A 224,359-nucleotide genomic window follows, 5' to 3' on the forward strand; every position below is an offset into this window, starting at 1 on the left:
CCGGAATGCGCAACCTGCCGCTGCAGTACGCCAGCTTCGCTGAATACTGCATCGTCTACCGGTTCGATTCGATCGCGCTCGGCGACTCGCGCGGCTTCATGGCGGCACTCGACAGCCGCATGCAGGCCGACCACATCGACAGCACCGATTGCAGCGCAGCGCAGAACTGGGCGCAGTCACTGACCAGCCTGACGCTGAACAAGAAGTCGATCATCGCCGTCAACCCTGTGGTCTATTTCCGGGCGCTGGGCGAACTCAACCTGTTCGACAACCTGATCACCGACGCGTCGCCGATCGCATCGCTGACGGGACTTCAGAAGCTGAACCTCGCCACCAACCGGCTGTCGGCCATCCCGCGCTTCGGCTCGAGCGGGCTCAAATACATCTACATGAATAACAACCAGATCACCAATGTCGGCAATCTGTCGAGCATGCCAGCGTTGTCGGATGTCGATCTGCGCAACAACCGCGTTTTCAATGCGCTGCCGCTCGGCACGCTTCCGGCGCTGTCGGTCGTCGATCTGAGGGGTAACCGGGTTGAGAATTTCGCTCAGGTCCATCCGGTGATCGGAAAGTCCTATCTCGGCAACAACCCGATCTGCTCGTTCCCGCAGCCGCTCCTCCAGCAAGTCGCCGAAGCCTGCAAGCGCGAGCCGTTGCGTATCTTCGATGGAAACATTCACTTGCAAGACGCGATCGCCGTCCAGCCCTCGGTCATCTGTCCACGCCCGAATTGCTTGCAACTCATCATCGTGAGCCCGCACATTCATCAGTAATGCCTGCATCCGGAGAGGTAGTCCCATGTTCGCAAAGACCTTTGCCACTCTCGCAGCCCTGACCGCCGGCGCCGCAGTACTCGGCTCCCCGGCCCGCGCCGAAGACAAATCGGCGACGTCAGTCGTGCAATTGCCCGCGGCGGGCGGCACCGTCTCGCAAGAGGAAGGCAGCTTCTCGCTGAACAACAACACGGGATCCGCGAACTTCACCTTGCCGCTGCCCACCTTGCCGACGCGCGGCCAGTTCGGGCCGCAGATGAGCCTCACCTACAGCCAGTTCGCGGGCGATACCGGCAACGGGCTCGGCATCGGCTGGCAGTTCAACACCCAGGCGATCGCCGTCAATGACGATCTCGGCACGGCCTTGCCCGGCACCAAGCCGGGCGGCGATTTCTTCTCCCGCCTGTCATACATGGGCGCTCGGCTCGTCTTTCTCGGAAACCAGAACGGCGTCTGGGAGTACAAGCCCGAATACGCCGAGGATTTCGTCAAGATCCTCTACCACACTGGCGCGTTCGACGTCGTTTCGCTCGACCTGACAGGCGGCCTGCACACCGATACCATCCCCTCAGGCTTCGAGGTGATTAATGCCAACGGAACGCGGCTGATCTTCAGCGGCGATCCGTCCGTGGCGGAGGGCAATTTCGATATAGCCGCCCCCTACGTGACGAAATGGCCGCTGGTTCTGCAGCTCAACGCCAACCGCGAAGCCGTCCGCTACGACTACCAGCGTTTCGGTGGACGCAGCTATCTTACAAAGGCCAGCTTCGCCGGCGGCCAGAGCAGCTATCAGTTCGACTTGATCGAGACACAATCGACGCTCGTCAGCCACACCAATGGCAGCAGACAGGAAAACGCCCGGCTCTACGGCAAGATGACAGCCAAGTTTAAGGACACCGTCTACGGCCAATGGTGCATGGGATATGTCGGCCGTGATACCAGTGACACGTCGAAGTTCATCGTCCGGGCGCATCCGGACTGCCTGGCGAAGGCTCAGGCCGACCTGACACCGCTTATCGATACCCAGTCGGTCAATGTGCTCGACCAGCTGCGCGTGCTTTATCGCTATGGCGACACTGGCGGCGAGGCGCTGGCGCAATCGACGCTGAAGTTCCCGGATATCCATTTCGGCTATTCGTCGTGGACAAGCGCCGAGCTGGCGTCGCGCCCCGTCGTGTTCGAAGCGCCAAAGATGGCGTTCGCTGGCGACATCCCCCCGAACAATTTCGAGTTGGCCGACCTCAATATGGATGCGCTGGTCGACATCGTGCAGAGCAAGGATGATGGCGCGACCGTGCATCTTGGCAGCGGCGACCTGAACAGCGCCTTCGGCGACACGACCCAGCTCATCCTGTCGCGTCCGACCGAGGCTGGACTGATGCGCCAGATCGCGCCACGGCTCACCGACAACCGCTTCGCTTTTGCCGACATCCTTGGTGACAGCTTCGTCGACATCGTCGAAATCGAAGATGGGTTGATGCACGTCTATGATGGCAAGGCCGACGGGACTTTCCCCTATCTCGGCCGCTCGATCCCGCTACTCGGCGTCTCGCCGACGACATTCGCGGGCGGCAATGGTCGCTTCGCCGACGTCAATATGGACAGCCTGTCTGACATCGTCACGACGCGCCTCAACGCTGATGGCCGCACCGAATGGCGGATATTCCTCAATCTCACACGGCGCCAGGCCGATGGCGGTTACAGCGTCAACTTCGGCACGCTGACCAAGGCGTTCCCATTCAACAGCCAGGACGGCCAGATACTCGGCCGCAACAATGTGCGGATGGTCGACATCAATGGCGACCGGCTGCCCGATCTCGTCGTCATCCGCCCAGCCGACCAGGGCTTCTGCCTCTACGAGAACCAGGGCAACGCCTTCTCGACGGACTCGAATGCGTTGCTGTTCGGAGATGCCGCGATCAGCGATCCGGCCTGCGGTCACGGCACCTTCTCGAAGATTGGCGGCATGCTGCCCGGCGATAGCCTCGCCACGATGTGGTACATCGACGCCAATGGGGACGGCATCATCGATTTCGCGTCTATGGGCGAGCGCACCGACCAGATGCGCATCTGGCTCGGCTTTGGCGACGGCACCTACCTGAAAGATCCGCTCAGCATCACACTCAATCTGCGGGTTCAACTCGGCACGTCGACGCAGACCTTCGGTTCGCGCGTCGCCGACATCGACGGCGACGGTCAGACCGAAATCATCGTGTTCCAGAAGCCGTCCGGCGATGAGGTGAAGCCCGTCGTCGTCATTGACTTCAACCGCACCGACACGATGCAGCTCGTCAAGGCCAACCTGCTCACGGTCGTCGACTTTGATTCTGGCCGGCGGCACGACATTCGCTATGCGACCTCGATCGACGAGATGCTGCGCGACCGCGCCAACGGCCAGCCGACGCGCAACCTGCACTTCCCTGTTGTCGTCGCCAAGCAGCTCGTCACGTCGCAGGGAATACCGGGCCAGGCTCGCGACCAGGTGCAGACGGACGAATATTTCTACCACAACCCATTCTACGACGTGATCAATCGCCGTTTCATCGGCTTCTCGGATGTCGAGAAGGTCGCCTACGGCGACGAGAACGCGGCCGGCCAGCGTGTCACGCAGCGTTCAAGTCTCGATCGCGAACAATATTACACCTTCGCCGAAACGGCGGCTGACCTGAATCTCGCCGGCAAACTGAAGATCCGCAAGACCTATGAAGTGAAGCCCGAGGCGACACTCGTTGCGAGCGCGGAGACAACCGAGACGCTTGATCCGTCGGCGGCGGCGCTGCACTCGCTGTCGACTGCCACGCGCAGCCAGAAGCTGCCGACGACCGGCATGATGCTCAAATGCGAGGCTTCGATTTGGGAAGCCCACCCGAACGGCGACGGCTCGTCGTACCTCAGGAAAGTCAAGGAAACTCTAACCGAGTCCGCCGGCGAGGCCGAACAGCAGGAACCAGCGGATCCCGAATGCAAGGATCCGGTTAAAACCCAGACCTACACGGATTTCGACGAATTCAATATGCCCGCCTCGGAAACGGTGCAGGTTCGCGATATCCCGGGACCCGCGGGTTTGACTGTCCAGGGCTTTAGCCGCACCACCCAGACCGGGTATGCGCAATCGCGGGCCGATCTCGCCGCGCTCAGCATTGTCAACGCCGCATCCGAGCGCCGTATCCTTACCGGAACGCGACTGCTCAGCCGTGAAAGCTTCACCTATCTAGCCGACGCGGGCGGTCGCATGGGCACCCGCACGCTCGAAGTCTTTTCAGGCCTCAGCAGCTTGCCGGCGTCGCTCGAGCAGTTCCGCAACGCCACCCGCACGCTCACCAAGAGCATGGCCTATGACGTCTTCGGCAACACCACGGCGCTGTCGGACGACCTAGGGCAGACAGAGGCCGTTCTCTACGAGGAGACCGGCACCCTGCCGCTGAGTCACACCAAAATGGCGGGTGGTGCGTCCGAGCTCAACCAGGTCACGTCTATGACCTACGACGGACCACGGGCCGGAGCTGTGCGGACAATGACGACTCCCCTCGGCATGGTCGTCACCAACGACTATGACGCGCTCGGCCGCAGGATCCACGAGGAGGCAGCCGACGGTGCGGAGAAATTCTACAGCTACAAGATCGGCGAGAGCGGCCTGCCCTCACTGATCCTGACATCGAAGCGCCGCTACAAGAGTGCAACTGAAACGCCGGAAGGCGAAAGCGAGTTCATAGCCGAACTGGCGGCTTATAATGCGCGCGGGAACCAGGTCGCCGATCTGGAAAGCGTTGCCGAGGGGGGCGTGCGGGTCCGCAACTTCGCGCTTTACAATCGTAACGAGAAATTGGTGTTCCGCTGGACCCCATTCGTCGTCAGGAGCTTCGGCGGTGTCGACGACCTGAACCTGCAGAAGGTCTTCGACCTCGGCGACGTTCCGCGCCCGGATCACGAAATCGGCAACGCATATACATACGACGCGGCAGGCCGCATGGTGCGCGAGTCCTACCCGTCGGGCAAGCTTTCCGAGATGACCTTCGGACCTTGGGGAACGCACACAATCACGACCTATGCCGATCAGTTCGACGGTACGGTGCGGAGCGAGGAATATTCGCTCAGCAACGAGAACGGAGTGACCGGCTTCATCGCCGCCAACGGCGACGGCGTAATGCACATCTCCCGCTTCGTGCGCGATTCCTTCGGCTACTTGAGCGAGATTTGGCTGCCGGGCGAAACCGCTGCTCGACGGCTAGTCTACAATTCGGTCGGCGACATCGAATTCCAGTCGATTCCCGGAATGGGCGACCGGTACGCCTTTTACGACGCGCGCGGGCGGCAATCAGCGATCGCGCGCGTCGGCACGAACGGCGAAGCTTCCGTGCAGACGTCCACCTACGACTTCCTCAACCGCAAGCTCACTGAGGTTGACGATGGTGTCCTCCATCTTGAATACCGCTACGACCGGGGCGTCGACATCGCCTCTGCGGACGGGTTCGAACTGCCGATCGCATTACCGCTCGATAAAATAACCGAGGTCATAATCCACGATCCCAATGGCCTGTTCGACGCCGTCGAACGCTACGCCTACAATGCCAATGGCCGTATGACGGCCAACGAGGTGGAGATCAACCACGCAAAATATGTCGATCGCTTCCATCACACGCTCGATGGCCGGATTGACTCATCGATCGGCCCACGCGGCCTCGCGTCGAAATTCGCGCTTGGACCGGACAAGAACCTCCGCTCCGTGACGGTATCCCATCCAGACTTCGCCGGCCCGCAGAAAGTGATCGAGAACATCACCTACAATCCGGAAGGACGCATCGAGCGCGTCGACTACCGGCTCGGCGCCTTCACGCAGATGACCTACGATCCGACGACGCTGTTCCTGACGCATATTGTCTCGCAAGCGGGAGGCGTTCCGCTGCAGGACCTGGCGATGGCGTTCAATTCGAACGGCTCGATCACACAGATCGTCGATGCGCTGGGCAGTGGTGCCGGCGGCGCGACCCACGTCGATCGCTCCGGCAGCTTTCACTACGACTTCAAGAACGAGCTCGTGAGCATCGATCGCTACGGCAAGCATGCCGAATTCGGCTATTCGCCGGCCGGCACCTTCGCCCGCAATGACGAGCTCGATCCCGGAGCAGGGATTGTCCCGGCGGCAGCCAGCGCGACCGGCCTCATTCCGGCCGGCAGCGCGTCGAAGCCATACGGTTTCGACGGCTTCGGTCAGCTGGCGACGTCGCCGAACCTTACCGGCACTGTCTTCGACATCAACGGCAGGCTCATCCGAGCGCAGACCGCAACGAACGACGTCTTTTACGGCTACGACCAGACCGGTCGGCGCCTATACAAGAAGGTCGCCACTCCGGACGGATCGAAGCCTGACCAGCTTTATCTCTATCCGGTGGAGACATTCGAGGTCGGCCCAAAGGGCGAGGAGAGCTATGTCAACATTGCCTCGACCAAGTTGGTGCGGCTCGAGCACGGTACCGGCAAATGGTTTTATTACCTCAAGGACCATATTGAGAGCAGCGACTATGTGATCGCCTCGGGCGGCACCCCGGTGGAGCAGATGCTCTATCGGGCATACGGAACCGAGCACAAGCCGGAGGTGCTGGCTCCTGCCTGGGCCGATCACTTGACGGATGTTTCGGGCGAGTTGCCGCGCGAAAAGACGCACCATCGGTTCACCGGCAAATATCTCGACGACGATACCGGGCTCTACTACTTCGGTGCCCGCTACTACGATCCGGCCCTTGGCCGCTTCGTCTCACCCGACCCGCTCTATGTCGGCGATCCTGAACGCTGCACCGGCAACCCAACCTCATGCAATCTCTTCGCTTATGCCAACAACAATCCGATGGCCTATATCGACCCGACAGGCCTAAAGGAGATCGTGGCCGGCGATGCCGCCTACCGGCGGCAGGTTGAGGAGGACATCCAGCGTACCGACCCGACTGCCCGAGTCGACAGCAAGACCGGCGAGGTTTCGCAAAGCTGGCTCCACGGCGCCTGGCTCGACGTCAAGGACTTCTTCGTGCCCGGTACCGGAATGGATACAGGGCGCGAACTCACCAAAAGGATTGTCGACAGCCCGGAAACAGTGACGATCCAGAACGTCGCCGGCCGTACGGGAACCGATCTCGCCGATCCCACGAAGAACCCGATGACGACACCGGGAGGGGCGATCATCTCTTACGATCCGGCCGCGGCCCGTATCCGCACGTCGAGCGAGTTCGACAAGTCGACCGGCACGGTCGCGAAAAACCCGGCCGACCCTGGCATCGTGCTTGCCCATGAGCAGATCCACGCCTCCCACATCCAGGCGGGGCAGATCTCCGGCATGGGGCCAGCCACCTATAACGGGCTGGATGGAAAGCCGCATACCTCTATGGACGAGGAAGCGCGGACCGTCGGTGTCGGCGGAACGCCGCGGCCTGACGACATAACAGAGAACCAATTGCGCGACATGCTCGGCATCAAGCCGCGCAACCACTACAACTGATTCGCGGCAACGTAGAAGGACGGAGGCATGACATGCGAAACTTCCCTCTCCTTACGGCGGCCCTGGCCGGGCTGGCGATGCTCGCCACCGCGGGGGCGCTCGCCCAATCCATGAACCCGCAGATGAAGGAGCCGCAAGCGATTCCGCTCGATTTCCTGACCTGGATCGATCGCGACTCAGACTGGCTGCAGAAGCAAATTGCAGCACTTGGCGGAACTGGAAAGCTCACCATCAATGGCGGCATTCTGGAGACGACAGACCTTGATACCTTGAGGGCAGCCAATCGCATCCGTGCCTTTGCCTACCTCGCCACCAAGGGCCTGAGGCCTCCCTATTTCGATCTGACGATCGCTGCGGGTGATGCGACAGCGCGGTGCGTCACACAATTCCCCCGCAGCATAGCGCCAGGCATCGGTCCCATGGATTTCGCAAGGAAGAGTTTCCCGGCTGACGCTGCCGACCAAACCGAACTGAAATCCTGCACCGTCGCGGGTAAGGGGGGAGACTATGCAGGGCTTGACCGGGCGAGCTTTCGAGATCGCTACTTCGACGCCTCCGGCACATTGAAGCCGGAATTCCAGGACCTCGGCTCCGATCCCGCGTTCAAAGCCAAGGCCATCGATGAGGGCTTCTTCCTGACGACGGAGGACTATAGCGGCCAGTTGCAGCTGGACCTGCGGTAGACAGCTACGAGGTAGCAGCAACAGCCGCGAGCGAATGAGGCTGGCCCAGACGCTCGTGGCCTGCTGCCTGAGTCAGGCACCGCATCGCATGGCTCGGCAATCTGCGCACTCTACTGTCTAACAGATCACTAAAATGGCGAGCTGGAGGTGCCGCTCGTGGCATCGCGACTTAGTGCGAATCGTCGCAACATGGCGCTTCTGGCCACAATCGACGATGAGCAGCATGTTGGCCTTGGCGCGTCCAAGCTGTCCATCGGCCCCGCTGTGGTCATATCCGCGTGGAATATTCCTCCGGGAGTGGTAGAAGACCAAGGTTCGGCACGCGGTAGTCAGGCTCCTTCTCCGCGACAGCGGCCAGCACCCCGTGCAATTTGTCGAGTAGCCCACAAAGTTGCCAAAACAACGGGCCGTTTGCTTTCAGGTTGAGTTGCGCAGAAAGCAGCGCGTCGCGGCGGCTTAGTGCCTCCCTTATGATCTCCTCAGCGTGCCGAGCAACAGTCTGTCATACCGGCTTTTTCGTCTGCCCATGCGGCTCTCCTTGGCTGTAAGCACCCGCCCCACCGCCGTCAAAATAGGAATCTATTCCTCGTCGAGTCAATTCGCTCTTGACATTTTTGTTCCGTTTTTGTTCACTTCGCAAAGAGAAGGTTTGGAGCAATGGCCGTGGACCACATTGTGAGCTGGACAGCAAGAAGCTGCGCTGCAGGCGATCGCCGACAAATTCATCGCCCAGCACAAGGGCGACGCGGTGAAGGCGCTCAAGGAAATGATCGTCCTCAATGGCTATCTCTAAGACCGTCTTGACGAACTCTACGAAACTCTCGGCTCCGCGTCGGGCAAACAGTAGGAGGAACGACAATGGGCATTATTCGCCTGGACGCTGAAGCGAAAGCCGAACTCCATTCTGAAGCGGTCAAACTCATCGCCCAATACGACAGCCCGCTTGAGACCGTAAAGGCGCTCATGGCGTATAACTGCGAGCTTGAGACTAAAATTCTGGCCCTCGCTCACCGGCACCCTGGACTCGTGGCGTTCGGTTACGACGACACGCCGCCAATCTTGGGATGAGCCATGAAGGTTGGGACCATGCGGCCCGATGGCTATGGTGATGACGGCGAGCGACTCAGGTTCTTCGAGATGCACATGAACCCGGATGATTCGCGACAAATAGGCCAACCTCGGCCGAGCCAGCCGGTGACGATAGCTCGCTTGTTCGCAGCATGATGGGGTCGAGTTGACGATGCAGGATCTTATCAGCTTTTTGGAAACTAACTCCGCGCTGATGCTGGCCAACCCGGCCGCCTTTGCCAGTTTTGCCGTTCTTTTCGGAGGAGGCGGATTTGCGGTCGGCCGCTATTTGTTGACCGAGCGTCTCGCAAATCTGGAAAGTCGCATTTCCAGGCGTGACGAGGAAATCGCGGAGTTAAAAACCAGGAAAGTACAGGATGACGAACCGTCGATGGTGCCCATAGTCGGCACTGCTGCAATAGGCCCAATCAGCCGAAGCGACCCTGTAGCTCTGGCCATCAGACGAGCCCGACGCACCGGCCCGGCAACCGCAAATGAAGGACGATGAGCGTACTGAAGGCCAGCCATCCTCTCCAAAAAGCGCCGAAAACCGAGCAGCAGGGCGAAGGCCGGATGCCATACACCGAGTGATACCAATGACACGCCGATCTGTTGCTGAAGATCTCGAAAGCGCAGCTCAGCGCATAGCCGACATGTCTCGCGCGGATTTGCAGATCCTCCTGCGTCGCGCTGCTTTGATGCTCCGAAACGTCGATGGCGTGCCGCTGGAGTCCGCGACCGTAGATGCACTCGATTCCATAGCAGCTGAGATGAAAATCGGCAGGCCAGATCTTATTCAGATCATTTTGCGAGAATGGCTGGAAACGAATGCCTATTTGCCGGTTCGGGCGATCGACGAGGAAAGCGAGACGGACGGGAGCGCGTAACTACCCTCAGCTAACGTCGACGTCCGATCGCTGACCGATTTTCCGTGTCTTTCGAAGTGTCCTGTTCAAAGCGACCGAGAAGTCGAACGCGCAAGCTCTCACCCTGCTGCCGTTCCAGTCCACATAGGAGGCGAAAACGCGATCGAGCCTGTCAGGCTTGGTCCAGCCATTGGTTCAGCGAGGTTGCGATTGCCTTCGGAAAGACCGTCAAACCAGCTTTTGGCGACAGGGGCGGACCCGTTGTCTCAGTTGGCCGGTGGCGGCGCAAGGTGCCCGCTGGTGGCACGCTGCCGCGCGAAAAGAGGCAGCATGACCGGAGAGAACGAGGCCGCAGATCTCACCTTCGATGGCTCGAACATGTTCGAGCCGCCATTCCGTGGGCAGCGGGACCCGTTCCCAGGACGAGTGGTGCGATGGGCCGGAAGAACCGCCGTGTCTCGCCGTGTCGAAGCTAGCACTCCACCTGATCCACAATCTCGAGGTCGGAGAGACAGATCGCTTCAGCGACATTTTCGATCTCGTCGAGCGCTGGAACGTCGAAGGCAATCGCCACGTGAGGGAAGCCGCGACGGGTTGCTCGAAGATCTGCAGAACGCGAGCCTGCATCGCAGCACACCCCGACGATCTCAGGCCATGGCTGCGGCCTCAGTCGGCTATCTGGTGAATGAAACTCTACGCCATTCTGGTCCGACAGAACGCCATTGGTCTAAGCCAAGCGGCCTCAGGCACTGTCGCCCCAGTTCCCCCAGAGTAGTGTAACCGGCACCGGCTCATTGAAGGAGAAGACGGTTCGGTAGGCGCCGCCCTGCCCGATCGTCCTGGCGGTAAGCCCCGCCTGGCGGGGCACGGCCGGCTTCTCTGGCGGCGGCACGCGAAAGCGTCCGGGGAAGACCTCGGGTCATCTGGTTTCTCCATTTTTGAGGAATTTGAGGAAGGTTCAACTGGACCGCGGCATGTAATCTGCGGCAAATCTCATGGACATTTGGGTCAGCTGTGTGTATATATACACAACATGAAGAGCGCCGATGTCATTCACAGGCTGTTGGCGGATGGCTGGTACGAGGTGGCTCGAAAAGGAAGTCACGCCCAGTTCAAGCACAAAGCCAAATCGGGCCGAGTGACAGTACCGCACCCTAAGCGAGACATCCCGATCGGCACTCTCAAAAGTATTGAAAAACAATCCGGCGTGAAGCTGAGGTAGAGAAATGCGCAACTACATCGGATTGATCCACAAGCAAGCGGACAGCGACTTCGGCGTCTCCTTTCCCGATTTTCCGGGCCTGGTGACGGCTGGCGTCAGCCTGGATGATGCCCGCGCTATGGCCGAGGAAGCACTGGCCTTTCATGTCGAGGGGTTGATCGAGGATGGCGAAGCCATTCCCGAGCCGTCCTCCCTCGAGGAAGTGATGTCGGACAGGGACAATCTGAGCGGTGTCGCCATTCTGGTTCCCGTGAAGGCCGAAGCGGCGAAGGTCGTGCGTGTCAATGTCACCATTCCGGAAGATGTCCTCGACCAGATCGACCAATATGCGGTGCGCCACGGCTACAGCCGATCGGGATTTCTGACCGCTGCGGCAAAAAAGGTGATGCAGATCGAGGCAGCGTAGCGCCTCGAAAGTCGACTTGGGATGAAGCTCTGTGGTCTTGTTCGGTTACATTTCTTTCCGAACCGGAGTTGTCAGACAAAAACAACCATGTCTCATTTCGTGAGGCACGGTGCCTATGTTCCGCCGCAAATGCGACCGTACTTGGCAAATCAGCCTGCGTATTAGTTCATAAACTTCAAGGGAGTATCAGACGATGACCATGTCCAGAGCCATTGCCGCCATGTTCGTAACCGCCGCGCTGGCAGGCTGCGCGCAGACCGAAGCACAGCAGAGAACCAGCACCGGTGCGCTGCTCGGCGCCGGCGCCGGCGCGCTTGCCGGCCAGGCGATCGGCGGCAACACCAAGAGCACGGTCATCGGTGCCGGAGCCGGCGCCTTGCTGGGCGCCGTCGTCGGCAACGCCACCACGCCGCAGCCGCGCAGCGAACAGCTTTGCCGCTATCAGGACCGCACCAGCGGCCGCATCTACACCGCGCCCTGCGACGAGCGCTATTACAACGGCGATTATTGACCGTTAACGCTTCTCCCCCGTCACAATTTTGGGGAGAGCGCCCCACCGGGGGTGAGGGGAGGCGCGGTTCTGAAATGCTGGCACCGCCCTCACCTGCTTGTCGGCAGATCTCTCTCTGATCGAGGCTCTCGATTGGGGCCTCGTCGAGCACGGCGAGCGCCATATTGGCGATGTCGAGCGGGGTGATGGCCATGGCTCAGGCCTCCGGCTGTGTGGTTGGTCGGGGAAAACGGGGCATGGTGCCTCCACGGCAAAAAGCCGCTTCAATGCGGCTGGGGATTTCTTGTGATTTTGGGTTGGGCAGAACGTTGCACGTCTCGTGCTCGGGGGCCGTCACGACGCCAACCGCCCGTCAGGAAATGGCGTGGCAGATGCTTCGTCAGCCGTCTTTTTCCCATTCGAGCAAGGAAGACGGCAATGCTTCGGCAGTTTCAGGACACCGCCGCGCAACGCGGCGATGTCTTGCTTGGATTGTGTCAGCCGATGCGTGCGCTGGTCGAGATCCCTGTTTCGGCTGACTTGGCAAAGACGCTTGCTTTCACCCTTCCGGCACCTCCCGCCATAGCCAAGCCCTTTTCCAGGGCATCCTGAAGAGCTGGTGTGTAGTAGGCGGTGTTTTCCAGGCCGCTGAAGAAGTTTATGCGATGAACTTCCCCCTTCTTGCTCATGACAATGCCCGCTTTTCGGAGCACTTCCTGAACTGTTTTGTACTTCACGTTCATAGTTACCTCCCCTGCCGAGACAGTCAGCATCGCCCTTTCTTGTAACTGTTTGGTGCCGCCGATTGGCCAAAGGGCAACATGAATGTTGTAGCGAACCCCAAAATTCACATCACTCTGATGCAGCGCAGCGGGTGAACTTGGGATTCCCCACAGTGGCCGACCTGGCGTCCCGAAAGAGTGGGACGTCTGACGCCCGCCCCTTCGCCCGATCACGCCTCGGTCGTCTTCAGCGCGATGAACGTAATGCGCTTGAGGCTCGAGGGCGTGCGGTCCCAGTTTGCCGCCAGTGCCAGCTCGGCATCGGTGGCGAATTCGCCGAACCCAACGATCGGGACGCGCGGTTCAGCGAAATGCTGGTGGCGGCGCTCGCCATCAAGATGGCGCATCCGTTGACTTACAAGGCCAGTATGATTGACGTCGCCCGCAGCCCCAATGACAGGGCGCTGGTGCAGCTCGAAACCCCCGTCTGGCGGCTGGTCATGGGCCGGGCTTGACCGCCTCGAGCGCCGGGGTCCGCCCAAAGCGCTGCATGACGAAACGGCCCATCTTCTGGCCGGGCACTTCGATCAGCGTGTAGGTGATCCAGGACAGCAGGCACACCACCGGCAAGACGACGGCAACAACGATCGCAAACCGCACCGGCGCCGACAATTCGTGGCCGAACCGGGTGATGACCAGAGCCGCCACCGGCTGGAGAACCAGCAGATGGATCAGATAGATGCTGAAGGAAAGCTCACCCATCAAATGAAAGAACCTGTTGGCGAGCGTCATGGCGATCTTTCTGGCCACGATGCCCATCATTCCCGGCAGCATCCGGTAGAGAACCAGGGCAAAGAAACCCACGACGAGCGCTTCGCGCATCAAAAACTTGCCAAGCCCGTAGCCGCCGCCGAAGGGCAGCGCGGCCAGAGCCATGGCCAATGCCAGATATGCGAAGGGCCGCTTCTGCCTTTGATGGACGACGCCCGCCAGCAGCATCCCGCACAGGAAAATCTGCATCTTCAGCGGCAGGAACGACGGCATCGGAAAATGCACCGATAATTGTCCCATCAAGAACACGATCGCGCTGCCGATCGCGGCGACAAGGATGGCGCTCCATATCCAGTCAAGCCTGCGCACCAGCAGCATGACCGCCGGGAAGAGTCCGTAGAACTGCATCTCCAGCCCCAGGCTCCAGTCGGGCAGCGGCGTGCGATAGGCGAAATTCGGCACCAGGCCGAACAGGAACAGCAGATGGGCGCCGATATTCTTCAGGCCGCTGTCGAGATAACGCTCGGGCGCCTGCGGCGACCGCAGCAGGAACTCGTCGATGACCATCCTCGACTGGTAGAGATAGGGGCCAAGCGCCAGGGCAGCGAACAGCATGACATAGAACAGCGGCGCTATCCTGAAATAGCGGCGGGTCCAGAATTTCAGCCAGGTTTCCGGCCTTTGCCAGGGCTCCTTGTCCTGGCGCAGCTGGTAGTGGAACACCATCAGGAAGCCGGACAGCATGATGAAGAGATCGACGCCGAGATCCGGTTCGCCGAGGATGGGAATCTGCCAGCCGGTCAACAGCAGGCAGTGCCCAATCAGCACCCAGATCGCGGCGAGCGCCCGAAGCCCGTCCAGGCACTCGATGCGCGATGACCGGCCTTCCGTCATGCCGAACTCCTCGATGGCCATGTTGCAATGCAGCATGGCGGCTGAGGGAGGAATGTCAACCGCGTGGAAGGAACACGATTTGCGCTCGGCTGTTACGGAAAAACGTTCAAGGCCATGATTTGCATGCGGTTGACTGCCATCATCTATAATGACGATTAGGTTCGGTCACAGAACCAATGATCGGAGCTGCACTCGAACGACGTGCCGGGCCAAGCGTCATCGGACGTTGAGCCGGACACCAATTGCCCCGCTGAAAGGCAATCGTGCCGGTCAGCATTCGATCCGCATCAATGATCAATACCCTGTCTCTTTCGGTGGGTAGACGGGGGCGGCAGAGGATGTAGCAATCACCGACTATCACTAAGCATATTGCGACTGTCGATGCCCTTGCCAAACAATCTAGACAAAACCAACCTATCGCTCACTGCCAGGAGCTTAACAATGTTGAACCTTGACATTCCGATCCATCCGGGAGAAATCCTTCGCGAGGAATATCTCGCACCGCTTGGCCTGAAGCCCTATACGCTGGCGAAGAAGCTGCATGTACCGCGCACCCGCATTGAGCGCTTGACGCACGAGGCGACCCCGATCATTCCGGATACCGCACTGCGCCTGGCCAAGTTCTTCGGCACCACGCCGCAGTTCTGGATGAACATGCAGGCCAGCTATGACCTCGCCGTCCAAGGCCGAGCGAAGCAAGCCGAGATTGCTGAGATCGAACAGCTCAAAGTCGCGGGCTGAACAGTTTTGCGGTCACGGCACCCGACTGGAGACGAAGCGGCCTGGAGCCGGCATGGCGACGAAGGGCCAAGCAGGCGAGGCCGCATCTTGGGCACAATATTCACCCTTCCGGTCTGCAACAGCCGTCAACGACATCATCGGTCAATCCAGCGCGCGCAGATAGCGGATGGGGCGCCCACCAGCAATCCGGTCGGCGGCTGTCGCTATCGAATTGGCGTCGATTCCGAAGTGCCGGTAAAGGTCACCGATTGTCCCCGACTGGCCAAAGTGCTCGACGCCGAGACTACGTGTGCGATGGCCGTAGACCGAGCCCAGCCAGCCGAGTGCCGCTGGGTGGCCGTCGGCGACGGTGACGATCGCACAATGGGATGGAAGATCGGCGAACAGCCGTTCGACATGGCTCCTGGCATGAAGAAGGCCGCGCTCGCGTGCGCGGCTTGCCGCAGTCCAGCCTGCGTTCAACCGATCGGCCGAAGTTACCGCCAAAAGACCGACGTCGCGACGATCCTCGGCCATCATGCCGACCGCCTCGATGGCTTCCGGCGCGACGGCGCCTGTATAGGCGACGATCACCTCGGCATTCGGGCCAGGATGCCGCAGCCAATAGCCGCCGTCGACAATGTCCTGCTCGAGCTCAGGTTCCATGGTACGAATGATCTGCTCAACCGGGCGCGTCGAGAGCCGCAGATAGACCGAGCCGCCGGTCTCGTCGCGCAGCCAGGTGCGCTCCGACTGCACGGCGTCGCCGTCGCGCTGCATATAATCCAGTGCAAAACGCGCGATGACGCTTAACTCATCGACGAATGCCGGCTCGTAAGCCGCAAGCCCGTCCTGCGCCATGCCGATCAACTGGGTGGCGATCGACTGATGCGCGCCACCTTCCGGCGCCAGCGTGACGCCCGACGGGGTGGCTGCAAGGAGAAAGCGCGCATCCTGGTAGCAGGCATAGTTGAGCGCATCGAGACCGCGCTGGATGAACGGATCGTAGAGCGTGCCGATCGGCAACAGCCGTTTGCCGAAGACCGAATGCGACAACCCGAGGGCCGACAGCAGGATGAACAGATTGTTCTCGGCAATGCCGAGCTCGATGTGCTGGCCGGAGGGGCCGAATTCCCATTTCTGCGCCGAGGCTATGCGTTCACTGCGGAACGTGTCGGCGAGCGAGCTACGCGCAAACAGGCCGCGCCGGTTGACCCAGGGGCCGAGATTGGTCGAAACGGTGACATCGGGCGACGTGGTGACGATTGCGTCGGCAAGCGGCCCGCCGGCCCGTGCAATCTCGTCCAGGATCCTGCCGAAGCCTACCTGGGTGGAAACGCTGCCCTTGGCTTCCGGGCCGAGACGATCGGGGACGCGGATGCGTTGGGCGTGCCGGCGGCGTCGGCCTTTCGCGGCAAAAGGCACCGCATCGAGGAAACGTCGGAAATCAACCTTGCCAATATCCAAGCCTTCGAAGGCATCCCACTCCCGCCCCTCACCGATCGACATCGAGGCGCGAAAGACTGCCATCTGATCCTTGGTCATCAGCCCGGCATGGTTGTCTTTGTGGCCGGCCAGCGGCAGGCCGAAACCCTTGATGGTATAGGCGATGAAGCAGGTCGGCCGGTCGTTGCCGCGCGCCGTCTCGAAAGCTTCGATCAGGCACTGCAGGTCGTGACCACCGAGATTTGTCATCAGCGCGGCGAGTTCGGTTTCGGATCGCCGGTCGAGAAGCGATTTCAGGCCCGGCTTTTCGCCGATATCGGCAAGCAGCCGCTTGCGCCAGGCGCCGCCGCCTTGAAAGGTCAGTGCCGAATAAAGCTGGTTCGGGCAGGCGTCGATCCAGGCCTTCAGCGCCTCGCCGCCCGGCTCGGCGAAGGCGGCCTCGAGCAGCGAACCATATTTCAGGATGACCACATCCCAGCCGAAATTCCTGAAGATGCTTTCGAAGCGTTCCCAAAGTCCTTCGCGGACAACGGCATCGAGGCTCTGGCGATTGTAGTCAACGATCCACCAGCAATTGCGCAGGCCGTGTTTCCAGCCTTCGAGCAGCGCCTCGAAGATGTTGCCTTCATCCATCTCAGCATCGCCGAGCAGCGCCACCATGCGGCCCTCGGGCATGTTTTGGTCCCGGGCGCCGAGATAATCCTGCACAAGGGAGGCAAACAGCGTCTGCGCGACGCCGAGACCTACGGAGCCGGTGGAGAAATCGACGTCGTCGACATCCTTGGTCCGCGACGGATAGCTTTGCGCGCCACCGAAGGCGCGAAACCCTTCGAGCTTCTCCCTCGTCTGATTCCCCAGAAGATACTGGATGGCGTGAAACACGGGCGAGGCATGCGGCTTCACTGCGATGCGGTCGTCCGGCCTCAGCACTAAGAAATAAAGTGCGGTCATGATCGTCACCAGCGAGGCCGAGGACGCCTGGTGTCCGCCAACCTTTAGCCCGTCGGCGTTCTCGCGCAGGTGATTGGCGTTATGGATCATCCATGTCGACAGCCAGAGCACCTTCTTCTCCAGCGCCGAAAGTGTCTCCAGTTTTTGTTTGTCCATGCTGCAAGACTCCCGGTTGCGATCGTCGCAATCCTAGGGCGGAGCAAGAACCGATTGTCGCTAAACTTGCATGAGATTGGCAGCTGCGTTAGCTGGTTTCAGCAATATCGACCAATGGAGTAACGTTCCATGCCAAAACGCCGACTGGACGATATCGACCGAAAGATCATTGCCGCGCTGCAGGTCGACTGCAGGATGACGGCGCAGCAGCTTGCCGAGCGGGTCGGACTTTCGGCCTCGCCCTGCGCCCGCCGGGTCCGCCTGATGGAGGATATGGGGGTGATTACCGGCTATGCCGCCCTGATCGACCAGGACATGGTCGATCTGCCGATCTCGGTGTTCGCCTCGATCAAGCTTGAGCGCCAGCGCGAGAACGAGCTGAAGCGGTTCAACGCAGCGATCGCACGCTGGCCGGAGGTGGTCGATTGCTATCTGATGACTGGCCAGCGCGACTATTTGCTGCGTGTGGTGGTGCGCGACCTGCACGCCTATGAGCGCTTCCTGAAGGAAAAGCTGACGCGGCTCGATGGCGTCTCCTCGATCGAGTCCAGCTTCGCGCTTGCGCAGATCAAGCGGTCGAACCGGCTGCCGGTCGAGACATGATTTTTTCGAGCGAAAGGGGAACCGCATCTCGCTTCGGAGCAAGTCGGCAATATGGGTTCGGAACGGGCCAACACTGTTTGCGAGGTCGGCCATTTCGCCTGGCTGCAGTTGCATTTTATCCACCATGCTTGCAGCGATCACATGGAGGATCTTCTCTTGAGCCTCAATGCTGTCAACGGGCTTTTGACGAATCAGCTGCCGGCGCGCGGATCGCTCAAGCAACCGACTGGCCACTAAACCTACCCAGCCGATGGCTCGGGAGGGCCAGTATTTGGCGGCCCTGCTCCTTTAAAACCTGTCTACGGCGGCCAGAAGGCGTCGATGCCGCTCAACACAGCAGACCATGGCATTAGATCGATCTGCACTACGAGGAACGCCGGCTGGCGGCCCGGCCTCTGCAGGCTGATGCAAACGATCGGGAAGTCCCACTGATCCGCGTCGGATTGTGCTCGCGAGACTCCGGGGTTCTGGTCGCTGCGCTGTTGCCTCGCCATTGTGCGTCTCGACCCAAGTTCGCGATCTATAGCTTCCCCTTGCCACCGGCACGTTGGCGATCATCGGCGCCAATCGAAATGTCGAGCTGAGATTTCAAAGGCTGAAAACGATCGGGCCGGCGCAATCCACTGTCGGCCAGGTGCTTGCGTTCCGTGCAACGCGTCATCTGCCGTAAAACAGCCTATTCTATTGCCTCCCGGCCCGACACCTCTTCAACGAGAATCCGGAAGAAGACGGGCGGCGAGCTGTCTGACACGGGAGGTGTGATCGGCCTGAGCGCGCCAGGCTCCCACCAGTCCGTGTGCTTGCTCAACACTGCCCACGCATGACTGCGTTGGAACTCGTGGCCGGTCCGGTCACTCAGTTCTTCAAAGCGGCCCTCGACAATGACGCTTCTCCATCCACGTCCTTGGCCGTGTTCCTCGACCTGGGCGCACACCAAAGGATTGGCTCTCATCCATTCGATCTTCTTGCCTAGCAAGGAAAACGCATAGAGGTGAGTGTCAGCGTAGGCGTAGTTGAAACACACGACGTAGGGTTGCCCGTCCTTCGCGCATGCCAAGTGGCCGATACGATTGGCCGCCAGCAACTTCGTACATTCCAATGAAGACAGCGTGCGGATCAGCATCGATGCGATCTCCTCTTTCTCGCCACTGACCCCACAATTTCACACCTTGGCAGCTGCACTTCAATGACGTGGATCAAACTGCGGGCCGCGCTCGTTCGGGCAGATCGTCAAGAGCCGGTGCCGAGTAGATGAGAGCCCCAACGGTGGCATGATGGACAGTGATGGTGGCGCGTCCATCACCAATGTGCGCGTATGCTGACCGAGACAGATGCCCCTTGACTCACGTTAACGGGCGTCGCGGCGACCCCGCTGGCGTGGAAGCCACCATCGCTGCGCAAGGGCCCCCGGCTCCTCTGACGATGGCTGACTTCGAGGTGGACGTCGATCTGCGACGGCCGCACGCGCCCGATCGGCGCATGGCTGCAGGATCCGCACCCTTTCGCTGGAGCCGGCATTTGTACTGATGCGTGGTGCCTTTGGTCCTACTGCCGGACTGGCGACCTTCGATTCCATAGGCGATTCGGCGCCGGATAGCGGGTCGTCGCCTATGCAGCGCGCCGCATCGCCGAACGCGAAGGTGGTGCCCGTTCGCGCCCTTGCGAAAAGCGACTACCTGCTCGGCGCAGCCGAAGAGACGCGGCTTGGCGCGCTCAGCTTCCGCTGGCTTGGCGACGACGGTTTCCCGGGCGATCCGTACCGGGTTGCTGCCCTAATCGAACCTCGTCGGTTGCTCCAAGTCGCCGAGCGGATTCTCCGGAACGAGGATACGGATGAGGGCCGGCTGCGGGTGGCATCCTGCGCGAGCGTAGTGCCGGCCCCAACATTGCCGTGAAAAGAATAAGGCACCCGGGAATAAACCGCGTCCTGCCCTGGTCTTCCATGCATACGCTGCTGATTGACCCCGAAGGAGCACCACACTGCAAGCCCCCACACTGACGAGCGCCACCCCGTCGGTCGACGGATTCTGGGGCCCCTAGAAGGCGACAGGTTTGTCGCCTTAGGTTGGTTGGCTCCGCCCCAGTTCATCGTGAGACCCTGCTCCGGTCGGGGTAGAGAATGCCCGGTGTTCGCGGGTGTGGTCCTGATCGTGAATGCGGCAATCCTTGCGCTCCATACGTTCGAACGCATGCATGGTTGCAGTCCAGAGTGTGATTGACATCGATGAGACATTTGCCTTCACATTCGCGGCTGGCGCCCCGGCAAAGTTCTGCCGGATTCATTCGCAAGGAACCACCCTTGCCCCACGAGCACTCAAGGCGCGGCGCATATGACAGCGCACCCACGCTGAGCAGCAATGCGCAGGCCGACCGCTTCGGCGAAGTGGTGATGCCTCATCTCGCCGACGCACTTTCCCTTGCCCGTTGGCTGACCGGCAATGCCACGGACGCCGAGGATGTCGTGCAGGACGCCTGTATGAAGGCGCATGCAAGCATCGCCAGCTATGCCGGCGGCAATGCACGAGCGTGGCTGCTCACTATCGTTCGCAATTCCTGCTACACATGGCTGGCGCGAAATCGGCCGCGCAGCATCGTGTCCGTAGGTGACCTCCAAGATCTCGACGAGATGAGCGCCGCACACGCAGCCGATGTGCCCGAAAGCGAAAGCCCGGAGGCAAGCCTCATCGCCAAGGCTGACATATCGGCCCTCGAATCGGCGATAGCCGCCTTGCCGCAGCCGTTTCGCGAGACGCTCGTGCTGAGAGACATCAATGGCCTCGCCTACCGCGATATCGCGGCCATGCTGGGCGTGCCAATGGGTACGGTGATGTCACGGCTGGCGCGAGCGCGCGGCCTGCTGATCTCTGAACTTGGGAGGGCGCAATGAACGCGCACAATGACGGGTTGCCCGAGGACGCTGCAGGCATGAACCTGATGCTGCACGCGTTGGTCGATGGCGAGCTTGACGCCGCAGCAGCAATAGCGGTCGAGCGTCGCATGGCCGCCGATCCCAGTCTCGCGGCCGAACATGCCCGCATCGTTGCCTTGCAACAGGTTTTGGGTTCGCTTCCGAAGCCGAAAGCAAGCGACGCCCTCAGCGCACGCATCGCAGCCATGGCCGCCGCCGACAACGTGGAGGTGCTGCGGCCCAGGGCGCCCCCGGCACAGGCGAAGCCCGCACGAACGGTGTGGTCGGCGCGAAGCTTCGGCTCATTCGACTGGCGTGCCATGGCGGCCTCGATCATGATCAGCGCCGTGCTGGCCAGCGGAGCGACGCAATGGGCGATGCAGCGCGCGCCCGACAGCTTTACCGCCGGCGTGGCCAGCGGCCATCGTCGCAGCCTGCTCGCGACCAGCCCGGTAGATGTCGTCTCGTCGGACCGGCACACGGTAAAGCCTTGGCTCGACGCTAGGCTCGGGCTTTCACCGCCCGCGCCGGACATGGCCAAGGAGGGATTTGCCCTCGTCGGCGGCAGGGTCGAGGTCATCGGCGGCCGCCCGGTGCCCGCACTGGTGTATCGCCATCGTGAGCACTTGATCACACTTGTCGCCGAGCCTCAAAATGCCGGGGCGGTAACCGAGCCGGTCGATCTTTCGGAGGGCGGCTTCTCGCTGGTGCAGTGGAGCGAGGGCGCCTTCTCCTATTGGGCGATTTCCGACATGGAGCGACCCGAGCTCGACGATTTCGTGGCGCGCTTCCGTGTCGCCGTCGTGACCGGCTGATATCCGTCCTTCCAGACCTCGGTACTCTCTGCATGCGTAGCTGAGGCCAAGGGCGGCCGCATCGTGCCGACTTCAGGCAGAAGTGTGTCCTCGCGTAGTCCTCTCGGACTCAATCGCGCGGCAAGGCTGAAGGCCGCCGCCTTGGCGCGCCAGCCAGTTCCGTCGTTTCATTCCATTTCATCCGCATCACTCGCCAGCCGGCATTTCTGTCCAGCCCGAAATCCTGCAGTCTCAAAAAATTCGCGGCACCGCGGGAATAAAGCCAAGCGCTGCCGGGTCTTGCTGTGTAGCGGGGCCGTTCTCCGCACGCACCTCAACCCCAAAACAAGGAAACCTCGAAATGAACAGAACCACATTTGCTGCAGTCGCAATGCTGCTCGCAACAGGCACTGCATTTGCCGGCAGCGACCATTACGGCTCGAACAGCGCCAACCAGCCGGCCTCGACTGTCGACCACAGCTATACCGCTTCCATCCAGGCCCCCGACAGCGGACGTCAGAACGGCATCGACACCAAGGTGACGACTGGGCCGAGCCAGATGACTGTTCAGGACATCATCGCCCAGCACAACCGCGACGGCATCTGGGCCCGCTGATCGCGGTCCGTCAATCAACCCTCGAAAACATCTCAACTCTCGAAATCAGGAATTATCGACATGAAAAAGACCACGATTACCGCGGCCGCCATCCTCGTTGCGACGAGCACCGCTCTCGCCGGCAGCGACCACTTCGACTCGAATAATGCCAACCAGCCGGTGGCCAATGTCGACAAGTCTTACATGGCTTCGATCCAGAAGCCGGCCATGGCTCAGCACAAGCTAAAGCTGACCACGAAGTCTGACGCGGACGAACCCGGGCAGGGCATCTGGGGTAACTGAGGTCGAATCCGATTCAGGGACGGAGGGCCAGGGGCGCTCCGTCTCCCTGGAAATCACAGTTTCCCACAGGAGATCACCATGTTCAACATGACACGCCGCACACTGCTTGGATCCGCTGCCGCCGCTGCCGCCTTCGGCCTTGCCGGAAGCTGGAATTCACCCGTCCCGCCTTGGCGGAAATGCCGGTCGAGCCGGCCGTCGGCTTTTACAAATACAAGGTAGGCGATATCGAGATCACCGCCATCTATGATGGCATTTGGCGCAAGCCGCACGACCCTGCCTTCATCAAGGATGTCTCGGTCGAGGACACCAAGGCAGCGCTTGCCAAGGCCGGCTTGACGACGGACTTCATGCCCATCCCGCTCACCGTCCTCGCTCTCAAGATGAATGGCAGGCTGATCATGATGGATGCCGGATCGGGCGTCGGCCAATGGCAGACCAATGCCACCCATCTGCCGGCCAACATGGCCGCCGCCGGCATCGACTACAAGACGATCGACACCATCATGATCTCGCATTTCCATCCCGATCACGTCTGGGGCCTGATGGAAAAGAGCACCAGCAAGCCGGTCTTCCCAAACGCCGAACTCATCGTCCATTCGACGGAATACAATTGGTGGACCGACCCTGCCCGCCTTGCAAAACTGCCTGAAGGGCGCAAGCCGGCCGGCAAGCGCATCGCCGAGAACTTCCCGAAATGGAAGAACTGGAAACTGGTCGAGGATGGGGCCGAAGTCGTGCCAGGCATCCAGATCATCGCCGCGCCCGGCCATACGCCCGGCCACTCGGTGTATCTGGCGAACTCCGGCAAGGAACAGATCTTGATTTCGGCCGACACGATGTATGTGCCGGCGTTGCTGGCGCCGCATCCGGAATGGCAAGGCAGCTACGACCAGGACGGGCCGGCGGCAATCGCCACGCGGCACAAGCTTATCGATCGCGTGATTGCCGACGACATCCGAATCTCAGGTTCGCATTTCCCCTTCCCTGGCACCGGCACCTTCGTCAAGGACGGCAACGCCTATGGCTTCACCCCCGTGCAGATCTGAACGGGAGCACAAGAAAGCGAGAGAGACAATGAACCACAAAGTTTTCGGGAAACCTGCCCTTGTCGGGCTCCTAGGTGCCCTGACGGTCCTGGCCGTCGTGCCCGTCGCCGTCATCGTGCCGGCCTATGCCGTGGATAACGTCGAAGGCGACGACGCACCGGACCTCACCGGGGTCAAAGCCAAGATTGAGGCCAAGAACTATACGGGCGCGCTGGCCGACCTTCGCGACCTTGCGCAAGACACCCAACAGGCCGACGTCTACAACCTACTTGGCTTTACGCTGCGCAAGACCGGCGACTACGAGACGGCGCTAACCTACTACACCAAGGCGCTCGAACTGAAGCCGGACCACAAGGCCGCGCGCGAATATCTCGGCGAGCTCTATGTCGCGACCGGCGATATGGCCAAAGCCAGGGAGCAGCTAGCGTCGCTGACGCAGCTCTGCCCGGCCGGCTGCGAGGAGCGCGCGGACCTGCAAAAGGCCATCGACACCAAAGTGACCAAATAAGCCAAGGCAGGCGCCTCGGGGCGCCTGCCCCTTCGTTCCGTCTGGAGCCAATCGTGACAACAAGACAAATCGCCTCAAAGCTACACCTTCGCGACTTGACCCTGCTGATTGGTCGGCTGCTGCTGTCACTGCTTTTCGTGCATGAAGGGCTTGAGTTGGCGAGCCACTTCGACAATGCCGCAAAAGCCATGGCCGCGCTCGGCATCAGCTCGCCGCTTCTAATCGGCACCATAGCGCTTCAGCTGGGAGCTGCGCTTGCCGTGGGCCTGGGCTTCCTGACGCGCCTGGGCGCGGTCTGCCTTGGACTGTTCTGCCTGGCAACGGCCGCCCTATTCCACACCAACTTCGCCAGCCAGAACGAATTGCTGCATTTCGAAAAGGATCTCGCCATAGCCGGCGGCATGTTCGCCCTCGCCATAGCCGGCGCCGGCGCGATCTCGCTTGGCAGCGTGGTGACTGGCTTGGTGAGGCGTCGGCGACGGGAGAGAGACGATGCCGCGCTCATCGGGGGCGGGCGGCCCTCTGTCAGCAGTCGATAGCAAGCTCCCGTTCTATCGGCCAATGCCGCGCCTGCCCAACCGGTTCGCCACCGTGGTGCCGCCAAGGTGAACCGGGCCGAACCTCGTTGCGGACAGAAAGACTCTCGGCGAGCACGCCGTCGAACGTCATCGCCGAGCGCTTTTATGTTGGTTTTGCCAACGTCGAAGACGGCGATATTCACGCCGTCCGCCTCCTGCGCGTCATACATTGGGTCAGATCAGACCGTATTGGCGAGCCTTGTTGCGCAGGAATGGCAAGCCATCGCCCATCACTTCGGCCTCGTCCTTCGCGACCGGCCGCCAGACGGAGAGGCCATAGGAGACTTCCGGCGGCATGTTGATGAAGCTTTCCATGGCAAGTCCGCCCTTGAAGCCGATCGCCGCGAGCGTTGCGTAGATCTCGTCCCAGGGGCAGTTGCCGGTGCCCGGGGTGCCGCGATCGCTCTCTGACAAGTGAATATATTTCAGGTGCTCGCGAGCGGCCAGAATGCCATTGGCGGCCCCCTTCTCCTCGATGTTCATGTGATAGGTGTCGAGATGGACAAAGATGTTGTCGGCGCCGACTTTCTCGAGCATCCAGACGGCCTGCGCGCCAGTATTTATCAGGTGGTTCTCGTAGCGGTTCACCGCCTCGATTCCGAGCTCTATGCCGCGCGTCTTGGCATGCTTGGCGGCGACGGTCAGCACATGCGCGATGTTGTCGTATTCCTTTTCGGTGGGTGGCACGCCGGTTCGTTCGCCGATACCGCCGAAAATCACACCGGAAAGCGCCAGAGCGCCCATCTCTGCAGTCTTGTCGATGGCCACTTCGAGATATTCGATGGCGGCATCCGGCCGCACCGAGGCCCAGGCCCGCTCCGGCAGGCCAAGCGAGCAAACAGCTGGAAGATTGTGCTTTTCGAGCAAGGCGCGCGTATGCGCGGCATCGACCGCCGGCGCGTTCAGAAGCGCGATCTCGATAAAGTCCATGCCGTATTTGACGGAAGCGGCGATCGCCTTCTCTGCGCCGGCCCGGTCCCAGTTCATCGTCCACATCGAGGTGTGGACCCCAAAACCATGCATCTAACTCACCCTTTGTCTGTGTTTAGGAACTTTAGGCGCCCGGCAAGCCAGCGCAGGATCATCACCGTGACCATCAAAATGCCCCAGACCGCCGTCGCCAGATGCTGATTGGCGCCCATCAGATTGAGTCCCGAGGACAGAAGCTGGAGCACCACGAGCGCGACGAACACAGGGATCACGCGACCGAAACCGCCGAACGGATTGACCCCGCCAAGAAAGCAGGCAAGCACAGTGATCAGCAGGTAAGACTCGCCGTGGCCTACACGCACCGAATTGAAGCGCGCGAGCATGATGATGCCGGCGACCGCGCACATCGCACCGGACAATGTGTAGACCAGAACCTGGACCTTGCGTGTATTGATGCCGGAGTAGCGCGTGGCCTCGATGTTGGAGCCGATCATATAGGTGTTGAAGCCCAGCTTCATGCGCGTCAGCAGGAGGTGCCAGATCAGCACACAAGCGATGAAAATGAGCAACGGAATTGGGATCCCAAGAATCGACCCGTAGCCGATCGGCGCCAGGAAGCTAGGGAAGCCGGACACGTCGCCGCCGTGCGTCAGGAACTCACCGAGACCGCGCAGGAAAATCATCATCGACAGCGAGACCAGGATGGGGTGAGCCTTGGTGTAGGCGATGACGAGCCCCATGGTCAGTCCACTAAGTGCTCCGACCGCAAGGGCAAGGATCGCGCCAAGGACAAAGGCACCGATGCCCGCGTCGACGCCGCCCTGGCTTTGAAGAATCCAAGCGAGCGTCAGCCCGGCGATGTTGGCCGTGAAGGTGATGGCCAGGTTCAGGCCGCCGGTCAGGATCGGGAGCAGCATGGCGAGTGTGAGCAGGCCGAGTTCCGGCAGCTGGTACGCGACGGATCCAAAAGTAGCCCGGGAAAGGAAGTTCGGTGCGGCAATGCCGAACACGATCATGACTACCACCAACGCGGCAAGCGGACCTGCCAGTTCGGGGCCGAGCAAGTTGCGGACGCGTTCAATCACAGCCGTCATGAAGGCACCCGCCGGCTTTTCAGGAACGGCAGCACGCGTTCGATGCTGGTGTTCGACAGGGTAATGGCGGCTAGGATGATGGTGCCGACGATCATCTTGAACGCGAAAGGCGACACGCCCATCAAATTAAGTCCGTTCTGGGTGATCGAGACCAACAGAACGCCAAGAATGCAGCCGAGCACGCTGCCTTTGCCGCCGCCAAGCCGCGCACCGCCAAGGACCACGGCTGCCAGGACGTCGAGTTCGCGCCCATATAGGGCGTTAGGCACCACTTCCTGCGCGTAATGCGCTTGGACGAGACCGGCGATGCCTGCCATCAGGCCAAGCCAGCCGAAGGCGATAAATTGCATGGCCCCAACATTGATGCCGAAGCGGCGCGCGCCTTCCGGATTGTCGCCGAAAGCGTAGAGCTGGCGACCAGTGGTCGTGCGCGTGATCAACGCCCAGGTAGCGAATACGCAGATCGCCATAATGAGCACGGGTAGGGTGATCTCCGCCCAGGTGCCATCAGCCATCTCGCGCTCGAACAGCACCACGCGGGCGGTGAGCCAGTCCGGCAGATTGTAGATCGAAACGCCGCCTGTGAAGAACATCAGCAAGCCGAAGAAAATGTTGAAGGTCGAAATCGTGGCGACGATCGAGATGATCCTAAACCTGTGGATCAGGAAAGCGTTGATGCAGCCCAAGGTGACGCCCAATGCGCCAGCGATGGTGAGGCCGACAATCCAATTCCCGCCGCCGATCCAGCCAAGGACGATCGCCGTCAGATATTGCACGACGGAGGCAGCAACCGCGAAGGAGATATCAATGCCGCCGGCAATTAGCACGACGAGTAGACCGACGGCGAAGATGATGTTGACCGAACTTGTGTTCAGGAGGTCAAACGCATTGCCGAGGGTGAAGAACCGGTCTGTCGCAAACGACAGGAAGGCGCAGATGACCGCGATCACGGCGAGCAAAGCCAGCTCCGTTGCGTGAGAGCGGACAAACCTACGCATAGACCGCCTCTTCGATCGCCTGGAGGGACGTGGCGCCGGGAACGTATTCGCCGACAATGCGCCCCTGAGCCATGTGCAGCACACGGTCCGCGTTGAAATAGACTTCAGGCACCTCGTCCGAGATCAGGATAATCGACAGGCCGCTGTCGGCCAGCTTGGAAACGATATCGAATATGCCGGCACGCGCGCCGACATCGACACCGACCGTCGGTCCGTCGAGGATCAGCAGTTTCGGTTCAGTCGCCAGCCATTTTGCAATTGCGACACGTTGCTGATTTCCCCCCGACAGGGTCGAGACCGCGTCTTCCTGCTTTCCGATCCTAATTCCGAGATCCCTTATCCAGCTACTGACCAGGGACCATTTGCGATCGCTCGAAATGAAACCGCCCGAAAGAACCTTGTCCAGCGAGGCGATGACCATGTTGTCGGCAATTGACTGGGGCTGAATGAGGCCGAGCGACAGCCGGTCTTCCGAAAGATAGGCAACGCCGGCGGCGATCGCCTCACGGTTGGAACCGAAGCGCACGGGCCTGCCATCCAGAACAACAGAGCCGGACCTCGGCTTGCGCATGCCGAACAACGTCAACGCCAGCTCGGTGCGCCCTGCCCCGAGCAGCCCGGTGACGCCGAGCGTCTCGCCGCGCCGGACCGTCAATGACACGTCCTCGAATTCGCCGGGCCGCGACAGCCCTTTAACCTCAAGCATAACCGGGCTCGTGCTCAAATCGCGATGCAGGACGGAATAGTCGAAGGTCTTACCAGTCATCAGCTCCGTGATGCGCGATTGGGTCAGACCTTTGGTCGGATAGACGCCAACCAAGGCACCATCGCGCAGCACCGTCACACGGCTGGAGATTTCGAGAACCTCCGCCAAGCGATGACTGACGAACACGACGGCAACGCCCGACGCCGACAGATTGCGCACAATGTCCAGCAGATAATCGGTTTCAGATTGGGTGAGCGAGGCCGTCGGCTCATCCATGAAGACGAGCTTCGCTTCGCCGACGAGCGCGCGCGCTATCGCTACGATCTGCCGCTGTGCGATGGGAAAATTGTGGAGTGCGAGATCGATATCGAGGGTAACACCAAGACGTCGCAACGCGTTGGTCGCGACACGCCGCATTTCCGCATAGTTGACCGGCCGCGGCCAGCGGCCGATGACAGTCTGGAACGCGATGTTCTCGGCGACGGTCATCTCGGGGAACAGGGCGAGGTCCTGCCAGATGACCTGAATTCCGCCGGCCTGCGCCGTCACCGGTGACATATGGGCGTAGTTCTGGCCGTCATAGTCGATCTCGGCGCCAGCCTCGGGCTTGTACACGCCAGTGATGACCTTGATCAGCGTGCTCTTGCCCGAACCGTTCTCGCCGGCGAGGCAATGCACCTCGCCCGGCAGAACCTGAAAGCTGACATTCTTCAGGGCCTTCACGCCGCCAAACGTCATGTTCACATTGCGGAGCGATAGCAGCGGCCGTGACGCGGAGCCATCGGGTTCCTGATCAGCCATCGAGTTGAACCTGGATCTAATTGCGTTGACACATCCTCAGCCGGGCTGGCTCGAGGTCAGCCCGGCTGCCACAGCCTTGGGCGGCTTTACAGGCCCATCGCCGCGAGGCCGTCGACAGTGTCCTTGTTGATCGGGACCAGCTGATCGACGATGATGTTGTGGTTTTCGAAGTCGGGCTTGACTGTCCCTAGCCCTTCGATCGTATCGCCATCCTTGACTTCTTTGCCCTTCATGAGCTGGTCGGCCAGCGTGACGAAAACCTCACCCGCCTGTTTCGGATTCCACATGAAGCCGCCGGAGATCGCGTCGCTCTTGATGAGCTTCTGGCCCTGACCTGGCGAGAATGGGCCGAGCACGAATATCTGGCCCACCTTCCGGCGCTCTTCGATTGCGCGGCCAGCGCCGATCGGGCCTTGGCTGCCGAAGGCAAGGAAGCCTTTCAAGCCGGGATTGGCGGAAATCAGGTCAAGTGCCGTGCTGCGGCTCTTGTCCACATCCTCGGCGACGCCATAACGATCGCCGACAAGCTTCATGTCCGGATGGTTCTTCTTCAAATACGCGATTGCCGCATCGGCCCAGGCATTGTGCAGCGGCACTGTCAGCGAACCAACGAAGACTGCATATTCACCTTTGCCGCCCATCTTATCCGCCAAGAGCTTGGCATGAGCCTCACCGAAGCCGGTCGCGGACGCGAGTTCGAAATCCCAGTCGGCGCCCTTCTGGCCAGGCGATTCATGCGTGATGACGATGATGCCGGCGTCCTTGGCCTTCTTCAGGACAGGTTCAAGCACTTTCGCATCGTTTGGCACGACCCCTATGACCTTCACGCCCTGTGCGATCAGATCCTCGATGGCGCGGACCTGCAGTGCCGGATCGGCACTGGTCGGGCCAACCATGAATGCGTCGACGCCGAGCTTCTGGCCGCGCTCCTTGATGCCCGCCTCCATTGCGTTGAACCAGGGAATGCCGCCAATTTTGACGACGACGCCGACCTTGCCGGCCTGCTGTGCCATGGCAGCGATTGATCCGCCAAGCATAAGGGTCGCGGCGAGCGCCGCGATCATGAACTTTTTCATCTGTACTCCTCCCATAACGTTCCGAACGGGAACACACCTCCGCCACCGTTTTGTGCTTGCACAATCGATGGTGCATTAACTATTGTGCATCATGATGCGCTCGTCAAGCGAGATATTGCTCTAGCGGGATATTGCTCTAAAGAGACGCTCCGGAGGGCCAGATGGATCAGCAGGTCAAGAAGAAGGCGACGATCTATGACCTGTCCGTACTATCGGGCAGTTCGCCGTCGACCGTGAGCGCGGTGCTGAACGGCACTTGGCGCAAGCGCCGCATCAAGGAAAGTACGGCGGAAACAATTCTCAGCCTCGCCGAACGCCACCAGTACACCACCAATCTGCAGGCGCGAGGCTTGCGACGCTCGCGATCGGGCCTGGTCGGCCTGATGCTGCCTATCCATGACAATCGTTACTTCTCGTCCATGGCGCAGACATTTGAGGGACATGTGCGCAGCCGCGGTCAATGCCCGGTCGTGGTCAGTGCCAGCCGCGACCCGGAAGAGGAACGCCGGACCGCGGAAACGCTGATCTCCTACTCAATCGACCAGCTCTTCATCGTCGGCGCCACCGATCCGGACGGCGTGCACGAGGTCTGCGAGGCGGCGGGACTGAGGCATATCAACATCGACCTACCGGGAGCAAAGGCGCATTCGGTGATCAGCGACAACTATGAGGGCGCGCGGATGCTGACGGAGGCAATCATCCGCCAGTTCGGCAATGATGACCCTCTGCGGCCGGACGAGCTGTTTCTGTTTGGCGGCCGCAACGACCACGCAAGCCGCGAACGCATCGCCGCTTTCCATGCGACCAAAAAGGCACTGTTGGGCGCCGACCCTGATGACGGAGTACAGTCCTCCGGCTATTCGCCCGACATAACCCTGCGTGCCTTCGAGGCGTTTTGCCAACGCCATGGCAAGCTGCCGCGCGCGTTGTTCATCAATTCGTCAATCAATATGGAGGGTCTGCTGCGTTTCATGGCGGGCCGGCCGGCGGAGATGTTTAGCGAGCTTGTCGTCGGTTGCTACGACTATGACCCATTCGCCTCTTTTCTACCCTTCCCCGTAATCATGGTGCGGCAGAATTTTGAGGCGATGATCGCGAAGGCGTTCGAGCTGATCAATGAACCGCCGACGGCGCCGCAGATTTTCCTGATTGCCCCGGAGTTGATCCAACCGAGGTCGGCTCTGAAAGGGCCGCTGGACACGTTGAAGGACATAGCTTGAGGCGCCCCGAGAACCCGTCTTGGCACAGCTCGCCCTATCCAGGTATCAACGCCGGACACGTGTAGCGTCGTTATGGAAGTCTGCGCTGCTTTGCGTGTTCAAGATGTAGGCACGGCTCGGATCGAACCGGTCGGCTGCAGCACGGAGCCGACCACGTCGGGCCTTCGGGCTGGGCTCCGGGAACCATCCCGTCCCCTTGGCACTGGACACCTAAATTCGGGCCAGTCCAACTGGCGGTTGCAAGAGCGGTTCAGTTTTTGATAGAATCGCGGAGCCGCTCTATCTCTTTGTCTTGACGCAATTCCGAACGGAAAACCGTTTCACACGTTTCCTGGAATTGCTCTAGCGCCAAGCGAAGCAGGAAAAAAATGACCCTGACCAATCGAGACATTGTCGAGCTGACGGCATGGCGCCGCAGGCTGCACCAGCATCCGGAAATCTCGAATGAGGAAGAGAAAACCGCGAGCGAGGTTGTCGACTTCCTCGCCGACACAGCGCCGGACAAGGTGCTAACCGGATTGGGCGGCCACGGTGTGGCGGCAGTATATGAAAGCGGCAAAGCCGGTCCGACAGTCCTGTTCCGGTCGGAACTCGACGCGCTGCCGATTTATGAGCTTTCAGGCGTTTCTCATTCGTCGCTCGTACAGGGAAAGTCGCATATGTGCGGCCATGACGGACATACCGCGATCCTCGCCGCACTTGGCCGCCAGTTCGGGCGCGAAAGGCCTGCCCGCGGCCGCGTCGTGCTGATGTTCCAGCCGGCGGAAGAGACCGGCAATGGCGCGGCCGGCGTCGTCGCCGATCCGCGCTTTTCCGAGATCGCGCCGGATTTGGCGTTCTCGCTGCACAATTTGCCCGGTGTGCCGTTCGGTGAGGTGCGTATCAAACCCGGCGTGGTCAACTGTGCTTCACGCGGCATGCGAATATTGCTGGAGGGCAAGACCGCGCATTCGTCGATGCCCGAAACGGGTGTCTCGCCAATGTTGGCGGTCAGCCAGCTGATGCCGGCACTGCCCGCGCTCGGGCGCGGAACCTTCGCTGACGACGATTTCAGTATGGTGACCGTCACCCATGCCCTGATGGGCGAAGCTGTGTTCGGCATTGCGCCGGGAAATGCAAAAGTGTGGGCGACGCTGCGCACAAGGCGCGATGAGTGCATGGCGGACCTGTGCGCCGCCGCGGAAGCGCTGGTGGAAAAGATCGCTGGAGAGCATCGTCTTTCGGCCCGCTACGACTATCACGAGATCTTCGTTGCCAGCGTCAACGCGCCGGATGCCGTGGAACATCTGCAGCGCGCGCTCGACGAAGAAGGCGTGCCACGCACAGAGGAAGCCCTGCCGATGCGCGCTTCGGAAGACTTCGGCCTGTTCGGCCATAGCGCAGCGTCCGCCATGTTCTTCCTCGGCGCCGGCGAGCCGTACCCTGCGCTGCACAACCCCGACTATGACTTTCCAGACGACCTGATCCCGATCGGATCCAGAATATTCATGCGCACGGCTCGCAACCTTCTGGGCTGATTGGCTCCTGGGCTGGCCGCCTATTTGCGCAAAAGCTCGATCTCAGGCGGGATATTAACGACGTCGCCCGATTCGTCATCGGTTCCACCAGTGACATAGCCAGGTTCGTCCGAGTATGAGAAGACTTTCGTAATGATGCCTGATTTGAGCGCTTCAGCGCTCCAGACGTTATAGAGGCCCTCCGACGTTGCCAGGCCCATCATCACGAACACGTCGCCGCTGCGGACGCCCATTTCGTCGAAATGGTCGGAAAGCATCCGCTTCAGGGCCGGATCAGGCCTCGTAGAAATTTCATCGAGGTTTCTGCGTCCCGTCGGCGTAGGCGCTCTTTTCCTGCCGTCCGTTGTTTGATGGAGGGCGATCGTGGCATTGACAGCCGCGGCGCGGACCTGCCCCCCAGCCAAGGCGAAGGGGCAAGGGGTGAAGGTGGCCTCGGTCCAGTATGCTGCTGTGGTCTTCGGGGCGTGATGGCAGGCTTCGCTGGCGCGTTCCTGTCTGTCGGCCAAGCGGCGCGTTTCGTGCCGGACGTGACCAACGGACGCGGCTGGCTGGCGATCATCATCGTCATCGCCGGTCTGTGGCGGCCCTACCCGATTTTGGTAGCGGCACTAGTGTTTTCCTTCCTCGACGCGCTGCAATTGCAAATCCAAGGCATCGGCATCGCCATTCCTTACCAATATGTGTTGATGATGCCCTATGTTGCGGCGATCCTAGCGCTGATGATCCGCCGCTCGCGAGCCAGCGCCCCCGCCATGCTGGGCGTGCTCACACACGGGAATAGGACAGTGCTGTCGCCGCCGATTGCGTCCAGCTTGTCAGCCGCTCGCGTCAGCCGAACAGCTGCTGTTGCATTGCTTCATCGAGGTCCCGAAGCCGCTGCTCCCTTCAGTCTTCTCGACCAGCAGGCTGTCGACATCGAGCCCCTCCCAAGCTTGCCTGGAGCCGATAAAGCGAAGCTTGCCGGCTTGATATTTGCGGCGAATAACGTTTGTTGGCGGAAATAACGAATTGTTTGCGTGATTGGCAATAAACAGCTCATCCATTTCAACGCGCGCCATTAGACAAGAGGAAAACTCGATGACCGTTTCTCCAGACCAAAGCGACCTGGCTGATCTCGTATCGATTACTGCCGACATCGTTTCCGCCTACGTTTCGAACAATCCCCTGCCGGTCGGCGAGTTGGCGAAGCTGATCGGGGACACCTATGTCGCTTTGCAAGGGATCGGCACGCCTGTGGCTCCGGCCGCAGTCAAACTGGAACCGGCGGTGTCGATCAAGAAATCAGTGTCACCCGATTTCATCATCTGCCTGGAAGATGGGAAGAAGTTCAAATCCCTCAAGAGGCACATCGGAGTCCATTACAATCTGACGCCCGACGCGTACCGCGAGAAATGGAGCCTGCCGTCCGACTATCCGATGGTGGCGCCGAACTACGCGGCGACCCGCTCGGCCCTAGCGAAATCAATCGGGCTTGGGCGCAAGGCGGCAGCGCCAGCAACAGCTGCGGCGGAAGAACCAAAACGAGCTGCTCGCACGGCAGCGGCGACAACAACCGCAACGGCCGTCAAGTCGCCGATGAAGAGGGCGCGCAAGGCACCCGTCAAAGCATAGAGTGCTGCACCTGATAAGAGCGTCTATGCAGTGGCGTACCTGAACTTGGAGAAGCCCCGCCAGCGCCTGTTTGAAAGTCATCCAGATCGGCGCGGAATAGCCTTTGGCCACGGCCTCGCCCCACATCAGTACATTGATTCCCTAATAGGGCATGCCGTTGGAACGTAGGAGCCGGGTAATCCACCCGGCGGCATGTTTGGCATTCCAGGGCTTGAGCCAAGGCCGCACGCCCTGCTCCAGTTCAGCCACGATGCGGCTGGTGATGCGTTCATAAACATCGGTTTTCACTGGTCTTTCTCCTAGTCTTGCGGTTGCGCATGCAACCGACTAGGCCCGCGCCAATGAGCGGGAGATTGCGGTCAAGGCCGGAAAACGCCCGGGATGGTGCGGGCCGGAGCGCAGCGACAACACGGCCGGCGTTTTCCGCCTGCAGGGCCTAGCCTTGACGGCGGTCGGGCCGCAGGCCCCAAAACGAAAGGGGTCAGCCGGCACGGCTGTCCTGCTCACTAGGTCTTGCGCGAGAGATCGTCACCGGACCAAGACCGGCGGGGCTTGGTGAGCGCGGCGAGTAGAGCCCGATCCTGCGTAGCCCCAAGCGGAGCAGGACGCGCCATGAAATTGAAAGAACTACGACCGCGCAAAAACCAGCAACGGCGCTATGTCATGATTGTCCGCCGCCCGCAGTGCCGCCACATAGCTGGTGCGCAGTTCGCCGGTATCCGCGAGTCCGCCCCCTCCCCAGCTGAATGGCTCGCCGCCGAGCCGCTCGATTAGAAGGTCGACCATCAGCCGCGCATGACGCCCGTTCCCGTTCGGAAAAGGATGAATGGCAACCAGCCGGTGATGCAGCCGCAGGGCGATTTCATCCGGCGAATACGTCCCATTCTCCACCCAATAGCGCACGTCGTCGAACAGCGCCGCCATATCGGTCTGGATGCGGTACGCATCGACCCCGATATTCCGCGCCGTCGTGCGGCAAGTCCCCGCCCACTTCCACACATCGCCGAACATGCGCTTGTGCAACGTCATGGCGACGTCGATGCTGAGAATGTCCTGCAGCTTGCGCCCGCGCCGCCCGCGCGCCCACGCCACCCCTGCCAGGATATTCTCCTGCTCGGCCTCGTTGAGATCGCCGCGATGCGTAATCCAGCTTTGCAGGAGTCCTTCGCGCTCCTCCGGCTCCAGCGGCGTCGCGTCGTCGGGTTCCGCGAAGAGGTCGCTCACGGCCCCTCCCACAGATCACGGTCTTTGACTTGGTCGCGGATATAAGCCTCGATGCGCGCTTCCATCCCGGCATCGCCGGTTTCCTGCGCTTCCAGCTTCATCGTATGGGCAACACGCGCAAGCGCGCGCGTCGCGATCTTCCGCGCTCGCGCATTGACGGCTTCCCCCAGCGAGCTGTTCGGCACGAGCGCATAGACCAGCGTGCAGTCCAGCGCCTCGGCGGCCCGCCGCAACGTGCTGAGCTGGATTGAACCGGAGGCCTCGGATTTCTCAAGCGCCTCCACCGTCTGCGGACGCACGCCGAGCCTGGCTGCAAGCTGAACGCCGCTCATGCCAAGCGCATCCCGGATCGCCCGTATCCAGCCCTTGGGAGGCGGACGCAGCCGATCTACGGGCTGCAAGTCCGCAAGCCGCTCATCCAGGCGCTCCCGCGCCCTCTTTCGTATATCCGTTTTCATATGACGGCCTGATTTTTCTATCTATAGAAATCAGCCTACAGTATGATAATTGCAATTGCAATATCAGACTGAAATATGATTTGAAGCGCGTCGGATCAGCTTATGGCCTGGTTTCTAGAAAGATCAGACGCGAAAAGCGTCACCCGTCCTATTGGTTAATCCGCAATCCCCGCCCGCTCCAAAATGGTATGAAGCCGGTCTTCCGTGGCAGTCGAAGAAGGTCGTTTTCCAGCCGGCAAAGGCTGTCCGAGGCAATCGCGCGCAACCTCGCCGCTGCCGGCCTGTCCGAAAGATTCGTCGGCAGATAAGGTATCGAGCCGAAGCCGGTGACGATTGCGGGTCTCGGCAAGCGGCTCAATCGCCATGTCTCCTCGGTAACCAGCCGGCATTGCTCGGGCGGCGGGAGATCGCCGGCCGCAGGAGGCGCGCTGACGGTGCCAAGCCTTGATCGTGCTTCCGCATCGAGACGGTCCAACACTGCCTCGTAGGCTTTAGGGGAATTGTTTCGGCGAGATCGATCGCGTTGCTGCCGTGCAGGCGATGCCGCCGCCGTTTCAGCTCCACCAGGCAGGCAGAAGCAGCATCGGCGCAAAGCCGGTCGAAGCAACCAAGCACCTCATCGGGCGTGCGGCGATAGCTCAGCACGTTGAACGTCGCGAACGCGGTAGCCGCCGCTGTCACGTCGTAGCCGGACTTGCCGTCGCGGATGCTGAGCAGGCTCGGCGGCGTGCCCGGAACCGACTGGGAATCGTCGGTGAGCTCCGAAGCCACCGGGCTATGCGTGCGACGGATAGGGCGCCGATCCGGTGGTCAGCCAATGACACCGAGGGATGGGTCAGCTACGCTGACGCGGCGGCGGACCTGATTCCGCCTGGCCGGCACCTATCCCATGCCCTCCCTCGCTCCCGATGGGTGCCGGCCATCTCCGCACAACGCGAGCGCTTCAGTTCCTCCGGAGCTTAATGGATCCCACCCTCACCGGCCGGCGCGGTCGCAGCTCGTGCAGACAAGCGCCCGACCCTGCTGAACAGTGCGTCTTTGCCGTACCGCGAGCGACAGGTAATTAGTTCCGCCACGGGGCTATGGTCCGAAACGGGGGAAGACTGAAGTCTTTGCGTCGAAGACTTAGGGCTGAAGGGCGGCAACCAAGACCTTACCGATGGATTGTATTATGCCGCCGAGCAATGTCCCTTATCGGTGGTTCGCCGGGTGCCCACTGCAAGTCCTCCATCAGGGGCACCCGATGTTGGCTTTAACAGCGGAAAGAACTGTGCCCCTTATCCAGAGCAGACAGGACGCCGATGAGGTCGCAAGCCGACCCGCAAATGACAATCAAACTTCTAGCCCAACAGATTTCTCGGCTGTTGATCTCATTTCGTCGAGCGACGAGGAGGTCGCTGCCCTTGTCAGGCGAACAGAGCGCCTTGCGCTTGCCGTGACTATAGTAATGGCGATCTTCCTGATTTTTACACCGGTGGCATTCATTGCTCTGATGTAGCCCTCCTCCCAGTGCTTGGGTGCGGACCTTGCTCCCCGGCTCTCCTTGTGGGCTTGTGGGTTTTGTGGGCGCGAAACATTGCGCCAAAAACTCCCGCCCAAACAGCTTCTACAGACGTTCAAAACTGAGCCTTCAGGCTGGCCGTGCGTAGGGACCTAAGCCTGAGTTGCTGCGCGCAATGGGCCCCCACGTGTAGCCGTCCGGAACTGCGTCTGTTCGTACTCGTTGCGGTCCCTCAGGGGAGGAGCCTATGGAGAACAGTGTTCACGAAGCTCGCTGGCTGCTTGCACCGGTTTTCGCCATCTCCATCACCTTCTTGGTGGTTGGAATAGTCGCGAGCTGATGCTCGTTAGCCAGAAATGACGCTCCAAACAGTCCCCAGAAATTGCATCTGCGCAGCTAAAGTCCCTTCCTTCGCTGATAGGATCCGCCCGCCAAATCGAGGAGTGGCGGGCGGATTCTCATTTGCAGCTGCTGAGTGAGTAGGAAAACGGAAATGAACGAGAACAACAGCACCCGAGACGACGTCGACCGAGGCCGCCTGTCGGTCGATGCGTTTTATGAGGTGGAACGTTTCGCGCGGGAAAATCGCATTTCGCCAAGTCAAGTCAGCAAGCTGATTAAAAAAATCGGCAACGACCGTCAGAACCTCGCCAAGGCAGTGAAAAAGCTGCGAGATCGCCATTGAAAAACCCGCCGGCATTCCAACCGCGAGTTGAGCATTCCATATCCGGCCTTACGTTCGCTTTTTACACACCGTTGACGAGAAGATCGCCCGCCCCTCCCAAGCTGGCGAAATGCTCGTAATGCAAATAGTCGCTGCCTTCGAGAGGCAGACTCGAATCTGCCGCCCGATCCCATAGCGCTTTGCCCAACGGCGGATGTTTTGGCTGGTCATTCGGCCATCGCGCCTTTGTCGCGGCTGCAATGACGGTCCGGGCCATATTGCAGCGCTCATCACTGGTAGGAGGAACTGCGATACCCCGTTTCGCCCGACATCAGGGAGCGATATCGGCTCTCATTTATTTGGGATCCATGGACACGATGAAACCCCAGGGCCACGGGATAGCGGCCGATGTTTTGAGATCGGAAGTTGCCAATGCCAGGCAGCGCATCCACCAGACCGAGCGCGCACTTCAACGCAGTGAAGAAATGGTGGCCGAGAATTTCGCGCTGTGCAGCAGGATACGAACTGCGGTCGAGGCCGCAGACCGCTTTGTGAAGATCGCCCCCCAGCTTTGAAGGACGTCGCGCGGGTTGAAGTGGGCCGGCGAAACGCGTCTCCGGGCGAAAGCGCAATCACCTCGTCGGCCCTGCGCAGAGACAGATCGAAGTTGCCCTCATGCGCGCTGACGTAGACGTTTGACCACAAGCAGCTTTTTCTTGCGTCGGGTCCGAGGTTGGCCCGCGGAAGAACCTTTGCTTCCAGTTCGGACGCCACGCGCCAATGTTCGTCAGGCTTTTCGTCAAAGCCGAGGTTGGCCGCTAAGACGTGATCCCAAGCCAGTCCGCACGATAACAGCGACGCGTCGGGAAATTTGGCCAGGCCCTCAAGAATTGTGTCCGTCGCCTTCACCAGGCTCTCGGGCGTGAACTGCCCAAAAAAAGAAATTGGATCGAAGGAGAAGTCGTACTCTTCAAGATCCGGTGTGTCCTTTTCCCAGACCTCCTTCTTCGATGCCAAGGCTGGTACCGCTTGCCCCGCCTGGGCGCGCGCCCGTCTTTACACCTCCGTCTTTGAATGGCTGTTATGGCGCGAGGCAGACAGCCGATTTGCACGCGATAGTGCGTCGCCGCCCTCTGCGAGTGCCAGGCAGCATGTTCGTTCGAGGCGTGACGCCCAAAAGCGGCCCCGCGGTCAGGCCAGCCGCTTGAATGGCGTTTCGGCCCAAAGTACCGGGCCGGTTATGCGATAGAATTGTCGCGTCGCGGCCAAGGCGGACGGGCCGACGTCGACCATCACGCCGATGATCGTCATGTCATCGCACTCGAACGAAGACCCAAGCTGCCTTGGGCACCAGCCGATCGATGCCAACCGGTCGAACCAGTAGTCCTCACAGACAATCGTCAGATTGCTTATGCCTCTTTGAATGCAGAATTCCAGAATTCCGCAGTAGATCACGCCGGCGGCCTGGCAGGGTCGGCCGGGCTCGCGAAAATCCCGGGCCACGAAAAACCTGGTCCACTCAAGGATATCGGGTCGGCGCGGAACGCCACCATCGGCAAGTTGCGGAAAGATTTCGCTCATCAGATGCGGTCTGAGGCTCGGCACCAGGCGGGATCCGGCAACGACACCTCTTCCCGGCTGGATGCCGAGCAGATGAATCGCCTCTGGTGTATCAAACGGGTCGATCTCGCGGCTGTTGGGGCGCCTCAGCTCGTGCCAGCCACGTTCATCGACATAGATTTCATGTCGCAGGCGGAAGTAACTGTCGAGATCCCCTCGATAGGCAAAGCTGTTTGACGCGTCGACGACATGGACCTGAATCATTGCGGTTCCTCGAGATGGAACCCCATCCGACCACGCGACGATTGCCAATGAAATACCCAGATCTGAGGATGGATCAAAGTTCGATTTCGCGCCTGCGATAAGCCTCGACGATGGCGTGCACGACATTGGCGGTGCTGAGCTTCTGCTTGATATTGCGCAGATGGGTTGTCACGGTGTTTTCCGAAATACCAAGTATTCGGGAAACCTCCCATGCGGTCTTCCCGCCAGCGACCCACTGCAGGATTTCACGCTCCCGTTGGGAAAGCTTTTGTCTCGGCCGCCTGAGCGAGCTGCCGACGAGTCGTTCGGCAGCTGAGTAGGCATGGCGCGCAAGGGCATGAACTGTGCAGCGCACCGTCGGCGCCAAATCAATTTCGCGTCCGGCAACCGTTACACAGGCCGGATCGCCAAATGAAGCCTGGATTGGGATGCAGATCCCGTCCCAAAGCCCAAACTCTTTTGCCTCGTTCATCACCTTCCTCGCATTGCTGTTCGTCAGGCCGTGATGGACGTCCCTCCAAAGGAACGGCCCGATCGCACCACGGCACAAGGCAACGCAAGGATCATGGCGATAGTGTCCGGCAGCCATGTAGTGGTCGTACCATTCCCCCGGCCAACCGTTGACAAGGATGTGTCCATCCAGCGATCCGGTGTCCTGGCGTGGCAATTCGGTGACGAGACAGGCTGCATAGCCGTGACGTTCGATGCTCCTGCGCAGTTGCCGAATGATTTCGGCGACGCTGCTTGCACGATCAATCAGCGCGGTTGCTTCAAAGATTTGCGTTAACTGGTGCTGTAAGACGCTTCCATGAACCGTCGACATTTCACGCCCCTTCAATGTACTGAGACAAAGAAAGAATAAATAAGTTAGGCCCGACCGCAACCTGCGGCATGACGTTTGACTACTATAGTAGGTGGCACTAAAGGGCGCGTTCTGACTGCCTCGCCGCATGAGGCTGAGGTCGGTTTTTGCTCGCAATCTGAGGTTGCTTCGCCAAGGTACCGGCTTGTCGCAGGAACAGCTCGCGGACCTTGCCGGCCTTGATCGCAACTATGTCGGCAAGCTCGAGCGGGAGGAGAACTCACCGACGGTCGATACCTTGGAGGTACTGGCGTTGGCATTGCAGGTTGACGTGGAGGAGCTCATCCGTCGCAACGCGCCGTGATCCACCGGCCAGGAGGCGGCGGAGGGTCAGGATTTTCTGCTGCGGCGCGCACGCGGCGTCACGGCTGGGGCGTCTTTGCCTAGCCGTTTGGTCAAGTCCTCGATGTCGACGCTTAATGCAGTGGCAAGCTTTGCAAGCGACAGAATTGTGGGATTGCGCCGGCCGGCCTCGAGACCACTCAGATAGGCGCGCGTGAACCCTGAACGGAACGACAGTTCCTCTTGAGAGAGGGCTTGTGCGCGCCGAATCCTCTGTACGTTCAAGCCGACAACCACCCGTAGGTCCATGAGGGCATGGTCGTCGCTGCGTACACTTTAGGACGACACACTATAGTGAACATTCGTCATTGACAGGCGCCGCCATTGCTGCTTTTCTCATCATATTGCGGAACGCCATTCCGAAATAAGGAACGCCTGTGACAGGAAATCTTTCGTTGGAACGTGGCCTTGCGGTCCTCAACGTCCTCAAGGAAGCGGACGAAGCGGTCGGGGTGCGCGAACTCGCCCGCAGGCTTGAGCAGAGTGCTCCCGCCGTGCAGCGAATTCTGAATACCCTGGCAGAGCAGGGCTATGTCGAGCAGTCGCCAGACTCGCGGCGCTACCGGCTCGGTCACTCTGTCCTGGCGCTAGCGCGGAAGGTCCTGGGCAGAGACCGCCTGGTTGGTTTGGCAGAAATCGAACTGCAGGCGCTGGCCGCCGAAGGTTGCTTCAACGCATTCCTCGGTATCAGGCGGGGCAATTGCGGGATTTATCTCCTGACCGTGCAAAGCAAGAGTCCGGTCGTCATTCGTTCTTCCCCTGGTGAAATTTTCCCCTTGCACTCCACCGCTTTGGGCAAGGCACTCCTGATGGAGCTGAGCGGTGAAGCAGTCATTGGTATCCTTGGACGAGGTCCGCTGGAGCAGGTTGCCGTACGCACCGTCACGGACCCACACAAGCTCGTGGCTCAGATCAGAGCGTCCGAATCTGTCGGTTACACAACCTCACTGGACGAGAACTTTACCGGGCTGATAGCGGTCGGCGCACCGCTTCGCGATGCATCGGGCATGATCGTCGCGGCGATAAGCGTGGCCTACCCCCGGTCTGTGGGGCCGCATGTGGAGATCGCCGAGGTTGGAGAGGCAGTAATGGCGGCTGCGGCGCGCATCTCAGCCGGCCTCGGCTTTCCAGAAACAAAACAGCCTCGGGATTCCCACCATGCTGCTTAACGAGGCCCGCCTGAAACAATGCATGTCGGCAGCTGGGCTTGATGCCGTTATAGCCACGACGCCGGAAAACGTGACCTATATGAGCGGCTTCTGGGCTTTGCCGCAATGGATTCGTCGTGGCCCGCAGGCCTATGTGGTGTGGCCGGCTCCTGACAAAGGCACGCCTGAAATCATCGCCAGCACCAGCACTCTCGACCTCGTTGCCGATCAGGAAGTCTGGGTAAGCAAGGTGCGGCGCTATGGCGACTTTTACGCCGATGTCGGTTCCTCGACCGCCGTGGACCGCGCCAATGAACGACACCTGCAGCTTCGCGACCTGCCGAGGCATGGCGATGCAATTGCGGCTTTGATCGGCGCATTGGAAGAAGCCCAGCTCGGTCGCGGGCGGATCGGCATAGACGAGGCGGGGCTCGCGCCAGGATACCAGGAAACCCTCAGAGCCCATTTTCCCAAGGCGTCGTTCCTACCAGCCACCGCGTTGCTTCGCGAGGTTCGTGCCGTAAAAACGGCAGATGAAATCGAACGGCTCGGCCAAGTTGCCCAGATTGCCGAACGCTCCATTCAAGCAGCACTCGCCGTTGCTCAGGAAGGCGCCACCGAAGCAGACCTGGCGCGCGCTTTTCATATCAGGACGGTCGAGGAAGGCGCCCTGCCCGTACTGGGATGCATCGGCTTTGGCGAGCGCAGCGCGCTCATGAACGTCCAGCCGTCTGACCGCAGGTTGCGCGCTGGAGAGATCATCCGCTTCGACGTCGGTGGCCGGTTTCGGCATTACCGCGCCGACATTGCCCGCATCGCCACGCTGGGCGAGCCGCCGCCGCAGGCGCATCGGCTTCAGCAGGCACTGCTGCGCGGCGTTCAGCATGCCTGCGACATTATCCGACCCGGCCTGCCAGCAGCACAGCTCTTCGAGACGGTGGTGCGGGTGGTTCAGAGCGAAGGAATTGCCCACTACGAGCGCGATCACGTCGGCCATGGCATCGGCCTTGATGGTTATGATGCGCCGACGCTCTCGGCGCGCAGTACAGACGTCCTTGAAGAAGGAATGGTGCTGTGCGTGGAGACCCCCTACTACGAAATCGGCCGCTGGGGACTCCAGGTTGAGGACATGGTGGTTGTTCGCCAGGGCGGCGTGGAGCGGCTGACAGAGACGCACGATGCAATCACCCGGGTGCCGTTATGAGCCGCGCGGTAGGTTTTTCCTGTATTCGATGCGGCGCCTTGTTCCGGATCGATACCAAAATAGACTCACGCGGCTGCCCGATATGCTGCGCCGAAGCGCCAGCCAATCTTAAGGTCGTCTACGATCCATCCGGAGCTACATCGGCAGCGGGTGCCGCGCTGCCCTCGCTCTGGCGCTATGCCGACATGCTTCCTTGTGGGCTCAGCGATGCAATCTCCCTGGGCGAGGGCCTGACGCCGCTGCTGAGCGCCGAGAGGCTGGGAAAGCAGCTCGGCGTCCCTAAGCTTCTTATCAAGGACGAAGGCGCAAACCCTACGTGGTCCCACAAGGACCGCTTCTCGACCGTGGCGGTGTCCATGGCACGTTTGAGTGGCGCACGCGTGGTGGCGACTGCTTCGTCGGGGAACGCCGGGGCCTCACTTGCCGCCTATGCTGCACGGGCGGGCCTGAAATGCGTCGTTGTCACATTCTCAGGCACCGCCGGCGCAATGTTGGCGCAGATCCGCAAATACGGCGCCAGCGTCGTATCCCTGGCCGACAAATCCCATCGCTGGCCATTGCTTGCCGCCGGTACCGAGCGCCTCGGATGGTTTGCGACGTCGCCTTTTCACAGCCCCGTGGTTGGCAGTCATCCTGTCGGGATCGAGGGCTACAAGACCTTGGCTTACGAGATCGTCGAACAGATGCACGGAGCCGTGCCGGACTGGTGCGCCTTGCCTGTTTGCTATGGCGACGCGCTTGCCGGGCTCTGGGCGGGATTCAAGGATCTTCTCAGCCAAGGCAGGATCGATCGGCTGCCGAGACTCCTGGCGGCGGAAGTGCACGGATCCTTGGCCAAAGCGCTTGCCGGCAAGGCCGATCTGGTCGCCGAGGTTCCCGCGGGTTTCGACACGCTTGCCATCTCGATCGGCACCACACGAAGCACGTTTCAGGCGCTCAGCGCGCTGCGTGAATCTGGCGGCATAGCAATGCCGGTCGGCAACTGCGGCCTGATAGACATGCAGCAGCAGCTTGCGGCCACCGAGGGAGTGTTTGCCGAGCTTGCCTCGGTGACTCCACTTGCAGCTATTGAATCCTTGAGACGCGAGGGCACGATCGCGCGGTCGGACAGCGTCGTTGCCATCGTGACAGCGAGCGGCCTCAAGGATTTGGATCGTTCGACCAGCCCGGACCAAGCAAAACAATCGTTTCGGTCAGTTGCCGACGCGTGGAAACACCTTACCGGGGACTACGACTATTTCGCGCCCTCTCATGAACAACGTGCGGCCAAGATGTCCTGAAGAGAAGATAGAGACGATCATGAACAGATGCGACTTCTGATCGACTGATGATCTCGTCCATCACTGGACGGTATTGCGACTTCCAAAAGCTATCCACGAGAGGCAAATTCAACTCGCTTAGCGAGCGGAACCTCGATTCAAACATGATGAAAGGGGAATTTTCATGCTTCGCAAAACACTCATCGGCTGGCTCGCAGCCAGCAGTGTCGCAATGGCAACTCAGACGATGGCTGAGGAAACGCTCAGAGTCGGCGTCACGCCAACCGGAGTGCCGTTCACGTTTGTCGACACCGCAACCCGAAAGCCGACTGGCGCGATGGTCGATCTGGCAAGTGCGATTGCCGCGAACCTTGGTACGACCGCTGACTTCCAGGTAAACGCTTTTCCAGCCCTGATCCCGGCATTGACGACCGACAAGATCAATCTGATTTCCGCCAGCATGTTCATAACCGACAAGCGCAAGCAGGTGATCGATTTCAGCACGCCGGTTTACGCCTATGGCGAGGCGATGTTTGTTGCTGCCGGCGACAGCAACAACTACACGATCGAAGAGCTGAGGGGTGAGACTGTCGGCGCGCAGATCGGCTCGACCTACGCTGAGGCTCTGGAAGCACTTGGCGTCTTCGGTCAAGTCAAGCTCTACGACTCAATCGCTGACATGATGCGTGATGTGGTCCTGGGCCGCATCAAGGCCGGCTTTGGAGACGCCCCGATCGTCGCATATCAGCTTTCAAAGAACCCCGAGTTGGGTGTCCGCCTCGTCGACGGCTATCGGCCGATGAAAAAAGGCGAAGTCGCGTTAGCGGTTGCCAAGGAAAATCCACTGCTTCTCGAAAAGGTGAATGCCTCCATCGCCAAGCTGAAGGAGAGCGGCGAACTAAGTCGAATATTTGCCAAATATGGCCTCTGAAGCCATCCCCATCGAGCTCGAAACTAGCGTCGGCTGGCAGGACCATAGGATCGCATCGGAATGACCGGCCTTGACGGTCGGGAACGTGCCAAGAGGAAGCCGGCCATGACCAATTTCATCGCGCACGCAACGGAATATCTACCGCTTCTTCTTCACGGCGTTTGGCTGACCGTCATGATAACCCTTCTTGCGCTCTGTCTTGCGACGGCGCTCGGCCTTGTCTGGGCGCTATTGAGGACATCGGAGATACGCTGTCTCGCCGTGCCGACGCGGCTTCTTGTCGACTTCGTGCGCGGCATACCACTGCTGGTGGTTCTCTTTTATATCTACTTTGTCGCGCCCGAGATCGGCATCAACCTGACTGCGCTCCAGGCCGGTACGATCGGGCTGGGCCTGGCTCACTCCTGCTATCTCGGCGAAACCTTCCGCGCGGGCATCGAGGCGGTCGACAAAGGTCAGGTGGAAGCGGCAAAATCGATCGGGATGAAGCGTGCGTTGATGATGCGCCGCGTCGTGCTGCCGCAGGCGGTCAAGATTATCCTGCCGCCTTACGCCAACAACATGATCATGCTGCTGAAGGACTCCTCGCTTGTGTCGGTGATTTCGGTTCAGGAGTTGACCATGCAGGGTAAGATGCTCGCGTCGTCCACTTTCGACAACATGACAGTTTTTACTTTGGTGGCACTGCTTTACCTGTGCCTGACCGTTCCGCTGAACCTGTTTATGCGCAGAGTCGAGAGCTATCTTGGGGCGGCGGGATGATCACCTTCGACGACGTGCACAAGTCCTTCGGCGCCCATGAAGTCCTCAAGGGAATCAACGCCGAGATCGCCAAGGGACAGGTCGTATGTCTGATCGGGCCCTCGGGTTCCGGCAAATCGACGCTTCTACGATGTGTAAACGGGCTTGAGACCTATCAGCGCGGTCGCATCAGCATCGATGGCACCGTGGTGGATGCCGCCTCGCCCCAGGTTCACGCCATCTGCACCCGTGTTTCCATGGTTTTCCAACGCTTCAACCTGTTTCCGCACCGCACCGCCCTGGAAAACGTCATGGAAGGGCCGCTCTACGTGCTGAAGGAAAATAGGAACCAGGTCCGCGAGCGGGCCATGGCATTGCTCAATCGCGTCGGCCTGGCCGACAAGACGAATGCCTATCCCGCGTCATTATCGGGCGGCCAGCAGCAGCGCGTAGCCATCGCCCGCGCCCTGGCGATGCGCCCACAGGCCATTCTTTTCGACGAGCCCACCTCCGCACTTGACCCGGAAACGGTCGGCGAGGTCCTGCAGGTCATGCGCGCGCTGGCAGACGAGAACATGACCATGCTCGTGGTTACGCACGAAATTCAGTTCGCGCGAGAGGTTTCCGATAGCGTCCTCTTTCTCGACGGCGGCCGGATCGTTGAGCAAGGCCCGGCCAAGGAGCTCCTTCGACATCCCAAACACGAACGCACTAGGGATTTTCTTCACCGGGTCATGCACCCCGTCTGACTCCTGGCCGATGTTGGTTTGTCGCCTGGCCTGGATTCGAACCTGTCACTGCGCAGGGGACAGGCCGCCCAGCCCTGCGAGGACGGCGTTTAAAGTTCTGCGGTTCCATGGGAATCTCGTCCATGCCGTCTCTTCGGCTGGACGAATTTGCGTGAGAACAGTTGGTTCAAGGGGTATCGAGATTGGCCAATCCTTCAAACCGGCGAGCCAGTCGGGGTTGTAGACAGTATCCGAATGACGATGCCCTTCATCTGGCATAATCACGACGGTGGAGGCTTCCGGATTTTGCCTGGCGAACCAGGCGGCGACCAACGCTGCGGCCCCGCTGGTCGGCCCCATGAATAGCCCGTGATCGCGAAACAGCCCATGCGCCGTTGCGTAAGCCGGCAATGCGCCCACCCAATGAATGTCGTCGATCATCTCATGACGAACATTGTCCGGCAAAACACTGTTGCCGAGCCCGCGCAGCATGCGACGTCCGACAGGCTGGCCAAAGAGCATGCTTCTGTGGGTATCGACAGCAATCATCCTGAGATCAGGAAAGAGCTCACGAAGGAAGCCTCCGGTTCCGCAAAGCGATCCCCCGGTGCCCACGCAGCCGACGAGGCAATCGATGCGGCCGAATGATCGAACAACGAGGTCGGCCAGGCGTGCGTAGGCAAGACGGTTTTCCGGACTGTCGTATTGTCGAGGCCAATACGTGCCCGGGCTATCTTGCAGGGTCTGCTGAAGATACTGGAGCCGACCGCGCTGATTGCCGTCTCCTTGAGGATCGTCGATGGCCATGACTTTGGCACCAAGTTGTTCCAGTCGCCGCCTGAGTTTCAGGTCGATGAGGCTGGAGGCCGTGACAAGTGTAAGCGCATAGCCACGAACCGCAGCCAGCATGGCGATGGCGAGGCCGAATGTGCCCGACGTCGTTTCGATGATGTGACCTTCCTGCCTGAGGCGCCCTGACGCTTCCGCCTGATCGACCATGAACCGGGCGGGGATCAGCTTCATGAGGGAAAAGCAGGCGGCGTTGAGGTTAGGTGCGAGTTGGGCAAATCGCGGCGTCTCATAAGCGCGTAAATAGTCTTGCGCCGCGCTCACTGGATTAGCCCCATTTCGGCATTAAGGGCAAACGTATGGACGCCTTGGAGGCCTGCGCCGCTCACCTCCCTTGCGAGCTCAGCAGCGCGCATGGCCGCCCTGGGTGCGTTGGCATCCAGAAGAATGCCGATCAACGTGCCGCTGTGGGCCACCTGCACACCGCACGCGTCATGCGCCCGTGCTATATCCAAAACGGTATTGAAGGATGCCTTCGGCAGATGCCTCTGACTGATACTGGCGCTGATGGTTGCGACACGTCCAAGCAGGCGGGGATCTTGTTGTCGGATTGAGCGGTTCGCCAGTCCCCGCAGAACACGGAACAGCCCGATTTCCTCACCATCGTAACGTGCCCGTGGCATGCTTAGCGTATCGATCGGCCGGGCACTGCCGTCCCTGAAACCCACCAAGAGAAGGGGCGGGAATTCGCCACCGAAATGTTCTATCGTACGGCCTTCCCGGTGGGCGAAGAGGAGAGGTTGGTCGCCGTACGCAATGGCGTCGCTTGCCCCTTCGGCGGCCACCGCCAGTCGCGCAATCGTTGACTGGCGCAGCGTGAGGCCCGCTCCAGCTGCCACCGCACGAATCGCTGCAATGACGTCTGCGGTCGAGGAACCATAGCCATGCCCTATCGTAATAGGGCTTTCGATCGTAAGTTCTCCACCTCCTTCAGCTACTCCGATATGCTCGAGCGTGAGGGCCGCCGCGCGTGCCGCTTTGGTCCGGTTTGCAGGCCGCGGTCGAATCCCAGTTTGTTCATGCGGCCAGAAAGTCGCCAGCGACTCTTGCGAAGTGAGCGGCAGGGTTACGAGTCCGCGGCAAAGCCTTCCGTTTTCCCCTTCAAAGACGCCTTGGAGGAATTCCCCATGATGGGCGTGCGCTCGTCCGACTCCTACCGCCAGAGGCAGCCTGAGAGTCTCGTTGTTGATGTTGCTCGAATTTGTCCGATGGCCGGATCTCGGCATCCCCGTCTTTGTCACCACGTCATCTCCTCACCTGGAATTGACAGATGATGCGTATGACTGATCCATGCTGTCACTCGCCAAATCTTGGTAGCGCCACTGGCAAGCGCATCATGCAAAGATATCGACAAGATCGGCCCGCCGAATAGGGCGTCCGATACTGGACTAGGCACAGCAGCACTCGTCGAGTGCGGTTGGCCATGCTGACAACCGTTCCGAAACAGTGCACCATGCACCGTGTCTTCATTATTGTTCTTGTAAGGAGAGTTGGACTGCTCACCCTGTGTCAATACTGAGATTTGGCGATAGCCCGCAGCGGCCAAAAGCGCTCAAACGCGTTTTGTCGTCAACTTGAGTTTGAGCAGAGATGCGGAGCTCCATCCAACTCGCGACCCTCAATTATGCACTTGTGGTCGCGGAGGAGGGCAGCTTTCTTCGCGCCTCGCGACGCGCAGGGATCGATCATTCCGCGCTCAGCCGGCGCATACGCGATCTGGAATACGCGGTGGGTACGAGGATATTCCATCGCCATGCTCGCGGCGTCGGCCCAACCCCGGCCGGCGAGCGCTTCCTGGAGCGTCTACGCTCCGTGCTGCTCGAGCTCGACAACACGCTCAGCCTGGCCAGGTCCGGCACCAAAGATGACCAACAAAAGCTTTCCATCGGCTCCAACGGGATCATGCTTGCCGGGCGAGCCTTGGATGCAATCATCGAGTTCGGGCAATCTCATCCCAATGTGACCGTCAGCTTGACGGAGAGTCCTTACCCTTCGCCTGAGGCTGCTCTGGGTGCCACCCAGGTCGACGTGGTCGTGACCTCCTCCTCCCGATTTACCGGCGGCGCGTTCGAATTGACGCTGTGGAAAGACACTCTGGCTGTCGTTCTTGCCTCAAATCATTCTCTCGCCAGCCGTTCAGTGATCGAGTGGCACGAGTTGCACCAAGAGACGTTGCTGGTGCGCAGGGGCGAAGCATTTCAGCTCGCCGACGCTGTTGGACGCGGCGTGCAGCTTCCTCCAATCGTCGAACATCACGTCAGTGCGGGCATCCTTTTGCGCCTTGTCGGAAACGGGCTTGGAGTCGCTCTGATCCACGACCGAGATGCCGACAGTGTTCCTCAGGATGCGGTCTGTCGTAAGCTGCGGATCGGGGGCAAACCAATCCAGATCTCCAGTTTAGCCCGTTGGCGCCCCGACAACGCCAATCCTGCCCTGCCGACCTTCATCTCATTCCTGCGAGATCGGTATTCGTGCTGACAGTCATCCGACCGGCATGACCCGAACAATCACCCGGTTTAAAGTGCATCGGGCCCTGGCAACGCTCTGCCTGTCGTCATGAATCGTGTCAGCATCAGTGCGATCGGTTTTCGGTGCCAATCCCCCAAGGCGTCCGCACGTTTAACGCGCCCCTTCCCTCTTCTCGCCTTGCACCGCTGGGTCGATTTCTCCTTGCAAAACTGGAACTATACTCCATAATTGCAAGGATGATTGAACGCCGCATCAGCACAGAACTCACTGAGATGCTGGACAGCATGCCCGCTGTGGCGCTGCTCGGGCCGCGTCAGGTCGGCAAGACAACCCTGGCGCTGGAAATAGCCGAACGGCGTCCTTCGATCTATCTCGACCTCGAATCGGACGCCGACCGCGCGCGGCTTGCCGAGCCGGAGCTTTATCTGGCCGAGCATCAGGACAAGCTGGTTATCCTGGACGAGGTTCACCGGCTACCGAACCTGTTCCAGAACCTGCGCGGGCTGATCGACCGCGGTCGGCGTGGCGGTCGCAAAGTCGGCCGCTTCCTGCTCTTAGGTTCGGCGTCGATCGATCTTATGAGGCAGTCAGGCGAGACCCTTGCCGGCCGCATTGCCTATCTCGAAATGCATCCGATCGACGGTCTCGAGGTCGGCGCTGCCGACCTTGGGCCGCTATGGGTACGCGGCGGCTTCCCCGACAGCTTTCTGGCCGCGAGTGACCGCGCCAGCCAGCGATGGCGGCTGGATTTCATCCGCACCTATCTGGAACGCGACATCCCCCTCCTCGGTCCGCGCATCCCTGCCGAGACGTTGCGTCGCTTCTGGACCATGCTGGCGCACCGTCAAGCCGGCCTGCTCAACGCTGCCGAGTTCGCCCGCGCGCTCGGCGTCGACGCCAAGACAGTCGCGTCCTATCTCGACCTGCTCGTCGATCTCCTGTTGGTTCGCCGGCTGGAACCCTGGCATGCCAATGTTGGCAAGCGCTTGGTTAAATCCCCGCGCGTCTACGTTCGCGACAGCGGCATCACCCATGCGCTGCTTGGTCTCGCCACGCAGGAAGACGTGCTTGGGCACCCAGTGGCCGGCGCCTCCTGGGAAGGCTTTGTTATCGAGACCCTCACCGCGGCCGCCCCTGCCGGCACGCTGAGCAATTTCTACCGAACAGCTGCGGGCGCGGAGATCGACCTGCTGCTCACGTTGCCGGGCCAACGCGTCTGGGCCATCGAGGTCAAGCGTAGCCTGACGCCGAAGGTGGAAAAGGGTTTTCATCAGGCCTGCGAGGATCTTGCTCCGGTGCGGCGCATCGTCGTCTTTCCCGGATCAGAGCGTTTTCCGCTCCAGCACGGCGTTGAAGCGATGCCCCTGCAAGACTTAGGCCGGGCGCTGCTTGGCCAAACATGATAGAATAGCTTTGGTATTCATCCCGTCAGGGCGGAGGCTCAAAAGGCCCCTCTCGTCCTAGGCTCGAGACGGTGGTGAAGGTCGACGGTTTGTTTGTTTAGCCTCACGATGAGGCTACACGTCTGTCAGCCCTGCTGTCTTGGTCTTCGTCTGGCCGGTTTCATAGGAATCTGACGCGACCTTGATCGCCAGCCGACAGCAATGCTGATCTTGAGCAGATGCGGGGTGGCTCTCAGTGCGGACAACCGTCAGGCCGAGCAGACAAGCATCAGGCCGATCGCTGCCTTTGATTACCCCGAGTTCGTCTGGGAACGCATTCGGCCGAATGCCCTGTCCGTTGCCATGAATCGTGCCAGCATTGGCGCGATCAGCTTTGCCGGATCTGCGATTGTCTGGCCGCTTTCACGGCCAAGCACATCGGCATAAGCGACAAGGTCGCGATGAACGGCGGCAGGCAGTTCGACCGTGATCTTGACCGGACGGTCATCGGGAATGGCGGAAAGTTTCAGCTTGGTCATGATGGATCCTTCCCGCCGTACGGCGCCAGCACCAGGTCGTGATTGACGATGACGCGAACCGGGAAACCGGGCCGCACGGTGAGCGTCGGCTGGACATTGAGCTGATTGCGCACGAGCTGCTGGCCAATATCGGAGGCCGAATCCTGCGCGCTTTCGCGGATGGCCTTGGCGATTTCGCTTTCGTCGTCGCTGGACCCAAGCGATGTCCCAATGCCCAGCAATGTCGAGAGTGCTGCGGCACGGAACATCTGGCCCCAATGATGGTCAACCTCGTCTTCAAGTCCGGAAAATCCTTCAGCGTCTGCGCCCTGCTGGCGCTCCAGCACGATTGAAGTGCCGTCCGGCATGATCAGCCGGTTCCAGACCAGCAGCACGCGCGACTGGCCGAAGGCGACCTGGCTGTCGTATTGGCCGATCAGCCGTGCACCCTGCGGGATCAGGAGGAATGAGCCCGTTGGGCTGTCGTAGACATTTTCCGTGACCTGAGCGGTGATCTCGCCAGGCAGGTCGGAGCGGATGCCGGTGATAAGGGCAGCTGGTATGACAGTGCCGGCTTGCACCACATAGGGCGAGGCCTTCTCGGCGAGCCGATTGGGACTGACGGTGCGAAGGTCTGGCTCGGCATTGACGAAGGCCAGCTTGCGATCCTGCATGTTTTGCGCGGCACCAGGATCGATCGGTGGCGGCCCGGGGGGCAGAGTCAGACCAGATTGGGTGTCCGGTTCTATGACACTGCTGCCAGCAGCCTGTCGTGCGTGCCCAGCTCTCGTGTTCGTATCGGTGAAGAGCTTCGCCACGCGTGCGGCCTCGATCTCGGCCAGTCGGCGCTGCTCCTCCGGATCGGCGCGCGGTCCACTGACGTTGGACGCCCCAACCGGCTGGCCGCGCTCCTGGGCACGCAAGATCGGCCGGCCCAAATCGCCAGGCAGCGCGGGGCCGAGTTGCGGAACACCGGCATAGTCTTTCGGCAGCTTCTGTAGCCCGTCGGCCGTTGAGCGGTTTTCGGTGGTGAAAAGCTCGGGCGGCTGTTCGGTTCCGCGCTGTCTGGTGTCGAGCGCCCAAATCAACGTGCCGAGGATCGCAGCGCTGGCAACTCCACCAACGCCTATCAGCACCTTGCGCGACAATCGCGTGACCCTGGCCGGTTCGGGCCGCAGGCGCAGTTCCGCTCGAATGTCCTGGTTGGGTGCATTTGCAGGATCGCTCATCGGAACAGCCTCGTGCTGGGCGAGGTTCGTTTGCCGTCCGTGCGCACGATGCGGACGCGCTTTTCGCTTGTTTTGTCGCCGAGCCTCAATTCAGCGGCGGCAAACAGCCGATCAACGACGTAGTAGTTCTGGCGAGCACGGTAGTTGACCAGTTCCGAGCCGCCCGACGGGCCGATGACAAAGAGCGGCGGCATTTCGCCCTGCCCTATGCCTGACGGGAACTCGATGTAGACTTTTGCACCGTCATCGAAGGCGCGAAGCGGCCGCCAGGGTGCTGTGTCGCCCTCGATGCGATAGCGGAAATTCAGCTTCTGGATGTCGACGCCGGACGCAACCGGCTGTGCGGCGGAAGCCTGCGCGTTCTGGCGCCGCAGCGCAATCAGCTGGTCCTGTGGATACTGCCAGGAGACGGAAGCCATGTAGGTGTTTTCGGTCGAACGCAGCTCGAGATGATAGGTGCGGCGGTCGCTGTTGATGACGAGATTGGTCTGGAGATCTGGCCGTGTCGGCTTCACAAGAATATGGACCTGCTGGCGCTCCCCTGCCCCGCTTTGTGTGTCGCCGATGATCCAGCGCACCGTGTCGCCGGCGGCCACAGGCCCGGAGCCGACAAGCTGTTCGCCGGGCTGCAAGGCGATGTCGGTGACCTGGCCGGGCGCGGCATAGATCTGGTAGAGCGCCCCCTCACTCCAGGGATAAAGCTGGATGGCATTGACGAACCCGTCGCGAACCGGCTGCATTCTTGCTGCCTCGTTCGCCTGGCTGATCCGCTGCTTCGGATCGGTCGGCTCCGGCTTTACCTTCGTGGCGTCGACCGGTTTCAACTGACCCGGCAGCGGAAGCGGTTTCGGCACTTCGACCACCTTCACCGGACCAGGCGGGTCGACCTTGCGCACGGCCGGCACCGCATCGTCATAGGCGATCTGCGGCGGAATGTATTTTTTCGAAGCACAGCCGGCGAGCGCCGTTGCCGACAGCAGCGCCAGGGCAAGCCTACGTGCCTTGGGCGCATTGCGCGTGGCCGGTCTCGCCGATCTCCTTGTTCGTGCCGCACACATCATGAAAGCTCCTTCGACCAGCTGATGGCGTTGACATAGACGCCGAGCGGATTGGCTTTCAGCCGATCGGCGTTGCGAGGTTGTTGAATCACGATCGTGAGGATTGCGGTCCAGCGCTCGGTGCCGGCCAGGTTGCCGTTCTCGTAGCGGCGCTCGTGCCAGGCGACGCGGAAGGAATCGGGCGAAGCACGGATGACGCTGGAAACCTCGATCGCGATCTGGAGTTTGCCCACTTTGGCAAACGGGTCGTTCAAGCGGGCGTAATCATTGAGAGAAATGGCGCCTCTGTCCGTGGTGTAATCGTAGGCGCGCAGCCAATTTTGGCGCACGATGACCGGGTCGGCCGGAATGCTTCTGACCTGCTCGATGAAGCGGGCCAGATGCCAGGCGATCTGGGGATCGGTCGGCCGATAGTCGGCAACGGCCGGGGCGACAAGCTGCGCCTCGCCAAACTTGTCGACCTGAACCACCCAGGGAACCACCGAGCCGCGCGTCGACTGCCAGATCAATGCGGATGCAAAACCGCCGGCCAGGACGAGCGAGCCGAAGGCCATCAGCCGCCAGTTCTTCGCCTGGACGCGAGCCGAGCCGATGCGCTCGTCCCAAATCTGGGCTGCACGCTGATATGGCGTCTCAGGGTGAGGCGTTTTTGCATAACGAACGAAAGGGCGTCTAAAGGGGTTCATCGGCGGTCGTCCTGATCGAGGGAAACATTCATCGAGCCGCCGCCATCATCACTCGAATGGACAGAATGGGCGGCGGCGCTGGCGCCATGGCTCATGGCTTGGCTGCGCTTCATGCGTTTTGCCCATGCGGGCGGGGCGTCGGAACTGGCCTCGGTGGTCGGCCAGTCACCGGAGGAAGCCGTGCCCGACGAGTGCTTTCCAGTCGTCGCAGTCCAAGCCGCAAAGCGACCGGCCTCATAGCTGTCGGACAGCGCCGACGCAGCGCGCGACATGGCCTGCCTCACCGGTTGAACGGCAGCTCTGGCGCCAGCCCTGGCGACACCTGCCATGCCGGCGGCGACCGAGCCTGCACCGTCTCTTCCAGATGTCGCCGCGCCAAGTTCCCAGGCGGCAGAAGTGCTGCCGGCCAGGTGTGCGCCGCCGCGTGCGGCTGCTGCCGACATACGCGCACCGGCATTGAGAGCGCCTGCTGCGCCGCTCAATCCGGCGCGAGCACCCATAGCGCCAGCCACGCCAACGCCGCCAGCGACGAGGCTCGCGCCAATAGCGGCACCTGCGCCCATTTGCGGGGCACCAGAAACCAGCCCCGTCGCAATGCCGGGACCGAAGATCGACAGCCCCATCAGCGACAGAGCGCCCAGGACGAGCGACAGCGCATCCGTGATTGTGGGCTGCTCGGCACCGAAGCCTTGGGTGAACTCGCCGAACAGGCCCGAACCGATGCCAACGATGACGGCAAGGACCAGGATCTTCACGCCGGAGGCAACGATGTTGCCGAGCACTTTTTCGGCAAGAAAGGCGGTCCGGTTGAACAGCGCAAAGGGGATCAGCACAAAGCCGGCAAGCGTCGTCAGCTTGAATTCGACCAGCGTGACGAAGATCTGGACGGCCAGAAGAAAGAACGCAATCAGTACGATCGCCCAGGCGATCATAAGCACTACGATCTGGACGAAATTCTCGAAGAACGAGACGTAGCCCATCAGCTGGCTGGCGGCCTCGAGGATCGGATTGCCGGCGTCGATGCCGACTTGCGCGACGCGGCCCGGCTGCAGCAATGCCGAGCCGGAAAGTGCCGAACCACCAGCCTTCAGGCCGAGCCCGGAAAAGCTCTCGAAGACAATGCCGGCGAGGCGGTTGAAGTTGCCGATGACGAAAGCGAAGAAGCCGATATAGAGCGTCTTCTTCACCAGCCGGTGCAGCACGTCCTCGTCAGCACCCCAAGCCCAGAACAGGCCGGCAATCGTGATGTCGATGACGATCAGCGTGGAGGTCAGGAATGCCACCTCGCCGCCGAGCAGGCCAAACCCGGAATCGATGTAGCGAGTGAAAGTCTCGAGGAAGCGGTCGATGACGCCGGTGTCGTTCATGGCGCCACCGTTTCCCGATGTAGCCGGTCTTCCGCGAGAGGCGATGTTGGCGGTTGCAGCGGCAACATTCGGCTCGGGTCTTTTTCGATCGACGGAGCCGGATTCGGCGCTACGGGACGAGATGGCTGCAGGAAGCGTCGGCGGCCTTCAGCCCAGGCTTTCCTGCAGGTGTCGTCATCAATCGCCGCCATGCCGATGTCCCGGCATCTGGCAAGTTCGACGCTTGCCGGCTCGCCGCCCGAATGTGCGGAGCGCGGGGAGGACGCGTCCTGCGAGCCGTCGCCGCGCAGCGCCATGAAGGCGGCGGTCATGGCGGCGCCAAGGGCAAGAACAGCTGTCATCCGGGCGGCGATCTTGAGATCCATGCGGTCTTCGCCTCAGTCGTGGAACATTTTTACGGGTGACGGGCTGTAGCTGCTGCCCGTCATGAAACGGCTGAACTGTTCCCGTGCCTGCTCCTGCGCGGCTGCCCTCCTCGCCTGCTCAAGGGCCTCGGCCCTGCCTTGTGCTGCCAGCATCGCGGTGAGATCGGCAACTTGCTTGGCCTGCACGGCAAGAAGCTGGTTGCCGGCCTGCGTCGCCTGCAGCACGCCGACAGCCGACTGGCTGGCGCTGACCAGCGCACTCGTCTGCCCTTGTGTCCCTGCGATGTTGTCGACTGCGACGGCGCCGGTTTTCAGCGAATGCTCGAAGGCAGACACCGAGGTCTGCCAGCGCTGGCGCGCGCCCTCGACAAGCTGCTGGCTGGAGAGTTCCGAACCGAAATTCGTGTAAGTGGAGGCAAACTGGCTCTCGATATCCTGGACGCTATAGGCCAGCTTCTCGGCCTCGCCGAGCAGGGTCTTCATCTCGGAAAAATCGCCCTCGATCTGGCCAAGCAGCGAGGTCGGCAGCGACGTGAGATTCTTCGCCTGGTTGATCAGCATCTGCGCTTCGTTTTGCAGCGAGGTGACCTGGTTGTGAATCTGCTCCAGGGCACGTGATGCCGAAAGCAGGTTTTCGGCATAGTTCCTGGGATCGAACACGATCAGCGCTGATGCTGGTGCCGATGAAAGCGCCGTGACGACGGCGATGGCGCCGGCTGCCGCCATGCGACGGATACGGCTGCCTGCAAGAATGGAATTCATGACGAAATCTCCTTGGTGGACTGGTCGATCACGTTGGTGAGACCTGGGATGAGGTCGGCCGCCCAGGAGAGACCGCGCTCCGCTAGCCAGGCCTCGAGGAAATGGTCTCGGCCTGCCTCGGTGACTATCCGGTCGATCGCGGCCTGGTCGGATTTGGACGATGTGGCGCAGAGCGCCAGCGCGATCGGACCGAGCCCCAGTTCGAACAGACGGTTGCCGCGGCGGCTTTGACAGTAATAGTCGCGCTTCGGTATCGCCCGGGCGATGATCTCGATCTGGCGATCGTTGAGGCCAAAGCGTCGGTAGATCTCGGTGATCTGCGGCTCGATGGCGCGCTCGTTCGGCAAGAACAGCCGCGTCGGGCAGCTTTCGACTATTGCCGGCGCGATTGGCGATCCGTCGATGTCGGAAAGCGACTGCGTGGCGAAGACCACGCTGGCGTTCTTCTTTCTCAGCGTCTTCAGCCATTCGCGCAGCTGGTCGGCGAAACCGCCATCGTCGAGCGCCAGCCAGCCCTCGTCGATGAGCAGCAGTGTTGGCCGGCCGTCCATCCTCTGCTCGATGCGGTGGAACAGATAGGCAAGCACGGCGGGAGCAGCACCCGTGCCGATCAGGCCCTCGGTTTCGAACGCCTGGACGGAGGCTTCGCCGAGACGCTCGTGCTCGGCATCAAGCAGCCGGCCATAAGCACCGCCGATGCAGTAGGGGCCAAGGGCCTGTTTCAGCGGCGAGGACTGCAGCAGCACGGACAGGCCAGTCACCGTTCTCTCCTGGACTGGCGCAGAAGCCAGCGATGTCAGTGCCGACCACAGATGTTCCTTGACCTGCGGCGTGATGGTCACGCCCTCGCGCAGCAGAATGTCGACAAGCCAGTCGGCCGCCCAGGCCCGCTCTGGCGTATGATGGATGCGGGCAAGCGGCTGTAGCGCCACGGTATGAACGTCGTCCGACAGATCGGACAAGGTGAGCAAGGGCAACGGATCGTCAGAGCCCTGCCCGCTTTCAGCATTGCTTCCGAGACTGTGCCAATCACCATTCATGGCGAGCATGGCAGCTCGGATTGAGCCACCGAAATCGAAGGCAAAGACCTGGCTGTTCTCGTAACGCCGGAACTGAAGCGCGATCAGCGCCAACAGGACCGACTTGCCGGCGCCCGTCGGGCCGATGACTAGGGTGTGGCCGACGTCTCCAACATGCAGGCTGAACCGGAATGGTGTGGCGCCCTCCGTCCTGGCGAAGAACAGCGGCGGCGCTCCAAGATGCTCGTCCGCGATCGGACCTGCCCAGACCGCGGAGAGCGGAATCGTGTGCGCAAGGTTGAGCGTGGAAAGCGGCGGCTGGCGAATATTGGCATAGACATGGCCAGGGATGCCGCCCAGCCAAGCTTCGACAGCATTGACGCCTTCGGCGATGCAGGTGAAGTCCCTGCCCTGAATGATCTTTTCAACCAGACGCAGCTTTTCGTCCGCAAGCGACGGATCGGCGTCCCAGACTGTCACGGTGGCGGTGACATAGGCTTCGCCGATCTGATCAGAGCCCAGGTCCTGGAGCGCCGCGTCCGCATCGGCCGCCTTGTTGGCGGCGTCAGAGTCGACGAGAACGGATGCCTCGTTGGTCATCACCTCCTTGAGGATCGCGGCGACGGATTTTCGTTTCGCGAACCACTGACGCCGTATCTTCGTCACCAACTTGGTCGCGTCGGTCTTGTCCAGCATGATCGCCCGCGTCGACCAGCGGTAGGGAAGGCAAGCCGATTAAGATCGTCGAGAATCCCCGGGAAGGTCATCGTCGGAAACCCGGTGATGGTGAGTGTGCGCAGATGCGCATCGCCAAGCCTCGGCTCTAACCCGCCGGCCAACGGCTGATCGACAAGCAGAGCGTCGAGATGCATCGGCGTTTCTGGCACGCGAACGCGATGCCGCTTGGTCGAAATGGTTGAGTGCAGGTAACTCAGCGTCTCTCCGTCATCGAGCCAGTCAGCTTCGGGAACGAAGCCCTCGATGAGGTTGAGCAGGCGGTCGGTCCGATCGATAAAAATCTTCAGGAGCTCCCAAGGATCGACGCCCGTCTTTTCCCGGCCTTCGTAGAGCCAGCTCTCCATTCGCGACGCTTCCTCGGCCGGAGGCAGCCACACGAAGGTGAGGAAGTAGCTGCTTTCAAACAGCACACCGGAGTCTTCGAACTGTTCGCGACGCTCGATGTCGAGAAGTGCGGATGCGCAATCCGGGAACCGGCTGTCTGGGTAGCCGCCGGCAGGATTGCGCTGCGCTTCGACAAAAATTGCCCAGCCGGAGCCGAGCCGGCGAAGCGCGCCGTTGAGCCGCGCGGTCGTGCCGACCAGCTCGGCCGGCGTGGCGGAGTCCAGATCCGGCCCGCGAAAACGCGCCGTCCTTTGAAAACTGCCATCCTTGTTGAGCACCACGCCCGGCGCCACCAGTGCAGCCCACGGCAGATAGTCGACGAGGCTGGCGCCGCTCTTTCGGTATTCCGCGAGGTTCATCATGATGAGGAGCTCAACAGCCGAAATGCGAGGGATAGCGAAGGTGCCGGCGGGCCACGTCGACGAACTGCGCATCGCGCTTTGCCGCCCAGACGGCCACGAGATGCCCGACCGCCCAGATGACGAGCCCGGCGATCCACAAGCGAAGTCCCAATCCGATCGCGCCGGCCAGCGTGCCGTTGGCAATCGCGACTGCACGCGGCGCGCCGCCGAGCAGGATCGGCTCGGTGAGCGCGCGATGCACCGGCGCGAAAAAGCCACGGATCTCTTCCTCCATCAGATCAGCGCTCCGCCGCCGAAGGAGAAAAAGGACAGGAAGAACGAACTTGCCGCGAAAGCGATCGACAGCCCGAAGACGATCTGGATCAGCCGGCGAAATCCGCCCGACGTGTCGCCGAAAGCGAGCGACAGGCCGGTTACGATGATGATGATCACTGCCACGATCTTGGCGACTGGACCCTCAATCGATTCGAGAATTTGCTGAAGGGGCTCCTCCCAAGGCATGGAGGAACCGGCAGCATGGGCGGGCGCAATCGTCATGATCGCAGCGGTCGCCGCATACGACAGCTCCACGGCAAGCTTACGGAAAGTCGAGGAATTGAATCGGATCCGGGTCATTCTGAAGCTCCATAGGGCGAGTGGTGATTCACGGTCGTTGTGGTCTCGAAATTTGCTTCCAGGGTGCGGTAGTCGCCGGTGGCCGGATCGAGCCCGTCGACCAGGGCGATCTCGACGAGCCGGCGCGCTGAGCCGCGGCCAGCGAGAACTGCGATGATATCTATGGTTTCGCCAATCAGTGCGCGCGGAACCGTAACGACGGCCTCCTGCACGAGCTGCTCCAGGCGGCGCAATGCGCCAATGGCAGAATTGGCGTGGATGGTGCCGATGCCGCCGGGATGGCCGGTGCCCCAGGCCTTCAACAGATCGAGCGCTTCCGCGCCGCGTACCTCGCCGATCGGGATGCGGTCGGGCCGAAGCCGCAATGATGACTTCACCAGATCGGAAAGCGAGGCGACACCGTCCTTGGTGCGCAGCGCTACAAGATTGGGCGCAGCACACTGCAACTCGCGTGTGTCCTCGATCAGCACGACGCGCTCGGCGGTTTTAGCCACCTCCGCCAAAAGCGCGTTGACCAGCGTGGTCTTGCCGGTCGATGTGCCGCCGGCCACCAGCACGTTCTTCCGTGTCTCGACGGCAAGCTGCAGTACGTCAGCCTGGCCTTCGGTCATGATGCCGGCAGCGACATAATCTTGAAGCGTGAACACCGCGACTGCCGGCTTGCGGATGGCGAATGTTGGTGCCTTAACGACAGGCGGCAACAGACCCTCGAACCGTTCGCCCCCGGGCAGTTCAGCCGAAACGCGCGGCGAGCCCGAATGCACCTCCGCACCGACATGGTGCGCGACCAGCCTGACGATCCGTTCGCCGTCGGCCGCGATCAGGATTTCATTGCTTGCAACGAGTCCTTCGCTGAGACGATCAACCCACAGGCGACCGTCGGGATTGAGCATCACCTCGACAATGGCTGGATCGTCAAGGAAGCCTGCGATGGCCGGGCCGAGGGCGGTGCGCAGCATGCGCGCGCCGCGCGACGCCACTCCCTTGCTGGCATGATGGTTGTTCGCCATGCGGGTCCCCGTTTCTCCCCACGAACTGGTTCGTGGCGCGGTCGGGGATCATTAGAAAAGGCAGGAGTGCCGGCCTTGCAACAAGCAAAACCGGCGATCGTGGCATGACGTGCAGAGACTTGCGAAATGCGGTGCCGCGACCGCGATAGCTCAGCAACCCGGTGCCCGACTGGCCATCGCCGCTCCAGCAGAACAGCCCGCTATGTCTAGGGCGGCCACAAGCGAAGCCCGATTAGAAAATCATTGTTGGCATCGACGTTTCCAAGGATCGGCTCGACGTGCATGTTTTGCCTTCCGGCGAGACGTTCTCGGTGGAGAACGACCACGCGGGGGTGGAGGATCTGGTTCGGCGGCTGGCAGCCGCCCAATTAGTTCGATTCTGTCGGCTGAGCCTACATCAAGGGGTGTCATGCCAATTGGTCCCAAAGCAGAGGAAGCTGGCGTCTTTCGTCCCTCCGATCTGGCGCTGCTGGGCCGCGTCTTCGATCGGTTGGAAGTTGAGGGCCAATTCAGCCGGCCAACATGTAGCTCAGACATTCACAGCCGCGACGCTGGTCGCGCGAATAAATGATTAGCCTCGTCGAAAACGGCCCTTGGGAGGACCCGAAGCTCGCTTGCTTCGTAGGGGAGATGCTCGAGATACTGCGTCGTCAGCCGGGCAACCACTTGCGCTTGGGCCAGGTCGCGACGGCGCTTGATTGGCTCGCGATCCGCTCGTTTTGAGACCCAGAACTTGTGAGCGGCAAAAATACGCGGATCGGGAACCACGAGCCGTAACGGTCCGCCTTTTTCATCGATGGCGATTGCTTCGAAAGCAGGGGCACTTTCCAACCATGCCAGGCCGGCGATCTCGGCGGCCACCAATTCGTCGTCGGCCTTCCCGACAGTTTCCCGGCTCGGCTTCCACGCCGGGTTTGCAAGCGGTTTGATCAGATCCACGAGGTATCCGTCGCGGTTCACCGCGCGGAACGTGGCGGATGAACGCTCGAAAGACCGATCGACCTTACGCAAAAGGTTGATGAGCGCTCCATGTTCGACGTTGGCGCCAGACATGATCCTGAGGGACTGGCGCGAGTCCATGAGGAGATCGATATCTTGCGTCGATGTGATTCCGGGATCCACGAACACTCCGGCCGCCGCCTCATAGGCGTAGACCGCATTCGTGCCTGCAATACGAATGCCTTCCCCGAGAAGACCGGCGTCATCGATTGCTCTGATAATTCTTGCGGCGATCAGGGGAACACGTCCAAGCCGGAGCGCGCGATTGACAGCAGATTGGCGCTCCATCTGCTCCTGTCGCGCAGAGAGCGTTTCTTGGGCCGACGCGCGAGCTGCTTCCCAATCCGCCTTGAGAGCTTCGCTCGTCGGCGAGCGCCGACCCTCTGCCTTTTGGTGTCGTACGCCCGCGGCGTCGTAGTAGCTTCGCATCAGGTGGTCGATGCTGTTCACGGTGTGCCAGACGAGGGATCCCCGAAAGCTCTTCGCCTTCCTTTGGGCCTCCTTGAGCGCAATGAAGCGCTGGTCGGAATTGACTTTTTCCCGACGCTGATCGTTATTTAATTCAACAAAATCAGCCAATTCAACAGTTACCCTACGTTTAGCTCCGAGCTGTTGCAAGACACAATAGGCGGCGGAGCGGCCGATTGCAACAGCTCTCACGTGATTCCATTGCGACTGTTGAAGTAGCTGAATTAATTAAAAAATATGACGACGACGCAGCTTTTCTACGGCAGCGCAGTCCAAGCAAAGGCGCCGCTCGAACGCGGCCTTCGCTGGTTCTATTCGATCCGCAGACCGGGCCAGTGCAAACGGTCTGAGAAAGCTACCAATGTGGCGGAACAAATCATGATCATTTCTCATTGTGGTGATCATCGAGGGAGATTGATCATGGGCGACCAGCACAACCCAAAAATCGAGGCATCGGCAAATGTCGAAAAGGACCCGGAAGATTGGGTCAGCGGAGCTGACCCAATGACTCCCGCGCAAGCCTCCTATTTGAAAACTCTTGCCGAACAGGCCGACGACCCTGACGCCTACGCTGATGGCCTCAGCAAGGCGGAGGCTTCTAAACGCATTGATGCACTGCGGGAGAAGTTAGGCCTGTAGCGTCTGCTCGTGGCTTTTCGTCTCCAGCGAAGGACAGCCGACCGGGTCGGATTGGGACAGTTTCTGAATTCTGCGCGTTGCTGCCACTCGCGATCGAGACGACAAACGGCGGATGGGAGTGGCTTATACGGGCAGCAGCCCGGCATCCGCCCTAAGCTCGCCAAGACTCGCGCCCGCCGGTCCAATCCTGCTGTCGAAACAGATCAGGACGTCCCGATGAGGGCGATGGTCAGCAGAGACACAAAAAGGATAAGGGCAATCGCAGCGCCCCAGAAGAGAACTTTTTCGGTGCCGCGTTGCTCTTCCTCGCGAGATATGTCTTTCGCCATTGCATGCATCCTTTGCGAAGGTCAACGACTTAGCAACGTGCCGCGCCAACGCTGAGTTCCTGGCAGCTATCTTGCCCCTTCGGCACTGAGAGAAAGCTCTCGGAATCAAGCCTCGTGTTGTCCAACCGTCGGTTGGTGGACGTATTGCAGCTGATGCATCTAAAGTTCCCTTGATCCGCGCGCACAGGGCATGCCCGACCCCGAGCCCCCGCCCGGTGCAACAGCGCGTGATCGGCCCCGCCGCATCAAACTGTGCGGCGGGCTTTTTTTATTCACGCGATGGAACACCGGCGCGCAGGGAAAGTTCTGTCCCGGCAGCAAACTCTTTCCCTAATATTTTTGCTGCCAGATCGGATATCTCCGATCGGCCCGCGTCGTTCTTATCCTCCGGCGACGCGGGTTCGCCGTCCTCGCTATCGGCTGAGTAGTCACAGTACTAAACGACAGAATGATGCTGATCAGAATCCCGGTTCGGAGCATAAAACGTGAAGCTCTCACGTTGGATCACGATATCACTGGGCAATCTGCCCAGACCGACCCGCGACAACCAGGCCCACAATAGGCCTATGGCAACTATGATCAAACCAATGACAATCAGAGTTCTGGGCATGGCGGCATCCGGCCGGGACTATGGTGGCAGCCCGTGGCTTGTTCAATCTCATTGCTGTTTTTGCTCTCGTTGAGCCTCAATTTCTTTTGGTTCTTTCTTGTCGATCTTCGCCGTCTCATTGTCAGCATCGCCGACTGCGCGAAGCAAATTCGTCCATCTTGGCGTGCAGAGCCTGAGTATCGCGGTGCTCGGCGAGCTGGATGAACAGCGCCAATAATCCAGATCGCCAGTGTGGCAGCGCCATGCCAGCCAAGCCATTTTGGCCTGGGCACGGTCTGCAGTGTCCCAAATGCTCGGATCGGTCTCAGTCTCGTCACCAAGGCTCCTCGTTGACACTCGCCGAGAATACACCAGTTTGATCTGAAGACACTTCGAAGGTTGGCGCCCGCAAGCACCTGATGCTGGCGACTATTTTGATGAAAGACGGTCGAGGACAACTCCGGATGGACGCGTGCCGTCGAGCGACCAGATTGCAGTGTCGCCGCGCGTCGCCAGAGCGCATCCATCTTTCTCCGGCTCGCGCGTTGGAGGATGGCAGTTCGCCGGCTCGATTCCGGTGGCGAAGGGCAGATGTGCGCAATGGCCGTGGGCTCACAGCTTCGCCCACACGCTGGTGATGAATGGGTGAGGCTCGCAGCGCGTGGTTGTGGGTCGGCTGGAGGATGTGCTCGAAGCGGTCCGATTGTTCGAACTCGTCGATGACCGGGTGGTGGGTCGCCTACCTGGGACGTGATTTCGTGACGATCTGGGGCCAGGCGTTCAAGGCAGACGTCAGGTCTCGTGGCCGAAGATCGCGGCGGCGGCCGACGCTGGCTGTTCAATCTGTTCCCGTGGATGCTGATCGATCGGGTGACGGTTGAACCGATGACGCTAGAGATCACAGTCGGACCACCGCGTCTGGCGATCAACCAGGGACGCAGCTTCCTCGTCACCGAACCGGATGGCCAGATCGCCTGGCCCACGTATAACGGGTTGTATGCGTCTGACACACGCCTGATATCCAGCTGGCAGATCTTTGCCAATGGGCAACCATGGGACCTCCTCAGTTCCGGAAACATCGCCTACTTCGCCGCCAAGATCTATCTGGTCAATCAGGCGTTCGCGACCGAAACGAACCATGTGCCAGCAGGCAACCTGGGGCTGGTAATCGGCCGCGCCTTGGATGGTGGGCTGCATGAGGATTTTGAACTCGTAAACCACGGGCAAAAGCCAGTGCGCTTCAATCTGGAAGTTGCCATGCGCAGCGACTTTGCCGATCTTTTCGAAGTCAAGGCCGACGCAATCATCCGACGCGGACGTATTACCACGGAATGGTTGTCCAGAGCGGCGAGCCTTCGTACCTCCTACGCCAATCGGGACTTCAAGCGAGACGTCATCGTGAAGGTCCGCCGGACGGCCACAAAGCCCGTCTATGCCAATGGCCGGATCAGCTTCGACATCAAGCTCGAACCGGGCGCGACATGGCATGCTTGCCTTCTCTACGACTTTGGCAATGGCGAGACAATCTATCGGGCGCCGCGAGCCTGCATTGACAAATGCCTCGAGTCGAAGGCTGCAAAACGCCTCGGCGGATGGCAAGGCAGCGCCTTGAAGTTCAACTGTTCCAATGACGAATTTCACCGCTTCTACCATCAGGCGGTCGAAGACATGGCCGCGCTGCGGCTGCCGATCGAAGGCACGGACGAACTAGAATACGTGCCGGCCGCCGGACTGCCCTGGTTCATAAGCCTTTTCGGTCGCGACAGCCTGATAGTCTCGCTTCAGAATGCCCTGGTCTATCCAGATTTTTCGCGCGGCGCGTTGGACGTCTTAGGGCGATTTCAGGCCACCGAACGCGATGACTACCGCGATGCGGAACCGGGAAAGATAATGCATGAGCTGCGCACCGGCGAACTCGCTCATTTCAATTTGATCCCCCATACGCCCTATTACGGCACGGCCGATGCCACGCCTCTGTATCTTATCGTGCTCCACAACACCTGGCGTTGCACCGGTGACGCCAGCCTGCTCGAGCGACATATCGCAACGGCCGAGAAGTGCCTGGATTGGATTGACCGGTATGGGGATCGTGACGGCGACGGTTTCCAGGAATACGAAACCCGCTCGGCTGCCGGGTACGAGAACCAGAGCTGGAAAGACGCCGGTGACGCCGTGGTTTATCCTGATGGCACCCTGGTGAAGGGACCCAAGGCGCTTTGCGAATTGCAGGGCTATGTCTATGATGCTTGGCAGCGCATGGCTGAAATCTTCGATGCCAGAGGCGATGGCGATCGTGCCGGGCAGCTTCGCCTCAAAGCCAAGAGCTTGTTCGATAGATTCAACCAGGTCTTCTGGGACGAGGCGTCCGGCTTCTACGCATTCGCGTTGGATGGCGACAAGAAGCCGGTGCTGAGCGTCGCTTCCAACCCTGGTCACTGTCTTTGGTCGGGAATAGTCCCACCCGAACGAGCCGTCAGGGTGGTGCATAGGCTGACGAGGCCGGATATGTGGAGTGGTTGGGGGGTCCGGACACTTTCGGCCGATCACCCGGCCTACAATCCACATTCCTATCAACGCGGCTCTGTATGGCCGCATGACAACGGGTTGATCGCGCTCGGCTTCCGGCGCTATGGCTTTTTCGCGGAAGCCTGTCGCCTCTCTCGCGACGTGAGCAGCGCCGCAATCTACTTCATGCAACATCGAATGCCAGAGCTGTTCGCCGGATTGCCGCGAACGCCCACGACTTTCCCCGTGCAGTATAAGGGGGCGAACGTTCCGCAGGCATGGGCGGCCGGATCCTGCTTTTCGCTTCTGCAGGCGATCATCGGCTTCCAGCCCGACGCTCCAAATGGCAAGCTGTACATCGATCCCAGGCTGCCCGACTGGATAGAGGAACTCACCTTGAACGACTTGCGCCTGGGCAAAAATCGCCTCGAACTCCATTTATGGCGCGTCGGCGCCGAGACCCGTTGGCAAGTGCGCGACGGCGATCCTTCACTGGTGGAAGCGCGAAGTTGTGCCACCGGGCCGAACTTGCGCTTGGCCTGCGTATGAGGTGAGCTCCGGCGGAGCCATCTGCCCTATTTTCAGGACCTACGGGTAGAAACGGCCGCGCATCTGCTCAAGACGAGCAACATGAACCCGGACCAGATCGCTGCCACGCCGTTTGCGTTGAAGGTTGCGATGGTGGTCATTCGTCACCTCAAGCCGATCCGCTCGATTGCACCCGCGGATTGCCGTGACAAAGCTCCCTTCCCCCGCCTTGGAAGTGCTTAGCTGTCGTCCTTATAAGACTTGGCGGCTTCATCGATCTTACGCCAATCGTTTCCGTGGCGCCGCACAAGCTCCCGCGCCTGGGCTGGCGATATACCTTGCGTTTCGACGATGTGGTTCACTTCCGTCTCCTCGCCTTTCATGGGATGCGAACGAGGGCTCGTTGGCCGTCTGGCCGTTGGGTTTTTTGCATCTCGTCTGGGCATGAATGGACCTCTCCTGGAGCAGAATAAACGGTTCGGCGCGGCGAAGGTTTCGCCGCGCTAGCTCGTTGAGCAGTTTCACCGATCGCCTCATCGGCTCCCCTTGCGGCTCTGACTATACGTTCTGGTGTTCTTGGACCCAAATGAGCTGCACCGCGTTGTTTGCGAGCAGTGCTGTGCTTCGCAATCTGATGGAAAACTCCCACGCCCCTGCTGCACCGCAGCCCGCTCCTGGTGCCGAAGCGCACTTTCCGTACGATAGAGCGGCGGTAGAGCGGTTTCGACAGGCATTCCCGCGCGCCAGGTGGAGCGACGAGCGCAGAAGCTGGTTCGTACCGGGAAAGACCGCCGCGCGGCGCATCCAGCGCTGGCTTGCGCAAGAGGCGGATCTACGAGTAGCACATGATGACAGCAAGGGACGGGACGCCTTCGCCTTCGATCCCCTGTCGAGCCGGTATCTGGAAGTCGCGGATGACCTGCGCATCCGCACGCCATATTCGCGGACGGTTCTCGAGGAACTGCGAGCCGTTCCATGGGCGAGCTGGGACGACGAACTGCGGGCCTGGAGGGTGCCTTTCCGTTCCTACGAGGAATTGAGGCGCCATTGGCCAAGCATCGAAAGGGCCGCACGCCGCGCGGAACCGGAGGAGAGGAAACGGCGACGGGAAGCGTCCAAAGACTCCGAGGAATATAAAGCCGCCAGATTGCGGTATGCCGAACGCAGGCGACGTCGCTATCCACTGCCCCTGACGATTTACCCCAGCTTGGCCGTGCCGTGGCAACGGAGCAATACGGCATCGTGGTCTTCACCGAGATTTCGGGTGAACTCGTCGACGCCTCGGAGCTAGCAGCGTTCTATCCGCATTTGATCGAGGCGAACGTCGACCATGTCTGGGGCAGATGGCGTTCGGCGACGTTAGCTGAATTGATTAGAACATGGCCCGCTCGGCGTACTGCCGGGTTAACGGAACGGCAGCGAGGCTGGTGGCAACCAACGCTGCCCGAGCTCAGGGTCGCTCGCCAAAAAGCTCGAAGCCTGGCGCGAAGAAGGGCAAGGCTTGTGCCATCGTTCTAGCCTTTCCGGCTCGCCGCTCCAACGTCTTTCCCGGTTGCCCCCGGCAATTGAAATGTCACCCCGATCGGAGCCTTCCATGTGCAACGATTGCGAACAACATATGGCCTGGCTGAACATTGCTGGATGATGACGTCGCTGACCGTGAAGTTCCCGACGCATGAAACAGAACTGACCTGCGCGTAGGCGCACGACACCAGCATCGATGATCTGGCTCCAATAGCCGCGTGGCAGGTAAAGGCATCGACCGGCTTCTATGACGTTTGGAATCCCACCGGCCGGACCTAACGGTGGGCCGGTGGTCAACTTCCGCTCCGAGGGAGCCGTCAGTTTGGTAACAGCAGACGGTACCTGCTTCGGCGTCGGCGTTCCTCGAATTTACCGGAACGACGTACCTGAAGGCGAAAGATCCATTTCCGCTCCAGGGTCGGCGTTTATGGCCATCGCTGGACCGAGAAGAGTCCGCCGCTCCGCTAACACGTGGCTGGGCGGGCGCGCCAAGGTCATCGCTGCATCTCAAACCATTTCTGCAGAATTTGACGCACACAAGGCCAATCCAAGGCCAACTTGGTGTGCATACCAGCTTGGAATTGTGCGGAACCGTACGAAGTCGATTGCAAGCAACCAACCCGGTTGGCCGGGCATTAATTTAGCAAAGCGTGAATTAGGAAAGCATCGGGAGGAAGACCATGCTGCACGTTAACATGCCTCGCGAATTTGAGGTCGGCGATGAGGTTGCGCTGACAGGTATCGTCATCACGATTCTCCCCAGCGGGCGCGCCAGGGTGAGCATTCCTTCGTATGACCATCCTTACACGATTGATCCACCGCCCAAAGTCCGGGCCGGCGACCGAGTGGTTCTTGTTGGGGACGTTACCCGCATCGATCGCGCGGCGAACAAACTCACTGTGCGGATTGACTGCGGCGGGGTGATCACGGTCGACAAGTCGGCGATCACTCGGCTGAGAAAGCACCGCCGGACTTCAGCGGGTTGCCGCTCCGGCGATACAATGGCCGGTGTGCGCCTAGGGGAAATGCAAGCGCCTTTGAACAGCCTAAGGGTGCGGCGCTGTCCAGCCGGAATATGGGCGGACGAAGGGATAAATGGGCTCGACTGCTAGGGCACGAGTTCACCTAGTGCGTCGCTGGCGTCTTCGGATTACTAGTGAAGCAAGTCAGATCTGGCCCTATCGCGACCTGACACCCAGCGTTCGCGCATTCGCGATCGTCGCTCTCGGCAACAGGCGGCGCGCCCGTCCGGGACGCGTCGCTTGTGTGCGCTGTGAAAGGAGACGCCCAGCACATTTCGTGTGAAGGCAACGCGGGCATCCCGCTCAACGGTAACCTTTCTTTAGAATGACCGCCTGGTCGCCGGTCGGCGAGTTCAACCGCGATGGGCTCCGGCTCGTACCCATTATGGAGATCACATGTTCGTCCCGGCCCCGATGCCGGCAATAGGTCTGCTTCGAAGCGTCGTGACGGAACTGGGCGACATGGTTGCGGTGGAATAAGCGTCCTCGCCCTGGCTTAACAACCCGGTCGGGCCGCGTCACATCGATAACAACCACAACGGCAATCAAGTCGTCGCTGAAAGCCCGCAAGGTATCTGTCACGACATTGCGTTCCGGCGAAGCTCCGCCCTCGCGACGGGGATTCGTTGTAAGCCGATCAGACCGTAATGCCAGCCAGAAGAGCGAGAACTAGCCTCGGTGTTCGTCTCGACCAGGATCGACCTTCGTCGACGGTCGTCGGTAACCGCCGCCTACGAGTCGAGGTCGTAGGGCTCGTGGCCCAGCTCGTTGTGATGAAGCGCCTCTGCCATACACCTGATGTCGAACGCCTGGCCGCACGCCGGGCAGACGACGAAATACTCCTCCTCCCGAAGTGGCGATGCATCGTGGTTTTGGGGGATGACGATGTCATTGTATTCGTCGGGCATTGGGTCCTCCGGCAACGCCGCCCGCCATGCTGGAACGCCTGCCGGCAGGATTTGTTTCAAAGTTATTGCGCCTGAGAAGAAGCCCTGGGCATCGGTTGTGGCTCGATGTCCGGTTTCGACAGCGATGCTGTCAATAAGCCTTCTTTGTCACCGGGCAGTTCAAACCGATTTTCATCTGCAATCTTTGGTTACGGCCCGGGCAAGAACCGTTTCGGCGCGCGCGAGGCTCGAAATTTCACCAAGCATGCGCGGTCATCTGAACTCAAATCCGGCAACGCACACCGCCTGCCTGAGATCGACTATGGAGACGAATGCCGAGGCCCGCCACTCCGATGAAAGGTGATCTGATGGGTATCAGCTGCGCAAAATGGCTCCCCAATCGGGCACCTGTTGAAGCGCCTGTCTTGCCGGCAGCTCATCCAGTTGCTGGCGGCGCTGGCGGGACATCGTCGGCTATCTCCTGCCTCAGCCTTGGGCCTTTACTGAGCCGGCGACCGAGCGCATCGACGAAATTGTCGTAGCGCTGCAAGCCCTTGGCGCGCGCCTCCGCTTGCGCGGATTCCGGCAAGGCTGGAGTCGAGTTGAGCCAAAAACGGACGAACAATGCTAGCGTCTCAATAGCAATTCCGACGTCTCGCTCGACCCGCTGCACGCGTCGATCGATCTGGTCGAGGCGGCGAGTTATCGCGGCTTGCTTTCGTTCTTCGGCGTCCGGCGACAGGAACGACGCGAGCGCAGCCTCGGCGACCAGTGACAGCGAGACCTCGCGCCGCCCAGCGTAATCTGCCAGCGCCCTCATTACGTCAGGGTCGAGATAGGCAGACAGACGTCTTTTCTTGGCGTTCTTCATGCGCTCAAAGCTCAATGCCATCATTGGGGTCAAGGGCGGCCTGGCGTGCAGCGCGCCTCATAGCCTGATCGACACTGCGACGACGCAGAGCGTCATCGTCGGGCTCGTCACGGTCGAGGTCGAACTCATCGTCGCGCCGTTCCGTTCGCTCCGGCGCGATGTCTTCGTGTTCGGGAAGCTCGGGCTGGCGGCGAATGCCGCCATTGGCCGGATCCTCGTCCTGCTGATCCCTGGCAGGCCCCAGCTCGCGAGATTTCCCTTCCGGCTCAGCAAAAAGTGTCGTGTCGGTCCAGTCGTCAGAGCGAGCGTTTTGCGTTGTCCCTCCGGTCCTTGGTGGCGGCAAGACACGCTCGGCAAGACGCGGGTCGGCAAAGTAGCGTGCCTTCTTCGCACGGATTGGGAACTGGCCCGAGATCATGATGATCGCATCGGTCGGCGGCAGCTGCATGATCTCGCCCGGCGTCATCAGTGCACGCGCCGTTTCCTGCCGCGACACCATTAGATGCCCGAGCCAGGGCGACAATCTGTGCCCCGCATAGTTTTTCATGGCGCGCAACTCGGTCGCGGTCCCCAGAGAGTCTGAGATGCGCTTGGCTGTCCTCTCGTCATTGGTGGCGAAGCTCACCCGCACATGACAATTGTCGAGGACAGAATTGTTCGGTCCGTAGGCCTTTTCGATCTGATTGAGCGATTGTGCGATCAGGAACGACTTGATGCCGTAGCCGGCCATGAAGGCCAGCGCGCTTTCGAAGAAATCGAGCCTGCCAAGCGCGGGAAACTCGTCCAGCATCATCAAAAGACTCCGCCGGTGATCCTTCGCGTGAAGATCTTCGGTGAGCCTGCGGCCGATCTGGTTAAGTACAAGTCGGATCAGCGGCTTTGTGCGACTGATGTCCGATGGCGGCACGACCAGATAAAGCGTCGTCGGCCGTGCCTCCTCGACAAGGTCTGCGATCCGCCAGTCACAGCATGACGTCACCTTGGCCACAACTGGATCGCGGTAGAGGCCCAGAAAACTCATGGCCGTCGAGAGCACGCCGGAACGCTCGTTCTCGGACTTGTTGAGCAGTTCCCGTGCAGCCGACGCCACCACGGGATGCGGGCCTGCATCACCCAAATGCCGCGTCAGCATCATGGCGCGCAGCGTTGTCTCGATTGGCCGCTGTGGATCGGAAAGGAAATTCGCCACGCCGGCGAGGGTCTTGTCTTTCTCCGCATAGAGCACGTGCAGTATGGCGCCGACCAGCAGCGCATGGCTGGTCTTCTCCCAGTGGTTGCGGCGTTCCAATGTGCCTTCTGGGTCGACCAGAACATCCGCCACGTTCTGCACATCTCGAACTTCCCACTCGCCCCGTCGCACCTCCAGCAGAGGATTGTAGGCTGCGGATTCAGCATTGGTCGGGTCGAACAGAAGCACTTGGCCGAACCGGGCCCGCCATCCGGCCGTCAGTTCCCAGTTTTCGCCTTTGATGTCGTGGACGATTGCCGAACCCGGCCAGGTCAGTAGTGATGGCACGACCAGGCCGACGCCTTTGCCGCTTCGGGTCGGTGCGAAACATAGCACGTGTTCCGGACCGTCATGACGCAGATAGTGTCGGTCCAACATACCCAGCACCACCCCATCCTGACCGATCATCCCAGCGGCCTTGATTTCGTCTCGCGTCGCCCAGCGCGCCGAGCCGTAGGTCGTGGTGTCCTTTGCCTCGCGCGCCCGCCACAGCGACATCCCGATCGCTGCGGCGATCGCCATGAGGCTGCCGCTCGCCGCAATCGCCGCGCCCTCCAAGAAGACCTTCGGCGCGTAGGCGTCGTAGAAAAACCACCACCAGAAAAAGGCTGGCGGCGGATAAACGGGCTGTCCAGCCAGTTCGAACCACGGTGGACCGAGTTGGCTTTGAAAGCCGAGCCGCCCTGCCGTCCACTGCGTCGCCCCCCAAGTTGTCGCGACGATGATCAGAAAGGCGGTGAGGATCTGGCCCCATAAAACCTTGCTTGCCGGCATCCGTCGTTTCCCCAAATGGATGATCGGAAACAACCGAAAAGCTCGAATTCCTAAATCCGCAAGACAAAAGGAGCTGTCGAAGCAGCAGGGCGTATCCGGACGTGAAAAGACTTGCCCGATGCGGTCTCGAATGGATGTCGAGCCAGCGCGACCAGGATTTGTTCATCGCCTCGCTGACCGTTGCTGAAATCCGCTGCGGGATTCTGGAGGAGCCGCGGGGCAACATGCCTCGACCGCCGGGAATGATCTCGGCGTTCTCTGTCGACGCACAGCCGCCGCCTTGGCTTGCCGGAGACCTTCAAAGCGCCGGCGACCGCCTCACTGCCCTCCTCGTCTCGACGCAAGTGTTCGTTCGAATGATGCTTTTCCGTGGCCTTGAGCGCAAGTTTTTGGCAGCCAGCACAGGACCTCCTCTTACGCTCGCTGGTCGTCAAGGCCCAGCGGCCTCTAGCTGACAGTTCCCCCCGCAGCCAAGCCGCTGGGCCCCCTCGGCGGGGGATGGGGCATTTGAGACCAAGTAGCGCTTACCGCTGCAGTGCGAAGGCGCCTGACAGATGACCGCGTCAGCCCCTCCATCCCGAGCTACGATTTCCCGCATTCAATCGGGCACAGCAAATCCAAGGTCAAGCGAGGCCAGCAAATCAACTCGAGGCGAAGTCACCAGGGTAGATGAAACAGCTTCAAGGTCGAGGCCGATGTGTGCACAGCCGCTCAATCGGCTCCAATTCGCCAAAGGGATCGAGCGTGCCTTTGGTGATAATCCCAAGTACGACGCCAGCGCCGGTCAACTGCGTCAGAGCGGCGTACTTTCAACTTCATCTTGGCCGTGTCCGGACTCGAGATCGATCTGACAGGTGGACCTTGGGCAGCCCTTATGTCCGCTGTCATGAGGCGGACTGGCAGGGTTGGTTAGCGAAGGCTCAAGTCGACTAGCTCAGCCTCGCCAGCAGGAGTGCGGCTGACTGCAGGTCTGCTGTCTCCAAGCCCTCCCCAAATCGCGCGAAAATTGGCTCGAGAAGTGCTCGGGCGCCCTCGCGTTGTCCGCGAGCGGCCAACAGGGAAGCAAGGTCGACAGCGGTCCGCAACTCCCATGCACGCGCGCCCTGACGATTGCTGAGTTCCAACGATCGCCGAAAACACAATTCTACTTCTTCGTCGGAGTCAGCTCGCAAAGCCGCGAGAACATGACTGCCTTTCACCCGCAACAGCTCCGGCATATAGCAAAGATCGCCGTTTGCCTCGACCTGCCGGATCGTCTCATCGATCAGTGACAGCGCTTCCGCGGATCGGCCGGTTGAGGCGAGGCCCTGAATGAACGCTACGTTGAGCGGCGTGGTGAGCAATTCGTATGGCGCGGCGTGAAGCTCGGCAAGACAGCTTCGAAGGCTTTCGACACCGCTGCTTGCGTTGCCTCGACGAATGGCCAGCTCCCCCTTGAAGCCGCGCCCAAGCGCAAGATAGGGGCCGAGGGAATGAAATTCGGCGCGCGAGGAAAGACGATCGATCTGTTCCTCCGCGTTCTCCAGGTCGCCAACCCAGAGGAACACGGAAATTGCCCAGACAAGTGCAATGGAGAGCGTCAGCGGATGGTTCAGGACTTCCGCATCCTTGATCGTCAGGAGCGCGCGCTCCCGAGCCCGATCCGGATGGCCTTGCAGCCAGAGTGTCCTTGCCAGAATCGCGCTGGCTAAAATCCTGCCGTCGAAACCGAGATAGTTCGTCGTGGTCCGGTCGGAGCGCGGCCCGTATCGCAACGCCGCTTCAACCGCCATTTGGGCACGATCGAGCTCTCCGCTGAGGTGAAGCGAAATCCCCATCAGGGAATGCGCCAATGTGGTTGAGACAGAGTCCTCAAGGGTTCCGGCGATGACGGAACAGCGCTCGGCATAGTGCAGCGCAGACGTGAACTCTCCCCTACGCAGGTGGAACATCTGCAGCGGGCCAAGAATCTGAAGCTGATCGAGCGCGTCGCCACGCCTGTCGGCAATGGCAAGGCTTCTGTTCAAAGCCACGCGCGCCGCATCCTTTCCGCCACGCGTGAACATCAGGGACACCCCCAGGGCGGCCTGAAGACGCATCTCCTCCAAGCCGCCGCCCGTAGTGTCGTCGAGGGCAAGGACCGCCTGCGCCGTCCAGCGATGGCATTCGGCGAGCAAAGACATCGACAGAAAAACCGGAGCCGCCGCGGCAGCCAGGCGGACGCCGACTTCAGTGTTTCCGTCGGGCCCGAAGCACCAGTCCAGAGCCGTTCGCACATTGGCCAAGCCCGCTAGGTGAAGCGACCGTTGCACGGCGCTCGACAAAGTCGGCCACTCGGCTCGCGTCTCCTCCAGCCAGCGCAGGTAGTGGGCCGCATGACGTTCGGCGAGGCTCTCGAGTTCCGCATCGTCGACGTCGAGCTGAAGGGCGTAAGCCCGCGTCGTATCGAGGAGCCGGTAACGCATCGTCGCTCCGGCGGGTCTTGCCGCTACCATCGACTTGGCAATGAGGCTGTCGATGGTGCCAAACACGAGAGCGTCATCGATGGTCGCGCTCGTCACGACGTCCAGGACGGCATCAATCGAAAAATGACCAACGAAAACGGCGAGCCGACGAAGCAAATGGCGCTCGAGCTCGGATAGCAGTCCGTAGCTCCAGTCCAACGTGGCCTGGAGGGTCTTCTGCCTGGGCGGCGCGCTACGCTGTCCCGGCCACAACAGCGTCAGCCGCTCGTCGAGAAGTTCGGCGGTTTTCTGCAGGCCGTAACTCGCAACCCTTCCTGCTGCGAGTTCGATCGCGAGCGGCACGCCGTCGAGCTTGCGGCAGATAGAGGCCACGATGGCGGCGTCCGCATCCTGGAGGTCAAGGCGCGCTCCGCTCGCTGCGGCGCGTTCCAGGAACAGCTGGGTTGCAGGGAAGCTCTGCGCCACAGATGGGGCGAGGTCCTGATCGTCCGGCGCGCATAGAAGCGGCTCCAGCTTGTAGATGTACTCGCCTTCGACTTGAAGAGGCTCTCGGCTCGTTGCCAGCAGGTGGGCCTGCGGTGCAGTGGCGAAGATGCGGGCGGCCAGATCTGCCGCCGCGTCGATGACGTGCTCGCAAGTGTCAAGGATCAGGAGGATTCGCTTGTCCGCCAGATAGGCGACCAGACCGGATGTCGGGTCGTCGGACTGAAGAGGCAGCCCCAACGTCGAGGCTACGGTCGCAGCAACCAGGTTGGAATCACTCAGCGCCCCGAGATCGACGAAATGTACGGCACCCGCGAATGCTTCGATTAGGTCATGGCCCACCGCCACGGCAACAGTGGTCTTGCCGACCCCACCCGTGCCTACGACCGTAACGAAGCGCGTGCCGGCCAGTCGCGTTGAAAGTGCGATAGTATCATCGGTCCGGCCGACCATCCGGATCAGGCGACTTGGCAGGTTGGCTTGCGGATAGCTGACGACGACCTCGCTTTGCACGCTGTTTTGACCATCCACTCGCGAGACGGGGGCCACGAAGCAGTAGCCTCGCCCCGTCAGAGTGGCGATGTAGCGTGCCCCGTCTCTGCCGTCGCCCAACGCCTTTCTGAGGTTGGCGATGTGAAACCGCAGACTGCCTTCTTCGACAGTGACGTCGGGCCAGACCTGGGCCAGCAGATCCTTCTTGCTGACGATCTGGTTGGGGCGCGCAGCCAAGGCTGCCAGTATATCGAAAGAGCGCGTGCCGAGATCGACAGGCACGCCTTGCCGCAGCAGGAGCCGCTCACCCGCCGCCAGCGTAAAGTGACCAAACGATATCCTGTCGCTCGTCGGCGCGGCTGGCGATATCATGGCATCATTCTTCGTGTTTCCTGATGGCTTAGGCAAATCTCGGGTCCAGGTCCAAGACCTGTGTCGCAGAAACTCCGATTTCGTCGAGCGACGATTTGAGGCAGGGCATGATACTGGCCCAGCCCTAGTTCCAAGACGTGCGGTCACTGGCGAGCGCTAACACCGCATCATAGTGCATAACGGGTGCTCCAGGCGATCCTTCTCTATGTGTCGAAGCAGCAAGAACTTCCGCTGACCAGCCCAGGGAGAATGATGATGCCTGCACTGTAGTTATCGCTCGTGCCGCGCGACTCGCTTCGGACGCAAGCCCTTACCGTGTGCTTGCGCTCTCGTGGATAGCGAAGCCACGCGCAATTTTCCATCGATTTTCCTAGTGCCCTTTTGCAAGGAACACAGACATCATGAGCCAGTCTGAAAAGCTGTTGTATACCGCCAAAATCCGCACCACTGGCGGCAGGGATGGCACGTCGCGCAGTTCCGACGGTCGACTGGACATCAGGCTTTCCACGCCCGGCGGCCCAGGCGGGGGCACCAATCCGGAACAGCTGCTTGCGACCGGCTGGTCAGCCTGCTTCGAGGGAGCGATGGCAATCGCCGCCCGCAAGATGAACATTATCCTGCCGGCTGGCCTCGCAATCGATGCGGAGGTGGATCTGAACGTTGCCGACGGCGCCTTCTTTCTCGGTGCGCGGCTCAATGTGAGCGTGCCCGGGCTCGACCGCGACGTTGCCCAGGCTGTTGTGGATGCGGCGCATCAGACCTGCCCCTACTCGAAAGCTACGCGCGGCAACATCGAAGTCGCAATCACCTTGGTCTAGCCCATCGATCACATTGATCGATCAAGCGTGACCACTCTCAGCAAAATGTCATTACGACAAGGCGGTGCACAAATGAACGCAGTCAGAACCCCGGAAAAAATCGACCATCATCGTCGTCATCTCTTCGGCATGGCTGCCGCGACGGTCGCCGCAGCGCAGCTCGGCGCGATCGGTATTGCGGGAGCGCAGGGCAGCGGGACGGAAACGACCGCTTCCCGCCCGGTTAAGCCGCGGACCTCGTTCTCCCCACTGAAGCAGATCGACGCGGGCCCGCTGAACGTCGGATATGCCGACGACGGTCCTGCGCATGGACCCCCGGTCATCCTTCTGCACGGATGGCCCTATGACATCTACAGCTATGTCGACGTCGCGCCACTGCTTGCAGACGCTGGGTACCGGGTTATCGTGCCATATCTGCGCGGCTACGGCACGACCCGGTTCCTGTCGGACGCAACGCCCAGGAACGGCCAGCAAGCGGCGCTTGCGTCCGACATCGTTGCCTTGATGAATGCGCTGAACATCCAAAAAGCGGTGGTCGCAGGCTATGATTGGGGCGCGCGAACGACCAACATCATCGCCGCGCTCTGGCCTGAGCGCTGCAAGGCCATGGTTTCCGTCAGCGGCTATCTCATCGGCAGTCAGGAGTTGAACCGGATGCCGCTGCCGCCGAAGGCCGAGTTGCAATGGTGGTATCAATATTACTTCGCCACCGAACGGGGACGGGCGGGTTATGAGAAGTACACCCAGGATTTCGCCCGCCTGATCTGGGAGCTTGCCTCGCCGAAATGGGCCTTCGACGACGCCACCTTCGAACGGTCCGCTGCCGCATTCGACAATCCCGACCACGTCGCCATTTCGATCCACAACTATCGTTGGCGACTCGGTCTGGCACTGGGCGAGCCAGAATATGATGCTTTGGAAAAGAAGCTTGCAGCGTTGCCGACGATCGGTGTGCCGACGATCACGATGGAAGGCGACGCAAATGGCGCCCCGCATCCCGATCCGGCGGCCTACGCCAAGAAGTTCTCCGGCAAGTACGAACACCGACTGATCTCAGGTGGTATTGGCCACAACCTGCCGCAGGAGGCACCGCAGGCCTTTGCGCAGGCGGTCATCGATGTCGGCAAGTTCTGACGATCCATGAAGCGGAGCTTTCCGATGAAACCTCATTATCTCCTGCCATGTTTGGGTGCGATCCTTGCGTCATACGGCTTCGTGGTGTTGGCCGGTTCGAATGTGGGTGCGAATCCGCAGGCTGCATCTCCGATCTATGGCGTCACCATCCCCGAGGGATATCGGCAATGGGAACTGGTCGCGCCGGCTGAGGAAGCAGAGCCCCTCAACGAGCTTAGGGCGGTCCTCGGCAACCCCGTGGCGATCAACGCATACCGCGAGGGAACACCTGCCGTTCCCTGATGGGACCGTTCTGGCAAAGCTCGCCTGGAAACACGTCCAATCGTCCGAATTCGAATCCGCCTCCGTTCCTGGCGCGGCTACGACGGTTCAGACAATGGTCAAGGACTCGAAGAAATATGCCACCACCGGTAGATGGGGCTTCGGCAGATTTGTCGATGGCAAGCCGGCTGACGAGGCCCAGCATCAAACCTGCTTTGCCTGTCATGCGGCGCGGGTCCAGGGCAATGACTACGTCTTCACGCGCTACGCGCCCTAACCGGCTCACTGGGAGTCTTTGTGTGAACGCCCTGCAGGGTAGGTAACCCTATCGAAGGAGAAAGTGCCATGTCGCAAAGATGGCTTGTCACGGGAAGTTCGCGAGGCATCGGCCGTGCCCTCTCGGAAGCGGTCCTCGACGCCGGTCATCGTGTGGTCGCGACCGCACGAGAGCCCGCGCATTTGGCTGACCTCACGGAGCGCTACGGTGATGCCGTCCGAACGGTTGCGCTCGACGTTACGGACCCGGCTGCGGCACAGGCAGCCGTCCGCGTGGCCCTGGACAGCTTCGGTGGCCTCGACGTCCTCGTCAACAATGCCGGCTATGGCAACGTCAACTCAGTAGAGGATACGCACCTGGACGATTTCCGCAGGGAGATCGAAACGAATCTGTTCGGGACGATCATCGTGACCAAGGCGGTCATCCCAGTCATGCGCGAACAGCGCGCTGGCCACATCATCCAGTTCTCGTCGGTCGGCGGACGCGTGGGCGCGCCAGGTCGCGCACCCTATTCGGCCGCCAAGTGGGGCGTTGAGGGTTTTTCCGAAGCGCTCTCGCTGGAAATGGCGCTGATCGGCGTCAAGGTCACCGTCATCGAACCCGGAGGCTTCCGGACCGACTTCGCGGGCTCCTCGACCTCGCTGCGGGAGGGCCGGCCCGAATATGACTCGGTCGTCGGCGCAACCGCCAGGCTGCAACGGGCATACAACAACCATCAGCCCGGCGACCCGGCGCGGGCCGCGCAGGTGATTCTCGAGATCGCCGCGATGAACCGCCCGCCGCTGCGCCTACTGCTCGGTAGCGACGCCGTAAAGGTCATCGAGCAGGCCGATCTCGCGAAACTGGAAGAACTCGAGAGGTGGCGCGGGCTGAGCATCTCAACGGACTTTCCGCAACAGGTCCGTTCCATCTCGGGTTCGGCCGAGGGACACTCTGAAACGCCCCCGCTTTTGGCCTTGCGTCCATCGCGATGAAATAACTACTCCGACCAAAACCATCGAAAGAATAGATGATGAAAAGATTGCTGGCAGGATTGACGATCGCCATGGCCTTATCGGGCAACACCTACGCGCAGGCCGAAAAGCCCGCCCCCGTTAAGCCCACTGTCGTCCTGGTTCATGGCGCGTTTGCTGACGCATCGAGTTGGAACGGCGTCGTCAAAATCCTCGAGAAGGACGGCTTTTTCGTAGTGGCCGCCGCCAATCCCTTGCGGGGTGTTGCCAATGACGCCGCGTATATTTCCGATATCCTTTCAAGCATTGGGTCGCCTGTCGTCTTGGTGGGGCATTCCTATGGCGGTTCGGTCATCAGCGAAGCCGTCAACGACAACACCAACGTCAAGGCACTGGTCTATGTGGCGGCGTTTGCACCGGATGCCGGCGAAACGGCTGCAGGGCTGGCGGGCAAGTTTCCCGGCAGCACGCTCGGTCCCACCCTCGCTCCGCCGGTTCCGCTTTCAGGCGGCGGCAAGGATCTCTATATCCAGCAGGACAAGTTTCGCGATCAATTCGCAGCGGACGTTCCCGTTGCCGAGGCGAAGCTGATGGCCGCGACGCAGCGACCCATCACGGAAGCGGCGCTGAAGGAGCCCCAGACCGCGCCGGCCTGGAAGAAGATACCCGCGTTGTTCATCTATGGGGACAAAGACAGGAATATCCCTCCGCAGGCTTCCGCATTCATGGCTGCACGAGCGCACTCGCGAGAAACCGTCGTAGTCGAGGGGGCCTCACACGTGGTGATGGTTTCAAATCCCGAACCCGTCGCGAGGCTGATTGAGAGGGCGGCCGTGCACTAGCTGGCCGTGCCTTGCAGTGAGGCGGCGCCTTCGATCTTGCCAAGTTCTGGCTTGTTCCGTCAACAACAGGAAATGTTGAAATGAAGGCAGTCGTAATGACCCGCAGGGCGGGCCAGAGGTGATGGAATTTGTCGAACGGCCGGAACCTGTACCGGGTCGCGGCCAGGTGCTGGTCGAGATCGCTGCAGCGGGCGTGAACTTCATGCTTATCGGCGTGCGACACGGCCTAGCGTGGACAGAGAGGCTCGACCCGAAGATTCTAGGCGTGGAAGGTGCCGGGCGCGTCGTGTCAGTTGGTGACGAAGCTGGGAACGTCCGAGTTGGGGACCGTGTTGCGTGGGTCTACGCGGCAGGGAGCTATGCAGAGCGGGCGGCCATACCGGCCGATGCTCTCGTGCCGATTCCCGACGAAATCGACGACCGCACCGCGGCGGCTGTGATGATGCAGGGACTTACTGCCAGCCATTTCGCGACGGATTTCTATCCCGTACAGCCCGCCGACATAACGGACGGGACCGCAAAGGCTCGTATTCCGTGATCACGGAGTTACTGAATTTCCAGACCCATTATTATTCCCGGTGGCGGACCCCAACCCGCTGGGCCGGCGTCTACTAGGCATCTACCCAACTGCCCCAATGACGCCGGCCACTTGCCGCGGCCGCAGTGACGCCGGCGGTTAAGGCCTTCGCGCATGGGACTAACACTTCGCGATTGCTATTGGTTTTTCCGCGTGGTCCAGGAGGCCTTCGCCGGCCGAAATGGGCTCTCCAACGTAAACGCGTCTGGCAAAATTCCCTTTTCGACCTGCGTCCATGTGACTGGAGCGGCTATCGGAAAGCTTGAACGGGCTCGAGGCGAGTAAGCGCCGACAGCTGTGTTGCCGCGGCCATTGCGGAGGTAATCCAGAAACATGCGCCCACAACGAGCCGACGGCGCAGCCGACAAAAGATAGCGATCGGGATGCTTGCTGACCAAGTGCTGCGCCAGCTTTCGGGCATACTGCCGGGCGGCGTCGTGGGTGATCACGGCCTGCAGAGGCGCCATCACATGCAGGCCCTTGCCGCCTGTCACCTTCGGCCAGCTATCGAGTCCTTCCGAACGCAGCATGTCCCGGACCTTCAGAGCCGTCTCGACGATCATCTCCCATTCGACCCCTTCGCCAGGATCCAGATCGATGACAACCCGGTCGGCATGCTCGATATCATCGACGGTGGCGTTCCAGGGATGCAACTCGACAGCGCCTATTTCCACCAAGCCAAGCAGGCCATCAAGATCATCGACCCACAGCCTCACGCCTTCTCCACCCTCGCGCTTCTGAACACGCAGTTGGTGCACGGTATCCGGAATGTCGGGCAATCTGCCCTTATGATAGAAGGTGACCCCGTGCGAGTGGCGAACCAGCTTGAGCGGGCGCCGGCCGAGGTGGACAAGCGCCTTTTTCGCCACCTTCGTCCAATAGCTCATCAGCTCCTCTTTCGACGGCACCAAGGCGTCGGGCAGCAGTTGCAGAATGTTCTCGCGAGGGACGCCGAAACTTTCACTGGACGGCCGCGTCTTGCGAACCAACGGCGTGTGGGCTGGTAAGCTCAGATCATCCCGCAGCCCTTTGAACACGGCTTCGCGAAGCAGCCCGTCATCGGTAATCCCGCTGTATTGGACTTCGGCCTCGACGGTCGGCTGTACCCAAGTCGCCTTGGGTTTGTCTATCGGTTCGGCAAGCGGAGATTTGTCAACGATTAGCGGGTCCAAGCGCTCGCGGACTTCGCGTGCGTCGCTAAGGCTGTAGCCGCTCTGCGCCTTGCCGGCATAGTAGACGCGATTGCCATCTCGGCGGCCGAGGTAAAGCGAGGCAATCCTGCGGGGCCTGGCGCCCAGTTTTTCAACGAAGGCAACAATCGGAAAATTGTCGCTCTTAATGCATTTGAGCTTGAGCCAGCTCTCCTGCCGGCCGGAGCGGTAAGGCGAATCCGCGCGTTTCGAGACAATTCCCTCAAGGCCCATTTCGCACGCGTGCGCAAACACAGTCGGGCCGTCACCTTCCAGATGATCGACATAGACGAGCGCTGGGGGCGCGTCTTTCAACAGACTTTGCAATGCCCGCTTGCGTTCGAGGAGCGGAGCGTCACGCAGGTCTTGGCCGTTGAGCTGGAGGAGGTCGAAGGCGTGGAAGACCAGCTTGGTCGACGCGGCCTTTCCAAGTTCCCGCCGTAGCGCCTGGAAATCCGGACGCCCGGTGGTGCCGAACACTGTCGCTTCGCCATCGATGATTGCCAGCTTCGCTTTTAGCTCAGCCGCAGCGCGGACGATCGGGAGGTATCTGTCGGTCCAGTTGTAGCCGTTTCGTGTGAAGGCCTGCACCCGCCCCAAATGAATGATCAGCTGTGTGCGGTAGCCATCATACTTGATTTCGTGAATCCATCCGCTTCCCTTAGGTGGCTTATCGACCAGCGTGGGCATTTGGAATTCAATGAAGGACAGCCGGCCAACGCCAAGCTCGGTAAGCATGCACCCCTCACTCCAGACACTACAATTCGATTCAATATCGCTGGTTCGAATCGGTTCCGAAACAAAGCGTAGGTCGGGGCGCAGTTCGCAACCTCTCCATAATTGGCGATCTCTTGACGACCGCCGAGACCTACGGCAATGATCGCGCCCGCCTGCAGGACCGTGACGGCAATTGCCACCTCGTCGCCGAGTTTTTGCCGTCGGTCTCTCTCGAAATCCTTGTCGCGATATCCGCTCGGATCACTGGATCCTCCGGCAGGTCGCTCGGAAGCCATTCAGGGAGATTGTCGCCATCGTTCTTGTCCATGGCACCAACAATGCTTTCTGCCTTATTTACGTTCCAGATTTCTAATGTACTATTTTACGAGGGGTTTCGCTCACCGCGTCAATGTCAAATAAGCGTCGAATAAGCCCGCCCCCTCCGGGAGAGGACGCGGCCGGGCCGATCGGTGAGAGACTTGCTGCGTTAAGATGAACCGCCGCGCCGGTCGGGTGTTACAGCAGTAAAAAGTCCCGCCGCACATGCCAGGACGGCGGGACCCGATCAAGCGACTTGCACCAGGCAGGGGGGATGCGGGGGGTGGGCTTGCCCGGTTGCGCGCGGACCGTCAGGGACCATAGGCGCATCAGTTGCAATGCGTCCACCAATCAACGGTTGGATCACTAGACTAGCTTCGCCCATCGCAACGATTTCGGGAACTGGTCAGATCATCCCGGGTCGCTATCGTCAGCATCCGAATGAAAGGAACGCAAGGCCGCCGATGACGTCCTACAAGTCACGCTGCGAGCTGATCCTCGTGGGCATCCGCGAAACGAGCAAGGAGCGCCAGGGGCGGTCATTAAAGCGATCGGGGCGAGCGGCGGAGCCGAGCCGAAATGGACATTTGGCTTCCCCCAAACCACTGCCTCACCAAGCCGTCTTTCCGAATATTCTACGGACAATCTCGTCTTCATTCGCATCAAAGCAGCGGCCGTGACTGAGAAACACCCGCCGCGGTTGCCACGACTGGAGTTTGCCTATTACTGCCCGTGCTTTCTGCCGATGCAGGAGAATTGGCAGCCGCATGCCAAGGAAGGTCCGCCCGTGCGGGTGAGCCATCCCCGTCAGCTTCGTCACCGTGCGCCAAGGCTCATCGATCATGTCCAATTCGAGATTGATGATCGTGTCTGTAAGAATCAGTCGGCAAGATCCGCAAGGCTCAGAAAGCCGCTGCAGAGCGCCGTACGGCCATTGCCGACGGCTTCGCATCCAACGTCCTGCCTATTATCAGACAAATTCAGGCAACGGGCGCATCCATGCGGAAAACGGCCGCCGGCCTCAATGCGCGGGGTATCCCGACGGCTCGCGGTGGCACATGGGCAGCAACGCAGATCAGCGATACTTTGAAGCGTAGCGTGGTCTGAAGGCGCAACCGAGGGCATAGACGTGCTGCTACATCAAACAAGCGCAGGAAAAATCCCTCAGTGGACGGCGTTCCTATTTGCGGCGAGCTTCTATAGTGCCCGCGACTGTTAGTAGTTTCATTGGAGCCACGAGCCTCAGCTCCGTCGGGAAGTCCTCCAGTCGCTTCAATCGTACGACGGGTAAAATACAAAACGGCCGTCACTGGCACGGTTGCTGGCCACAGCGATCCGGGGATGACCGATCTGTCGGTGGCCGAATTTCCTTCCAACTGACGGTTGGTGGACGCGTTGCAGATGATGAGCCTAAAGTCCCTGACGGTCTGCGTGCACCGGGCAAGCCCACCCCCCGCATCCCCCAGCTTGGCAAGTCACTTGATCGGGTCCCGCCGTCACGGGGCATGTGCGGCGGGACTTTTTTGTGGTCCTGGTGGAACACTCGTCTGCGATTCACGATTTGATCAAGCAGCAGCGTGCCCTCCGGTCAGAGGCACGCAAAAAGATAGGACTGCGACGCTTGGCCACTTGGACATAGATGAGAGAGAGCAGCGCACGTCAGATGCTGCACGGTCATTAATCGATGTCGAGCGCGCGGCCCGAGACGCAAAGACGGCTCGGCTCCGGGAGCAGCGGCTGAAGGCTGAGAAAACACCCTCCTTGGAAACACGCGATGGAACAGCTTCGCAGTGAAATGGCTGTTTTGGCGGACCCCGGCTTTTGGGTAGCGCTGGCGGTCGTTCTGGTTCCCTACGGGGCCGGCGTTGCCCTGCTTCTGTGGGTAGCTAGTCCCCCGGCTCTGCAATAGGGCGGCTAAAGGGTTTCATCTTCCCTCAATCGCTTCAATCGATGACGCCGCATAGCGGTTCGTTAGGCCTGTTTGAGGCCGTGATGGGACTGTCTCCAATGTTTATCGACCGTCTTCGAAGCGCTCGGTAGGCGGGCAGGCATGCATCATCTCCCAATGGGTGTCGCCCTCGCCATTTCGCTTGCATTCGGTTTAGTCGTGACGGCAATTGCCGCGAAGGATCAGTCGGAAGGCTGCGGCACGCGATGCTCATCCGTCCTTGGCGATGTTCCCATGAGGGGCACGCGACACGATGTGGAGGCGGGACCGAACATCGGGCACACCGAGCCCTAAACTGAGGGCCGTAGCATCCCCTCCTCCTTCGCAGCCTCGAAGGCCATACGTGCCTCTTCTGGTGCCCGCCAATGCCTCTGTGCAGAGCTGCACAGCCTTCTTACACTTGGGTCTCTTCTTGGTCAGATGGATTTCTGAGCCGTCGGGAAATGCCAGTGGATTCTACGTGTCATTGTCCGCTATTGACAGCCGAAGGGCATCGGCAACTTCGACTATGGCGTCTCTTATCTCTTGGTCTGTCGCGACCAAATGAGGTGCCGCCTCCCGAACCCGGCGTAACGCGACAGAAATCGATATTGTGTCCTCCCAGTCAGCCCTGTTGAGGACTGCATCAATTGCCTGCTCCAAAACTGGATTGATCCTTGCAACGCCCATCCAACCCCCCGGTTGTAAGGGTTCGATGATACTACCGTGGTCTTAAGGATCAATTCGATGTACGAAAGCGAACGGAAGGGGTCGGAAGGCTGTCCCCGCTCTTGTAGTGCCGGAATAATCACAGCGAGGCAAACATGCACCGCCAAGTTTCACTGAGGGCGACGGTTGGTCCACTTCAGGAGTTCCTTAACTCCTGCCACTGCGTTGTTGACGTGGTACGTCACATTGGGACCTTCAGTCCTGACGTACACCGGAGGGGAGAACCAATGGTTTGCCATGAGGGGAACTTAGGGCGGCAGGATCAGGCTGCCCACACAGTCGCAGCGCCACACGCATTTAGTGAACAAATGCAGCCCTCCCCGGTCAAGGACTCGCAGCGGTCGATCCGTCTCGGTGCAGCCACTGTCGGGGTCCGTCGCCATCCCTTCGAGGCGGCGGACCTCCGACTAGAGTGGAAACTAGAACGTCGGCCCGATCTCCCTAGTGAGATCAACAGCCACTTCAAAACGGCTTCGTCCGTTTCGGCAGGTTCACCGAAGCGCCGGTCGCGTTCAACGATCCTGTCCTGTATCGACATAAGGATTTCATACCGAGCGACAACGCTCGTCAGGATTTCCTGATGACGGGAGACTTTCCGCGCTACAATTGGGCATAAAGTCGAAGGCGTTCATAAAGAACTGCCTCCTCGAACTCGCCCTCCGAGAAGAGTTCCATAGCGCTCACGCTCAGGCGCCCCGCCCGCTCGCTTCCTACTGGAATGCTTTCCTCGGCGCATACACGATCAAAGACCTGCTTCAACAGAATCAGGTCGCCAGGATAGGCAATGCCACTCATTGAGCTGCTGCTGGTCATAGACTGTTCCCATTGGGGGCGGACGCGGCGGGCTCCCTCTAGCCGAGCCCAATGCCAAATCGCCTAGGCTTCAAGTCGCACGACCCAGAGCGGATGAAACTACAGCCGCTTCCGTTCCCGGCAGTTCGAACAGCATGGGCAGATGGCGACACTCGGCTTCGTCCACGATCAGCTCCTCGATAGTCGCGATGGAAAGATGGCTTTTAAGGCGCAGCCGGACAACCGCCGCGAGTTTGTGAACGGGGACCGGCACCGCCCCGGCGTGATGGGCTAGCAGACTATTGATCTCAGCAACTACCTTTGGATCGACGGCGTGGGGTAATGGTAGCATGGAAGCCTCCCCTTTCGGAAGAATAACTATAAGCCGATGGGGACGATGAGTCTGGCCACGTACGTTTTTAACCAAACATCGTGGGCAGTTCACGGCCAACACGTACTCACTCGTTGTCGGCCTGATCGATTTCATCAAGCAAAGACCTATGCTCATCCGGCAGCCCCTCTTCTAGGGGAAGATTTAGCGCCTTGCGAAGGTAGTCGCGGATGGCTTCTGACGTGATCCACCGTCGTATAAGGCCGGCGATAACCTTCTGCTTCCTTTTGTCGACCTCAACCATTGGCCGAGCCTGCATGCTACATACAACGAACCAGCGAGGAGCCGGACTTGTTCCTCGGGAATGTTTGGTAGAAATTTCTGAGCGGGGGATGAGTGGCTCGCGTGCCCCCCCGGCGCGCTATGCGGTTCAGTTCGAATTCCGTCCTGGCACGTGCGGCGGGAAAACCGGGGCGGCTTCTACGTCCGTCACCTATCCATCGCGAACGGCTCATGCTCGGGAAGGTGATGATGCAGCACTTCGACAAGGTTTCGCTTGTCGAATGTCTGCCCGCACATTGGACAGAACTCCAAATGCCCCGGTTCGTCGTTGTCCGGCGACCCGTGGATTTTGCCCTTCATAGTTGGCGGATTGTGCTTATCCCGTCTCACGTCGTCACCCATCATAACCTGTTGGGATAGCCCGACGGCATTTGGGGGACGATTGGCCGCTGGGCCTACCTACCGGCTGAGAGCGTTCGCCCCAGCTGGGCCGGATAATACGCCCGTTCATGCATCATTGCTAATTTAATAAAATGATCATGGTACGTTCCCCTAGGCGCCAGTGCGATCGGGCCTAGACTGATTCCGTGCGTAAACCAGTGAGTGCAAGGGCCGCCTCGAGTTCATTCCGCCGATGCAGCCCAAGCTGGTTTCAAAGCCGCCCGAGGGCGAACACTGGATTCACGAGGTCAAGCTCGACGGCACCGCAACGTCAGTGGATGCGGATTGTTGCCCACAGCGTATATTTCTGGAACCTAATATAACCAGAAGGATTGAATGGCGGTCTCGTGAGTGCCGTTCATGCCTTTGCCGTTTGTAGAGCCGTTGATGCCGACCTTGGTGGATAAGCCTCCAGAAGGAGGCGACTGGATCCACGAGGTCAAGTTCGACGGCTACCGCTCGCAGGTCATCATCGACGAAGCGGGCACGCGAATCTTCACGCGCAACGGAATGGACTGGACGGCGAAGTATCCCGACCTGGTCGAGACGGCCAAAGGACTTGTTGTCGACAGCGCCATCATAGATGGGGAAATCATCGTTCCGAATGAAGCTGGTCTCGCCGATTACGCTGCTTTGCGGAAGGCGATTACCCGTCGCCAACATGACCTCTATTTCGTCGCCTTCGATCTCCTGCACCTCAACGGTCATGACCTACGCGACGTGCCCCTTGAACATCGGCGCGAACTGCTGGTTGGCTTGATCCCTGCGGCAAGTCGCATCCAATTCAGTGAAGCTCTTCCGGGGGAGGCCAAAGCTATCTTTCATCTACTTGATAAGGCCGGTCTGGAGGGGATGGTCTCCAAGCGCCGTCGCAGTAAGTATCGCAGCGGGCGGTCGATCAACTGGCTGAAAGTGAAGTGCTACACCGTTGAGGAATATGAACTGCTCGGCGTCGAGCGCGAGGCGGGCAAGCCAGCCTTCGCCCTGATGGGTGAGATCGGCACGCGCAAATATGTCGGACCTGCTTTCATCAATTCGAGCCGAGCGATCCGCGAGCGGCTATGGAAACGGGCCCAGGAACATGCGGGGCCACCGCCCAAGGGCATGAAGCGGCCAGCGACGCAATGGGTCAAGCCGGGGATCAAAGCCCGCGTGAAGCACCTCAGGGGCGAGGAGGACTTACGACACGCATCGTTGCAAGATTTTTGGGATGAGAAATAATCCTACCGGGTCAGCCGTTCGACTGTTTCGATTATGGCCTTGGCCAGAGCCTCGCCCTCGTGCACGGGGCGGGGGCCGTAGAGCACGTTCACCGGTTCCTCGCTTGGCAGCACGCCGGCCGGACAGGTCAGCTCGATCGCCATGCGCACGAGCTGCAGGCCGCTGCGCTCGCCATATTTGTAGTTTTCATCCATCCCCGGATTCTGGTGCGACTCCGGCGGCCGTCAAGCACCTAGTCAAGGGAACCGACCATTTGCAGGATCAGCGTCAGCAGGATAAATCTAAAGGCTGACCCAAAAACTCCCGCCAAAAAAAGGTGCGTTCTTTTCGACGCATGGCCTCCCTCCCAGAAGTACCCCTTGAGGCCTTAAACCACGTTTTTTCGCTTTGGCGAATATGCGCCATCGACTTAGGTGCGGGCCTGTGGATAAACATGGGGGACACCAAACTCCGCCTGGCCAAGGATGCGGGTCCAGTTCGTCGCTCATCTGGTCCTTTCTCGGCTTAGATTGGTCGAAAAGATTCCACACCCGGTCTTGACGATCAAGGAAAATGTTCCTTTTCTGTTCTCATGGCGCACGATCCTATCGACACGCTGGGCAAGGCGACCCGGCACAACATGCTTGTGAAGGCAGAATGCAGCTGCGGCAATGTCCGCTACTTCCGCTCCGCTGACCTGATGATGGTGTATGGCGGCGGCGTCGATCCCCCAAAGCTGAAGTTCGATTGCAGCCGCTGCAAGCCGACGGTGAAGATCACGCTCCTAGAGGTGCACCCGGAGCACCTGCCGAAACGACTGATGATCCACAAGCCAATGAAGATCGACGGCAAGATCCATTGGGCCACCGAACGGTTCCGGGGGTGACAAAAGGCTGGACAGTTCAGGGGCTGATCGTAGCTGGGGCGGCGAAGGGCACAATCGGGTATGATCGTGCCGTACTCACAGCCGGTGCCGAGCAAAGCCGTCGAGCGAACAAGCGATCTGTGACCGACCCACTTGAACCGGCCGAAGCCGCACCCGGCGCTTGAATAATTCAACCGCTGCAAAACTCAAGCTTGATCAAGCCGAAAATCTGTAGACTAAAAACCCGCTCGTTGCAGAACTTGCAACTTCGGGCCAAAGTGGTGCCCCGAACGGGAGATAGGCTGTACCCTATCTCCCCGCCCTCCGGGGAGCCAACTGGCATCCGGGGTTTGCGGAACTTGTCGCTTATTAGGGGACACCGCGAACCCCATGAAGTCAAAAGCGTTTCGGGATTGGCTGTTTGATGCATCCAAGCGACGCCCTTATGGCAAGACTGAAATGCGCCCAAGAAGAGCCACCAGTTCCGCCTGACGTTTCGTTTCGGTCTTGGCGAACAGCGAGGCAAGCTGGGAGCGGATCGTGGTGCGGCTGAGGCGCCAACTGCGGGCAATTTCCAAAGGCGCATCGCCCTGAGCCAAACGCAACGCGAGGTGCGTTTCCGCGCTCGTCAAGCCAAACATCTTTTGCAGTGTCTGAGGATTTGGCCCCGACCTGTTCTCGCGGTCCAGCAACGCCACAATGCTCGTTCCGTCAGGAGCGATAAACCCGTCCTCATCCAATATCACCGGCCTGTCGCCGCTGCTGCGGATCACTACCCACGATAGTGAGCCCGGCAGGAAATGGGCCGGAACATTCGCGATCAGCCGCCTCAAGGCCACCGAAAGCCCGCTGGCCGTATCGGCCACTTCGCCCTGGCGCTCCAGCGTGGTTTGAGCGGCGGCGTTCCATTCGACCACTTTCCTCTCGCGGTTCAGCACGAGATAGCCGCAGCCGATGCGATCAAGCATGCCGGTTATGGATTCCAGGCTGCGTGCTCTTGGCTCCCCGACCCCTGCGCCCAGTCGATCTGATGCACGATCTGAATAGGCATAAGAGGGCCCCTTCGTATGCGCCTCACGGTCATACTTGGTCCTCATCACAATGTATCGGTTGCCGGCTGCAGCTTCAGTGTGTCTATCGATCAGAGTCATTTTCTACCCCTGCCCAAAGTTTCACCAGCCCGAAGCAAGTGGATTCCTCAATCCACGCTTCCACAATACGCGATTCTATACGAACCAAATTGAAGATTGTCGTTAGCTTCGCATCCAGAAACTTATCTCGGAATGCATTTCTTAAGATTTCTTCATGCCGCCAAGCTGCCGATAGTATTCCTGCTCACCTGTTTCCGACACCACACAGCCCTCCCACGAAACGGCAAGATTATCAGAACTTCGTACAGCTCTTTTATCTCAAAACTGACCATAAATATGGGAGATCCCCATGACCACCACGGCCACCACGCCCCGCTCAACGAGCGTTACGAGCACCACCGAGTCAGCCAAGCCGTATCGCGGACGGCGGATGTCAATTTCCCGAAAAGCTCAACCTCAGGGGGCAGCATAGTAAGCAATCTGCCTACGGTCTGCAGGACTAGCATCAACAGAAAAAACCCAAAGAACGACCCAAGAACCCCCGCCACCATAACGGTGCGACGCTTGCCTCGCATGCTTCCTCCCTAGAAAGCGCTTCTCCCTCAGGGGGTAGACATCGCTGCTAGCTAGAAAGCCAGCTAATTGTCGTGGGTGTGTTGCTTGCTCGACCACCAGATCAGGTAGATTGATCCCATCCTAAGCACCGGGACGCGCCTGTCGCGCTCACGGGTAGGCAACTCGCGATAGGTTTTCACCTTCAGAGGCGCGACAACGCAAAGTTCACCGGCCCGGCCTATTTGACAAGCGCGCAAATGGCATATGCTGTCAGCGTCCAAGCCGTTGGGAGCGTAGTGGCTACATGCGCTTGTGCTACCCACCCCGGAGCTGGGGAAGTAACCGGCAAGCTCCTAGAAATTAGAGCATTTGAATTTGACGCGCTGGCACCGCCACCTATCACGACTTTTGGCTTGGGACACCAAGCCTGTGCGGATTTGTCTGGGCTTGTATCACTCGCACTTGCATAGCGGGTGATTTCCCAACCGCTGACGCCGTCCTTCCCCGCTGGACCCTCAGCCCCCATTGCACCTTTAGGTCCCTGCTTGCCGGGCAGACCTTGTGGACCGACAGGCCCTTGGGGCCCTGGGGGGCCCGCCGTTGCGCAACCTGCAAGCAACGCGACACATGCTAGAGTGGTAATAATTCTCATGATCACCTCCCCGGTTTCCCGGTGAGTTTGACGACAAAAACATTCGCCAAATCGAGCGAATGTATCACCACGCGATTGTCGTGGATAGGAACGCGATCGGCGGCTAACCGAACGTCGTATATGCGCCGTGACGACGGGCAGCCAGCAATCGTGGCGTAAAGTGTTGACGCACCTTCCTTGCGGAGTCTTCTCGGTTTCGCCTCATGTGAAACCCTTGCACAATTCCCAGGCGCTCGCCCGGTCATTTTTGCCCGCCCTGGGGCGCCGACAACGCTGCGTCCTTCTTCTTTTTCAAGCGCTGAGGCACTTTAGATCGGACCTCCGCTACGCCGTCAGCAGACTTCTTCCGCAATTGAGGCGTAACAAATTTGTCGGTGATGAAGTGTTCCAAGCTGCCAATGAGAGGATCGAGATCCTTGAACGAAGGGTTCCAGCCACGATGGGCGGAAGCATTGCCGGCATTTATCAGCACCTCGAAATTGTCGCGTTGTGACGGGGTATCAGGCCCGAGTCCTCCATAGTTTTGAGCTTGGCTTCAAATGCCTGCTCTGGATCGACGCCAAGAACTTCCGATGCCACATCGAAGGCAGAGCGGATCCCGATTGCTGCGAGGATATTCAGATCGTGGTCAAGAGCTTTATAAATCTGAAACAGGCAAGCTTCTAGATCGGCTGATTTGTCATGCTCAATGTAGCTATTCAGCCTGTCTAACCAGGCGGTCGCGCTTAAATTTAGCCGGCCAGCTCTTAACTAGAATGTCGTGTAACTAGAATGTCGTGCTCATACTCGACGTTTCCAGCGCTGTCATATCCAACAGGATAGTGCGACTCGGAATCGGTGAACTCCGACTGGGCAAAGACATGATCACAGCCGCAGCAGACGAGCAGATACCAATCCTTCCACCATCGTAGTTCCCTTCGCTGCCAGTTACGCGGTGGTGACCTTTGATTTCACAATTCCGCTCGCCTTTGCACGATGCGCAGAACGCTTTCTGCCTTGAACCGATTCTGTTCTGCTCGCTCACGCAACTGCCCTTGTAATTCACGCCTATTTAGATAGACCTTGTCGCAGGAAATGAGTGAGAGCGCGAGCCAGAACAACCGAGGAACGAGTTGCTACGCTTTTTGCAACGCAACGCTACGGTATCGAACGGGGCGAGGCGTCACGAACAGCGCAAGCAAGCTTCGAAACCGTTGAGGGATAAGGCTTTGCGGGTACGCGGCGGGATGGCTAGGGATGGCTGGTAGCGAATTTCAAGTCCGGTGCCTTGGCAACAGCGCGTCGCGACTGAACGGATTCATGCGACGCGCCTTCCCGCAGCCTTTTGCCGACGAGACTTGACCGCCTCAAGCAGTTCGCGCTCGCTGGTGTGAGCATTTCGAAAAATGGCCACAACCATTACTGTCAAGATTTCGGCCGCCTGGTCCAAAGGGTCGAGATGCTCATCCGCGCAGACCTGATCGAACACGCGTTCGCAAATAGCCAGGTCATGAGGGCTGAGGCAGGTGCGATTGAAATGCCGACGCAGCATCTGTGCGAACCTTTCAGGGCCCGCTACCGTGCTTGCGGCGGGCTTTTGTTGATGAACCGCTGAAGCGATGGCTGTTTAAGTGACAACGTCATCCGCAGTGCATAGGAATCAATTTACTTGGTTCCTGACTGCTCCGTTATTAGTCCTAGCATAAGCGCACACTCACGGGCTTTATATTGTCCGGTAATCATAAGTCTATAGTAATCCTGCCGCTTGTTTTCCGGGACGTGAAATCCGCGCCGAAATTCGGCTGCCTCTTTCGGAGTTCGAGTGCAACCGAGTTTGCTGGCGGTGACTTTCAAACTCGCCAGTGAGCATCCGACCTTTGCCGCAATGTTTTTCAACGGCTCGTTGTTACCGTATCCATCCAGAATTATCCTGCGACGAGCTTCGCTGTTGAGCCTAGTGGCCATTTTGGTGGTCTCCTCAACTGATATTCCACGATGCCCGATTCTATACGCACCAGGTTGAAGAGTGTCGTTGGCGTCGCATCCAGAAACTTATCTCGCAATGCATTTCTTGCCGTAATCCAGCGTGATCGCCGTTTCACTCGACTCGAGTTCACCAGTCTTGCCAGATGCCCGAAGTACACCACATGATTGAGACGGGCATGGGCATACCCGATTCGGATATGGCACCACGCGATGGACACTAAGAGGCAAGACGAGGTCCGTGCGGGGCAGCCGCGGGACCGTGATCGGCGTCGTTGGCCACGCGAAGATCAACCCCACAATGAGGACGCTCCATCGCCCGCGCCGGCGTTCGAACCTCTGCCCTTTTCGACGCTGGAACTGGCGCCAGAGGATCAGTTCGCCGCTTGGCAAGCGCATATGGCGCCGCTTGTCGAGGTCAGGTTGCCGGATGACAAATCGTTGAACGATGGCTTTCCCGCCGACCACACGGCTTGGAATCTCGGTGGCATGCTGATGATTCAACAGCGCGCGCCGGCACATAGCTTCATGCGTTCCGCCGCGAAGCTCCGATCCAGTTCGATCGATCACTGGTATATCGTCTTGCCTCGTACCGGCCGGTCGTGGACGGAGATCGATCGCCGCGTTGCGGAAAACCAGCCGGGCAAGTTGGAGATCAGATCACTTGGCTATCCGTTTCGCGGGAGGGTAACTGACTCGGAAAGTCTCGTTCTCTATCTGCCGCGTGATTTGTTCTCTGATGCGGCGTCAACCCTCGATGCAAAGAACAATTCAATTCTGTCCGGTAACTTTGCCAACCTCTTGGTCGACTACGTCAACAGCATCGAAGCAAGGCTGCGCAGTCTCACCGCTGACGATCTACCCCGCATTGTGCACGTAACACGCAGCATGATCATTGCCTGCCTCGGGCCTCCGGCCGAACAGGCTGCGGCCGCCGAACAATTGAGAAGTGTCGCCCTAATGGAGCGAGCGCGTCGATACGTCCAAAACAATTTGGATGCAGCTCATCTCACACCGGATTCAATGGGCCGGGCGCTCGGCGTATCGCGCTCTCGTCTCTATCAGGTGTTCGAACCGAGCGGTGGCGTTCTCCATTACATACAAAGTCGCCGACTTATGGCAGCCCATGTTGCGCTTAGCGATCCAGCGGACAGGCGGCGCATTGTTGAAATTGCTGAGGCCTTTGGGTTTAGTTCAGCGGCTAATTTCAGCCGAGCATTCAGCAAGGAATTCGGTTACAGCCCCCGCGAAGGCCGCAGTACTGTGGTATTGCCGCGCCCCGCACACTCTGTTTCGCATGCCGGAGACAAGGAGGCCTCTTCCTTTGAAGGTTGGCTCAAGGCGCTCGGAAACTGACTACAGGATCGCGAAGCTGATTGGGCTGACTCAGGTGCCCGGGGCGGCGAAGGTCACGCCGCCTCATGGACCACAATATCTTCGTGTCGCGCCTACTGCGCATCAATCACACAGCTGATTCTCGCCAATTCACGGTTTGTTAACGAACTGTGACGGTTCATCGTTATCGATAATTTGCCGCCAGTCACGGCGGAGAATACATGGAACTAGGCTGCGGGCGGCTCTTATTAAGACTGCGATTTGAAAGTTTGCCAAGCTCGACAGTTATGCTACTTTTAGACTGGGGGGCGCGAGTCTGCACCGCCTATGGAGGTGGTTCTTGCCCTCAGAGGCTTCAGGCGTCGGCACGGAGAGTGAGGGGCCTTCATCGAGCGATGCTCCAAGTGTCGGCGAAGGCGTTCTCGCAGACCTTTTGGCGAACACGACCGAACTTTTGTCGTTCTATGACCGTGACTTTCGCCTGACGCACTACGCGGCCAGGCTCAAAGGCTTGTACGGAGGCGCGGTAGCGCCGGGCGCCGCCGTCTGGGAGATCTACCCGAGCTTTCTCGATACGAGCTATCGCGACGAATTTCTTCGTGTGTTCCAAGGTGCCTCTCCGGCAAGCATCGACTTGCCGCGATCATCGGGCGGAGCGCAACGGTCCGTTTTTGTGTTCACCACGGCAAACGGTGCGGGAATCATCGAATCAAGAGAGGACGGCGGGCGGAGCGCAGCGGAGGAACAAGAGCATGTAGTTCTACTCCATCAGGCGACGCACGACGTGCTGACCGGACTGCAGAATCGGCGGCGATTCGGCGAGCGGCTGCAGCAGGCAATCGCGGCCCTCGGCGGATCAAAGCCGAAAGCCGCCCTTCTGCAAATCGACCTTGACGATTTCAAAGCGGTCAACGACACGCTCGGCCATGGAGCAGGCGACACTCTTCTTCAACTCGCGGCGGGTCGTATCCGCGATGCGCTGCAGGACGGCGAATCCGCATACCGGTATGCCGGCGATGAGTTCGCTGTCATCCAATTGGGAAAGGAGCAGCCAGCAGAGGCTGAACGCCTCGCCGGATCTCTAGTCGACGCGTTCAAGGACCCGTTCGTCATCAACGGCATTCCCGTGTTCGTCGGCTCGAGTATCGGAATTGCTTTCGGGCCGGAGCACGGGACCGATGGCGAACAGTTGATGAAAGCCGCTGACATTGCTCTTTACGCGGCCAAGACAGATGGACGCGGCTGCGCTCGAACATTCAACCGTTCGATGCTGCTCTTGCTCGAGCAACGCGAGAATCTCAGGCGCAGCCTTCGAACCGCGCTGGAGCGCGGCGAGCTTTATCTGGAGTATCAGCCGCTCATTCGGCCTCCCTCGTCAGTGACGGGTTTCGAAGCGCTGCTGCGGTGGCGGCACCCCGAGGTCGGAATCATTCCACCCAACGTGTTCATACCGATCGCCGAAGCCGACGGTCTGATGGACGAGATTGGACGATGGGTGATCGAGGAAGCCTGTCGCCAGGCGTTGACGTGGCCTTCCTCGCTGACAGTCGCAGTGAACCTGTCGCCGGCTCAGTTCCTCAGCGGTTCGCTGACGGACACCGTCGCTCAGGTCCTCGACGCAGTTGGGATTGAAGCCGACAGACTTGAACTTGAGATAACCGAGAGGGTCCTACTTGAGAAGACGATTGACAATATAGACACATTGAATACGCTGAATGTCTTGGGAATACGAATATCGCTAGACGATTTTGGAACATACTATTCTTCGTTGAGCTACCTTAAAAATTTTCCCTTCGATACGTTGAAGATAGATCAGTACTTTATTGCGGACTTGGAGACCGATCTCAAAAGCCAAACGATCGTGCGATCGATCATGAATCTGGCGCACGGCCTCGGGATAAATGTCACTGCCGAGGGGGTCGAGACCCCGGCACAGGCACGGTGGCTGATCAAGGAGAATTGCGATTGCCTGCAAGGCAACTTCCTGGGAAAGCCGCTTGGAGCCGAGGCGATCAGCGGTTTCATCAGGCGGTCCCCGCTGAGGGTGGTACGCGCGATGGAGGAATCAAAACAAGCGCTCTAGCGCCTTGCGCCCTTCGTTAACGGTGAGGCGGAGATTTGTAGAACGATCGAGGCAGATACCGCGCAGTTCTTCAAGTCGGTGCGAGACTGACTCATTACGGGCGCGGAGAAATTTTTCATCGCGGAGGCCATCACCCCGCGAGAGCTCAATACTGATGGAACAAGTGAGGATGCCGATGGGACCTGTTCATCATGACCTGGCTGGAGAGCCGACCTTTGAGCCGATGATCCAGATCGACATGGAAATCAAAGCTTTTGTCTCCGCTTGGAAGCATTGCGATTATGTCTCGACATACGTGGCCCGGATGATCAGTCAGAACAGGTCAGACTCGGTCCACCATTCAAATCTCTTTTCCTCTGCCTTCAACGAATTGCTGGAAGTCGCCTTTCGTACTCGCCATGCCGACGGCGAACTGGCGTGCAGGGTGTCTCGCCATGGCGCGACAGATAGGATCGAGTTAACATTTCCTTGCGTGCCAGAGGAGCGCCAATTCTACGAAGAAGCCGTGTCGCAGTTCGTAGGAATGGAGGCCAGAGAGCGGTATCTCAATTCGGTGTCTGGGGATCTCGCGCCGAGCCGCGAGGTCGTACTCCTGGAATTGGCTGTTGACTACAACGCGACACTCTGGATCGAGGACGCCGAGGGCGATGCAATCAAGCTTGTCGTGGACCTTCCGCTTGAGGGCTTGCAACATTGAGCCCTTACGACCTTCTCCCGCGCTTCAAGGCGCAATACGACGCCAATAACCAGGAGTTCTCCATTTCGGGAGTGGTCCGGCCTCAGGCGATCGATGAGCTTGGGCCGAGCATAGCATTGCTCCGCGATGCGATCGGCCATGTGCGCGGCGTTCTCTACGTCAATGTCAGGCGCCTGACGCAGATGAACAACGCTGCGTTTCACAGCTTTTCGAGGATCATCATCGACGCTTGTCGCGCTCGACCCGATCTCAAATTCGTGGTCATCACGTCAAGCGTCGTCGGATGGACCTCGCGAAAATTCGGTCGCCTGAGCGCAATCGAACCGAACATCACGGTCGAGGAGTATGACACCGAATTCTATCCGGGGCAGGGTTTCCTTGAGGAAGGCGGGTTCGTACCCATCCTGCGCACTCAGACAAAGTTGACCTGGCGCCACGAGCGCGCAATCTTGCCGCGACACGGCATGAGGTCCGGGATCGTCATGGCCGACATCTGTTGCGGGATCGGTGATTTCGCCGTGCTCGCGCAGAAGGAGTTCCAGCCGTCGCGGATCGTCGCCCTCGACCACTCCATATCAAGCCTGAACTATGCTCGACGAGTGATGCGGGAGTTCGACATCCGGGGCATCGAATATACCTATGGCGATGCGTCGGAGATGCTGCTCGACGAAGCGCAGTTCGACTTGGTCACCTGCCGACATTCCCTTCAAATCTTCAATCGACCTGAACTCATTCTCAAGGAGCTCTACCGCATCTGCAAGCCGGGCGGTCGGGTCTATATCACCAACGAGAAGAATTCGCATTGCCTGGGCGAGCCGCGCGCCGAAAGCATTCGTTGGACCTACAACGAGGTGGCGAAGCTGTTCGGGCATTTCGAGATGGACGTCGAGCTTGGACCCAAGAGCCGGCGATACCTGATCGAAGCCGGATTCGAAGACATCCGTATGGAGACCTTCATGGTCACTAACCTGGACGGGGATCCGCAGGACTTCGCCGACGTCATTGCGGCCTGGGCGGACGTCTATGCGGGCGAGATGGCGACCAGACGCGGCGATGGACCGGAGTTCGTCGCACGATTCCGGCAGGGCTTCCAGGACCACATTTTCGCTGCGCTCCACCCCAAGGGTTATACGGGTTGGCCGATCTGGGTCGCATCGGGGCGACGGCCGCAATGAAAGCCGACGATGAGCCTACACCGCGATTCGGCCTGCGCTCCTTTCGAGCGAAATTCGTATTGGTCGTTGGCGGCGCCGTGCTGTTCGACCTCCTTTTGAGCGGTGGCCTGGCGCTTTGGAATGTTCAAAAACTGTCGCGCGACGCCACATCCGAAGTCGGTGAGGGCCTGACGACCGCAAACCAAGAATACATTCGTTCCTATGCCGAATCGACAGCGTTAAGCGTCGACCTGCTGCTCGATCGAGTCCATGGGGACGTCAAGGCGCTGGCGGGCGTGCTGCAGGCCCAGATCGACGATCCAAGCAGGCAACAACAGGTCGGGGCCACGCTTTCGAAGGAGGTGCCCGGCTCCGTGAGGGTCGTCTACGACGCACAGGGCGATTGGGCACAGAACCTGCCGGGAGCGCCTTCCGTGGTCAGCGTCTGGGGCTACCTACTGGACGCCGACCACAGTCCAATGCCAAGCGTTCAGCGGGAAATAGAAGACAGCACCGTGTTGGACCTCGTTGCGCCGACGCTCATGTCCAGCGGGTCGTCCAAACTGCAAATGTACTATATTGGTCCAAAGGAACGGCCGATCTTCAGGACCGTACCGTATACGGACCAGGCACAGACCTTCGACCGGCTCTATCCAGGCCACAACAAGGCGGAGTTCTGGGAGTTTTTCTTTCCGGGAATCTATGGGTCATGGCAGCAATGGGCCAAGGATCCAGCCTCGCGTCCGGTCCCTGACGATATCACCCAGACAGCGCCTTACACCGATGCGATCACGGGAAAGCTAATCGTCAGCTTTTTCCACCCGCTGTGGACGCGCGATCGCACCGGTATCGCTGGTACAGCGGGAGCAGACATTACTCTCGATCAACTCGCGGAAGTCGTCGAACGTGTGAAGATCGCTGAGACCGGGTTCGGCTTTCTCACAATGTCGACTGGCAACGTGGTGGCGATCAATCCGTCAGGCCAGGCAATCATCGGCCTGACTTCATCGAGCGATGCGGGCACCCAGGGCGTCACCGGCCTGGAGAGGTCCCTGCGGGGAAGTACGCAGCCGGCTATCGCGTCGCTGCCTCTCGACCAGAACAATGACGGTGTCATTCAGCATGTCATGCTCGGCGACAAGGGCGAACGCGTACCCTACATTGTTGTCCTCAAAAGATTGAAGCCGACCAATCTGTGGAGTTCGGGACCGATCAAGTCCGAAATGATGTCGGTCGGGATCGTCGTTCCCGAACGAGAGATCTATGCGTCCCTGTTCGCCGCGCAGAAGAGTATTTCCCGCGCAACCAACCGTATCCTGCTCTTTCAGATCGCCGCGATCGTAGTTTCGCTTCTGATTGTTTTTGCCGCCGTGCTTGGAATTTCGAAGCGGATCACCGCGGGCCTCAGGGCGCTTGCCAGCGCCGCCCAGCGGCTCCAGTCCAAAGACTATTCAGTCCGCGTGAGCATCCCAACGCGCGACGAAGTTGGAGCGGCAGGGATCGCTTTCAACCGCATGGCTGAGCAGATCAGCTTTCACACGGAAAACCTCGAGCAACTCGTCGACGAACGAACCAGGGAACTTGGGGACGCAAATCAGGAGATTTCCGCACTCAATGAAAAGCTGCAGGACGAGAACGTTCGCCTTGGTGCCGAACTCGCGGTCGCCAGACAGATCCAGATGATGGTCCTGCCGAAACAATTCGAACTAGAAGCGATTCCGGGGCTGGAGATCGCAGCCTACATGCGGCCGGCCGACGAGGTCGGCGGCGACTATTACGACGTCCTGCAGAACGGGCCACGGGTCAAGATCGGCATCGGCGACGTGACCGGTCATGGTCTCGAGAGCGGCGTGCTGATGCTGATGGTCCAATCCGTTGCACGTGCGCTGCAGGAGACCAACGAGGGGAACCCGCACCAGTTTCTGGATCGATTGAACAGGGCAATCTACAAGAACATAGAGCGGACGAACACCGGCAAGCATCTCTCGTTGGCCTTTCTTGACTTCGAAGATGAGCGGGTAACGCTATCCGGCCAGCATGAGGACGTTCTTGTCGTGCGTGCGGATGGGGAAGTTGAACGTATCGATACGATTGATCTGGGTTTGCCGGTTGGCTTGGAGAATGACATCTCGAAGTTCATTGCCACGCGTGACATCCTGTTCGGGAGCGGCGACGTGATCGTGCTGCACACAGACGGTGTGACGGAGGCCGAAGACCAAGACAGAGAATTGTTCGGGTTCGAGCGCCTCTGCCAGAGCGCACAAAAACGTCACGGCAGCAGCGCCGAGGACATCAAAACCGGGATCATCGACGATCTGATGGCCCATATCGGGATCCAGAAGATCCACGACGACATCACCCTCGTGATCATAAGGCATAAATAGCCATGCCAACGCTGTTCGGTACCCCTGACATTGCAATCGGGATGAAGGAGAGCGCCAGTCGCGTGCGGCTCTTTGACGGACCTCTCGACTTGAGTTGGCGTCATTGTGCCACGACCGCGGACTTCATCGCCGATCTTTTCGCGTTGCGCTTCCGGTCGTCCCGCAATGACTACATAGAAGTGCGGCACAGTATCGGATATCTGGTCAACGAACTCATCGAAAATGCCGTCAAGTTTCGCGCACCAGGTGAGATCTTGATCGAGGCGTCGATGGATTCGGAGTGCTTCAAGCTCAAAGTGTCGAATGAGGTCGATGGTGAAGATGCCTCTAAGTTCCAAAGTCTCCTGGCGGATCTCACGGTTGGCGACCCCATGGACCTGCTGATACAGCGAATTGAAGAGAATGCCAACAACCCCGACATGGCAGGCTCCGGACTTGGATTGCTGACGTTGATGAGCGACTACGGCGCACGCCTGGCTTGGATATTCAGCGCCGCCGACGAAAGCGATCGGATTTGCGTGGAGACATATGCCTCCATTCCGATCTCGCAAATTCACAACTAGATGAAACGAAGCCAGGCTATGGAAATCAAGACAGACGACTACCGTGTGTGGACTGAAGGAAGCGAAATTTTCTTCGACGGTGCAATGCGACTTGCCAGTTCCGACGCCGGGGCGCCTATCACGGCGTTGGCGACCAGTGTTCTTGCCTCGAATCCCGCTTCCATTACGCTCAATCTGAAGGACCTTCAATTTCTCAACTCTTCCGGCATCAACTTGCTGGCGAAATTTACCATCGAGGTGCGCAAGCATCCCGCTGTTCGACTTGTTGTGCGTGGAACGCCCGACATACCCTGGCAATCGAAATCATTGCCGAATCTGAAGAAGCTGCATCCCGCTGTGGTGCTTTTGATGGACTGACCAAGGTCGTCCGAAATGCCAAACGACCGCGTGGTGCAAGGGCGCTGCGGCGAGCGAGATATGTACGCCAGGATAAGTATCTGGATGCGAAGCTAACGACAATTCGGCTTCGTGGGCAGATGCTCGCAAATGCTTGGCGGGGGCTGGCACAGGCGGCAGGCGTCCAGGTTGGGGGGATGTCGGGCCGCCTGTGCCGATCAGTCGCCGCTGCGCAGTCAAAGGTGACGTCATTGAGTAAGCGTGCCGAGGTCAACGGTGGCCGGCTGGAGTTCATTCCGCCACAGATCCCGACTTGGGTAGAGCAGCCGCCCGAAGACCGGGGATGGGTTCACGAGGTCAATCTTGACGGTTACCGAACCCAGATCATCATCGATAAAGGCGGCGTGCGTCTTTTCAGCAAGAACGGCAGTGACTGGACCACGAAATACTGGCCCATCGCGCTGGCTGTCGAGCTTCCATGCTGGGCTGCCATTATCGACGGCGAGGTCATTGTGCCAGGCGACCAACGCGCTCCCGATTGCCCTGCCCTGGAAGCCGTGATCTGGAACGAACCCAGCCGCCTGGTGTTCGTCGCGTTCGACATCCTCCATCTCGACGGTCGCAATCTAGCCTCTTTGCCCCTGCTGCAGCGCAAGCAGGTGCTGTGGCGACTGGTTGAGCACGGCCTCGGCAAGATCCAGTACAGCGAGCATTTCGAGCGCAGTGCGCTAGCGATCTTCCGGGCCATCGAGAAGACGGGGCTCGAGAGCATCATTTCGAAACGCGCCGACAGCCGCTACAGGAGCGGATCGTCGAACACATGGCTGAAGGCCAAATATTTCGAAGAAGCCGATTTCTGAGCGTCGACGACCGCCTTTGGCGCAATCGCGGGCTCGGCGATGTCCGCTTTGGTCGGCGGTCAAGTCGGGAATGGCCGCCATGCGGCGCGAAGCGGCATCCATTGCAGCCCAATGGCGGGCGTACAGGTATCGAATGTGTCGCGCAGTTTTGGCGCGCACAAGGCGCTGGACGATGTCTCGATCGACCACGCTGCTGCGCCAGATCGCAGGCTTCGACTTTCCCGACTCTGGTCGCATCTCCATAGGCGGCGAAAGTGTTGAGCGGGTACCGGTGGAGAAGCGGCGCATTGGCATGGTGTTCCAGAAGACGCGCTGTTTCCCAATATGAGCGTCTCCGACAATGTCGCCTTCGGCTTGTCAGTGCGCGGCGAGCCCAAGGCGGTGATTGCCAGCGAGGTGCAGCGCGCACTCGACCTGGTGCAGCTCAGCAGGCTCGGCGGCCGCCGGCCGCACCAGCTGTCCGGCGGCCGATTGCCGTCGGCCCGGGTACCAAGCTTGCCGCAGGCGCCAAGGCAAGCTGCGCTGTGCGACCCGAACGCATCCGCATCTTCACTGATGCCGAGGCACCGGATGCGTCCAATGCGAATGTGCTGCGAGGGAAGGTGTCAAAGCGCATCTTCGCCGGAATAGCAGCACCTACTTTGTCGAGCGTGCTGACCAGACGCTCAAGGTGATTGTGCAGAACACCGGTGCTGGCAGGCTGACGGAAGGTCAGGATGTCGTGCTGTGTTGGTCGCCGGAAAGCACGGTCTTGATTGCGGCGCGGTAGCAAGCCACAGACGTGCCACTGCCCGACCCAGATGGGGAGCGTGGATGACATGCGTTTGTGATGGGAAAAAAATTGCGTGCGGCAGCCTGGTTGAGGTCGGCGCCAGAAACCCCGATACGCCCGCCTACGAGACCATCACAATGTTTGGTGACTAGTCGCGAGACCGTTCGCCCATGCCAGAACTCTTGCTACATGCTCACCAGCCAAAAAGGGATGCGCCGTTAACCAGATTTTCTAACCCTCCAATGCTTAATCGCGAGACTGAATGGGTGAGGTGATCGGTGTCAAACATAAGGGCGTTTCCGCTGTATCGGCGGCGGAAGTTGGTCGAGGAAATTGCCCGCGTGCTGGAATCCAAGAACGGGGAGGATGCGAATGCGTTCTGGCGCAGCACCGCCAAGACAATTCTCCTTCAGTTGTCCGAATCAGGAGTTGCGCTCAGGCTCGCCGAACTGGAAGTTGGATCGCTTCTTCATGCCGTCTTAGGCGATATAGCCAGCCGGAGTGCTGCGAAACGCGTACATTAGCGTCGACTCACGAGGATTGATTGCCCCTCGCAGACTCGACTAGGCTTGGCATATGTTACCAGCACTGCTTCCGTCGAACGCAAGGCCTCTCTATCCCCATTGGGTCTAGGCTGGTAGATTCGGCAACCGAGCGGGTGACGCTATTTTGCGTGATTTCGCAGTCCGCATCCAATGTCAGGTGCGGCTCGCAGATTGTTTCGGTCGCGTGGGCGGAATTCGTCTTGGAACTACCAGCCAGGTCGACAGTGCAGGCCGAATTTGGTTCTCGAACGCACGCTGGCCGCTATTCGTAACTCGAGGCCGCTGAAGGAACGGCGGGAGTTCGGCTACACTTTCTCGGCAGGTATGGCACGGCGCAAGTGGACGATCCGGTCACCGATGTGCTGGGGCACGCCGTCGCCGCCAACTATGCCGCAAAGATGGCTGGGCGCAATCGCGTCCATCTGGCGGAGGTCAGGCTTTGGCGTCTGCCAACTCTGACCGGACGCGCTTAGACCGTAGCTTTCCGCTTTGCGGGGCCTTTCCCTGGGGTGGTTTTGCAGTCGCTCTGCGGCCAAGACCGCTAGCTTTAGCCAGAGCAGACCGCTTGGCCGCATAGTTAGGCGCCACCATAGGGTAGTCCCAGGCCAGTCCCCACTTGGCTCTATACTCGTCAGGTGTCATGCCCAGCAAACCCAGGTGACGCTTCATAGACTTGAATTTCCGCCCATCCTCTAGGCTCACGATATAGTCAGCAAATATCGACTTCTTCGGATTTATGGCCGGAGTAAATACCGGTGGCGGTGCCACGACCGGCTGGACTAGGGCCGATAACGCAGAATTGACGGTAGCAATCAGAGTTGGCAGATCGGCCACGGGCATTGCGTTGTTCTGGACATAGGCCGCGACGATGTCCGCCGTCAGGCCCAACAAACCAGTGCTTGTCTGCTTAGTTGCTTGAGCCATCAAGGTCAGTCCCCTCATTAGTCACACGTTCCTATTCCGGAATTTTTACCAACGCAAATCCTAACGACGACTATTTGTTTGGCAGGTAACTACGACAGCAATGCGTGCTCGTAAATGAACGCAGACGCCAGCCATCGCCGACGCATTTGCATTCAGCCCACGCTCAACTCCCAGTGGCTGGCGCCGCCCCTCGGCGGCGGTCCTTCGGAGTCCGCTGCCCGCCAGATATTGCGAGAGCAGGCGCGCGCCGCTGCCGGTATGCGATCGTTCTAGTCGGCTGGACAACTATCCTTGGCCGACTCATCATCCATTGATGCATCTCGGAGCAACTCGAAAAATCCTAGGCTACTTTGATATCGGCCGTCAGGAAGGCGCCGAGGTGCTGACTGGCGGCGGGCGCGCCGAACTTCCGGGCGACCTTGCCGGCGGCTACTATGTTCAGCCGACCGTGTTCAAGGGGCATAACAAGATGCGCGTGTTCCAGGAGGAAATCTTTGGACCGGTGGTCTCAGTCACCATGTTCAAGGATGACGGACAGGCGCTGTCGATCGCTAACTATACCCTTTACGGCCTCGGCGCCGGTGTCTGGAGCCGCGATGCAAATCATTGCTACCGCTTCGGCCGAGCCATCTAGGCGGGCCGCGTGTGGACCAACTGCTACCACGCTTATCCCGCGCATGCTGCGTTTGGCGGTTACAAGCAGTCGGGCATCGGCCGCGAGACCCATAAGATGTGCTTGACCACTATCAGCAGACCAAGAACATGCTGGTCAGCTACAGCCCGAAAAAACTCGCTTTTTTTGATCGATCCGACTGCGCTACCACAACGGCGGGGTTTCCGCCTTGGCTCCGCTGCTGTGTTAGCTTTGTTTGGCACATGCCGTATTCGCCCTAGGAGAACGCTCCGCTATCCTGAGTGTCCGACAAGCAGGTTGACATGGAGATGAGCCGCGCCAAATCGCGTTCGCGGCAGGAGTTGGATTTCACCCTAGCGGGGAAGTCCGCAGCGACTCATTTGGGAGTTGGCAAGCCGGCAGTGTTCTGACGTTGTCAATGAGCCGCGTTTGGCCGAGCCAGGCGGCTGCGAGCAGGCGGGTCGGCCGATCGATGCTTGCTATCGGTTGCAGATCTGCTTCGCCACGGAGTTCCAGGTACTCGACCTCGCGATAGCCTGCGGACAGGATCGCTGCACGCGCTTGGGCAAGCGCTGGGAGGACGGGAGAGCCGTTCGAGAGCCCCTCCGCAGTATCGAGCAGGACCGATGCGAGCCTTGGGGCAATGGCCCGCTCCGCTGGCGAGAGCCGAACATTGCGCGATGACAAAGCCAGACCATCGGGTTCCCGGACTGTCGGACAGGGGACGATGGTAATTGGCATATCCAGGTCCCGGACCATGCGAGTGATAAGTAGAAGCTGCTGAAAATCCTTCTCTCCGAAAAAGGCGAAGTCAGCGCCGGTCTGCAGGAAGAGCTTTGCAACGACGGTCGCCACCCCGTCGAAATGGCCAGGCCGGGACGCACCGCACAGGCCTTCGCTGACGCCGGACACGGACACGGTCGTGGTGAAGCCGTCAGGATACATCTCAGTCGCATGCGGAACGTAGAGCAGGTGTGCGCCCAGTGGAGTGAGTTTTGCAGCGTCTTCGTTTTCGGTGCGGGGATAGGCTGCAAGATCCGCGGCACTGTTGAACTGCTTGGGATTGACGAACAGCGTCACGATCACACGATCGGCCTTCTGAAGCGCAGAACGCACGAGACTCAAATGTCCTTCGTGCAAGGCTCCCATCGTGGGCACCACGGCGATGCTGGCACCAGAACGGCGCCATCCCGCCACAACGGCACGAAGTTCGACAATGGTGCGGACAATCGGCACGCTCATGGGAAATCTCCGGCCTTGGGCGCATCGGCGAAGAGATGTTCGGCGGCTGGAAAGCGCCCTTCCCGCACATCAGCCGCGTAGGCCGCAATGGCAGCTTCGGCCGCTGAGCCCAGTTCAGCATAGCGCTTCACGAATTTCGGCCGAAAACCAGTGAACATGCCCAGGATGTCGTCGATCACAAGGATCTGCCCATCGCAGGCGTCCGAGGCACCGATGCCGATCGTGGGAATTGTGGCTCTCTCGGTTATTCTCCGTGCGAGCGGATCCGTGACCTTTTCCAGCACTATGCTGAACGCCCCGGCCTCGGCAACAGCAATGGCGTCGCGAAAAATCCTGTCGCCGTCTCCGCCCCTGCCCTGGACTTTATAGCCGCCGAACACATTGACCGATTGCGGCGTCAGCCCGACGTGGGCCATGATGGGAATCCCGCGAGCAGTGAGAAAGCGGATCGTCTCGGCCATGCTCTCGCCGCCTTCCAGCTTGACGGCGGCGCATCCGGTTTCCGCCATGAGCCGCGCGCCGTTGCGAAAGGCCTGTTCGGGGCCTTCTTCATAGGAGCCGAATGGCATGTCAACGACCATCAACGCGCGCTCAAGACCGCGTCGCACGGCCTTGCCATGCATGATCATCATGTCGAGCGTGACGCCGAGGGTCGAGGGCAGACCGTGAAGCACCATGCCGACACTGTCGCCGACCAGCACGACGTCGCAATATCTGTCGACGAGCTGCGCAACGGGTGTGGTGTAGGCGGTCAAGCAGACGACCCGATCCTTGCCCTTGCTGGCCGCGATGTCCGGCGGCGTCAACGCCTTCGTTTCTACCGCCACACTCATCGGCACATTTCCCCGGCGTCAGGTTTTAAGCGGTCAACGGTTTTGCATAGTTTTGTGCAGGTGCGAAGGCCAAAATCAAACTGCATCGGAAAAGTTGGTGCATTGCGAAGCGCTTCAAACCAAGGGCTAGAGGCCGCCATTTTCTGCTGCTTCGGCCGAGTTTCGCAGTACCCTTATTGTGATTGTTTTGAGCAAGAGCGTGGTGGTGGTCTCAAGGGGTGTGCTTCAGCTCGAACGGTTTGACTGCCGCAACAGCGCGGTTCACGTTCAGAATCGATCTCAGGCCACAAGGCGTACCGAAATGCATTGTGGCGAAAAAAATAGGCAATGACTGAACACGGGACCAAAGCTGTAAGGCAACGCATAAAAGCCGGCGAGCGCCATGCTATCGCCGCGGAACTGATTGCGGTTTTGGTCGCGGTGACGGCTGGCCAACCGCGTATCATAACGATTGGAGACGGCAAAGCCTTGCCTTCCGGCCCGTTCGAGCTTGGACATCGATCCTGCAATCCGGCCTGAGAGACTGGGTCGAGCAGCAGACGCGCCATCCGCTGGGCTACATCGAGCAGCTCTACACCTTCGCCGACCGCGACCGGTCAGGAGACGGGGGCGCGCAGCGGGGTGATTTCGATTAGCTATCTCGCCCTGACCCGCGAGGAGCAGGCTGAACCTGCCGATAAGGCCGCCTGGCGCAACTGGTACGCTTATTTCCCATGGGAACATCATCGCGCTGGCGCTCCGTCGACATTGCCTGAGGCGTTTGTCCCACGCCTGAAGGCGTGGGCCGAGGCAGCCGATGATCGCGCAGTGAGCCACGATCGCTGGCGGCGCGCGGTGATCGCTTTCGGCCTTGAGAACCACGCTTGGATGAGGACTTGGTGCTGCAGCGCTACGAACTGCTTTACGAGGCGGGGTTTGTGGAGGAAGCCCAGCGCGGTCAAAATGACGCTTACGCCCCATCAATCTTCGGCCGAGCCATGCAGAAGGATCACCGCCGCCCTTCAGGATCGGTTTTCGCAAAAGTCGGCTTGTAGCATCAATTTTCATCAGATAGAATCGTTTTTCATAGTATTTGGCTGAGCTGCACCAAAATTCGAGGAAAGGATCCCCTTTTCATGCCTGTGGCGCAGAAGCACCAATTTTCAGGTCCTGTTCTCGTTTTTCAGGAAATCCGCCTTCCGGAGATGGTGACCCCGGCCGGGTACAGCGCCCTGATCGGAGCCTACGAGCTCGCCGTCCCCTTGCCCCGGACGCTGTCGGCCACTGGCGAGCATCATCGCATTACCGAACGGGATGGTTGGCGGATCATGACGCCCCGCCATGCCCCACATCCAACACTCGAAGGCCACCTGACCTTCGCGCTCAAGTACGAGGGGCTCGACCTTGCCGTCCTCAAACGGCTGTTCCAGGTGACCGGTCCCGCACCGATCGAGGCGCTCGTCCGTGAAAGCCCCACAGGCAGCTATGCCCGCCGCATCTGGTTTCTATATGAATGGCTGACGGGCACGCGTCTCGATCTGGCGGACGCGGAGGCCGGACGATACGTTTCGGTTGTCGATCCCGAGCTGCAGTGGCCCGGATCCGAGAAGACCGCTTCGCGCTACCGCATAAGGGACAATCTCCCCGGCACGCCTGAGTTCTGCCCGCTGGTGTTCCGAACCAAGACTCTCGAAAAATTCATCGCCCTTGAACTACCGCGGCGCGCGGAGGCAATCGTAGCGGACGTGCCGCGCGACCTCCTTGCTCGGACCGCCGCCTTTCTTTTGCTCAAAGACTCGCGATCAAGCTATGCGATCGAGGGCGAGCGCCCGCCGCAAGATCGCATCCAGCGCTGGGGCCGCGCCATCGGCGAAGCCGGCCGCTGGCCGATCGATCGCGATGAGCTGCTGCGTCTGCAAAGAATTGTACTTGGCGACGCCCGTTTAGTAAGACTTGGCTTCCGAAAAGAAGGGGGTTTCGTCGGTGAGCATGACCGAGACAACGGCACGCCCCTGCCCGATCACATCAGCGCTCGGCCCGAGGACCTGCCGCGGCTAATCGATGGAATGGCGGCCTTCGATCAGGGCCCCGCGCAGAACCTTGATGCAGTCATAGCCGCCGCAATCCTCGCCTTCGGCTTTGTCTACATCCACCCGTTCGAGGACGGAAACGGCCGCATTCACCGCTACCTAATCCACCACGTCCTTGCCATGCGCGGCTTCAATCCGCCGGGAGTGGTCTTTCCCGTCTCGGCCGCGATCCTGGACCAGATCAACGAGTACAGGGGCGTGCTCGAGAGCTATTCGCAGCGCCTTCTGCCGTTGGTGGAATGGGAACCGACGCCGCAATTCAACGTCCGGGTGCTGAATGACACCGGTGATTTCTACCGGTTCTTCGATGCAACCCCGCACGCCGAATTCCTCTATGCCTGCGTTCGGCGGACGATCGAACGGGACCTTCCCGAGGAAACCGCATTTCTGCAGCGCTACGATCAATTCCGGCAGCAGGTGGACGCCTTTATCGAGATGCCCGAGCGGTTGACCGATCTGCTCTTCCGTTTTCTTCACCAGAATGATGGACATCTGTCGAACCGCGCGCGCGAAAAGGAATTCGCCGCGCTGACCAGTGACGAGGCAGGAAGAATCGAGGCGATCTACGCGCAAACCTTTGGTGCCCATTGAAGGCGTGATCATCAGGATCGATTTTTAGTCCGACCGTTTGCGATTCCCTTGTCCCTGCCTTCATCTCCCACGCTTGACTTGTCGCCGAGACATGCACGATTTTTTCCGCACGGTCTGACCGGCCGCCGATCGGCCGCGGCCAGAACGCGCTTGACAAACCGGCGCCGGCCCGTTCAACCTGACGCATTCACCAGGGGAGTCCCGGCAAGGGGCTGAGATACTGCTTGCTTTCGCGGCGCAGTGACCCGTTGAACCTGATCCAGTTCATACTGGCGTAGGGACGGTGCAAGCGCTTTGCGGGAGTTTACGCCCCAGGTCCTGTTTCGGCAGGTCGACAGAAGCGTCTTTTCATCCTTCCGGCACAGAACTGGGTCTCCAATGCATGAGCAAAGGAGCCTCAAGATGAATGCCCTCACTCCCGCCGTCTCGACGGGACCGCTGCCAGCCTCGCGGAAAATCCACAAGCCCGGCGTCCTCCATCCGCAGATCAGGGTGCCGATGCGCGAAATCTCCGTCCATCCAACGGCCGGCGAGCCGCCCGTCACCGTCTACGATCCGTCCGGCCCCTATACCGACCCGGCTGTCGAAACCAGCATTGAAAACGGTCTTGCCCGGCTTCGCCACGAATGGATCACGGCGCGCGGCGATGTCGAGGCCTATGACGGCCGCCGCGTGCGGCCGGAGGACAACGGATTTGTGACCGGTGAGCGCCTGACGCCGGAATTTCCCATTCGCAACCGGCCACTCAGGGCCAAGGCAGGCAAGGCGGTGACCCAGCTTGGCTATGCGCGCGCCGGCATCATCACCCCCGAGATGGAGTTCGTCGCCATCCGCGAGAACTTCGGCCGTCAGATGTTGCGCGGCAAGCTGCAGCGCGACGGCGAAGCCTTCGGCGCGGCCATCCCCGATTTCGTAACGCCGGAGTTCGTGCGCGACGAGGTGGCGCGCGGACGCGCGATCATTCCCGCCAACATCAATCATCCCGAGAGCGAGCCGATGATCATCGGCCGCAATTTCCTGGTCAAGATCAACGCCAATATCGGTAATTCGGCGGTCACCTCCTCGATGGCCGAGGAAGTGGAAAAGATGGTGTGGGCGATCCGCTGGGGCGCCGACACGGTGATGGACCTGTCGACTGGCCGCAACATCCACAACATCCGCGAATGGATCGTGCGCAATGCGCCGGTGCCGATCGGCACGGTGCCGCTCTACCAGGCGCTGGAGAAGGTGGGCGGCATCGCCGAGGATCTGAGCTGGGAGGTCTATCGAGACACGCTGATCGAGCAGGCCGAACAAGGCGTCGACTACTTCACCATCCATGCCGGTGTGCGGCTGCATTACATCCCGCTGACCGTCGACCGGGTCACGGGCATTGTCTCGCGCGGCGGCTCAATCATGGCCAAATGGTGCCTGCACCATCACCGGGAAAGCTTCCTCTACGAGCATTTCGCGGAAATCTGCGACATCTGCCGCGGCTATGACGTCTCCTTCTCGCTCGGCGACGGGCTTCGTCCGGGCTCGATCGCCGACGCCAATGATGCGGCGCAATTCGCCGAGCTGGAAACGCTCGGTGAATTGACGAAGATCGCCTGGGCAAAGGACTGCCAGGTGATGATCGAGGGGCCGGGCCACGTGCCGATGCACAAGATCAAACAGAACATGGACAAGCAGCTCGCCGTCTGCGGTGAGGCGCCGTTCTATACGCTTGGCCCGCTGACGACCGACATCGCGCCAGGCTACGACCACATCACCTCAGGTATCGGCGCCGCCATGATCGGCTGGTTCGGCACAGCCATGCTCTGCTACGTCACGCCCAAGGAGCATCTTGGCCTTCCCGATCGCGACGACGTCAAGACCGGCGTAATCACCTACAAGATCGCCGCCCATGCCGCCGATCTGGCGAAGGGTCATCCGGCTGCAAAGGTTAGGGATGATGCCCTTTCCCGGGCGCGCTTCGAGTTCCGCTGGGAGGACCAGTTCAACCTGTCGCTCGATCCCGAAACCGCGCGGTCCTTCCACGACCAGACCTTGCCCAAGGAGGCGCACAAGCTGGCACATTTCTGCTCGATGTGCGGTCCGAAATTCTGTTCCATGCGTATCTCTCACGATATCCGCACGGAGGCCCAAAAAGAGGGAATGGCCGCGATGGCGGCGAAATACCGCGAGGGCGGCGACCTCTACGTGCCCTCGGACGAGACCGGCGCACCGCTTGTGCCGGAGGCACATGAGCGATCATGAGACTGCTGGTCAAAGGGGCTGGCGTCGGCGGCCTCACCGTCGCCTTCGAACTCGCCACGCGCGGCGCGGCTGTGACCGTTGCCGAGACAAGGCACAGCCTTGGCGGCAATGCGTCATGGTTCGCCGGCGGTATGCTGGCGCCATGGTGCGAGCGTGAAAGCGCGGAGCAGCCAGTGCTGGATCTCGGACGCGATGCCGCCGACTGGTGGGATGCGGTACTGCCGGGTCACGTGACACGGGCCGGAACCCTGGTCGTGGCCGCGCCGCGCGATGCGGGCGAGCTCGACCGGTTCGCCAGCCGCACCTCGGGTCATCGGCGTGTCGATGAAGATGAAATCGTGTTGCTCGAGCCCGACCTCGCCGGCCGCTTCCGCCGCGGACTGCTCTTCCCCGACGAAGCCCATCTCGACCCGCGTCAGGCGATGGCGGCACTTCATGATAGGCTGGCGGCGATGGGCGTCGAGTTCCACTTCGGCGCCGACGCTTCGGCTGTTTCCGGTTTCGATCGCCAGATCGAATGCACGGGAATGGCGGCGGGCGATGACCGACTGCGCGGCGTTCGCGGCGAGATGCTAATCCTGAATACGCCTGATGTCTCGCTGTCGCGCCCAGTCAGGCTGCTTCATCCGCGCTTTCCGCTTTATGCGGTGCCACGCACCGACCACCGTTTCATGATCGGCGCGACGATGATTGAAAGCCAGTCTGTCGGACCGGTCACGGCGCGATCGATGATGGAGCTGCTGGGTGCCGCCTATGCCCTCCATCCGGCCTTTGGCGAGGCCGAGATCGTTGAAACCGGTGTTGGCGTCCGTCCAGCCTTTCCCGACAACCTGCCGCGCGTGGAAACGAACGGCGAGATCATAGCGATCAACGGACTCTATCGTCACGGCTTTCTCCTCGCCCCCGCTATGGCGCGCCAGGCTGCCGACCTGATTTTCAGTCAAGACAGAACCAAGGAGCTTGCCCATGAAACTAACGGTCAATGGCGAAGCGCATGAGGTTGCCGCCACCACGCTGGCGGAGCTGCTTGCCGCGCTCGACTATGAGGGCGATTGGCTGGCGACGGCCGTCAACAGCGACCTCGTGCACAAAGCCAACCGGGCGGAATTCCAGTTGAGCGACGGCGACCGGATCGAAATCCTCTCGCCGATGCAGGGAGGCTAGCATGTTCGATCTTCTCGGGACAACGCTTCCCTCCCGCCTGCTTCTCGGCACGGCTCAGTATCCTTCGCCGGCCATCCTTGCCGATGCGGTCAAGGCGTCAGGCACGTCGGTGGTGACCGTCTCCTTGCGACGTGAGATGGCAGGCCGCAGGGAAGGCGAAAAATTCTGGTCGCTGATCCGCTCGCTTGGCACGAGAATCCTTGCCAACACCGCAGGCTGCCACTCCGTCAAGGAAGCGGTCACAACCGCGAAGATGGCGCGCGAGATCTTCGGGACGACCTGGATCAAGCTCGAAGTGATCGGCGACCACGACACGCTGCAGCCGGATGTGTTCGGTCTGGTCGAAGCCGCCCGCATCCTGTACGAGGACGGTTTTGCGGTATTCCCCTATACCACCGACGACCTTGTTGTCGCCGAGCGGCTGCTTGCGGCGGGCTGCAAGGCCTTGATGCCGTGGTGCGCACCGATCGGTTCCGCCCTCGGGCCGATCAACCTCATGGCGCTGCGCTCGATGCGTGGGCATTTCCCCGACGTTCCCATGATCGTGGATGCCGGGCTCGGACGGCCGTCGCACGCGGCGACCGTCATGGAACTCGGCTTTGACGCCGTGCTCCTGAACACGGCGGTCGCCAAGGCGGCCGATCCGGTCGGCATGGCGCGTGCTTTCGGCAAGGCGGTCGAGGCCGGTCGTGAGGCCTTCTGCTCGGGAATGCTCGAACCGCGCGACGTCGCCGTGCCGTCGACGCCGGCGATCGGCAGGGCAGTTTTTTCATGAAGCTCGATCCCTTCTACCTGATCGTCGACAGCGCTGCCTGGATCGAACGGCTAGTGCCGCTTGGCGTCAGGCTGGTGCAACTGCGCATCAAGACCATAGATGAGGCCAGGTTGTGCACCGAAATCCGGAAGGCGAAGGCCCTGTGCGCCGAGCACCAGTGCCAGCTCATCGTGAACGATCATTGGCGCCTGGCAATCGAGGAGGGCTGCGACTTCGTGCATCTCGGCCAGGAAGATCTGCAAACCGCCGACCTCTCAAGGATACGGTCAGCCGGTGTCAGGCTCGGGTTGAGCACGCATGATCATGTCGAGCTGGCGATGGCCATTTTTGCCGATCCCGACTATGTTGCGCTGGGTCCGATCTATCCCACCATCTTGAAGAAAATGAAGTGGGCACCGCAAGGGCTAGAGCGGATCAGCGAGTGGAAGCGGCGGGTGGCGCCAATCCCATTAGTCACTATCGGCGGCCTCAACCCTGGCCGCCTCGATGGCGTCTTTGAAGCCGGCGCCGACAGCGCCGCAGTGGTCACCGACATCACTTTGAGCTCCGATCCCGAAGCGCGCACCAGGGAATGGATCGAAAAGACGGACCGATGGCGATGAGACGAGAACCGCATGTGCTTGTCGTTGGCGGATCGGATTCCAGCGGGGGTGCTGGAATAGCACGCGATATCGAAACGATCGCATCCATTGGCGTGCGCACCTGTCTGGCCGTCACAGCGCTAACGGTGCAAACGCACGACGCCGTGACGGAAATTCATCATTCTCCACCAAGCCTGGTCGCCGATCAGATGCGCGCCGCGCTGCGGGCCAACGAAGTGGCGACCATCAAGATCGGCATGCTCGGAACAGCCGAGATCATCGCTGCGGTTGCCGCCGTACTGCGCGAAAATCGACAGGTGCCGGCAGTACTCGATCCAGTGCTGGCCTCCACCTCAGGCCGGGCTCTCCTGGAAGCAGGCGCTATCGCCGTCATGAAGCGCGATCTGATGCCGCTTTGCTGCCTGGTCACGCCCAACCTTCCTGAACTGGCGCTCCTTATTGGCTCCGAACTGGCAGTGGATGAGAACGGTGCGCTCCAACAAGGACAAAGACTGCTGGCCGCCGGCCCTCAGGCAGTGCTGATCAAGGGTGGGCATGCCTCGGGACCCCAATCGACCGATATTCTGCTGCGCTCCGATCATCAACCCATCCATGTCGATCTACCGCGCCTTGCCACATCGATGCGCGGAACAGGTTGCATGCTGGCCAGCGCGATTGCGGCGCATCTGGCGAAGGCGAAGCCGCTCGAAGATAGCGTGCGCGAAGGCAAGCGGCTTGTCTTCGCCACGTTTCAGAAGAATGGAGCAGAATGAACCCGGCTTGTGCGGTACAAGCAGCTTTTGCCGCTAGTACGCCGGATCCTGAGCGTTTGCTCGCTGTCGCAAACTCTTCGACGAAAATCGCAACAACACGGCGGTTCGAACCCGAACTCGTGGCAGCAATTCGCCAGCGGTCGCGGCAAAAGGCGTTGAACAACAAGGCTTGAGCTTAGGCACCAATCGGTTGGCCGAATCTCTTCCCTCCCCTAAAACAGGCACGTTGCGCCGCTGCCTTGGCGGTCGCTGTCGGGATTGCGACGGGTGTTCGCATAGGGGCCAGGAATTCGCGACCGATCTGCTCTCCCCGGAAATATGGCGCGAGAAGATTGCGACCACAGCCATTTGAGCCATTGCTGTTGTTCAGCCCGTTTCCCAACCACTGCACAGTTTCGGGCGAAATGCACAAAAGCCAGCCGGTGACCGGAGGCGGTCATCGAAGCAGCCAATGCCCTGGGCCCGAGCTCAATGGGGAGGCGCGTAGCACCACGTTTCAAGGTCGGTGAGCCTAGGAGGGCGGTGATCCCAGCGACTTTGTGAGAAACACACCGAGATTCGATGGTCGAGGACCTTCAGCGGCTTTCAATCAGGTAGATTGCGATGATCCCGTCTTGCGAAGCTCGCGGGCGCCTACCGAAGCCAATTCTCAATGATAGCCGCTCCGCGACGGCATGACTGTCGTTTCTTCACTGTCTGCCAGGACGAGTGAGCGTCGGATGCCGCAGCCTTCTGACTGCCCCTGCGACGCGATCGCCGCCACGACTAAACCGACGACAAGCGAAATGGCCAGGGCGACACTTACCGACAGATGATGCATACCGGCGTTCCTACCGAGCGCACCTACAACCGTCGACCAACGTTTTGAATCCAGCCTGCGACGGTCTCAGACATACCTAACGAAGGCTTAATTTCAGTCGGGACGAAACTGAGTAGACGGCAATATTGGAACAGTCGCCTGGCCCTCTGCATAGCCCTTCGGATGCGTCTTCATCGTAGCTTGAGGAACGCGCCCGTGTAGGTCTGGCCGGCAAGCGTAACGGTTCCGGCCAGTGCTCCGTCCGGCCGCATGACAAAACTGACGTCGGCGCCATTCGGCAGGCGCTCAAGCTTCAACGTCCTCCCTACAATTCTTCCAGCGCCGGCGGCCTCTCCCGGATAGTTGTCGCCCAGATTTCCCCACGCATAGGTGACCGTCACCTTCCCATTGGAAGAAACCGTTTGAACAGCAAGTTTGGCGTCATACATCCCCTCCAATCGGCCGGCCCATAGACCGGAAAAATCGGCGTACTTTGTTGGAACGCCCTTGCCTGGCGGAGTGACCGCCACGGATTGATGCATGATTGCTGAGCCGGAAGGAACCCCGGCAGCAGCCAAGGGCGGTTGGAGAGGAATTCCCGATTCTAACGCAGGTTCGAGAGTGACGGGTTGCGGCGTTTCGGGGGCCGATTGGCACGCGGCTAAGACAAGCGCGGCGAAGCCAAGCATTGCGTTGTACATTTGGTGGGCCATCTTCTGGTGCCCCGGCCATCTTTGAATCTAGCGCAGACCGAACTTATCACGCGTTTTCACAACATGTGTCTAGGCGTCCATCATTTACAAAGCCGCCGGCAGAGGGTGCACTCACTTCGGCGGAAGGGCCAAAGGGGCCGCCGGCGAGGCGAAGTGCTTCCGCGCGGTCCCGATCGCGTTTTTCGCATATTGTATGCTCGCGGCGGATCCTGGCGCAGTGCTATGGAGAATTCGTAATTCGCCGCTTCATCGATCCCGGGGAGCCATCGCCTTTTCTACGCCAAGTCGCGATTTTGACGCCGGCGTGCGATTTTTCCCTACGCTTCGATCTCGTGTCAGAGCATCGAGGACAGATGAAATCAAGCGCAGAATAGCGGCCTCGCCCGCCCCCGCCTATTCTTCGCAAGCCGCGATCGCCGGACTGACGACGCAGATGCTTTTTCGTGTTATGATGGGCTTGCAACGCGCGTAATCTCGACCTCGGCAATATGGCAGAGGTCGAAAGCTATTGCCTTGGCACAGGAAGCTTTCGCCCCAGCACTTGATCGCCTCCGAAACGCTGGGTGCTGCTTTCCCTGACTGACCCGGGCGAGGAGGTTGTCCATGTCCACGAGTAGTGTTGACCGCCCGCTGCAGCCGGGCGACCGGGCACCGAATGTTGTGCTCAATGCGATCTCACGCGAAGGCAAGATCGCGCTCGATGATTTTCGAGGCCGTAGCCCGTTGTTGATCGGTTTGTTCCGAGGCCTGCACTGTCCGTTCTGCCGGCGCCATGTCGCGGCGATGGCGCAACTCAAGCCGGCCCTGCGTGAGAAAGGCGTCGAATGCCTGGCTGTGGTCAATACGCCGGTCGAGCGGGCGCGGCTCTATTTCCGTTACCACCCGGCACCCGATCTCCTCGCCGCATCCGACCCGGAGCGCGCCTCGCACCGTGCTTTCGGCTTGCGCGAGGTCGGGATGGACACGGTCATGGCGATATCGTTCCATCTCCCGGGCGAGTTGCCCGAGCCTATGGACGTCATGGCAATGAATGAATTTCTTAACAAGAAGGAAGGATATGAGATTACGGAAGTCGATCAGCAGGCGATGGCTTCCAGCCAGGCGCAGCTTGTCGGTCAGTTCCTAATCGACCGGGCGGGCATCGTACGCTGGAACTTCACTGAAGTTCTGGAGGATGGCCTCAACACCTTCAGAGCGCTGAATCCCGAGGAATTGATGTCGGCAGCTTCGCAAGTTGCACATTAAGAGGCTGCGGAAATGGGCTGCTGAAAACTCGCTCGACGGCCACCGTCCTGTGGTGATTCTTTGGATTTAACAATCGTCGAAATGCTCAGCGCGGGAGGCTAAGGTCTGCCCGTGGGCTTCGTAGCGATTTGGTCGTCGGCTTTTGCTTGGCTCTCGTCGCGACAACACTCCGGGTTCCCAGGATTCCGGTGATCAGTCACCTGACTGACCTCTACGTGTCCTATGCCCGGAGTGTTCCCGTCGTCCTGCAGTTATTCGTCGCGTTCTACGGGCTGCCCTTGTTGGTGATCCTGTTCGGCGCCAAGGATCTTATTTCTGCAACGATCGCTGCGATGGTGGGGCTGAGCCTCTATCATGGAGGGTATCTGTCGGAAGTCATGCGACCTGCATACCTGGCTGTCGATCCCGGCCAGCATGATGCGGCCGACAGTCTGGGATATACCTTCCGACAGAAGATCACCCGCGTAGTCGGCCCGCAAGCGGTGCACTTCGCATTGCCGGGCTATGGAAACTCGATCATCTACCTGATCCATGACGTTGCGCTGGTCATGTACATCGGGGCTGCGGACGTGATGGCGACCGCGCACTTGATCGTGGAGCGCGACTATAACCAGTACCAGTTCGAAACGTACCTCGTGCTGGCGGTTATCTATTCGCTGATGTGCCTTGTCGCGTGGCTCATCGTGCGCTTCTTCGAGCTCCGCTCACCAATGCAAGCGCCAGAGGCGACGACAACAGCTCAGATCAAGAACGCGGCCGTCGCGAGCGTGTGACGTAAGGGTAATCCGACCATGTTTGATACCGAAATTCTGCTCCAGGACTCGCAGGAAATTCTGGGCGCCGTACCCGTGACGCTCGGCATGGCTTTCACGATTTTCATCCTGTCCACGATCGTCGGCAGCCTTTTTGCGCTCGTCGAATATAGGCGGCAGCTTGAACCTGCGACCCCATCGTCCCGAACGATGTGCGCTACCAGCAAAGCTGCAGCTTTTTGGGCTCGATCGTCACACTTGCTTCGCAATGATTGCGTTTCCCTTCGAGCTTTGGGTGGGGAGCCTACAGGGCGCCCCTGCCGAGTTCATGTTTCATTGTCACCTGTCCTGAGACCGATTTCGTCGCCTTGGCGGCGACCTGCTTCTTGGCGATCTTCTCGGCGGCGTCAGCCTGGAAGTCGGGGTGATGGTGGCCATAAGTTTCAATCAGAACATCCACGGTGATGCCGAGAAAGCCCGCCGCCTGCCACATGTCGGCGCCGGCCCGCATAAGCCATGTCGCAGCGGTATGGCGAAGCGTGTGTGAAGTGACGTCGGGACCGAGGCCGGCCGCGTCGCGAGCTCTCCTAAAGCTCTTCTTTACCGACACCACCGGCTTGCCATTCCACTCCACGACAAAATCTTGCGATATTTTTCGGCCGATATTTGCGCTTTTGCCGCGCGCCTTGGTTCTGATATCGAGATCGGTGCACGCCCAGCGGCGGAGGTGAGCCAATAGCCGGTCCGGCAGGCGCACGGGCGGCTGGCGTTTTTTGGTCTTCTTTGCGCCATCGGCGCTGCGGTAAAAGATGCCGCGGTCAAGGTCCACATTACCACGCCCTTTGGTTGGACGGACGGCGGCGCCGCAGACTGCGGCCGAGCGTGTTCCTGTGTAAAGCGCGACAAGCATGAAGCGGGCGAGGTGTCGTCCGGTACGCCGGCCGCTCTCCTGGCCCTTCCATTTCTGCTTCATACGCCACGCTGCCCAGATGAGGGCGGCCGCTTCACTGCGCGTCAACCAGCGCTCGCGTGCACCGGCCTTGTCGGGCAGGACAATCGTCGGTGCGGCAGTCGTGTAGCCTTCCCTGCGATAGTAGTTGATGGCCGCACGAAAATCCTCGAGTTGCCGGCGCGCAACGGCTTCTGTGGGACAGCACGCGGTGTAGTCGCGGCAGAGTTTGCCGTTGATAGCGGCGAGCGTCTTTTCACCGAAGAAATCGAGGATTTTGTCCAGCCGAGCCGCCGTCTCTTCTGGCGCGGCATGCTTCGGTGCAACCTCTCTCAGGTAGATGTTGATGACCTCGGCAATCAAGACATCTTCGGCGCCGCGCACTCGGTGGTACTTGCTGGCGATGTAGGCCGCGAGCGCCTTTTCAGCTTCAGGTCCTGGACGGCCTTTTTCGCAGCTATCAGCGCTGATGAACGTTGTTCTATCGCGGATAAACCATCCAGCTTGGTTTCGGAGTGTTCCGTCCTTTTTCCAGCTTTTGTCCCGCCAGACGAGGTGTGGCCCTTTCGACGTCCGCGGCATAATTCCCTCATTCTGGTGATCGCCAGCAAGGTCACGTACTCCTTTCCGGCGATTAGCTCGGTTTCAAGTCGACCAGCGTCACGCTCCTTGCGCAGGCCCGCCGCGCGCATCGAGCCGTCCGGAAAGGCAATTCGTGCTGCAATCTCGACGCGGAGAGGCGTGGTCTCATCGAATTGGTCGGGGATTTTCAAAACGGAGCCCTCAGCCAAATCTTTATGATCCGATAGTTTCACTCGGAAACAGTCGGATCGCGGGTCTCGTTGAGCGCATCTTTTTTCCTATCTCGCCGTGCCGGATGCCCTGCCGCGCGATCCTTCCTCTGACCACGCTGCTGCGAAAAGCGCCAACTGGAGCTGCTGCGGCAAAGGTGCTCCTTCGACCTGCTAATCGGAACGGTTGTCCTAACACGCTTTCGCCTTTGCGCCTCGACGCTCCGCGAGCCTTTCGGCTGGCTGCGCACCCGTGGCCGGTCAAACGGCTCCCGACTGAACTTCGGCCATCTGTGCGGCTTCCGTTTCCATGGACTCACTGGCCGGCCCTCGGGCTGGAACCCGCGCGCCGCGCATTTGGGGGTTCTGCTGATCGCCTCACGCCGCGGTTTCGGAAATCTCTCTCGAGTTGGTCGGCAGCCGAATCTTCGTTCGCGTTCCTAGAGTTAGAGGGCCGCGCTTGGTGCACTGACGGGTTGAAAGCAGGGAGAGAGGCTCCCCGCGCCCGGCGCGGAGACTGGCAATGCCCAAGCATCGGCACGAAGCTGCCCCCACCCGGGCCAGCTTATATGACGAAATCACCAATAAGATTATCGGCGAGTTGGAGGACGGTCGGCTACCCTGGGTTCAGCCATGGGGGACGGCGGCCGCGAAAGCGCCGCTGGCCTTGCCGAAGAACGCCGTCACCGGCCGGCAATATTCTGGGATAAATATCCTGATCCTCTGGGGTTCGGTGATCGAGCAGGGCTTTTCGGGACAGAGCTGGCTGACTTTCCGTCAGGCGCTCTCGCTTGGCGGCAGCGTCCGCAAGGGTGAGCATGGAACGACGGTCGTCTACGCCGACCGATTCGTGCCCGAGGACGAGAAAAAGCGCGCCCACGAAACCGGCGAGCAAGCCCGATCGATCCCATTCCTCAAACGCTTCACGGTGTTCAACGCCGCGCAGTGCGACGGGCTGCCCGACGATGTTGCGATAGCCATACCCCCACCCTTGTCCGTCCTGATCGAGCCCAAGGTCGAGACGCTGATCAAGAAAACCGGGATCGATTTCCGGATCGGGGGCAGCCGCGCCTTCTACGCTCCGGCCCACGACTATGTGCGGATCCCGCCACCCCAGGCCTATTTCGATCCGATCAACTGGCACCAGACCGCCCTGCATGAGCTTGCGCACGCCACGGGTCATGTCTCACGCCTCAACCGGGATTTCTCTGGTTCCTTTGGCACCAAGAAGTATGCCTTCGAAGAGCTGGTTGCCGAGATAAGCGCGGCTTTTTGCTGCGCCTCGCTTGGCATCACGCCGACCGTGCGTCACGCCGACTATGTCGGCTCGTGGCTAGAGGTGCTGCGCGAGGACAACCGTGCGATCTTTCGCGCCGCCGCACTGGCAAGCAAGGCTGCGGATTATCTCCTGGGGTTCTTGCCTGACAGCATCGCCACTGACGATGATCAGTGAGAGGCAGCGTGATTGCCGCCTGCTTCCAGGTCGGCTTCTCCCTGCGAATGCGTTTGTGATCGAAGTCTTCCTCGATGCCGGACGCCGCTGCGGCGAAGTCGTTGCAGGACGCCAGGACCGAGATGCAGCTCCGCGACAAACGTGGCGTGGCTGTCGAGCACATCGGAGGGAGAGGCGTGTCGGAATTCTCATGACGGGTTTGGAGGTCGAAAGAGAGGCTCTCGGCTGCCCGTCGCGGAGTAAATCCCAATGGCTACTGCCGTTCAGAAGATCACCCTGTCGTCCTCGCGCGACATCCCCTTCAACAAGCTGGTGCTCTCCCAGTCCAACGTCCGGCGCGTCAAAGTCGGCGTCTCGATCGAGGATCTCGCTGGCTCGATCGCCCGCCGCGGCTTGATCCAGAGCCTCAGTGTCTTGCCCGTCGTCGATAGCGACGGCAACGAGACTGGCATGTTTGAGGTGCCTGCCGGAGGCAGACGCTTTCGCGCCCTTGAGCTGCTGGTGAAGCAAAAGCGCCTCGCCAAGACCGCGCCGGTGCCCTGTGTGGTGCGCGACCGTCACAGCACGATCATTGCTGAGGAGGTGTCGCTCACCGAAAACATCGAACGTGCGCCGCTGCACCCGCTCGATCAGTTTCGCGCCTTTCAGGATATGCAACAAAAAGGCATGAGCGAGGAGGAGATTGCTGCAGCCTTCTTCGTGTCGGTCAACGTCGTTAAGCAACGGCTTAGGTTGGCTTCTGTCTCGCCAGTGCTGCTCGAAGTGTATGCCGATGACGGCATAGCGCTGGAGCAACTCATGGCTTTCACGGTCTCCGAAGACCGTGCCCGCCAGGAGCAGGTCTGGGAAGCGATCAGAAATAGCTGGTCGAAAGAGCCCTATCAAATCCGGCGCATGCTGACCGAGACGACGGTACGAACATCAGACAAGCGCGCGGTCTTCGTGGGCATTGATGCCTATGAGGCTGCCGGTGGCATCGTCATGCACGACCTGTTCCAGTCGGACAATGGCGGCTGGTTGCAGGATGCAGCGCTGCTGGACCGCCTGGTTGCGGAAAAAATCAAAGAGGTTGCGCAGGAAGTTGCAGCCGAAGGTTGGAAGTGGGTCGAGGTCGCTGTCAGTCTCCCATACGGCGCAACACGTGGGCTGTACCAGCTGCAGGGTGATCCTCTCGACCTCTCTGCCGAGGAGCAAGCTGCCATTGACGCCCTCAGTGCCGAGCACGCCAAACTTGCAACCGAATATGAGGGTGCTGACGAGCTGCCCGAAGAGGTCGATCAGCGGCTCGGGGAAATCGAGGCCGCGCTCGCCACTTTCGACAAGCGCCCAAGGCAGTTCGATCCGAGCGACATCGCCATCGCCGGCGCGTTCGTCAGCATCGACGCCGACGGCTCGCTCGCGGTAGAACGTGGGTTTTTCCGTCCTGAGGACGTGCCGCCAGTTTCACTCGATGGCTCGAATGAATCGAAAAATGACGGCGGGTCCGGGGCTCCCGGCGACCCGTCGGTGCACCGTGCCGTTGTCACCATGGGCGGCCAGGCAGTCGAGCGCGAGGAAGACGAGGACGATGCGGTCAGGCCCCTGCCGGACCGACTGGTGACAGAATTGACCGCGCACCGGACGCTGACGTTGCGCGATGCGGTTGCCAGCAATCCCCACGTCGCCATGACAGCGTTGTTGCACAAGCTGGTCACCGACACGTTCCAGCACCGCACCAGAACCGGGTGCCTGGAGGCCTCGATCCGTCACGTCTTCTTCCCTCTGCAGGCAGATGAACTGAAGGACAGCCCCTCGGCGAAATCGGTGGCCGAACGCCATGAGGCCTGGAAATCGGACCTGCCGACTGACGACGATGCACTTTGGGACTGGATTGCCGCACTCGATGAGACCAGTCGTGCGGCATTGCTCGGCCATTGTATCAGCTACGGCGTGAACGCGCTCCACGAGAAGGGCGACCGTTACGGCGGCGCTATCTCGGCGCGTGGTGTTCAGCAGCGGATCGCGCAAGCTGATCGACTGGCCCGGGCCGTCGGTCTCGATATGATCGAGGCGGGTTGGATGCCGACTGTCGAAAACTATCTCGGCCGCATCACCAAGTCTCGCATTCTCGAGGCGGTGCGAGAGGCGAAGGGTGAACAGGCCGCGCAGCTTATCGACCATCTGAAGAAGGGAGATATGGCGAAAGAAGCCGAGCGCCTGCTGGCTGACAGTAGCTGGCTGCCCGAGCCGCTGCGCCTGGTCGACCTTGACGGTAGTGCCGGCGCTGATAGTGGCACCGGAGCCGAGGGCTATGGGGAAGAGCTTCCCGAATTCCTCTCAGACGATAGTGCGCAGATTGAAGATAGCGGACCGCATATGGCCACCGAATAGATCGCCTCGCGCGGGGTGGCTTCGGCCGCTCCGCGCTCTTTCCTACCACCTACCGGATGCTCGCTTCCCCTGGCCAACCGGAGGGGCAAAGCCAATTGGCCAGTTCTGCCGCGTCCCTCCTCGCTCGGCCGCTGCTGCTAACCCGCCATTCCCACTGCGCGCCAAGATTTCGCCCGCCTATCGACCGCGTTGCCGCCGCCACCATTGGGCTGACGGCGTGCAGCGGCGTAGAGCCGGATCGAAGAAGGCCCGCTATCGGACAGACCGCAGTCCAGAGGAGAGAGGCCGGCCAGGACGGATTTGAGCCGGGTTGGTCGAGAGAGAGGGCCCCCCGATTCATCCCGTTCCGCTCTCCTCGAGGTTTTCTCCATGCTTGACGTTTCCGCTTCCAAGACTGCCGCTTCGGCGGAGCCGCTTCCGCTTGTCTCATCCCCGGCGGCCGAACCAGCCGCATCTATCCAGCTTCGGCGCAGCCGCATCATGGGCGTCAACCGAATCGAACTGGCGGACTTCAACGACACCATGCGAGAGCGCCTTTCGACCTACGGCCTCTTCGGCGAGATCATCTCCTGGAAACTGCGCATGTTCGCACCCACCGACGCATCTGGCCCCGCAATTCTGGGCAAGCTGCTGGAGCGCTATCCCGTGCGGCGCATCGAGACGCGGGAGGATGCATGATGCCCCGGCACGACGCGTCCAACCTGGCGCAACGCTTGGGCCGGCAGGCCGAGGCGGTTTGTCGCCACTATCTATCGAACGGACATCGCGAGGGCCGCTACTGGTTTGTCGGCGATGTCCGAAACACGCCGGGCCGCTCGATGTTCGTGCGGCTCGTCGGCTCGCAGAGCGGAAAGGGCGCAGCCGGCAAGTGGACTGACGCGGCGACCGGGGAGCACGGCGATCTTCTCGATATCATCCGCGAAAGCCGCGGCTTGAGCGACTTCAGGGACGTTGCCCATGAGGCAATAGCGTTTCTCGGCTTACCGCATCCCGAACCAGAGCAGGCATCAACCCGGTTGAAGTTGGTGGCCGCGCCGTCGGAAACGTCGGAGAAAGCGCGTCGGCTGTTTGCGGTGTCGCGGCCGATTGCAGGCACGGTCGTAGAGACGTATCTGCGCAACCGCAGTATTACTGCTTTGCACGGGACCGAAAGCCTGCGTTTTCACCCCCACTGCTATTATCGGCCCGACCAACACTCGCCGACTGAGACCTGGCCGGCGATGATCGCGTCCGTCACCGATGTCTGCGGTCATTTGACCGGCGCACATCGCACCTGGATTGACCCTTCCGGCAGGGGCAAGGCACCGGTAGATACCCCGAGGCGCGCTATGGGCGACCTTCTCGGGCATGCGGTTCGCTTTGGTCCGCCCAGCGAAGTCATGGCGGCCGGCGAGGGCATCGAGACGGTCCTGTCGCTTCGGTGTATCTTGCCCGACATGGCCATGGCCGCAGGGCTCTCGGCCGCGCATCTTGCTGCCATCCTGTTCCCCGTCACCCTCAGACGGCTCTACATTGTCCGTGACCCCGATCCAGCCGGTGACGGCGCGCGCGATGTCTTGATCGAAAGAGCAAATGCTGCCGGGATCGAAGCGATCGTGCTCTCGCCGGCATTTGGCGATTTCAACGAAGATCTCTGTAGGCTCGGCATCGCTGATCTTCGAGCGCGCGCCCGGGTCCAACTCGCCCCGCAGGACATCGCCCGATTTATGCCAGTGGCGGCATAGCTCGGAACCGGCCGCTCCCCGCGTAGTGGCATTGCTCGGGTGCTCCTGAGATCGGAGAGAAACCGTGCCTCCGGCCTTCAAGAGGGCGATCGGCCAGCAAACGACCCGGCCTCGCAATGTCTTCGGCCGACTATTTTCCGGCGCGCTCCCAAGGGAGCGCTTTCCATCGCGAAGCAAAATAGCCGGCCTGCGCCCTCCTCCGCTGACGCTCCGGCCCTCCGCTTCGCTGCGGGTGCAGGACCGTCCCGCCCGCCGGCTTTCTGCCATGAAGGCCGCGAGGGTCGCGGTCCAACCGACGGAGCATCCAAATGAGCGAGCATGACGACTACGAACCACAGCATTCGTCTTCACCGATCGACCACGCCCTCACCGAACTCCAGCTCTATGGCTACCGGCCCTTCGCGGATGAGCCGGATCCCCGACCGCTTCCGGAGGGCCACCGCGTCGCCGGCGCGATTGCAGACATCTTCGACGCGTTCGTCGCCACCCTGCAAGATACCCGCCTCGAGCCCGACCTCGACGATCTCCTTTGGTCGACCGTCAACGTCTTTCACCGCGCCGCAGATCGGATCGAGCGTGAACTTGACCATAATGAGCAGGCGCAGCGCCGCAGCCAGCGTGAGCAGGACGGCAGCGAAGTGAAATCGGTCGAGCTGGAACGCCTGACGGCCGAAGGACAGACTCTCATCGAACGCCAGAACGCCTTCGAACTGATGCGCGATCAGGCCGCCGAGTACTATGAGCGCCACACCGGATCGAACTGGCGACCGCGCAGCGGATCAATGGTCAACCACCGCAACCTGACCTCTGCGGTGATCGACAGCCGCGATTTTCTCAGCGCCAAGAAACGCGCCTCGCAGGAAGTCCTTTTGCCACCAGGTCCGAAAATCGCCTTCACCGCCGGTCTCGACTTCAATGATCACCAGTTGATCTGGGCCAAGCTCGACCAGGTCCACGCCAAGCATCCTGATATGGTCTTAATGCACGGGAAATCGCCGAAAGGTGGCGAAAAGGCAGCCTCCTGCTGGGCCGACCATCGTAAGGTACCGCAAATCGGCTTTGCCCCCGATTGGACAAAGCATGCGAAAGCCGCCCCGTTCAAGCGCAATGACGCTATGCTGGACGTGCTGCCGATCGGCGTCATCGTCTTTCCCGGGACTGGAATTCAGGACAATCTTGCCGACAAGGCAAAGAAGCTCGGCATCCCAGTCCTCGACTTCCGCCCCAAGGGAGGCGGCGCATAGCGCCGCTCTCTTACCTTTTGTCCGTTGCACGATACAGCCGCGGTCGGGCCGGAGGCTTTCTCCCGTTCGTTGGATTGGATGGGTCCGGGATGCCGGATTTCCGCTCCCGCCGACGCCCCTCGGTTGCGATAGTCAAATCCACGTCCATGCGCAGGTGGCGCGACACTATCACGCTTACCTTCACGTTTCAGCTGCTTCGCCGCCGGCACTATCGGCTAGATAGTGACGTCCGTTCAACCGGACGGGGCGTGGATCGGGGCGAACTCACCGAAGGACCGAGGGGATCGGATGCTGTTTCTGACCAGGCTGTGCATCGCTTCCGTTGTCGCTGACGCGACATGGCGCGACGCACGCTTCGGATTCGCCACGACTGCCGTCCCGTTCCAAAGATGGCGAATATCCGGCGATGCACGTCAGCAGCCTTGAACTGAGCCATGGCGTGCGTGTCTTAAGCGCGGTGCTAGCACCAGCTTACGGTTTCCGGAAGTCTCCTCAGGGGGAGGCATCGACAGCGGTGATCGCGGTAACCAGGATTTCGCCAGTGCGATGGTTCGCCGGAAATCCTCCGTTGATGTCTCTATCTGGTCTGCCGCTCCAGACGGCCTCTTCAACGGGCTGATCTGGCCGAAGGTCGGCTTCGCCTCAATCGCCTAAGCCGCAATGGCGCCGATCGACTTTCTTCCCCTGCCGGCTTCGCCGTCATTCCTCGCGAAACAACAAAGTCGCTTGGCTGCCATCCTCCGCTGACGCTGCGGTCCCAAGCGATGCGGCGTCGATCGCCTCCGGCCCGCAGATCGCCATCGAGGCCGCAATGGTGCGGGCTCGAAACAGAGTTCAAGGAGAAAGTTCATGGCGACCATCGGAACCTTCAAAAAGACCGGCAACAACGAGTTCACCGGCGAAATCGTCACCCTCTCGCTTCAGGCCAAAAACGTCCGCATCGTGCCCGAGGCAAACCACACCGGCGACAGCGCCCCCAGCCATCGCGTCTTCGTAGCGCAGGTCGAGATCGGCGCCGCCTGGGCCAAGCGCTCCAGTGAGGGCCGCGACTATCTCGGCCTGAAGTTGGACGATCCAAGCTTCACCGCTCCGATCTACGCCAACCTCTTCGACGATGAGGACGGAGAAGGCCACAGCCTCATCTGGTCCCGGCCCAACGGCCGCCGCAACGGCGATTGAGAAGCCGCGAGCTCCCGCCCGCGAACCGAGCGGGAGCTGTCGTTGCTTGTGGACGCTGCAGTGGAGTGCCGTTGCAGTTCACAGCGGCCATCAAAATCGCAATCCGAGAATCGTCCGTATCATCTTTGAATATTCGGTGCAGGACGTCTGAGCAGATCTGCGGCCTCGATGCCGAGAACGTTTGCCAACTTGTCGACAACGTCTATCGTCGCGCCGTAGACGCTGCGTTCCAATGCACTGATATAGGTGCGATCAACGTCCGCACGGTGGGCAAGTTCTTCTTGCGAAAGCGCCGCCGCCTTTCGGTGCTGCCTCAGATTGTGCGCAAATACCTCGCGTATTTCCATGTCCGCGAGTGCAATGCTTGTCGAGTATTCAGCCACGGAGTATTCTCGACAAATTGACTTCGACGATTGGAAATCGCTTGCTCAAGCCACTGCTCGATCCTGATGTCGCCGACATTGCACCGGATGCCCCGATCCTGACCGGCTATGATGAGGAGCGGCTACTTACCTACATTCGCCTGCTCGACGCGGCGGCGGAAGATGCCGACTGGCGAGAGGTGGCCAGGATCGTCCTGCACATTGACCCAGAACAGGAGCCGGAGCGGGCGTTCCGGTCTTGGGAAACCCATCTTGCACGCGCGCGATGGATGACGACCAGCGGCTACCGGTACCTTCTCGCGGGCGGCGCTCCGCACTGAGCGCCTTGTCATGCTTTGCTGAATCCGCGCAACGATTTGCCGACTCTCCAACTATTCAAATCTCTCATCACTCTGAATGTTGGTGCCGGGGCCTTAGATGCGGTTATGCGGAGAGGACAGGAACCGTGCAGGGCGATTGGACCGAACCGGCGGCCTACGTGCACATGTGCAGCTACCAAGCTGAGGAGTTCGCCGCCGAATATCTGATCCGGAACAATAAATTCATTGCCGAATGCCGCCAGATCGCCTCGCGGCTCTCAGGTTCCGGAGATCCTGTCGATCAGCGCGACTTCGCTGCCCGTTGGGGTGCGCGATTTCAAAACTGCCGGTGCCGGATTTCCGCAGGCTGAGAATATCGTCTGGACAGAACAGGCCTCGCCGCGCGTGCTGCGGGCCACGCGGATGTCCGCTTCCATCAGCCCCTCTCATCAGAGAATTCGGCCTTCCAGACTTATCGGAGCCAGCATTTGGCAGCAGAAGGAAGGACTTCACATTCTTTGGTCTGCTTCAACCGGGAAGAGCCATCTGGTCTGCGAAGACCGCTCCGGCGAATTCGATGCTATCTTATTGCCGCTCGACGCTGCATTTGAGACGCGACTCGATGCGGCGCGCCGGCTCTGGCGGGCGCTGAATGGCCGAGCTGTCAGTCCATCCTACGGCTCGCTACCGCAACAGACCAAGATCAGGCACATCCTCAATTTGCGCGCGCATGATGGTCGCCACATGGGTGCAACCTATCGTCAGATCGCGGAGGTGCTGTTGTCGCGAGAGCCGATTGTACCGCGGGACTGGCGTGATCATCATCTCCGGCACAAGGTCCGGGCCATCTTGCGCCGTGCAGCTTTTTTAGTCGCTGGCGGCTATCGCGATCTTCTCTTCTACCCCCACAGTCGCAGCGCGAAGTCCGGCCGCCGAAGACTTTCTTCGGGGTAGCAACAACACGCCCCCCGATCTTTGCCCTCCCTCCCTTTTCCCCATTTCGAGCATGGTCCGCTTTGCGCGTCCCGGCAGGCCAGGATGACAGCACAACCGAATGGAGATCGAGCAATGTCGAAGGGTCCCGCGGACGCGCCCCGAAAATACCTGCGCACGAAGGAGGCAGCACCCATCGTGGGGCTCTGCGCCCGTACTCTCGAAAAGCACCGGACCTATGGCACCGGGCCAAAATACCGAAAGATCGGCGGACGCGTCCTCTACGACATCGACGACTTGCATGCCTGGATAGAGCTCGGCGCACGCACCTCCACCAGCGATGCGAACGCGACCAATGTTCCGCCGGCAAAACCACATGCAGCCCGCGCGCCGGCTTATGTCGGCAGGCGCGACTGCAGCTCCTGATCTGTGGCACAATGAAAATGCAGTATCCCGAGACCATTCAGCAGCAGCTTGCGCTGCCTCATGCCTACTCATCTGGCTTCGCTCTACGCGGTACGCGGGATCTTATGGCGTGGCTGCTCGCCCCGTTGGTGAAATCCCGCCGCCTAACACCGATCCACTCTCATGCGGACAAGGAATCGCCCTGCGTTGAGGCGGCGAATATGCCTGGCATGGCAACGATTTGGAACGCTGACATCGGTCTGGGCCGCGCCGCAAATCATCCACGCCAATGCCAGGAAATTGCGACAGCGCCTGCTCGCGACGAAACAGCACCAAACGCCGACCTTCATGTGGCCTGGTCAACGCGTCCACAGCCAGACGGCAGCATGCGAGCAGCCGAGTTCCTACAGGCGCAAGCGTCGTAACGTTTGCCTGCTGCGCCCCAGGATCGAGTCATGAGCAAGCACATGAAGATCATCGCCGCGATGGTTGGCGGCTCAGTGCTCGCCGCGGCGCCGGCACTGATTAGCCATCCGCCGCTGGCCATCTGGAACGCGTCCGCGAGCGTCCCCATCGGGCTCTATCGCATTCTGCCGGCCGACAAAATCCGTGCTGCCAGCATCGCCGTCATCGTGCCGCCCGAGCCATTGGCGGCCTTCATGGCAAGACGCGGATATCTGCCGAAAAACGTGCCGCTCCTGAAGCAGGTTTTGGCACTCGGGGGCGCGACCGTCTGCCGCAAAGGTACAGCGATCATCGTCAACGGCAGGACCTATGGACATGCACGCGAGCGTGACAGCCGCGGTCGCCCCCTGCCCAGCTGGCGGGGCTGCCGCGAGATCGCCGACGACGACGCCTTCCTCATGAACCCGGACGCTCCCGAAAGTTTTGACAGCCGCTATTTCGGCCCGCTCCCGCTCTCATTGATTGTTGGTCGCGCCGTTCCCGTCTGGACCACCGAGCGCGCCGCTCCGGCGCTGGATGTCACCAACAATGTTTCCCGGCGAACCGTCACGTCTCGGCCTCAACGCCCACTAAACACTCATGAAAGGAGCACTGCAATGCCCCAGATCGGCACCTTCACGCGCAATGATGACGGCTTCTTCGGCAATCTCTCAACGCTGACAATCGAGGCGAAGATTGCCATCCTGCCTGCTGAGAAATCCAAAACCGAAAACGCGCCCGACCACCTCGTCTATTGCGAGGGAATGGCGGTCGGCGCGGCGTGGGACCGCACCGGAGACAAGGCTGGGGACTATATCTCCGTCTCAATTGACGACCCGTCCTTTACGCAGCCGATCCGCGCGAAGCTGTTCCGGTCCGACGCCGAGAACCGCGTCTGGAGCCTGCACTGGAACCGGTCATCGAAGCGCGAGGGGCGAGGCTGAACAGATGTTGTTTGAGCCCTTCGATGAATCTCTCTCGTCAACGTCTTTGACCGAGCGGACGCCGGTCAAACCCTTGGAGAGGATCGCCAGTCCGGCAGCAGCACGCGACGAACATCAGAGGCGGCCGGACACTTGCTTTTCACTCCAGAGGCCGATTTCATCAGCGTTTTGGCAAAGCTGGTCCGGCCAGCGAGGCGTCGCGCTTAGCGGAAGTGAACACCGAAGCGGGCTGGCAGCTCATCGGTTCCGGGGTCGGCGGGATGCCGTCCACAGAGGTGTGACAAGGATTGCCACATGCGTCGTGCTCGCCTTCGCGACTCCGGAAGCTGTTGCAGACGCATGCTCTCATGGTGAACGGCCGGCTCACTCCGAGAGCACGATCTTGTCGGCTGGCCAGTGGTCGCGGCATATCCGGGAAGCGGCTAAACGGTTCGCCATTCCGGAGCGTTTGCTTAGCGGCGTCATGCATGTCGAGAGCGTCGGCGATGTTCGAGCGCGTTCAAGAAAGGGCGCAATAGGGCTGATGCAGATAATGCCGGCGACGTGGGAAGAACTGCGCGTTAAGCATCGACTCGGCGACGATCCCTATCAGCCTCGTGACAACATTCTTGCAGGCGCTGCGTATCTTCGCGAAATGCTCGACAGCTTCGGGCGCAGCGGCTTTCTTGCCGCTTACAATGCCGGCCCTGGACGGTACAAGGAACATCTGTCAACCGGCCGTCCGCTGCCACGCGAGACGGTCGACTACGTCAGGAAACTCGCGCCGCTGATCAATGGCGCAATTCCCAGTCCGACGTGTGCACGGCAAGGAAGAGACAGAGCCAGCTCACGCAGAACCGCGCTTTTTGCGCATACCAATGACATTCGGAACGCCGCTGCATTGAATGGCAATGGTTATGCAGACACGACCTTTACGGCGATTCATTCGTCCACAATGCGGTCGCTAATGGGCAATTCTGTTGCTGACCTGACCGCGATCGAGCCGTGGCCAGGTGAGACCCGTTTCTGGTCGAACCACGCTGTTCCTGGGCTATTCGCTCAGCGCGCTTCACCCGCATTGCGATGATCGGCACATTCCTCCTCGATTGCATTCCGGCCTGCTCCGTCGCCGAAATTGCGGCGGAAGGGTTGGCCGCAGATGAGGGCGGAGAGATTGGCAGGATAAAGGGCCGCGAGGTGCGGCTCGGTCGGCCGATTGTTTTCCTTGTGAGTTTCAACTCAATTCGCGATGTGCTGGCACAAACGGCGATGTGCGCTATTCCTATTTTTCGGTTTTTCCAACGGAAACCGCACCTCTTGGCCGCCTAGCATGAAACGTGACGATAACTTTCGCGTCCGCCCTGGTCGCATCCGCTCCCGCGCCGGCCAGCGCGCGCGACCCTTCATCTTCCAGGCGCTTGCGGCCACACAGCGCGCTGGCGGTCACCTTACAAGCAAAGGCCGGATCACCTCGCCACGAGCTTCAACGTTTGGCCGCGGCAGGTCGGCGGCCATCCGCACCAGTCACCTCATCTCTGAGCGCTCACGAGGCGCCGTCGTCAAGACCCGTGTGGTGCGGCAGTTCAGGGGGTCTCCACCACTCGCCACCTATCTCAAGTACCTTCGCCGCGAAGGTGTTACACGTGATGGCGAGAAGGCGAGGATGTTCGGTCCCGGCACCGAAGAGGCAGATGATGACGCCTTCTCCGACCGCTGCAAGGACGATCGGCATCACTTCCGTGTCATCGTCTCGCCGGACGATGCAACGGAGCTCGGTGACCTCAAGAACTTCGCTCGTGAACTGATGGTCGACATGGAGCGCGACCTCGGCACGAGGCTCGACTGGATTGCCGTCGATCACTGGAACACCGAACATCCGCACGTTCACATCCTCGTTCGCGGCGTTGCCGACAATGGCGAGAATCTTGTCATCTCTCGCGACTACATCCGCCAGGGCATGCGCGATCGGGCGAGCGACATTCTGACCCAGACGCTGGGGCTCCGCACCGACCTCGACATCCGCCAGGCCATCGAGCGGCAGGTCGACACTGAACGCTGGACGCAGCTCGATCGCCAGCTTGCTCGCGACATCAACCGTCATGGCGTCATTGAAGTGGCACCACATCCTGATGGCCAGCCCGACGAGTTCCTAGGGCCTAAGGTCGGCCGGCTCCGGCAACTGGAACGCCTAGGCCTCGCTTATGAGATCCATCGGGGCCAATGGATGGTGGCCGAAGAAGCTGAGGCGACTTTGCGCGCCCTCGGCGAACGCGGCGACATCATCAAGCGCATGCACCGCAGCCTCACCGCGCAGGGGCTAGAAAGGGGGACAACCGACTATGTGCTCGCGGCCGAAAAGATTGATGCGCCCGTGATCGGACGACTGCTCGAACGCGGCCTCGACGAACTGCGCGGCACGGCCTACGCCATCGTCGACGGCATCGATGGTCGCCCGCACCACATTCGTTTCTATGACCCTGATGCGGCCGGGGACTCTGCCCCAGGCTCGGTCGTGGAGTTGTGCCGCGATGCGGGTGCAAATGGCTCTGGCAGGGTCAGTCTCGCCGTCCGCTCTGACCTTTCGATCGAACACCAGGTGCATGCTTCCGGCGCGACTTGGCTCGATCGGCAACTTGTTGCGCGCGAGCCGGCCGAACTCCGCGACGGCGGCTTTGGCAGGGACGTAAGACAGGCACTGGAAGATCGGGTCGACGAGCTTGTCAGGCGCGATCTGGCCAGGCGCGAGGGACAGCGCGTTATTCTAGTGCGAAATCTGATCGATACGCTACACGATCATGAGGTGGAATCGCTCGGTGCCCGCCTCGCCATCGAGACCGGCCTGTCATTCAGAAACACTGCCAACGGCGATCATGTGGCTGGGATTTACCGGCGGCGTTTCTCGCTGGCTTCCGGCCGGTTCGCGATGATCGACAATGGACTAGATTTCAGCCTCGTGCCCTGGTCGCCTTCGCTCGATAAGCGCTTTGGCAATCAGGTTTCCGGAGTCGCGTGTCTGGATACAGGGAGCATGGATTGGAGCTTGGGAAAGAAGCGCGGCATCGGGTTGTGAAACGTACAGGCACAGATTCTATCTGATGCTAGCGACAGGAAGCCAGCACCGTGCGTTCTGTCTGTACCTTCCCCCCCGAGCGCCATGGCCTCTTTCAAAACGAAGCTCGCAAAATCTTCAATCAGTCCGCTGTCAGCACGACCTTGACACTCTGTGAACGGTCGGCGGCAAGACGGAAGGCATCGGGGGCGGAAGAAAGCGTGCGCTCCGCTGTCACCAGCTTCAGGACGTCCACCTCACCCGACACGATGAGATCGACCGCCCGGCCGAACTCCGTGCCGAAGCGGAAGGTGCCTTTGAGGTCGATCTCCTTGGCCATCACCGCATTGGCCGGCAGTGGGATCTGGCCACCGGGAAGGTTGCCGACCTGGACCACCGTGCCGCCACGCCGGACGCTGGCGATCGCAGCGGCAAGGCCGGCCGCGCTGCCCGAAATCTCGAACGCCACATCAAGCGAACCGCCGGCCGAGAGCGCCTGGAGTTCGGCGTCGCCGCTGGAAATGTCGACCGTCCTGTCAGCGCCCAACCTGCGGGCGAAGGCGAGCGGCGCGGCGACGATATCGACGACGGTCAGTTCAGCGCAGCCGGCAAGCCTGGCCGCAAGCATGGTCAAGAGACCGATGGGGCCGGCACCAAACAGGACGACGTTGCGGCCCCTGATGTCGCCGGCCCGCGCGACGGCGTGCAGGCTGACCGCCAGGGGTTCGGCAAGTGCCGCCGCCTGGTAGGCCACATCAGATGGAACCTTGAAGCATTGCGCGGGCGTGGCGTCGAACAGACTGGCGAAGCCGCCCGGCATATGCGGTGTCTTCGATGCCGAGCCCATGAAATAGATGTTTTCGCAGAGATTGGCGCGCCCCTCCAGGCATCGCGCGCAATGCCCGCACCAGCGCGACGGATTGACCGCGACGTGGTCGCCGACGCCGAGTCCGGGCGCGGCGCCGTTGATCTCGACGATTTCGCCGGCGATTTCATGGCCGAGGACAAGCGGCGAGGTGACGACGAAGTCGCCGGTGCGGGCATGGCGGAAATAATGCAGGTCGGAGCCGCAGATGCCCCCTGCCCCGAAGCGCACCCGCACCATACCTGGTGCCAGCGGTTCGAGCGGATGCTCCACGACGCGCAGGTCCTGCGGGCCGAACAGCGTCGCCGCAATCACCTGGCCACTCACCGGATCAGGCCCATCTCGGTGGGCAGCCAGAGCGTGATGGCGGGTATGAAGGTGATCAGAAGCAGCGCCACGATAAGCGGCACCAGCCACGGCAGTATCGCCATGGTGGTGCGCTCGACCGAAAGCTTGGCGACACGTGACAACACGAACAGCACCATGCCGAGCGGCGGGTGCAAAAGCCCGATCATCAGGTTGAGCGTCATGATCAGCCCGAAATGCACCGGGTTGATGCCGTAGACGGCGGCGACCGGCAGCAGGATGGGCACCAAAATCGTGATCGCGGCGATGGTATCGAGGAAGCAGCCGACCACCAGCATCAGGATGTTGACCAGGATCAGGAAGACCCACTTGTTTTCGGTCAGCGCGAAGATGAAGGTCGAGAACAGCTGTGCTGCCTGGCTGACGGTGAGCAGCCAGGCGAAGATCGATGCGGCGGTGACGATGAACAGCACCGACGCGGTCGTTTCGATCGTGTCGAAGCTGGCCTTGGCAAGCAAACGCAGCGTCATCGTGCGGTAGCGCACCAGCCCGAGGAAAAGCGACCAGATCACGGCCGCCATCGCCGCCTCGGTCGGCGTGAACCAGCCCATCGTCATGCCGCCGATCAGGATGACCGGCGTCATCAGCGCCATGACCGCGGAGAAATTGAAATACCAGTCCGCCGCGATCAGCACCAGCAGCGCGATGCCGACCGCGATGTTGATCGACAGGCCAAGCTGCACAAGCACGTAACAGCCAATCGGAAAGGCAGCCACCACCAGCACCTCGCCCGCCGCTTCGGCCAGCCGCCGAAGCTCGAAAGGTGTGTCGGAACCCCAGCCGCGACTGTAGGCAAAGATGGCGACCGTAATCATCATCAGCACGGTCATGACCACGCCTGGCAGGATGCCGGCCATGAACAGCGCGCCGATCGAGACATTGGCCATCATGCCGTAGATGACGAAGGGCAGCGAGGGCGGAAAGATCGGCCCGAGCGTGGCGGAAGCGGCGGTGACGCCGACCGCGGCGTCGATAGGATAGCCGTGGTCCTTCATCGCCTTGATTTCGATGGTGCCGATACCGGCGGCGTCGGCGAGTGCAGTGCCCGACATGCCGGAAAAGATCACCGATCCGATGATGTTGACCTGCGCCAGGCCGCCCTTCATCCAGCCGACCAGGGCAAGGGCGAAGGAATAGATTCGCCCGGTGACGCCGGCGATGTTCATGAGGTTGCCGGCCAGGATGAAGAAGGGAACGGCGAGCAGCGGAAAGCTCTCCACCCCGGCGATCATGCGCTGGGCCGCGATGATATCGGGCGCGACGCCGTAGATGACGAGGTAAAGGATCGAGGCGGCCGCCATCGAAACAGCGACCGGCACGCCGATGAGCATCAGGACAAGAAAGCCCCCGACCAGAAGCAGCATCGCTCAGACCCCCGCCGTCTCGAACGCACCGGGACGCTCGAGCACCGAATAGCCGCGTCTGTAATTGCCGATGAAGACCTGGATCGAGCGCAGAAGCATCAGCACGAAGCCGGCCAGTACGGCGTAGAAGAACCAGCGCCGCGGCAGGTTCACGGTGACCATGCGCTCATGCGCCACGATCGTGACGTAGCGCCACATCAGCCATGTTCCGTAGGCGAAAAATGCGACGCGGATAATATCGACGGCGAGCGCCAGCCAGCGACCGACGCGCTCCGGCAGATAGTGGTAAAGCACGTCGACATGGATATGGCGCGACAGGCGCACGCACATCGCGGCGCCGAGAAAGACAACGACCACGAGCGCGTTGATGGCGATCTCCTCGGTCCAGGCAAGGCTGTTGTTCAGCGCATAGCGGGTGAAGAACTGCAGGAAGACACAGACGACCATGCCCCAGAATACGGCAAGCGTGATCCAATCCTCGATGCCGTGGTCCGACAGGTCGACGTGTACCGGCACCTCCTCGAAGGCGTGGGCGATCTCTTCGACGGTGATCTCGGTGTGGTGTTCCTCGGCCATTGGCGCGGGCTCCCGAAGCTGGTGGATCGTCAAGGATTGGAAAGGCCGTCCGGCACACTTTGAAGCCGGACGGATGGGCAGGTTAAAGCGGCGAATCCGATTGCCGCCCTATCCTCTTGATTGAGCATCCGATTTGCCGATGCTCTACTTGATGGCGCGGATCGCTTCCCAATCGGCCTTGTTGTAGCCGAACTCCTCGAAGGTGACCTTCTCAAGCACATTCTTCTCGAAGTCGGCACGGTCGACATCGGTTACGCTGATGCCGCGGTCCTTGAATACCTGCACCAGTTCCTTTTCGCGGGCGACGATCTTTGCCGTGGCGCGGGCGGCAGCCTCCTGCATCACCTCGGTAAAGATCTTCTTGTCCTCGTCGGACAGCGAGGCCCAGCGCGACGCCGATATGATGGTGTTGAGATGATCGACGATATGGCCAGTCATCACGATGTTCTTCTGCACCTCGTAGAATTTCTTCGCCTCGATGGTGGTCAGCGGGTTCTCCTGGGCCTCCACCGTGCCGTTCTGCAGGGCCAGGTAGACCTCGGCGAAGGCAATCGGCGCGGTGTTGGCGCCGCAGGCGCGCGGCATGGCCAGATAGGCCGGCACGTCGGGAACGCGCATCTTCAAGCCCTGCATGTCGGAGCACTTGGCGATCGGCCGATTCGAGGTGGTCTGCCGCGTCCCGTAATAGGTGGTGGCGGCGATGTGGTTGCCGGTTTTGTCCTCATAACCCTTGGTCAGGGCCTTGTAGACGTCGCTCTTGGTGTATTTCAGCAGATGGTCGGCATCGCGGAAAGTATACGGGAAATAGGTGACGCCGATCGGTGGATATTCGCGCGCCGCGAAGCTCGATCCGGAAATGATGATGTCGACGGTGCCGAGCATCAGGCCCTGGTTGATGTCTGCTTCCTTGCCAAGCTGCGAGGCCGGATAGACGTCGATGGCGTAGCGGCCCTGGGTGCGCTTCTTGATCTCGTCGGCCGCCCACACGGATTCGGTATGGAAGGGCTCCGTCGTCTCGTAGACATGTGCCCATTTCAGGACCGTTTCCGCCGAGGCCGACGCCATGGGTATGGCAATTGCGGCGATCGCACCGAGCAGAACTGCGTATTTTCTCAGCATCTAATTCCTCCCTGGTTGAATTTGACGGCCAGATCTCCCCCCGGCCAACTGCTATTCCGCAACCTCCTTGGCTGCGGCTCTCTCATCGAAATTGCGTGAGAATCTGATTTGCGACTGGCGCAGATGCTGCTGCATGGCGGCCTTGGCCCGCTCGGGGTCGCGCGCGGCAATCGCATCGCGCACGGCACCATGCTCCTTTGCCGCGATCTGCCAGGAATCGCTGGTCTCGAAATAGATCGACAGGCGTTCGAAGTACGGGTTCATGCGCTGGTCGAAAAGCTCGCCGATGAAGCGTACCAGCACCGCGTTCTCGAGAATGCCGGCGACTGCAGTATGGAATTCCCGGTCGAGCGCAATGGTCATCTTGTTGGGGTGACGCATGGCCTCCATCCGGCGCAGCACGTCGTCGAGCCGTTCGATATCTGCAGGCCGGACGTGTAGAGCCGCTTCGGCGGCGATCGCACCTTCGACGAATTCGCGCGCGCGCAACAGCTCGAACGGACCTTCCTCCATTTCGGGTTCGGAGGCGGCGGCGCTCGGCGGATCGGTGACGTAGATACCCGAGCCGACGCGGATGCGTATGCGGCCTTCGACCTCCAACGCTATCAGCGCTTCACGGACCGTCGGGCGTGAAATTCCGAGCTGGTCGGCCAGATCCCGCTCGGTCGGCAGACGGTCGCCGACGGAAAACTCGCCGGCATCGATCAGCTGCCTGAGCTGATCGGCGACCTGTCGGTAAAGCCGGCGTGGTTCAACTGCCTGGATCGGCATGCGCGTTTAGTTCCCTCCCGGGCCATCCCTGGTACATTGGTCTGACCCATTGACCACAGCTTAGACAGAGGATGCAGAGAGTCAAGCTCGATAGAACCGCGGCCTGCGCAACCGGAACGCGGCGGCATTGCGCAAGCATTCCATGCGTCAGCGCCGTCCGCGAATGACCAGGACGTTCCCGGCGGCGACGAGGACGAGCCCGATGATCGCGTAAGCGGTCCAGGCGTAGCCTTCCAGCGCTGTGGAGATCAAAAGCGCAAAGACGGGAAATATGACGGTCGCATAGCCGGCGCGGGCGCCGCCAATGCGTCCGAGCAGCGTCAGGTAGGCGGCGAAAGCCATGACCGTCGATATGACGGCGAGGAAAACCAGCGAGCCGATATAAGAGGCGGTCGTCGCGAACACGAACGGCTCACCGAGTAGGAAGGCCAGGAACGCCGACCACAGAGTGCCATAAAGCATGCCCCAGGCGCTCGTTGAAACGAGCGGCAGGCCGCGGCGCTGGTTTGCGACGGAGACGAGATTACCGGCGCAGAAGCTCAGCGTGCCGCAGAGGCACAGCAGAAGGCCCACCAACGTGCCGCCGGAAAGCCCGTTCGCGGCGATTTCGGGAAAGAACATCAGCGCTATTCCGGCGAAGCCAATGATGCCGCCGGCGAGAATGCGCGGCGCCGGGCGCTCGCCGATGACCAAGGCACCGAGCACCATGTTGATGACCGAGGCGAGTGAGAAGACGACCGAGAGCAAGCCGCTGACGAGATAGCCGGCGCCGTAATAGAAAAACAGGAAGTTCGATGAGAAGATGAGGATGCCGAGCACAGCAAAGCGGAAATGATCGGTGATCGGAAAGCGGAGCCGCCGGCCGGAAAAGCCCGCCCAGGAAAACATCAGCAGCGTGGCGATGGCGAAGCGCCAGACCAGATTGACCTCGTTCGATACGCCGCTGCCGACCTGAAGTTCGATCGCGAACCACGATGCGCTCCAGGCAATGACCGTCAGCGCGTAAAGCCCGTAGTCGACCGGTTCGAAGGGGCGGTCGCGCGTCGTCGTGCGCATTTCCGCGTTAGCCGGTTCCGCGGCGCCGTTTGGTTCTCTTGTTACTGACATGCTAGCAATGGTCCGTTTTTGCGTGGTCCTCATGTAAGTGAGGCAGGCCCGAGCGGTCACCAGGATAATTGCGCTGGGGTACGCCGCTGGCGCTCCGATGTTGCAGGAGTTTGATATTGATAGGCTCCGTTCGCCGCGAAGCGATGATCACTATCGCCAGCCACGGAAGAACGACGTGTCCCCGCCCGCGGCGCGGCGATTGCAACAACAATGCCGGTCGTTGTAACCATTCCGGCCGCTTGATTTTGGAGGAGACGCAGCATGGACCGATTCACCGGCGGTTGCCTGTGCGGCAACGTCCGAATTGTCGCGTCGGGGCGCCCATACCGGGTCGGCCTTTGTCACTGTCTCGACTGCCGCAAGCATCATGGCGCCCTTTTTCACGCTTCCGCGATTTTTCCTGAGGATGCGGTGACGATCGATGGCGAAACACGCGACTACGCCGGGAGGTTTTTCTGTCCCCGCTGCGGCTCCTCCATTTTCGGACGCACCGCAGACGAAATCGAAGTAAACCTGGGGTCCCTGGATGCGCCTGACCAACTGATGCCAACCTACGAAAGCTGGATCATCCGTCGCGAGTCCTGGTTGCCGCCGTTTCCGCTCACCAGACGATACGAGCGCGATCGTGACGCCACGGATCGCTTTGAAGAATAAGGTCGCACGAACGGTGCGCCGGCGCGTCAGTCCGGAAGATCGGCCTTGCGGAAGCCGTCAATGAACTGCTCAAGCAGCGCAGCGTCGTGGAATGGCTCCGAAGCGATGATCACAGGCTAGTGGTCGCAGCGACAATCAACCCGCCCAAGACGGCAACATTGATGGTGAAGCCGGTACGAAGCGCTTCGCGTTCATCGCCGCTGTAGCGCCAGAAGTTGAGCGCCATGAAAGACGCCGCAATGGTGAATACGGCCAAGGCCGCGGCGGGAAAGGGTCCACCAAGGCCCGTTGCCAGGCAAAAGCCGCCTGCAATCTCCAGCACCGATCCGGCCGCGAGAAGAGGCCCGGGAGCAGGAAAGCCCCGCTCGGCCAGGGACGCTGCGATCGCCCGGAACCTGAGGAAATGCTCGGCGCCCGCCCAGATAAAGACGCCGCCGAGCAAAACCAATCCGAGGTGGTGGAAGAACGCGATCATTCCTTGCTGCCGTCCTGGGTGTAAACCGCAAGCTCGTAACCATCCGGGTCAGCGAAATGGAAGCGCCGGCCGCCGGGGAAGCCATAGATCGGCCTGACGATCTTGCCTCCCGCTTGCTCGACACGCTTGACCGTTCCCGGCAAATCATCGGCATAGAGAATGACGAGCGGGCCTCCTCCCGACCTCGCTGGACCAGCGGCAAAGCCACCTGACAAGCGCCCGTCGTTGAACTCGCAATATTGCGGGCCGTAGTCAGTGAAGGTCCAGCCGAACGCCTTTCCGTAGAAGTCGCGTGACCGCGGAATGTCTTTCACGTTGAATTCGACGTAGTCGATCCGTTGGTCGTTGTTGTTGCTCATGACGCATACCTCTCATGTGATGTACGACGCCGAAAGATAAGCACGCATCTCGCTTGCCGGATTGAACAAAACGGCCATCGACGTATGAGCCGCACACGGCGCTGCCGATGGCGATGCACGTGGCATCACCCCTCGCCTACCCTCTTCGTTCCGGCCGGAAGAAAACGACCGATTCTTGCAACCGTTCTCGATTGGAAGACGTTGTCTCGAGCGACGGCCGGGCGCAGCCGCTGCGCCGTAGGTTCACCGCCGCTAATCCGAAGGGGAGCGAGATGAGCGATCCCGTCCCAGCGCAGGCAACGGGTTCATTTCAGCAACGTCCAGCGTCGGCGCGGCTTCGCGGGAGCTTCGCCTCGGTGTGGGTGCATCGAATGGACCCGGCGGGCTCACCGCCAATCGTCGTCATGCCCGACGCAACGATCGATCTGCAATGGATCGGAGGCAGCTTGCGAATTGCTGGCCCCGACAAGGAGCCGCAGACCGAGGTTCTGGCAGCGGACGAGGTCGTGATCGGCTTGCGCTTCCATCCTGCCGCGGCGGCGGCATGGCTGGGCGTGCCGCAAGTCGAGCTGGTCGGCAAGAGGCTGTCGCTCGACGATTTGTGGGGGGCGCGCGCTCGCCGCCTCGCCAGCCGCGTGCGCGCCAGCGACAATCTCGAGGATCTGGCCTGCTCGCTTCAACAGGTCGTCGCCGAGGAGGTGGCTTCCCGCGCGCCAGACGTTCCCATGCAGGCGGCATATCGCTTGATCGAGCGCGGGCCGCCAACCGACGCGCCGCTCGTCCCTTGGTTGATGCGCGCGCTCGAGATGAGCGAAAGGACGTTGCGCCGGCGCTTCGACGAGAGCTTCGGCTATGGTCCCAAGACGCTTGACCGTATCCTCCGCTACCAGCGCTTTCTGCGGCTTTCGAGCTACTCCAGCAGCTCCACCGCCATGCTGGCAGCCGAGGCGGGCTATTCCGATCAGGCGCATCTTGTCCGCGAGAGCCGCCGCCTGACGGGAAGCACCCCGCGACAGATTCATCACCTGCTGCACAACGAGTGAAACCTCGGCGCGTCCTTCGACTTGGCGGCACGCTGTTGGCCGTTTTGTTCAAGTCTTCACTGTCGCCCGACTTTATTCATGGTGTCTCCGATAACCAGAGGAGACTGCCATGAAACCGCGCATTTCGGTTTTGACTATCGCTGTCGCCGACCTCGAGAGTTCTCTCGCGTTCTACCGCGACGGTCTCGGCTTGCCGACGGAAGGGATCATCGGCCGCGAGTTCGAGCACGGCGCCGTCGCGTTCTTCACGCTGTCCGGCGGGTTGAAGCTCGCGATCTGGGCTCAGGACGACCTCGCCTACGACACCGGCCTGCCCAAGGCGCCGATTACCTCGACCTGGTTCACAATCGGCCACAACGTTGTGCGCCGCGAGGAAGTCGATCAAGTGATGGATGAGGCCGCCCGCGCCGGAGCCGAGATCATCAAGCCTGCCCGGGACACGTTCTTTGGCGGATATGCCGGATACTTCCGCGACCCGAACGGACATCTGTGGGAGGTCGTCTGGAACCCCGCCAACATACCGAGTGAGGATCCTCTTTAAGGGCGGCGCGGGCCTGCAGTCTCGAACCGCGTTAGTCATCCCCGGCGCTGGCAAATTCTGTCGGCATCGGGCGGCGAGCGGCCATGCTTTCCCAAGCAACGAGGACAGTGTGACGGCAGGCCACCAGCACAATCTTAAGGGCTGACTATGTTGCTCTATCCAGATTCGCCTCGCCTGCATGACGCATCATGCGGCGAAAGCTCATTGAGATATGCGCCCGCCTTATGTGCCCAATGGACTCCCAGTCGCCGATCTCGGCGGCGGCAAGGACCTCTTCCATTTCGCGGCGGAACGCGGTGAACTCCTCGACAAGGCCCAATTGCGGCATCATCTTCAGGACGACGCGCGCGACTTGAAAATACAGGCGCTCGCTGATCTCGCGTAGCGGCTGGTTGCCGGTCATCGCGGTGAGCTCGTAGAAAAAATCCATATTGAGGCGCAGGAAAGCGCGCTGGTCGGGATTGAGTATATCGGAATCGCAGCGCGCGATGAGCGCCCTTATCCGGTCGAGATCGTCCGCCGTGCGCGGGATCGGCGAGAGCTTGCCGACGAGCAGCGCCAGCTCCAGGCGCAGGTGATAGACCTGTTGCAATTCCTCGATATCGACATCGGTGACGATCGTGCCGACGCCATGGACGGACTGAACCAGACCTTCGGATTCAAGGCGTGCCAGGACGCGTCGTACCGGCGTGCGACTGATCTGGAACTCCTGGGCAAGTTCTTCCTCGGAGAGATGGCTTCCCGGTGCATAGTCGAGCAGGCAGATGCGGTCGCGCAGTATCCGGTAAATGCGCTCGAACCGTTCCCGCGCCGAGAGCGGGCGCGGCGGCGCGGCGGTCACGGCCATGGGGGTGGCATCTTTCTCAAGCGTCACCCAGCCTCCAGGACAGCGTGCAGGAACTGCCGTGTCCGCTCGTTCTTGGGGGCGCCGAACAACTCGCTTGGCGGTCCCTGCTCGCAAATCTTGCCCGCGTGGAAAAAGCAGACGCGATCGGAGAATTCCTTGGCAAATCCCATCTGGTGGGTGACCATCAGCATGGTGAGGTCATGCTCCCTACCAAGTTTTCGGATGACTTCAAGCACTTCGCCGACAAGTTCGGGGTCGAGGGCCGAGGTCACCTCGTCGAACAGCATGATCTTGGGCCGCATGGCGCAAGCGCGTGCGATGGCGACACGCTGCTGCTGACCGCCGGAGAGCTGCGAGGGATAGTGGTCCTTCTTCTCCGACAAGCCGACCATGTCGAGCAGCTCGGCGGCACGCGCCTCCGCATCGGCCCGCTTCATGCCGAGCACGGTTATCGGTGCCTCTATGCAGTTCTGCATCGCCGTCATGTGCGGAAACAGGTTGAACGACTGGAACACCATGCCGATCTTGGCGCGGATCTTGCGGATATGTGCGAGATCGGCGGGAACAAGCTTGCCGTTCCTCTCCATATGGGTGAGCGGCTCGCCTTCGACCCAGATGACGCCGTCATTGATCGTCTCCAGCGTCATCAGCATGCGCAGCACCGTCGTTTTGCCGGAACCGGACGGGCCGATGATGGAGACCTTTTCGCCGCGTGCTATTTCCAGATTAAGCCCGTCGAGAACGGTTAACGTGCCGTAGCGTTTCGATACATTGTCGAAGCGGACCATCGGTTGTTCCGTCATCGCATGGTCCTCCGGTTGAGCAGGCCTTCGAGGGAGCGAATGAGCGCGGCAGAAACCAGGCTCATGGCAAGGAAGAAGAGGCCGACCAGCGTCATCGGCTCGGTGTAGCGGAAGGTTTCGGAGCCGATGATCTTGGCCGTCTGCATCAGCTCCAGCACGGCGATTGCGGAAAGCAACGGCGTCTCCTTGAACAAGGCAACCAGATAGTTGCCGAGCGCCGGAACGATCGGCGGGATCGCCTGCGGAATGATGATGTCGCGGAACGTCGTCCAGGCCGACAGATTGAGTGCGACCGAGGCTTCCCACTGGCCGCGATGGATGTTGTCGAAACCGGCGCGATAGACCTCGGAGCAATAGGCAGCGTAGTGGATGCCGATGGCAAGCACCCCGGCGGTGAAGGCGTCGAGCACGACACCGAATTTCGGAAAGACGAAATAGAGAAAGAATATCTGGATCAGCAGCGGGGTCGAACGGATCAGTTCGACCAACACCGAAATTGTCCAGCCGGTCCATGGCACGGCGATGCGGACGACGGCCAGAACCAAGCCAAGCGAGGCGGCAAGTGCAAAGCCGATCAGCGTCGCCTCGATGGAGACGATGGCAGCGCGGGCGAGCACCGGCAGGATTTCAAAAGCAAATGCCCAGTCCCAGATCATGCTGCCTTCCCCCGCGCCAGTCCGAGCGACGCCCGCCTTTCGAGAAGCCGCATGCCGATGGTGAGAACCAGCGACATTGCCAGGTACATCAAGAGGACGAGCGTAAAGATCGGAATGGTCTTGAACGTGTTCTGGTTCATTTGTTGCGCCTTGAAGGCGAGGTCCGAGAGCGTGATTAGCGAAACAAGCGCTGTCGATTTCAGAAGCTCGATGAACAGATTGCCCCAGGGTGGGATCATGGCGACAAAGGCCTGCGGCAGGATGATCCGGCGCAACATCTGTGGGCGGCTCATGTTCAATGCCGTACACGCCTCCCACTGGCCGCGAGCTACCGACAGGATCGCACCGCGCACGACCTCCGACCCGTAGGCGCCGACATTCAGGCCGAGCGCCAGCACTGCCACCACGAAAGCGTTGATCGTGACGCCGAATTGCGGCAGCACGAAAAACAGCCAGAACAATTGCACCAGCGCCGACGTTCCGCGGAAGATCTCGACATAAACCGTGGCCAGCCATCTGAGCGGCGTCGGGCCGTACATCCTTGCAAGTGCTGCAAGCACGCCCATGACTATTGCAAGCAGGCTGCCGAGGACGGCGATCTCGATTGTCAGGACCGCGCCTTGCAGCAGCCCCGGCATGAACACTCTATAGCTTTCCTGTGTTGCCAAGGCGCCGATCACGACAAGCGCGATGACCAGCATGGCAACGAGCGTACGGATTCCCATGCGATTCCCCCGGGGAAAAAAGGGCGGCGCTTTCGCGCCGCCAGCAGTTGGGAACCTATTTGCCTGCGCAGAGCTCTGCGGTGGTCTTGTTGGGGAGATAATCCTTGCCGAAGCCGAGCGGCTCGACCAGCGCGATGTGCTCCGGCGAACCGAGGAACTTCTTCAGCTCGGCGTTGAACGCCTCCAGCAGATCGGTATCTTCCTTGCGGAAGCCGAAGCCGCCATGGCCTTTTACCGACTTGCCGGCAACCTCGCCGAACGGCTTTGTCGATTCGACGCCGTCGGCCTTCTTGGCCATGTCGGCGATCGAAAGAGCGGTCAGCGCGGCAGCATCGGCGCGGCCCGACTGAACGGCGGCGACCAGGCTGGACTGGTCAGGCAAGGAGACGATCTGCCCATCGGCAACGCCCGCGTCCTTGGCGAAGCCGCCTTCGACGGCGCCGGCCATCACGGCAAGCTTGAGATCCGGGTTGTCCTTGATGCTGGAAAAGTCCTTCAAGCCCTTCGGGTTGCCTTTTGCCACCAACAAAGCCTCGCCGATGCCGTAGGAAGGCTCGGAGTAGTTGATCTCGGCGCAGCGCTTCGGAGTGATGAACATGCCGGCGGCGATGATGTCGAAGCGGCCGGCCTTGAGACCCGGAATGAGCGAGCCGAATTCGGTCAGCACGCCGTCGACCTGCGAGATGCCCAGCTTGGCGAGCACCGCCTTGGCGACTTCAGGGGCCTCGCCGGTCAGCTTGCCGTCTGGCGTGGCGTAACCGAACGGCGCCTCGTTGGCGAAACCGACGCGGATGTAGCCGTCCTTCTTGGCCCGTTCGAGGGTGGTTTCCGCGTGAGCGGACAGCGACGTCAATGACGTCGCGGCGAGCGCGATGCAGGCAGCCGCTTTCACGACCATACGGCGCGATACCGATGAATTGAACATGCTTTTCTCCCATTGGACAACTGATGGATGGTTCCCAGGGCGCGGCCTTCTTCGAGGTCGACGCCTGCTTGATAAGACGTATACAACTGCCCTAGACATTTCGCAAGCAGAGATATAGAAACCAAGAAAATTCGACGATAATTCGTAGTTAGCCAATAAATCGATGTCGAGTTGTGCACAATTTGGCCTGTTTGCTTTTTTACGAAAGGGCAAACAGCGTACCTGGAAGGCAGGATTTCGGTGGCGACCGCGGACGGGCTCGGGACATTCACGCAAGCGGAGTATGGGCAGCGCCTCGCCGGCGTGAAGACACGCATGCAAAAAGCCGGCTTCGATCTCATCGTCTGTCAGGATCCAGCCAACATGTGCTGGTTGACCGGCTATAACGGATGGTCGTTCTACGTTCCGCAGTGCGTGCTCGTCCATCTGGAGGAGGACCGGCCGATCTGGTTCGGCAGGGCGCAGGATGCCAAGAGCGCACGCCTGACCACCGGCCTGCCCGAGACAAACATCGTGCCGTTCTCGGAACGGCTGGTGCAGCAGCCGGTCGAACACCCCTATGACGAACTCGCCCAACTGATCCGGTCGCGCGGTTGGGGAAAGGCCCGTATCGGCGTCGAGATGGACGCGCATTATTACACTGCGCGCTGCCACGCCCACCTTGTCGAGGGGCTGTCCGACGCGCACTTCGCCAACAACCACGATCTCGTCAACGGGCGCGGCTGGTGAAATCCGAAGCCGAGCTAGTGCTGATCCGCGAGGCGGGTGCGATCTGCACGCATGCCATGAACCGCGCCATCGAGAAAATGCGGCCTGGCGTGCCTCAGAACCATGTCATTGCGGAAATCTATCACGCACAGATTATGGGCGTGCCCGGAGCGGGCGGCGACTATGCCGCGATCTGTCCGCTGATGCCCGTTGGCGAGGGCACCAGCACGCCGCACCTGACGTGGTCCGACGCGCCGCTGCCGGACAGCGGCCTCGCCATTCTGGAGATCGCCGGCGTGCGGCGCCGCTATCATGCAGCGCTGACCCGAACGGTACATTTCGGCAAGCCGCCGCAAGCCATCCTCGACATGGCCAAGGCGATCGTCGAGGGCGTCGATGCTGGCCTCGAGAAGGCGCGCCCCGGCAACACCGCCGAACAGGTGGAAGCCGCCTGGCAGGCAGTCTTGAGGAAGAACGGGCTGAAGAAAGACAGCCGCGTCGGCTATCCGGTCGGACTCGCCTACCCGCCCGATTGGGGCGAGCGTACCGCGAGTCTTCGTCCCGGCGACACCACCGAGATGCAGCCTGGGATGTGCTTCCATTTCATGGCCGGCGTCTGGCTCGACGATTTCGGCATCGCCATCTCGGAATCGTTCGTCGTCACGGAACGTGGCGGCGAACGCCTCTGCGATGTGGCGCGCGAACTCATCGTCATCGACTGACATGGCGGCCGGGAAACCGGCTGCCGAAAAGACCATGCCCGCCAGCAAGCCGGCAACAAGCACGAGGACGCCCGATGGACCGCAATCCGTTTTCCGAAGCCGAAATCGCCAGCCGCCTGGCAAAGGTCCGTACTGCACTGGTCGAACGCGAGCTCGACGCGGCGGTGTTTGCCTCGCCGGAGAACGTCTTCTATCTCACCGGGCTCGATCACTGGGGGTATTTTGCCCCTCACCTGCTGATCGTCCCGCTCCGGGGAAACCCCGTCCTGGTCACCCGCTCGATGGAAAAGGTGACGATCGAGAATCAGGTGAAGGCAGCGGAATTCCGTGGCCATTCGGACAGCGAAACGGCGGCCGACCTTGCCGCGCGGGTGCTTACAGAGCTTGGCCTGTCCGGCAAGCGGATCGGCCTCGAATACTGGACGGCCGGCCTTAGCCATGGACTTGCCGTGGCGCTCCAGATGCAAGCAGATGCAAAGTGGAGCGATGTCTCCGGTCTGATCGACAAGATGCGGCGGGTGAAGAGCGCCGAAGAACAGGCGCTGATGCGGCGGGCCGCCAAGGTGACGGACGCCGCCGCCGGTGCCGCGATCGCCGCGATCTCCGATGGCGCTTCCGAACAGGAGGTCGCCGCCCAATGTGTTGCGGCAATGATCCGCGCCGGCGGTCATGCGCCGGGCTTCGGACCGTTCATCCGCCCGGCCGCGCGCCTGGGTGAAGAGCACACGACCTGGGGCGACGGGATCTACCGCAAGGGCGAGCCGGTCTTTGTCGAACTGTCCGGGTGCATCTCGCGCTACCACGCCCCGCTCGGCCGGCTTGTTCGGATCGGCCACATCAGCGACGAAGACGCCGCAATGGCGGAGGTGACCGCCAAGGCGTTCAACGCGGTCATCGAGGCGCTGCGGCCGGGCGCCAAGGCGCGCGATGTCTACGCCGCCTGGCAGGCCGTCGCCGACGAGGCCGGTCTTTCCCACTATCGCCGCCATCACTGCGGTTACCTTGTCGGCGCCGGCCAGCCGCCGTCATGGACCGGCGGCAATTCGGTGACCGGCTTGAGGCACGATTCCGACCTCGAGATCGAGACCGGGATGGGCTTCCACATCCTGTCGTGGCTGATGGGAACGGGTCGCGGCAATGACTTCGTCTCCAACACGGTGCTTTTGACCGATGCGGGTGCCGAAGTGCTCACCCGCACGCCGGCCGGCCCGATCGTTCGATAGGCCTGCACACATGGCGCGCTACTCGGCATTTTCGATTTTACGCAACGCGCTGTCCGGCCAGAAGAATTGGCAGCGCGCCTGGCGGGCAGCGGAGCCAAAATCTTCCTATGACGTGATCGTTATTGGCGGCGGCGGACACGGCCTCGCCACCGCCTTCTACCTCGCCGAGAACCACGGCATCCGTAACGTCGCGGTGCTCGAAAAGGGTTATGTCGGCGGCGGCAATGTCGGCCGCAACACCACCGTCATCCGCTCCAACTACCTGCTCGACGGCAACACCCAGTTCTACGAATTCTCGATGAAGCTCTGGGAGGGCATGTCGCGGGCGCTGAATTTCAACGTCATGTTCTCGCAGCGCGGCCAGCTCGTCACAGCGCATTCCGCCGATCAGCTCGACAGCTTCAGCCACCGGGCCAATGTCATGCGGCTGAACGGCATCGATGCCGATATCCTCGACCGGGAAGAAGTGCGCAGGCTGGTGCCCTATCTCGATTTTTCCGACACCGCCCGCTTTCCGATCCATGGCGCTATCTTCCAGGGCCGGGCGGGCACGGCGCGCCACGACGCCGTCGCCTGGGGCTATGCGCGCGCCGCCGACGGCCATGGCGTCGACATCATCCAGAACTGCGAAGTGACAGGCTTCGTCCGCGACGGCGACAGCATCGTCGGCGTCGAAACGACGAAAGGCCGGATCGGCGCCGGCAAGATCGGTCTCGCTGTTGCCGGTCATACATCCGTGCTCGGTGCCAAGGCCGGCCTTGAACTGCCGATCGAAAGCCATGTCCTGCAAGCCTTTGTCACCGAACCGCTGAAGCCGTTGGTAGACCAAGTCGTCGCCTATGGCGCCGACCATTTCTACGTCAGCCAGTCCGACAAGGGCGGGCTGGTCTTCGGCGGCAATCTCGACGGCTACAATTCCTACGCCCAGCGCGGCAATCTCGGCGTCGTGCGCGAAGTGGCGGAGGCGGCGATTGCGCTGATGCCGTGCATTTCGCGCGTCCGCCTGCTGCGCCACTGGGGCGGCGTCATGGACATGACTCCCGATGCCAGCCCGATCATCTGCCCGACGCCGATCGACGGCCTCTATCTCAACGGCGGCTGGTGCTACGGCGGCTTCAAGGCGACGCCGGCTTCCGGCTGGTGCTTCGCCCACACGATCGCCACCGGCAAGCCGCATCCCTTGATCGCGGCCTACGGGCTCGATCGTTTCCGCACCGGCCACACGCTCGACGAAGCCGGCGTCGGTCCTTCCGCCTGGCTGCAATAGGAGGCGGAACAAAATGCTGCTCATCGAATGCCCCTGCTGCGGCCCGCGCGACCATGACGAGTTCCGCTATGGCGGCGATGCCTCGGTCACGCGTCCGGCCCATGACGATCCCGATCCGGAGGCCTGGTACCGTTATGTCTATGTCAGGACAAACCCGGCCGGCCTGCACCGTGAATTCTGGCAACACGTGACCGGTTGCCGGCAATGGCTGGTGGTCGAACGCGACACACGCAACCACGCCATCACAGCCGTCGACTTCGCCAGAAAATTGCGGGCCACGAAATCAACTCTCAGGAAATCACCGGCATGAGTTCGAACCGCAAACGACTGTCGGTGGGTGGCCGCATCGTCCGCGAGCGGCCGGTCGAGTTTACTTTCGACGGCCGCAAGCTGGCTGGATATCGCGGCGACACGCTTGCCTCCGCGCTGCTCGCCAATGGCGTCACCCTGGTCGGTCGCAGCTTCAAATATCATCGACCGCGCGGCATTTTTTCCGCCGGGCCCGAAGAGCCGAATGCGCTGGTTACGCTCGGGAGCGCCGGCAGGCGCGAGCCGAACCTGCCGGCGACGACACTGGAACTCGCCGACGGCATGGTCGTGGAGAGTCAGAACCGCTGGCCATCGCTTGCCTTCGACGTGCAAAGCGTCAACGGGCTGTTGGCACCATTTCTGTCCGCCGGCTTCTACTACAAGACCTTCATGGGCCCGACGCGCCGCGCCTGGATGTTCTACGAACATTTCATCCGCAAGGCGGCCGGCCTGGGTAGGGCCGGCACCGACGCTGATCCCGACCGCTACGAGGTTCGTCATGCCTTCGCCGATGTCGCCATCGTCGGCGGCGGCCCGGCGGGATTGTCGGCAGCGCGGGCGGCCGCCGCGGCCGGCGCGCGGGTCGCGCTGATCGAGCAGGATTTCCTGCTTGGCGGCCAGCTTCTGGCGGAACCGTCCGACAGCGCAGCGGCCTCATGGCTGAGGCAGGCCGAGGCCGAGTTGGAGGGCTTCGAAACCGTCGCGCTGATGAAGCGGACGACCGCTTTCGGCAGCTATGACGGCAATGTCCTTGGACTGGTCGAACAGCGCGATCCAACCGATCCGCTGCCGAATGGCGAGGCCCGGCAAACGGTCACCATGCTGCGCGCCCGTTCGATCGTTTTCGCCACCGGCGCCATCGAGCGGCCGATGGTGTTCTCGAACAATGACCGGCCCGGTGTCATGCTTGCCTCGGCCGCCCGGACCTATCTCAATCGATTCGCCGTCCTGCCGGGCAAAAAAATCGTCGTCGCCACCAACAATGACGGTGCCTGGCGCACCGCCTTCGACTATGCCGTAGCCGGCGCGAAGGTGACGATTGCGGATCTTCGCGCAGTCCCGCCAGCAGCACTTGCCGCAGAAGCCGCACGGCTCGGCGTAATGATACGGGCCGGGACGCGGATCGTCGACCTGCGTGGCGGCCATGCCGTCAGGGACACAACGCTCAACGGGCCGGACGGCCCGTCCTCGGCCGCCTGCGACCTGGTCTGCGTGTCCGGCGGCTGGTCGCCAACCGTGCATCTCACCTCGCACCTTGGTGTCAAACCTGTCTATCGCGACGACATCGGCGGCTTCGTGCTGGGCGCGTTTCCGGCCGGCCGGTTCGGCGCCGGCGCGATGATGGGGGCCCATGCAACTGCCGAAGCCATCGAGGAAGGTCATCGCGCCGGCATCGACGCGGCAGCCTCCTGTGGCAAGTCGGCGCCGGTGTCCGCTCCGTCCAAACTCGATCTGGACCAGACCGCCACGATTTCGCTTCGCGAAGCCCCTTCCGTCGATCGTGGAAAAGCCTTCGTCGATTTCCAGATGGACGTGACGACAAAGGACATCGAACTCGCCCATCGCGAAGGCTATGAATCGGTCGAGCACCTGAAGCGCTACACCACGCTCGGCATGGGCACCGATCAGGGCAAGACCAGCAATTTTCCCGCACTTGCCGCCATGGCAGCGCTGCGCAACGCAACGATTCCTGAGACCGGCACCACGACCTTCCGCCCGCCCTATACGCCGGTTGCCATCGGGGCGCTTGCCGGGCGCGCCATCGGCCATCATTTCAAGCCGATCCGCCGCACGCCGATGCACGACTGGCACATGGCGAACGGCGCCGAGATGCTCGAGGTCGGGCTCTGGATGCGGCCCTATTTCTACCGGCAGTCGGGGCGCGACGTGAGCGAGGCCTATGTCGCCGAAATGCGTACCGTACGTCAGGCGGCGGGCCTTATGGACATTTCCACCCTTGGCAAGATCGATGTCCAGGGCCCGGATGCGGCGATATTCCTGGATCGCGTCTACGCCAACGGCTTTGCCAAACTGGCGGTAGGCCGCGCCCGCTACGGCGTCATGCTGCGCGACGACGGCATTGTCTTCGACGACGGCACCACGACGCGGCTGGCGGAAAACCGGTTCTTCATGACGACCTCGACCGCCAAGGCCGCCGATGTGCTGTCGCGTCTCGAATTCCTGCTCGACACGGCCTGGCCGGATTTGCGCGTGGCCGTGACCTCGGTCAGCGATGAATGGGCGGCGATGTCGGTTGCCGGGCCTAACAGCCGCGCAATCCTCAGCGCTGCTTTTCCTGGTCTCGACGTCTCCGACGCGGCGCTTCCGCATATGGGGCTACTCGAAAGCGAGTGGGAGGGCCGTTGGCTCCGCATCCTGCGTCTTAGTTATTCCGGCGAGCGTGCTTACGAAGTCTATGTCGGCGCCACTGCAGGTGAACAGCTCTGGAGTCGCTTGCTCGAAGCCGGCAGACTGTTCGACCTGAAGCCTTACGGCGTCGAGGCGCTTGGCGCGCTGCGCGTCGAAAAGGGCCATGTCGCCGGACCAGAGATCGATGGGCGCACGACACTCGACGATCTCGGCCTCGGCCGCATGGTCGGCAAGCGCAGCAGCTTCGTCGGCGACGTCCTGCGATGGCGCCCTGCCCTCCAGGCGCCCAACCGGCAGCGTCTGGTCGGACTGGAATGCATCGAGGACGGAAAACGCCTGCGCGGCGGCGCCATCCTGTTCCTGCCGGATGAGAAACCCTATGGCCATGGGCGCGGTCGCGTCACCTCCGTCACTTTCAGCCCCGAACGCGGCCATTATGTCGGGCTGGCCCTGCTTGCCGGTGATGTCGCGGCAGAAGGAAGCGAGGTCGTGGCGGTCTATCCGATGAAGGCCGAAACGGTTCGCGCCCGCGTTGTCTCGCCGGTATTCATCGATCCGCAGGGAGAACGGCTGCATGGCTAGCTTGACCTCTTCGCGGGATTTCAGCCTGTCCGTGGCCGATTGTCCGCTTATCCAGATCGAGGGCTGGGACGCGACACTGAGACAATTCGAAAAGAGCGTCTTGGCGTCGCTCGGCAAGAAACTTCCCGCTTCGGTCGGAGAGACGGTTCGCCACAAGGGCCTTTTAACCATCCGCGTTGCACCTCGCCGCCTTTGGCTGGCTCTCGACGAAGGCACGCAAGCGCCAGCCCTTGTCGTAGACCCCGATCTCGGCTGTTCCGTTCCCCTCGGGGAAGGTCGTGTTCGTTTGAAAATGGCCGGCCCTGGTATCGCAAGGCTTCTGTCCGGCTGCATTGCCGTCGACTGGCACGCGCCGGCCGCCGCTCCGGTCCGCGCCGTGCTGACATCCTTCCATCATGTCTCCGTGCTCTTCCTGCGCACCGGCGAGACCGCGTGCGAACTCATCGTGCCGCGAAGTTTTGCCCGCAGCCTCACGGATTGGATTGCCGGCGGCTAATACCGGTTCCTCGGGCAAGGACCGGCTTTAGGGGCGATCCAAGCCGCCATCATGAAGCCATCTACTCTCTTGCTGGCCATTCTTGCAGAAGCGTAATCCCATACTTCGGCGCGGCTGCTTTGAGCCGCTCGATATCGGCAGGCGTTGGCGGCCCGACCACTTCTCCCTTGCCGAGTTCATGGCCACCTTCGGCGAGAAACTGCTCGAACACACTTGGCGTGTCTATCAGGATATAGCGAACGAGCTGATTGCCGGGATTCATAAGCTGGTGCGGGATGCCACGCTTCAAAAACATGCTCTCGCCGGGCGAGAGCGTTCGGATCACACCGTCCACGAGTGCGGTCAACTTCCCTTCGATGACGTAGACCGTCTCGTCGTCATTCGCATGAACATGGATTGGCGTTTTCGTGTGCCCGTCGCTTCTGTTTTCGAAGAGACTCAACGAGCCTCCCGTCTGTTCGCCGGAGACCAGTCGCTTCATGACGATGCCTGCGAGCACGAATTCTTTTGGTTCAACATCCGTCATTGATCCAATCCTGCCAGGCACATTTGGAGGGCCGTCAAGCGGACGAACCGCGCCGCGACATCCGGCAAACGTCGAACGGGCTCATGCGTTCCCGGTCGCTGGAGTTCCCTCTTCCCAAGCTCCGTTTGGACGAAAAGCCGGCTTCGTTCTTCCCGGACTTGCTGGTCGACACCGACATCCGCCAATTCGAGGGCGCCGCTGAGGTCCGCCTAACTGACGGCGAAGCTGCAACGGGCTGCCAGGCTCTCGCCAGGCCCAAGCACCGACAGTCCATTCCATTTGTCGATCGAACCACGATTGTGAGCATCGACAGCATGACTGAGCGGCTCAAAACAGAAGAAGTCGCTCTCCTTCGATGGCGAATAGACCAGGTAAAAATTCAAGGGCGATGAAGCTTCAATCCGCAGGCTGCAACTGTGCTCCGGCCACGATATCGTGGCGACGCCGTCCCAACCGGCAAACAGATTGTTTATCCATCCACTCGGCAACACGACTGGGGCGCCGAAATCCCAATCGGGACGGGTTTTGATATCCACAAACCGTTCGGGGAGATGGTTGAGCAGTTCGAGACAAACCTGCGAGGCCGGCGCATGAAGCGCGGTTCGTGCCGTTCTCGGGAACCATGGATGGATGCCAAGCCCGAACGGCAATCTGATCGAGGCCCGATTGACGATGCGAAGTTTCAGCTCGAGCCCCTGTCCGGTCAGAGCGTAGCGCACCTCGGCGCGATATCGATATGGGCCGGGTCCGTTGCTGATGAGCGACAGCTTTGCGTTGTCTTGCGCTACGCTGTCGACGTCCCACTCGCGCGAAAATCCATTGCCGTGAATGGGAAATGGCTCGCCTGCAACATTGGCAGGCAGTTCGTGGAATTTGGAGTCGAATGTGAATCCGCCGCCTGAGATGCGATTTGACCACGGCAAAAGCAGGTTGCAGGCAAGATCGACCGGGTTGCTGCTCCCGCCGTTTGGCCAAGGCCGGAAGATCGGCACGCGCCCATAGTCCAGTCTCGCAAGACCTGCCCCAAGCGACGGGACGATTTCAGCGGACAGGTCTCCGCTTCTGATCTTGATGGTCCCGACCATCAGCTTCAGACGGTGTCGACCTTGGCAGCGGCGATCGGCTGTTGATGGCGGCCTTTGCGAGCCACTGCAAGAAGGTCGTTCGACGCGATCCCGATGAGCGCCTTCATCTGATCGTGAGCGTCGTCGGCCCTGCGCATCCTAATTGCCTCCAGCACGTCGCCATGCGCGCTCAGTGTCTGCTGGTAATTAGCGGTGGCCGATGTGGTCAATCGGAAGGAGAAGCTGAGGGCGGCCGCAAGCATATTGCCGAGATTGGCGAATACCGGGTTGCGGCTGGCACGAAGGATGGCCGTATGAAACCTGACGTCGGCATCGAGACACGCAGCAAGATCGTCCTGCGGAGCAATGCGCATGGCTTCATACGCCGCTTCGATGACTGCGAGATCGCCTGACGTCGCCATCTTGGCCGCAAGTTGGGCGGCAGCGGGTTCAATGACCAGCCGCGCCTCGATCAATCCCCGAACGAAATCGAGATCGGGCTCGATATCGCGCATCCATTCCAAAACCTGTGCATCCAGCCTGTTCCATTCGCTCGACACGCGCACACGCGTCCCGGCCCGCTTGCGTGCCTCGATCAATCCTTTCGCCGAAAGCGTCAGAAGAGCATCGCGAAGCGCGGTGCGGCTCGCCCCGTAGATGACGCAAAGTTCGGCTTCCGTCGGCAGGACGGAGTGCTGCGCGTAGGAGCCGGCGAGGATTCGCTGTCCGAGATCGCGTGCGATGCGATCCTTGAGCGATGACGTGGCGCCCTCTGCGGCAGGAATGTCCTGCGTGCCTTGGCCAGTCGAAGCGATCGCCGCGTCCATCGTCATGTCCTGTTCAAGTGGTACTCGGCAATTACCACAGCAAGTATCAGCAGCGAGCCCTTGGCAAGCAACTGATAGAAGGTTGGCACGGACGTCAGTATCATTCCGTTGTTGAGGACGCCAATGATGGCGACGCCCAGCAGCGCGCCGATGATCGTACCCTTCCCGCCCTGCAAGGCGCAGCCACCCAGCACGGCCGCTGTGATGGCCTCGAGTTCCAGACCTTGGGATCCGGATACGGGCTGCCCCGAGCCGGTACGGGCAGCCAACAGAATCCCGGCCAATCCGGCTGCCACTCCACTCATGATGTAGATGCCGACGCGGTAGCGATTGATATTGATGCCGGAGAAGCGTGCGACAACGGGATTGCCGCCCAGGGCATAGATGTTGCGGCCAACGATCGAGCGGGCAAGGAAGAGATGGAAGACGATCGCGGTCAGCAAAAGAATCCAGATCAGCAGAGGCAGGCCGAGGATTCGTCCGATCCCGATGAAGCGGAAAGTGTCGCTGAAAATCGCGATCGATTGCCCATCGGATATGATGAACGCGATGCCGCGGAAGATCGCCATCGTACCGAGAGTTGCGATGACAGCGTTGACCCGCCCATAGGTGATGATGATGCCGTTCACGAGGCCGGCAAGACCGCCCAGGACCAGGCCGGCAAGAATGCCCGCGGCGGGTGATCCGGTGGCCTGGATGGCCATTGCCGTCGATACTGTGGTCAGACCGACAATTGCGCCGACGGCAATATCGAGCCCTCCGGCGACGATGACCACGGTCTGGCTCATCGCCAGAACGCCCAGGATGGTAATGCCTAGACCGATGTTCAGCAGGTTTCGGCCCGAGAAGAACACGTCGCCTCTCAGGGTGCCGAAAATGAGCACGAGAATGGCGAGAGCAACAAGAAGGCTTATGTTGTGAATGCCGATGCGCTCTGCGATGCGCAAGGAAGCGCGCCTTTTGCCGGTTTGTGTTGTTGCTGTGCTGAGCTCAAGGCTGTTCACTGAATTTGTCCTCCGAGCGATGCTACAGATTGCGGCATGGCGTGTTTCAGGATCGTGGTCTCGTCGATGTCAGGGCGGGAAAGTTCGGCCGTGATCCGACCTCCAGCCATGACAAGCACCCTGTCCGCGAGCCCGATCAGTTCCGGCATTTCTGAGGAAATCAGGATGATGCCGATGCCGCTGGCGGCGAGTTCGTCGATCAGGCGATAGATTTCCGCCTTGGCGCCGATGTCGATGCCGCGGGTTGGCTCGTCGAGGATGAGAAGCATCGGCTGCCGCGCAAGCCAGCGCGCGAGAACGACCTTCTGTTGATTGCCACCCGACAGTTTGGAAACCTCTTCGTCGAGGTTGGGTGCTTTGATCGACATCTTTGCTGCAAGCGGTGAGACGATCTCCAGAGCCTTGCGCCGGTTGAAGAAACCGAAGGTCGACGTCTTGTCGGGCACGCACAGCGAGGCATTGTCAAGAATGCTTCGGAACAACAGCAGGGCTTCGTGCTTGCGGTCTTCCGGGGCAAAGCCGATGCCCGCCACGATCGCTGCATGCGGACTGTTAGGGCCAACGGACACGCCGTTCATCGTTATGCTTCCGTCGACGCGCCTATCATAGCCGACAATCGCCTTTGCCAGTTCGGATCGACCCGCACCCATAAGGCCGGCAATGCCGAGCACCTCGCCACGGCGGACCTTGAGGCTCACATCGGTGACCTGGTCGGTGGTCAGGCCCGTCACCTCAAGCAACGGTTTTCCCGATTGCCACGTCTCGCGTGTAAACAGATCGGCAATGTCGCGGCCGACCATGAGCTTGGCTATGGTCTGCTCGCTGGCACCGGCCGCGGGGGAATCATCGACCAGCCGGCCGTCCCGCAAAACGACAATGCGATCCGCAAGGTCGATGACCTCGTTCAGCCTGTGAGAGATGTAGACGATCGAAGTGCCCTCTTCGCGCAGCCGGCGAATTACTGAAAACAGACGGCGCGCTTCGTCGTCGGTCAGCGACGAGGTCGGCTCATCGAATGCGATCAGCCGGCCGCCGGCACGTATGGCGCGCATGATTTCGATCATCTGGCGCTGTGCCGGACCGAGTGTGCTGCAGAGTTGACGCGGCCGCATATCCTGCTGCATGCCGAAGGTCGCAAGCACCTTATCGGTCTGGTCCTCGAGCCTGTGCCAGTCGAGCAGGACGCCTGCCAGCCGCGGCAGTTCGCCGACGAAAATGTTCTCGGCCACGGTCAGGTTCGGAACGATCTCCGGCTCCTGATGGATGACGCGTATTCCGGCTCTGTGGCTGTCGCGCGGTTCGCTGAAAACGATCGGCGTGGAGCCATGCAGCACGATGCCGGTGTCCGGTGCGAACACGCCCTCGAGAATTCGCATCATTGTCGACTTGCCGGCGCCATTCTCGCCAACCAGGGCAAGCACCTCTCCTGGCCGAAAGGCAATCGAGACATTGTCGAGCGCCTGCACGACGCCGAAGCGCTTCGATATCCTATCGAGCGAGAAGAAATCCGATTGCATCAAAGCTCACTCCCGAGGATCGATCCCGTGTGCCTGCCGACGAACTGCCGGCCCAAAAAGCGTCATGCGCCTGCGGCGCATGACGCATATCTGGTTCAGTGGCAGAGCTTGGCTTTGTAGTCCGATGCAAAATTGTCGGCAGTGATGTATTCCGGATCGGTGAAGGATTGCACGGGTAGCTTGGTTCCATCCTTGATGGAGGCCAACAAGATCTTCACCGCCAGTGCGCCGTGATTTGCCGAATTGAGCCACATCGTACCACGGAATGCCGAAGGCTTTCCGGATCCGAAGGCGTCGCAGGCGCGGCTCCCGTCGATGCCAATGCCCATGCCCTGGTCTGCGGAATAGCCGGCATTCTCCAATGCTCGCGCACCACCCAGCACACCATCATCGTTGCATGAATAGAATATCCAGTTCGTGACGCTAGGATTGGCCGTCAGTGTGGTGGTCATCACGTCGATGGCGTTGACCATCGTGTTATCGTAGGGGACGCGAACAATGTTGCCCGGCTTGAAATCGGGCACCGCCTTCAAGAACGCCTCTTCCGCGCCCTTGTTGCGCTGCATGCAGGTATCAGCCTTGCGGTCCTCGATCGAGGCGATGCGCACCTCTTTGCCCGCCCAGCCATCAGCCTTGTAGAGCTTGGCAAGCTCTTCGCCCACCCGCGCACCGATGTTGTAGGCATTCATGCCGACATAGGGGACCTGGGTGCCATCCTGGTAGTAGATATCGTCGTCCACCGCCACCAAGGGAATTTTTGCGGCCTTTGCTTTCTCCGCGATGACCGGTCCCAGCGCCTTGTCGGGGACGACGATGGCGATTCCCTTCACACCGTCGCCGACCATCGTGTCGAAGGTGGTGATCGTCAAATTGGCGTCGAACTGGACGTCCTGCGACACCAAAGCGGCCCCCGCCGCCTCCGCCGCTTTCTTGGCGCCGCCGACTTCGGCGACGAACCATGGATGGTCTCCCATCTTGTTGATGTAGCCGATCTTGATATCGTCCGCGCTTGCTGCGCCACTCATCAATCCGGCAGCCAGTACCGCAAATGTCGCCAAAGCCTTTGTTGTGGTTTTCATGAAGATCCTCCCTGAGCTCAATGGTGGTTGCTAGTCGTGGTAGAGAACCGAGCGGCCACCATCGATGGTGATCGTCTCGGCATTTATGAACGGCGCTTCGTCCGAAGCGAGGAAAACCGCCGTCATTGCAACCTCGTCCGGCCGGCCAATTCGCTTGGGCGGATGGAGGTCGTGGGCTCGCCGCTTTTCCTCGGCGGGGTTCGGGAATGTGTTCCAGTAGGCTTCCGCGATCGGCGTCTCGATATAGCCGGGGGCGATCGCGTTCACCCGGATACCGCGCGCGGCATATTCGATGGCCAGCGAACGGGTCAGGCCCAAAAGTGCATGCTTGGCGACCGGATACGGGAATGTATGGGGAATGATCTGGAACGCGTGACAGCTCGCTATGTTGACGATAGACCCCGAGCCCTTCGCCAGCATCGTCGGCAAGACCGCCTTGGCGCAGAACCATGCGGCCTGGAGGTCGAGCTTGAGACAGCGGTCCCATTCCTCGTCCGGCATCGCCAGCGGTTCGTAGAAGACGTTGGCACCGGCATTGTTGACCAGAATGTCGACGCCACCATAGGTCGTGATCGTCCGGGAGACCATGTCCGCGACCGCGGATGCGCCGGTGACGTCCGTCTCGATGAACAGGGCGTCCGCGCCCTGGGCACGCAATTCGTCGGCGATCGCTTTTCCGCTTACCGCATTCAGTTCGGCAATGACGGTCTTTGCCTCCTGCATCGCAAAGGCGCGTGCAATGGCGGCACCGATGCCTTGGCCGGCGCCCGTGATGATTGCGATCTTTCCTTGCAGCCGTCCTGCCATTGCATTCACCAGTCCACCACGGTGCCGTCCGGCATGACGGCGTTGCGGGCATGCAGCACTTCCTGCTTGAAGGGGTGGCGCGCGATCACGTCCTCATTGACGGTGACGCCAAGGCCCGGCAGTTCGGGCAGATCCCAGCGGCCTGGTCTACGCTGAATTGGCCAGGTGACCACGTCGTCGTACCAGGCGACGGCACCGGACATCTCCTCCTGAATGACAACGTTTGGCGTCGATATGCCGAAATGAAGAGCAGCCACACCGGCGATCGGACCGAGCGGGTTGTGCGGCGCAAGGCCGATGCCTGCGGTTTCCGCCATGGCCGCGATCTTCTTTGTCTCGAGCAGACCGCCAGTGTGGCAAATATCAGGCTGGGCAATGTTGAAGGCGCGGGCTGCGATCGAGTGCGTGAATTCGCGGCGCCCGATCAGCCGCTCGCCGGACGCGATCGGCACGGCCGATCGCGCCGTAATATGCGCCAGTCCGGCAACATCTTCGGGTGGAACGGGCTCTTCCGCGAACATGATGCGGGCCGGCTCGATTGCTTTGAGGTAATCCATCGCCGCGTTAACAGATGCAGGGCGTCCGTGGAAATCGACCATGATGTCGATATCCGGGCCTACCGCCTCGCGAAGTGAGCCAACCATATTGGCAACGGAGTCGACTGCCTTGGCGGGCGATACGTAGTGGGTGTAGGGAATGCAGACGACCTTGACCGCATCGTAGCCTGCTTGCGTCACGGTGCGTCCGCGTTCCACGATCGCATCCGCGGATCCGGTCTCATAGACCGCCTTCATGTCCCCGAGGCCGAGATGCGTGTAGGTACGCAGATAGTTGCGAACCTGGCCGCCCAAAAGGCGCCAGACGGGGACGCTCAATGACTTGCCCAGGATGTCCCAGAGCGCGATCTCGATGCCGCTGACAGCGGACATTCCCTCAACGCCGAGACGCCAAAAGCCGTGCCGCGTAAGTATCTGGTAGCACTGCTCCACATTGCGCGGATCTTGCCCGATGAGCAGGGCTTCAAGATCCTGAAGCGCCCCAACGACGGCTCGGGTCTTCCATTCCAGCGTTGCCTCACCCCAGCCAAACAGGCCGGGCTCGTCGGTTTCGACGCGAACGAAGACCCAGTTGCGCATTTCCGCATTGCAGACGCGCGCCTTGATGGCCGTGATTTTCATTGGTCCTCCCAGACCTGCCGTCTTTTTTCGAGGCAATATGTATGACTTATTACCGATAATATGGACAAGTCAAGCGCAACATCGATGTGGACCAGCGCCGTCAAGGAACTGGTCCTCAGGAGGATCCGAGCAATTTTCGATCAATCCTTGTCCGCCGATGGAAGGGCTGTCAGCCGCCGATCCACGAATATCGCGGGAAAGGCGTGGCTAAATCACCGCGCAGACCGTTTTCGTCTCGAGATAGTTCTCCAGGCCCGGTGCGCCGTTCTCATAGCCCCAACCGGATTGCTTGTGGCCGCCCTTCGGCAATTCCGGCGAGAAGTAGGAATGGCAATTGATCCAGACGGTGCCCGACCGGACACGTGCGGCAAGGCGATGCGCAGTGGAAAGGTCGCGGGTCCAGACGCTTGCGGCGAGGCCGTAGGGCGAGTCGTTCGCATGGCTTACCGCCTCCGCGACATCGTCGAACGGTGTCACGGCAACGACCGGGCCGAAGATTTCCTCGCGCATCATGCGCATGTCCGGGCGTACGCCGGTAACCACGGTCGGCTCGAAGAAGTTCTCGAAGCGCCGGCCGCCGGCGATGATCTCGGCGCCGCTGGAAGCACCATCGCCGACATAGAAGGCGACGCGCGCAGCCTGGGTTCCGTTAACCAGCGGACCAAGGTCGGTATCCGGGTCAAGCCCGTGTCCGAGACGCAGCTTTCGCGCCTCTTCCGCCAGACCCTCCACCAGACGGTCGTAGATCGAGCGATGCGCATAGACACGCGAGCCGGCGACGCACACCTGGCCGGCATTGGCGAAGATCCCCCGGGCCACTCCGGGGATTGCGAGCCCCATGTCCGCATCGGGCATGATGATGGCCGGCGACTTGCCGCCCAGCTCGAGCGTCAGCTTCTTCAGATTGCCGCACGCTGCGGAGACGATCATCTTTCCGACTTCCGTCGAGCCGGTGAAGGCGACCTTATCGACATCGGAATCTGCAGCCAATGCTGCGCCCACAGTTTCACCGAGACCGGTCACGATATTGACGACGCCGTCCGGCAAGCCGGCTTCGATCATCAGTTCGCCGAGCCTGAGCGCGGTGAGCGACGTTTCCTCAGCCGGCTTGAGCACGATCGTACAGCCGGCGGCAAGCGCCGGGGCGAGCTTCATCGAGGCCATGAGCAGCGGCGAATTCCATGGCGTTATGGCTGCCACGACACCGATCGGCTCGCGCACCGTATAGGCGAAAATCTTGCTGCCCGCCGGTTGGTAGCTGATGGAGGTGGGGATGGTCGTGCCGAGGATTTTCGTGGCAAAACCGGCAAAATAGCGGAACTGCTCGGCCGAGGCGGGAATCTCGGCGAAGCGCGAGGTCTTCAGCGACTTTCCCTGGTCAAGCGTCTCGAGTTCTGCAAGCTCATCGGCATGGCGCTCAATCAGGTCAGCGATGCGCCATAGCAGGTTGCCGCGTGCCGACGGTGTCATGTCGCGCCAGCTCTCGCCTTCGAAAGCAGCACGCGCCGCAGCAACGGCGCGCCCGGCGTCATCGGCTGTGCCTCGCGCCAGCAGCGCGAGCGTGTCGCCATTCGCAGGATCGGTCGCGGGCAAGGTTGCGCCATCGCTGGCGTCGCGCCAGCCGCCGCCGATCAGGTGCCGCATTCTGGGTTTGGCCAGGAACGCCTTGACGCCTGCATGCCTGGCTTTACAGTTTCGAATGATGACCGTCATGTCCGTATCCCGCAAGCGAGCGCCTCGACCGCGGCGAGAGCACCGCGGATGATGGAATGATAGCCGGTACAGCGGCAGATATTGCCTTCGAGCGCAGCGCGGATCTGAGACTCGTCGGGAGCCGGATTCTCCAGCAGCAGGGCGGTCAGCGCAACAGTGATGCCGGGTGCGCAGTAGCCGCACTGGAAGGCGTTTTCGGCCGCCAGAGCCTCGCGCAGGACAATGGCTTCGGGAACGTCGTCGAAACCTTCCGGGGTGATGATGGTGGCCCCGTCGAGCTGCCACGACATGAGCAGACAACTATTGATCGCGCGACCGTCCATCAGCACGAAGCAAGCGCCGCAGCGGCCGATGCCGCAAGCCACCTTGGCGGCAGTCATGCCGAAATGGTCGCGCAGCAGGTCGATCAGGCGTAACTCGGCAGGCACGGCCAGCGCCCGGCGGCAGCCGTTGAGGTTAAAGGTAATCTCGATCTCGGCGCTCACGCTGCACTCCTCTGCAGGGCGTCGAGTACCCATTCAGGATCGACCGGGATGCGCTCGGGCCAAGCCCCTGTGGCGTCCGCAATCGCGTTGACGATGGCTGGCGTCACGGCGCCAATGCCAAGCTCACCAACTCCGCGCGGACCGAACGGGTCGTCCTCGTCCAGATCCTCCAACGCGAAGGTCGCGAGGCTTTCCGGCGTGTCGGCAATGCCTGGCAGCATGTAGAAATCGAGGTTGCCGGCAAGATACCGGCCATCCCGCATCGCCGCGTCCTCAGTGAGGGTGAAGCCCAGCCCCTGGACGCCGCCGCCTTCGATCTGGCCAAGATAGGCGGCAGCATCGAGCATCGGTCCGGCCGCGGTGTGCTGATGGAGCTCGAGCACGCGTACCTGCCCGGTGATGCGGCTCACGGCAACGCGCGCCAGTGTCGCGCCGAAGGCGAAGATCAGGCGTGCATTGCCTTCCAGATAGTCCGATTTCGGAAACTCGAAGCTGACGGCAGCAACTGGCAGCCGGTCCGGAGGCAACGCCTCGGCAAGCTCGGCGAAACTCATGAGCAGTGAGCCACTGTTGGAATGTCGCTCGACGATGCCGCCGGGCGCCAGCGCCAGCTTCCCGGCTTCGCGGCAAAGCACCTGGCCCGCTGCGGCCAGCAGGTCGCGCGTAAAAGATGGTGCGGCGACTGCCGCGACGCGCCAGACTACGTGAGTGCCGCGCGAGGCGGTAGAGGAACCGGATTCGGGCGTCGCCGCCGTATCGCCGGTGACCGGCCGGACATCGTCACGGCCGCAGCCGAGCGCTCCGGCGACCGCGGCTTTTACCGAGGTGAGCAGGCCCTGTCCCATCTCGTCCAGGCCGTAGAGTGCTTCGATCACGCCATCCGGAGCCAGGCGCAACGCGCCTCCGGCCGGGTCCGGCGGCAGCGTGCCGAGTCCGTTGCCTTGATAGTTCATCGCCATGCCGACGCCGATCGTCTCATAGCCGTCGAACGACGGGCCGCGCGGCTTGGCCCAGATCGGGTCAGCAGCGGCGGCTTGCAGCATCTCGGCCAGACGTTCGGACGGCGCGACCTGCTGGCCGAGATGGCCTCGCGTGCTAGGCTCGCGCAAATTGCGGCGCCGTATCTCGATAATGTCGATGCCGGCGGCTTCGGCCAGACGGTCCAGCTGGCACTCTACCGCGAAGGCCATCTGGTTGGCACCGAAGCCACGAAACGCGCCGCAGACGCCGTTATTGGTGTAGGCGAGCCTGCCCGAGCTGAGGACGTTGGGAACGACATATGGCCCGCAGGCGTGTTCGAGCGCCGTCTCAAGCACGCCCGGGCCGAGCGACGCATAGGCGCCGGCATCCGCGATCACATCCACCTGCTGGGCGAGCAGACGACCCTCGGCGTCGCAGGCGGTGCGCATATGGATACACATCGCATTGCGCTTGGTACCCGCGATGACAGATTCCGCCCGGTCGAGATGCAGCCGCACGGCGCGTCCGGTCTTCAGCGCCAGCAGGGCCAGGGCCGGCTGCACGGTCAGCTCGTCCTTGCCGCCGAAAGCGCCGCCAGTCGGGCTGGTGACCACCCGTATCTGCTCTTGCGGCATGCCGAGGATGCGCGAGAGCTGCATGCTGTCGCGGCGGCCATGCTGCCCACCGGCAAAGACGTTCAGGGTACCATCCGTACCGACGAAAGCGTAGCCGCCCTCCGTCTCCATAAAGCCCTGCATCTGGCTCGGCGTTTCGTAGACAGCCTCGACGATATGAGCCGCCTTGGCAAAAGCCGTGGCGGCATCGCCACGCGTGAACTCGAAGCTGCACTGCAGATTGCCTGAGACATGGACCGGCTCCGCTCCAGCGGCGAGTGCCTGTTGGGGATCGCTCACAATTGGCAGCGGCTCGTATTCGACCCTGATGAGAGCAAGCGCGCGTTCGGCCGTCTTCGTGTCAACAGCGGCGACGGCAGCAACAGCGTCGCCGATATAGCGCACCTTGTCGAAGCACAGTGCAGGCTGATCCTGCACGACAATGCCGAAGGCATTGCTGCCGGCGATGTCGCGGTGCGTTACAACCGCCGCGACGCCGGGCAGCGCCTCGGCCGCGCTCGTATCGATGGAAACGATCTTTGCATGGGGGACGCCGGCACGCCGAATGCGCCCGACCAGCATGCCGGGCTCGCGATGGTCGGTCAGGTATTCGAGCCTGCCTGCGATTTTCGGCGCACCGTCCGGCCGCTGGTGCCAGCTTGCACCGATCTCCGATCGGGACACGAGAATTTCGGCAGGTGGGTTTCCGGACGGTACGGTCCGCCGGCGCGGCGAATGTGCTCCTTGGGACAACTTTCCGCCGAGCCCGAAGACCAGCGCATTCGCCACGACACTGCGCCGATAGCGGTCGGACCGCCATGCATCATCGATCGCCGGCGTCTCTTCCAGAATTGCGGCGTGCAGCTCGGCCCAATCGATCTCCCGCAGGTGCCGGCCGACAAGCAGCGCTTCAGCGCGGTCGAGACGGGCCGCTTGCCCGCCGCCGCTGGCCGCGAGCCGCGCGACGATGATGCGATCATGCGCTGTCTCGACCAGCCCGGCGACACCGGCCACGCTTGGGGTGAATGCGGCGCGCAGGCCGACTTTGCGATGGGTCCAGCGAGCGGCAGTTGGTTGCGGTCGAACAATCACCGCCTTGATGAGGCCCGCGGACGGCGCGGCGGCCAGCCATTGCGCGAGCGACACGACGGCGTGCCCGGCCGGTGAGACGATCTCCAGCTTCGCGTCGGTCGCGAGCAGGGCCGGCAGAAGGCAACCCATGCGCCCGGCGACGTTGCCGCCCAGCGTTCCGAGATTGCGGACGGCAGGTCCCGCCGTGGCGCGGACGGCGGCTGCGAGCAGAGGCAAATTCTCGCCTATTGCCCGGTCACGCTCCAAGGCACCCAGGGTCGTCAGTGCGCCGATGCGAAACCCATCGGCGGCCGGTTGGATGCCCTTCAGGCCGGCGATACGGCCGATGTCGATGAGGCACCCCGGCTTTGGCAGGCCTTTCGCCCAGCCGAGCTGCAGCGCCGTGCCTCCGGCGACCAGTTGCGATGCGCCCTCGCCTGCCAACGACAGCGCCTCGGCAACGGAGGCCGGGCGAAGTACCTGGAGATCCGGTCCGGTCATGTGGCTACCGCGGTCGTGCCGAAACGAATGCCTTTTTCCTTCAGCCAGCGGCGGTAGGCGATGGAGGAACCGTCGGCGCGTGTCGGGATTTCCATCCGCGGCTCGAGCGGAAGGCGCAGCGGCCGCTGGTTCTCCACGATGATCCGGTCTTGCAGGAAGATGACCTGTTCGAAGTTGAGCAACGCCGTCTGCGTCGAAGCGGAATCGACAAGGTACATGACCGGCTGGGCGCGGCAGAGATCTTCCTCGATGGGCTGGATGAACAGCGCGATCGCATCGAGCCGACCGGGCGCTCCGGGGCATACACGGTATAGCATCACAACGAATGGGCTCGGCACACGATAGGTCAGATGCACAAACGCGCCGGAGCTTTCCGTTGCGGCAATGCGCGGCTGGAAGAACGTGCAGTTGGTCGCCCAGACCTCGTCCACCTCGCGACGTATCTCGCTCAGATAGGCAGGCACTTCCGTGTGCGGCTCCGAACCGAGAATGTCGGTATGCACGAAGGGGAAATGCGCCATGTCGAGGAAATTCTCTACGACACGCAAACCCGAAGCCCGCATCGTCACCCAGCCGCAGGGCACGTAGCGGCGGTCGGGTTCCGATGCCTCGGCGATCTCGAAGATTTCCTTTCCGGGCTGGCCCAGCGTCGTCCAGACGCAGCCGTAGCGCTGCCGGACGGGCAGCGCGGGGCCGCGGTTGCCGTCGTCCAGGATCTCCCGAACCGTGATTGCACCCGTGATGTCACGGACCAGTTCGATGTCCTGGCCGAGCAGCCGCGTGCGGCTCGGCGCGCCATCTAGATCGGCGACCGTCTCCACCGCGTACCAATCGTCCAGTGCCGCCCTGTCCGTCGTCTTCATCACCGAGGCCCGCCCTATTGGGTCCATTGCAGGCTGCCGCCGGAATTCTCGGCAAGGAAAGCGGCGCGCCGGGCGAACAGGCCAGGCGCGACGCGATGGATTTCGGCGATGATCTCGCGCAGGTCGCCGGTGCGCAACGCGCCGTCCTCGGCCAGGATTTCGCCATCGACCATAGTCAAAGACACGTCGCTGCCGCGCACGGCGTGGACAAGATTGTGATGGAAGTTGAAATAAGGTCCGTCGCGGAAGACCGGCGTCATGCGCGGCGTATCGGTGCGGACCGCGATGATGTCGGCGCGCTTGCCGACTTCGATCGAGCCGATCTCGTGGTCGAGCCCGATCGCCCTGGCGCCGAGGATGGTGGCCATCCGCAGCACCTGCCAGCTATCCATGGCGGCGGCGTCGAGGTCCTTCAGCTTGCCCAGCAGCGAAGTCACCTTCATCTCTTCGAACATGTCGAAATTGTTGTTCTCCTTCTCGCCGTCGGTGCCGATCCCGACAGGCACGCCGGCCTTCAGCATCTCGGCCACCAGCGCGATGCCGCTTGCCAGCTTCATGTTGGAAACAGGATTGTGGGCCACCGAAACGCGGCGCTTGGAAATAAGCTCGATCTCTTCTCGATCGAGCCAGACGGCGTGGGCGATCATGGCGCGCGGCGTTTCGAAGAAGCCAAGGTCGTCCAGCGCGAACATCGGGCGTTTGCCGTAGCGCCGCTTAAATTCCGCGATCTCGATCTCGGCCTCGCTGCAATGGGTGTGGAAGCCGGTGTCGTGTTTCCTTGCGAGTTCTATCGCCCGACGCTGGCCGGCTTCGTCGGCATAAAACAGATGCTCCAGCCCGACCCACACATTGATGCGGCCGCCCGCCTTGCGATGCCAGCCCTCGATCATCGCCTCGTTCATGTCGAGCGTGTCGAAGTAGTTGTAGTCGGGATGCTCGCCGACGTAAGGCACGGCGACCAAGCGGTTGCCGATCGCCTCGGCCGCCCGGGCGCTGCCTTTCATGAACCGCCACATGTCGACGACGGTGGTCGTGCCGCCGAGCACGGATTCCGCGTAGCAGAGCCACGATGCCGCCTCGGCCTCGTGCGGCTGCAGCACGCGATGCATCGGATTGATATGGAGCGTCAGCCAGTCCCAGACCGGCAGGTGCTCCGCCGTGCCGCGCAGAAAACCGGAATGCGCATGCGCATTGACCAGCCCGGGCAAAAGCACCGCATTGTCGAGCTTCTTCACGGCCACGGCCGGATACGCAGCGCGCAATGCTGCGAGTGCGCTGACCGCGGCGATACGACCATCTTCGACCAGCACGGCGCCGGCAGGCAACACGTGGTTATCTTCATCCATGGTGAGCAGCGTGTCGGCAGCAAGGATGAGGCTTCGCGTCATCGCGGGTACTCCGTGTGCGTTCCGTCGGTCATGACATCCTCAAGCTGCCGCCGCGAGCAGGAAATCGGCGGCGCGCTCGCCGATCATCGTGGCGGGCGCGTGGGTGTTGCAGGTCGGGATCGTCGGGATCACCGAGGCATCGGCGACATGCAGGCCGTCCAGCCCGTGCACGGCGAGACGGCTGTCTACGACGGCCATCGCGTCCTCGCCCATCTTGGCGGTTCCGCAGACGTGGAAGAAAGTCGAGCACGCATCGCGGATGAAGTCGATGGTCTCGGTGCGGGTCAGTCGGCGGTCGGGTGCGGCAAAGCTGGCGAAGAGACCGGCGTTCGCTTTTGCAGCCGCCATCTCCATCACCATCTCGACTGCGGTGACCATGGCGTCGAGGTCTTCCGGTTCCGCCAGAAAGTTCGGCTGGATTTCGAGCGGCCCGCCGGGCTTGCCGTCGAGCAGCTTCAGCTGCCCGACGCTCTTCGAGCGCATCAGACCCGCACCGAAGGAAAAGACATCGCCGGATACATCGTAGCGCGCGCGGATCGCAGGTTCGGCGCTGTTGCCCTGGACCGGAAAGGCGTGCAGGTCGGGCTGCGGCAGGTCCGGACGCGACTTCCAGTTGACCATCGAGCCACCGCCATTGCCCACCACGGGTCCGATCGGCCGTTTCGCGCGGAAGACGCACGCCTGCGCCAGCGGATGGTCCTGAAGGTTCCGGCCGACACCCGGCAGGGCGCAAACGACCGCAATGCCAAGGCGCTTCAGTTCGACCGGATCGCCGATGCCCGACAGCATCAGCAGGCGTGGCGTGTCGATGGCCCCGGCCGCGAGCACGATGCTCTCTTGCGCGCGTGTTTCGCCGATTTCGCCGCCGACGAGGTGCTTGACCGCGACGCATCGGCTGCCTTCGACCGTCAGGCCGATGGCCGCGGATCTGGTCAGCACCGTCAGCATCGGGTGATCCAGGATCGGCACGAGATAGCCCGTCGCCGAACTCCAGCGCTTGCCGTCGAAGATGTTGAAATTCGCGGCCGCCGTCCCCTCGTTGCTGGAGCCGTTGGGATCGTCGATTACGGGGATGCCGATCTCGGCCGCGCCATCGATCAGCGCCTGCGCGACCGGGCACAGTGCCGCCGGCCGCTCGATACGGAGCGGACCGCCCGCTCCGCGAAACTCGCTTGCACCGTCGCGCCAGTCCTCGCAACGCCGGAAATAGGGCAGCACGTCGGCGAAGCTCCAGCCCTTGGCGCCGCCAGCCTCCCAGGCATCGTAATCATGCGGATGGCCGCGATACCACATCATCGCGTTGATAGCGCTTGAGCCGCCCAGCAGGCGACCACGCGGGATGCCGATGGTACGGCCGTTCACGCGCGGTGTCGGAGCATAGTCATAGCCCCAGTCATAGGTGCCGCGGCCAAGCGGCACCCATTTGCCGGGGTCCTCGATCTCTTCGATCCCAAGACCCGTCGGGCCGGCTTCGATCAGGAGCACGTCGGCGCCGGCATCGACCAGCCGCCGCGTCACCGCACAGCCACCGGAACCCGAGCCAACCACCACGTAGTCGTAGCTGGGTTTCAGCGCGCGTCGGGGGACGACAGGTCCGAGGATGCCCATGATCTCGTCAGTTGTGCTCGCTCGGGCCCATGATGACGATGCCTTCGCTCGCCTCGACGTGGCGGACGAAGATATACTTGTCCTCGCGGCCGTCGCTGTGTTTGCGCTTGATGTCCGGCTGGACCGTTCCCGAGACCTTGGCGACCACTATATAGGGTGCCTCCATCGCGAGCCCCCATGCGCAATGCGCGTCGAACTCGTCCACCGTGCGCACTGTATGGGCGTTCTCGACGCCGGCGCCGCGCGCGATCGCGGCAAGGTCGACGCGGCCCAGCGCCGTATGCGTCGGCGGGCCGCCGATCGACTGGTAGCACTCATTGTCCCAGACCACGATGAAGAGGTTCTTCGGTTGTTCGTTTCCGAGCGTGGCCAGGATGCCCAGATTGAAGAGCAGGCCGCCATCCGTATCGAGCGAAACGACGCGGCGGTGCGGCAACCCGGCGGCGAGCCCGAAGGCCTGCGGCGTGACGCAGCCGAGTTGCTGCTGGAACAGGCTCGCCTCGCGCATATGCGGCGCGGCGTTGTACCACTCATCGACGCTGCCGCCGAGCGAAAGGATCACCAGCTCATCCTTCAGCCGCGCGGCAAGCGCCTTCATGCAGTCAAAGCGTTTCATCGCACCACCTCGCCGCCAAGCGCCACGGCCGAATGGTAGTAGGACGCATAGGACCAGGAATAGGCGTCGACGATGGCGCGCTCGATCCTCGCCTCCTCGGTGACGATCCGGTACGGCACGCGCAGCGCGTTCAGCACCGGCTCCATGGTGATGCCATGCGGGATTGCCCACCAGTTGTTCTCGCCAAGCTCGCCGCGGTAGCTCATCAGCATCACGACCGGGATACCGGCTCCGAGGCCCATGCGGGCCAGCGGCTCGACCGAGGCGCGCAAGCCGGAGTTTTCCATGACCAGCGCCGCGCGCTTGCCCGACAGGAAGACCCCACCGCAGATCGCTGCGCCCTCGCCCTCGTTGGTGACGTGGATCGTGCGGATATCCGGATCGGCATCAAGGGCCGGGTAGAGTTCCTTGAACAGCGAATCGGGCAGATAGCAGACGATGCTCACCCCTGCCCGTTTCAGCCCTCGAATGACCGCGTCGACCGCACTCTGCTTCATGACATCCCCTTCGGCCGGGAAGTCTCGCAAAGCTCAGTTGTTCGAGATAGAGACAAATTTCTCTCTTTATCGATGCGCAAAATGCAACAACTAATCATGCAGCGCCTTGACCATGCGGGCCAGCAGCGCCGCGAATGCGGAGGCCGCATCCGACATTTCGCGTTCCAGTCGGGCGAGCAGCATCAGCCGGTGCGGGTTCATGCGCGAATCGCGCAACGGCACGAAAACGAGCGATCCGTCAGCCACTTCCGGTTCGATGCCGAGCTTGGTGCGAAGCACCACGCCGAGGTTGAGGCGCACCATTTCGGTCATCAGTCCGATCGAGTTGGTCCGTGACCGTCGCGTGAGGTCGATCATGGAGCGCCCGATCGCATCGTCGATCGAAATGCCCAAAGCAAGGCTGTTGTCCGAGACGATGACCTGTTCGCCGGCAAGATCGAACAGCTTCACTTCCTTGCGGCCGGCAAGGCGGCTGTCCGGATGAGCGACGACGCCCAGCGGCAGAGGCGTGCTCGCGATCTTGCGCACGTTGCGCGGCACGCGCACGTCGAAAGCAAGCGCCAGATCGCATTCGCCGTCGGCAACCGCATCGCAGGCGCGCTGCGACCCGGCGACATGCACATCGACCGATATCTGCGGGTGGCGCTTCCAGAATTCCTTCAGCGCGTTCGGCACCAGCCCGCGCGCCGCGCTCTCCACGATCGCCACGGACAACGAGCCGCGGTTGAGGCCACTGAGATCGTTGATCTCGGACGAGGCGCGCGCCAACTCGGTGATGCTCTGACGCGCGTGGTAGAGGAGAAGCTCGCCTGCGCTGGTCAGTTTCAGTCGCTGGCGCACACGCTCGAAGAGCGGCGTGCCCAGTTCGTCCTCCAGGCCCTTGATGACGCGGCTGATGGAGGATGGCGCCACGTTGAGCGCCTGCGCGGTCTGGCGAACCGAGCCCAGCCGCGCGACCATTTGGAAATAATGGATGCGCGGTGAGACCAGCCCAAGTCGGAAGGGATCCACTCAGGCGGCCTCGAAGGCGGGGACGATCTCCATTTCCGGCACCAGCACGAGACCTTTGTCGGTGATGCGGATTTCGGGGATGACCGAGAGCGGGATGAGGTTGAAGCCCATATAGGGAATGCAGCAGCCGGCCGCCTCCCATTCCCGTTTGAGGATCTTCACCTCCTCCGCGACCTCGGTGACGCGCTTGTCGGACAAAAGGCCGGCGATCGGCAGTTCAACCATGGCAGTCACTTTACCGTCGACGACGACACAGACGCCGCCTTGCGTTTCCTCGATCGCCCGCAGCGCCACCTGCATGTCGGCCTCGTTGACGCCTGCGATGATGATGTTGTGGCTGTCGTGGCCGACGACGATGCGACGGCGCCGCGTTTCAGCGTGAAATTGCTGAGCAGCCCGTAGGCGACGTTGCCGTCCGACTTGCCATGGCGCTCGACCACAGTGACGAAGCACAGGCCGTGGCGGTCGAAATGGTTCTGCCAGTCGTTGGCCGGATCGAGCGTGATCTTCTGGTGGCCGAGCGTGATCCCCGGCAGTTCGGTGCGGATGGTATGCGCCACCACCTTGCCGGTTGGCAGGTCCGGCGTCAGCTTGATCTGCTTCGGCAGCTTCACTGTGTAGTAGGCCGCGTCCGGATAGCGGTAGCGAGTCGAGAGGGCCTGGTCGAGCAGCGGCGTGATCTTGCCATCATCGACGACGAGTTCGCCGCCATACCACGTGCTGACGGGATCGAAGCCGTCGTCGAGCAGCACCAGGTCGGCACGGCGGCCACCACCGAGGCCTCCGATTTCGCCTTCCATGCCAAAGCGCGTCGCGCCATGCAGCGAGCCCATCGACCAGGCCTGCTCCGGCGTCATGCCGGCCTTCATCGCCTCGCGCGTCACCCAGTCCAGGCCGAAGAGCATCAGGTCGTCAGCATCGCGGTCGTCGGTGCAGACCGCGATGCGCTTGTGCGAGGCTCCGAGTTCCGTGATCGTCTTGATCGCTGCGGGCAGGCTGTGCCACGGCGTCGTCGGCGGACCGCCGCGTAGGAACAGCCAGATGCCGGCTTCGAGCATGTCGTCGGCGATCTCGCGGTCGATCGCCTCATGGGTATCGGTGACGCCGGACGCCGCATAGGCCGACACGAATTCGCGTCCATAGACGTGGCCCGACACCGGGCGGCCGCGTTTCAGCGCCGCAGCGAGGATGGCATGGCTGCGTTCATCGCCCATAGCCACTGGCACGAAATCCATCTTCTCGCCGAGCGCCACGGCTTCCGGCCATTTGTCGAATAATGCGCCGATCTTCTCGGCTGTCAGGTCGCCACCGGCCGTTTCCAGCAACGGCGAAGTTGCCGGGACGGTGCTCGGAACCGTCAGGAAGATGGACAACGGCGCCAGGCGCGCGTCCTCCAGCATCGCCTCGATGCCAGCAACGTCCATGACGTTGCCGATCTCGTGGCTGTCGCAGAAGAGGGTCGTGGTGCCGTTGAGCAGCGCCGCCTCGGCATAGGCGCAGGCCGTCACCATCGAGGATTCGATGTGGATGTGCGGATCGACCAGGCCAGGCGCGACGATGCCGCCCCTGGCGTCATATATCCTCGCGCTGCCGCCCTTATAGGTGCCGGCCGGCTTCACAGCGGCGATCCGCCCTCCCGACAACCAGATCTCGCGGCCTGGAAGCACGCGCTCCGAATAGGTCGACAACACGCGTGCGCCGGCAATGACCAGATCGGGATCGGCTCGCCCGGAAGCGACGCCAGCCAGTCGCCGGGTCATGGACGAGAGCGGCTGGACGGAAAAGCGCGTGAGAAAGGTCATTTTGCTGCCAGCCTCGTTCTCCTTGAATGTTGGGCGTCAATGGTAGTCGGGGATGCCCGGCATGGTCATGAAGCCGGGAAGCGCGCGGAAGCGACGCGCCCAGCGGCGCAGCGCCGGATACTCGTCATGGTCGACGCCGAAATCGCGGCTCAGCGCAAAAGCCGGAAAAAGTGCGATGTCGGCGATAGTCGGGCGGCCCGCAGCGAACCATTCTTTCTTCTCGAAACCCCGCGCGGTCATATGGTCGTCCATGGCGCGGAGCGCGTGCGCGGCACCGGCACGCAGCGCAGCCTCGTCGCCGGCGGCACCGAACATGGCATGGCGGCGCGCGGCGCCGGCAACGCCGAGACCGCCGGCCGCAAAGAAAAGCCACTGCATCACCTTGGCGAAATCCGCACCATCCGCCGGCAGCCATGCACCCGTTGAATCGTGGCTGCGCGCCAGATGGGCGATGATGGACTCGGCGCCGAACATCGTTACCTCGTCGTCGCGGAGAATGGGCAGGCTGCCCGTCGGGTTCATGGCCAGGAATGGCGGCGTCTTCTGCTCCGCCCCCGGAAATGCATCGACTGCAACGGTCTGCCATTCCAGGCCGAGCATGGAAAGCGCCAGCCGCACCTTGTAGCAGTTTTCGTCCAGCTCGTAGTTGTAGAGCGTGATCCTCGCCATCATGCGGCCCGCGTCGTCGAGGTCGCGCCGGTACGCCCGGTCTCGAGATGATGACGCAGCTCGCTCGTCCAAGCGAAGAAATGCTCCTGCCCCTTGCCGGCATACTTGGCTGCCGGTCCGTCAATCACGACGTGCAGGGCCGATCGTTTGCCGGTTAGTTCCTGCAGGCCAAGAAGCAGCGTGTCTTCGCCGACCGTCAGGCTGAACAGCATCCCGCTCAGCGCCTTCAGATCAGCCACCCCGGATCCGCCGGAGAAGGGCGTAGGCGGCATGGCCTTCACGACATCGATCACCATCCCGGCGGGACTGTCGAGATACAGGCTGCGGACCGGCACCACCTCCTCTGGCAAGGCAGGCAGTTCGGGCAATGCTGCTGCCGGGTCCAGCGCCGTCCAGATCATGCCAGCCGCCTCGGCCGAGCTATAGGCAGACACGGTAATGGACGCCGGCACCCTGAGATCGGGGTGGGCCGGAATGAATCGGCACTGGCCGGCCGCATCGTACTGCCAGCCGTGATAAAGACAGGCGATATGATCGCCGCGGACAAAACCGAAGCTCAGCTTCATACCGCGATGCGGGCAGCGATCCTCCCACACATGCGCTTCGCCGCTGTTGTCGCGCCACACCACCAGTTCGTTTCCACAAAGGCGGGTCCCGGCCGAACTGCCCGGTTCGATCGACCCCGACAGCGCCACTGGGTGCCATCCAGCCTGTATCGTCATTCTGCGTCTTCCTCTCTGGAATATCCCCGAATTTCGGCCCGTTCGCAGTCCATCACCAGACAGTCGATTGGTCCCAGGCTACATGCCATCTCGAAGGCATCGATGAGATCGGGCTGGCCCGAAACCTGGACGACAAAAAAATCGTCCGCGGCTTCGTGCACCAGCAGATCGAGATTGAGCCGAGCGGCACGCCTGTCGGCGAACTCGCTAAAGCTCGACGACACCAGTTGGCCGACGAAGCGCAGGCGCGTTGTTTGAGGCGGAGGCGCAAGGTTCTGCGCTTCCAGTAGGTGCTTCATGCCTATATTTCTCCCGGCCTGCACATTTTTTAAGCAGTTTTCGATTGTGTCTAGTTAGGCATCATTTTTTGGCTTGTGCAAGCCCCGTTTCCCTGACATCTGTTGCGTATCAGGTGATCGGACAGTTGGAAAAAGCCGCGATTATCGAACAACTTGGCAGCCGTCCGTCGCCCAAGAAAACCAGGTACGGCTTGGGATTGCCGGTCCGGGCGGGTGAGCGTCGATGTCGTTGTCAAGTTTTATTCAGCTTATACCCAAGGTCGAGTTGCACTTGCACCTCGAGGGTGCCGTCTCCACAGAGACATTCGCCGAGCTGGCGGCGCTGAACGCGGTGTCGCTGCCGGACGGCAGACCGACATCGGAGCTCTACAACTACGGCAACCTGCTGGATTTCCTGAAGATTTACGATCTGGTTTGCGCCTCGATCAGGACTGCGGACGATTTCTCTCGCATCACCTTCGAGGCACTGGAGCGCTGCGCGAAGGCGGGTGCGCGCTACGTCGAACTGTTCTTCAGCCCGCATGCGCATCTGGCTCATGGCGTGGCCTATTCGACAATGCTCGAAGGCATCCTCGACGGCTTTCACCGTGCGAAGGAGCGCTATGGCCTCGTAGCGAAGCTGATACCGGCGCATGCGAAGCCGCTCGGCGCGGCAGGTGGCGAGCGCTTCCTGGACATGGTTCTGGCCGAGCGCCCGGCTGAGGTGATCGGCATCGGCTTCGATTACGACGAACGCCCGAACCCACCGCCGATGTTCGCGCGCATAGTGGAGCGGGCGCGGGCGGCCGGGCTCAATGTCACCAACCATGCGGGCGAGGACGGCCCGGCGGGCTACGTGCGCGATACCATCGACATCCTCGGCCTGAGACGGGTCGACCACGGCTACCACGTGGTCGACGACCCGACACTGATGGAGCAGTGCAGGGAGATGGGCATCGTCTTCACCTGCTGTCCGAGCACGACGCTGGCCACCACTGTCTGGCGCGACCTCTCCGCGCCCGACCATGCGATCCGCCGCATGATCGAGGCCGGGCTTACCGTGACGATCCACTCCGACGATCCGCCCATGTTCGGCACGACGCTCGACCGCGAATACGCGCTGATCGTCGAAAATTTTGCGCTCGGGCCGCCGGCACTGAAGCAGATCGCGCTGGCTGGCCTGTCCGCCGCATGGCTCGACGACGACATCAAGCAGGCATGGCTGGCTGACTGGTCGGCAGAAATCGACCGCTTCATGGAAACCGAACTGTCTCTCCCGAACTGAACACAACACGGAACAAAGGACCGAAGCATGATCGACCTGCGCAATCTCTCCCGCCGAGGCTTCCTGAACATGGGCGCCGCAGCCGGCGCCTCGCTGCTCCTGCCGAAATCCGGCCTTATCACGCCTGCGCATGCACAAACGCCGCTCGCCGCCGTAGCCGAGGAAAACGCGGTCATCGCCTTCGGCCACACCGGTCCGGTGACCGATGAAGGCTGGACCTGGAGCCACGACCAGGGCATGAAGGCCGTGCAGGAAGCGTTCCCGAAGCTGAAGACGCTGTTCGTCGAAAGTATCCCCTATTCGGCCGACGCGACCCGCACCTTCCGCCAGTTCGTCTCGGAAGGTGCCAATATGGTGTTTGCCACCTCCAACTATGGCGACTTCCTCTACGACGTGGCCAAGCGTTCGCCGGACGTCGCCTTCTATGAATGCGATGGCCGCAACCCGCTCGAAAATCTCTCGACCTATTACCTCGCCCACTGGTACCCGACCTACGTCACCGGTGTCGCCGCGGGCCTGATGAGCAAGAGCGGCAAGCTCGGCTACGTCGCCTCCTTCCCGGTTCCGTCGGTCTTTTCCGGCACCAACGCCTTCCTGATGGGCGCCCGTTCGGTCAATCCCAACGCTACGATGCAGACCATCGTCATCAACTCGTGGTTCGATCCGCAGGCTGCCACCCAGGCCGGCACCGCGCTAATCGACAACGGCGCCGACCTTCTGTTCGGCATCATGGACGAAGCCGGCTATCTGCAGGTGGCCGAGCAGCGCGGCGCGAAGGCTGTCATGTGGAATACCGACATCCGCCGCTACGGGGCGAAGGCCTACGTCTCCTCGATCGCCATCGACTTCAAGAAATTCTATGTCGACCAGGTGCGCTTGCGCCTCGAAGGCAAGTGGACGCCCTCGCAAACCATCCTGCCGATGGGCGGCGGTATCGACCGCGATGCCTGGGGTGAGACGGTGCCCCCGGAGGTCGCAAAGCAGGCCGATGCCGTGCGCGACAAGATTCTCGGCGGCTGGAGCCCGTTCGAGGGCGAGATCAAGGACACCAAGGGCGACGTCAAGGTGGCTGCCGGCCATCGCATGACCGAAGAGGAACTCTACAACTGGGATTGGTCGATCGAAGGCGTCAGCGGCCTCCAAGCGTGATCCCGAAAGATTGCAGAGTTTTCGGATAGACTATGCGGCAGAAGGCAAAGAGCTAAGCAGGATGAATGATTTTGTTCCAGTTCATCATGCTTCGAGCGAGCACCGTTACGGCGGCATGGAGGTGTCGTCCACCTCCCCTGGGCGTTACGAGCCGGGCTCCGGCGCGCCGCCGCTCGTGCTGCTCAAGGGCATCAGCAAATATTTCCCCGGCGTCGTTGCCAACCAGGATGTCGACCTGGACGTGATGCCGGGGGAGATCCACGCCTTGCTCGGCGAGAATGGCGCCGGCAAGTCGACCTTGATGAACATCCTCACCGGCATCTATCAGCCGGATGCCGGTGAGATCGTCGTCGACGGCTATGCCAAACGTTTCGCGTCTCCAGTCGATGCGATCTCCGCCGGTATTGGCATGGTCCACCAGCATTTCAAGCTGGTGACCGCCTTCACGGTCGCCGAGAATATTCATCTCGGCTGGTCCGAAACACCCAAGCGTATTGGCTCGTCCGTGCTCGAGGCGCGGACTGCCGCACTGGCCGAGAAGCTGAACCTCGCGGTGCGGCCATCCGCGCGCGTCGCCGATCTTTCGACCGGGGAGCAGCAGCGCGTGGAAATCCTACGCGTGCTCGCGCGCAACGCCCGCGTTCTGATCCTCGACGAGCCGACTGCAGTGCTTACTCCGGCGGAGGCGCGCGAGCTCTTCAAGGCGCTCAAGCAGTTCGTGTCCCGGGGCAATGCGGTGGTCTTCATCAGCCACAAGCTCGACGAGGTCCTGGAGATATCCGACCGCATCACCGTGCTGCGCGGCGGCCGCAAGGTGGCCACCGAAAAGACCGCGGACTGCAGCGAGAAGATGCTGGCGCGCCTGATGGTTGGCCGTGAGATCGTGCTCAGCAATCTGCGTGCCAGGCAGCCGGGCGCGGCCGGCATCTCCGCCGAGCCGGTGCTCAGCCTCAAATCCGTCGTCGCGCGTGATGACGTGGGCGGCATCCTTCTCGACGAGGTTTCGCTCGACATCCATGCCGGCGAGATTCTCGGCATCGCCGGTGTGGCCGGCAACGGCCAGAAGGAGCTGACCCAGGTCGTCACCGGCTTACGGCCGATCCACTCCGGCCAGATACTGCTCGGCGGAAAGGACGTCACGACCGCCGGCGCGGTCGATTACGCGAAGTTCGGCGTCGGCCACATTCCTGAAGACCGGCTGCACAGCGGCCTGGCGCCGGCGCTTTCGATCACCGACAACGCCATAATCCGCGAATATGCGTCGGCGCCTGTTTCAAAGGGCTTCGCGTTCCGACCGCGCCTTGCGGCTGCTCTCGCGCGCACGATCGCCGAAGCGGCATCCGTTGCGGTGCCCGATTTCGGCATGCCCATGCGCAACCTTTCCGGCGGTAATCAGCAGCGCCTCGTCGCACGCCGCGAGATGCGCATCGCAAGCAAGGTTCTGATCGCCGCCTATCCGAGCCGCGGCCTCGATGTCGGAGCGATCAACACGATGATGAACTACCTCGTCGAATTGCGCGATGCCGGCGTCGGTGTGCTCTTCATTTCCGAGGAGCTGGAAGAGCTGTTCAACCTGTCGGATCGCATCGCCGTGATGTTCCATGGCAGGATTATGGGCGCGGTGGAGACTGCCTCCACCGACATCGAGGAAATCGGCCTGATGATGGGCGGGCAGATGCGGTCCAGCGCTGGCGCCCAGGCCGCTGCCGGGAAGCACTGACCTTGGCGATCAAGCTCCAGCGCGTTCCATCCGCGCAGCCCTCCGTTGCCTTTGCGGCACGTGCCCTGGCGATCGTGCTGGCGCTGGTGGTCGCCGGCCTGGTTCTGGCTGATCGCGGCAATGCTCCCATCGAACTCGCCTGGGAGGTGCTCAGCTCGACTTTTGGCTCGAGCTTCGGGCTGGAAGATGTCGGGCTTCTGGTCACTCCCCTGATCCTCACCGGCCTGTCGGTCTGGGTGGCGCTGAGAATCGGCGCCTGGAACATCGGCGCGGAGGGCCAATTCTATGCCGGCGCCTTCAGCGCCACGGCGGTCGCGCTGTTCATTCCCGGCCCGACCTGGCTGATCCTGCCTGTTATGTTCATCGCTGGCGCGCTCGGCGGGCTGCTCTGGATACTGGTGCCGACGCTGGCGCGCGCCTACGCCGATGTCAGCGAACTTATCACCACCCTGCTTCTGAATTTCGTGGCGACGCTGATGGTCTATTATGTCGCCACCGGCCCATGGCTCGACCCGAGCGGCCACGCGCTCGCGACCACTGCGCGTCTGCCGCATGACGTGCCCGAATTCTGGGGTATCGTGCACTACGGTTTCCCGCTGGCGATCCTGCTCACCTTTGTCATCGCAGGACTGCTCAACTACACGCGCTGGGGTTACGAGGTGCGGGTCGCCGGGTCGAATCCAAGCGCGGCGCTTTATGCGGGCATGCCGTTCCGACGCCGCCTGATCGTCGTCCTGCTGATGTCGGGAGCGATCTCCGGCATCGCCGGTGTGCTGGAAGTAGCTGGCACGGTGCATCGCCTGCAGGGCGGCATCTCCAACAATTTCGGCTATCTCGGCATCATGGTCGCGGTGCTGGCGCGCGGTTCCTCACTTGGCGTGCTCGCGGGCGCGGCTTTGATGGGCGTCATCCTGAATTCGGGCATCATCCTGCAGACGCAAGGCATCACCGTTTCAGCCGTGCTCGCCATCACCGGACTGATCCTGTTCTTCACGGCGATCGGCAACGAACTCGCTCACTACCGCATCACGCGGACCGAACCGGCCGCGAGCTGAGGAAACACCCATGGACATGATCGCCGGACTGATCCAGACCTCCATTCTCGCCGGCGGCGTGCTGGCGCTGGCGGCGCTGGGCGAGACGCTCTCCGAGCGCGCCGGCGTCGTCAATCTCGGCGTCGAAGGGCTTATGGCGCTCGGTGCAATCACTGGCATCGCGGTCGTCGTCGCCACGCCGCACCCTATGCTCGGCTTCGTCCTTGCGCTTGCCGTCGGTTTCCTCGTCGGCTGCGTCTTCGCTGTTGGAACCGTCGTCGTCAAGGCGAACCAGGTGTTGTGCGGCCTGGCGCTGACGCTGATGGGCACGGGCATGGCCGCAACGATCGGTCGCGCCTATTCCGGCATGCCGGCGCCGGCGACTTTCGCGCCGATCGCTATTCCCTATCTTAGCGACATCCCGCTGCTCGGTCGCGCGATCTTCACGCAGAACATCCTTGTCTACCTGATCTACATCGTCCTGCCGGTTGTGCTGCATTACATCATGTTCCGCACGCGCCACGGGCTGAACATGCGCGCGGTGGGCGAAAACCCCGCGGCAGCCGACGCCGCCGGCATTTCGGTGCAAAGCATCCGCTTCTGGTATGTCGCCGCGGGTTCGGCGCTGGCGGCCGGCGCCGGCGCTTACCTCACGCTTGCCTTCGTTCCCTCCTGGTCGGAAGGCGTCGTGGCCGGCCGCGGCTGGATTGCCGTCTCTCTCGTCATCTTCGCAGGCTACCGGCCCCTCAACGCCGTGCTGGCCGCTCTGCTGTTCGGTCTCATCACCTCGCTCGGCTTCGTCGGCCAAGCACGCAACTGGCCGATAGCGGCGCCGATCCTGTCGATGCTGCCCTATCTCGGCACGATCGCCCTGATCATCGTGCCGGTGCTTGCCTGGCAGCGCATGCGCCGGGTAATGGCCGCGCCGGCTGCTCTCGGCGAACCCTATTTCCGCGACATGCGTTGAGACGATCATGCCCCGCCTGCTTGTCAAGAACATCGATCTGCTCGCCACCTTCGACGATACGCGCCGCGAGATTTCCGACGGCGCCTTGTTGATCGACGGCAACGTCGTCGAGGCGGTCGGCACCACCGCGGAACTCAGTGCCTCCAGCGCCGACGAGGTGCTCGACCTGTCGGGTCATGTCGTCATGCCGGGCATGGTGAACACGCATCACCATATGTACCAGAACCTCACCCGTGTGATGGCTCAGAACGACGAGCTGCTTGTCTGGCTGAAGACGCTCTATCCGATCTGGGCCGAGCTCGACGACGATGCGATAGGCGTCTCTGCGCGCGTAGCGATGGCCGAGCTCATCCATTCGGGCTGCACGACCAGCTCCGATCACCTCTACATCTTGCCCAACAACTGCACGCTCGACGCGACGATCGGTGCGGCCCGCGATATCGGTCTGCGTTTCCACGCTGCGCGTGGAGCCATGTCGCGCGGCGAAAGCCAGGGCGGCCTGCCGCCGGACCGCTGCGTCGAAAAGGAAGAGGATATCCTGAAGGATGCCGAACGGCTGATCGGCAGCTATCACGACGCGTCGCGGCATTCGATGAGCCGCATCATCCTGGCTCCCTGCTCGCCCTTCTCGGTGAGTCCGGAGTTGATGCGCGATGCGGCATCGCTGGCGCGCAGCCACAAGGGCGTGAACCTGCATTCGCACCTTGCCGAAGAGCTTTTCGAGGAGAAGTACTGCCTCGAAATCTATGGCAAGCGGCCGGTCGAGTTCGCCGAATCCGTCGGCTGGCTCGGTGACGACGTCTGGTTCGCCCACTCGATCTTCATGACCAGCGACGAGATCGACCGCTTCGCCGAAACCGGCACCGGGGTCGCCCATTGCCCGTCGGCCAACATGCGCTGCGGCCAGGGCATCGCGAAGATCCGCGAGATGCTCGACAAGGGCGTGAAGGTCGGCCTTGGCGTCGACGGCTCGGCCTCGAACGACACGTCGAACCTGTTCATGGAAGCGCGGCTGGCGCTGATGCTTCAGCGTGTCGCGCCGCACCACTATCTCTCCGAAAAGCCCGGCGGCCGCGGCGGTTTCGGCGGCACGCCGACGGCGCTGTCCGCGCGCGAGGCCCTCGAAATGGCGACGCGCGGCGGCGCTGCCCTGCTCGGCCGCAATGACATCGGCCATCTCGCGCCCGGCATGTGCGCCGACTTCATCGCAGTCAAACGCAGTCAGCTCGGCCTTTCCGGCACCGAGCGCGACCCGCTCGCCGCGCTGGTGCTTTGCGGACCCTTCAAGGTCGACTATTCCTACATCAACGGCCGGCAGATTATCGCGAGAGGCGACTTCGCCTCCTTCGATGTCGAGGCGGCGATGGCCGACCACCGGGCCGTGATGGACCGCATCTATCGGCAGTGAGACAGCACAGGAAGGACGCAACAATGACCATGAAGCGAGCTGCGGAGCAGGCGGCCCTCGATCAATGGTATTGCATTGACGCGCTGAACGAGATTCCGGTTGGCACGATGCCGAACCGGCTTTTGGGCATCGATCTGTTGGTAGCCCGCGATACGGCAGGCGCGGTCAATGTGTCGCGCGCCGGCGACGGCAGCCAAGTCCCGGCCAAGGAACGCTACGGCTATCTATGGATCACGCTCGGCATGCCGGCCGGCGATGTGCTGTCGATCCCGGAGGCCTATGAGGACGACCGCCGGCCTGTCGTTTGCGGCGCGATCGCGGTAAAGGCGTCCGGCCTCCGCATCGTCGAGAATTTCCTCGACATGGCGCATTTCCCCTTTGTCCATACCGACATATTGGGCGCCGAGCCGCACACGGAAGTGCGGCATTACACAACCGAAATCCGCCGCGACGTGGACGAGGTGTGGGCGACCAACTGCGAATTCTTCCAGCCACAGGCAGCACTCTCGGCGACCGGCGGCATCATGACCCAATACATGTATCGGGTCGCCAATCCTTTCGCGGTGATGCTTTACAAGACCTGCCCCAACTCGGCTACCCGCTGGGACGTGATCTGCCTGTTCGTGCAGCCCCTTGATCCGGACCGCTGCCGCGCTCACCCCGTCATGTTCCTGATCGACGACGTGTCGACCACGACCGAACTGGTGCAATTCCAGCAGCTCATCTTCCTGCAGGACCGCATCATCCTGGAGAATCAGCGCCCGCTTCTTTTGCCGCTCGAGCCGCGCACGGAAATCCCGACGCGGGCCGACGGCTCGTCCATCGCCTATCGCCGCTGGCTGAAGGAGAAGGGCATCAGCTACGGCACGACGGCGCAAGCCGCATGAGTGGCAGCCCCTCCGATATTGCTATCGGCATCGACGGGCGGGCATTCGCGAACGCGCTCTGGCGCTGCCCGGCCGCAGTGCTTAGCTGTTCTTCGGCGGAGGACAGGTGAGCAACCTGAACGGCAAGACGCTTCTGGCCAGCGGCTTTCACGCGCCGGAGCGCGGGCTCGTGGAAGAGTTGCGCCATGCCCTGATCGCAGTCGATCAATCAGGCATCATCGCCTCGGTGCTGCATCCGCATGATGCCGGCTATGACGAGGGGGTGGAGGCCGCACGCCGGACCGGCGCGCTGGCGACCTTGCCGGCGCAGAGTTATCTGCTGCCCGGCTTCGTCGATCTTCACGTGCACGCGCCGCAATATCCGCAGCTCGGCCGGGCGCTGGACGTGCCGCTCGAGACCTGGCTTCACAAATACACGTTTGCCCTGGAGGCGCGCTACGCCGATCTCGCCTTCGCGCGGCGCAGCTACGGCCTTCTGGTCGACGACCTGATCGCTGACGGCACGACCACAGCGCTCTACTTCGCAACCATCCATCAGGACGCGACAAGGCTGCTCGTCGACATTTGCCTCGAACGCGGACAACGTGCGCTGGTCGGCAAAGTGGCGATGGACAATCCCGACGAGTGCCCGGCCTATTATCGCGATACCTCGGCGGACGCGGCCATCGATGGCACGCGCGCTGTGATCGACTACGTGCATGGGCATCCGGACAATGCCGCGGGACGGGTAAAGCCGGTCATTACTCCGCGCTTCATCCCCTCCTGTACCGACGCCGCCCTCGAAGGCCTTGGAGCGCTCGCACAGGAATGCGGCTGCCATGTGCAGACGCATTGCTCGGAAAGCGACTGGGCGCATGGCTACGTGCTGCAGCGCCACGGGATCAGCGACACGTCGAGCCTTGATCGCTTCGGCCTGCTGCGCGCCGGCAGCGTGCTCGCGCACGCCAACTTCATTACGCCTGCCGACATGGAGACAATCCGTGTGCGCAAGGCGGCCGTGGCGCACTGCGCCGTTTCCAACGCCTACTTCGCAGGCGCCGTGTTCCCGTTGAGGGCGGCCCTCGAGAAGGGTGTCAAGGTCGGGCTCGGCACCGATATTTCCGGGGGACCGAGCGCCTCGATGTTCGATGCGATGCGCGCGACGGTCATGTCGTCGCGCATGCTGGAAACCGGCACCGACCCGGCGCTAGCGGCCGAGGCGCGCGGCACGGCCGGAACAGCACGCGTCGACTTTCGCGAGGCCTTCCACTTGGCGACGGCAGGCGGCGGCGCGGCACTCGGCTTGCCTGTGGGACGATTCTCGCCTGGCTACCATTTCGATGCGATCCTGGTCGACACCGCCGCGCCCAGAGGCACAATTCACCTGTGGGACGAACTCGACGACGGCGACGGCATCCTTCAGAAGATCGTCTACTCCGCTTCCAGGGCCAACATCGCGTCGGTCTGGGTCAGCGGGAGAGCTGTTCTCGCCTAAGCGGACGGAAGGCTGTGCCGAGAACCCGAAATCTTCCCGTGTTATTCCTTACGGTCGGGGCACGTCATGGACTTGATCAGTATTCGCCGACGTCAATGACAGCCTGGGCAAAGGCTTGCGGGGCTTCTTGAGGCAAGTTGTGGCCGATACCGCCGGTGATGATCCGGTGCGTGTATCTGCCCGAGAATTTCTTGGCGTAGGAACTGCTGTCGGGATGGGGTGCGCCATTGGCATCACCCTCAAGGGTAATGGTCGGCACTGTGATCACGGGAGCTTCGGCCAGCCGGTTTTCCAGAACGTCATATTCCGGCTCGCCATGTGCCAGGCCGAGCCTCCAGCGGTAATTGTGAATGACGATGCTGACGTGATCCGGGTTGTCCAAGGCTGCGGCGCTGCGCTGGAAGATGTCATCGTCGAAATTCCACTGCGGCGAAGCGAGTTGCCAGATGAGTTTGGCGAAATCGCGCGTGTATTTCTCGTAGCCGGCGCGGCCGCGATCCGTGGCGAAGTAATACTGATACCACCATTGAAGCTCAGCCTCCGGTGGCAGCGGCACCATGCCGACCTGCTGATTTCCGATGAGATAGCCGCTCACCGAGACGATCGCCTTGCAACGCTCCGGCCAGAGCGCGGCAACGACATTGGCCGTTCGAGCGCCCCAGTCGCAGCCGGCGATCGTGGCCTTCGCGATCCCCAGCGCATCCATCAGGGCAATCGTATCCGCGGCGAGCGCCGACTGCTGGCCGTTGCGCATCGTGTCGTCCGACAGGAAGCGCGTAGTGCCGTAGCCGCGCAGGTAGGGCACAATCACGCGGTACCCCTTTGCGGCAAGCAGGGGAGCGACGTCGGTGTAGGTGTGAATGTCATAAGGCCAGCCATGAAGCAGGATCACAGGGGCACCTTCGGCGGGCCCCAGTTCCGCATGTCCGACGCTCAGCTTTCCGGCATTGACCTGCCTGAGCGAGCCGAACGCGTTCTGCGTGGCTTGCGTCGCAGATGCCCTCGCCTCGACCATCCAAGTGGCTGCCGGCGCGCTCAAGCCGAGTTCGGTGGCGGCGAACGTCATTGCTGTTGCACCAACAATGCGCCGGCGGCGATGATCGACCGTCTCGGGAGCCTTACTCGCACTCATGATGAAGCCTCTATGATGACCAACAAGCGGGAACGACTAGACCGCCGGCCGCATCGGCCGACAGGAAATATTGCGTTTATTTCGACGGTGACTGCGGCGAATCCAGGATTGTAACCACTCTGCCAGGAGGCCGTGCGGCGAGCTCTGACTGAATGTCGGTAAGGTCCAGCGTTTCCTCGATTTCGCTCCGGAGAAATTCGAGACGTAGGCCATCCCGGCGCTTGGAAGCGGCTGGATGTAGCATCCGCAGAAACGGCAGCATGACAATGACTCCTGACCTTCTGTTGGGGCGAGAGAATATGTTGCGTCTGATCTTGTGCTCGGAGCCACCCCCGGCTTTAGACGAGGCCCTCACGATCCATTGCGATGCGCACAGCCGGTCGGGCAGCCATTCGGGCGCGAAGCGCTTGCAAAGGCGCGGGAACAGGGACGTGGAAGCGCGCCGCCCAAAGCAGCATCACGAAAAGATAAAAATCCGCGACGGTGGGTTTGTCGCCGAACAGATAGTCGGTCTCGAGCCCGTCAGCGAAGAACTCGAGTTGGCTCGTAATCGTCACGCTCGCCTTGGCCTTTTCGGTATCGCTGCTTTGGTGCCACATCGGCTTGAAGCTTCGGTGTATTTCAGTTGAGACGTAGGCCAGCGCTTCGAGAAGGCGGGTACGGCCCAACGGCCCCGCCACTCCCAGTGGCGGGTATTGCGACGCAATCCAGTCGAGGACGGCGATATTTTCCGTCAGCGTTTCGCCGCTATCCAGCATGAGGGCTGGAACGTAGCCCTTGCGCGTGACGGTAGTGAAATCATCCCCGGAGCCTGTTCGTTTGGTCTTGAGGTTCACACTTTCGCGCTCGAAGGAAACACCAGCCTCTTCCAGTGCGATGTGGTCCGCCAGGCTGCAGGCGAGAGGGCTGTAGTAGAGTTTCACCGCTTTTCCCTTTTCTGAACCCGATTGAATCGGCGCAATTGGTCGTCGCCGGGCGGAAAACCTGCCACGCAAGACACCGCTCCAAGAATTCGCACTTGGCGGGGACGACGACTACGACACCGACAGCTAGACGTGCCTATGCCGAGGTATGGTCGGGCTGAAGTTCGGGATCGCCGTGCGCAATGCCGGGGCATATCCCAGCTCAGTGGCCAACGGTTATCTGGAGGAATCCAGAGCCTTCCATGATGACATCATCGACAGCCCGACCAGTCCTTCGCTCAGGAAATCCTAAACGAAAGTATTGGACGCACGTGCCGTTGGCACGATGGCTCACACCCGGCCACGGCCGGCATATTCCGCGCGACATAAGCAGACTGGAAAGGCGAAAGCCGTGGCCTGCTTTTGCTCGATTGCCACCAACGCGATGAAGCAGCTTCCAACAATAGGAGTCGCCATCATGGCCGACCTTTCCGAAACCTCCAAAGCCGAGCACACATTGAGCGTCGAAGCGCCCGCCGCGATCGAGGTCGACGTCTCCTCGCTGACGCCGGGAACGTCGCTGATCGTCGACTGGCACGGCAAGCCGGTGGTCGTGCGCAACCGCACCGAAAAAGAGAGGAAGGACGGCCAGGCAGTCAGTCTCGCCGAGCTCAAGGATCCAATTGCCCGCAACGCCAACCTGCCGGCCGATGCGCCGGCAACCGACGCCAACCGAACTATGCCGGGCAAGGAAGCCTGGGTGGTGATGGTCCAGGTCTGCACCCATCTCGGCTGCATCCCGCATGGCCAGGAAGGCGATTTCGGTGGCTGGCTCTGCCCTTGTCACGGTTCTCAATACGACCCCGCCGGCCGCATCCGAAAGGGGCTGGCGCCCGAGAACATGGCGGTACCGGTGTTCCAGTTCGTTTCCGACACCAAGATCCGCATCGGTTAAGGCAGGGGGCATTTCGATGAGCGGCGACAAACACTCGACCTATACGCCCAAAACCAGAATCGAACGTTGGTTCGACGCCCGCCTGCCGCTGCCGCGGCTGGTGCACGACAGCTTCATCGTCTATCCCGTCCCGCGCAACCTGAACTACGCCTATACGTTCGGCGGCATTCTCACGATCATGCTGGTTTCACAGATCCTGACCGGCATCGTGCTGGCGATGCATTACGCTCCGGATACGGGGCTGGCCTTCAATTCGGTCGAGAAGATCATGCGCGACGTGAATTCGGGCTGGCTGCTGCGCTATCTCCATTCCAACGGCGCGTCGTTCTTCTTCATTGCCGTCTACCTCCACATCTGCCGCGGGCTCTACTATGGTTCGTACAAGGCGCCGCGTGAGCTGCTGTGGGTGCTCGGTTGCACCAATCTCCTGCTGATGATGGCGACGGCCTTCATGGGCTACGTGCTGCCTTGGGGACAGATGTCGTTCTGGGGCGCTACTGTCATCACCAACTTCTTCACGGCCGTCCCACTGATCGGCGACTGGCTCCAGCAGCTTTTGCTCGGCGGCTTCGCGGTCGATAATCCGACGCTGAACCGCTTCTTTGCGCTGCATTACCTGCTGCCATTTGTGCTTGCGGGCGTGGTGACCTTGCATATCTGGGCGCTTCACGTCGTCGGCCAGAACAATCCGACCGGCATAGAGGTCAAATCGAAAACCGATGTCGTGGACTTCACGCCCTATGCCACCGTCAAAGATGCCTTCGGCATCCTCGTGTTCCTGTTCTTCTTCGCCTATTTCGTCTTCTACCTGCCGAACTATCTCGGCCATCCCGACAACAACAGCATCGCCAATCCGCTGAAGACGCCGGCCCACATCGTGCCGGAATGGTACTTCCTGCCGTTTTACGCGATCCTGCGGGCCATCACGTTCAATATCGGGCCGATCGATTCCAAGCTCGGCGGCGTGCTCGCGATGTTCGGCTCGATCGCGGTGCTGTTCCTGGTGCCGTGGCTCGACACCTCGACGGTGCGCTCGGCGGTCTATCGCCCCTGGTACAGGGTGCTCTTCTGGCTGTTCGTTGCCAATGCCCTCTTTCTCGGCTGGCTCGGCTCGCGACCGGCGGAAGGCGCATACGTCGTCATGTCCCAACTGGCGACGCTTTACTATTTTGCGTTCTTCATCATCGCCATGCCTGCGCTCGGGCTGATCGAAAAGCCGCGACGGCTGCCTAATTCGATCACCGAAGCAGTTCTCGAAAAAGACAAGGCCAGCGGCAGAGGCCCGATCGCCGGGCCGGAGACCAAACGTTGAACTGGGCATGGCGGTGATCGTTCATGAACTGGTGGAACTCTCCTCTGGTCTACATCGTGTTGCTCGGCCTCGCCGGGATCGTCGTTTGGACCCTCATCCCCAGACGCTTCGCCAATGCGAAGCTGGTCGTCCAACTCGGCTTTTTCCTCGCGATGTCGGCCATGGTTGTCGACCTGCGCGTCATTCCGTACGAGGCAGCAGGGGACAACGAGACAACCGGAGGAGCGGTCCTCACCGGCTCGGTCAAGCTGCTCTGGTGGGTTCACCTTGCCTGGGCGCTAATCGGATTTGTCCGTATCTATCTCGTCTTTGAGCGAAAGCCGCGCGAGGCACGTCTCCTGCAGGACGTCGTGGTCGGTGTCGTCTACGCTGGAATGTTCCTGTCGATCCTGGCGTTTGTCTTTGCAGTGCCGGTCGGAACGCTCATTGCCACGTCGGGCGTCTTTGCCGTCATCCTGGGACTGGCGCTCCAGAATACGCTTGGTGACGTATTTTCGGGGATCGCGCTTAACCTCGGCCGCCCTTACGTGCTTGGAAACTGGATCATTCTGGGCGACGGAACCGAAGGCCGCGTTGTCGAGACCAATTGGCGGTCGACTCAACTCCTGACCCCGACCCACAATGTCGTCGCACTGCCAAACAGCCTTCTCGCCAAGATCGGGGTAACAAATTTAAGCGGTCCGGACGAGAGCCATGGACTTGCCGTGACCGTCAAGGTGGCGCCAACGAAGACGCCGGCGATCATCATAGATCTCATGCGCACTGTCTTGCTGAGCTGTAATTCAATCCTCCAGGACCCTCCGCCTTCGGTTACCATCAGAAGCCTGGATGCCGCAGCTATCGAGATAGAGTTGTCGTTTCGCGTCGCAAGTATTGACCAGCGAAGTGCCGCTCGGAACGACATCTTCGATCTCATTTATCGCCATTCAAAGTCGACCGGCATACTGCTGGCGCAGCCACTTTCGGCTTCGATTGCCATGACCAACCGGCCGAGCGACGAGACGGCAGCGTCGCAAGGCTTCACCCCAATCGAACTCATTAATTCCATACCGGTATTCTCGGCACTGACGGGTACCGAGCAGGAGTCGCTCGCCAAAGCGGCCTCGGTTCGCAGCTACCACAAGGGCGAGATCGTCGCACGACAGGGAGAGATGCTGCCGTCGCTCATGATCGTACGGACGGGAGTCATCGTCCGGCAAATTGGCGAGGACGATGATCAACTGCAGGAGATCGGCCGGCTTGCACCTGGCGATTTCTTCGGCGAGACCGGCTTGCTCGCCGGCATTGGCGAGATGTCAAGTTTGCGGGCAATGACCCCTGTCACGGTTTACGAGATAGACCAGGAAAGCTTTGCGCCGCTGCTGCACGACCGGCCCGAAATGGCCGAAGATCTTGCCGCGATCCTGTCGATGAGGGTTTCGGCTTTTAACGAAAGCGGCATCGCCGGACAGCACCACGCGAGCTCCAAATTCGCGCTCCTCAATGCCATTCAGACGGTCTTTCGCGCCGCTCCGTTCAAGCGCGTTCGAGCACCTGGCTGACAAGGCATGCAGAAGGACAGAGATCCATGACCACCCGCCAAAGCGATATCACAGGCATCGATACACTCATCCAGCCGGCTGTCCGTGATTTTGCCGACGGACTGAAGATAAGGCGTGTATTGCCCTCCTCGAATCGCCTCATGATCGGGCCCTTCATCCTGTTCGACCATTTCGGCCCCGCCATATTCGACGCAGGTCACGGTTTCGATATGGGACCGCATCCGCATATCGGCGTTGCGGCCGTGACCTACCTGATCGATGGCGAGATCGTCCATCGGGACAATTTCGGTAAAGTGCAGACCATCCGTCCTGGCGAGGTCAACTGGATGACGGCCGGGTCGGGCATCGTCCATTCCGAGCGCACGCCACCGGAAGTCCGGGCCTCGGGAAGCAATCTCTTCGGCGCTCAGGCTTGGATCGCCCTCCCCTCCCGCTATGAAGAAATTGCTGCCGATGTCGCACATTTTGGCGCCCCCGAAATACCGAGGATCTGTGCCGACGGCATCGAGTTTGCGTTGATCGCCGGCGAGTCCGACGGGTTGGTCTCGCCGGTAAGGACGTTCTCCGACATGGTCTATGCCGAAATTGTGCTCACGAGCGGTGCCCGATACCAGGTGAAACCCGAACACCGTGAGCGTGCGATCTACATCGTCGCCGGTGAGGTTGGAATTGTCGGCCAGCTCGGTACGTTTCATGAGGCTGAATTGATAGCTCTGGCGCCCGGCGCTGAGATTGTGCTCCAGGCGCCTGCCTTCCATGCGGCGAGACTAATGCTGATAGGAGGTGAGCCCCTGGCCGAGCCACGTCATATCTATTGGAACTTCGTCTCCACTTCAGCCGAACGGATCGAGCAGGCAAAGGCGGATTGGCGCGAGGGCCGCTTCCCAGGCGTGCCGGGAGAGCACGAGCTCATGCCTCTGCCAGATGGCAGCGTGTGAGGGATAAGGCAGCGGATGGTGACCTCTGCGCCGCGACGGCTTTACGCCGGTGGCGCAGGCAGACCACTAGGACATCAAGTAGAGATCGTTCATCGTTTCCTCATCGAGCAAACCGTCGAACCAGACGTCGAAGATTGTCTCGAGCAGGAACTCGTCGTTGCTTGCTTCGGAAAACAGCGTGAGAGACGCGTGCAACTTCTTCGCATCAACCTCACCGAAGGCTGCGCGAGCGCTTAGGCCGGAGAGCCGCTGCAGGGTGCCAACGCATTCCCGATAACGGCCTCCGAGAATCGGAAATGAGAGATAGGCGCTGGCCTCGTCGAGCGATGCGATTGCATATGGCTCAGGCGCAGTACCGCTTCGCCTGGTGGCCAACCTTGGAAAGATGAACTCCATGTAGGGAGTGCACATCATTCCTTGACGGAGAATAGCCAGCGCGTCGTCGTAGACCGGATCCTGTGCGCTGACGAACCTCTGCAAATCATACTCGTCGTGCATTTGGATGGATCCCTGGGAAACCCTCAACATTCGTGCCCTGACTAGCCGTCGACGACATCCGCGTAGTCCGGGTGCTTGGCGAAAAAACGGCTCATGAAGGGACATTTCAAGATCGCTTTACGGCCGGTTTTGCGGAGCAGTTCGAAGGTCCCTTGGGCCAATCGCGACGCGATCCCTTGTCCGGAAAATTCCGACGGGACTTCGGTGTGTATCAGCGCGACCTTCCCGCCTTCGAGCCGATAATAGGCCGCCGCAAACATATCGCCGGCGATCGGCAGCTCGAAACGGTGCTGTTGGACGTTTTCAACGACTTGTGCATCCATCTTTATCTCTCGATTGTATGTCACGTCTGTCACCGGAGGGAGATTGGCCGGCCGCTATCGCACCGCAGGCAACCGCAGAGTGACGGTCGTGCCTGCCCCAAGCGTGCTCTGAATATCGATGCTTCCGCCTGACTGCTCGGCAAAGCGCTTCACCATCGGCAAACCGACGCCGCCGAGGCCTTCGCTTTTGGTGGTGAAGAACGGATCGAAGGCGCAGACCATTGTCTCGCTGGTCATCCCGATACCGTTGTCCGCGACACGGATATCTACCTGACCGGCGGTAGAGCTTTCAGAGGCCAAGCCGGCATCGATCGAGATGAAACCGCCGTCAGGCATTGCATCGCGGGCGTTGAACAGAAGATTCAGAACCGCATTTTGCAATCCAAAGCGATCGCATCTCACCAAAGGCAGGTCGGACCCAACCCGAAGCTCAAGACCGAAATTGGCATCCAAGGCGCTCCGCACGAGGGTTTCGATCTCAGCCAGGCAAGCACCTACGTTTGTGCATTCGATTTCCGCGCGGCTCTCTCGGGCCAGGCTGATGGTTTGCCGGACAAGGCCCCCAGCCCGTTCCAAAGCCGTTTTGGCGCCGGCAATTACAGGCCCAAGCGCCGGAGCCGCTTGGATGCTCGGATCGCGGGCCAGGTGGTTCAACGCCGACGAGGCGACCTGAATGAGATTGCCCAGGTCATGGACAATGCCGGCGGTCGACATTTGCACGGACATACCACTTCCAGGACCATCGGGCGGGCTGTCGAAGACATCCTCTTTTATGTCCGGACGAAACATTTCATTCCCCCGTTGGCTTAGTCGAGACCTATTTGCTTCAATACGCTATAATTTACGGCATTTATTGTCTATTATATCTAAGACGACTCCAACACATCCTTATGTATATTCAATCGCGAGACCATGATCTATTGATAGCCGATCCCGCTGATATAGTTGGCAAGCAGCCGTTCCTGCAGTTCCTCTTGTTTGAAGAGCGCCTTCATCGCATCACGGATATCGAGGACGCCTAGTGGTTTCGAGTCAGCCCCGAGCACCGGCACATTCTGCAGGCCTTGCGCGGCCATGGTCTGCCAGACTGAATGAAGATCATCGTCGGGACCACAGGACACGATGGACCGGCTCATCAATGCCGCAATCGGCGCTTCTGTTGGCCCTGAATTCGCCAGATGGCGGACAAGGTCGGACTTGCTCAGCACGCCTGCCGCCTCCCCACTGCCGTGGCACACCACGACCAGGCCTATTGCGGGCCTGGAAAGTGAGAGTGCTGCACTGCGGAGTGGAGCGTCGACATCGATCACCATGAGACGGGCCGATATTACTGGATGCAGACTGTCAATGCGCATGACGCCCTCCTGAGAGCGCCTCGCGGCCGCGGCCGGGAGGCTGGGATCGGTTCCAGGGTTTGGTCGCCGAGGTCGGCGCCCCTGCCTGGCCGTCAGAATGGCGCCCAAACAAGCGCCATTCTGACCCATTCCAAAGATTAGCTTAGTGCTGCTTTGCTCAGGCCAAACTTCGCATCCCCCGAGCCCGGGACGGGTTTGAAGCCGATGTTCAGACGATTCCAAGAATTGACCGCCATGACAACGAAGGTCAGATCGGAAATCTCCTTCTCGGAAAGCTGCGACCTGACCCGATCGTAGATCTCGTCCGGGACACCCTGCTCGGGCAGCTTGGTCAAGACTTCCGTCCATGCCAAGGCTGCACGCTCGCGAGGAACGAACAAGGTCGAATCCCGCCAGGCTGCCAGGTGGTAAAGGCGCAGTTCGCGCTCGCCATGGATCTTCGCCTGTTTGACGTGCATATCGAGGCAGAAGGTGCACCCGTTCAGCTGCGCGGCTCGGACTGCAACAAGGTCGCGGATCGGCTCTTCGATCGACCCCTCTCGCGTCGCACCAAGAAATTCAATAAATTTCTTCAGAAGTTCTGGCGACTGCTCCGCATAACTCGCGCGTTGGGCGACAGCTTTTCCTTTCGGAGCGACCGGTGACGCTGCAATATTCATTACTTATCTCCTTGAGGTGTTTGCAATCCATTGCAGCATAAGGATGACCGGTGAGCCAAACTGTTGCTATCCTGCCGATGATATGTATTGCCACTCGATTGGTTTGGGGCGCCTAAACCGAAGTATAGTAAGCGGTGGAAATTGGCACCCTGAACGCTGCCCTCGGCAATTCGCTTTGCCGCAGGCATGCGACAGGCGCACAGCGTTTGGGTCATATGAAGGGCTCGGCTGAGCTGGCCGGCCTCGATCGAGAGACCTGGATCGAAACTGCCCTCACTCTTCGAAGGGAGTGTTCATCACAAGATCAACTGCTGAAGGCGCCTTGTAGCCGGAGACAAAGCGCTCGCCGAAGTCCCGGGCAAAGTTGTCGTAGGTGGTTTCGGGCCTGATCTCGGCGATATGGCAAAAGCATCGCGTCATCCGCCGCTTCATCCCGAGGCGCGGAAATTCGCCAACGATCTTTGCAATCTCAGCTGACGAAACGAGGCTGTATTGCAAGCCGACGACATCGAGGCAGATGCCGGCTGTGCACAGCGCCACCTCAGCCTCCTTGTAAAGGCCGATCGATGGCGTCGAGTTGAGGGCGACGCTGTCCCAGATCAATTGGGCGCGCCGCTCGTCGAAGCCGCCTTCCCGAACGAAGGTGCGGGCAAGATCGGCGCCTTCCACTTCGAAGCGGCGCGGCCCGGCGAAGTCCTCATTGAGCGTGACGTCATGCAACAGGGTTGCAACGGCAACAACCTCCGCGTCGTGCTGGATACTCTGAATCTGTCCGATCCGGGCCGCGAAAAGCCAGGATCGGACCACGTGGTTGAACAAGTAGGGTTCACATCGCTGGCGGGCATGTTCGATCGCTCGGCCAACAAGCGGTGTATCGGGGACCGAAATCCCCGCAAGTGTGCGGCTGGCGATCGAATTCATGTCACTGACGTCCCTTCGCATACGCCCCGATGGTCCCGGCGGCTACGATTTCATTTCGCGTTCGTCGTCAGTTCCGTCTCGCTGGTGTCAACGACGAAAATAGCAAGCAGGCGGGCACGTTCGGTCTTGCTGGCGTTTTCGCTGACGGCATGACGATCGCCCGGAAATTCCGAGAAACTTTCGCCGGCGCGATAGGTCGTCACCGGGCCATCGTTGACCTGGCTTCGCATAGCTCCCTCTAGGACCGTCGCGTAAATGAACGCGGAGTTGGGATGGGTGTGGGCCGGCGATGTTCCGCCCGGCTCGTATTCGACCAGCACGGCTTTCATACTCTTGCCGGGCACGTTTGGAAGAGCCTGGTCGTAGACAAGCTTCACGCTTGCGTCATCGGCCATCGCTGCAGTGACAGAAGCGGCGGTGAGCGCCGCCGCGCAGAGAAGTGTTTTGATCATGTCTGGTCTCCTTGTTGAAATACGAATGGTAAGAGAGTGCTGATCTGATGGATCAGAGGATCGGCGTTCGCTTTTGTTTGCTTATTTCGGCGGCGTGTATCGGCTGAGCCAATCATCGAAACGCACGGCGCCGATGCGCGCGTTGTCGCCGGGCATAAGCGTTCGATCGTCGATTGCCACTTGGCCGTAGTAGAGAGCACCAGGATCCGCGACGACTTTACGGGGATCGTTGGTGGCCTTCAGGAAGCGCTCGACAAGTTCGCTCATGCGAACACGCTCCGGACCGGCAATTTCGATCATGCCGTTCAACGGCGCGGCAAGCGCGACGTCCGCCATCGCGTCGGCAACATTATCAGCCGCCATGGGTTGGAAGTAGGCCGGCGACATATGAATGGTATCCCCGACGGCGCCCGTGTTTGCGATGGCGGCGGTGAATTCGAAGAACTGAGTGGCGTGAACGATGGTGTAGGGAATTCCGGACTCCCTGATCAGCTTTTCCTGAAGCAACTTGCCGCGGAAATAGCCCATGCCCTGCAGTCGGTCGGTACCGACGACCGACAGCGCCACGTGATGACGGACGCCGGCGGCCGTTTCGGCCGCAAAAAGATTACGCCCGGATGCCTCGAAGAACTCCAGGGCAGCCTTTTCCTCGAACGACGGCGAGTTCGCGAGGTCGACGACGACCTGCGCACCGGCAAGCGCGGCGGCCAGACCCTGTCCCGTAACGGTGTTGACGCCCGAATTCGGCGACGCCGCAAGCACGTCGTGTCCTTTGTTTCGCAGTCTCTCCACGGTCTTTGAACCGATCAGTCCGGTTCCGCCGATGACGACGATCTTCATGTCTAGTCTCCTGGTGTTGCGTGTCTATTTTCGTTGCTCGATCGGATGCAGGCGCTTCCAGCCTGCTACTGACTGACCGACGCAGAAGCATCCTCGATGAGTGACGTGACCTCGTCGGGATGCGAAACCATGAGCGCGTGGGACGCACCCTCGATGACGACGGTCTTTACCGCGTGCGCACGCTTGGCCATGAAGCTCATGACGGCTGCCGGGATGTTCCGGTCATCCGAGCCGTAGATCATGTAGGACGGCAGCGTCTTCCATGAGGCGACGCCCGAGGCTTCTGCCAGAGCTGCCTGCGCAACAGGGCGTTGAGTGGCAGCCATCAGCAAAGTCTGCTCTTGCGGAACGTCGGCGGCGAACTGGGCGCGGAACTTGGCCGGCTCGATGAAGAGGTCTTGTCCGCCGTCCGGCAACGCGACTGGAGCAAGCGCGCTCCCCAAGGTGCTGCCGGGAAACATGCTGGACAACGTAAGGCTCGATTCGCCGGTATCCGGCGCGAAACCCGCCACGTAGACCAAGGCCTTTACATTGGGATTGCCATTGGCGGCCTCGGTGATGACAGGCCCGCCGTAGGAATGCCCCACCAGCACAACTGGCCCGGAAACCGACCGGACGATGGCTGAGACTGCTTTCGCATCGCTGGCAACGCCGCGGAGCGGATTAGCTGCGGCTATCGCTACATAACCGTCTTTGCTGAGCTTGGTGATGACTGCGTCCCAGCTCGACGATTCCGCGAAGGCGCCGTGCACCAGTACGATCGTCGGCTTGGGCTGAGAATTCGCGGCCTGCGCCATCCCGCCGCCCGACGCGGCAAGCGCCGCGGTGAGCGCCAGGACTCGAGTTATGTTTCGCATTTGCTTTCTCCCGTGTGGCCTGTGGTGACCAATGCTCAGGAGAATGCGCCGACGCGGCCCGCCAACCTATTGTGCGGAAGGGTCTGTCATACAATGCCAAGGTGCAGGGTAGGTCACCAGGGAGATCAGGTGCCCTGCAGCATGATTGAGGGTATCTATGCCGGGTGTGCATTGTCGGCAGTCGCCGGAACAGACACTGAGGGCGCGCGGCCAGAGAGTTGTGTTTGCAAGACGCCGCTGCCGCCGTGGCGAGAACCTGGCGCGGTCGATCCGTTGAGCGCTGGTGAGCCGGCCGGATCGAACATGGCGGCAAAGCCTCCTCTCGCAGACGACATAGTCCCTGGCCTTCGGCCCGCATCGCCCAATGCGTTCGTATGGGTCAAACAGCCGGACCGTCTGATCGTGTCGCTGCGTCACGGCATCTATATTTGTATGGGTGAATACCATCCAAGCTACCAATAGAGTTACTGAAATGAAAATGACAGTCCTTGCTGTCGCCGCGCTTGTTATTACAGCAGGTAGCGCCATTGCCGGAAGCGACCACTATGGATCAAATGGAGCCCAGCAGCCTGCGACTGCGTCTGACAACATGTATACATCCTCGATCCAAAAAATGAACAACGATATCGGGGTGCCGAAAACCGTACGCAAGCCGACTGCTCCCAACGATGAATATGGCCAGGGCATCTGGGGTCACTGATCCCGACCTACAGAAAATTGAAGGACCGGGGCGAGACCTCGGTCCTTCCGCCGTATCGGCGAGCCGACTTCTCTCTTGCGCGTCGATCCCTGCAATGCGACTTGCCGCTTACGTGGCTCAATTTGCACCACGTCGACGGAACGTCTCGCCTCCGACCTATTTGGCGCGACTCGTGCGGCAGCTTCCCGGAAAATTTTCGTGAGGAAGACCGATTGCTTAGGCATTATTCGGCCGTCTATTGGCGCGACGACATCGCAGTCGTGGCTCAGAGCACTGCCATCCCGCCGTCGACCCGCAGATTGATGCCCGTGACGAAACTGCTCGCGTCCGAGGCAAGGAACAGGGCGGCTTTTGCCAGCTCTTCCGGCTGCCCCATCCGGCCCAGGGGTATTGCCTCGGCCATCGCCTTTTCAAACGGCCCGCGCTGCTCAAACGGTATGCCTAGCTTATCGAGAATAGCCGTATCCACCGGACCTGGGCTGAGCACGTTGACCCGGATGCCGCGAGACTTCAGTTCTATCGCCCAACTGCGCGCAAAGGCATTTATGGCCGCCTTCGAGCCCGCGTAAACAGCATGACCGTCCAGAACCTTCTCGCTGGCCAGCGAGCCTGTGAGGATGATTGCGCCGCCGTTCCGCATGATCGGAATCAGCTTCTGGACGCCGAAGAAGACGCCTCGCGTGTTGACGGCAAATTGCGCATCATATTCTGCCTCGGAGACGTCGGCCGAGTGCGTGATGGTGTTTATGCCGGCGTTCGCCATATAGATGTCGAGCGCCCCGAACCTCTGGCGGATCTGCTGCGCTACCTCGTCATGGTGCGACACGTCGGCCACATTTCCCTGACTGCCCAGCGCGCCTGCCCCGATCTGTGCGACCGCTTCCTCGACCGCCTGCCGCCGACGGCCGGTAATGACGACTTGCGCGCCCTCGGCCGGAAAGATTTTTGCAGCCGATAGTCCGATCCCGCTGTTTCCGCCGGTGACCACCGCGATCTTGCCTGATAGTGCGCCCATGTCGTTCCTGCCTTCGAAAATTGTGCCGGTGCTGCTGCGATAGTCGCAACTGCTGGCCAAGAAAATTTCACGCCGAATTGAGACCGCCAAAATGAGCGGCAATCGCAAACGGCTACCGATTGATAAACTCCCGGCGCTTAGCCAGTTTGACGTCTTGGAGAGCGCTTTGGCCTTCAAGGCAGAACAAGCGCGCGGCGGCGACCCCCGACAGCGCGACGTAGTGTCGAACGCCGGTGATCGCCTCCGTGCTGCACAGGCGCAATTGCCCGAATGGCAGCCGTGGCGCAGCATATGTTTCGCGCCTTTGCCAGCGCTCCAACTCGATGGCGCAGTGGTTCGGTTCCACAATCCGGGACATGAGCCGGCAGAACCAGCATTCAGGCCACCGCTCGGCTATGCGAGCGCACAAGGTTTGACCTGGCGCGCCACCCGAAATGCGGTTCAGGGCGCGCGAAACATTGCCAAAGGTGGTCATCGGCGGCTCCAAGGAATTGCGGACAACATGCGGTCGTGACTGAGGGCGTGCTATCCTTTGATGAAGGCGAGCAGGTCAGCATTGACCTGATCCTGGTGCGTGGCCGTGATCCCGTGGGGCGCGCCGGGGTAATAGATATCCTTTGCGCCTTTGATCAATCGGGCCGACTTGACTGCCGAGTCCTTGACGGGGACGATCTGATCGTCCTCGCCATGCAGGACCAGGGTTGGTACGTCGAACTTCTTGAGATCCTCGGTGAAATCGGTCTCGGAGAACGCCTTGACGCTTTCGTACGCATTGACGAGACCCGCCTGCATGCTCCAGAGCCAGAACTGATCCAGAATCCCCTGGGAAACCTTGGCGCCCGGCCTGTTCGCGCCATAAAACAACGGTGCGAGGTCCCGGTAATACTGCGAACGATCCTTGACGAGGCCAGCCCTTATGCCGTCGAATACCTCGATCGGCAGACCTTCCGGATTGGCCGGCGTTTTCACCATGATCGGCGGAACAGCGGCGATAAGAACAGCCTTGGCCACCCGCTTCGTCCCGTGCCGTCCGATATAGCGAGCAACCTCGCCTCCTCCGGTGGAATGGCCGACCAACGTAGCGTCCCGGAGATCCAGCGCCTCGATCACGGCTGCAAGGTCGTCGGCATAGCCGTTCATGTCGTTGCCGGACGTGGCCTGGCTCGATCGGCCATGGCCGCGCCGGTCATGCGCAACCACGCGGAAGCCGTTATGGGCAAGAAAGAGCATCTGGCTGTCCCAGGCGTCGGAATTCAGCGGCCAGCCATGCGAGAACGTGACGACAGGACCCTTGCCCCAATCCTTGTAGTAGATTTCGGTGCCGTCCTTGGTCGTGATGGTGCTCATCGTCTTGGTTCCTTTGATTGAGGGGGAAGAGGAAAGGTTTTGTTTTCGGCTCGCGGCCGAAGCAGCGCGGGGCAGTCCGGCGGCGACAGTGGCGATCAGGCCGGCCAACAAGACATCGCGGCGAGATCCGCCGGCGGAGAAAAGTCCGTCTTTGTTCATCATGTCCATCCATGTGCTGTGAACTCCTGCTCACCATCACGACCGTCGAGTCGGCCTGTGCGGTCGCGTTCGGGGAGGAGCGAGCGAGGAGCGGTGGAAACGCGACGGTCGTGATGGCTTGCGAGGAACAGGATGCACCGATCCGGGCCGCGAACCTATTCTACGGAAGCATCTGTCATACGATGCCAAGGTGCAGGGCAGGCACGCCGAGGTCCTGGAGCTGTCGCCGAGGTGGGGCTAAAATTGCCATGACGTTAGTGTCGTGCGCGACCCGCCGCTCGTGCGGCGGCCGCTACAAACAGAACCTATCAATCCGTATGAGGATCCGCTTCTCAAAACGAGAAGCGGCTGATCACGAGCAAGTCACCGCCCGAACGGACCGCGACAAGATTCGCCAATGTGGTCCTTATATTGAGGAATCAACTCACCGCCGGTTAGAGGCGTATATACTTATGTATACTGCGTGTTAGTATCGGGCCAAAGATCTGCTAGCTTTCGTTTTATAGACATTAAGCGGCATTTGCCGCTCTTGGAGCCCTTTGGACCTCACAATCCCGGAGTGCTTTAATGCGCCTTAGCTTTCTTTCTGGTTTCCTCATTGCGGTCCTTGCTGCTGGACCATCGACTTCTGCCAACGCTTCGCGCTCAGACGTGCCGCTCGGACAATCGACTGACCTGTCGGCACGTATCGTCGACGGCAAGGCCGACGTTAACGGTGTGGTCTACCACTATTTGCTGGCGGTAGGCGGCCCGAAAACTGTTGTGTTGTTGCATGGTTGGGGCACGACCTCATACATGTGGCGCTTTGTAATGCCACAACTGGTGGCGCGCGGTTACACTGTACTTGCGCCCGATTTGCGCGGTTTGGGGGACACTGCCAAGCCTGCGGCCGGCTACGAAAAGGCGTCGATTGCCGAGGATATTCACGCACTCGTCAATCAGTTGAACCTTGGTCCGGTCGTCAATCTTGTCGGCCACGATATGGGTGGCATGGTGGTTTATTCCTATGCGGCGCAGCACCCAGAGGAAGTCGCCACATTGGCCATCCTTGACGTCCCACTGCCAGGCATCGAACCATGGAACGAATTGATCCAAGGCCCTCGCACTTGGCATTTTCGCTTCCATTCCGTACGCGACGTACCGGAAATGCTCATTGCCGGTCGCGAGCTTGAGTATTTAAAGTGGTTTCACAATGCAGAGGGGGTAAATGCTTGCGCGTTCGACAACGAAGCCGACGAAGTCTACGGGCGTTCCTATGCCCAGCCTGGCGCATTGCGCGCAGGCTTCGAGTACTACCGGGCTTTTCCCCGTGACGAAGAGCAGAACAAGGCCTTTGCAAAACACAAGCTAACGATGCCGGTACTCGGAATAAGCGGCTCAGGTGGCTTGGGATCGATGTACGAAGACCATCTCCGCCACGTCGCCGAAAACGTACGCGCCGTAGTAGTCGAGGGCTCAGGTCACTGGGTTCCGGAGGAGCAGCCAGCCGCCGTCACCAAGGCCCTGATCGAGTTCCTGCCGCCAGCATACTAAGCTTCGCTGATGCCTGAAGGCACAGCATTAGCGATAGTCGTCGTGATGGAGATACGGCCGCTCCAAAGCTTTCCCAATGCGTCGCTGCTAGCGGGGGATGCGCGGCAGAAGCTTGGCTGTGCAGCGTCAACATCAGATTACACGCGGCGGTTATCGCTCTAAGCTCTATAAAGGTTTTCCTGAGTCCGGATCGTCCTGGGCAAGCTTTTCTTAGCGAAGAAGCGCCCGCCGCCGGGCGATCCTATCGGACGGAGGCATGGTTCGGCCCTATTCGAAAGTCTTGGCCGCGCCGGCCTCGCGCATCGGCGGGGGCAGCGTTTCCCACGCCCGGATTAGCTCACCGATGGAAGCAGCTTCCATCTTGCGCATGACATTGCCGCGGTGAAGCTTGACGGTCACTTCACTGATGCCGAGGTCGAAGGCGATCTGCTTGTTGAGGCGTCCGCGCGCCACTTCTCGCAGAACCTCGCGCTCGCGCGGCGTCAGCGTCTCGACGCGCTCGATGTTGCGCTTGACGATCACCGCATCCGCCCGCCGCTTGGCGTCCACCGCAATGCCCGCGATCACGGCGTCAAGCAGCGTCTGATCCCGCACCGGTTTGGTCAGAAAGTCCACGGCGCCGGCCTTCATCGCCTGGACAGTCATCGGGATGTCGCCATGCCCGGTCAGGAAGATGATGGGTTTGGGGTTGCCGTTTTTCGCAAGATGGTGCTGCAGATCGAGACCGCTCGTCCCTGGCATGCGCACGTCGAGGATCAAGCAGCCGGGGCTCTCCAACACGTCGGCGTCAAGCAATTCACGGGTCGAGGTAAAGCACACCGGCAGAAAACCCGCCGACAGGATCAATTCAGACAGCGCCTCCCGAACAGAGGCATCATCATCGACAATAATGACCAGCGGCTGCTCGGCTTCAGCCCGCCGCTGCTGTGATGACGGCGTCGATCTCCGTAAGGGCAATTGGTCAACTCTCATGTTTAGCCTCCGTTTCTGGGTTGCGTAAAGCGTCGCCGATCGCCGCAAGCAGTGCCTGGCCATCGAACGGCTTGCGGAAAAGCCTGCCAATGCCCTTGGCGCGGTGCTGATCCACTATCTCGTGGCGGCCGGTGATCAGGAACACAGGCAGATCCGGACGCGCCTTCTTGACCAAGTCGCGAAGTTCAAAGCCGTCCATGCCGGGCATCCCGATGTCGGTGATAAGCATGTCCAATCCAGACAGGCCGCTGACCAGCAACGACCTCGCCGATGAGAAGCTGCGGGCCACATAGCCGGCGGACTCCAGAAGGTCCTCCAGCGACTCGAGCAGTCTTGGGTCATCGTCGACAATCGCCACGACAGGCCTCCGCTTGCCCACGCTCAGCTCCCCCCTGCCCGGCGCGAGTGCGTGATCGGTATTCCCAATCGCTCGGCGATGCGCACGAGGTCGGCGAGCGACGCCGCGACCATCTTCTGCATGACGTTCCTTCTATGAATTTCCAGCGTAACTTCGCTGATCCCCAGTTCAGCGGCCGCCTGCTTGTTGAGCAGGCCGCTGACCACCAGCGGCAGCACCTCACGTTCGCGCGGCGTCAGTTCGAGATAACGTTGCTTCAACACGCCCAGCTCGGCGCGCTCCGATCGCTGTGCCCGATCCAGGGCGATCGCTGCATGGATTGCGGCCATGAGGTCCGCATCACTGAAGGGCTTAGTCAGGAAATCTACGGCGCCGTGCTTGATCGCACGCACGGAGGACGGGATATCGCCATGTCCCGTCAGGAAAACGATCGGCGGATGATCGCCCTCGGCAATCTGCCGCTGCAGATCGAGGCCGTTAATATCCGGCAGCTCGATATCGAGGATGAGGCAGGCGGGGACGTCCGGCTTGTCAGCGCGGATATAATCGCCCGCCGATCCGAACGCTACGGCACGCATGCCGTGCGCAGCCAGCAGCTCACTGAGCGCCTCCCGGATGCGTTCATCGTCATCTACGATGAAGACAATTTGGCCGTCCGTCATCATGACGCTGCTTTCGCTTCAATCGGCAACGTGAAGATAAACGTCGCTCCACGTGGTTCGTTCTTCTCGACCCATAAACGCCCGCTATGCGACTCGATGATCGAACGGCAGATCGCCAGTCCCATGCCCATCCCTTGCTCTTTCGTGGTAAAGAACGGTTCGAATATCCGGTCGGGAAACTCGACGCCCCGGCCGCGATCGCTGACTTCGGTCTGGACAACATCCCCGATATGGCGCACGCGGATGCTGATAGCTCCGTCGTCCGCACCAGAGTCCATCGCCTCCATGCCGTTGCGGATGAGATTGACCAGAACCTGCTGGATTTGGACGCGATCGAACGCGACTAGCGGAATGTCGCTTCCGACATCAACACTGATGCGAACGCCCCGCCGCATCGCTTCCTCGGCCACGAGGTCGCGTGCCTCTGCGATGACACTGCTGAGCGTCGCATTGGTCCTCGTCTCTGTGGATTGCTTGAACAGCGCGCGGATGCGGCCGACGACGTCCGCCGCCGAATTGGCGTCCCGGATTATGCGCTCGGCCGTGATCTTCGCGCGTTCGACGTTCGGCGGGGCGGCGGACAGCCAACGGTGGCATGCATGGGAATTGGCGACGATCGCGGCCAGCGGCTGATTCACCTCGTGCGCGATCGAAGCGGAAAGCTCGGCGAGACTTGCAGCCTGAGTGGCTTGCGCGAGTTTGTCGGAGGCTTGTCGCAGCGCTTCCTGGGCGCGCACCTCTTCGTCGATGTCGAGGGAAACCCCGTACCATTGCACGACCGCCCCGTCCTCATCACGCCGCGGCTCGACCCTGCACTCCGCCCAGCGATAGCCATCTGTTTCGCGCCAGCGAAACCGCATCGCGGAACCGCCGCCTGTTTCGAAACAGGTCAGCAACGTGCGCAGCACCTCGGGAGCATCTTCGGGATGAACCAGTTCTTGCAGCAATTCCTCGATGCGCGGCTCTCCGAGCGTTTCGAAATTGGCGATCACGGAGCGGAAATGGTCCTGGTATCGCTTGTTGAAGTAGACCGGCCCGCCGGTCGGCACCGCGCTCCAGATGCGGACCGGCACAGCGTCGATCATCTGCTGAAGCTGCAATTCGCTCCGCCGCAGCGCCTCTTCGGCTTGCATCTGATCGTCTATGTCGTGACAGAGGCCGTACCACTGGACGATCAGGCCAGCGTGATCGCGCATCGGCTCTGCCCGGCTCGACATCCAGTGATAGACGCCATCGGCGCGGCGCAGGCGATACCTCATGGAGAAGCGCTCACCGGTGGCAAGGCAGTGACTGAGCGTATCGCCGAATGCTGCTGCGTCGTCCGGATGGACGGTGGACGCTATCATCGCCGCCAGCCGGCTGATGCCCTGTTTGTCCAAATCCGTTACGTCGAGGCGGAGAAAGTCGACCATTCGCTTGTTGAAAAAGGTCGGCTCGCCGTCCGGCGTCAGGCGCCAAACGTGGCTCGGAACCATGTCGACAAGCTGCGAGAGCTCCCGCTCCCGGTCGCCCAATGCCTCAAGGCTTTCACGCAAGGTGAGCACCGCCGCCTGATGCTGCCGGGATATGGCGGCCACGACGAGCGCCGAAAATGCCGAGATGGCCAGAAAAAGCTGCAGCATGATCTGGTTGTGCTTCTGGGACTCGGGATCGCCGGCAAATTGGCTGGCGCCGGATATCGTGAATACCGCCGTGATCAGAGCGAGGACGGCCAATGCTACGGCGGCGCCTCTGAACTCAAAGCGCACTGCGGCCCAAAGAAGAGGCGGCATGATGATGTAGGCGAAGGGCAGATAGCCGCTCAAGGAAAGGGCGGCGATACCAAGAAAAATCAGCCCCAGGACGCAAGCTTCCATCCACCGCGCTGCCGAGAGCTGCGCCTTGCCGCGCCAGTTCTGGAACACGACCAGCGCCAGTGGCGCTACGATCAGGACTCCCGTCGCGTCTCCGATCCACCACAGCGGCCAAGCCGTCGCAAAGGTTTGCGATTGTATGCCAAACCACGCAAGCGCCGCACTTCCCACCGTCGCGCTTGCAACTGGCGCAATTCCAGCGGCCAGTACGACGAATGCGAGAACGTCCCGCAACGTTTCCAGCCGAACTGGGCGCTTGCAGGTCTGGTTCACAAGCCATGCGCCGGCCACCGCTTCAAGAGCGTTGCCGGCAAAGATCAGGAAGGCCGCGGGCAGCGGAGTGTGGAACCACAAGAAGTTGCTGAACAGTTCGGCCAGACAGGCCCCCAGCACCCACCACGGCCAGCTATACCTGGAGGCGAAGACAAGTGTAGCGATGAACAGCCCGCTCGGAGGCCAAATGGAAATCCCTGTTCCGGGTATGATTGCGAGCGACTGGGCGAATCCGCAGCCCAGGACATAGGCCGTAATAAAAAGCCCCAGATGCAAGAGTTGGGGACGGTGCGACCAGACGCGCGACAACCTGCCTCTTTCAAGATCGCTGCTCATGTTGCCGCGAATCAGGCCCGGTTCATTCGTCGCGAAAGGTCGGCCACTTCCCGGTCCGGATCGGTCCAAGTCATGCGTTAACGCGCGCGTTGCGTTGGAATCGGTCTCGCCAAGTGAGTTGGGCGCTGTCGTCATCGGGTGCCCCTCACGGACAAACAAACTCTGGAGATTGTCGGCGCTTCGTGTAGCACTTGCTCTTGATAGCTGGACTGGGCTGACGGACTCACGTCGCCACCCTAATCCCGCCACGCCCCAACCGCACCTCATGGAAATCCATGCATTGCACGGGGCGGCGGCGCCCCTTCACCGAGAGCCGAAAAACCAAGCGCTTACTGAGCGCCGCCAGTTATTGCGCAGCTTTCGCTTCAGCCGGGAGGGTGAAGATGAATGTCGCCCCACGCGGCACGCTATTCTCCGCCCAAAGGCGTCCGCCGTGAGACTCGATGATCGAACGGGAGATCGCGAGCCCCATGCCCATTCCGTTCCCTTTCGTCGTAAAGAACGGCTCGAATATCTTGTCAGGATGTTCGACTCCTGGGCCGCGGTCGCTGACATCGATCTGGATTTTGTCCTCTATCCGGCGCACGCGTATCCCAAGAACCTTGTCGCCAGCAATGGCGTCCATCGCGTCCACGCCGTTGCGGATGAGATTGACCAAAACCTGCTGGATCTGGACGCGATCGAACACGACGAGCGGAAGGTTGCTTTCGATGTCGACATCCATGCGAACGCGACGCCGCATGGCTTCCTCAGCCATGAGGTCACGCGCTTCGGCAATGACACTTGGGATCGGCATACTGGTTCTCATTTCAAGGGATGGCCTGAACAAGGCGCGGATGCGGCTGACGACATCCGCCGCCGAGTTAGCATCGCGGATGATGCGCTCGGCCGTGATCTTCGCGCGCTCGAGGTTCGGGGGATCGGCGGCCAGCCAACGATAGCAGGCGTGTGAGTTGGCCACGATCGCTGCCAGTGGCTGGTTCACCTCATGCGCGATAGACGCCGAAAGCTCGGCGAGGCTTGCCGCCTGGCTCGCCCGTGCAAGTCGCTCTTGCGCCAGACGCAGCTCCTCCTGCGCCCGAACCTCACCGTCGATGTCCAGGCAGATAACATTCCACTGCACAATGGCGCCTTCGGCATTGCGCATCGGCGCCGCGCGCGTGTCGACCCAGAGATATTCGCCATCGAAGCGCCGTAGACGGTGCTTCCGCGAGTATGGCTCGCCGGTCGACAACGAATGTGCGTACTGCTCCTTGACTCCCGCGACGTCGTCGGGATGAACGCCGGCGTCGAGTGTGCCGGCCAACCGGGATTTTCCCGCATCATCCAATTCTTCAAGTTCGTAGCCGAGGAATTCGCGGAGCTGCTGGCTGCGATACATCGGCTCGCCGTCCGGCGCAGCGCAATCGATCATTACGGGCAGGGTTTCGACGAGTTGCCAGAGCGAGCGCTCCCTTTCTCGCAGCGCTTCCTGAGAAATTACAAAATCGTGGATGTCGACGTTGGCGCCGTACCACCGGATTGTGCGACCGCTCTCATCGCGGAGCGGATCCGCGCGTCCCTCAGTCCAGCGGTATGCACCGTCCCATCGCCGGTTACGAAACTTCAGCTCGAACGGTTCACCCGTGCTGAAGGAATGGGTTAGAGCTCCCAGCAATACGGCCCTGTCCTCCGGATGGACGATGGTTTCAATGGCGCTCGGCAATCCTGGAGCATCAAAATCTTCCAGCTTCAGGCCGATATAGTCCACCATAGTTTTGTTAATGTATGCTGGCTCGCCGCCTGGCGTTACGCACCAGATCTGCATTGGCACTGTATCTATGAGCTGCTGAAGCTGCCGCTCGCTGCGTCGCAGCGCCTCTTCGACGCGCAGCTGATCATCGACGTCGTGTGAGAGGCCGTACCACTGGACGATGCGTGCGCTCTCATCCCGCAGTGGCTCCGCGCTGCCTTCCACCCAGCGGTAGACGCCATCCGCACGCCGCAGGCGATACTTCTTGGAGAAGCGCTCGCCGGTGACGAGGGAATGGTTGAGCGCTTCCCTAAGGCTGTCCGCATCATCGGGATGGACGGCGGCTTTTATGACGGCTGTCAGCCGGCTCATGCCCTGCTTGTCTGTGTCTGCTATGTCCATGCCGAGAAAATTTATCAGGCGCTTATTGAAGAAGGTCGGCTCGCCCTCTGGGCTCAACCGCCAGAGCAGGCTGGGAACCATATCCACGAGTTGCGAGAGCTCCCGCTCCCGATCGCGCAGCGCTTCCTGTGCGCGCATCTCATCGTCGATGTCGATGGAAACTACGTACCATTGCACAATCGCTTCGCTTTGATCTCGCAGCGGTTCCCCGCGACCATCAACCCAGCGATACGCACCGTCCGCACGACGCATACGATACTTCAAGGAGAAGGGGTCGCCGGTGGCGAAGGAGTGGCGGGCCGTCTCCAGCAAGTTAGCCGCATCATCGGGATGGACGAGGGTCCCTATGACTGCAGCCAGCCGGCTCATGCCCGGCTTGTCCAAAGCCGCTACGTCGTCCAGACCGAAAAAGTCCAGCAAGCGCTTGTTGAAGAAGGTCGGCTCGCCGTCCGGCGTCAGACGCCTGATCTGGACCGGGACCATGTTCACGAGTTGCGAGAGCTCGCGCTCCCGATCGCGCAACGCCTCTTGCGCGCGCACCTCATCATCGATGTCGAGACAGAGGCCATACCATTGGACGATGCGTCCGTCCTGATCCCGTATCGGGTCCGCCCGGCTCGACATCCAGTGATAGACGCCGTCGGCGCGGCGCAGGCGATGTCTCATAGAGAAGGGCTCGCCGGTGGCGAGGCAATGGTGGAGCGCGTTTCGGAACGCTGCTGCGTCGTCTGGATGGATTGTCTCTATGACCACCTCCAGCCGACTCATCCCCGGCTTGTCCGCATCCGCTACGTTCAGGCCGAGGAAATCGACCATGCGCTTGTTGAAGAAAATCGGCTCGCCGTCCGGAGCCAGCCGCCAGATGTGGCTCGGAACCATGTCCACGAGCTGTGAGAGCTCACGCTCCCGATAGCGCAACGCCGCGACGGTTTTCTTGTAAACGTCGATGTCAAGCGCGATGCCAAACCATCCCGTGATACGATTTTGACTGTCGCGCACTGGTCGTGCCGCGGTTCGAGCCCAGACATAGATGCCGGTCGCGCGCCGAAAGCGAAACTCGACATTAAAATGATCGCCGGTCTCCAGGCAGTGACGCCATGCGGCGGCGATCTGGTCATAGTCATCCGGATGAAGCAACCGCTTCCAGCCGGTATGACCCTCCTTCAACGAAGCATTCAGATCCTCCAGCGTCACCCCGAGGGAATTCTGGGCAAACGGGTGCAGGTAGATCCACCTACCGGCCGCATCGAATGCCCATCCGTTGCCGAATATGCTCTCGACGACCCTCGCCGACCGGATTGCTTCGGCTTCGTTTTCGCCCGACGGGTCTGACGCTGTCGTAGTTGGCCGAGGCTCCCTGTCTGTCACCAGATCGTCGATATCGACACTTACACTGTACCCCGGCTCTGAGCGGGTTTCGGTCCAACGATAGTTACCGTCGGCCTTGAGTTGCCGATGTCTTGTGACTTGTGGGACGCCCGTCCAGAAGGCGCGCGCGGCCGCATGAGCCGCCGCAGCCCGGTCGTCCGGATGAATAACCTTCAGCGAATGCGGTACGTCGGGCGCGGCTTTTTCCTCAAGCGCAGCATTGGCGACATCCGCGAATCGCTTACTGACGACGGACGGAACATCGCCGTCGATCACTGCACCGTACCATGCATGGATACGACCTTGGCTGTCGCGCAATGGCTGTCCCGAACTTCGCCCCCAACCGTAAGCACCACTCGGGCGCAAAATGCGGTGCTCGACATTGTAATGCTCACCTGATTGCAGACAGCGACGCCATGTGGCGACGGCGCCGTCATAATCGTCTGGATGGATTATCCGCTTCCAACCAGAACGGCCCTCTTCCGAAGGCGAATTGAGTTCCTCCAACGTCATGCCAAGAAGCGAAAGCGCCGCCGGAGTCACGTAGGTGAATTTGCCGGCGGCGTCGGTCGCCCATGCGTTACCGACCACGTTTTCGATGATCCGCGCCGCTCGCAATGCTTCGGAGTCGGTTTCGTCAAGTGAGTTGGACGCTGCTGTCATGGGCTACTCCTGCCGGACAAAGGAACTGTCAGCGCTTCGTATAGCACTTGTTCCCTATCTGGACAGGCGAACTCACGGCCCCAAGTCTAATACCGCCATGCCCCCGCGTCTCATGGACATCCGTGCATTAAACGGAATGTGGGTGCTGCGGCCGCCTTTACGGAAGCTGGAAAAGGCCGGATGCTCCTGCGCGCGTAACGATCGCCTCGTGCAAGGAGCGACTGGAATGACGCATCAAAGAGTGGCAGCGCCACTCACCGCTGGAAAGCGCGCGCCGGACAGGTAAGACCCTCGCCTGCCTCTCCGTTGGCTGCAGAGCGAAACCGGAAAAACCCCTGCATTCGTCATCCCTATCTCGTCCAGTTGACACGGCTCATGAGATAATCTGGAAGCCTCTCCCGACCAATACATCTGTTCCAAAGTATAGGGCGTGGACGCGGTTTTAGTTCTGCGGAGCGGCTTGGCGGCCGAGCAATTGTTTGGCGACAATGAGACAGGGCGCAGCGACCGCGAACAGCAGGACGAGCGCGAAGAAAGCTTCGTCGAACGAGATCGTGGCGGCCTGCTTCTCAAGCGCGCGCTGCAGCAGCGGCAGGGCGGCCTTGGTCGCCGCAGTGCTGTCGACACTGTTCGCCAGAGCGTTCGCAGCGGCTCTCAAGCGCTGGTCTACGGCTGGATCGCCATTGACGAGGTGGGACGCCAGTATCGTCCGATTGTGGGCATTCTGGTGATCAATATACGTTTGCAAGAGGGCTGTGCCCGTCAGACCGCCCACCTGCTTGCCGAAGTTGAACAGCCCGATGCCGAACGGCAGCGCATTGGCGGCAAGGCGCTGCAGCGTAACCAGCGTCAGTGCCACGAACAGAAGGCCGAGGCCGAATCCTCGCAGCAGCAGAGCAAGGGTCAGGTCCGGTGATCCGCTACCGCTCGTCGAAGCGGACAGCAGCCACATGGCGCCTGCGAAGAGGAGAATACCAAATGGCGCAAGCGTGATCGGGCGGATCCCGGTCCTTTGGATGACGAAGCCGGACAACAGAAGTCCAAGTGCGAGCATGGCTCCGCTGGGCAGCAGAAGCACTCCTGCGCCCGTGGCGGTAAAATCGAGCACGTTGAGGGCAAAAGCCGGAATGAGATAGGCGCTGCCTGAAAGAGCAGAGCCGGCGACGAAGCTGACGAGAAGGCCGAAGCGAAAGTCCGGATTGCCAAGGGGCGAGATGGCCAGCAGTGAGCCTTCTGAACGAAAGCGGGTCTCCCAGACGGCCAGAAGGCCGGCGGCCGTCACACCGGTTGCGGCAAGGAAGGTGATGTCGGTGTCGTCGAACCAGTTGAACCTGCTGCCTTGCAGCAGGACGTATGTCAAAAGCGCGGCGCCGATGCCGAGCAACAATATTTCGACGGCAGGAAACCTGGTTTTCCGCCAAAAGGTCCGATCGCCGTCCGCCGCCAGAAGGAGAAGGGAGACGATGCCGAGCGGAATGATGCTCAGGAATATCCACTCCCAGGTCAGATGGTCGACAAGCCAGCCCTGCAGGGCCGGCGTGACAGTCGTCGGAGCCATGACGGCGCCTACGGCAAAAACCGCCTGAACGACGGGCTGATGCCGGTGCGGGAAGCGAAAGAACAGTAGTGTCTGGCCAGCGACGAGAACTGTGCCGCCGGCCAGCCCTTGCACAATGCGGCAGATGCAAATCCAGGTGAGGTCCACCGACAACGTCAAGGTCGCGGATGCCAGCAGAAGGGCGACAACCCCCGCGCGCAGGCAGGCGGTCGGCCTGGCTGCCGTCACAAGAAGCGGAGCGACAAGGAACGCCGTCAGCTTGGCCGCTATGAAAACAACGTCGATCATCGCCAGTTCGTCCAACGTTGCGTAGGTGTCGCCGAGCATGTCGATCCGGCCGATGGACAGTGCGGTGGATGCGACCGCGTCCATGAAGGCGGCCAGCACGACGCCGGTTGCTATCAAGGAAGCGCGCAGGGTGCCGGGATGGCGCTGCACAGCCGCCGTTTCGGCGAGGTGCATCATTGTGCTGAGCGCCCGTCCGCGGTCCCGCCTGTCTGCATTTCCTGCGCTACTGCCGGAGCATCCCTGGTGCCGACGGTGATGGCAACACGAGCCGAGAGTCCCGGAACCAGGCGGCCGGGCAACGGATTGCGCGTCATCCTGATCTTGACCGGCACGCGTTGGACGACGCGGATGAAGTTGCCGGTAGCATTGTCCGGCGGAAGCAGGCTGAATGCCACGCCGCTGCCGGGAGCGAAGCTGTCGACAAGGCCGTCGATTTGCAGATCGGGATATTCATCAACCATGACGCGGACGCGTTGGCCGATCTCAACCTGCCTCAGCTGTGTTTCCTTGAAGTTGGCGACGATCCAGACATCGTTAACCGGAACGATGTCCAGGGCTGCCGTCCCTGGGGTGACATAGCGGCCGACACGGATCTGGCGATTGCCGACGATGCCGTCGACCGGGGCCCTCACGACGGTGTTGGCCAGGTCGAGCATTGCCAGGTCGAGCGCTGCCTGTGCCTGCGACAGGGCTGCCTGCGCACCGGACAATTGTGCATCCAGGACACCGAGCTTCAACTTTTGAGCCAGCAGATTGGCCTCTGCACCGTCCAGCGATGCCTTTGCCTTGTCATGGCCGGCCTGCGCATCCTGCAGCTTCTGATCGCTTGCGGTCCCGTTCTTCTGCAGCGTGACGTAGCGGTTCAGGTTGGCGCGGGCGAATTGCAGGTCGGCTGCGGCAGATTGCTTCTGCGCCTCAGCCTGCGCGATCAATGCGTCCTGCAGTTCACGAGTTGCCTTGATGTTGGCGATTTCCGCCTGCCGGGCGGCGACGTTGGCTTTCGCCTGCTCCGCCTTGGCCTTGTAGTCGCTGTCGTCGATGCGAAACAGGACAGCACCCTTAGACACACTGGCATTGTCGTCTATGTCGACTTCGACGACGTAACCGGCAAGCTTCGGAGCGATGCTGGTAATGTCTCCGCGGAGATAGGCATTATCGGTCGTTTCCTCGAACCGTCCCCTCGTGAACCATTGCCAGCTCCAAATAGCTGCCATTGGAATCACCATAAGGGCAACGATGGCAATTGCGATCTTGCGGGCTCGGCTCATGATTGCCTCGACACCCGGTCGATGCGCTCGCTATCGAAGGAGGTATCCGTCTTCCGAAGAGCGAGATGTTCGGCAAGGCTGGAAGCCCACGGTGCGCAGTACAGTTTCACGAGAACGTCTCCGTCGAGCTGCGGTTCTGCAACAAAGCAGAACTGCAGAACGATCGCGGATTTCACGGCCTCGCCGCTATCACGCGGACGAACATCCCATCTGCCCTGATCGGTGGTTCGTACTGAACCTCAGCACAGGTCGCATTATCAGTCAGCCGGATTCCTCAGGCGCGCGAACGTGCCGGCGCGAACCTCCGTATTGCCGAAGACCGTGGCAGCAATGATCGCAGAGAGCGCCCTCTTGAAGAGTTCGGTTGTCTTAACGTTCACCTATTTGACAAGCGCGCAACACGCGTTCGCTGTGCGGCAGTTGCGACGGTTCATGAAAGCAACCCGCTATCTTGCCGCCGGCTAACGCGGTGCGACACGCAGCCCGGCGGCATCGAAGAGATGCATGCGCTCCGGCGGCAGAGCGAGGTTGATCGGCGGCCCTTGCGATTCAACGCCCTGCTGCTTGAGAACGGCGATGAGTTTGCTGTCGCCGGCAATGGTGGCGTGGACAACGGTTTCCGGTCCCAACGCCTCGGCCAGCGTTACCCGCGCTTCCACCGATCCCTTGCTGCCATCCGAAAGTTGGATGTCGTGTGGCCGGATGCCAAGCGTCGCGTCGTCTCCCGGTTTCAGCGCGACCCCGTCGGCCGCGACCGAGGCCGACAGCCCGCCCGGACCTTCGACACGCACCTCACCAGCGCTTGCCGAACGCACCTTTACCGGCAGCAGGTTCATCCGCGGCGCGCCGATGAAGCCGGCGACGAACAGGTTGGCCGGCGCGTTGTAGAGATCGAGCGGCCGGCCGACCTGTTCGATCCGCCCCGAGCGCATGACCACGATGCGGTCCGCCAGCGTCATCGCCTCGATCTGGTCATGGGTGACGTAGATCATCGTGGTTGCCAGCCGCCGGTGCAGGCCCGCCAGTTCAGCGCGCATGGTGATGCGCAGTTCGGCATCGAGGTTGGACAGCGGTTCATCGAGTAGAAAGGCGGTCGGATTGCGCACCACCGCACGGCCGATCGCCACGCGCTGCTTCTGGCCGCCCGACAATTGACCGGGCCGGCGGTCGAGATAGGGAGCAATTTCCAGCATGCGCGTCGCTTCCGTGATCCGCGCGTCGATCTCGGCTTTCGGCATACGGATGTTTTCGAGCCCGAAGGCGAGGTTCTGGCGCACGCTCATGTGCGGGTAGAGCGCGTAAGACTGGAACACCATCGCCAGACCGCGCTGTGCGGCCGAAACGTTGGTGACGTCGACCCCGTCGATCTCGATCTTGCCGTCGGTCGGCCGATCGAGTCCGGCAATCAGCCGCAGCAGCGTGGACTTGCCGCAACCCGACGGGCCGACGAGGACCAGCATCTCGCCGTCACCGACGTCGAGATTGATGCCGTGCAAGATCTTCATCTTGCCGTAAGCGCGATCGATGTTGGTCAGCGTTATCCGTCCCATGACATCCTCACTTCAGCCCGGTGCCGGCAATGCCGGAAGTGATGTAACGCTGCAGGAAGACGAAGACGAGGACGACGGGGATCATCGTCACCACGGTCATCGCCAGGATGTAGTGCCACTGCACGTTTAGCTGGCCGGCATAGGTGTTGAGGCCGACCTGGAGTGTGTAGAGTTCCTTGCGCGACAGCACCACCAGCGGCCACAGAAAGTCGTTCCAGCGCCAGACGACCGAGAAGATCGCCAGCACGGCGAGCGCCGGTGCTGCAAGCGGCAATACGATGCGCCAGTAGATCTGCCATTCGGAAGCGTTGTCCATGCGCGCCGCATCGAGCAGCTCGTCGGGGATGGTCAGCATATATTGGCGCAGCAGGAAGACGCCGGTCGGCGTCGCTACCGTCGGCAAGATCACGCCCCACAGCGAATCGAGCAGCCCGACGGCGCCCACCACCGAATAGAGCGGCACCAGGATGACCGACAGCGGCACCATCAGCGTACCGACGATCACAAGCATCGTCAGATCGCGGCCGCGGAACTTGTATTTCGACAGGGCGAAGGCGGCCATCGAATTGGTGAGCAGCGTGATCAGCGTCGCCATTGCCGTCACAAAAACCGAATTGCGCAGATAGCGCAGGAAGTCGAAATGGACGAAGGGCTCGGTGTAGTTCTCCGTCGCGAAGCCGATTTCGCGCACCGGCTGCCGGTCGGCGATGTTGACCTTGACGACATCGTTCGGCGCCTGCGGGTCGACCATCTGCGCCATGATGCCGATGCGCCGCACCTCGGCCAGCACCTTGGTCGAACCATCCGGCAGCTTCACCCTGTAGAGGGCCAGCGGCTTGTCGTAGCCTTCAACCCTCGCCTGTTGGCTGACATAAGGCATTATGGTCGGCGGGAACTCGGCAAGCTGGGCCGGCGTCTTGAATGACGAACCCACCAGCCAGACGGCCGGACCGAACATGATGACAACACCGCCGAGCAGCCACAGCCAGCTCACGATATCCGTCCAATGCCAGCCGCGACCGCCGCGCCGGCGGGTCAGGAATGTCATGACGCCGCTCATTCGCGGGCTCCTTTCCGCTCACCCCGGCGTCCGACCTGCAGCTGAACCAAGGTGAG

Annotated in this window: 214 protein-coding genes, 15 pseudogenes and 1 riboswitch (2 of these 230 cut by a window edge); of the genes and pseudogenes, 110 read left to right on the forward strand and 119 right to left on the reverse strand. The window is 61.0% G+C overall.

Annotated features, from left to right (window positions below):
- The 3 genes in view from NKH13_RS09150 to NKH13_RS09160 are tightly spaced (at most 32 nt apart) and all read left to right on the forward strand, a layout consistent with a single transcriptional unit that may run on beyond the window.
- A protein-coding gene (locus NKH13_RS09150) for a leucine-rich repeat domain-containing protein (RefSeq protein ID WP_352716704.1) crosses the window boundary here: on the forward strand, nucleotides 1-776 show its final stretch. It extends 2,059 nt beyond the left edge of the window; 776 of the gene's 2,835 nt are visible here — the last part of the coding sequence; its start codon lies off the left edge, out of view; the stop codon is at nucleotides 774-776.
- Between the two features lie 25 nt (nucleotides 777-801).
- Nucleotides 802-7,263 (forward strand): RHS repeat-associated core domain-containing protein, encoded by a 6,462-nt coding sequence (locus NKH13_RS09155; protein ID WP_352716702.1) that lies wholly within the window; start codon nucleotides 802-804, stop codon nucleotides 7,261-7,263.
- A 32-nt stretch (nucleotides 7,264-7,295) separates the two neighbouring features.
- Complete coding sequence (locus NKH13_RS09160) at nucleotides 7,296-7,946, forward strand: hypothetical protein (RefSeq protein WP_352716701.1); 651 nt, start codon at nucleotides 7,296-7,298, stop codon at nucleotides 7,944-7,946.
- A gap of 502 nt (nucleotides 7,947-8,448) precedes the next feature.
- Here the strand turns inward: NKH13_RS09160 and NKH13_RS09165 are convergent.
- A complete protein-coding gene (locus tag NKH13_RS09165; RefSeq protein ID WP_352716699.1) occupies nucleotides 8,449-8,805 on the reverse strand; it encodes a hypothetical protein in 357 nt (118 codons plus the stop codon).
- On the opposite strand from NKH13_RS09165, the gene NKH13_RS09170 reads away from it, so the two are divergent.
- The 4 genes from NKH13_RS09170 (at nucleotide 8,805) to NKH13_RS09185 (ending at nucleotide 10,565) form a co-directional block, all read left to right on the forward strand.
- Nucleotides 8,805-9,014, forward strand: coding sequence for a hypothetical protein (locus NKH13_RS09170; RefSeq protein ID WP_352716698.1), 210 nt, complete (start codon nucleotides 8,805-8,807; stop codon nucleotides 9,012-9,014). The two genes, NKH13_RS09165 and NKH13_RS09170, sit on opposite strands and share 1 nt — an antisense overlap.
- Before the next feature lie 172 nt (nucleotides 9,015-9,186).
- Nucleotides 9,187-9,522 (forward strand): hypothetical protein, encoded by a 336-nt coding sequence (locus tag NKH13_RS09175; protein WP_352716696.1) that lies wholly within the window; start codon nucleotides 9,187-9,189, stop codon nucleotides 9,520-9,522.
- 88 nt (nucleotides 9,523-9,610) lie between these two features.
- Entirely contained in the window at nucleotides 9,611-9,901 is a 291-nt protein-coding gene (locus NKH13_RS09180; RefSeq protein ID WP_352912455.1) for a hypothetical protein, read from the forward strand.
- A gap of 346 nt (nucleotides 9,902-10,247) precedes the next feature.
- Nucleotides 10,248-10,565 carry a DUF7674 family protein gene (locus NKH13_RS09185; RefSeq protein ID WP_502909147.1) on the forward strand — a complete coding sequence of 106 codons (318 nt, stop codon included), beginning with the start codon at nucleotides 10,248-10,250 and terminating at the stop codon, nucleotides 10,563-10,565.
- 57 nt (nucleotides 10,566-10,622) lie between these two features.
- Here the strand turns inward: NKH13_RS09185 and NKH13_RS09190 are convergent, their stop codons facing one another.
- Nucleotides 10,623-10,772, reverse strand: coding sequence for a hypothetical protein (locus NKH13_RS09190; RefSeq protein WP_352716694.1), 150 nt, complete (start codon nucleotides 10,770-10,772; stop codon nucleotides 10,623-10,625).
- A 141-nt stretch (nucleotides 10,773-10,913) separates the two neighbouring features.
- Here NKH13_RS09190 and NKH13_RS09195 point away from each other — a divergent pair, with 141 nt between their 5' ends.
- The 3 genes from NKH13_RS09195 to NKH13_RS09205 all read left to right on the forward strand — a co-directional run bounded on the left by NKH13_RS09195 (nucleotide 10,914) and on the right by NKH13_RS09205 (nucleotide 12,019).
- The gene (locus tag NKH13_RS09195; protein ID WP_352716693.1) at nucleotides 10,914-11,102 is read left to right on the forward strand and encodes a type II toxin-antitoxin system HicA family toxin; all 189 of its coding nucleotides are present in this window, start codon (nucleotides 10,914-10,916) and stop codon (nucleotides 11,100-11,102) included.
- A gap of 4 nt (nucleotides 11,103-11,106) precedes the next feature.
- On the forward strand, nucleotides 11,107-11,508 hold the full coding sequence (locus tag NKH13_RS09200; RefSeq protein WP_352912273.1) for a type II toxin-antitoxin system HicB family antitoxin: 402 nt from the start codon (nucleotides 11,107-11,109) through the stop codon (nucleotides 11,506-11,508).
- A gap of 193 nt (nucleotides 11,509-11,701) precedes the next feature.
- Nucleotides 11,702-12,019 carry a YMGG-like glycine zipper-containing protein gene (locus tag NKH13_RS09205; RefSeq protein WP_352716690.1) on the forward strand — a complete coding sequence of 106 codons (318 nt, stop codon included), beginning with the start codon at nucleotides 11,702-11,704 and terminating at the stop codon, nucleotides 12,017-12,019.
- Nucleotides 12,020-12,495: 476 nt separating this feature from the next.
- On the opposite strand, the gene NKH13_RS09210 is transcribed toward NKH13_RS09205, so the two are convergent.
- The 3 genes from NKH13_RS09210 to NKH13_RS09220 all read right to left on the reverse strand — a co-directional run bounded on the left by NKH13_RS09210 (nucleotide 12,496) and on the right by NKH13_RS09220 (nucleotide 14,385).
- Complete coding sequence (locus NKH13_RS09210; RefSeq protein ID WP_352716688.1) at nucleotides 12,496-12,741, reverse strand: hypothetical protein; 246 nt, start codon at nucleotides 12,739-12,741, stop codon at nucleotides 12,496-12,498.
- 209 nt (nucleotides 12,742-12,950) lie between these two features.
- Entirely contained in the window at nucleotides 12,951-13,127 is a 177-nt protein-coding gene (locus NKH13_RS09215; protein ID WP_352716686.1) for a hypothetical protein, read from the reverse strand.
- A gap of 91 nt (nucleotides 13,128-13,218) precedes the next feature.
- On the reverse strand, nucleotides 13,219-14,385 hold the full coding sequence (locus tag NKH13_RS09220; protein WP_352716684.1) for an acyltransferase family protein: 1,167 nt from the start codon (nucleotides 14,383-14,385) through the stop codon (nucleotides 13,219-13,221).
- 441 nt (nucleotides 14,386-14,826) lie between these two features.
- On the opposite strand from NKH13_RS09220, the gene NKH13_RS09225 reads away from it, so the two are divergent.
- Nucleotides 14,827-15,126, forward strand: coding sequence for a HigA family addiction module antitoxin (locus NKH13_RS09225; RefSeq protein WP_352716682.1), 300 nt, complete (start codon nucleotides 14,827-14,829; stop codon nucleotides 15,124-15,126).
- Nucleotides 15,127-15,267: 141 nt separating this feature from the next.
- On the opposite strand, the gene NKH13_RS09230 is transcribed toward NKH13_RS09225, so the two are convergent.
- Nucleotides 15,268-17,658 (reverse strand): thiamine pyrophosphate-binding protein, encoded by a 2,391-nt coding sequence (locus NKH13_RS09230; protein ID WP_352912276.1) that lies wholly within the window; start codon nucleotides 17,656-17,658, stop codon nucleotides 15,268-15,270.
- A gap of 129 nt (nucleotides 17,659-17,787) precedes the next feature.
- Here NKH13_RS09230 and NKH13_RS09235 point away from each other — a divergent pair, with 129 nt between their 5' ends.
- A complete protein-coding gene (locus NKH13_RS09235; RefSeq protein ID WP_352912278.1) occupies nucleotides 17,788-18,261 on the forward strand; it encodes an Lrp/AsnC family transcriptional regulator in 474 nt (157 codons plus the stop codon).
- A 676-nt stretch (nucleotides 18,262-18,937) separates the two neighbouring features.
- Here the strand turns inward: NKH13_RS09235 and NKH13_RS09240 are convergent.
- Nucleotides 18,938-19,384 carry a pyridoxamine 5'-phosphate oxidase family protein gene (locus NKH13_RS09240; RefSeq protein ID WP_352912280.1) on the reverse strand — a complete coding sequence of 149 codons (447 nt, stop codon included), beginning with the start codon at nucleotides 19,382-19,384 and terminating at the stop codon, nucleotides 18,938-18,940.
- Between the two features lie 299 nt (nucleotides 19,385-19,683).
- Between NKH13_RS09240 and NKH13_RS09245 the strand changes: the two are divergent.
- The 8 genes and pseudogenes from NKH13_RS09245 to NKH13_RS09280 all read left to right on the forward strand — a co-directional run.
- Nucleotides 19,684-20,099 (forward strand): annotated as a pseudogene (locus NKH13_RS09245) (type II toxin-antitoxin system HipA family toxin); the annotation flags it as partial.
- 509 nt (nucleotides 20,100-20,608) lie between these two features.
- Complete coding sequence (locus tag NKH13_RS09250) at nucleotides 20,609-21,148, forward strand: sigma-70 family RNA polymerase sigma factor (protein WP_352912456.1); 540 nt, start codon at nucleotides 20,609-20,611, stop codon at nucleotides 21,146-21,148.
- Nucleotides 21,145-21,984 (forward strand): anti-sigma factor family protein, encoded by an 840-nt coding sequence (locus NKH13_RS09255; protein ID WP_352912282.1) that lies wholly within the window; start codon nucleotides 21,145-21,147, stop codon nucleotides 21,982-21,984. Before NKH13_RS09250 ends, NKH13_RS09255 begins: the two co-directional genes overlap by 4 nt.
- Before the next feature lie 340 nt (nucleotides 21,985-22,324).
- Complete coding sequence (locus tag NKH13_RS09260; RefSeq protein ID WP_352912284.1) at nucleotides 22,325-22,579, forward strand: DUF680 domain-containing protein; 255 nt, start codon at nucleotides 22,325-22,327, stop codon at nucleotides 22,577-22,579.
- 60 nt (nucleotides 22,580-22,639) lie between these two features.
- A complete protein-coding gene (locus NKH13_RS09265) occupies nucleotides 22,640-22,861 on the forward strand; it encodes a DUF680 domain-containing protein (RefSeq protein WP_352912286.1) in 222 nt (73 codons plus the stop codon).
- 78 nt (nucleotides 22,862-22,939) lie between these two features.
- Nucleotides 22,940-23,910, forward strand: a pseudogene (locus NKH13_RS09270) (MBL fold metallo-hydrolase).
- A gap of 28 nt (nucleotides 23,911-23,938) precedes the next feature.
- Nucleotides 23,939-24,418: a tetratricopeptide repeat protein gene (locus NKH13_RS09275; RefSeq protein ID WP_352912288.1), complete on the forward strand. Its 480-nt coding sequence runs from the start codon at nucleotides 23,939-23,941 to the stop codon at nucleotides 24,416-24,418.
- 53 nt (nucleotides 24,419-24,471) lie between these two features.
- Entirely contained in the window at nucleotides 24,472-24,957 is a 486-nt protein-coding gene (locus NKH13_RS09280) for a DoxX family protein (RefSeq protein ID WP_352912290.1), read from the forward strand.
- Between the two features lie 213 nt (nucleotides 24,958-25,170).
- Here the strand turns inward: NKH13_RS09280 and NKH13_RS09290 are convergent, their stop codons facing one another.
- The 5 genes from NKH13_RS09290 to NKH13_RS09310 all read right to left on the reverse strand — a co-directional run bounded on the left by NKH13_RS09290 (nucleotide 25,171) and on the right by NKH13_RS09310 (nucleotide 30,601).
- A complete protein-coding gene (locus tag NKH13_RS09290; protein ID WP_352912292.1) occupies nucleotides 25,171-26,019 on the reverse strand; it encodes a sugar phosphate isomerase/epimerase family protein in 849 nt (282 codons plus the stop codon).
- 5 nt (nucleotides 26,020-26,024) lie between these two features.
- Nucleotides 26,025-27,020, reverse strand: coding sequence for an ABC transporter permease (locus tag NKH13_RS09295; protein ID WP_352912294.1), 996 nt, complete (start codon nucleotides 27,018-27,020; stop codon nucleotides 26,025-26,027).
- Complete coding sequence (locus NKH13_RS09300; RefSeq protein WP_352912296.1) at nucleotides 27,017-28,018, reverse strand: ABC transporter permease; 1,002 nt, start codon at nucleotides 28,016-28,018, stop codon at nucleotides 27,017-27,019. The genes NKH13_RS09295 and NKH13_RS09300 overlap by 4 nt, the downstream gene beginning before the upstream one ends.
- Nucleotides 28,011-29,525: a sugar ABC transporter ATP-binding protein gene (locus NKH13_RS09305; protein WP_352912298.1), complete on the reverse strand. Its 1,515-nt coding sequence runs from the start codon at nucleotides 29,523-29,525 to the stop codon at nucleotides 28,011-28,013. Before NKH13_RS09305 ends, NKH13_RS09300 begins: the two co-directional genes overlap by 8 nt.
- Nucleotides 29,526-29,611: 86 nt before the next feature.
- A complete protein-coding gene (locus NKH13_RS09310; protein WP_352453092.1) occupies nucleotides 29,612-30,601 on the reverse strand; it encodes an autoinducer 2 ABC transporter substrate-binding protein in 990 nt (329 codons plus the stop codon).
- 161 nt (nucleotides 30,602-30,762) lie between these two features.
- Between NKH13_RS09310 and NKH13_RS09315 the strand changes: the two genes are divergently transcribed.
- Both NKH13_RS09315 and NKH13_RS09320 read left to right on the forward strand, forming a co-directional pair.
- Nucleotides 30,763-31,821, forward strand: coding sequence for a LacI family DNA-binding transcriptional regulator (locus NKH13_RS09315; RefSeq protein WP_352912300.1), 1,059 nt, complete (start codon nucleotides 30,763-30,765; stop codon nucleotides 31,819-31,821).
- A 368-nt stretch (nucleotides 31,822-32,189) separates the two neighbouring features.
- The gene (locus tag NKH13_RS09320) at nucleotides 32,190-33,338 is read left to right on the forward strand and encodes an amidohydrolase (protein WP_352912301.1); all 1,149 of its coding nucleotides are present in this window, start codon (nucleotides 32,190-32,192) and stop codon (nucleotides 33,336-33,338) included.
- A 20-nt stretch (nucleotides 33,339-33,358) separates the two neighbouring features.
- Here NKH13_RS09320 and NKH13_RS09325 read toward each other — a convergent pair whose 3' ends face one another.
- Complete coding sequence (locus tag NKH13_RS09325) at nucleotides 33,359-33,844, reverse strand: hypothetical protein (protein ID WP_352912303.1); 486 nt, start codon at nucleotides 33,842-33,844, stop codon at nucleotides 33,359-33,361.
- Between NKH13_RS09325 and NKH13_RS09330 the strand changes: the two genes are divergently transcribed.
- On the forward strand, nucleotides 33,806-34,342 hold the full coding sequence (locus tag NKH13_RS09330) for an ABC transporter permease family protein (RefSeq protein WP_352912304.1): 537 nt from the start codon (nucleotides 33,806-33,808) through the stop codon (nucleotides 34,340-34,342). The genes NKH13_RS09325 and NKH13_RS09330 overlap by 39 nt on opposite strands.
- Nucleotides 34,343-34,415: 73 nt before the next feature.
- Complete coding sequence (locus NKH13_RS09335) at nucleotides 34,416-34,949, forward strand: Ros/MucR family transcriptional regulator (RefSeq protein WP_352912457.1); 534 nt, start codon at nucleotides 34,416-34,418, stop codon at nucleotides 34,947-34,949.
- 60 nt (nucleotides 34,950-35,009) lie between these two features.
- On the opposite strand, the pseudogene NKH13_RS09340 reads toward NKH13_RS09335, so the two are convergent.
- From NKH13_RS09340 to NKH13_RS09360, 5 genes and pseudogenes are all read right to left on the reverse strand, one after another.
- Nucleotides 35,010-35,237: pseudogene (locus NKH13_RS09340) on the reverse strand (ArdC-like ssDNA-binding domain-containing protein); the annotation flags it as partial.
- Nucleotides 35,238-35,576: 339 nt separating this feature from the next.
- A complete protein-coding gene (locus NKH13_RS09345) occupies nucleotides 35,577-36,173 on the reverse strand; it encodes a mobile mystery protein B (protein WP_352912306.1) in 597 nt (198 codons plus the stop codon).
- Nucleotides 36,170-36,631: a mobile mystery protein A gene (locus tag NKH13_RS09350; protein ID WP_352912308.1), complete on the reverse strand. Its 462-nt coding sequence runs from the start codon at nucleotides 36,629-36,631 to the stop codon at nucleotides 36,170-36,172. Before NKH13_RS09350 ends, NKH13_RS09345 begins: the two co-directional genes overlap by 4 nt.
- 155 nt (nucleotides 36,632-36,786) lie before the next feature.
- A complete protein-coding gene (locus tag NKH13_RS09355) occupies nucleotides 36,787-36,996 on the reverse strand; it encodes a hypothetical protein (protein WP_352912310.1) in 210 nt (69 codons plus the stop codon).
- Nucleotides 36,986-37,402, reverse strand: a complete 417-nt coding sequence (locus NKH13_RS09360; RefSeq protein ID WP_352912311.1) for a hypothetical protein — start codon at nucleotides 37,400-37,402, stop codon at nucleotides 36,986-36,988. Before NKH13_RS09360 ends, NKH13_RS09355 begins: the two co-directional genes overlap by 11 nt.
- 1,223 nt (nucleotides 37,403-38,625) lie before the next feature.
- Between NKH13_RS09360 and NKH13_RS09365 the strand changes: the two genes are divergently transcribed.
- Both NKH13_RS09365 and NKH13_RS09370 read left to right on the forward strand, forming a co-directional pair.
- On the forward strand, nucleotides 38,626-38,817 hold the full coding sequence (locus NKH13_RS09365) for a DUF3606 domain-containing protein (protein ID WP_352912313.1): 192 nt from the start codon (nucleotides 38,626-38,628) through the stop codon (nucleotides 38,815-38,817).
- 347 nt (nucleotides 38,818-39,164) lie between these two features.
- A complete protein-coding gene (locus tag NKH13_RS09370) occupies nucleotides 39,165-39,371 on the forward strand; it encodes a hypothetical protein (protein WP_352912314.1) in 207 nt (68 codons plus the stop codon).
- A gap of 616 nt (nucleotides 39,372-39,987) precedes the next feature.
- Here NKH13_RS09370 and NKH13_RS09375 read toward each other — a convergent pair.
- The gene (locus NKH13_RS09375; RefSeq protein WP_352912316.1) at nucleotides 39,988-40,746 is read right to left on the reverse strand and encodes an acyl-homoserine-lactone synthase; all 759 of its coding nucleotides are present in this window, start codon (nucleotides 40,744-40,746) and stop codon (nucleotides 39,988-39,990) included.
- Nucleotides 40,694-41,443: an autoinducer binding domain-containing protein gene (locus tag NKH13_RS09380; protein WP_352912318.1), complete on the reverse strand. Its 750-nt coding sequence runs from the start codon at nucleotides 41,441-41,443 to the stop codon at nucleotides 40,694-40,696. The genes NKH13_RS09375 and NKH13_RS09380 overlap by 53 nt, the downstream gene beginning before the upstream one ends.
- 127 nt (nucleotides 41,444-41,570) lie before the next feature.
- On the opposite strand from NKH13_RS09380, the gene NKH13_RS09385 reads away from it, so the two are divergent.
- A complete protein-coding gene (locus NKH13_RS09385; RefSeq protein ID WP_352912319.1) occupies nucleotides 41,571-41,786 on the forward strand; it encodes a helix-turn-helix domain-containing protein in 216 nt (71 codons plus the stop codon).
- A gap of 26 nt (nucleotides 41,787-41,812) precedes the next feature.
- On the opposite strand, the gene NKH13_RS09390 is transcribed toward NKH13_RS09385, so the two are convergent.
- Nucleotides 41,813-42,073, reverse strand: coding sequence for a helix-turn-helix domain-containing protein (locus NKH13_RS09390; RefSeq protein WP_352912321.1), 261 nt, complete (start codon nucleotides 42,071-42,073; stop codon nucleotides 41,813-41,815).
- A gap of 146 nt (nucleotides 42,074-42,219) precedes the next feature.
- Here NKH13_RS09390 and NKH13_RS09395 point away from each other — a divergent pair, with 146 nt between their 5' ends.
- The 6 genes from NKH13_RS09395 (at nucleotide 42,220) to NKH13_RS09420 (ending at nucleotide 47,856) form a co-directional block, all read left to right on the forward strand.
- Nucleotides 42,220-42,993: an IclR family transcriptional regulator gene (locus NKH13_RS09395; RefSeq protein ID WP_352912323.1), complete on the forward strand. Its 774-nt coding sequence runs from the start codon at nucleotides 42,220-42,222 to the stop codon at nucleotides 42,991-42,993.
- A complete protein-coding gene (locus tag NKH13_RS09400; protein ID WP_352912324.1) occupies nucleotides 42,983-44,176 on the forward strand; it encodes a M24 family metallopeptidase in 1,194 nt (397 codons plus the stop codon). The genes NKH13_RS09395 and NKH13_RS09400 overlap by 11 nt, the downstream gene beginning before the upstream one ends.
- A gap of 185 nt (nucleotides 44,177-44,361) precedes the next feature.
- On the forward strand, nucleotides 44,362-45,456 hold the full coding sequence (locus NKH13_RS09405) for a threonine synthase (protein ID WP_502912363.1): 1,095 nt from the start codon (nucleotides 44,362-44,364) through the stop codon (nucleotides 45,454-45,456).
- A 163-nt stretch (nucleotides 45,457-45,619) separates the two neighbouring features.
- Entirely contained in the window at nucleotides 45,620-46,366 is a 747-nt protein-coding gene (locus tag NKH13_RS09410) for an ABC transporter substrate-binding protein (RefSeq protein WP_352912328.1), read from the forward strand.
- Between the two features lie 105 nt (nucleotides 46,367-46,471).
- Nucleotides 46,472-47,128: an amino acid ABC transporter permease gene (locus NKH13_RS09415; RefSeq protein ID WP_352912330.1), complete on the forward strand. Its 657-nt coding sequence runs from the start codon at nucleotides 46,472-46,474 to the stop codon at nucleotides 47,126-47,128.
- The gene (locus tag NKH13_RS09420) at nucleotides 47,125-47,856 is read left to right on the forward strand and encodes an amino acid ABC transporter ATP-binding protein (RefSeq protein WP_352912332.1); all 732 of its coding nucleotides are present in this window, start codon (nucleotides 47,125-47,127) and stop codon (nucleotides 47,854-47,856) included. The genes NKH13_RS09415 and NKH13_RS09420 overlap by 4 nt, the downstream gene beginning before the upstream one ends.
- A 45-nt stretch (nucleotides 47,857-47,901) precedes the next feature.
- Here NKH13_RS09420 and NKH13_RS09425 read toward each other — a convergent pair whose 3' ends face one another.
- Nucleotides 47,902-48,948: a pyridoxal-phosphate dependent enzyme gene (locus NKH13_RS09425; protein WP_352912334.1), complete on the reverse strand. Its 1,047-nt coding sequence runs from the start codon at nucleotides 48,946-48,948 to the stop codon at nucleotides 47,902-47,904.
- Complete coding sequence (locus NKH13_RS09430; RefSeq protein ID WP_352912336.1) at nucleotides 48,945-49,928, reverse strand: GHMP family kinase ATP-binding protein; 984 nt, start codon at nucleotides 49,926-49,928, stop codon at nucleotides 48,945-48,947. Before NKH13_RS09430 ends, NKH13_RS09425 begins: the two co-directional genes overlap by 4 nt.
- A gap of 346 nt (nucleotides 49,929-50,274) precedes the next feature.
- On the opposite strand from NKH13_RS09430, the gene NKH13_RS09435 reads away from it, so the two are divergent.
- Together NKH13_RS09435 and NKH13_RS09440 are read left to right on the forward strand one after the other, a co-directional pair.
- A complete protein-coding gene (locus tag NKH13_RS09435; protein WP_352912338.1) occupies nucleotides 50,275-51,162 on the forward strand; it encodes a LysR family transcriptional regulator in 888 nt (295 codons plus the stop codon).
- A gap of 227 nt (nucleotides 51,163-51,389) precedes the next feature.
- Nucleotides 51,390-52,556, forward strand: coding sequence for an ATP-binding protein (locus tag NKH13_RS09440; RefSeq protein WP_352912340.1), 1,167 nt, complete (start codon nucleotides 51,390-51,392; stop codon nucleotides 52,554-52,556).
- 290 nt (nucleotides 52,557-52,846) lie between these two features.
- Here the strand turns inward: NKH13_RS09440 and NKH13_RS09445 are convergent, their stop codons facing one another.
- The 11 genes and pseudogenes from NKH13_RS09445 to trbB all read right to left on the reverse strand — a co-directional run bounded on the left by NKH13_RS09445 (nucleotide 52,847) and on the right by trbB (nucleotide 62,648).
- Nucleotides 52,847-53,074 (reverse strand): DUF2274 domain-containing protein, encoded by a 228-nt coding sequence (locus NKH13_RS09445; RefSeq protein ID WP_352912342.1) that lies wholly within the window; start codon nucleotides 53,072-53,074, stop codon nucleotides 52,847-52,849.
- A complete protein-coding gene (locus tag NKH13_RS09450) occupies nucleotides 53,071-54,282 on the reverse strand; it encodes a TraB/TrbI/VirB10 family type IV secretion system protein (RefSeq protein ID WP_352912344.1) in 1,212 nt (403 codons plus the stop codon). The genes NKH13_RS09445 and NKH13_RS09450 overlap by 4 nt, the downstream gene beginning before the upstream one ends.
- Nucleotides 54,279-55,343, reverse strand: coding sequence for a P-type conjugative transfer protein TrbG (gene trbG / locus NKH13_RS09455; RefSeq protein ID WP_352912346.1), 1,065 nt, complete (start codon nucleotides 55,341-55,343; stop codon nucleotides 54,279-54,281). Before trbG ends, NKH13_RS09450 begins: the two co-directional genes overlap by 4 nt.
- On the reverse strand, nucleotides 55,340-56,026 hold the full coding sequence (gene trbF / locus NKH13_RS09460; protein WP_352912348.1) for a conjugal transfer protein TrbF: 687 nt from the start codon (nucleotides 56,024-56,026) through the stop codon (nucleotides 55,340-55,342). The genes trbG and trbF overlap by 4 nt, the downstream gene beginning before the upstream one ends.
- Nucleotides 56,023-57,393 (reverse strand): P-type conjugative transfer protein TrbL, encoded by a 1,371-nt coding sequence (gene trbL / locus NKH13_RS09465; RefSeq protein ID WP_352912350.1) that lies wholly within the window; start codon nucleotides 57,391-57,393, stop codon nucleotides 56,023-56,025. The genes trbF and trbL overlap by 4 nt, the downstream gene beginning before the upstream one ends.
- Complete coding sequence (trbK-alt, locus tag NKH13_RS09470; RefSeq protein ID WP_352912352.1) at nucleotides 57,390-57,758, reverse strand: putative entry exclusion protein TrbK-alt; 369 nt, start codon at nucleotides 57,756-57,758, stop codon at nucleotides 57,390-57,392. Before trbK-alt ends, trbL begins: the two co-directional genes overlap by 4 nt.
- Nucleotides 57,759-57,770: 12 nt before the next feature.
- Nucleotides 57,771-58,520 carry a P-type conjugative transfer protein TrbJ gene (gene trbJ, locus NKH13_RS09475; protein ID WP_502908418.1) on the reverse strand — a complete coding sequence of 250 codons (750 nt, stop codon included), beginning with the start codon at nucleotides 58,518-58,520 and terminating at the stop codon, nucleotides 57,771-57,773.
- A pseudogene (gene trbE, locus NKH13_RS09480) lies at nucleotides 58,517-61,023 on the reverse strand (conjugal transfer protein TrbE). The gene trbJ and the pseudogene trbE overlap by 4 nt, the downstream one beginning before the upstream one ends.
- A gap of 10 nt (nucleotides 61,024-61,033) precedes the next feature.
- A complete protein-coding gene (locus tag NKH13_RS09485; protein WP_352912354.1) occupies nucleotides 61,034-61,297 on the reverse strand; it encodes a VirB3 family type IV secretion system protein in 264 nt (87 codons plus the stop codon).
- Nucleotides 61,297-61,560: a TrbC/VirB2 family type IV secretion system protein gene (locus NKH13_RS09490; protein ID WP_352474837.1), complete on the reverse strand. Its 264-nt coding sequence runs from the start codon at nucleotides 61,558-61,560 to the stop codon at nucleotides 61,297-61,299. Before NKH13_RS09490 ends, NKH13_RS09485 begins: the two co-directional genes overlap by 1 nt.
- Before the next feature lie 74 nt (nucleotides 61,561-61,634).
- Nucleotides 61,635-62,648, reverse strand: a complete 1,014-nt coding sequence (gene trbB / locus NKH13_RS09495) for a P-type conjugative transfer ATPase TrbB (RefSeq protein WP_352912356.1) — start codon at nucleotides 62,646-62,648, stop codon at nucleotides 61,635-61,637.
- A gap of 239 nt (nucleotides 62,649-62,887) precedes the next feature.
- On the opposite strand from trbB, the pseudogene NKH13_RS09500 reads away from it, so the two are divergent.
- Nucleotides 62,888-63,004: pseudogene (locus tag NKH13_RS09500) on the forward strand (IS110 family transposase); the annotation flags it as partial.
- A gap of 181 nt (nucleotides 63,005-63,185) precedes the next feature.
- Here NKH13_RS09500 and NKH13_RS09505 read toward each other — a convergent pair.
- Nucleotides 63,186-64,226, reverse strand: a complete 1,041-nt coding sequence (locus tag NKH13_RS09505) for a GSU2403 family nucleotidyltransferase fold protein (RefSeq protein ID WP_352912358.1) — start codon at nucleotides 64,224-64,226, stop codon at nucleotides 63,186-63,188.
- Between the two features lie 309 nt (nucleotides 64,227-64,535).
- On the opposite strand from NKH13_RS09505, the gene NKH13_RS09510 reads away from it, so the two are divergent.
- Complete coding sequence (locus NKH13_RS09510; RefSeq protein WP_352912459.1) at nucleotides 64,536-64,754, forward strand: DUF3072 domain-containing protein; 219 nt, start codon at nucleotides 64,536-64,538, stop codon at nucleotides 64,752-64,754.
- Nucleotides 64,755-64,957: 203 nt separating this feature from the next.
- On the opposite strand, the gene NKH13_RS09515 is transcribed toward NKH13_RS09510, so the two are convergent.
- Nucleotides 64,958-65,083, reverse strand: a complete 126-nt coding sequence (locus NKH13_RS09515; protein WP_352912360.1) for a hypothetical protein — start codon at nucleotides 65,081-65,083, stop codon at nucleotides 64,958-64,960.
- A 436-nt stretch (nucleotides 65,084-65,519) separates the two neighbouring features.
- Complete coding sequence (locus NKH13_RS09520) at nucleotides 65,520-65,693, reverse strand: DUF2905 domain-containing protein (protein WP_352912362.1); 174 nt, start codon at nucleotides 65,691-65,693, stop codon at nucleotides 65,520-65,522.
- A gap of 780 nt (nucleotides 65,694-66,473) precedes the next feature.
- Here NKH13_RS09520 and NKH13_RS09525 point away from each other — a divergent pair.
- On the forward strand, nucleotides 66,474-68,726 hold the full coding sequence (locus tag NKH13_RS09525; RefSeq protein ID WP_352912364.1) for an amylo-alpha-1,6-glucosidase: 2,253 nt from the start codon (nucleotides 66,474-66,476) through the stop codon (nucleotides 68,724-68,726).
- 218 nt (nucleotides 68,727-68,944) lie between these two features.
- Here the strand turns inward: NKH13_RS09525 and NKH13_RS09530 are convergent, their stop codons facing one another.
- The gene (locus tag NKH13_RS09530) at nucleotides 68,945-69,067 is read right to left on the reverse strand and encodes a hypothetical protein (protein ID WP_352912366.1); all 123 of its coding nucleotides are present in this window, start codon (nucleotides 69,065-69,067) and stop codon (nucleotides 68,945-68,947) included.
- 272 nt (nucleotides 69,068-69,339) lie between these two features.
- Between NKH13_RS09530 and NKH13_RS09535 the strand changes: the two are divergent.
- Both NKH13_RS09535 and NKH13_RS09540 read left to right on the forward strand, forming a co-directional pair.
- A pseudogene (locus tag NKH13_RS09535) lies at nucleotides 69,340-70,223 on the forward strand (hypothetical protein).
- Between the two features lie 686 nt (nucleotides 70,224-70,909).
- Nucleotides 70,910-71,341: a hypothetical protein gene (locus NKH13_RS09540; protein ID WP_352912368.1), complete on the forward strand. Its 432-nt coding sequence runs from the start codon at nucleotides 70,910-70,912 to the stop codon at nucleotides 71,339-71,341.
- 641 nt (nucleotides 71,342-71,982) lie between these two features.
- On the opposite strand, the gene NKH13_RS09545 is transcribed toward NKH13_RS09540, so the two are convergent.
- Nucleotides 71,983-72,159, reverse strand: coding sequence for a hypothetical protein (locus NKH13_RS09545; protein ID WP_352912370.1), 177 nt, complete (start codon nucleotides 72,157-72,159; stop codon nucleotides 71,983-71,985).
- A gap of 105 nt (nucleotides 72,160-72,264) precedes the next feature.
- On the opposite strand from NKH13_RS09545, the gene NKH13_RS09550 reads away from it, so the two are divergent.
- A complete protein-coding gene (locus NKH13_RS09550) occupies nucleotides 72,265-72,495 on the forward strand; it encodes a hypothetical protein (RefSeq protein ID WP_352912372.1) in 231 nt (76 codons plus the stop codon).
- Between the two features lie 79 nt (nucleotides 72,496-72,574).
- On the opposite strand, the gene NKH13_RS09555 is transcribed toward NKH13_RS09550, so the two are convergent.
- Both NKH13_RS09555 and NKH13_RS09560 read right to left on the reverse strand, forming a co-directional pair.
- Entirely contained in the window at nucleotides 72,575-73,030 is a 456-nt protein-coding gene (locus NKH13_RS09555) for a CopG family transcriptional regulator (protein WP_352661268.1), read from the reverse strand.
- Nucleotides 73,014-75,011, reverse strand: coding sequence for a conjugal transfer protein TraG (locus tag NKH13_RS09560; RefSeq protein WP_352912373.1), 1,998 nt, complete (start codon nucleotides 75,009-75,011; stop codon nucleotides 73,014-73,016). Before NKH13_RS09560 ends, NKH13_RS09555 begins: the two co-directional genes overlap by 17 nt.
- A gap of 134 nt (nucleotides 75,012-75,145) precedes the next feature.
- On the opposite strand from NKH13_RS09560, the gene NKH13_RS09565 reads away from it, so the two are divergent.
- Nucleotides 75,146-75,466, forward strand: a complete 321-nt coding sequence (locus NKH13_RS09565) for a hypothetical protein (protein ID WP_352912460.1) — start codon at nucleotides 75,146-75,148, stop codon at nucleotides 75,464-75,466.
- A gap of 474 nt (nucleotides 75,467-75,940) precedes the next feature.
- Here the strand turns inward: NKH13_RS09565 and NKH13_RS09570 are convergent, their stop codons facing one another.
- Nucleotides 75,941-78,802, reverse strand: a complete 2,862-nt coding sequence (locus tag NKH13_RS09570; protein WP_352912375.1) for an ATP-binding protein — start codon at nucleotides 78,800-78,802, stop codon at nucleotides 75,941-75,943.
- A 401-nt stretch (nucleotides 78,803-79,203) separates the two neighbouring features.
- Between NKH13_RS09570 and NKH13_RS09575 the strand changes: the two genes are divergently transcribed.
- The 6 genes and pseudogenes from NKH13_RS09575 to NKH13_RS09600 all read left to right on the forward strand — a co-directional run.
- A complete protein-coding gene (locus NKH13_RS09575; protein WP_352912377.1) occupies nucleotides 79,204-79,620 on the forward strand; it encodes an organic hydroperoxide resistance protein in 417 nt (138 codons plus the stop codon).
- Between the two features lie 72 nt (nucleotides 79,621-79,692).
- Nucleotides 79,693-80,754: an alpha/beta fold hydrolase gene (locus NKH13_RS09580; protein ID WP_352912379.1), complete on the forward strand. Its 1,062-nt coding sequence runs from the start codon at nucleotides 79,693-79,695 to the stop codon at nucleotides 80,752-80,754.
- Between the two features lie 24 nt (nucleotides 80,755-80,778).
- Nucleotides 80,779-81,292, forward strand: a pseudogene (locus NKH13_RS09585) (cytochrome P460 family protein).
- A 68-nt stretch (nucleotides 81,293-81,360) separates the two neighbouring features.
- The gene (locus NKH13_RS09590) at nucleotides 81,361-82,266 is read left to right on the forward strand and encodes an oxidoreductase (protein ID WP_352912380.1); all 906 of its coding nucleotides are present in this window, start codon (nucleotides 81,361-81,363) and stop codon (nucleotides 82,264-82,266) included.
- Nucleotides 82,267-82,304: 38 nt separating this feature from the next.
- Nucleotides 82,305-83,087 (forward strand): alpha/beta fold hydrolase, encoded by a 783-nt coding sequence (locus NKH13_RS09595; RefSeq protein WP_502914561.1) that lies wholly within the window; start codon nucleotides 82,305-82,307, stop codon nucleotides 83,085-83,087.
- 80 nt (nucleotides 83,088-83,167) lie between these two features.
- Nucleotides 83,168-83,592 (forward strand): annotated as a pseudogene (locus tag NKH13_RS09600) (alcohol dehydrogenase catalytic domain-containing protein); the annotation flags it as partial.
- Between the two features lie 209 nt (nucleotides 83,593-83,801).
- Here NKH13_RS09600 and ligD read toward each other — a convergent pair.
- On the reverse strand, nucleotides 83,802-85,592 hold the full coding sequence (ligD, locus tag NKH13_RS09605; protein ID WP_352912382.1) for a DNA ligase D: 1,791 nt from the start codon (nucleotides 85,590-85,592) through the stop codon (nucleotides 83,802-83,804).
- A 1,275-nt stretch (nucleotides 85,593-86,867) separates the two neighbouring features.
- Between ligD and NKH13_RS09610 the strand changes: the two genes are divergently transcribed.
- Nucleotides 86,868-86,996, forward strand: coding sequence for a recombinase family protein (locus tag NKH13_RS09610; RefSeq protein ID WP_352912462.1), 129 nt, complete (start codon nucleotides 86,868-86,870; stop codon nucleotides 86,994-86,996).
- A 2,149-nt stretch (nucleotides 86,997-89,145) separates the two neighbouring features.
- On the opposite strand, the gene NKH13_RS09615 is transcribed toward NKH13_RS09610, so the two are convergent.
- The 3 genes from NKH13_RS09615 to NKH13_RS09625 all read right to left on the reverse strand — a co-directional run bounded on the left by NKH13_RS09615 (nucleotide 89,146) and on the right by NKH13_RS09625 (nucleotide 89,972).
- Nucleotides 89,146-89,358, reverse strand: coding sequence for a hypothetical protein (locus NKH13_RS09615; protein WP_352716669.1), 213 nt, complete (start codon nucleotides 89,356-89,358; stop codon nucleotides 89,146-89,148).
- Nucleotides 89,359-89,428: 70 nt separating this feature from the next.
- Nucleotides 89,429-89,689, reverse strand: coding sequence for a hypothetical protein (locus NKH13_RS09620; protein WP_352716668.1), 261 nt, complete (start codon nucleotides 89,687-89,689; stop codon nucleotides 89,429-89,431).
- Between the two features lie 106 nt (nucleotides 89,690-89,795).
- A complete protein-coding gene (locus tag NKH13_RS09625; protein WP_352716666.1) occupies nucleotides 89,796-89,972 on the reverse strand; it encodes a hypothetical protein in 177 nt (58 codons plus the stop codon).
- Between the two features lie 779 nt (nucleotides 89,973-90,751).
- Between NKH13_RS09625 and NKH13_RS09630 the strand changes: the two genes are divergently transcribed.
- Nucleotides 90,752-91,612: an ATP-dependent DNA ligase gene (locus NKH13_RS09630; RefSeq protein WP_352912384.1), complete on the forward strand. Its 861-nt coding sequence runs from the start codon at nucleotides 90,752-90,754 to the stop codon at nucleotides 91,610-91,612.
- Between the two features lie 2 nt (nucleotides 91,613-91,614).
- On the opposite strand, the gene NKH13_RS09635 is transcribed toward NKH13_RS09630, so the two are convergent.
- Entirely contained in the window at nucleotides 91,615-91,806 is a 192-nt protein-coding gene (locus tag NKH13_RS09635) for a hypothetical protein (protein ID WP_352716663.1), read from the reverse strand.
- Nucleotides 91,807-92,183: 377 nt separating this feature from the next.
- Here NKH13_RS09635 and NKH13_RS09640 point away from each other — a divergent pair, with 377 nt between their 5' ends.
- Complete coding sequence (locus tag NKH13_RS09640) at nucleotides 92,184-92,477, forward strand: hypothetical protein (protein ID WP_352716661.1); 294 nt, start codon at nucleotides 92,184-92,186, stop codon at nucleotides 92,475-92,477.
- A gap of 422 nt (nucleotides 92,478-92,899) precedes the next feature.
- Here NKH13_RS09640 and NKH13_RS09645 read toward each other — a convergent pair whose 3' ends face one another.
- The 3 genes from NKH13_RS09645 to NKH13_RS09655 form a co-directional block, all read right to left on the reverse strand.
- Nucleotides 92,900-93,424 (reverse strand): helix-turn-helix transcriptional regulator, encoded by a 525-nt coding sequence (locus tag NKH13_RS09645; RefSeq protein WP_352716659.1) that lies wholly within the window; start codon nucleotides 93,422-93,424, stop codon nucleotides 92,900-92,902.
- 1,571 nt (nucleotides 93,425-94,995) lie between these two features.
- Entirely contained in the window at nucleotides 94,996-95,226 is a 231-nt protein-coding gene (locus NKH13_RS09650) for a hypothetical protein (RefSeq protein ID WP_352716657.1), read from the reverse strand.
- A gap of 825 nt (nucleotides 95,227-96,051) precedes the next feature.
- On the reverse strand, nucleotides 96,052-96,285 hold the full coding sequence (locus NKH13_RS09655) for a hypothetical protein (RefSeq protein ID WP_352716655.1): 234 nt from the start codon (nucleotides 96,283-96,285) through the stop codon (nucleotides 96,052-96,054).
- Between the two features lie 644 nt (nucleotides 96,286-96,929).
- Between NKH13_RS09655 and NKH13_RS09660 the strand changes: the two genes are divergently transcribed.
- From NKH13_RS09660 to NKH13_RS09700, 9 genes and pseudogenes are all read left to right on the forward strand, one after another.
- Nucleotides 96,930-98,072 carry a helix-turn-helix domain-containing protein gene (locus NKH13_RS09660; RefSeq protein WP_352716653.1) on the forward strand — a complete coding sequence of 381 codons (1,143 nt, stop codon included), beginning with the start codon at nucleotides 96,930-96,932 and terminating at the stop codon, nucleotides 98,070-98,072.
- A gap of 319 nt (nucleotides 98,073-98,391) precedes the next feature.
- Entirely contained in the window at nucleotides 98,392-100,134 is a 1,743-nt protein-coding gene (locus tag NKH13_RS09665; RefSeq protein ID WP_352716652.1) for a putative bifunctional diguanylate cyclase/phosphodiesterase, read from the forward strand.
- A gap of 175 nt (nucleotides 100,135-100,309) precedes the next feature.
- Nucleotides 100,310-100,831 carry a ubiquinone biosynthesis methyltransferase UbiE gene (locus tag NKH13_RS09670; RefSeq protein WP_352716774.1) on the forward strand — a complete coding sequence of 174 codons (522 nt, stop codon included), beginning with the start codon at nucleotides 100,310-100,312 and terminating at the stop codon, nucleotides 100,829-100,831.
- Complete coding sequence (locus tag NKH13_RS09675) at nucleotides 100,828-102,006, forward strand: methyltransferase domain-containing protein (protein WP_352716651.1); 1,179 nt, start codon at nucleotides 100,828-100,830, stop codon at nucleotides 102,004-102,006. The genes NKH13_RS09670 and NKH13_RS09675 overlap by 4 nt, the downstream gene beginning before the upstream one ends.
- Nucleotides 102,003-104,369, forward strand: coding sequence for a SpoIIE family protein phosphatase (locus NKH13_RS09680; protein WP_352716649.1), 2,367 nt, complete (start codon nucleotides 102,003-102,005; stop codon nucleotides 104,367-104,369). The genes NKH13_RS09675 and NKH13_RS09680 overlap by 4 nt, the downstream gene beginning before the upstream one ends.
- A gap of 2 nt (nucleotides 104,370-104,371) precedes the next feature.
- Complete coding sequence (locus tag NKH13_RS09685; RefSeq protein ID WP_352716648.1) at nucleotides 104,372-104,932, forward strand: slr1658 superfamily regulator; 561 nt, start codon at nucleotides 104,372-104,374, stop codon at nucleotides 104,930-104,932.
- Nucleotides 104,933-104,950: 18 nt separating this feature from the next.
- The gene (locus NKH13_RS09690) at nucleotides 104,951-105,289 is read left to right on the forward strand and encodes a slr1659 superfamily regulator (protein ID WP_352912389.1); all 339 of its coding nucleotides are present in this window, start codon (nucleotides 104,951-104,953) and stop codon (nucleotides 105,287-105,289) included.
- Between the two features lie 176 nt (nucleotides 105,290-105,465).
- A complete protein-coding gene (locus NKH13_RS09695) occupies nucleotides 105,466-106,128 on the forward strand; it encodes an ATP-dependent DNA ligase (RefSeq protein WP_352716646.1) in 663 nt (220 codons plus the stop codon).
- A gap of 111 nt (nucleotides 106,129-106,239) precedes the next feature.
- Nucleotides 106,240-106,897: pseudogene (locus tag NKH13_RS09700) on the forward strand (ABC transporter ATP-binding protein).
- A 196-nt stretch (nucleotides 106,898-107,093) separates the two neighbouring features.
- Here NKH13_RS09700 and NKH13_RS09705 read toward each other — a convergent pair.
- Nucleotides 107,094-107,297, reverse strand: a complete 204-nt coding sequence (locus NKH13_RS09705; RefSeq protein WP_352716785.1) for a hypothetical protein — start codon at nucleotides 107,295-107,297, stop codon at nucleotides 107,094-107,096.
- On the opposite strand from NKH13_RS09705, the gene NKH13_RS09710 reads away from it, so the two are divergent.
- Nucleotides 107,242-107,424, forward strand: coding sequence for a DUF6074 family protein (locus NKH13_RS09710; RefSeq protein WP_352716772.1), 183 nt, complete (start codon nucleotides 107,242-107,244; stop codon nucleotides 107,422-107,424). The genes NKH13_RS09705 and NKH13_RS09710 overlap by 56 nt on opposite strands.
- A 453-nt stretch (nucleotides 107,425-107,877) precedes the next feature.
- Here the strand turns inward: NKH13_RS09710 and NKH13_RS09715 are convergent, their stop codons facing one another.
- Nucleotides 107,878-108,387, reverse strand: coding sequence for a Ros/MucR family transcriptional regulator (locus NKH13_RS09715; RefSeq protein ID WP_352716645.1), 510 nt, complete (start codon nucleotides 108,385-108,387; stop codon nucleotides 107,878-107,880).
- A 313-nt stretch (nucleotides 108,388-108,700) separates the two neighbouring features.
- On the opposite strand from NKH13_RS09715, the pseudogene adh reads away from it, so the two are divergent.
- A pseudogene (gene adh, locus NKH13_RS09720) lies at nucleotides 108,701-109,170 on the forward strand (aldehyde dehydrogenase); the annotation flags it as partial.
- A gap of 181 nt (nucleotides 109,171-109,351) precedes the next feature.
- Here the strand turns inward: adh and panC are convergent.
- The 3 genes from panC to NKH13_RS09735 form a co-directional block, all read right to left on the reverse strand.
- Nucleotides 109,352-110,245 carry a pantoate--beta-alanine ligase gene (panC, locus tag NKH13_RS09725; RefSeq protein WP_352716644.1) on the reverse strand — a complete coding sequence of 298 codons (894 nt, stop codon included), beginning with the start codon at nucleotides 110,243-110,245 and terminating at the stop codon, nucleotides 109,352-109,354.
- Complete coding sequence (gene panB / locus NKH13_RS09730; protein ID WP_352716643.1) at nucleotides 110,242-111,078, reverse strand: 3-methyl-2-oxobutanoate hydroxymethyltransferase; 837 nt, start codon at nucleotides 111,076-111,078, stop codon at nucleotides 110,242-110,244. Before panB ends, panC begins: the two co-directional genes overlap by 4 nt.
- A 279-nt stretch (nucleotides 111,079-111,357) precedes the next feature.
- Nucleotides 111,358-111,576 (reverse strand): hypothetical protein, encoded by a 219-nt coding sequence (locus tag NKH13_RS09735; RefSeq protein WP_352716783.1) that lies wholly within the window; start codon nucleotides 111,574-111,576, stop codon nucleotides 111,358-111,360.
- A gap of 365 nt (nucleotides 111,577-111,941) precedes the next feature.
- On the opposite strand from NKH13_RS09735, the gene NKH13_RS35600 reads away from it, so the two are divergent.
- The 8 genes from NKH13_RS35600 to NKH13_RS09775 all read left to right on the forward strand — a co-directional run bounded on the left by NKH13_RS35600 (nucleotide 111,942) and on the right by NKH13_RS09775 (nucleotide 119,269).
- Entirely contained in the window at nucleotides 111,942-112,112 is a 171-nt protein-coding gene (locus tag NKH13_RS35600) for a hypothetical protein (RefSeq protein ID WP_502908462.1), read from the forward strand.
- 81 nt (nucleotides 112,113-112,193) lie between these two features.
- Nucleotides 112,194-113,738, forward strand: a complete 1,545-nt coding sequence (locus NKH13_RS09745; protein ID WP_353016017.1) for a Fic family protein — start codon at nucleotides 112,194-112,196, stop codon at nucleotides 113,736-113,738.
- A 182-nt stretch (nucleotides 113,739-113,920) separates the two neighbouring features.
- Nucleotides 113,921-114,037: riboswitch (TPP riboswitch) on the forward strand.
- Between the two features lie 103 nt (nucleotides 114,038-114,140).
- Nucleotides 114,141-115,976: a phosphomethylpyrimidine synthase ThiC gene (gene thiC / locus NKH13_RS09750; protein WP_352716642.1), complete on the forward strand. Its 1,836-nt coding sequence runs from the start codon at nucleotides 114,141-114,143 to the stop codon at nucleotides 115,974-115,976.
- Entirely contained in the window at nucleotides 115,973-116,974 is a 1,002-nt protein-coding gene (gene thiO, locus NKH13_RS09755) for a glycine oxidase ThiO (protein WP_352716641.1), read from the forward strand. The genes thiC and thiO overlap by 4 nt, the downstream gene beginning before the upstream one ends.
- Nucleotides 116,943-117,140, forward strand: coding sequence for a sulfur carrier protein ThiS (gene thiS / locus NKH13_RS09760; protein WP_111545250.1), 198 nt, complete (start codon nucleotides 116,943-116,945; stop codon nucleotides 117,138-117,140). Before thiO ends, thiS begins: the two co-directional genes overlap by 32 nt.
- Before the next feature lies 1 nt (nucleotide 117,141).
- Nucleotides 117,142-117,915, forward strand: a complete 774-nt coding sequence (locus NKH13_RS09765; protein WP_352716639.1) for a thiazole synthase — start codon at nucleotides 117,142-117,144, stop codon at nucleotides 117,913-117,915.
- Nucleotides 117,912-118,517, forward strand: coding sequence for a thiamine phosphate synthase (locus tag NKH13_RS09770; protein ID WP_352716638.1), 606 nt, complete (start codon nucleotides 117,912-117,914; stop codon nucleotides 118,515-118,517). Before NKH13_RS09765 ends, NKH13_RS09770 begins: the two co-directional genes overlap by 4 nt.
- Nucleotides 118,508-119,269 (forward strand): hydroxymethylpyrimidine/phosphomethylpyrimidine kinase, encoded by a 762-nt coding sequence (locus NKH13_RS09775; protein WP_352716636.1) that lies wholly within the window; start codon nucleotides 118,508-118,510, stop codon nucleotides 119,267-119,269. The genes NKH13_RS09770 and NKH13_RS09775 overlap by 10 nt, the downstream gene beginning before the upstream one ends.
- A 649-nt stretch (nucleotides 119,270-119,918) precedes the next feature.
- Here the strand turns inward: NKH13_RS09775 and NKH13_RS09780 are convergent.
- The gene (locus tag NKH13_RS09780) at nucleotides 119,919-120,089 is read right to left on the reverse strand and encodes a hypothetical protein (RefSeq protein WP_352716635.1); all 171 of its coding nucleotides are present in this window, start codon (nucleotides 120,087-120,089) and stop codon (nucleotides 119,919-119,921) included.
- A gap of 170 nt (nucleotides 120,090-120,259) precedes the next feature.
- Nucleotides 120,260-120,769: a hypothetical protein gene (locus tag NKH13_RS09785; RefSeq protein ID WP_292655108.1), complete on the reverse strand. Its 510-nt coding sequence runs from the start codon at nucleotides 120,767-120,769 to the stop codon at nucleotides 120,260-120,262.
- Between the two features lie 615 nt (nucleotides 120,770-121,384).
- Between NKH13_RS09785 and NKH13_RS09790 the strand changes: the two genes are divergently transcribed.
- From NKH13_RS09790 to NKH13_RS09800, 3 genes and pseudogenes are all read left to right on the forward strand, one after another.
- Complete coding sequence (locus NKH13_RS09790) at nucleotides 121,385-122,026, forward strand: peroxiredoxin-like family protein (protein ID WP_352716634.1); 642 nt, start codon at nucleotides 121,385-121,387, stop codon at nucleotides 122,024-122,026.
- A gap of 128 nt (nucleotides 122,027-122,154) precedes the next feature.
- Nucleotides 122,155-122,799 (forward strand): amino acid ABC transporter permease, encoded by a 645-nt coding sequence (locus NKH13_RS09795; RefSeq protein ID WP_502909146.1) that lies wholly within the window; start codon nucleotides 122,155-122,157, stop codon nucleotides 122,797-122,799.
- Nucleotides 122,800-122,817: 18 nt separating this feature from the next.
- A pseudogene (locus tag NKH13_RS09800) lies at nucleotides 122,818-122,955 on the forward strand (amino acid ABC transporter permease); the annotation flags it as partial.
- 127 nt (nucleotides 122,956-123,082) lie between these two features.
- Here NKH13_RS09800 and NKH13_RS09805 read toward each other — a convergent pair.
- Complete coding sequence (locus tag NKH13_RS09805) at nucleotides 123,083-124,309, reverse strand: tyrosine-type recombinase/integrase (protein ID WP_352716632.1); 1,227 nt, start codon at nucleotides 124,307-124,309, stop codon at nucleotides 123,083-123,085.
- Nucleotides 124,310-125,041: 732 nt separating this feature from the next.
- Between NKH13_RS09805 and NKH13_RS09810 the strand changes: the two genes are divergently transcribed.
- From NKH13_RS09810 to NKH13_RS09835, 6 genes are all read left to right on the forward strand, one after another.
- On the forward strand, nucleotides 125,042-125,971 hold the full coding sequence (locus tag NKH13_RS09810) for an ArdC family protein (RefSeq protein ID WP_352716631.1): 930 nt from the start codon (nucleotides 125,042-125,044) through the stop codon (nucleotides 125,969-125,971).
- 249 nt (nucleotides 125,972-126,220) lie between these two features.
- Nucleotides 126,221-128,341 (forward strand): ParB/RepB/Spo0J family partition protein, encoded by a 2,121-nt coding sequence (locus tag NKH13_RS09815; protein ID WP_352912396.1) that lies wholly within the window; start codon nucleotides 126,221-126,223, stop codon nucleotides 128,339-128,341.
- A gap of 480 nt (nucleotides 128,342-128,821) precedes the next feature.
- Nucleotides 128,822-129,019, forward strand: a complete 198-nt coding sequence (locus NKH13_RS09820) for a hypothetical protein (RefSeq protein WP_502908385.1) — start codon at nucleotides 128,822-128,824, stop codon at nucleotides 129,017-129,019.
- The gene (locus NKH13_RS09825; protein ID WP_352716768.1) at nucleotides 129,019-130,065 is read left to right on the forward strand and encodes a DUF7146 domain-containing protein; all 1,047 of its coding nucleotides are present in this window, start codon (nucleotides 129,019-129,021) and stop codon (nucleotides 130,063-130,065) included. The genes NKH13_RS09820 and NKH13_RS09825 overlap by 1 nt, the downstream gene beginning before the upstream one ends.
- A 308-nt stretch (nucleotides 130,066-130,373) precedes the next feature.
- Nucleotides 130,374-131,309 carry a DUF2493 domain-containing protein gene (locus NKH13_RS09830; RefSeq protein WP_352716628.1) on the forward strand — a complete coding sequence of 312 codons (936 nt, stop codon included), beginning with the start codon at nucleotides 130,374-130,376 and terminating at the stop codon, nucleotides 131,307-131,309.
- A gap of 849 nt (nucleotides 131,310-132,158) precedes the next feature.
- Nucleotides 132,159-132,488 (forward strand): DUF736 domain-containing protein, encoded by a 330-nt coding sequence (locus NKH13_RS09835; protein WP_352716627.1) that lies wholly within the window; start codon nucleotides 132,159-132,161, stop codon nucleotides 132,486-132,488.
- 119 nt (nucleotides 132,489-132,607) lie between these two features.
- Here the strand turns inward: NKH13_RS09835 and NKH13_RS09840 are convergent, their stop codons facing one another.
- Nucleotides 132,608-132,835: a helix-turn-helix domain-containing protein gene (locus tag NKH13_RS09840; RefSeq protein ID WP_352716766.1), complete on the reverse strand. Its 228-nt coding sequence runs from the start codon at nucleotides 132,833-132,835 to the stop codon at nucleotides 132,608-132,610.
- A gap of 77 nt (nucleotides 132,836-132,912) precedes the next feature.
- Between NKH13_RS09840 and NKH13_RS09845 the strand changes: the two genes are divergently transcribed.
- The 8 genes from NKH13_RS09845 to NKH13_RS09880 all read left to right on the forward strand — a co-directional run bounded on the left by NKH13_RS09845 (nucleotide 132,913) and on the right by NKH13_RS09880 (nucleotide 138,945).
- The gene (locus tag NKH13_RS09845) at nucleotides 132,913-133,191 is read left to right on the forward strand and encodes a DNA -binding domain-containing protein (RefSeq protein ID WP_352716625.1); all 279 of its coding nucleotides are present in this window, start codon (nucleotides 132,913-132,915) and stop codon (nucleotides 133,189-133,191) included.
- 164 nt (nucleotides 133,192-133,355) lie between these two features.
- Entirely contained in the window at nucleotides 133,356-133,541 is a 186-nt protein-coding gene (locus tag NKH13_RS09850; protein ID WP_352489765.1) for a transcriptional regulator domain-containing protein, read from the forward strand.
- Nucleotides 133,542-133,593: 52 nt separating this feature from the next.
- Nucleotides 133,594-134,124 carry a DUF2285 domain-containing protein gene (locus NKH13_RS09855; RefSeq protein WP_352716622.1) on the forward strand — a complete coding sequence of 177 codons (531 nt, stop codon included), beginning with the start codon at nucleotides 133,594-133,596 and terminating at the stop codon, nucleotides 134,122-134,124.
- 114 nt (nucleotides 134,125-134,238) lie between these two features.
- Nucleotides 134,239-134,529: a helix-turn-helix transcriptional regulator gene (locus NKH13_RS09860; protein ID WP_352716621.1), complete on the forward strand. Its 291-nt coding sequence runs from the start codon at nucleotides 134,239-134,241 to the stop codon at nucleotides 134,527-134,529.
- A gap of 434 nt (nucleotides 134,530-134,963) precedes the next feature.
- On the forward strand, nucleotides 134,964-135,896 hold the full coding sequence (locus NKH13_RS09865; protein ID WP_352912399.1) for a DUF736 family protein: 933 nt from the start codon (nucleotides 134,964-134,966) through the stop codon (nucleotides 135,894-135,896).
- Nucleotides 135,897-136,278: 382 nt separating this feature from the next.
- On the forward strand, nucleotides 136,279-136,962 hold the full coding sequence (locus NKH13_RS09870; RefSeq protein ID WP_352716618.1) for a lytic transglycosylase domain-containing protein: 684 nt from the start codon (nucleotides 136,279-136,281) through the stop codon (nucleotides 136,960-136,962).
- Nucleotides 136,959-137,204, forward strand: coding sequence for a hypothetical protein (locus NKH13_RS09875; RefSeq protein ID WP_352716616.1), 246 nt, complete (start codon nucleotides 136,959-136,961; stop codon nucleotides 137,202-137,204). The genes NKH13_RS09870 and NKH13_RS09875 overlap by 4 nt, the downstream gene beginning before the upstream one ends.
- A 1-nt stretch (nucleotide 137,205) precedes the next feature.
- Entirely contained in the window at nucleotides 137,206-138,945 is a 1,740-nt protein-coding gene (locus NKH13_RS09880; RefSeq protein ID WP_352716614.1) for a relaxase/mobilization nuclease domain-containing protein, read from the forward strand.
- Nucleotides 138,946-139,066: 121 nt separating this feature from the next.
- On the opposite strand, the gene NKH13_RS09885 is transcribed toward NKH13_RS09880, so the two are convergent.
- The 6 genes from NKH13_RS09885 to NKH13_RS09910 form a co-directional block, all read right to left on the reverse strand.
- A complete protein-coding gene (locus NKH13_RS09885) occupies nucleotides 139,067-140,116 on the reverse strand; it encodes an L-idonate 5-dehydrogenase (protein WP_352716613.1) in 1,050 nt (349 codons plus the stop codon).
- Nucleotides 140,113-141,519 carry a TRAP transporter large permease gene (locus NKH13_RS09890; protein ID WP_352716612.1) on the reverse strand — a complete coding sequence of 469 codons (1,407 nt, stop codon included), beginning with the start codon at nucleotides 141,517-141,519 and terminating at the stop codon, nucleotides 140,113-140,115. The genes NKH13_RS09885 and NKH13_RS09890 overlap by 4 nt, the downstream gene beginning before the upstream one ends.
- 3 nt (nucleotides 141,520-141,522) lie before the next feature.
- Nucleotides 141,523-142,095 carry a TRAP transporter small permease gene (locus NKH13_RS09895; protein ID WP_352716611.1) on the reverse strand — a complete coding sequence of 191 codons (573 nt, stop codon included), beginning with the start codon at nucleotides 142,093-142,095 and terminating at the stop codon, nucleotides 141,523-141,525.
- A 144-nt stretch (nucleotides 142,096-142,239) separates the two neighbouring features.
- A complete protein-coding gene (locus NKH13_RS09900) occupies nucleotides 142,240-143,214 on the reverse strand; it encodes a sialic acid TRAP transporter substrate-binding protein SiaP (RefSeq protein WP_502908384.1) in 975 nt (324 codons plus the stop codon).
- Nucleotides 143,215-143,265: 51 nt separating this feature from the next.
- Nucleotides 143,266-143,985: a FadR/GntR family transcriptional regulator gene (locus tag NKH13_RS09905; RefSeq protein WP_352716610.1), complete on the reverse strand. Its 720-nt coding sequence runs from the start codon at nucleotides 143,983-143,985 to the stop codon at nucleotides 143,266-143,268.
- 147 nt (nucleotides 143,986-144,132) lie between these two features.
- Complete coding sequence (locus NKH13_RS09910) at nucleotides 144,133-145,041, reverse strand: DMT family transporter (RefSeq protein WP_352716609.1); 909 nt, start codon at nucleotides 145,039-145,041, stop codon at nucleotides 144,133-144,135.
- Nucleotides 145,042-145,353: 312 nt separating this feature from the next.
- Between NKH13_RS09910 and NKH13_RS09915 the strand changes: the two genes are divergently transcribed.
- Entirely contained in the window at nucleotides 145,354-145,746 is a 393-nt protein-coding gene (locus NKH13_RS09915; RefSeq protein ID WP_352716608.1) for a GFA family protein, read from the forward strand.
- Nucleotides 145,747-145,855: 109 nt separating this feature from the next.
- Here NKH13_RS09915 and NKH13_RS09920 read toward each other — a convergent pair whose 3' ends face one another.
- The gene (locus NKH13_RS09920; RefSeq protein ID WP_352912404.1) at nucleotides 145,856-146,221 is read right to left on the reverse strand and encodes a DoxX family protein; all 366 of its coding nucleotides are present in this window, start codon (nucleotides 146,219-146,221) and stop codon (nucleotides 145,856-145,858) included.
- Nucleotides 146,218-146,580, reverse strand: a complete 363-nt coding sequence (locus NKH13_RS09925; protein WP_352716605.1) for a VOC family protein — start codon at nucleotides 146,578-146,580, stop codon at nucleotides 146,218-146,220. Before NKH13_RS09925 ends, NKH13_RS09920 begins: the two co-directional genes overlap by 4 nt.
- Nucleotides 146,581-146,687: 107 nt before the next feature.
- On the opposite strand from NKH13_RS09925, the gene NKH13_RS09930 reads away from it, so the two are divergent.
- Nucleotides 146,688-147,623, forward strand: coding sequence for an AraC family transcriptional regulator (locus tag NKH13_RS09930; protein WP_352716603.1), 936 nt, complete (start codon nucleotides 146,688-146,690; stop codon nucleotides 147,621-147,623).
- Between the two features lie 109 nt (nucleotides 147,624-147,732).
- On the forward strand, nucleotides 147,733-148,164 hold the full coding sequence (locus tag NKH13_RS09935) for a VOC family protein (protein WP_352716601.1): 432 nt from the start codon (nucleotides 147,733-147,735) through the stop codon (nucleotides 148,162-148,164).
- Nucleotides 148,165-148,309: 145 nt separating this feature from the next.
- Here the strand turns inward: NKH13_RS09935 and NKH13_RS09940 are convergent, their stop codons facing one another.
- The 5 genes from NKH13_RS09940 to ehuB are packed head-to-tail and all read right to left on the reverse strand — an operon-like array spanning nucleotide 148,310 to nucleotide 152,120.
- Nucleotides 148,310-149,038 carry a GntR family transcriptional regulator gene (locus NKH13_RS09940; protein WP_352716600.1) on the reverse strand — a complete coding sequence of 243 codons (729 nt, stop codon included), beginning with the start codon at nucleotides 149,036-149,038 and terminating at the stop codon, nucleotides 148,310-148,312.
- On the reverse strand, nucleotides 149,035-149,814 hold the full coding sequence (ehuA, locus tag NKH13_RS09945) for an ectoine/hydroxyectoine ABC transporter ATP-binding protein EhuA (RefSeq protein ID WP_352716599.1): 780 nt from the start codon (nucleotides 149,812-149,814) through the stop codon (nucleotides 149,035-149,037). The genes NKH13_RS09940 and ehuA overlap by 4 nt, the downstream gene beginning before the upstream one ends.
- Nucleotides 149,811-150,470, reverse strand: coding sequence for an ectoine/hydroxyectoine ABC transporter permease subunit EhuD (gene ehuD / locus NKH13_RS09950; protein WP_095495147.1), 660 nt, complete (start codon nucleotides 150,468-150,470; stop codon nucleotides 149,811-149,813). The genes ehuA and ehuD overlap by 4 nt, the downstream gene beginning before the upstream one ends.
- The gene (gene ehuC, locus NKH13_RS09955; protein ID WP_352716598.1) at nucleotides 150,467-151,195 is read right to left on the reverse strand and encodes an ectoine/hydroxyectoine ABC transporter permease subunit EhuC; all 729 of its coding nucleotides are present in this window, start codon (nucleotides 151,193-151,195) and stop codon (nucleotides 150,467-150,469) included. The genes ehuD and ehuC overlap by 4 nt, the downstream gene beginning before the upstream one ends.
- A 55-nt stretch (nucleotides 151,196-151,250) precedes the next feature.
- Nucleotides 151,251-152,120: an ectoine/hydroxyectoine ABC transporter substrate-binding protein EhuB gene (gene ehuB / locus NKH13_RS09960; protein ID WP_352912408.1), complete on the reverse strand. Its 870-nt coding sequence runs from the start codon at nucleotides 152,118-152,120 to the stop codon at nucleotides 151,251-151,253.
- Nucleotides 152,121-152,354: 234 nt separating this feature from the next.
- Between ehuB and NKH13_RS09965 the strand changes: the two are divergent.
- From NKH13_RS09965 to NKH13_RS09990, 6 genes and pseudogenes are all read left to right on the forward strand, one after another.
- Nucleotides 152,355-153,550: pseudogene (locus NKH13_RS09965) on the forward strand (M24 family metallopeptidase).
- Between the two features lie 74 nt (nucleotides 153,551-153,624).
- Nucleotides 153,625-154,773 (forward strand): M24 family metallopeptidase, encoded by a 1,149-nt coding sequence (locus NKH13_RS09970; RefSeq protein ID WP_352716594.1) that lies wholly within the window; start codon nucleotides 153,625-153,627, stop codon nucleotides 154,771-154,773.
- 10 nt (nucleotides 154,774-154,783) lie between these two features.
- A complete protein-coding gene (locus tag NKH13_RS09975; protein WP_352716592.1) occupies nucleotides 154,784-156,040 on the forward strand; it encodes a sarcosine oxidase subunit beta family protein in 1,257 nt (418 codons plus the stop codon).
- Between the two features lie 13 nt (nucleotides 156,041-156,053).
- Nucleotides 156,054-156,350 (forward strand): sarcosine oxidase subunit delta, encoded by a 297-nt coding sequence (locus tag NKH13_RS09980; RefSeq protein ID WP_352716590.1) that lies wholly within the window; start codon nucleotides 156,054-156,056, stop codon nucleotides 156,348-156,350.
- Entirely contained in the window at nucleotides 156,347-159,301 is a 2,955-nt protein-coding gene (locus NKH13_RS09985) for a sarcosine oxidase subunit alpha family protein (protein WP_352912410.1), read from the forward strand. The genes NKH13_RS09980 and NKH13_RS09985 overlap by 4 nt, the downstream gene beginning before the upstream one ends.
- Complete coding sequence (locus tag NKH13_RS09990; RefSeq protein ID WP_352716587.1) at nucleotides 159,294-159,797, forward strand: sarcosine oxidase subunit gamma; 504 nt, start codon at nucleotides 159,294-159,296, stop codon at nucleotides 159,795-159,797. Before NKH13_RS09985 ends, NKH13_RS09990 begins: the two co-directional genes overlap by 8 nt.
- A gap of 61 nt (nucleotides 159,798-159,858) precedes the next feature.
- On the opposite strand, the gene NKH13_RS09995 is transcribed toward NKH13_RS09990, so the two are convergent.
- The 21 genes and pseudogenes from NKH13_RS09995 to NKH13_RS10095 all read right to left on the reverse strand — a co-directional run bounded on the left by NKH13_RS09995 (nucleotide 159,859) and on the right by NKH13_RS10095 (nucleotide 182,618).
- On the reverse strand, nucleotides 159,859-160,323 hold the full coding sequence (locus tag NKH13_RS09995; RefSeq protein WP_352716586.1) for a cupin domain-containing protein: 465 nt from the start codon (nucleotides 160,321-160,323) through the stop codon (nucleotides 159,859-159,861).
- A gap of 209 nt (nucleotides 160,324-160,532) precedes the next feature.
- The gene (locus NKH13_RS10000) at nucleotides 160,533-161,408 is read right to left on the reverse strand and encodes an aldose 1-epimerase (RefSeq protein WP_352716585.1); all 876 of its coding nucleotides are present in this window, start codon (nucleotides 161,406-161,408) and stop codon (nucleotides 160,533-160,535) included.
- Between the two features lie 5 nt (nucleotides 161,409-161,413).
- A complete protein-coding gene (locus tag NKH13_RS10005) occupies nucleotides 161,414-162,214 on the reverse strand; it encodes a FadR/GntR family transcriptional regulator (protein ID WP_352716583.1) in 801 nt (266 codons plus the stop codon).
- Nucleotides 162,215-162,216: 2 nt separating this feature from the next.
- Complete coding sequence (locus NKH13_RS10010; RefSeq protein WP_352716582.1) at nucleotides 162,217-163,218, reverse strand: ABC transporter permease; 1,002 nt, start codon at nucleotides 163,216-163,218, stop codon at nucleotides 162,217-162,219.
- Nucleotides 163,215-164,735, reverse strand: coding sequence for a sugar ABC transporter ATP-binding protein (locus tag NKH13_RS10015; RefSeq protein ID WP_352912413.1), 1,521 nt, complete (start codon nucleotides 164,733-164,735; stop codon nucleotides 163,215-163,217). The genes NKH13_RS10010 and NKH13_RS10015 overlap by 4 nt, the downstream gene beginning before the upstream one ends.
- Nucleotides 164,736-164,830: 95 nt before the next feature.
- A complete protein-coding gene (locus NKH13_RS10020; protein WP_352912415.1) occupies nucleotides 164,831-165,814 on the reverse strand; it encodes a substrate-binding domain-containing protein in 984 nt (327 codons plus the stop codon).
- A gap of 30 nt (nucleotides 165,815-165,844) precedes the next feature.
- Nucleotides 165,845-166,621: an SDR family oxidoreductase gene (locus NKH13_RS10025; protein ID WP_352716577.1), complete on the reverse strand. Its 777-nt coding sequence runs from the start codon at nucleotides 166,619-166,621 to the stop codon at nucleotides 165,845-165,847.
- A 5-nt stretch (nucleotides 166,622-166,626) separates the two neighbouring features.
- Nucleotides 166,627-167,799 carry a galactonate dehydratase gene (dgoD, locus tag NKH13_RS10030; RefSeq protein WP_352716575.1) on the reverse strand — a complete coding sequence of 391 codons (1,173 nt, stop codon included), beginning with the start codon at nucleotides 167,797-167,799 and terminating at the stop codon, nucleotides 166,627-166,629.
- A 207-nt stretch (nucleotides 167,800-168,006) separates the two neighbouring features.
- Nucleotides 168,007-169,512, reverse strand: coding sequence for an aldehyde dehydrogenase family protein (locus NKH13_RS10035; protein WP_352716573.1), 1,506 nt, complete (start codon nucleotides 169,510-169,512; stop codon nucleotides 168,007-168,009).
- Nucleotides 169,509-169,997 carry a (2Fe-2S)-binding protein gene (locus NKH13_RS10040; RefSeq protein ID WP_352716572.1) on the reverse strand — a complete coding sequence of 163 codons (489 nt, stop codon included), beginning with the start codon at nucleotides 169,995-169,997 and terminating at the stop codon, nucleotides 169,509-169,511. The genes NKH13_RS10035 and NKH13_RS10040 overlap by 4 nt, the downstream gene beginning before the upstream one ends.
- Entirely contained in the window at nucleotides 169,994-173,143 is a 3,150-nt protein-coding gene (locus NKH13_RS10045; protein WP_352912418.1) for a molybdopterin cofactor-binding domain-containing protein, read from the reverse strand. The genes NKH13_RS10040 and NKH13_RS10045 overlap by 4 nt, the downstream gene beginning before the upstream one ends.
- Nucleotides 173,140-174,006 (reverse strand): aromatic ring-hydroxylating dioxygenase subunit alpha, encoded by an 867-nt coding sequence (locus tag NKH13_RS10050; RefSeq protein ID WP_352716762.1) that lies wholly within the window; start codon nucleotides 174,004-174,006, stop codon nucleotides 173,140-173,142. Before NKH13_RS10050 ends, NKH13_RS10045 begins: the two co-directional genes overlap by 4 nt.
- A 14-nt stretch (nucleotides 174,007-174,020) precedes the next feature.
- The gene (locus NKH13_RS10055; protein WP_352912419.1) at nucleotides 174,021-175,394 is read right to left on the reverse strand and encodes an amidohydrolase family protein; all 1,374 of its coding nucleotides are present in this window, start codon (nucleotides 175,392-175,394) and stop codon (nucleotides 174,021-174,023) included.
- A 39-nt stretch (nucleotides 175,395-175,433) separates the two neighbouring features.
- Nucleotides 175,434-177,002: a GMC family oxidoreductase gene (locus NKH13_RS10060; RefSeq protein ID WP_352716566.1), complete on the reverse strand. Its 1,569-nt coding sequence runs from the start codon at nucleotides 177,000-177,002 to the stop codon at nucleotides 175,434-175,436.
- Between the two features lie 7 nt (nucleotides 177,003-177,009).
- A complete protein-coding gene (locus NKH13_RS10065) occupies nucleotides 177,010-177,618 on the reverse strand; it encodes a thiamine pyrophosphate-dependent enzyme (RefSeq protein WP_352716564.1) in 609 nt (202 codons plus the stop codon).
- A complete protein-coding gene (locus NKH13_RS10070; protein WP_352716563.1) occupies nucleotides 177,615-178,115 on the reverse strand; it encodes a thiamine pyrophosphate-binding protein in 501 nt (166 codons plus the stop codon). The genes NKH13_RS10065 and NKH13_RS10070 overlap by 4 nt, the downstream gene beginning before the upstream one ends.
- Nucleotides 178,116-178,205: 90 nt before the next feature.
- Nucleotides 178,206-179,126, reverse strand: a complete 921-nt coding sequence (locus NKH13_RS10075; RefSeq protein ID WP_352716561.1) for a LysR family transcriptional regulator — start codon at nucleotides 179,124-179,126, stop codon at nucleotides 178,206-178,208.
- A pseudogene (locus NKH13_RS10080) lies at nucleotides 179,127-180,928 on the reverse strand (adenine deaminase).
- Nucleotides 180,929-180,964: 36 nt separating this feature from the next.
- On the reverse strand, nucleotides 180,965-181,600 hold the full coding sequence (locus NKH13_RS10085) for a glutathione S-transferase family protein (RefSeq protein WP_352716557.1): 636 nt from the start codon (nucleotides 181,598-181,600) through the stop codon (nucleotides 180,965-180,967).
- Nucleotides 181,597-182,319 carry a Rieske 2Fe-2S domain-containing protein gene (locus NKH13_RS10090; protein ID WP_352716555.1) on the reverse strand — a complete coding sequence of 241 codons (723 nt, stop codon included), beginning with the start codon at nucleotides 182,317-182,319 and terminating at the stop codon, nucleotides 181,597-181,599. The genes NKH13_RS10085 and NKH13_RS10090 overlap by 4 nt, the downstream gene beginning before the upstream one ends.
- Nucleotides 182,316-182,618 carry a hypothetical protein gene (locus tag NKH13_RS10095; protein ID WP_352716553.1) on the reverse strand — a complete coding sequence of 101 codons (303 nt, stop codon included), beginning with the start codon at nucleotides 182,616-182,618 and terminating at the stop codon, nucleotides 182,316-182,318. Before NKH13_RS10095 ends, NKH13_RS10090 begins: the two co-directional genes overlap by 4 nt.
- A 223-nt stretch (nucleotides 182,619-182,841) precedes the next feature.
- On the opposite strand from NKH13_RS10095, the gene add reads away from it, so the two are divergent.
- The 8 genes from add (at nucleotide 182,842) to guaD (ending at nucleotide 192,521) form a co-directional block, all read left to right on the forward strand.
- Complete coding sequence (add, locus tag NKH13_RS10100) at nucleotides 182,842-183,882, forward strand: adenosine deaminase (RefSeq protein WP_352912423.1); 1,041 nt, start codon at nucleotides 182,842-182,844, stop codon at nucleotides 183,880-183,882.
- A gap of 27 nt (nucleotides 183,883-183,909) precedes the next feature.
- Nucleotides 183,910-185,031, forward strand: a complete 1,122-nt coding sequence (locus NKH13_RS10105) for a BMP family ABC transporter substrate-binding protein (protein ID WP_352912425.1) — start codon at nucleotides 183,910-183,912, stop codon at nucleotides 185,029-185,031.
- 115 nt (nucleotides 185,032-185,146) lie between these two features.
- Entirely contained in the window at nucleotides 185,147-186,751 is a 1,605-nt protein-coding gene (locus NKH13_RS10110; RefSeq protein WP_352912463.1) for an ABC transporter ATP-binding protein, read from the forward strand.
- A 2-nt stretch (nucleotides 186,752-186,753) separates the two neighbouring features.
- On the forward strand, nucleotides 186,754-187,806 hold the full coding sequence (locus NKH13_RS10115; protein ID WP_502914560.1) for an ABC transporter permease: 1,053 nt from the start codon (nucleotides 186,754-186,756) through the stop codon (nucleotides 187,804-187,806).
- A 10-nt stretch (nucleotides 187,807-187,816) separates the two neighbouring features.
- Complete coding sequence (locus NKH13_RS10120) at nucleotides 187,817-188,752, forward strand: ABC transporter permease (RefSeq protein ID WP_352716548.1); 936 nt, start codon at nucleotides 187,817-187,819, stop codon at nucleotides 188,750-188,752.
- A gap of 7 nt (nucleotides 188,753-188,759) precedes the next feature.
- Nucleotides 188,760-190,160: an 8-oxoguanine deaminase gene (locus tag NKH13_RS10125; protein ID WP_352912427.1), complete on the forward strand. Its 1,401-nt coding sequence runs from the start codon at nucleotides 188,760-188,762 to the stop codon at nucleotides 190,158-190,160.
- Between the two features lie 29 nt (nucleotides 190,161-190,189).
- Nucleotides 190,190-191,047 (forward strand): aromatic ring-hydroxylating dioxygenase subunit alpha, encoded by an 858-nt coding sequence (locus NKH13_RS10130; protein WP_352716757.1) that lies wholly within the window; start codon nucleotides 190,190-190,192, stop codon nucleotides 191,045-191,047.
- A gap of 106 nt (nucleotides 191,048-191,153) precedes the next feature.
- The gene (guaD, locus tag NKH13_RS10135) at nucleotides 191,154-192,521 is read left to right on the forward strand and encodes a guanine deaminase (RefSeq protein ID WP_352912429.1); all 1,368 of its coding nucleotides are present in this window, start codon (nucleotides 191,154-191,156) and stop codon (nucleotides 192,519-192,521) included.
- A 76-nt stretch (nucleotides 192,522-192,597) separates the two neighbouring features.
- On the opposite strand, the gene NKH13_RS10140 is transcribed toward guaD, so the two are convergent.
- Both NKH13_RS10140 and NKH13_RS10145 read right to left on the reverse strand, forming a co-directional pair.
- The gene (locus tag NKH13_RS10140; protein ID WP_352716542.1) at nucleotides 192,598-193,653 is read right to left on the reverse strand and encodes an alpha/beta fold hydrolase; all 1,056 of its coding nucleotides are present in this window, start codon (nucleotides 193,651-193,653) and stop codon (nucleotides 192,598-192,600) included.
- A gap of 338 nt (nucleotides 193,654-193,991) precedes the next feature.
- Nucleotides 193,992-194,576, reverse strand: coding sequence for a glutathione binding-like protein (locus tag NKH13_RS10145; protein ID WP_352716541.1), 585 nt, complete (start codon nucleotides 194,574-194,576; stop codon nucleotides 193,992-193,994).
- Nucleotides 194,577-195,033: 457 nt separating this feature from the next.
- Here NKH13_RS10145 and petA point away from each other — a divergent pair, with 457 nt between their 5' ends.
- From petA to NKH13_RS10165, 4 genes are read left to right on the forward strand one after another with little or no spacing between them, the layout of a single operon-like run.
- Nucleotides 195,034-195,510 (forward strand): ubiquinol-cytochrome c reductase iron-sulfur subunit, encoded by a 477-nt coding sequence (gene petA, locus NKH13_RS10150; protein WP_352716539.1) that lies wholly within the window; start codon nucleotides 195,034-195,036, stop codon nucleotides 195,508-195,510.
- 16 nt (nucleotides 195,511-195,526) lie between these two features.
- Nucleotides 195,527-196,822: a cytochrome b gene (locus tag NKH13_RS10155; protein ID WP_352716537.1), complete on the forward strand. Its 1,296-nt coding sequence runs from the start codon at nucleotides 195,527-195,529 to the stop codon at nucleotides 196,820-196,822.
- 23 nt (nucleotides 196,823-196,845) lie between these two features.
- Nucleotides 196,846-198,363, forward strand: coding sequence for a mechanosensitive ion channel family protein (locus tag NKH13_RS10160; protein WP_352912431.1), 1,518 nt, complete (start codon nucleotides 196,846-196,848; stop codon nucleotides 198,361-198,363).
- A 26-nt stretch (nucleotides 198,364-198,389) separates the two neighbouring features.
- Complete coding sequence (locus tag NKH13_RS10165; RefSeq protein ID WP_352716535.1) at nucleotides 198,390-199,301, forward strand: pirin family protein; 912 nt, start codon at nucleotides 198,390-198,392, stop codon at nucleotides 199,299-199,301.
- Nucleotides 199,302-199,367: 66 nt separating this feature from the next.
- Here the strand turns inward: NKH13_RS10165 and NKH13_RS10170 are convergent, their stop codons facing one another.
- The 9 genes from NKH13_RS10170 to NKH13_RS10210 all read right to left on the reverse strand — a co-directional run bounded on the left by NKH13_RS10170 (nucleotide 199,368) and on the right by NKH13_RS10210 (nucleotide 205,206).
- The gene (locus NKH13_RS10170; protein ID WP_352912433.1) at nucleotides 199,368-199,799 is read right to left on the reverse strand and encodes a DUF1810 domain-containing protein; all 432 of its coding nucleotides are present in this window, start codon (nucleotides 199,797-199,799) and stop codon (nucleotides 199,368-199,370) included.
- A gap of 41 nt (nucleotides 199,800-199,840) precedes the next feature.
- Nucleotides 199,841-200,122 carry a GNAT family N-acetyltransferase gene (locus NKH13_RS10175; RefSeq protein ID WP_352716533.1) on the reverse strand — a complete coding sequence of 94 codons (282 nt, stop codon included), beginning with the start codon at nucleotides 200,120-200,122 and terminating at the stop codon, nucleotides 199,841-199,843.
- Between the two features lie 54 nt (nucleotides 200,123-200,176).
- Entirely contained in the window at nucleotides 200,177-200,911 is a 735-nt protein-coding gene (locus NKH13_RS10180) for a sensor histidine kinase (protein WP_352912435.1), read from the reverse strand.
- Nucleotides 200,912-201,039: 128 nt separating this feature from the next.
- Nucleotides 201,040-201,477 (reverse strand): CBS domain-containing protein, encoded by a 438-nt coding sequence (locus NKH13_RS10185; RefSeq protein ID WP_352483844.1) that lies wholly within the window; start codon nucleotides 201,475-201,477, stop codon nucleotides 201,040-201,042.
- Between the two features lie 137 nt (nucleotides 201,478-201,614).
- Nucleotides 201,615-202,136 (reverse strand): carboxymuconolactone decarboxylase family protein, encoded by a 522-nt coding sequence (locus tag NKH13_RS10190; RefSeq protein ID WP_023674208.1) that lies wholly within the window; start codon nucleotides 202,134-202,136, stop codon nucleotides 201,615-201,617.
- 273 nt (nucleotides 202,137-202,409) lie between these two features.
- The gene (locus tag NKH13_RS10195; protein WP_352912437.1) at nucleotides 202,410-203,057 is read right to left on the reverse strand and encodes an HD domain-containing protein; all 648 of its coding nucleotides are present in this window, start codon (nucleotides 203,055-203,057) and stop codon (nucleotides 202,410-202,412) included.
- Between the two features lie 50 nt (nucleotides 203,058-203,107).
- Nucleotides 203,108-203,509: a cupin domain-containing protein gene (locus NKH13_RS10200; protein ID WP_352716527.1), complete on the reverse strand. Its 402-nt coding sequence runs from the start codon at nucleotides 203,507-203,509 to the stop codon at nucleotides 203,108-203,110.
- Between the two features lie 81 nt (nucleotides 203,510-203,590).
- A complete protein-coding gene (locus tag NKH13_RS10205) occupies nucleotides 203,591-204,349 on the reverse strand; it encodes an SDR family oxidoreductase (RefSeq protein ID WP_352912439.1) in 759 nt (252 codons plus the stop codon).
- 65 nt (nucleotides 204,350-204,414) lie between these two features.
- Nucleotides 204,415-205,206 carry an alpha/beta fold hydrolase gene (locus NKH13_RS10210; RefSeq protein ID WP_352912440.1) on the reverse strand — a complete coding sequence of 264 codons (792 nt, stop codon included), beginning with the start codon at nucleotides 205,204-205,206 and terminating at the stop codon, nucleotides 204,415-204,417.
- Nucleotides 205,207-205,678: 472 nt separating this feature from the next.
- On the opposite strand from NKH13_RS10210, the gene NKH13_RS10215 reads away from it, so the two are divergent.
- Nucleotides 205,679-205,906 (forward strand): DUF680 domain-containing protein, encoded by a 228-nt coding sequence (locus NKH13_RS10215; protein ID WP_352716522.1) that lies wholly within the window; start codon nucleotides 205,679-205,681, stop codon nucleotides 205,904-205,906.
- A gap of 265 nt (nucleotides 205,907-206,171) precedes the next feature.
- Here NKH13_RS10215 and NKH13_RS10220 read toward each other — a convergent pair whose 3' ends face one another.
- The 3 genes from NKH13_RS10220 to NKH13_RS10230 form a co-directional block, all read right to left on the reverse strand.
- Nucleotides 206,172-206,921 (reverse strand): glucose 1-dehydrogenase, encoded by a 750-nt coding sequence (locus NKH13_RS10220; RefSeq protein ID WP_352912465.1) that lies wholly within the window; start codon nucleotides 206,919-206,921, stop codon nucleotides 206,172-206,174.
- Between the two features lie 112 nt (nucleotides 206,922-207,033).
- The gene (locus NKH13_RS10225; protein ID WP_352716520.1) at nucleotides 207,034-207,396 is read right to left on the reverse strand and encodes a hypothetical protein; all 363 of its coding nucleotides are present in this window, start codon (nucleotides 207,394-207,396) and stop codon (nucleotides 207,034-207,036) included.
- Nucleotides 207,397-207,446: 50 nt separating this feature from the next.
- Nucleotides 207,447-208,430 carry an alpha/beta fold hydrolase gene (locus tag NKH13_RS10230; RefSeq protein ID WP_352716753.1) on the reverse strand — a complete coding sequence of 328 codons (984 nt, stop codon included), beginning with the start codon at nucleotides 208,428-208,430 and terminating at the stop codon, nucleotides 207,447-207,449.
- Between the two features lie 564 nt (nucleotides 208,431-208,994).
- Here NKH13_RS10230 and NKH13_RS10235 point away from each other — a divergent pair.
- Complete coding sequence (locus NKH13_RS10235) at nucleotides 208,995-209,960, forward strand: alpha/beta fold hydrolase (protein ID WP_352716518.1); 966 nt, start codon at nucleotides 208,995-208,997, stop codon at nucleotides 209,958-209,960.
- A 267-nt stretch (nucleotides 209,961-210,227) separates the two neighbouring features.
- On the opposite strand, the gene NKH13_RS10240 is transcribed toward NKH13_RS10235, so the two are convergent.
- The 12 genes and pseudogenes from NKH13_RS10240 to NKH13_RS10285 form a co-directional block, all read right to left on the reverse strand.
- The gene (locus NKH13_RS10240; protein WP_352716516.1) at nucleotides 210,228-210,932 is read right to left on the reverse strand and encodes a response regulator transcription factor; all 705 of its coding nucleotides are present in this window, start codon (nucleotides 210,930-210,932) and stop codon (nucleotides 210,228-210,230) included.
- Nucleotides 210,922-211,311, reverse strand: a complete 390-nt coding sequence (locus tag NKH13_RS10245) for a response regulator (RefSeq protein WP_352716514.1) — start codon at nucleotides 211,309-211,311, stop codon at nucleotides 210,922-210,924. The genes NKH13_RS10240 and NKH13_RS10245 overlap by 11 nt, the downstream gene beginning before the upstream one ends.
- A 2-nt stretch (nucleotides 211,312-211,313) precedes the next feature.
- On the reverse strand, nucleotides 211,314-211,955 hold the full coding sequence (locus NKH13_RS10250; RefSeq protein ID WP_352716513.1) for a response regulator transcription factor: 642 nt from the start codon (nucleotides 211,953-211,955) through the stop codon (nucleotides 211,314-211,316).
- Nucleotides 211,952-212,347: a sensor histidine kinase gene (locus NKH13_RS35605; RefSeq protein WP_502912364.1), complete on the reverse strand. Its 396-nt coding sequence runs from the start codon at nucleotides 212,345-212,347 to the stop codon at nucleotides 211,952-211,954. Before NKH13_RS35605 ends, NKH13_RS10250 begins: the two co-directional genes overlap by 4 nt.
- A gap of 87 nt (nucleotides 212,348-212,434) precedes the next feature.
- A pseudogene (locus NKH13_RS35610) lies at nucleotides 212,435-212,611 on the reverse strand (histidine kinase dimerization/phospho-acceptor domain-containing protein); the annotation flags it as partial.
- Nucleotides 212,612-212,641: 30 nt separating this feature from the next.
- Nucleotides 212,642-214,387, reverse strand: a pseudogene (locus tag NKH13_RS10255) (MASE1 domain-containing protein); the annotation flags it as partial.
- Nucleotides 214,388-214,760: 373 nt separating this feature from the next.
- Nucleotides 214,761-218,579, reverse strand: a complete 3,819-nt coding sequence (locus tag NKH13_RS10260) for a PAS domain-containing protein (protein ID WP_352912441.1) — start codon at nucleotides 218,577-218,579, stop codon at nucleotides 214,761-214,763.
- Between the two features lie 442 nt (nucleotides 218,580-219,021).
- A complete protein-coding gene (locus NKH13_RS10265) occupies nucleotides 219,022-220,602 on the reverse strand; it encodes an MFS transporter (RefSeq protein WP_352912442.1) in 1,581 nt (526 codons plus the stop codon).
- Complete coding sequence (locus tag NKH13_RS10270; RefSeq protein WP_502909144.1) at nucleotides 220,599-221,693, reverse strand: HlyD family secretion protein; 1,095 nt, start codon at nucleotides 221,691-221,693, stop codon at nucleotides 220,599-220,601. Before NKH13_RS10270 ends, NKH13_RS10265 begins: the two co-directional genes overlap by 4 nt.
- 461 nt (nucleotides 221,694-222,154) lie before the next feature.
- Nucleotides 222,155-223,243 carry an ABC transporter ATP-binding protein gene (locus NKH13_RS10275; protein ID WP_352716507.1) on the reverse strand — a complete coding sequence of 363 codons (1,089 nt, stop codon included), beginning with the start codon at nucleotides 223,241-223,243 and terminating at the stop codon, nucleotides 222,155-222,157.
- Nucleotides 223,244-223,250: 7 nt separating this feature from the next.
- Complete coding sequence (locus NKH13_RS10280) at nucleotides 223,251-224,303, reverse strand: carbohydrate ABC transporter permease (RefSeq protein ID WP_352716505.1); 1,053 nt, start codon at nucleotides 224,301-224,303, stop codon at nucleotides 223,251-223,253.
- Nucleotides 224,300-224,359 carry the final stretch of a carbohydrate ABC transporter permease gene (locus tag NKH13_RS10285; RefSeq protein ID WP_352716504.1) on the reverse strand. The gene runs 963 nt beyond the window's last position, so only the last 60 of its 1,023 coding nucleotides appear in the window; its start codon lies beyond the right edge, outside the window — the gene reads right to left on this strand; the stop codon is at nucleotides 224,300-224,302. The genes NKH13_RS10280 and NKH13_RS10285 overlap by 4 nt, the downstream gene beginning before the upstream one ends.

The organism is Mesorhizobium sp. M1348 (assembly GCF_040317925.1).
Taxonomy (GTDB): Bacteria; Pseudomonadota; Alphaproteobacteria; order Rhizobiales; family Rhizobiaceae; genus Mesorhizobium.

What these genes read in the sequence shown, in the direction of transcription:
- NKH13_RS10275 (WP_352716507.1), bottom strand. Translation starts at nt 223,243, where the DNA reads ATGGGACGGATAACGCTGACCAACATCGATCGCGCTTACGGCAAGATG.
- NKH13_RS09830 (WP_352716628.1), top strand. Translation starts at nt 130,374, where the DNA reads ATGAGCGAGCATGACGACTACGAACCACAGCATTCGTCTTCACCGATC.
- ehuD (WP_095495147.1), bottom strand. Translation starts at nt 150,470, where the DNA reads ATGATCTGGGACTGGGCATTTGCTTTTGAAATCCTGCCGGTGCTCGCC.
- NKH13_RS09970 (WP_352716594.1), top strand. Translation starts at nt 153,625, where the DNA reads ATGGACCGCAATCCGTTTTCCGAAGCCGAAATCGCCAGCCGCCTGGCA.
- NKH13_RS09185 (WP_502909147.1), top strand. Translation starts at nt 10,248, where the DNA reads ATGGCTCGAACATGTTCGAGCCGCCATTCCGTGGGCAGCGGGACCCGT.
- NKH13_RS09445 (WP_352912342.1), bottom strand. Translation starts at nt 53,074, where the DNA reads ATGACCAAGCTGAAACTTTCCGCCATTCCCGATGACCGTCCGGTCAAG.
- NKH13_RS09390 (WP_352912321.1), bottom strand. Translation starts at nt 42,073, where the DNA reads ATGGACCTACGGGTGGTTGTCGGCTTGAACGTACAGAGGATTCGGCGC.
- thiS (WP_111545250.1), top strand. Translation starts at nt 116,943, where the DNA reads ATGAAACTAACGGTCAATGGCGAAGCGCATGAGGTTGCCGCCACCACG.
- NKH13_RS09230 (WP_352912276.1), bottom strand. Translation starts at nt 17,658, where the DNA reads ATGGACAAACAAAAACTGGAGACACTTTCGGCGCTGGAGAAGAAGGTG.
- NKH13_RS09620 (WP_352716668.1), bottom strand. Translation starts at nt 89,689, where the DNA reads ATGCTACCATTACCCCACGCCGTCGATCCAAAGGTAGTTGCTGAGATC.
- NKH13_RS09715 (WP_352716645.1), bottom strand. Translation starts at nt 108,387, where the DNA reads ATGAGGGGACTGACCTTGATGGCTCAAGCAACTAAGCAGACAAGCACT.
- NKH13_RS10265 (WP_352912442.1), bottom strand. Translation starts at nt 220,602, where the DNA reads ATGATGCACCTCGCCGAAACGGCGGCTGTGCAGCGCCATCCCGGCACC.
- NKH13_RS10185 (WP_352483844.1), bottom strand. Translation starts at nt 201,477, where the DNA reads ATGCGCATTGACAGTCTGCATCCAGTAATATCGGCCCGTCTCATGGTG.
- NKH13_RS09220 (WP_352716684.1), bottom strand. Translation starts at nt 14,385, where the DNA reads ATGACGGAAGGCCGGTCATCGCGCATCGAGTGCCTGGACGGGCTTCGG.
- NKH13_RS10200 (WP_352716527.1), bottom strand. Translation starts at nt 203,509, where the DNA reads ATGATCAAAACACTTCTCTGCGCGGCGGCGCTCACCGCCGCTTCTGTC.
- NKH13_RS10225 (WP_352716520.1), bottom strand. Translation starts at nt 207,396, where the DNA reads ATGACCACCTTTGGCAATGTTTCGCGCGCCCTGAACCGCATTTCGGGT.
- NKH13_RS09690 (WP_352912389.1), top strand. Translation starts at nt 104,951, where the DNA reads ATGGAAATCAAGACAGACGACTACCGTGTGTGGACTGAAGGAAGCGAA.
- NKH13_RS09905 (WP_352716610.1), bottom strand. Translation starts at nt 143,985, where the DNA reads ATGCCGATCCAGGCAGTTGAACCACGCCGGCTTTACCGACAGGTCGCC.
- ehuB (WP_352912408.1), bottom strand. Translation starts at nt 152,120, where the DNA reads ATGTTCAATTCATCGGTATCGCGCCGTATGGTCGTGAAAGCGGCTGCC.
- ehuA (WP_352716599.1), bottom strand. Translation starts at nt 149,814, where the DNA reads ATGACGGAACAACCGATGGTCCGCTTCGACAATGTATCGAAACGCTAC.
- NKH13_RS10230 (WP_352716753.1), bottom strand. Translation starts at nt 208,430, where the DNA reads ATGATGAACAAAGACGGACTTTTCTCCGCCGGCGGATCTCGCCGCGAT.
- trbL (WP_352912350.1), bottom strand. Translation starts at nt 57,393, where the DNA reads ATGAACGACACCGGCGTCATCGACCGCTTCCTCGAGACTTTCACTCGC.
- NKH13_RS09770 (WP_352716638.1), top strand. Translation starts at nt 117,912, where the DNA reads ATGAAGCTCGATCCCTTCTACCTGATCGTCGACAGCGCTGCCTGGATC.
- NKH13_RS09855 (WP_352716622.1), top strand. Translation starts at nt 133,594, where the DNA reads ATGTCCGCTTCCATCAGCCCCTCTCATCAGAGAATTCGGCCTTCCAGA.
- NKH13_RS09825 (WP_352716768.1), top strand. Translation starts at nt 129,019, where the DNA reads ATGCCCCGGCACGACGCGTCCAACCTGGCGCAACGCTTGGGCCGGCAG.
- NKH13_RS09300 (WP_352912296.1), bottom strand. Translation starts at nt 28,018, where the DNA reads ATGCGTAGGTTTGTCCGCTCTCACGCAACGGAGCTGGCTTTGCTCGCC.
- NKH13_RS10240 (WP_352716516.1), bottom strand. Translation starts at nt 210,932, where the DNA reads ATGAGAGTTGACCAATTGCCCTTACGGAGATCGACGCCGTCATCACAG.
- NKH13_RS09625 (WP_352716666.1), bottom strand. Translation starts at nt 89,972, where the DNA reads ATGGTTGAGGTCGACAAAAGGAAGCAGAAGGTTATCGCCGGCCTTATA.
- NKH13_RS09865 (WP_352912399.1), top strand. Translation starts at nt 134,964, where the DNA reads ATGAGCAAGCACATGAAGATCATCGCCGCGATGGTTGGCGGCTCAGTG.
- NKH13_RS09235 (WP_352912278.1), top strand. Translation starts at nt 17,788, where the DNA reads ATGCCAAAACGCCGACTGGACGATATCGACCGAAAGATCATTGCCGCG.
- NKH13_RS10110 (WP_352912463.1), top strand. Translation starts at nt 185,147, where the DNA reads ATGGAGGTGTCGTCCACCTCCCCTGGGCGTTACGAGCCGGGCTCCGGC.
- NKH13_RS09670 (WP_352716774.1), top strand. Translation starts at nt 100,310, where the DNA reads ATGGGACCTGTTCATCATGACCTGGCTGGAGAGCCGACCTTTGAGCCG.
- NKH13_RS09295 (WP_352912294.1), bottom strand. Translation starts at nt 27,020, where the DNA reads ATGACGGCTGTGATTGAACGCGTCCGCAACTTGCTCGGCCCCGAACTG.
- NKH13_RS10250 (WP_352716513.1), bottom strand. Translation starts at nt 211,955, where the DNA reads ATGATGACGGACGGCCAAATTGTCTTCATCGTAGATGACGATGAACGC.
- NKH13_RS35605 (WP_502912364.1), bottom strand. Translation starts at nt 212,347, where the DNA reads ATGCGGCGGGGCGTTCGCATCAGTGTTGATGTCGGAAGCGACATTCCG.
- NKH13_RS09685 (WP_352716648.1), top strand. Translation starts at nt 104,372, where the DNA reads ATGCCAACGCTGTTCGGTACCCCTGACATTGCAATCGGGATGAAGGAG.
- NKH13_RS09805 (WP_352716632.1), bottom strand. Translation starts at nt 124,309, where the DNA reads ATGCCGCGGACGTCGAAAGGGCCACACCTCGTCTGGCGGGACAAAAGC.
- NKH13_RS09350 (WP_352912308.1), bottom strand. Translation starts at nt 36,631, where the DNA reads ATGAAAACGGATATACGAAAGAGGGCGCGGGAGCGCCTGGATGAGCGG.
- NKH13_RS10195 (WP_352912437.1), bottom strand. Translation starts at nt 203,057, where the DNA reads ATGAATTCGATCGCCAGCCGCACACTTGCGGGGATTTCGGTCCCCGAT.
- NKH13_RS09355 (WP_352912310.1), bottom strand. Translation starts at nt 36,996, where the DNA reads ATGGCGATTGAGCCGCTTGCCGAGACCCGCAATCGTCACCGGCTTCGG.
- NKH13_RS09655 (WP_352716655.1), bottom strand. Translation starts at nt 96,285, where the DNA reads ATGCTGCGTCGGCATTTCAATCGCACCTGCCTCAGCCCTCATGACCTG.
- panB (WP_352716643.1), bottom strand. Translation starts at nt 111,078, where the DNA reads ATGAGTGTGGCGGTAGAAACGAAGGCGTTGACGCCGCCGGACATCGCG.
- NKH13_RS09810 (WP_352716631.1), top strand. Translation starts at nt 125,042, where the DNA reads ATGCCCAAGCATCGGCACGAAGCTGCCCCCACCCGGGCCAGCTTATAT.
- NKH13_RS09155 (WP_352716702.1), top strand. Translation starts at nt 802, where the DNA reads ATGTTCGCAAAGACCTTTGCCACTCTCGCAGCCCTGACCGCCGGCGCC.
- NKH13_RS09520 (WP_352912362.1), bottom strand. Translation starts at nt 65,693, where the DNA reads ATGCCCAGAACTCTGATTGTCATTGGTTTGATCATAGTTGCCATAGGC.
- NKH13_RS09925 (WP_352716605.1), bottom strand. Translation starts at nt 146,580, where the DNA reads ATGAGCAACAACAACGACCAACGGATCGACTACGTCGAATTCAACGTG.
- NKH13_RS09590 (WP_352912380.1), top strand. Translation starts at nt 81,361, where the DNA reads ATGTCGCAAAGATGGCTTGTCACGGGAAGTTCGCGAGGCATCGGCCGT.
- trbB (WP_352912356.1), bottom strand. Translation starts at nt 62,648, where the DNA reads ATGGCGAACAACCATCATGCCAGCAAGGGAGTGGCGTCGCGCGGCGCG.
- NKH13_RS09205 (WP_352716690.1), top strand. Translation starts at nt 11,702, where the DNA reads ATGACCATGTCCAGAGCCATTGCCGCCATGTTCGTAACCGCCGCGCTG.
- NKH13_RS09840 (WP_352716766.1), bottom strand. Translation starts at nt 132,835, where the DNA reads ATGGAAATACGCGAGGTATTTGCGCACAATCTGAGGCAGCACCGAAAG.
- NKH13_RS09335 (WP_352912457.1), top strand. Translation starts at nt 34,416, where the DNA reads ATGACCGTTTCTCCAGACCAAAGCGACCTGGCTGATCTCGTATCGATT.
- NKH13_RS10220 (WP_352912465.1), bottom strand. Translation starts at nt 206,921, where the DNA reads ATGGGCGCACTATCAGGCAAGATCGCGGTGGTCACCGGCGGAAACAGC.
- NKH13_RS09975 (WP_352716592.1), top strand. Translation starts at nt 154,784, where the DNA reads ATGGCGCGCTACTCGGCATTTTCGATTTTACGCAACGCGCTGTCCGGC.
- NKH13_RS10015 (WP_352912413.1), bottom strand. Translation starts at nt 164,735, where the DNA reads ATGCAATCGGATTTCTTCTCGCTCGATAGGATATCGAAGCGCTTCGGC.
- NKH13_RS09255 (WP_352912282.1), top strand. Translation starts at nt 21,145, where the DNA reads ATGAACGCGCACAATGACGGGTTGCCCGAGGACGCTGCAGGCATGAAC.
- NKH13_RS10120 (WP_352716548.1), top strand. Translation starts at nt 187,817, where the DNA reads ATGGACATGATCGCCGGACTGATCCAGACCTCCATTCTCGCCGGCGGC.
- NKH13_RS10140 (WP_352716542.1), bottom strand. Translation starts at nt 193,653, where the DNA reads ATGAGTGCGAGTAAGGCTCCCGAGACGGTCGATCATCGCCGCCGGCGC.
- NKH13_RS09640 (WP_352716661.1), top strand. Translation starts at nt 92,184, where the DNA reads ATGGCGCACGATCCTATCGACACGCTGGGCAAGGCGACCCGGCACAAC.
- NKH13_RS09880 (WP_352716614.1), top strand. Translation starts at nt 137,206, where the DNA reads ATGAAACGTGACGATAACTTTCGCGTCCGCCCTGGTCGCATCCGCTCC.
- NKH13_RS09660 (WP_352716653.1), top strand. Translation starts at nt 96,930, where the DNA reads ATGGACACTAAGAGGCAAGACGAGGTCCGTGCGGGGCAGCCGCGGGAC.
- NKH13_RS09555 (WP_352661268.1), bottom strand. Translation starts at nt 73,030, where the DNA reads ATGGCATTGAGCTTTGAGCGCATGAAGAACGCCAAGAAAAGACGTCTG.
- dgoD (WP_352716575.1), bottom strand. Translation starts at nt 167,799, where the DNA reads ATGAAAATCACGGCCATCAAGGCGCGCGTCTGCAATGCGGAAATGCGC.
- NKH13_RS09550 (WP_352912372.1), top strand. Translation starts at nt 72,265, where the DNA reads ATGTCCGGTTTCGACAGCGATGCTGTCAATAAGCCTTCTTTGTCACCG.
- NKH13_RS09200 (WP_352912273.1), top strand. Translation starts at nt 11,107, where the DNA reads ATGCGCAACTACATCGGATTGATCCACAAGCAAGCGGACAGCGACTTC.
- NKH13_RS09195 (WP_352716693.1), top strand. Translation starts at nt 10,914, where the DNA reads ATGAAGAGCGCCGATGTCATTCACAGGCTGTTGGCGGATGGCTGGTAC.
- petA (WP_352716539.1), top strand. Translation starts at nt 195,034, where the DNA reads ATGGCCGACCTTTCCGAAACCTCCAAAGCCGAGCACACATTGAGCGTC.
- NKH13_RS09330 (WP_352912304.1), top strand. Translation starts at nt 33,806, where the DNA reads ATGGCAGGCTTCGCTGGCGCGTTCCTGTCTGTCGGCCAAGCGGCGCGT.
- NKH13_RS09785 (WP_292655108.1), bottom strand. Translation starts at nt 120,769, where the DNA reads ATGTACAACGCAATGCTTGGCTTCGCCGCGCTTGTCTTAGCCGCGTGC.
- NKH13_RS09735 (WP_352716783.1), bottom strand. Translation starts at nt 111,576, where the DNA reads ATGTCCAAGCTCGAACGGGCCGGAAGGCAAGGCTTTGCCGTCTCCAAT.
- NKH13_RS10020 (WP_352912415.1), bottom strand. Translation starts at nt 165,814, where the DNA reads ATGAAAACCACAACAAAGGCTTTGGCGACATTTGCGGTACTGGCTGCC.
- NKH13_RS09225 (WP_352716682.1), top strand. Translation starts at nt 14,827, where the DNA reads ATGTTGAACCTTGACATTCCGATCCATCCGGGAGAAATCCTTCGCGAG.
- NKH13_RS09985 (WP_352912410.1), top strand. Translation starts at nt 156,347, where the DNA reads ATGAGTTCGAACCGCAAACGACTGTCGGTGGGTGGCCGCATCGTCCGC.
- thiO (WP_352716641.1), top strand. Translation starts at nt 115,973, where the DNA reads ATGAGACTGCTGGTCAAAGGGGCTGGCGTCGGCGGCCTCACCGTCGCC.
- NKH13_RS09765 (WP_352716639.1), top strand. Translation starts at nt 117,142, where the DNA reads ATGTTCGATCTTCTCGGGACAACGCTTCCCTCCCGCCTGCTTCTCGGC.
- NKH13_RS10155 (WP_352716537.1), top strand. Translation starts at nt 195,527, where the DNA reads ATGAGCGGCGACAAACACTCGACCTATACGCCCAAAACCAGAATCGAA.
- NKH13_RS10260 (WP_352912441.1), bottom strand. Translation starts at nt 218,579, where the DNA reads ATGACAGCAGCGTCCAACTCACTTGACGAAACCGACTCCGAAGCATTG.
- NKH13_RS09580 (WP_352912379.1), top strand. Translation starts at nt 79,693, where the DNA reads ATGAACGCAGTCAGAACCCCGGAAAAAATCGACCATCATCGTCGTCAT.
- NKH13_RS09440 (WP_352912340.1), top strand. Translation starts at nt 51,390, where the DNA reads ATGATTGAACGCCGCATCAGCACAGAACTCACTGAGATGCTGGACAGC.
- NKH13_RS09745 (WP_353016017.1), top strand. Translation starts at nt 112,194, where the DNA reads ATGCCTGTGGCGCAGAAGCACCAATTTTCAGGTCCTGTTCTCGTTTTT.
- NKH13_RS10090 (WP_352716555.1), bottom strand. Translation starts at nt 182,319, where the DNA reads ATGACGATACAGGCTGGATGGCACCCAGTGGCGCTGTCGGGGTCGATC.
- NKH13_RS10175 (WP_352716533.1), bottom strand. Translation starts at nt 200,122, where the DNA reads ATGGATGCACAAGTCGTTGAAAACGTCCAACAGCACCGTTTCGAGCTG.
- NKH13_RS10065 (WP_352716564.1), bottom strand. Translation starts at nt 177,618, where the DNA reads ATGAAACGCTTTGACTGCATGAAGGCGCTTGCCGCGCGGCTGAAGGAT.
- NKH13_RS10215 (WP_352716522.1), top strand. Translation starts at nt 205,679, where the DNA reads ATGAAAATGACAGTCCTTGCTGTCGCCGCGCTTGTTATTACAGCAGGT.
- NKH13_RS09375 (WP_352912316.1), bottom strand. Translation starts at nt 40,746, where the DNA reads ATGTCGTGCACGCCATCGTCGAGGCTTATCGCAGGCGCGAAATCGAAC.
- NKH13_RS09890 (WP_352716612.1), bottom strand. Translation starts at nt 141,519, where the DNA reads ATGCTGCTTCTGGTCGGGGGCTTTCTTGTCCTGATGCTCATCGGCGTG.
- NKH13_RS09485 (WP_352912354.1), bottom strand. Translation starts at nt 61,297, where the DNA reads ATGGAGGAAGAGATCCGTGGCTTTTTCGCGCCGGTGCATCGCGCGCTC.
- NKH13_RS09570 (WP_352912375.1), bottom strand. Translation starts at nt 78,802, where the DNA reads ATGATATCGCCAGCCGCGCCGACGAGCGACAGGATATCGTTTGGTCAC.
- NKH13_RS10190 (WP_023674208.1), bottom strand. Translation starts at nt 202,136, where the DNA reads ATGAATATTGCAGCGTCACCGGTCGCTCCGAAAGGAAAAGCTGTCGCC.
- NKH13_RS10170 (WP_352912433.1), bottom strand. Translation starts at nt 199,799, where the DNA reads ATGCACGACGAGTATGATTTGCAGAGGTTCGTCAGCGCACAGGATCCG.
- NKH13_RS10210 (WP_352912440.1), bottom strand. Translation starts at nt 205,206, where the DNA reads ATGCGAAACATAACTCGAGTCCTGGCGCTCACCGCGGCGCTTGCCGCG.
- NKH13_RS09790 (WP_352716634.1), top strand. Translation starts at nt 121,385, where the DNA reads ATGTCCACGAGTAGTGTTGACCGCCCGCTGCAGCCGGGCGACCGGGCA.
- thiC (WP_352716642.1), top strand. Translation starts at nt 114,141, where the DNA reads ATGAATGCCCTCACTCCCGCCGTCTCGACGGGACCGCTGCCAGCCTCG.
- NKH13_RS09900 (WP_502908384.1), bottom strand. Translation starts at nt 143,214, where the DNA reads ATGCTGAGAAAATACGCAGTTCTGCTCGGTGCGATCGCCGCAATTGCC.
- NKH13_RS10085 (WP_352716557.1), bottom strand. Translation starts at nt 181,600, where the DNA reads ATGATGGCGAGGATCACGCTCTACAACTACGAGCTGGACGAAAACTGC.
- NKH13_RS09415 (WP_352912330.1), top strand. Translation starts at nt 46,472, where the DNA reads ATGACCAATTTCATCGCGCACGCAACGGAATATCTACCGCTTCTTCTT.
- NKH13_RS09615 (WP_352716669.1), bottom strand. Translation starts at nt 89,358, where the DNA reads ATGACCAGCAGCAGCTCAATGAGTGGCATTGCCTATCCTGGCGACCTG.
- NKH13_RS10280 (WP_352716505.1), bottom strand. Translation starts at nt 224,303, where the DNA reads ATGAGCGGCGTCATGACATTCCTGACCCGCCGGCGCGGCGGTCGCGGC.
- NKH13_RS10060 (WP_352716566.1), bottom strand. Translation starts at nt 177,002, where the DNA reads ATGGGCATCCTCGGACCTGTCGTCCCCCGACGCGCGCTGAAACCCAGC.
- NKH13_RS09180 (WP_352912455.1), top strand. Translation starts at nt 9,611, where the DNA reads ATGACACGCCGATCTGTTGCTGAAGATCTCGAAAGCGCAGCTCAGCGC.
- NKH13_RS09695 (WP_352716646.1), top strand. Translation starts at nt 105,466, where the DNA reads ATGTCGGGCCGCCTGTGCCGATCAGTCGCCGCTGCGCAGTCAAAGGTG.
- NKH13_RS09290 (WP_352912292.1), bottom strand. Translation starts at nt 26,019, where the DNA reads ATGCATGGTTTTGGGGTCCACACCTCGATGTGGACGATGAACTGGGAC.
- NKH13_RS10000 (WP_352716585.1), bottom strand. Translation starts at nt 161,408, where the DNA reads ATGGTCGGGACCATCAAGATCAGAAGCGGAGACCTGTCCGCTGAAATC.
- NKH13_RS10160 (WP_352912431.1), top strand. Translation starts at nt 196,846, where the DNA reads ATGAACTGGTGGAACTCTCCTCTGGTCTACATCGTGTTGCTCGGCCTC.
- NKH13_RS09275 (WP_352912288.1), top strand. Translation starts at nt 23,939, where the DNA reads ATGAACCACAAAGTTTTCGGGAAACCTGCCCTTGTCGGGCTCCTAGGT.
- NKH13_RS10180 (WP_352912435.1), bottom strand. Translation starts at nt 200,911, where the DNA reads ATGTTTCGTCCGGACATAAAAGAGGATGTCTTCGACAGCCCGCCCGAT.
- NKH13_RS09240 (WP_352912280.1), bottom strand. Translation starts at nt 19,384, where the DNA reads ATGCTGATCCGCACGCTGTCTTCATTGGAATGTACGAAGTTGCTGGCG.
- NKH13_RS09365 (WP_352912313.1), top strand. Translation starts at nt 38,626, where the DNA reads ATGAACGAGAACAACAGCACCCGAGACGACGTCGACCGAGGCCGCCTG.
- NKH13_RS09875 (WP_352716616.1), top strand. Translation starts at nt 136,959, where the DNA reads ATGATCGGCACATTCCTCCTCGATTGCATTCCGGCCTGCTCCGTCGCC.
- ligD (WP_352912382.1), bottom strand. Translation starts at nt 85,592, where the DNA reads ATGCTTACCGAGCTTGGCGTTGGCCGGCTGTCCTTCATTGAATTCCAA.
- NKH13_RS09630 (WP_352912384.1), top strand. Translation starts at nt 90,752, where the DNA reads ATGCCTTTGCCGTTTGTAGAGCCGTTGATGCCGACCTTGGTGGATAAG.
- NKH13_RS09400 (WP_352912324.1), top strand. Translation starts at nt 42,983, where the DNA reads ATGCTGCTTAACGAGGCCCGCCTGAAACAATGCATGTCGGCAGCTGGG.
- NKH13_RS09320 (WP_352912301.1), top strand. Translation starts at nt 32,190, where the DNA reads ATGACCCTGACCAATCGAGACATTGTCGAGCTGACGGCATGGCGCCGC.
- NKH13_RS09210 (WP_352716688.1), bottom strand. Translation starts at nt 12,741, where the DNA reads ATGAACGTGAAGTACAAAACAGTTCAGGAAGTGCTCCGAAAAGCGGGC.
- NKH13_RS09310 (WP_352453092.1), bottom strand. Translation starts at nt 30,601, where the DNA reads ATGAAAAAGTTCATGATCGCGGCGCTCGCCGCGACCCTTATGCTTGGC.
- NKH13_RS10165 (WP_352716535.1), top strand. Translation starts at nt 198,390, where the DNA reads ATGACCACCCGCCAAAGCGATATCACAGGCATCGATACACTCATCCAG.
- NKH13_RS09490 (WP_352474837.1), bottom strand. Translation starts at nt 61,560, where the DNA reads ATGACGATTGCGCCCGCCCATGCTGCCGGTTCCTCCATGCCTTGGGAG.
- NKH13_RS09385 (WP_352912319.1), top strand. Translation starts at nt 41,571, where the DNA reads ATGAGGCTGAGGTCGGTTTTTGCTCGCAATCTGAGGTTGCTTCGCCAA.
- NKH13_RS09850 (WP_352489765.1), top strand. Translation starts at nt 133,356, where the DNA reads ATGTGCAGCTACCAAGCTGAGGAGTTCGCCGCCGAATATCTGATCCGG.
- NKH13_RS10055 (WP_352912419.1), bottom strand. Translation starts at nt 175,394, where the DNA reads ATGACGCGAAGCCTCATCCTTGCTGCCGACACGCTGCTCACCATGGAT.
- NKH13_RS09565 (WP_352912460.1), top strand. Translation starts at nt 75,146, where the DNA reads ATGTCGAGCCAGCGCGACCAGGATTTGTTCATCGCCTCGCTGACCGTT.
- panC (WP_352716644.1), bottom strand. Translation starts at nt 110,245, where the DNA reads ATGAGCGTGCCGATTGTCCGCACCATTGTCGAACTTCGTGCCGTTGTG.
- NKH13_RS09160 (WP_352716701.1), top strand. Translation starts at nt 7,296, where the DNA reads ATGCGAAACTTCCCTCTCCTTACGGCGGCCCTGGCCGGGCTGGCGATG.
- NKH13_RS09315 (WP_352912300.1), top strand. Translation starts at nt 30,763, where the DNA reads ATGGATCAGCAGGTCAAGAAGAAGGCGACGATCTATGACCTGTCCGTA.
- NKH13_RS09990 (WP_352716587.1), top strand. Translation starts at nt 159,294, where the DNA reads ATGGCTAGCTTGACCTCTTCGCGGGATTTCAGCCTGTCCGTGGCCGAT.
- NKH13_RS09635 (WP_352716663.1), bottom strand. Translation starts at nt 91,806, where the DNA reads ATGGATGAAAACTACAAATATGGCGAGCGCAGCGGCCTGCAGCTCGTG.
- NKH13_RS10125 (WP_352912427.1), top strand. Translation starts at nt 188,760, where the DNA reads ATGCCCCGCCTGCTTGTCAAGAACATCGATCTGCTCGCCACCTTCGAC.
- NKH13_RS09595 (WP_502914561.1), top strand. Translation starts at nt 82,305, where the DNA reads ATGAAAAGATTGCTGGCAGGATTGACGATCGCCATGGCCTTATCGGGC.
- NKH13_RS09935 (WP_352716601.1), top strand. Translation starts at nt 147,733, where the DNA reads ATGAAACCGCGCATTTCGGTTTTGACTATCGCTGTCGCCGACCTCGAG.
- NKH13_RS09175 (WP_352716696.1), top strand. Translation starts at nt 9,187, where the DNA reads ATGCAGGATCTTATCAGCTTTTTGGAAACTAACTCCGCGCTGATGCTG.
- NKH13_RS09860 (WP_352716621.1), top strand. Translation starts at nt 134,239, where the DNA reads ATGTCGAAGGGTCCCGCGGACGCGCCCCGAAAATACCTGCGCACGAAG.
- add (WP_352912423.1), top strand. Translation starts at nt 182,842, where the DNA reads ATGTCGTTGTCAAGTTTTATTCAGCTTATACCCAAGGTCGAGTTGCAC.
- NKH13_RS09450 (WP_352912344.1), bottom strand. Translation starts at nt 54,282, where the DNA reads ATGAGCGATCCTGCAAATGCACCCAACCAGGACATTCGAGCGGAACTG.
- NKH13_RS09370 (WP_352912314.1), top strand. Translation starts at nt 39,165, where the DNA reads ATGGACACGATGAAACCCCAGGGCCACGGGATAGCGGCCGATGTTTTG.
- NKH13_RS09305 (WP_352912298.1), bottom strand. Translation starts at nt 29,525, where the DNA reads ATGGCTGATCAGGAACCCGATGGCTCCGCGTCACGGCCGCTGCTATCG.
- NKH13_RS09980 (WP_352716590.1), top strand. Translation starts at nt 156,054, where the DNA reads ATGCTGCTCATCGAATGCCCCTGCTGCGGCCCGCGCGACCATGACGAG.
- NKH13_RS10070 (WP_352716563.1), bottom strand. Translation starts at nt 178,115, where the DNA reads ATGAAGCAGAGTGCGGTCGACGCGGTCATTCGAGGGCTGAAACGGGCA.
- trbJ (WP_502908418.1), bottom strand. Translation starts at nt 58,520, where the DNA reads ATGAATTCCATTCTTGCAGGCAGCCGTATCCGTCGCATGGCGGCAGCC.
- NKH13_RS09835 (WP_352716627.1), top strand. Translation starts at nt 132,159, where the DNA reads ATGGCGACCATCGGAACCTTCAAAAAGACCGGCAACAACGAGTTCACC.
- NKH13_RS10035 (WP_352716573.1), bottom strand. Translation starts at nt 169,512, where the DNA reads ATGACGGTCATCATTCGAAACTGTAAAGCCAGGCATGCAGGCGTCAAG.
- NKH13_RS09820 (WP_502908385.1), top strand. Translation starts at nt 128,822, where the DNA reads ATGGGCGTCAACCGAATCGAACTGGCGGACTTCAACGACACCATGCGA.
- NKH13_RS09895 (WP_352716611.1), bottom strand. Translation starts at nt 142,095, where the DNA reads ATGGCCGAGGAACACCACACCGAGATCACCGTCGAAGAGATCGCCCAC.
- NKH13_RS09410 (WP_352912328.1), top strand. Translation starts at nt 45,620, where the DNA reads ATGCTTCGCAAAACACTCATCGGCTGGCTCGCAGCCAGCAGTGTCGCA.
- NKH13_RS09380 (WP_352912318.1), bottom strand. Translation starts at nt 41,443, where the DNA reads ATGTCGACGGTTCATGGAAGCGTCTTACAGCACCAGTTAACGCAAATC.
- NKH13_RS09780 (WP_352716635.1), bottom strand. Translation starts at nt 120,089, where the DNA reads ATGCATCATCTGTCGGTAAGTGTCGCCCTGGCCATTTCGCTTGTCGTC.
- NKH13_RS10205 (WP_352912439.1), bottom strand. Translation starts at nt 204,349, where the DNA reads ATGAAGATCGTCGTCATCGGCGGAACCGGACTGATCGGTTCAAAGACC.
- NKH13_RS10270 (WP_502909144.1), bottom strand. Translation starts at nt 221,693, where the DNA reads ATGAGCCGAGCCCGCAAGATCGCAATTGCCATCGTTGCCCTTATGGTG.
- NKH13_RS09545 (WP_352912370.1), bottom strand. Translation starts at nt 72,159, where the DNA reads ATGCCCGACGAATACAATGACATCGTCATCCCCCAAAACCACGATGCA.
- NKH13_RS09560 (WP_352912373.1), bottom strand. Translation starts at nt 75,011, where the DNA reads ATGCCGGCAAGCAAGGTTTTATGGGGCCAGATCCTCACCGCCTTTCTG.
- trbK-alt (WP_352912352.1), bottom strand. Translation starts at nt 57,758, where the DNA reads ATGGATCTCAAGATCGCCGCCCGGATGACAGCTGTTCTTGCCCTTGGC.
- NKH13_RS09930 (WP_352716603.1), top strand. Translation starts at nt 146,688, where the DNA reads ATGGCGATGCACGTGGCATCACCCCTCGCCTACCCTCTTCGTTCCGGC.
- ehuC (WP_352716598.1), bottom strand. Translation starts at nt 151,195, where the DNA reads ATGGGAATCCGTACGCTCGTTGCCATGCTGGTCATCGCGCTTGTCGTG.
- NKH13_RS09815 (WP_352912396.1), top strand. Translation starts at nt 126,221, where the DNA reads ATGGCTACTGCCGTTCAGAAGATCACCCTGTCGTCCTCGCGCGACATC.
- trbG (WP_352912346.1), bottom strand. Translation starts at nt 55,343, where the DNA reads ATGATGTGTGCGGCACGAACAAGGAGATCGGCGAGACCGGCCACGCGC.
- NKH13_RS09265 (WP_352912286.1), top strand. Translation starts at nt 22,640, where the DNA reads ATGAAAAAGACCACGATTACCGCGGCCGCCATCCTCGTTGCGACGAGC.
- NKH13_RS09915 (WP_352716608.1), top strand. Translation starts at nt 145,354, where the DNA reads ATGGACCGATTCACCGGCGGTTGCCTGTGCGGCAACGTCCGAATTGTC.
- NKH13_RS09420 (WP_352912332.1), top strand. Translation starts at nt 47,125, where the DNA reads ATGATCACCTTCGACGACGTGCACAAGTCCTTCGGCGCCCATGAAGTC.
- NKH13_RS09775 (WP_352716636.1), top strand. Translation starts at nt 118,508, where the DNA reads ATGGCGATGAGACGAGAACCGCATGTGCTTGTCGTTGGCGGATCGGAT.
- NKH13_RS10025 (WP_352716577.1), bottom strand. Translation starts at nt 166,621, where the DNA reads ATGGCAGGACGGCTGCAAGGAAAGATCGCAATCATCACGGGCGCCGGC.
- NKH13_RS09995 (WP_352716586.1), bottom strand. Translation starts at nt 160,323, where the DNA reads ATGACGGATGTTGAACCAAAAGAATTCGTGCTCGCAGGCATCGTCATG.
- NKH13_RS09260 (WP_352912284.1), top strand. Translation starts at nt 22,325, where the DNA reads ATGAACAGAACCACATTTGCTGCAGTCGCAATGCTGCTCGCAACAGGC.
- NKH13_RS09405 (WP_502912363.1), top strand. Translation starts at nt 44,362, where the DNA reads ATGCTTCCTTGTGGGCTCAGCGATGCAATCTCCCTGGGCGAGGGCCTG.
- NKH13_RS10045 (WP_352912418.1), bottom strand. Translation starts at nt 173,143, where the DNA reads ATGACCGGACCGGATCTCCAGGTACTTCGCCCGGCCTCCGTTGCCGAG.
- NKH13_RS09910 (WP_352716609.1), bottom strand. Translation starts at nt 145,041, where the DNA reads ATGCGCACGACGACGCGCGACCGCCCCTTCGAACCGGTCGACTACGGG.
- NKH13_RS10235 (WP_352716518.1), top strand. Translation starts at nt 208,995, where the DNA reads ATGCGCCTTAGCTTTCTTTCTGGTTTCCTCATTGCGGTCCTTGCTGCT.
- NKH13_RS09170 (WP_352716698.1), top strand. Translation starts at nt 8,805, where the DNA reads ATGGGCATTATTCGCCTGGACGCTGAAGCGAAAGCCGAACTCCATTCT.
- NKH13_RS10105 (WP_352912425.1), top strand. Translation starts at nt 183,910, where the DNA reads ATGATCGACCTGCGCAATCTCTCCCGCCGAGGCTTCCTGAACATGGGC.
- NKH13_RS10095 (WP_352716553.1), bottom strand. Translation starts at nt 182,618, where the DNA reads ATGAAGCACCTACTGGAAGCGCAGAACCTTGCGCCTCCGCCTCAAACA.
- NKH13_RS09515 (WP_352912360.1), bottom strand. Translation starts at nt 65,083, where the DNA reads ATGGCGAAAGACATATCTCGCGAGGAAGAGCAACGCGGCACCGAAAAA.
- NKH13_RS09680 (WP_352716649.1), top strand. Translation starts at nt 102,003, where the DNA reads ATGAAAGCCGACGATGAGCCTACACCGCGATTCGGCCTGCGCTCCTTT.
- NKH13_RS10130 (WP_352716757.1), top strand. Translation starts at nt 190,190, where the DNA reads ATGAAGCGAGCTGCGGAGCAGGCGGCCCTCGATCAATGGTATTGCATT.
- NKH13_RS09215 (WP_352716686.1), bottom strand. Translation starts at nt 13,127, where the DNA reads ATGCGCCATCTTGATGGCGAGCGCCGCCACCAGCATTTCGCTGAACCG.
- NKH13_RS10050 (WP_352716762.1), bottom strand. Translation starts at nt 174,006, where the DNA reads ATGAAGACGACGGACAGGGCGGCACTGGACGATTGGTACGCGGTGGAG.
- NKH13_RS09510 (WP_352912459.1), top strand. Translation starts at nt 64,536, where the DNA reads ATGGGCGACCAGCACAACCCAAAAATCGAGGCATCGGCAAATGTCGAA.
- NKH13_RS09540 (WP_352912368.1), top strand. Translation starts at nt 70,910, where the DNA reads ATGCTGCACGTTAACATGCCTCGCGAATTTGAGGTCGGCGATGAGGTT.
- NKH13_RS09435 (WP_352912338.1), top strand. Translation starts at nt 50,275, where the DNA reads ATGCGGAGCTCCATCCAACTCGCGACCCTCAATTATGCACTTGTGGTC.
- NKH13_RS09920 (WP_352912404.1), bottom strand. Translation starts at nt 146,221, where the DNA reads ATGATCGCGTTCTTCCACCACCTCGGATTGGTTTTGCTCGGCGGCGTC.
- NKH13_RS10005 (WP_352716583.1), bottom strand. Translation starts at nt 162,214, where the DNA reads ATGGACGCGGCGATCGCTTCGACTGGCCAAGGCACGCAGGACATTCCT.
- trbF (WP_352912348.1), bottom strand. Translation starts at nt 56,026, where the DNA reads ATGAACCCCTTTAGACGCCCTTTCGTTCGTTATGCAAAAACGCCTCAC.
- NKH13_RS09575 (WP_352912377.1), top strand. Translation starts at nt 79,204, where the DNA reads ATGAGCCAGTCTGAAAAGCTGTTGTATACCGCCAAAATCCGCACCACT.
- NKH13_RS09645 (WP_352716659.1), bottom strand. Translation starts at nt 93,424, where the DNA reads ATGCTTGATCGCATCGGCTGCGGCTATCTCGTGCTGAACCGCGAGAGG.